The sequence below is a fragment of the Flavobacterium sp. LPB0248 genome, assembly GCF_013388355.1.
Lineage (GTDB): Bacteria > Bacteroidota > Bacteroidia > Flavobacteriales > Flavobacteriaceae > Flavobacterium.
Genome location: NZ_CP058246.1, coordinates 1 through 230,686, shown reverse-complemented (window position 1 = coordinate 230,686; position 230,686 = coordinate 1). Strand labels below are relative to the sequence as shown.

Here is a 230,686-nt window from a genome sequence, read left to right as displayed (position 1 = left end):
GGTCGTTCCACCCGTTTCTAAAAGTATAGAATCCGCCGTTTGGTAAGGCATTTGAAAGATAATCTGGTTGTTTCCCTTCAGCGCCGTCAGTTGCAAAATATTTGATTTGTGCATTTTCTGGAAATACTTTAGACCAAATTTTAAACTGTTTTAATCGGCTTTCTTTTTCAACCAACCAAGAATCACCAAACATCGGATTGTTGTAATTAGGAAACATCATGCTTGCCGAAGCTAGAATCATTTTTTCGATGGTTTTTGAATAAGTATCTGGAAATTCTTTTTCTACGCCAGCCATTTTAGCCGAATTGTAAGCTTTCAGAAAAATATCGATACATGCAACATGATAGATAGGAGAGAGTTCCCATTGTATGCCGTCAGGAAGTACTTGCAGTTTTATTTCGCGGTTTAGGATTTCGATACCGCTTTTGCGCCATGCTTCAGCTTGCTTTAGTTCAGGAAAAAATGCTCCCGCTCCCAAAATACGTTGTGCTTCAAACAATAAATGATTGCCTTCTTTGCTATAATGTTCCGGAATATATGCGGCTTGTTTGTTATAAGAATTTAAAAACTCCATTAAAAAAGCAGGAGTAAAGTTCGGAGAATTTACAAATAGATTGAATGTAGGTGGAAGACTTTGCACACGATCAGACACCTCCAATGGACGCCATGCAAAAGAATCATTTTCTTTAGAACTTCCTAAGTAATTCTTTTTCTCCCAATCGCGAAACTGTGAAATCCATTCTTTGGCATATTTTTCATCTCCAGAACTGCGATATGCCATTCCCATTGGCAGCCACCATGTAACGCGGTGCAATTGCCAACGGACTTCATTGTCTTTTACGGGCCAATATTCCCAGTTAATATCTTTTCCGTAATCATAAAATCCATACCCTTTTTGAGGCTGAAATTTATGTTCTAGAGCATTATCTGCTTTTTCCTGATTTGCTTTACCAATTTCTTTTCCTCGAAATCTATTTTCGTCTCCAGCATTAAAATCAGGATGTTTAACGGTTTTTCTATTGCGATAATACGTTAGCAGTTCTTGCGCTGCAGCATCGTATTTGGCAGCGTTAAAAAAACTGCTTACTTTTTCTAAGCCTTTGTAGTTTAGATTGATAATGTCAAAGCTTTCTTTTTTATTGGTTTTTCTTGCGCATTGCCCAAGAACCAAGATAGGAAGAGAAAGCACAAGATGGCTGTTTTCTTTAAATTCTTCATTTAGGTTTTTAATTAAGTGAGTTCGATAATTTGTGGTTATAATTAAAAAGCTATCTGGATGATATTGTCATATCAAAGATAGCTTTCTATAGTTTTATTTTACTTCTTGGATTTAGATTTCAATTTTTTTAATTGCTGCATATCTCTTCAATGCTTCCAAATAATAATAATCGGCGTAATCCAGTGGTGTATCAATTTCTGAATTGTACAGAAAAGCACCCACGCTGTGTTTTAACAAAAAGAAATGATTCTCTCCAGGTTTTGCTAAATAATCATCAGATGATAAAGATTTAAGTATTTCTTCGGCATAGTCAACGTATTTTTTTCCATCCTTAACCTGAGTACTTAAATCTAAAAGGGCAGAAGCAATAACAGCGGCAGCCGAGGCATCTCGTGGCGCAAGTTCTGCGGTGTCTAAAGCATTATGCACATCAAAATCCCAAACTGGCACTTTGTCTTTTGGCATTGTAGGATGGTTCATAATGAATTTGGCAATGTTTTCTGCCTGCTGTAAAAACTTAGGATTTTTGCTGTTTGCATAACACATCGTATAACCATACAATCCCCAAGCTTGTCCGCGTGCCCACGAAGATTCGTCTGTAACACCTTGATGCGTTCTTTTGCGTAAAACTTTACCTGTATTCGGATCATAATCTACTAAATGATAAGAGCTGTAATCTTTTCTAAAATGATTTTTCATAGTCGTTAAAGCATGTGTATTGGCGGCTTTAGCATATTCAGGTTTATCAAACTGATTGGCGCTCCAATATAAATACTCCAAATTCATCATATTGTCTATGATTACTGGATAATGCAGCCAAGGAAAATCCCAAGAACGGATAGTTCCCACTACAGGACTGAAACGTGCATAAAGGTTCGCCGCGCCATCTGCCAAAACAGGAAGATAGATTTTGTCTCCCGTAATTCTGTAGGCATTTCCATAAGAACAATACAGCATAAAACCTACATCGTGCGTGTTTTTGATATTTCTAATAGAATCTAAAGCAAGAGTAAATTTCTTAGCTTCTTCTGCCATTGTTTTATCGCCCGTAAGTTCATAACCATACCAAAGACTTCCTGGAAAGAAACCTGTTGTCCAATCGGTTATTCCAGCAAGACGAACGGTTCCGTCTGGATTAACAGATCGCGGATTTTTTCCGGGTTTGTAAGTTTGTGCGGCTTTGTTTAACTGAAAATGAATGACTTCGGTCGTTTTTGTAAACCAAAGTGGCGATGGATCTTCTAGAACAGGTTTTGCAGAAGAATTTAATGCGGTAAATGCGAGTGCCAGAAATAGGTTAAAGGTTTTTTTCATAGTGTAATCGGTTTATTGATATTCGGTTTGGCTGAATATCTTTAAAGCGAAATTAAAAGGGACTACGAAAACCGTGTTTCAGTTTTTACTATAAATGTTTTGATTTTGTCTAAAAGTGTATTTGTTAAAAATAAAAAATAAACATTTTTTGTTGGCTTTTGGGCTCTCAAAAAGGATTTTTATGCTTATCTTGTAGAATCCAAAACCAATTCTTATGACTTTAAAGAGACTTTTTTTTATCCTTTTTGTACTTGTTTTATCTTCCTGCAGCAATAAAAAAGAACAGGAACTTATTATGCGTGAAAATGCGCTTTTAGAAAGAGAAAAACAATTTCAAGATAAAGAAGCAGATTATGATAAGCTCTTAAAAATGAGAGACAGTTTATTGTCTATTTCTAAAGTAAAAGACACACTTCCTCAAATAAAAGAATGGCCAGAAAATCTTAAAGTGGCATGGAATAGCAAAATGATCTGTAGAGAATCTAACTGCAGCAATTATGTTATTGGCGATCAGCGCAGCGAGGTTTGGGAGTTTGTGTCAGATTCTACCGGAATGTACACGAATGTTTTAAGCAATAACGAAATTAAACGTGTTTTTGCTGGACAATATTTAGAAAGTAAAATCGTCCTTGATTCGGCAAAAGAAGCTTCTTCAAAAAACAAAATAAAAGTGAGCGTCGTGCTAGATGATATTAAGAAAAATATCATAAAAGGCACACAGACTATAACGGGTCAGGATAATTGTATCGCAAAATTCTCAGTTGAACTTACTCCATCTACTAAAAAGTAATTTATGCTACTGAGTATACATCATATAACCTTTCCTATCGAAGATCCTCTTTTAAAGTATCTTATCGAAATTATCATTATTTTATGTATTCCGCTTTTATTGAACAAAATAAAAGTACCACATTTGCTTGGACTTATTATTGCGGGTGCTCTTATTGGTCCAAATGGATTTGGAGTGCTTTCCAGAGACAGTAGTGTTGTGGTTACAGGAACTACAGGTCTTTTGTATATCATGTTTCTAGCAGGTCTGGAAATTGATATGGCCGATTTTAAAAAGAACAAATGGAAGAGTATTATCTTTTCGATTTTCACTTTTGCCGTCCCATTTGCTTTAGGGCTTGTAGGCGGTTATTATTTGCTTCATTTTTCACTGCTTACCTCAATTTTGTTTGCCAGTCTTTTTTCGTCGCATACTTTAATTGTGTATCCAATGGTAAGTGGTTTGGGAATTGCTAAAAATCTTTCGGTTAATATTACCGTAGGAGGAACGATGATTACCGATGTACTTTCGCTTTTGGTTTTAGCGGCTATTGTTGGAATGTCGCAAGGGGAAGTCGGAACAGCTTTTTGGGTAAAATTATCCGTTTCAATGGTTGTCTTTGCTTTAATTGTACTGCTCATTTTTCCGATAATTGCCAGATGGTTTTTTAAAACTGTAGATGACAAAATCTCGCAATATCTTTTTGTATTGGTCATGATTTATCTGGCAGCACTTTTGGCTGAATTGGCAGGAATCGAATCTATTATTGGTGCCTTTTTTGCTGGATTGGCTTTAAATAAACTGATTCCGCATACGTCATCCTTGATGAACAGGGTTGAGTTTGTCGGAAACGCGATTTTTATTCCTTTCTTCCTAATCAGTGTGGGAATGCTAATTGATTTTAATGCATTTATACAAAGTTGGGAAACTTTATGGGTGGCGTCAATTATGTTGGTGGCATCAATAGGAGGAAAATATGTTGCGGCAATGCTAACGAAAAAAACATTTAAGCTTACTAATGATGAAGGACAGTTAATTTTTGGACTGAGTTCTGCATCTGCGGCAGCGACATTAGCTTCTGTTATGGTTGGTTACAATATAATTATTGGCGAAAATGATGCGGGTGAACCCATAAGACTTTTAAACGAACATGTGCTTAACGGCAGTATTCTTCTTATTTTAGTTTCCTGTACCATATCATCGTTTGTGTCTATGGCGAGTGCACAACGCATTGCACAAGCAGAAAAAGATAATACAGTATCGGGTGATAGTAAAGAAAAAGAAAATATACTGCTTGCTGTGAACCATGAAGCTACGGTAGAAAAAATGGTAAATCTTGGCTTGATGGTAAAAACGGCATCCAATAAACAGCTTTACGCCGTAAATGTGATTAATGAAGATGCTAATGAATCTTCTGAAAAAAATGCCGAACGAATACTAGAAAGTGCGATAAAAGCCGCTTCGGCTGCCGATGTAGAATTACATCCAATTACGCGTCATGACAATGATACAGCTGGCGGAATAAGCAATGTGATAAAAGAAAAAGATATTACCGATCTTATTGTAGGTCTAGAAGGCGGAAAAGGCTTCTCGGCTTCATTTGTATACAATTTGTATAATGGTTATCTGCGAAATAAAAATATCAATTTAATGGTCTATCATGCGGTTCAGCCAGCAGCAACTATTAAAAGATATCTGGTTTTTATTCCAGCAGATGCCGAATTGGATGCGGGATTTTTTCATTCGATGTTGAGAATCTGGAATATTGGCCGTAATTCTGGAGCCAAAATGAGTTTCTACGGAAAAGAAAAAACACTAAATATCTTAAAACGAATTGCCAAAAAAGCCTCTATAGAAGCAACATTTGATGTTTTTGAAAATTGGGAAGATGCTCAGCAAACCGCTCTGAATATTGAAGAAAATGAAGGATTAATTATTATGATGGGAGATAAGGGAATGCACTCGTATTTTTCGCGAATGCGAGATATTCCAGATCTTTTAAATCTGAAATTCAGTAACAACAACTTCATGCTAATCTATCCTTTTTCTAAAACTACCTCAAACAATACCGAAAAAAGATCAGTCAGCAGTCATGATGATTTTGCTGAAATCGGAAAAGCGATTCGAAATATTTTTAAATAATGATTCACACCAGAAAGATAAATGCCTTTTGTTTTCTGGTGTGAAGAATCAAAACGTTTTACAATAGATAATAGATTAGTTTACAAACCTGTTATAATAAATTCACTTCTTCGATTCATTTGATGCTGTTCTTCCGTACAGTTTACACCATCTGAGCAGTTGTTTACTAATTGCGTTTCACCATATCCTTTGGCTGTTAAACGATTCTTAGCAACTCCGTTTTTAACCAACCAATTTACAGTAGATTTTGCTCTCTGATCAGATAATCTTAGATTGTATTGGTGTGAAGCTCTGCTATCGGTATGAGAGCGAATATCGAGTTTCATATTTGGATATTGGTTTAAAACATCTAATATTTTTTCTAAATCAATAGCGGCTTCTGTGCGGATATTGTATTTATCCAAATCAAAATAAATCATTTTTATACCAAAACATTTTCCTAAGTCATCTCCAATTGTAACCTTACAGATCGATTTGTCTAAGGCGATAGGAAGATGAGTTTGTCCAGAAACTTTTCCGATGGTTACCATTTCTTCTTTTGTTTCATATTCGATTTTATGCGCTCGAACCATATACGTTTTTCCGCATTCTACAGCAAAAGTATATTCTCCGTTAGAATTGGAAATCGTCGATTTTACAATTTTTTGGTTCTCATACAAAATCAATTCCGTTCCCGGTAACACTATACCGCTTTGAGAATCGGTTATTACACCGTTTAGTTCCTGAAGGCATTTTAATACACGTGTTTCGAGAAATTTGTAAATATCATCAGAACCCTGTCCGCCATCTTTATTGGAGCTAAAATAACCTCGTCTGGTTATTGGATCAATAGTATAAGCAAAATCATCTTTTGGTGAGTTAATATCATTTCCAAGATTTTGAATATCTGTAATGCTTCCATTAGATTGAATCTGTCCCACAAAAACATCCAAACCGCCAAGTCCAGGATGTCCGTCTGAAGCAAAATAAATTTCGTTTTCGGTGGTTACTTGCGGGAATGTCTCTTTTCCTTCTGTATTAATCGAAGGGCCGATATTTTCAGGAGTTCCAAAACTGTTGTTACCTTTTATACTTACTTTATAAATGTCTGACTGGCCAATGGTACCAGGCATATCTGATGCAAAATATAGTGTTTTCTCGTCGGGACTTAACGCAGGATGAGCCGTACTGTAATTATCGCTTGTGAAAGGAAGAGGAACGATGTTGCTGAATTTTTCATTATCAAAATCGGCTTTGTAAAGTTTTACGAGTGTAATATCATTTTCATCTTTTCCTTTTTTGCCATTTATAAAATTATTTCTAGTAAAATAAGCTGTTTTTCCATCTTTGGTAAATACAATCGTAGATTCGTGAAAACGACTGTTTAGCAGTGATTTAATTTTATTGACTTTTGATGCGGCTCCAGTTGTCGGATCAATTCCAGCACTGTAAATATTGGTAAAATATTCTCCTGTCCATTTGTGTTTTCTTTGGGTAAAATTTCCAGTATCTCTGGCAGATGCAAAGTAGATTTTATTGTTGTAAATAAAACTTCCGTAATCAGAATATTTGGAGTTTATACCAGCATCTTCAATTTTATAGCGACCAGAATTGGCTTTAATCTGATCTAAATAATTGGTGTTTGCTGTGTAAAGTTTTGCTCTGGAATCGTTTTTATATTTAGTGCTGAATTCATTCAGGATGGCATTGGCTTTGTCGGTTTGTCCAGCTGATTTTAAAGATTGTGCGTATCGGTAATAATACTCGGCTTCGGGTGTTGGATTGAGCGCAAATAGCTCGCCGTACCATTTAGCGGCAGCTTCAAATTGTGAATTAAAGTAATAGGAATTGCCCAGTTTTTTAAAAAGATCTTCAGACTTATATCCTTTATCTGCAATTCTTTCATACGTTTTTATAGCATCGATATAGGCGTAGCCATCATATTTTTTATCACCCGATTTTACTTTGGATTCTTGCGAATAGCCGTAAAAAATATTTAGAATTATTAAGCAGAGGATTGTATAATTTTTCATGATATTTTTTTTAGAAGAAACGAGGAGTTGTCATTTTGCCTTTGTTTGAGAAGAATTCGTAACGCAGGAATATCTCATGTGATCCTGAATTATAATTATTCAGATGTGTGGTTTCACGATCGTAGCCATAACCCAAATAGAGTCCGTCGGTGATTTGAAACCCGACCATTGCGCTTAATGAGGCGCTCCATCTATAGGCAACACCAACAACAAATCGGTCAATAAACATAAAATTGGCAGAGATATCGACCTGAAGCGGCGCTCCTTCAACCATTTTAGCCAATACAGCAGGCTTGAATTTGTAATATTGGTATTTATCGAGGTTAAAGACATAGCCACCCATTAAATAGTAATTTATTTTATCCTTATAAATAGCTACATCATTATCATCATATCGATTGGTTTCGATGAAATTTGGAACCGAAAATCCGATATAAGCTTTATCGGAATGCCAGTAAACACCAGCTCCTACATTGGGTGAAAATTTATTGTTTAAATCCTGAAACTGCGGATCTCCCTGATCTGCTGGATTCAGCTTATTGACATCAAGATTAAAGATATTGGCCGTTCCTTTAATACCAAAAGAGAGTTTAAAATCGGGCGAAGTCTGAATGGTATAAGAAACATCTGCCGATATATTATTCTCGTTTGTGGGACCGATTTTATCATTGACTAAAGAAAGTCCAACACCAAGTCGGCTATTGTTAATTGGAGTATTGATAGAAAAGCTGCTTGTTTCTGGCGCTCCATCAAGACCGACCCATTGCGTGCGGTAAAGTCCAAAAATACTCAAAACGCCTCGCGATCCAGCATAAGCCGGATTTATGTTAATGGTATTGTACATGTATTGAGTATACTGTGCATCTTGCTGTGCATTGGATTCGACAGCTGCAAGTATTAAAATCAGGAAAAATAGTTTTACTGTCATATTTTTTGTTGTTAAATTGTTAGATGCATTGAGAACTTCTAAAGTTTAATTATTCATCTACATTTTTCATTTTAAAATATTCTGAATTGGCCAATAACGGCCATTAAGTAGACTTTCCGAAATTAAAGGAATATATAAAACAAGGCGGAGTTATTACTTAGAATCTTAGATAGTAAGATTTTATCTTAATGTCTCTTTGTACAAAATAATGAGGGCAGATAATATTTTTTGTAACAGATTTATAGTAGGATTATAAAGATAGGGAATTTGTAAAGGTATAACTGTTAAAGTAATTAAGGATCATCTTCGTTCTCTTGCTGTTATCTGAATATCTATGAGTGTTTTCTATTCTTATCTTGTAATAAGACTGCGTTGATAGGAAATTTGTAATAAGATGTAAAACCTCAAAAAAATGGTTGCATATTATAATTTGAAACAATTTTGACTATTCTGAAACGATAAATAAGTATTGTGAAATGTTTTTAAGTGACTGGTTTGTAGTGTGTTATTTTGTGAAAAAGTATAGTTGTGATTTACTTTATGTGTTTCCAACTATAAAAACACTACTGCAATTTTCTCTAATTTGGACTTAAGGAGATTAAATGACTATGAAGAAAAAAGTTGTCATAAAGCAATTAATAAAAACAAAATAAGAGGGAGTAAGGAAAAGTAATGAAATTGAATTAATTTGGATTTAAATATAGCTCTTATTGGAAAATAACCATGAAATCAGGTATTGTTTTCTGTAGATAGCGTCAGTAAATTTGCGCCTAATCAAATAGTTTCCAATGAAAGTTAACAGTTTAGGTAGTTTTTTATCAATGAAATTAACATTTTTAAAAAATAGAACAGCAATTTTGGTAAAACCCCTTTTATATGCAATGATGCTGCTTCCATTTATTGCATTCAGTCAAAAAGAGATAATTCCTGGAAGTAAAGATATCAACACCAAATATATCAAACCCGAAAAATCGCTTTATACCGTTTATTATGTAAAAGGAACAGAATGGAAAAACATGGGAGCATTGACCTACGACATTGTTTTAGCCAACAATCAATTGACCTTAAACAATACTTTCACTCCCAAAGATAACGGAAAACCTACCACGCGTATTAGTACAGCCGACGCTCTAACGTTGAAAGCGATTAGTTATTCTGATGAAACGAAGAATGCAAAATTGAACCTTAACTTTGGCGAAACGATTACAGGTAATTTTTATTCAAAGAAAACCAAAAAAGATAAAAAGCTAAAATTGAAGCCTAAAGAAGAATTTTTTGACTTCAATTGGACCGATCATTTAATCGGAACATTACCGCTAGATATAGGCTATAAAGGCCGTTTTCCGCAATTTTATTATAATGACGAGTCAAATGTGCTGGTTGAATATTACACCATCAAAGAGGTTAAAAGTTACGTCTACAATTCTCCGAGAACTGGTAAACACGATACGTGGATTGTTTCAGTTCTGGAAGAAAGCACCAATGCTTATTACAATTATATTATAGACAAAAAAGACCACCGTCTTTGGCAGCGAGAAATGTCTATGGCAAACGGAATGTGGGAAATCACAGTTAACGAAGAGTTAGATTATCAGCCTATTAAAAACAAATTTAATAAAGAAGAAGTTGCTCGACAGATTTCTAATGGTAATGGTGTTATAATTGGTACTGCTTATGCAAGATCTGATTCTGGTAAAAAATTAGGAGGTTTAGTTAACACAGCTAAGAAACAATATGCTCCAAAAGGAACGGAAATTACGCTTTTTCCAAGTTCTGCTTATTATGAAGAGTGGTTAGATGTGAACAAGAAAATTCGAAAACAGAAAAAAATGCCAGAAGTTCCTTTAGATAGTGATTTTGGTTATTCGGTTAAAAAAGCCAAAGTATATGACGATCAGGGACATTTTGAGTTTGCAGATTTAATGCCAGGAACTTATGTGGTTATGGTGAGTTTTGATTTTACAAATTCTTATAATTATTCATACGTATCTGGATATACCAATTATTATAATTATTTTGGCTATCAGGGTTCTACAACCAATTATGGTACAGCTAGTCAATCTTATAATGATAAAGCTAACATTGAGAAGCGTGTGACCATTGATAAGGATGGCGAAAAGAAAGAAGTAAATTTAAAAGAAATATAATAAAAAATGAGAAAGCCGTATCAACAGGAAGTTTGATACGGCTTTACTTTTATTAGTTTTCTTCATTAAACTTAGACATATACATGTACCAGTTCCATTCCCAAGAATTTCCATTATCTTCAGAAAATGCCTGACTCCAAACAGGGTTATTTTTATCTCTTGCATCCCAGCGGAAAACCACAAGAATATCTTTTCCGTTAAAAGTATCTTTAGTAACAAAATGGCCAACATTGTTTTCAAAGGAACCTAAAACTGGCGGATCTAATCGTCCTTCATTAGAATCTGCCCAGTAAATGCTCCACAATCTGCTTTTCGGATTAAACAATCTAACGGTCATTCCTTCAAATGGCTGTCCGTCAAAATTGGCTAGGAAATTATCAATATTGCCAATTCCGTTTAAAACCTTATACATTTCTTGTGTAGATTCAAATTCGGTCCATTCAGTGCAATTAGATAATCTAGAATTGAGTTTTTTATTATGAAGTTTCCATTTTCCTTCAAAAAAATCAAAATCATGTTTAGATGAAGTGGGAGAGGCCATAATTATTAATTCTCCATTTGCATCAAAATTTATTTTCGGAATTTCTAAATTTTCAGTTTGCATCGTTTTTGGTTATTTGATTATTAAAATAAAAATAAATGGGGATCAATTAAATTTTTTAAGACGCACCTCGGTTAAAACCTATTGTTTCTCTGTACGATTGCGGAGAAATATCGGTTTTGCCTTTAAATACTCTGCTGAAATAGTATTCGTCATCGTAACCCAATTCATACGCAATCTCTTTCACTGTTTTGTTTGTAAGGTACAATTCTCTTTTTGCTTCCACAATAATTCGTTGGCCCATTATCTTAAACAACGCGGACTTAGCGAACGCCTTATCGAAACCATGCGAAGATGGCAGACCTTTGTAAAAGCAGGTTCTTTGTAAGTTTTTGTAGTGTTTTAATTTACGAATATTGAAAAAAATAGATATTGTATCTAAAATATAATATATATTTTTATTAATTGATTTACGAACTGACTAATACACCAAAAAACATGGATTCTCAAAACCAAAAAAGCAAAATAAACCGACGCAAATTTTTGCAAAACACTACATTAGCGACTGCTGGAATTTACTTGGGTATTTTAGGTACGCCTAAACTATTCGGAAATGTATTGATGGATACAAATGCTAAAGGTATTCCTGATGTTAAATTGAATAACGGATTGAAAATGCCTATGCTCGGGTTTGGAACTTATGGGCTAAGCGGTGATATATGTCAAAAATCTGTTGTAGAAGCCATATCTGCAGGTTATCGTCTTATCGATACCGCAAAAGTGTATGGGAATGAAGTAGAAGTAGGAAAAGCAATAAAACAAAGCGGAATTGATAGAAAACAGCTTTTTGTGACCTCAAAACTATGGGTTGATGATGCTGGATATGAAAATGCTAAAAAAGGTTTTGAAGAAACGCTTCAAAAACTAGGACTTGATTATCTTGATTTGTATCTAATACATCGCCCGAGAGGTGATGTAAAAGGATCTTGGAAAGCAATGGAAGAACTTTATAAAGCAGGAAAAATAAAAGCTATTGGAATTAGTAATTTCGATACAGTTCAATTAGCTGATCTTTTGTCTTATGCTCAAGTAAAACCAGTTGTTAATCAGATTGAAACCCATGCTTATTTTCAACAGACAAATGATTACTCGGTGTTAAAACAACATAATATCCAAACAGAAGCGTGGGCGCCTTTTGCAGAAGGCCGAAACGGTCTTTTTACAAATGAAGTATTAACTCAAATTACCAAGAAGTACGGTAAAACTACTGCACAGGTAAGTTTAAGATGGCATTACCAGCGCGGTATTGTGGCTATTCCGAGATCTTCTCAAAAAGTACATATTCTAGAAAACCTAAATATATTTGATTTTAAGCTTGATGATGCTGATATGAAAGCGATTGCAAAATTGGATTTAAATAAAACTCAGTTTCCAGAATGGAGTTAAAGCATGCTTAGCATCAAATTATAGCCATGAAAAAAAAGCCTATTTCGTTAGAAATAGGCTTTTTTTAGTATGTTACTTCTACAAACTTCAAGAATGCTAAGTTTCATTTTCTATGCTCATATTTAAACAACCTCATGGTTTAAAAATATTGTAAAATAAATCTTATTTACCTTTTGTTAAGTATTTTGAAGTCAAAGATGTATGTTTTTTGAAAATGAGACTGTAAGAAAAAACACTTGAATTTGATTTATTTGTATTAAAAAACTATTTTTCTTTGAGGTTTATTAGTAAAAAACTATATAAATAGAGTTTATTTTGATTTATTGGCAATTTTAATTGAGTTGTTAAAATAAAGCAAAAAAAGAGCTAAATTTAATCGAATATTTTTATTGTCTAACTTATCTAATTGTTTATGAATGTATTAGGTTTGGTGGTTAGTATTTTGTTTATAGCTGTAACAGCATATCTGCTTGTGAAAAAATTCAATCCGCAAGCTGTTCTTCTTTTTGCTGGCATCTTGATGATGGTCATGGCTTCTTTGTTAAGTTTTCCTATCACTCCTGTAGCGCAGCCAACAGGAATTTTCGTATTCGATTTATTTAAACGTCTACAAGAATCATTATCTGATAAAACTGCCAATGTCGGACTCATGATTATGACAATTGGCGGATTTGTTGCTTATATGAAGGCGATTGGAGCAAGTGATGCATTAGTGCATGTTGCTGTTAAACCGCTAGGGGTTTTTAAAAAGTTTCCGTATCTCGCAGCTTCTATAGTGATACCTATCGGTCAGGTTCTTTTTATTTGTACACCATCTGCAACAGGGTTAGGTTTATTATTAGTTGCATCATTTTTTCCCATATTAGTTTCATTAGGAGTAAGTAGAGTTTCGGCTGTGGCTGTTATTTCTGCCTGTACTGTTTTTGATATGGGACCAGCATCAGCAAATACTGCCCGTGCATCGCAACTCCTAGATATGCATAATGTAGAGTATTTTATTAAGTATCAGCTGCCACTGGTAATTCCGATGACTACGCTTCTTATGATAGTCTATTTTTTTGTAAACAGACATTATGACCAAAAATTGCCAAAAGAACATCATGAAAATTATAATCCTGATGAAATTGTTTTGAAAACACCTTTGGTTTATGCAGTGCTACCTGTTTTGCCATTATTGCTCTTAATTGTATTTTCTCCAATTCTTAATATTTTTAGTAAACCTGTTCATCTTGATACGACAACAGCAATGCTTATATCATTGGTTATTTCTATGGCAATGGAAATAATTAGGTTACGAAATGTCGAAGAAGTTTTTGCCTCACTTAAAATATTTTGGGAAGGAATGGGTAAAGTATTTGCATCTGTTGTAACGCTAATTGTTTGTGCAGAAATATTCGCTAACGGATTAATTTCACTAGGATTTATTGATAGCCTAACCAATGCTTCAATGAGTTTAGGACTTGGAATAGTAGGTATTGGAATATTAATGACTATTATAATTTTCCTAGCTTCTGTACTCATGGGTAGCGGTAATGCTTCTTTCTTTTCTTTCTCACCATTAGTTCCTGGAATCGCAGCCAAATTTAATACATCAGCAGCAGGAATTATTTTGCCAATGCAGCTTTCATCAAGCATGGGAAGAGCAGTATCGCCAATTGCGGGTGTAATAGTAGGTATCGCTAAAATAGCAGAGGTTCAGCCAATGGATCTTGCAAAACGCAACGTAATTCCCATGTCAGTAGGTTTATTGTTTATGCTCATATTTCATTATTTTATTTAAAAATTTAAGTAAAGATGTTTAAACTGATAAAAAATTCAATCCTATATGCTCCCGAATCATTGGGGAAAAAAGATATTCTGATTTGTGGAGAAAAAATCGCGCTAATCAGTGATAAAATAAGCCCAAATCTTCCAGATGTTGAGATTATTGATGCAAACGGAAAAACAGTAACGCCAGGATTTATAGATCAGCATGTGCATATTACAGGTGCTGGTGGTAAGCACGGCTTTCAGTCGCTTACGCCAGAAATTGCTTTGACTGAATTTATTACCTGCGGAACAACAACTGTAGTGGGACTGCTAGGTACAGATGGCGCCACAAAAAGTCTGAAAGCACTTTACGCTAAAACCAAAGCGCTAGACAATGAAGGCATTACCGCTTATATGCTAACCAGCTATTTTGGTTTGCCTCCAATCACTATGATGGGTTCAGTATTAGAAGATATGCTGTTTATAGATAAAGTATTAGGATGTAAAGTAGCAATTAGTGACGAACGCTCTTCTTTTCCTACTGCCAAAGAACTGTTGTCAATTCTAAAAGATGTACATGTTGGTGGTTTAACATCAGGTAAAAAAGGAATTATGCATGTGCATCTCGGAGCACTCAAAACCAACATGCAGTTATTGCTTGATTTGGTAGAACAATACGATTTTCCTATCCGAAATATATCGCCAACACATGTAGGCAGAACAGCTCCCTTATTTGAGGAAGCGATTCGCTTTGCAAAACTAGGCGGAATGATTGATATAACAACAGGCGGAACTAAATTTGACGAACCTTATAAACAAGTGCTTTATGCTCTGGATAAAGGAGTTCCAATAGAAAATATGACCTTCAGCAGTGATGGTAACGCTGGTTTAGGGGTAAATGACAAAGACGGTAATTTGGTAGGCTTCAAAAAAGCACCCATTGATCTGAATTATAAGCAGGTGCAAAAACTGGTAAAAGAAGCTAATATGCCTATAGGGCAAGCTATTCAGTTGGTAACATCAGGTCCTGCACGTAATTTATCACTTACACAAAAAGGAAGAGTCTTCGTAGGAGGCGACGCCGATTTATGTTTGTTTGATTCCAATTTTAATTTGACGGATGTCATAGCTCGAGGTAGAGTAATGATGAAGGAAAAAGAAATTTTAGTACGCGGAAGTTTTGAAAAGAAAGATTAGATGAATATGAAAATAAAACTATTCTTATTGCTGTTATTCTTCTCAAACTGCTACTTTGCAATAGCACAGGAAGATGACGAACTGGAGGTAAAGAACGAAATGGACTCTGAACAGACAGCTCAAACTCAAGAGGTATCTGAAGCCATGCGTTTGAAAAAAGGCTATTCATTAGGCGATGGATTGACTCTGGAATCTGAAAGCACTTGGCTTAACTTTACGCAAAGTTTGCAGTTGTTGGCAGGTGTGAATTCTATTGACGGCTTTGACACGTACAGTTCAGAATTTAATATTCGTAGAGCTAGGTTTAATTTTAGAGGAACTTTATTCAATGAAAAAGTATATGTAAGACTCCGTGTAAATCTAGTTGGAAATTATCAGAGCACGACAACTGGATCGCGTTCTTATAATGGTACATTGCAAGACGCATTAATAGAATATAGACCAACTCCCAACCATCGAATCAATTTTGGTGTGCGTGCCAATTATGACGACTCGAGAGAAGCTAGGATAGAAGGGGAGTCTCTTGGCTTTATTGAAAGAAGTGCCATATCTACAGCCTTTGATCCAATATTTGATTATGGAATAAGATATTATGGCGTATATCGTTTTGGAGGAAATGTCCTCAAACCGTATGTTTCCATCACTACCGGAGACGGAACTTCTGCTTTGCAAAAGAATTACGGCGGATTTAAATATGGTATTCGTTTAGATTATCTGCCTTTTGGAACCTTTAGTAAAGGAGGTGAATATTTTATGGATGATTTAGTGCATGAACGTGTGCCGAAATTAATAATCGGTCCTACTTTTAGTTATAACGATGGTATTAGTTCAGCAAAAGGAACCAATGGCGGAAGGTATATTTATGGTGATGCAGCACAGAATGAGCTTTTGCCTGATTTAATTAAGACGGGAATTGACTACATGTTCAAATATCGCGGATGGTATTCTCTAGGCGAATATGTTTATACTCATGCTAAAGTGCCATCAGGTATTGCAGGAGAGTTTAGCACAAGCGGAAAATTTACACCATATACAGGCCAAACTCCAGAACAAATAAAAAATACGGTGCTTAGCCGATTAAATGTAGGAAGCGGCTTTAATGTGCAGGCAGGATATTGTTTTAATTCATTTGCCTTATCTGGCAGATACTCGTATATCGAGAACGATCCTAATACCGCCAATTTTGCAGACATGAACCGTTATTACAGTTGTGTTGGAACCTTTTATTTTAGCGGACATAATTTAAAACTGCAGACCGAAGTGGGTTATCAGGAATACAAAGACATGTTAAAAACACCTGATGTAAAGGGAAATATATATGGTCAAATAATGTTTACTCTTCAATTATAGCGAAAATGAAAAAGTCACTATTAATTATCATGTTTACAATCTGTGCTGTCTCCGTAATGCAGGGGCAGACAGAAGATATTTATCAAAAATATTTTCCAGACCCAGCGACAGATATGCCATTGCCAATTACAAAAGGGAATTCGACATTTAATTACTTTACTAAGTATAAAGATGTGATTTCTTTTATTCAGGAATTAGCAGCCAAATATCCAGATATAATGACGGTTAGTTCGATTGGAACAACTCAAAAAGGAAAAAATCAGCCCATGGTTTTACTGACACGTAAAAGCAAGGTAGCAGATGAAGATAAATTGAGAGTCACTTTTATAGGTGGTATACATGGTAATGAACCTTTATCAACCGATGGTATGCTATATTTAATGTATTTGGTAACCCATGATGCTTCAAATACTGCTATGCTTGATAATATGATTTTACAGGTTATACCCATGGTAAATGCAGACGGAAGAACTGCAGAAACAAGGGCAAGCAATAACAGTGTTGATTTAAATAGGGATCTTACGATTCTTAATGCAAAAGAAAGTACAAATCTTAAAATAGCAATTAACAAATTTGATCCTCATGTAGTGGTAGATTTTCATGAATTTTCACCAGCAAGATTAGATTTTAAAGAACTAAATGATTGTTATACATCGGCTTATGATATTTTATTCCTTTATACGGGAAATTTAAATGTAGATCCTGCAATTCGTGATGTAATCAAAACAGTATTTGTAGAGCCTACAAAATCTTTTTTAACCAGTCATGGCCGAAGAGTTGCAGATTATTGTACCACATTTATGAAAGACAATAAAGTCTGGCTAAATATAGGAGGTATTGCTTCACGTTCAAGCGCAACGAATTACGCACTGCAAAATAGAATTTCTATGTTAATGGAAATTCGCGGATTATCAGAAAAAGAAAAGTCGGCTAAAAGAAGAACTGAAACGGCAGCTCTCACAGGATTATCATATTTAAAGATTGCACACGATCATGAAGCGGAAATACGAAATGCTATTAAAACGGCTAATAAGAATGCTGTAGAAGCTACACGTGTTTCTGTCAGCACTTCAAAACCTGAAATAATAAAAAGGGATTATCATTTTGTAGACAAGTGTAAAGTTTCTGATACAACCATTGTTTTTAATGCTAATTACAATGTAAATCAGTCTCCTGTTATTACTCGGCCAAAACCTGGTGCATTTATAATTTTTCCAGCATCAGAGAAAGTAAAAAAAGTACTTGAAGTATCGGGTGTTTCCGTTAAAGTGATAAAACAGCCCTTCCAGTTTAACCGCATAGAACAATATGCCGTAAATCAAAACGGACAAATAAACATTGTAGAAGGAGCAGTTTCTGTACCAGAAGATGCTCTTGTTATTGATTCTCAACAGCCTATGAGCAATGTAATTGCTGACCTTATAGAGCCTGATGGTGCAAACTCTCTGTATGCAAATAATATTATCAGAAAAAAAAGCAAAGAAAATATGATTCCTATATATCGTATATCTCGTGAACAATTATCTCAATTATCCACTAAATAATAACAGTATGAAATTAAAATACACCCTGTTTATATTTTGCACATTAGCAATTGCATTTCAATCGTTACGTGCGCAAGTGTCTGAGGTAGGAAAATCTGACTCAAATGTCCGTTATGTTACTGGAGAAGGCACATATATCACGCTTAGCAAAAAAGACAAATTTATTTTTAATATTAATGCCACTTTGCAGCCTGGTTTTCAATTAAAGAGTGAAGATGTTGAAGATGTGACCACAAATTCAGAACAGTTATCTCTTAACCTTGTTCGTCTCGGACTTAATTTTTCGGCTTACGACAATAGGCTTACAATGGCCATTTTATCTGATTTTACTGGAACAACAGGTATATTGGAAGGATGGATCGGAATTGCTAGCAAAAATAAAAAGTACAGACTTGTATTTGGTGAAAGACAAACTAATACCAATAACAGACTTGCAATGGCCGATGAAAGATATGCATCGGTTATGGCACCAACAATATCTGGAAAATCGAATGATGGAAGTATATATGGCGGTTTAATGCAAAATTTTGTAAGCACAACAAGAGAAGGCGGTTTGTATTTTGAAACCAATTTCAGCATTAATAAAATGAGATTGTATCCATCTGTATCGATCACTACAGGAGAAGGACAGGGATTTTTCGATCCAGTGGCTAATTCTGGTTTCAAGTATGGAGGAAGAATTGATTTTATGCCTTTGGGAGATTTTATCAAGAACAATGCTTTTATATCTCAAGACATTTATCATGAGCCAAAACCAAAATTTGCGATTGGAGTTGCAGACAGTTATAATGTAAAAACGAGTAATTCTATTGGTGCGGGAAATGGTACAGTTTCAGGGATTTACGATGAAACTGGTAAAGCAGCTTTTGCAAATTATAATAAATTCGTTTTGGATTTAATATTTAAGTATAACGGTTTTGCTTTTGTGGGAGAATATATTGATGGATCTATTCATGGAAAAGATTTATTCACAGACACTGCAGGCGCGGTTAGACTTACACCAGAAAATGCTTCTGCAAAATATAGTGTGGGAAGCGCAATCAACGTCCAATCTTCTTATGTTACACACGATGGTTGGGCAATTGAAGGGCGTTATTCTTATGTTAAACCTGAGTTTGATGTCGCAACATCTATAATTCAGACGCAACATTGGTATACCGCAGCATTTAATAAATATATGATGAATAATGCTTTGAAGTTTGGAATTAATGCGACCTATATTGACCAGAATGGAGCCGGTCAGAACAAAACAACATGGATCAATAACCTTGCAGTACAAATTTCATTTTAAATTAACAGTTATGAAAGCACTAAAAATACTAGCGATTGCCTTATTGTTGGCTGGATGCGATTCAAATATTGATTTTTCGGGCCCATCGCCAGAACCGCCTTCACCAGACGAAGGAAAAGATCTCCTTATAACTGAAATTGCAACATTCATTAATACAGATGCAACCGCAGGCGGAGTTAGAAATCACTATGTTGAATTGTATAACGGTACAGGAAATGCGATAGATTTGTCAAAATATGCTATTGGATATCAGGCTACAACTGATGAAAGCACGTTGACAGACTGGAGCTTTACCAGCAGTGCCAATTATTTATTATTGACAGGATCGTTAGAAAAAGGAAAATGTTATGTTATTGCTTCTCCACAGGCAAGTACAACTGTAGTAAAGCGTGATACCGAATGGGGAACTACAAGCAGTGCAAATGCAGATGCAAGTAAACCTTTGCAGTTAAGCGGAAATAGCGGTATTGCCCTTTTAAAAAAGGATGCAGCAGGAAAATATACTCTAAACGGAGAATCTTATAGTGTTATTGATGCTTTTGGTAGTCCAAATGTAGCGCGTGTAACTTCGGGCGGAAGCAACAGTGGTCGTAATAATTTTATGTGGACAATTGCTGGAGAAACTAAAGACACACGTAACAGAACGTTTTGGAGAAAAGGAACGGTAAAAGATCCTAACCCTGATTGGGCTACTACCAAAGGAACTTCTGCTAGCAATTCAGAATGGACTATTTCTGGAGATAGAACATGGGATTACACCAATCTAGGACTTCGTTGAAATTAATATTTTAAGGATGCATGCCACTTAAAAATCATGAAAACCGCTATTAGCGGTTTTTTTTATATCTATGCCTTTAAAAGAATGGCAAAAACAAATTAAAGAGAATTGAGACATTTTATTCAAATAATATTTAAAAAAGTGGCTTTGCACGATTCCTTTTTTAACTTATCTTCGCTGTTTATACATTTCCAAAAACATTTAACTCCTTTAAATCCTAATTTGTGAAAGAAAAACATGAAGCTATAGAAGAAAACCAGCTTAAACGTGGGTTGACTAACCGTCACATTCAATTAATTGCCTTAGGCGGATCAATAGGAACAGGGCTTTTCCTTGGTATTGGTCCAGCAGCTGTATTAGCAGGACCATCTGTTATTTTAGGATATGCTATTGCCGGAATCATTGCCTTTTTTATTATGAGACAGCTTGGAGAAATGGTTGTCGAAGAGCCTGTATCTGGAAGTTTTAGCTATTTTGCCTATAAATATTGCGGTTCTTTTGCTGGTTTTGCATCTGGTTGGAATTATTGGATTTTATATATTTTAGTCAGTATGGCCGAACTTACAGCCATTGGTGTTTATGTGCAATTTTGGTGGCCAGAAGTTCCGCTTTGGGCTTCGAGTTTATTTTTCTTTCTAGTTATCAATGCTTTAAATTTTGCTTCGGTAAAAGTTTACGGAGAAACAGAATTCTGGTTTTCAATTATAAAAGTGGTTGCCATTATTGCAATGATTCTTTTTGGAACTTATTTATTGATAAGTGGAACAGGAGGAGAACATGCTACAATTCATAATTTATATAACGATGGAGGCTTTTTTCCAAAAGGTTTCTTCGAAAAAACGGCAAATGGCAGTTTTCAAGGATTATTATCAGCGATGGCTTTAATTATGTTCTCTTTTGGAGGTTTAGAACTAATTGGAATTACCGCTGCCGAGGCCGAAAATCCAGAAAAAAATATTCCAAAAGCAACCAATCAGGTTATTTATAGAATTCTTATATTTTATGTGGGTGCTTTGGTCATTTTATTTGCTTTGTCACCTTGGAGACAAATTACTACAGACAGCAGTCCGTTTGTAATGGTTTTTCAGAATTTAAACGGAATGGAATTTGAGCTGTTTGGCAACAAAATATACTTTACGCGACTTATCGCCAATGTGTTGAATTTAATTGTATTAACTGCTGCTTTATCTGTATACAATAGTAGTGTATACAGCAACTCACGAATGTTATTTGGTTTGGCAGATCAAGGCAGTGCCCCTAAGTTTTTAAAGAAACTAAACAAACAATCAGTACCTGTTAACGCCATTTTAATTTCTTCATGCTTTGCAGCGATCTGTATTTTAATCAACAAGGTAATTCCAGAAGAGGCATTTAGCATTTTAATGTCTTTAGTAGTGTCTTGCTTGGTTATTAACTGGGTTATGATTTCGTATACACATCTTCAATTTAGACGCACGAAAGAAAAGGAAAACACAAAAACTAAGTTTGCATCCATATTTTATCCAGTTAGCAATTACATCTGTTTTGTATTTTTATTAGGTATCTTATGTATCATGTGGATGACCAATATGAAATTATCAGTAGAATTAATTCCTATTTGGCTGGGTATTCTGTTTGTATTTTACAAAGTTTTTAAAACAAAGAATACGTAGTTTTAATCGTATTTTTATTCTAGGCATTGAAAATCAGCATTGATATGATTTTCAATGCTTTTTTTTTCACTAGTCATGATAAAACAGTTTAGTTTATTCTGGTTACTTGCAATATGTTTTTCTAGTTTAGAAAAATAACCCTATTTGATAAAACTAAAATAAATTGTACCTTTTACATAGCTTTAAATTAAATAGATTAAAATATAAATTATGATAAAGTCTATAAATCCTTATAATCAGGAAACGGTATACGAATCTGCTGAATTAGAGAGTCAAGATATTAAGAATGCAATTGACAAGGCAGATCTGCAATATAAATTATGGAAAGAAGTTCCATTTTCTGAACGCTCCATATTGATGAAAAATGCTGGTCAGGAACTGAGAAAAAACGCTCGTGAATATGCACAGATTATAACTCAGGAAATGGGAAAACCAATTACTCAGTCAATAGCAGAAATAGAAAAATGTGCTGCTTTGTGTGATTTTTATGCGACGCATGCTTCTGAAATGCTTGCAGATAAAATAATTGAAACAGAAGCGCATAAAAGTTACGTTAGTTACGAACCAATTGGAGTTGTTTTGGCTATTATGCCTTGGAATTATCCATTCTGGCAAGTTATGCGTTTTGCTGTGCCTGCGCTGATGGCGGGAAATGTCGGAATATTGAAACATGCCAGCAATGTAATGAAGTGCGCTATGAGTATTGAAAAAATATTCGAAAAAGCAGGTTTTCCTAAAGGTTGTTTTACTAATCTGCCAATTGGCAGTAAAAAGGTAGAAGAAATCATTAGAAATCCAAAAATGAAAGCGGTCACACTTACCGGAAGTGAAGCAGCGGGCAGGGCTGTAGCCGCTGTTGCGGGAAGCGAAATTAAAAAAACAGTGCTAGAACTTGGAGGAAGCAATGCCTTGGTTGTTTTTGCAGACTGTAATCTGGAACAAACAGTAAAAACTTGTGTACAAGCACGTTTTCAGAATGCGGGGCAGAGCTGTATTGCTGGAAAGCGTTTATTGGTAGAATCATCTATTGCCAAAGAATTTACAAAAGCCTTTCTTGAAGGTGTTAGAGGCCTTCGTCACGGAGATCCTTTAAGTGAAGAAACCACAATTGGAACTATGGCTCGTATTGATCTTGCCGAAGAACTCGAAAAACAGCTTGAGCAGACACTAGAAAAAGGCGCCGTAGTTTTGCTGGGAGGTAAAAGAAATAAAGCTTATTTTGAACCTACTGTTATAGGAAATGTTACTGCGGAGATGTCTATTTTTAAAGAAGAAATTTTTGGTCCCGTAATCGGAATCACGACTTTTAAAAATGAAGAAGAAGCTATCGAGCTTTCAAATAGCAGTCCGTTTGGGCTTGGAGTTACAATTTTTACGGAAGACTTTGAAAAAGCCGTCCGATTATTGCCAAAATTTGATGAAGGAGCAGTATTTGTAAACGAACTCGTAAAGAGCGACCAAAGATTGCCTTTTGGAGGAACTAAAAATTCTGGATACGGACGTGAACTTTCGCAAGATGGTATTCAGGAATTTGTAAACAAGAAAACGGTTTACATTAATAAATATAAAAATTAAATTAATTGATTTCTTTGCATCATACTATGAGCAGCACATTTTCTGACAGCAATCAAATAGGAATAGTATCTACTTTCTCTGAACTTGTAAAGACCAATTTTAAAGGAGAAATGAATGCACTTTGCTGGCACAGAAATCTGGATGGCGATTTTAGCGAGATTGTTGCCAAGTTGTCTTTAAGAGAAAATATAACCGAAGTTTCTCCCGCAGATTTAATTGCGCTTCAACTTTCGGAAAAGGGAAATATAGCAAGAGAAATAATCTTAAACGATTTACAATTATTAGCCGATTTCGGAGCTTCGCCTTCTCTCAATTTACTGAAATGTTATGAACGTGATGATGAATTTGATTTCATATCTACCGATGTGTATTCGTTTCACGTAGATCGTTCGCCTATTGCAACAGACACTTTTTTATGCACCTATCACGGAGCGGCAAGCGATATTGTTTCTAATACGCAGGCAGAACAAAAAATCTTAATTCCAGAAATTCGAGCGAAGCTAAAAGAGCTTCATGATGGACCAGAGAATGAGTTCGAAGACTTTTTAAAGGAAAATTATTTTGATTTGCACTATCAATTACACAAAGATGCAGAACCTATTAATCTCGGCTTAGGACATCTTTGGCGTCTGGCTGTAGATCATCCAAAACAAGAAGTATTGCCCTGTGTTCATAGAGCACCAGTAGAAAATGATGGAGAATATCGATTGTTGCTGATTTGTTGATGAAACTAAATGCGTATATTTGATACATGAATAAACAAACTCCTTTTTCGGTATGCGGAGAATTATTGTCGGCTCCAATGCACATTTGCGGTTTTTTCGATTCGAGAGAACAGCAATATGAAGTAATCATTCCTTATATTTTGGAGGGTTTGGAGGCCAATGACAAAGTAATCAACATTCTTGAAGGAAACCGTCATGGTGAACATTGCCGTTGTCTGGCTGATAATGGAATTTCTATCGCTGAAAAACTGTCTAGCGGTCAATTGGAAGTGATGGCTTCTGAAAATTCTTATATCAAAGATGGCGAGTTCGCTGCAGATAAAATGTACAAAATGCTCGAACAGACTTTACTGTCGGCTTCAAGAGCGGGTTATGATAGTGTCAGAGCTTGCGGAGATATGGTTTGGGCGCTCAAAAACCTGCCAGGAACCGATGAACTTTTAGAATATGAAGCCAGACTGAATCTGCTAACTCCGCAACATTCAGTTTCATTAATTTGTATGTACGATATAAGTAGTTTCAGTTCAAATACGCTTACAGATATATTGCTTACACATCCTTATGTAATCAAAGATGGGAAAATCAGCAAAAATCCGCATTATGTAGAACCTTTAGAATTGCTTTCTAATCTTTCTTCTCGATCTAGTGCGCTTAAATCTTAAATCATATTTTCCTTTTCCGTTAGGCTAATTTATCCATGAGTTAAAAACTATGTCAAATATCTAGATGATGGCAGTTTTAAGTCTAAATAAGGTGTAAATCCTACAAAATTATTCTTAAATATAACAGAAAGGAGAATTTTTGTTATATTTACACAAACAAGCTGATTATGAGTATGTAGTAGTTTGGTTGTTAAAGAAAAATCCAAATTTAAGGCTGATAAAAAAAAGTTAAAAACATTCTTTATTTTAAAGTGGCACAATTCGTGCCTGCAAAAAAATCATAAATAATCAGAACGCTTAATCGGTGTTCTAAAAAAATTAAAATAAATGAAAAGATTTAAATGTATGTATGTTTTTGTAGTAGTGTTATTATCAACATTTACATATGGTCAGGAAAGTTTAAAAATGTTTGTAAAAGAAAGTAAAGTGCCATGTACGGGTGTTGGCCCAATGGAATGTCTACAGGTAAAGTATGACAACGACAAAGAATGGCAGCTTTTTTATAATCATATTGAAGGTTTTAATTTTGAAAAAGGAAACCGATATGAATTACTGGTTACGAAAGCCAAAAGACCAGAACCTATTCCGGCCGATGCTTCTGCATACGAGTATAAATTGAAAAGTATAATTTCTAAAACTCCTGTAACTAAGGAAAAAGGAATTTATAATACCAAAATGATTTTAACCCAATTAAACGGGAAAAAGATAAACAGCGGAAAAGCATTTATCACCATTAACGATGAAACGGGCACAATAAGCGGTAAAAACGGATGTAATAATTTCAACGTAAAATACACGAAGCTTTCTTCAAAGAATCAAATTAAGACCAATTCTCCTATGGGAACTTTAATGGCTTGTGATAGCGAAAGCATGAAATTAGAACAAGATTTTAGCGCTGCGATCACAAACAAAAAGTTCAAAATTGTAAAGAAAAACAATAAAGTACAGTTTAAAAACACTAAGAACAAAGTGGTTATGGAATTTTCTATTCCAACTCAAGATGAATTGTGGAGCTTTATTGCAAAAAACAATTGGAAACTAATCGCACTAGAAAATGTTGGACAAGATTACGGAAAAGCTTCTATTAAGTTTAACCCAGCAGAAAAGAAAGTGAGCGGAAATTCAGGTTGCAACAACTTCTCGGGAACTTATGAAACTAATGGCGATACTATTTCTTTTGATAAAGTAGCGGTTACGGCAATGGCATGTATTAGTGAAGAAGCAAATAAAACAGAGCAAAAAATGTTATCGTATTTAAATAATAAAGATTTACGTTTTGATGTAGCAGAACAAACTCTTAATTTTTATCTTAACGATAGATTGGTCATGATGTTTGGTATTACGAAATAAATACATTTATATAAATCATCTTAAAATAAATGATGATTTATAAAGATTAAATAAAAAACCAGTGAAGTTAATTCACTGGTTTTTTTTATGAATAATTTATTGTTTTTGTAGTAAATAGATTTGGGTGAATATGCAAATTGAGAAGAATAAATTTTTTTAATCAAACTACTCTCGAGAAATAATTGTAAGTAAATTTTTAAAAACAAATAGGATTAAAAATAAGGTTGTTTTTTTATATTCTCATTTTCAGGACCTTAAATTATCAAATTTGCATCTATATTGATTCTTGATTTTTTATTTTGGCTAAGAGTGTATTTGATTGATTTTTAGTCTTTTATAGTTATTAAGTCTTTGTGTTGATCTTGATTTTTTGTCCATTTTTACCTTAATTTCTTTTTTAAGTATAGTTTCGTTATGACCTTTTTGTAAGGCACTAACTATTTAATAAACCAAAATTTATGAGAAACAAATTACATTTTATTTTTTTGAGAAGAGTCCAATATTACCATATTATATTATGGTTTTTTTTTCTTCTTTTTGCTTCAGGTTCCTATGCCCAGCGTGGTTATTATGATGCACCGTATAAAAGATACGAAGCAGATTTAGGCCAATTGTCTAATGGTGCTTCAGTTACTGCAAAATCATACAGTCAGGGCGATCTTCAGTCAGAAGCTTCAGGTCAGCAGTGTGTGAATATGTCTGCGACTAATGCGACCGTTCAATGGATGCTTAGTGAAGCTGCTGATGGATTAGTAATTCGTTATAGTGTTCCTGACGGGCAATCCGGAACTATTGGGGTTTATAATGGCAACACAAAGCTTACAACGCTTACTTTAACTTCAACCTGGTCTTGGGAATATTTGTGGAGCAACGGAAATCCGAACAATAACGGAATTACAAATCAAAACCCAAGAATGCGTTTTGATGAAGTTCGTTATAAACTTCCTGCTAAAATTGCTGTAAACGGAACATTAAAATTGGTGAGAGAATCAGGTAATGTCCATATTGATTTTGCAGAAATGGAACCAGTGCCAACAGCTGTTACAGCTCCTGCAGGTGCCGTAACTTATTCAGGAAATGGTAGTGATCTTCAAACTTTTATTGATGCAAATGGCGGAAAAAAAATATTTGTTCCAGCTGGGGTTTATAATGTTAACCGAGAATTATATTTTGGTTCAGCAAACACTTCGCTAATTGGCGCAGGAATGTGGTACACACAGATTAATTTTACCAATACCAGTAGTTTAAATGGCGGATTACGTGCCAATGCAAGTAACATTTCGTTCACAGATTTATATCTTACAACAAATTCAGCTTCGAGAAGTAATTCTTATAAAGCAATAAATGGAGTTTTTACAAGTGGTTCAATAGTAAAAAATATCTGGGCAGAACATTTTGAATGTGGTGCCTGGATTGCGCAATACAATTCTGGTGGGCCGGCAATTGCTGACGGATTTACATTATCGCACTGTCGTTTTAGAAATAATTATGCTGATGGAATCAATCTTTGTAAAGGAACAGCGAATTCAATTGTAGAACATTGTAATTTTAGAAACAATGGAGACGATGATCAGGCGATTTGGTCTGCTGACGGACTCGAATGTATCAATAATACATTTAGATACAATACTTCAGAAAACTGTTGGCGCGCTTGTGGACTTGCTATTTACGGAGGGAAAAATAACAAAGGTTACAATTTAATTATCAAAGACAATCTGGAAGCAGGAATTAGAGTGAGTAATAATTTTCCGGGAGCACCATTTAACAACGATGGTATGCACGAAATTCATGATATTACCGTAACAGCCTGCGGAACTTTTAATGATACCTACAATAATCCCGTGGCGGCAATTGATATTTTTAGTGCTACGAATGCCGGAAGTCAAGTTAAGAATGTTCAGCTTTACAGCATTGATATTATAGATTCAAGAAACGATGCTATTTCTATTAGTAAAAGATCGGGAGATGGTATTTATAATCTTTCTTTTAAAGACATAACCGTTAACGGAACGGGTAAAGAATATCCAAATAACAATGTATTGAACAGAAACTGGGGCAGAGGCTATTTTGTACTTATTGCAGGTTCTCCAAGCGGAAATGGTACTTATTGTAATATGAATTATTCTAATAGAGGCGGAAATGCCACAACTAATGAAGAAATTAGTGCAATTGGTACATTTTCATGGACGCAGGGTGGAAACTGTTCAACTACAAATGTTCCGGTTTCAGGTGTAACGCTTTCGCCAGGAACAGTAACTCTAGGCGTTGGTGCTACACAGCAATTAACTCCTACTGTTTCTCCGGCCAGTGCTACCAATAAAACAGTAAGTTATAGTTCAAATAATACCGGTGTTGCAACAGTAAGTGGTTCAGGTTTAGTAACTGCAGTTGCTTCGGGATCTGCTACCATTACTGTAACGACTCAGGATGGTAATAAAACGGCCAATTCTGTAATAACAGTAAACTCATCAAATGTAGCAGTAACAAGTGTGAGTTTAAGTCCTTCATCAGCGACATTAGCTGTAGGTGGAACACAGCAGCTAACACCAACAGTTTTGCCTTCAAACGCAACTAATAAATCAGTTAATTATACTTCAAGCAATACAGGTGTGGCAACGGTTAATTCATCAGGATTAGTAACTGCAGTTTCAGCAGGTACCGCTACAATTACTGTAACAACAGTTGATGGAAATAAAACGAGTACTGCAACAATTACTGTAAATGCCGCAACAGGAAGCTATTTTACAATTAAAAACAAATGGACAGGTAATTATTTATATGATGCCGGAAACAATGTAGGATACGGTCCAACAGTTGCAGACAATACTTATAAATGGGAAAAAGTGGCCGTTGATGCTACATACTATATGATAAAAAATGTAGGTACAGGAGATGTAATGCATATTGAGAATTTAACCGGTGCAGTGCAATGTACAGTAGGTCAATCCAGCTGGTCGAGTGCGCAATGGTCTTCTGAAAATGTAGACGCAACTTGGGTAAGAATCAAAAACAGATGGCAGTCAGGAGCAATGATTCATATTGAAAACCTAAATGGCTCTGCACAATATCTTGGAGGTCAGAATAATTGGGAAAGTGCACAATGGCAGTTTCAAAACACTTCGACATCGAAAAAAGTGAATCCTGTTGAAGTTACGGTGGAGAATTCTGAAGTTAGCATTTATCCAAATCCTTCAATTGATAATGAATTTAATATTGTTTTGCCACCACTGGAAGCAGGTGATACAGCAATTGTAACAGTTACCGATAGCACCGGAAGAAAAGTTTTGGTAAACAGAATCAGTTCATCTTCAAAAATCAGTCATCATTTAGCTACTGGAATATATATTGTGACAATTAACTCTAATACATTTAATGTTTCTAAAAAATTGATTATTAAATGATAGATTAAAATTCATAAAAGGAACTGCAGATAAATTTATAATTAAATTTCATCATAATGAGCTCGATATTGTATCGGGCTCATTCTCATTTTCAGCTCTCCAAAGAGTTCTTATAAAGAGATGTATGAATGTCTCTTACCAGATCACATAGATTTAGCTCAGCAACGATAGCGCGGATTTGTAATCCGTGCCCACAAAGATTGGTAGTTATTTTTGAAGTAAAAATATTCTCATAGATTTATTTCAGCAACTATACAACGATAGCGCGAATTTGTAATCCATGGATAGATATATTTACAAGACTAAATCAGAAAAATATTTGTAACTTTTGCTTTAGTGATTGGCTTTGCGTCTTACTGCTGCGGGCACGGATTACAAATTCGCGCGATCGGGTGATTAGAAAACCAGTGAATTAACTTCACTGGTTTTTTTGTGGATAAGTATAGCTTTTATCATAAATTGTAAATTTCGCTTTAGCGAGCGCCTCGCTCGTGCCCAATTCATAAAATCAATTTGCATTATTACTTAGAAATAATTGTCGTTAATCAATTTCTGAATTCAAAACATATGCTCACGAGTGAAACGCATGCGCTAGTGGAGGTAACGACTAGTAATTATTTTTTATTATAAAAAAACGCTACAAAAACACATCATTAAATTTTTTACTGATTTATAAAATATAGGAAATAATTGACTTTTTTCAAGTTAGTTAGATTTTTTTAAATTTTTCAGGATAGAAATGATAAGAAAAATATCATAAAAAAAATACATTTACAATTTATCTTAAGGTATGAAATGAATGCAAAAAGATTTCTTTACCGTAAAATAATAATGGTAATAGATAGATTAAATTGAGAATTTTCTTCGTGAAGAACTATTTAATGAACTAAAAAATGAGACAATATTCTCTTAAAATAATTTTTTTTTAAGTAAATCAAGTGCACGTGATTGAAGGTAAAAAAGAATATAATTAACTATTAAATAAAAAATAAAATTCTATGAAAAAATTAAAAATGAGTTTGGCTAATGCACAGACAAAATTGACAAGAAATGAAATGAAAATCATTATGGCGGGAAGTGGAAGTGGTCCTTCTAAATGTTATAAAGATGATAGATGCCCTAGTGGTTACAGTGATGGTTGGTTCTGTATCATCTGTTAAAAAATAAGCATAGTTTCACCTCTATTGAGGTGAAACTATATTATAGAAAAAACGTAAGTTTTATGTTTATTCTAAAGTATTCAATAAACTATTAAAAGGTATTTTGAGTAAGTTTAAATAAATTGATTTAGAATCTTAAAGCGGTATAACAAAATGAATAATTCGCATTCAATTGCAATGATCACATGTTGGTATGGAGTTTATCCATGGTATTTTCCTTATTTTATTAAGTCTTGTAGTTATAACCCAACGATAGATTTTTTTATAGTTACTGATAATAGAGAAGAAATATTTGATAAACCTGATAATGTTATAATTATAGATATGACATTAGAAGAGTTTAAAATTAATGCAACAAAAAAATTAGGATTTGATATAGTATTAAACAACCCTTATAAATTATGTGATTATAAGCCTGCTTACGGGTTTTTATTTTCGGATCTTATAGCTTCGTACGATTTCTGGGGACATGGAGATATTGATATGGTTTATGGAGATATTAGAGGGTTTATTACAGATGAATTATTGGAAAATTATGATATTATAAATACACGTCATGATTTTATAACAGGAACATTTTGTTTATATCGCAATAATGAAAAAATGAACATGCTATTTACAGAGAGCAGGGATTACAAACATGTTTTTACACAAGAACAACATTTTTCTTTTGTTGAATGTAACTTCTTATATCATGAGTTAAGTATGGGATATTCTATTTTTGATTTTCCTTCAAATATTCAGAGCATGACATATCTTGCAATGAAAGGTAATCAAAATGGAGATTTTAGAGTCTTTTTTGATCATATAATAGCACAGGGAATGTCAAATAGGATAAGATGGGATAATGGAATAATTTTATTTAAAGATCAGTTTGAGTGTCTGTTTTATGATATGATTGATTATAAGGTAAAATGTAAAAATAAGAAAGTAACTTATCCAATTCCAGATATTTTTTATTTCAATAAAAAGGGGATAAATAAAAATAGTTTCATTAGGCTTTCATATTTAAGATTGCAAAAAAAGCTTCAAAAAATAATATTATTTTAGACTAAAAGTATAGATAGAAAATGCTTTACTACATAGGTCAATAATATTTTGCTTTTTAAGTTAAGCCTTAAGAAAATTCTTTTTTTACAAGTTTTAATTTTATAATTAATTTTAGAGATTCTGTCTCTTTTAAGTTAAAAACAAAGATTTTAATGGTGATTATTTCTTAAAATTACTATGATTAAATTTTGTCAAAAGCTTTCTCATCATTCGCAGACAGTAACTAAAGGATTTTTTTTATTAAAAAACACTACAAAAACACAACATTAAATTTTTACGGTTTTATTGAATTATAGGAAATGGTTGACTTTTCTATGGATTAGTTAATGTTTGTCTATTTTTCGGACTATTAATCATAAGAAAATTATCATAAAAAAAAATACATTTACATTCTATCTCGAAGTTTTAAATCAATGTAAATTATTACATATTCGATTAAAAATGAAAGTACAATTAGGTTAATTTAATAAAAAGAATGAAATTAAAATCAATAGCAGTCATTACATGTTGGTACGGAGATTATCCTTGGTATCTTCCTTATTACATACATTCATGTAGATTTAACCCAACAATAGATTTTTATATAATCACCAATAATACCGAAATAATACCTAATAAACCTGATAATGTTAAAATTATTTTCAGAGAGCTGGAAGATATAATTAACTCGGCATCTGAGAAATTAGGTTTTAAAATAAACATTGATTATCCCTACAAGTTATGCGATTTTAAGCCAGCATATGGTTTTTTGTTTCCAGAAATTATAAATGGATATGATTTTTGGGGGCAAAGTGATTTAGATATAATTTACGGAGACGTTCGTGATTTTATCAATCAGGACATGCTGAATCAATATGATTTTATAAGTCTTCGTCATGATTATACTACTGGATGCTTTGCATTATATAAAAACAATGACTTAATGAACACTTTTTTTATGAGGAGTAAGGACTTTAGAAGAGTTTTTTCTAACTCAGAACATTTTTGTTTTGACGAATGTAATTTTGCATGGGATGAATTAACAGAAGGTAACTCAATATTTGACATTAATACGGAAATCGAAAGTTTTACGCATATTATCAGAAAAGCACAACTTACTAAGGAAATAAATGCTCATTTCGATTTTATTCTCATTGAAGGACTAACTGGTAGAATCACCTTCGATAATGGAAGAATTTATTATAAAAATGAATTTGAAGGTGTGATGTATCATTTATTTTGGTTCAAAAAAAATTATATCCCGCTCAAAAAACCTAGAAAAATACCTGATAAATATTATATAAGTAAAAAAAGCATCTACTACTAAAATTGCTTTATAAATATAAAAAGAGAGAAAAATTCTCCTGAAAAAGATATTCTTTACATAAATCAAGTGCACGTGATTGAAGGTAAAAAGAATATAATTAACTATTTAATAAAAACAAAATTCCATGAAAAAATTAAAAATGAATCTGGCTAATGCTCAGTCTAAGTTAACAAGAAATGAAATGAAAATTATTATGGCAGGAAGTTTCTCTGGCGGAAAACCTTGTCGCAGTAACTCACAATGTTCTAGTGGTTGTGACGATGGTTGGTATTGCAGTGATTGCGGTACTTGCACTAAACCATAATTAGTTGAAAATGAGTTTCACCTCAATTGAGGTGAAACTACCATTATTTAAAAACATAATAAACTGAGAACAAATAAAGACTTTATAGCCAAAGAATTAAAATTCCAACAAAATAAGCCATTAAAATGACTGAAAATTTCAATTATCTTTTTCAATATTTAGAAAAAGAAGATATAAAAATTGATAAAGCTGAATTCCTGTTTCAGATTGAATCGCATCCTGATTACCCTTCAATATTGGCTATTGCTGATGCTTTGTCTTTTTTTAATATTAAAAATGGTGTAATTAGGGTTGATGTTTCTGAAATAGAATTATTGCCGGAATATTTTATTGCTGTTTTGAAAGAGCATAAGGATAAACCATATAATGCACCAGAACTCTATTTTGTTAAAAAAGATGGAGCCAGTTATTTTTACAATAAAGATAAAGAAGTCATCGAAATAACTAAAGATGAATTAGAATCAAGATGGAACGGAATTGTATTTTTAGTAGAAAAAGAAGAAACAACAATTTTAGTTACTCAAAAAAAAAGTAATATACTTTTGAGCCTCCCATTATTAGGTGTTTTGTTCTTTTTATCAACGTTGTTTGTTCTAGAAGAGAATTTTATAACCAAATTATTTCTAATTTTTCCTTTATTTGGGATTCTGTTTTCTGTAGCAGCGCTTAAAAATTTATTTGGAGCAAAAAGTGAATTGATAAATAAGTTTTGCAATATTTCATCTAATGCAAGTTGTGCAACTGTAGTAAATTCATATAAATGGGAGATTTTTAAATTCTTGAATTTTAGTGATTTGAGCGTTATATTCTTCACATTTCAGTTTTTAGGACTTTTTGCGCTTTTACTTTTTGGAGATACAATTACATTTTTCTCGGTTCAAAAAATCTTATTATTGTTATCATTGCCTGTAGTTCTGCTTTCATTATACTATCAAAAGTATGTTGAAAAAAAATGGTGCCCAATTTGTTTAGTTATTATTGGGATTACAATATTAGAGTTAATTTATTTGGCTGTATTTCAAGTAAATGATTTTGCTATTTCATATAAATCATTAATTGTTTTAGGACTTGTTTTCTCTACAGTAGCTTTAACTTGGTTCACCTTAAAAAAAATACTATTAAAGCAAAAAGAGTTAAAAGAATTTCAGTTATCCAGTAATAGATTTATACGTAATTATGAAATTTTTAAAAAAGTATTAGTATCTGATCGTAAAATGGAATTACCATATAGTCCAATTATTATAGGAAACGAAGACAGTAATACCGAAATAACAATTATTACAAGTCCTTTTTGTGGGTATTGTGGAAAAGTTCATGAAATTCTGGAAGAGATATTAGAATCAAATGCCAATAACCTAAAAATAAAAGTTATAATAAGTGTTAATATTGATGTTTTGGACGAAGAAAAGAAACTTTTTTATAGAAGTTTAATAGGAATTTATTTTGAGAAAGGACCTGTTTCTTTTTTTGAGGCTTTACATTATTGGTTTGAAATTAAAGATTTAAAAGATTGGATAAAAAGATATGAATTACCTTTTGATAGTCAGAAAATAGATTTAATTTATAGACAACAAAATGAGTGGTGTAAAAATAATGGCATTAACTTTACCCCAGCTCTTTTTATAAATGGATATCAGTACCCAAAAACATACGACAGAGAAAATCTCAGATTTTTTGTAAATGATCTGGTGGAGGACGATTTTTTTGTAGAAGAGTTTATTAATTATTAGATATTTTTTAATGTAAAAACAAAAAACAGAGTGACATTAATTTTTATCAAAATATTTGCATCTAAATTTAGCGATGATAAATATATAAAATCACTATTTCACCTTGCTGGCGCGAGCGTCCCGTTCGTGAGCCCCATCTTTTAAAACATTTAATATTCATGCGCATACGTTTGTACTACCTAAAGGATTGATGAAAAAAAAACAGTGAATTAACTTCACTGTTTTTTTTTATGGATAAATCTCTAATTATGGAAAACCGTATATTTTTCTAAAAAGCTTTCTTTAGGTTTGTCTGAAATAAAACGATTTATTATGATTAGAATAATTTTTGCTTATACATTTTTCTTTTTTACAGCACTAACCTCGAGTGCACAGAACAATAAGCTAGTGGCAAGCTGTTGCGATGGAAAACCTAAAGAGGAAGGCAGATGTACTGGCAGTGCATATTGCAGTGCCTGTTCGAACTGCAGTAGGTGTGCACATTGCTCGAACGGTGGAAGTTGCGGGGTATGCGCTTCATATTCGCCACCCGTTAGGTACACAGCAGCACCTAAAGCTACGAAGAGCAGGACTGTAAATCCGTCAGCAAAATCTGCAGCAGTTTCTTTTACTTCCGAGCCGTCTGTTAAATCCAAAACAAAAAAAGAAGCTGTAGCAAAAAAAGCGGTGATTACATATAGTCCCGAAGATATGCTGGCCGTAAATGTGGAAAACCTTAAGTTGCGTGAAGGACCAGGAAATGAATATAATGTAATAGAAAACCTTAAAAAATATGTTATCTTAATGGTTATTGCTATTGATGGAGAATGGTTGCAGGTGAAGGGGATTCAATCAGGTAATTTTGGATATGTGAACGCGAAGTATGTTTATAAGATGTAGAGTGTCGGGGTGCTTTTTTTTAAAATTTGTTAGGATATACTTTGCGGGCACGGATTGCAAATCCGCGCGATCGGTTTTTTTATTTTTATGAAGGGAGTATTTTTTGCAAGATTAATTATTTTTAATTTAGTGCATTAAATGTATGATAGAAAGATTTATTATATGGAGACGTTAGCTGAAAAGTATAGATCGTTGCAATTAGCCAGTTTAAATTCAATGAAGAGTTATACGTGTATGCTCTTGACAAATATTCCTAATCATAAAGTTTATGGGACAGGAGTTTTTATTCAGATTCAAAACCACTATTTTCTTATTTCTGCAGCTCATGTTTTTGATAATTATAGAGATTTATTTATTCCTTTATCACAAGATTATGAAATAATTAAGGCTGGAGGTAAAACTTTTCATAATAGCAAAACAAACAGAGAGAAAGATGGAATTGATATAGCTGTTATGAAACTAGATGATCAATGTGTTCCTCATCTTTTACGTACTTATAACTTTTTGCAAGCTGATGATCTAGCTATTAATCATATATTTCGAAGTGAAGAGTATTACACGTTTCTAGGTTATCCTACCACAAAATCAAAAGTTTTATATAAAAGCGATATTTTCGATTCTACCTCTTTTTTCCATTTTACTACTCCTAAAAGCAAGAATGATGATTATTTAAAAATTAACAGAAATCCTGCGGTTAATGTTATTACATCATATAATAGAAAGCTTTCATTTAATCACAAAAAAATGATGTTTGGAACAGGTCCAGATTTACACGGTATTAGTGGCTGTGGTCTCTGGTTTACAGATCCTTTAGATATATTGACAGGAATTGTGAAACCCAAATTAACTGCAATAATGACTGATTGGCCAATTAAAAATAGAGGTATTATTATTGGGACACGTATTGACATTATTACTGGTATTATACGAAAGTATCTTGATATTGATTTTCCTGAATCGAGAATTGTAAGGGTCAATTAAAGACCAACTCTTCGAAGTGCTTAACAGAAAACTATGCAAATGTCTCTGACTTTGCATAATTTTTAAATGAAAACTGCTAAAAAGTACCTGCTTTTTTAGCGGGATATATTTATAGTGTTAAAAATAAATTTAAAGGTTTTTTAAGTGCGCAAAATAACTGCGTACTACAAGAATATCTTTGCTTCATAATTAATTAACTAAACTAAAAAAATGGAAAGTAACTTTGATAAAATGCAAAAGATTGCGGGAATTAATGCAAGATTTAATCAGTTTTCTAAACTAGCTAATTCAATTCCAGAAAATGTAAGGCAAATGATTGAATTGCAGAATAAGTTTAAATCTACAATCCCTAGTTTTGAATTTCCTAAAATTGAATTTCAAATTATGTCGATTCCGAGTTTTGTTATACCAAAAATTGAAATACCAAAGTTTGGCAATTTGTTTAATGATGAATTTTTAGAAACTTTAAGACTAATTTCTACCATTCCGGAAAGAATAAAAAATAACCCGGAATTGCAATTTGGTTTTATTAGCGATTTAGAAATATTAAATTTAAGATCTGCGGCGGAATTAAAGGAATCATTAACATCTGATTTAACAGACACTGATATTAAAGAAAAAGAAAAAATTTTGAATGATAATCTTATACCATATTTAGAAAATCATAACCTTGAAAACCTTTGGATTGGAGCAGGGCAAGCTCTTGAATCTGAAAATAATCCCGATAGATTAAGGCAATGTTTAATTTCTTTGAGAACTATTCTAGAATATTTAATTGATGAAAAATTAGCACCACTTGAGAAAATAAAAGATGCTCAAATGTTTGAAAGTAATTTCAGAAAATATCATTTAGGAAAGCAAAGAATAGAGTCGATAAAAATTAAAAGAGAACAAAAGATAGAATATTTCACATCTAAATTTGAATTTCGAACACTAGACGATTTTACAAAAAATGAAATTCAATATGTTTGTAATTGTTACTCTATTTTATGTAATGTACATCAACCAAATATTGGATTAACAGAAAACCAAGTTAGAAGCTTAAAAGTAAAGACGGGAATAACAATTTGGTTGTTGGCATATTTATATGACATTTTAGAAGATTAAAGATAAATAAAACAGCAATTGATTTGAACAATAGACTTAATGAACATTGTTCATAATTTTAATAAACCATAATTGAAATAATATGATAAGACGAGACGATTTTATAAGTTTAAGATATGAAGTTGAAGAGGCTATTAACGAAGCTTTTGATTACGCTAAGAACCATGAAAAAAATGAAAATGATTACATTTTGTTCTTATCTCGTTCTTATTATTATAAAGATGATTCTATAAAAGGCTATTCCCCATGGCAATTTGATCGTTCTTCGGATGAATTATATGATAGACACAGAGTGGATTTTTTACTTTCATATCTTAATCAGCAATACAATTTTCAAACAGAAAATTCAGCAGATTCAAAATTTAGTTTGACAATAGAATTTATGATATATTGTCAAATATGGGAGTCAAAACATAACTTATATAATCTTAAAAAACTTGCTGATCTGTGTGATTCAAAAGATTACAGCTGGAATATAGATGATGGCAAAAATTCTAAAGCAATATTTATTAAAAACAATATTCTTAATAGTTTTCAAAAGCATAATTTGAAATTATACGAATTAATGAAAAAAGCTTACAGCTCCCAATTGAGAAATGCTTTTTCACATTCTCTTTTTAATTTCGGAATAAAGGGACATAATTTATATTTGGAAAATTATGATGGTAGAAGTGCTAATATTGAGTTTTTAAGTTATGATGATTGGACAATTCGTTTTTTGACTTCTACACTTATTCAAAATTGTTATCATAACAAGTTTTCATCTGAAATTGAATCTTTAGAAGATGGAAAGGAATATGAAGTAATTATGGAATATAATGGAGAAGAAGAAAATGGAATTATGTCATATGATAGAGAGCGTCGAAGATTTAATGGACGGATAAAATAACTCCATATAAATGTAATTACAATAAAAAGATATGCATAAAATTGAAACTTTAAAATTGCGAAATGAAAATCTAAATAGTAAACATTTTCTAAATCTTCCAGACGATACTCCCTATGGGAATTTAAATCTTAAATGGTTAGATGTAGTGCAACGATTTGATAGCATTAATGATTTAATTTCAGATCTGGATAAGTATTTTAAAATCATTAATATAAAAGATGCTAATGTGGAAACTGCTAACTTTATTTCTGACTTTTTTTACAAAGAAAAGTTCACAATAGAACAAATTTTTTATTGGTTACGTAAATCTACTGATGAACTTATTTCATTGTTATATGTTTTGGACTACCATAATTTAAATGGCGAATATCCAACTAATATAAAAATCGATTGTATAGGATTTTTGTTAAGTAGTACAAATTTTTATGTCGATTTTGTCAACAAATACAATCATTTACTAACCATATTAAATGAAGTAACAAATGCTTATAAACATTCGTTTGTTAATTCAGAAGTACACTCTTATCATGGGGTAGATTATCCTATAGCTTATGCATATTCTTTAAAACGTAATACTACTGAAAATAGTCCACAATTTTACAGTGTGGCTGTAAATGATTTTATAATTGATTATTGTAGATTTCTTCGGGATATAAAATATTTGATTCAAATTTTTGAACTCGAAGATTAGTATTAAAAAAGAGACTCTAAAAAGTCTCTTTGCGGAATTTATATATTTTAATAAATAATTATTTCCCAATCAATTTCTCAAGCCTCGCCATCATTTCATCTTTCTCCTTCAACATACGCTCGTACAAAGCAATTTTTTCATCATATAATTGAACAATTTTGTCCAAAGGATTGAAAGTAGGTTGGTGGCTAAATCCAGAAGCAACAGCATTATCTTTAAAATCTTGAAATGAATAAGTATTAGCAATAATATTCACTGCATGTTCCTCATCAAAATTCTGAAAAGCTTCAACAGGAATTTTCAATACTGCTGAAATTTGTTTCAGTAGGTTTTCTTCAATTACATCTTTTTGCTCGAGCATAGAAATTTTCTTTTGGTTCCAGTCTTCGCCCAGATCATAAGCCAAAGCTTCCTGCTTTATGTTAAGCATTTCTCTAAAACGTTTTACGTTTCTTCCCTGATGTATTTTCTGTTCCATAATGAGTATCAATTTTCTAAAGGTTCAAGATAAATTGGTCTAGATTAAAAATCCTAAGTTTCAAAGATAGAAAAATATACGGTAAAACCGAATCTATTTTTGTAAGATAATATATCTGTTTTCAGAATAGATTATCCTTTAGAAAGAACAGAATTTCGCTTTAGAATTTTAAACTATAAGCCATGAAAAAGAATAAAACAACCTTCGAAACTAGCTTTTGGGCAGGATATACGGCGGAAAATCCGTTTAGAGCAATCGATGCCTTTTTTACTTTTGCAGATCTCGATTATTACAAACAGAGTTTAAGCGAAGCGGTATTATACAGCTATAAAAGTAAAGTCTGCAAACAAGACAATCCTTCAGATGTTTTTGTTTTGTATACGGTTATCAAATCTTTCCTCAAAATTTGCTACTTTCTGAAAGAGAAAAGGAAGAAATGGAAAGTCGTGGCCCCTTTGCGATCTGAAACAGTTTTTCATCTTTCTTCCCTCACAAAAGAAGAGTACGAGAATCCCTTTATAGTATTTCAAAAAGCATTCGAAGAAAGAACGCCAGAAGAATTTGAATCATTTTTATATCAAATCTTAGAACTTACATTGTCTCCTCATGTCGCAGATTCTGACCGTGATGTAACGACGCCTTATATTTATGTCATAAAAATGCTCGATGCGGCAGAATTAATAAGAGAAAGGGGAGTCGAGAAAATCAGGAAACTGGATAAGGTGGTTTCAGTAACAGAATAAAATATCAAGATTACAAAAAAGCATAAAAAAATCCCATTTATTGGAAATGGGATTTTCAACTTTATTCTGCATTATTTACGTGCTTCGTTATTCACGAATATTAAAAATTAATCATTGCGACGCTTACAATTGCCATGAAAACAAAAAAAGGAATAGAAAATATTAATAAACCAATATTAATATTTCTTAATGTTAGGTTTTTCTGTCGATGAAAAAATATAGTTTCCTTTATTATAAATATGTTAAATATAAAAAATGGTAAACTTGAAACAAATGAAAAGAAAAAAATCTGTTGTAAACCTCTATAATTAGCATCCCCGAATATCGATATTAGATATAAGAAAAAGACAGGAATGACTAATCTAATTATTAAGTGTTTTATTATATTATTTTTCATTATTTAGATAAGTTTGTTGTATAGTGTGAATATTAATTAGTTTGAAAAGATTACTCGTCGATAACTTTTCTTTTAGGTTTTTCGATCTTTATAAGTTGAAGCAGAACAGAATTTTGTTTATTCTGCATCATAAACTTCCACTTTTGAGTTTGGTATTTCAACTTCTGAAGTTGGGGATTTTAAATATACTTTGCCAGAATAGACAGGTTTTTTGATGCTGCTTTTTATAATTTCTTTATTGAATTTAATATACAACTCAACATTTTCATTTTTATCAAAAAATGTTTTAAAACGCTCCATTAATTGATTATTGAAATTACGTTTCTCCAATGGATCTTTTATGTGGTCATTTTCACTCGTTGTTTTGCCATCAAGTAAATCAACCCAAATGCGAACTTCTAATTGTCTTGAAAATTGATCTTGTACAAAAATTACCATGCTTATAGGAACTGCTTTACCGACAACAGTATCGTTAAGAAATTCAATACCAGTATTGGTGTTGCTGATAACTTCGTTATTCATAAAAAAGATATCGTAATTGTATATTTTAAAGTCTGCTCTATTGGTGCCAATTTTAAAATGATATCTTTTCAGACGATTCTTGAAATATGTATTATTTATTTTGTTATTGGCTATTTCTTCCTGAACAAATAGAGGCATATCTTTTTGATAGTTTTTTATGACTTCCTTTCTATCTAAATTTTTACTGAAATCACCCCATTCAATGTCAAAGGTTTCATGTCCTTGATATGTTCCAATTTCTTTATTACCAATCCCGCCAATCCATAAAGTGACCAAACCTTCTGGAGCAAAGGCGACGGTTAGTGTATTATATTCATTTTTATATTCTACACCATCCATACCCATTGTAGTTCCATAATCTTTTTTAAAGATATCGTACATTTTTTTTTGAGGCAATTCGAAATCACCTGAAAAAAACTTATTTTCAGCATACGAAAACCAAGTGATTTGCATGCGTTCTGGAACTTTCTTTTTATCATCACCAACTACCATAGTACCGCTGCTGCTAGCTCCCCAACTATCGTTTAGATATTGTTCGCTTGGTATCCATGCAGTGGTGTTATCAGATAAAATAAAACTGCCATAGACAACCTCTACAGGACAAGTTTCATCGGCACTTGTTTCAGCCAACCATTCAAATTTTTCTATTTTTGTAAGCATTTCTTTTTGTTTTTCTGTATTTAAAAAATAATATGTTAATGGTATTTCCTTTTCTTTCCATATGTCATATCCTAATCTAGAAAGTAGTAGTATCGATAGTACTATGGCTATCAATAAATACAATTTATTTAAACTATTTATCTTCATAATATTAATTTAATTTGGCTTCATACCTTTGATGAATAGATACGTATACCAGGCTATTGATAGTATTGTAATACTTGCCAGTATAAGGAGTATGAATATTATTTTTGTTATTAATCGTTTAAATCCATGAATGGATGTATAGATTGCCAGTAGAATAGTTAGAACAGGAATCACTAGTATTAATCTATAAGAATAACCAAGATAATCAGGATAAAATAAGTAGGATAAAAATGAAATGAATACAATTAAGAATATTGATAATATTTTGTTTTTATTTTGATCTGACATTTTGTTTAAATTTCGTTTATATTTATCCATCAATCTTTTTTCTATAAGGCTTTCCGTCTTCATATCTGCCTCCTTTTCCATAGCTATCACAAGTTGATCGATGAAGGTATTTATTTCGTATAAAATGCAATTTTTCATTTTTAAACGTTACTGTTTTACTATGTGCTCCATCATTTGTAATTGCATAATTTAATAGCAAATTCTTTGCTTCTTCAAGGTCTTCAGGGACTTTGTAAGTCTCCTTTTTGCCTTTTTGCATTAGCGAGTTATCAAACATCATTTTATAATTTTCAGCAAGCTTAACCATTATAGAAAGGGGGATAAATTGATAGGATAGAGGTACTCTCCTAGTTGCCATATGTGTAGTAAATGTGACTCCCTTTTTTGAAGTTGTTGTAGTTACAATTTGTTCTCTTTCATACCAACCTTCTTTTATTAAAGTTTCTTTTATGTTATCAAAGCCCTTTTCTAAATGTAGTTTTCTTATTTCCTTTTCAATTTCGGCGTAACCTCCGCCAATGTCACTATGAACACCAGGAATAGAAAGTTCATAGCCAATTCCAGCATCAATAGAGCTTTTAATATTGGTAAGAGAAAAGTTTTCACGATATTCATCAGATGCGGTAATATGTATCACTTTTTTAATATTTCCTTCTAATTTTAAATTTAACTCTTGTATGTCATTGTTAAAATTAGGCGAAGTTGAAAAACTTTCGGAATAGGAGGAAACAGTGTCAAATAGCCCAACAAATTGTATTTTAAATTTGCTAGATTCTAGATCATACATATCCTGTAGCTTTCGTCTTTGTGATATAAAATTTCTTGCTGCAGCAGCGCCACGACTGAAACCAAAAACAGTTAGATCTATTTCATTAACAAATTGGTTTTCTTTTATAAATTTATCAGCTTTGAGTTTGTCAATTTTTTTCTTTATCTCCACAAAAGCTTTGTTTACTTTAACAGGAATTCCTGATTTATCACCGCTTCCAAAAGCATATCCATAAAAATCATCTTTATCATGATCCCTGGTGCCTTCTCCTTCAATGTAAACTTTTACTTTATTTTCACTGTTTTCTGCAAGGTTTATGTTGTGTAAAATAGCAATGTTAGAAAAATAGTTATCATAACTGCTTTCATTCCCATCATTATCCTCAAAAGCTTTTGCAGCTATTTCTTCTTTAGGAGTTAATAGTATTCCTTTTTTCTTTTTTTCATAAGCTAATCTGGCTTCAGTATTTTTCATATTATTTAAAGTACCATCAAAAAACACATTAACTGTTACTTTTACACCTACTTTTTCCTCAGGTTTCTTTTGCTTATCAGAAACAGTAACTTTTGCAACACTATTATTTTTAGGAGGTTCAATTGTTTTCTTGAGATCATTTATAATCTTAAGCTGTATGGTGTCTTGTATAGTGTCAATTTTGCCTATATACTTAACTTGAGCATAAAATTCATGTTCGTTTTCATCTCTATAATCTTTATCGTTCAGTATTTTTTGATATACTTTTATGTTGTTAAAGTATAGTTCTGCTTTTCCATATTTGTCAACAGGAGATGTGGTATAGGTTCCCATATTTCGAGAATTATTACCATGTCCATCCATGCCTTCGTCTTCCCAAATAGTTACTTGTAGCTTGTCTCCAACCGGAATATTTAATGTGTGAATAAACAAACGAACATTGTCACCATAACCAATTGCTTTACCGTTTAGGTCGCGATAATATTGGTCTTGCCATTTAAGATCTTCTATGCTTGGTGTTCCTGCAACTGGGGTAATATTCAGTTCTACAGTATCTTTTGCTCCATGAATATCGGTAAACGTAACGGCAATTGTATAATTGATTCCTATGCTTGCCTGATTAAAACTAACTCTGCCATCACCACCTAAATCTAAAAACAGTTTTCCGTTTTTTAAAAGCGTCCAATGCTGCTTTACAATTTTACTGCCATCTACTTCTTTATGGTTATCCTCTTTTTCATTTACATATAATTGCACTCCTTTTTTTTCTTGATCTTTAGCCGTCTTTGTATACATTAACAAATAAACATTTTTGCCAATTATAGGTCTAGAATCTCCTTTTATATAAAATTTCATAACTATTATTTTTTAGCTTCAGGTATTCCGTTTAGTTCATTTTGAAATTCCGCCATGTTTAACATCGGGTTTATTAAATTTTGAACATCTGGATTTGCATTGATGAAATTTTGCTCACTAGGCTCAGCTATTTGCCCGTGATTTTTAACTTCGATACAATCAGGTCCGCCAACTGGGCAAGCGCCTTTACTATCTTCTAGTAATGCTTTGCCATTATTAGACAAGGTTATTTTTTCATAAAAACCGCTCCATTTCGTAATTGTAGCTTGACATGGTAAATAATCTCCGCTTCCAGTAGGTAGCTTTTTACATTTTCCGAAAGTATTCTTTTCTAGAGTTTTACCTATCTCTTTATCTGTCGCTATAAGTTTTGCACTGCCATCTTTATCGTTTGCATAATGTTTATTTTGCGTTTTTACTTTTAATTTATCAAGTTCTGGCTCTACGCTAAATTTGCATTTTAGTGTTGCGCCGTTCACAACAATGTGTTTTTCGCTCATAATTTCTCTTATTCTTAATTAATGGAGTTTAAAAAGATCCTTGAAAAAACTTTCTTTTTTTACAGTTTCACCTATAAAAAAGTCATGATTTTGCGCAGATGCTGTAATTTTTTTATCATTGAGATTGTAGATTTTGACTGTCGCTTTTTTAGTAAAATCACCAATGATATCACATTCTAAACTTGCGCCCTCGATGTTATATGTATTTGGATTCAAATGGTAAATGGAATGATAGTTGCCAGAAAAAGTATTTTTTTCAAGAGCGCTTTTTTTTAATGTACTTAATAATGTGCCTTTTTTCTCAATTACGACCATATTTATATCATTTAGATACTCATCGATTTTTTGAGTTACCTTGAATGATATAAAATCATTTTTTGGCGTAATGGCAAAATCTGCCTCTGTTATGAAAGATAAATCTGAAGTGTAAGTAGTATGGATTCCACTAAAGAAAACGTTTAAAAACCAATCATCTGATAAACTGTGGAGTAGGCTTTCTTCTTCATTTAATATAGAATCGATCGTATCTAAATATTTATGTATAGCTAGACCCTCATTTTTTTCTATGATCCTTTTTCTTTTGGCAATCCATCGTTCGCGTATAGCACTAAAATTATGAATATCGATCCATTTGCCTTCTGGATTAACCACAATTAGTAAAGGATACAAAACATTTGAAACTTCTTCGGCTATAATATCTGTAAGGGCTTCAATTTGAGCATTATTTAAATATACTTTAGATATTCTATCAATTTCAAATAGAGAGTATCCATTTTTATCTTTTGTAATACGTTCTACGCTTACTTTGTATTTTATAGTTTGTATATGTTTATCGTTTTCAATTGTTTGAAGCACCATGTAGCTATTTTTGCCTCTTACATTATGGAAAGGTATTTTGAAACCATTATCAAAAGTTACTTTGGTTGGCTGTAAATTCTCTTGCTCATTATCTGATTCCTGTTTTGTTGGTTTTAAAAGAAGGAGTTCTAAATGACTTGGAAAATCAGCGTTTATTACATCGCAATCTTCAATGCAATTAAAATTATGATAATATCTAAGTTCTTCGAGTGTTATTCCAAGTTTATCCGCCACTGAAACAGGAGTGTCTTCTTTTTGTATCTTGTAAGTAAGGTATTTAACTACTCCGAACTTATCTAAAATTTCACCAATAATCATAGAAGTATGTAAGAATTTATTTCGGTTTTAAATATACGTATTTTTCTTACATTTAAAAGAAATAAAAATTTAAAGACAACAATTTAACATAATACTGAAAGGTAATTAGGTTGGTGTAGGACAAATGACTTTTGGTTGTTTGCTATAAAGTAATGTTCTGTAAACTGTAAAAACATGTTTAACAGTACTTTAATTTTTAAATAACACACATAATTTACCAGAAATATTATAAAATATGGTTTCATTTTATAATATGAAACATAATTGAGCTGGGATTTTAGCGGAGAATCATTTTTTGTAAGATAACTTTGGGTATAAATAAGCCATTGATGCAGACTCTAGTTTCAATTAAGCTAACTGGCTTGAAAATAATAACTCCCATTATTACAAACTAAAATTTTAAATTATGAAAAAGTATCATTTATTAGGTTTCTTTTTTTTCTTTTCACTGGCAATGTCAGCGCAAAGCAGTCAGTCATTTTTGCTTAATCTGTACGGAGGATATACTTTTTCCGACAGAGTAGATTTTGATTCTTCTTACGCCAAGGTAGAAGATGGTTTTGAGTACGGAATAGGTTTGGAATATTTTATAATGGATAATGCTTCGATCGAATTAAAGTATAACAGGCTAGATACACACATGCCTTTGTATACGAAAGTTGGTATAACTAATGGTGCCAACACTATTCCTGCTGGAACTCAACTTAATGCTGGAGACGATAAAGGTGCTATCAATTACATATTGGCAGATTACACCTATTATTTTGGCTCAAGCTCTCAAAAAGCGCTTCCATTTCTTGGTGCTGGTTTAGGGGTTTCAATTCTTGAAACGCCAAGAAGCGGTAGCGGAACGTATTTTGCTTGGGAGATTAAAGCTGGTGTGAAAGTAAAAACAGATTCGCCATTGTCTATTAATCTTCATGCATATCTACAATCTATGTCGGCAGCTGTTGGATATGATTACTATTGGGACTACTATTGGGGACCAGTGGCAGTTACTGATTATGCATCAACATTTCAGTTCGGACTTGGTGCTTCGTTAAGCTACGATTTCAGTAAAAAATAATATAGAAATTACTCTTTTACAGAAGTCTTAGAAGTTTCGAAGATTCTTTAAATTACACTAATTATTTATCGTTATAAATGAAGACAGATATTTTGGTATCTGTCTTTTTTTTAATGCAGACTTGTACTCAATTGAAAGATTGTCTGAACTCTAAAGGCGAAGTAGAAGTACGGTTTTTAAACAAACGGTGAAAAGACTGCGGATGTTCAAAGCCTAAATAATAAGCAATTTCTGAAACTGACATAGTTGTAGTCGAAAGCAGTTCTTTTGCTTTTTCTATCAATCTATTTTGGATATGTTGCTGCGTTGTTTGCCCAGTATGAACTCGCAGCATATCACTTAAATAATTGGGACTTAGGTTCAGTTCGTTGGCAACAAATTGAACGGTTGGAATACCATTTGTCAGCAATTTTTCGTTTTTGAAATACAGGTCAAGCAGATTTTCCAGTTTGCTGAGCAAATCGCTGTTGACTTTTTTTCTTGTCAAAAACTGGCGGTTATAAAAACGATCGCAATACTTTAAGAGCAAATCAATATTAGAGACTAATAAATCTTGCGTAAAGGAATCCATATTGGCTTCAATTTCGGTGCTGATGTTTTCTATTATGTGCATTATAGAATTTTCTTCTTTTTCAGACAGAAACAAAGCTTCGTTGGCAGAATAAGAAAAATAACCGTAGTCTTTAATTATGGAAGCTAAAGGATATCCTTGCACAAAATCGGGGTGAATGATGGACACAAATCCTTTTACGCTATCAAGAAGCACATCTTCAAAATGAAGTACCTGATGCGGCGCTAAGAAATACATTATTCCTTCATCAAAATCATAATATTGCTGGCCATATTTGCATTTTCCTCCAGCGCATTCTTTCTTTAAGGCAATGACATAAAAATCGGTTGTTACGCTGCTGAGAATGGTTTCGGGCTCCAGTTTTACTTCATCAAAATTAAACACACTAATTAGTGGGTTTGAAGGCTTTTTTAAACCTAAAAACTGATGCAGTGCGCTTATTGATGCTATTTTTAATGGAGTTTTCATTTGCTGAAATGCTGATTTGTGTAGGACTAAGTTACAATTTAATTCTATGATGATAATTGTTCCTTTTTGATCTGCTCAATGCCTTGATTGTAAGTAGTTATCTGAAAATCTGGAAAACGATTTCTAAATTTTGAATCGTCAAAAATATTGTCGTGTTCATATCTAGGAAGCAGTTCCTGCAGTTCTTTCAGTCTTTTATTGAATAGTGCTCCAATCGAGAAAACAAACTTTGGTATAATAGAATACTTTAAATCTTTACCATAAATTTCTGAAGCCAATGCAATAAATTGTTTGTAATTTAACCTTTTGTCATCAATAGGCAAATGCCAGGTTTGACCAAATGCGTCGGGAGTATTGCCAATTAAGGCTGTAGCACGGCTCGCGTCTGGTGTCCAGATTAAACTTCTTAATTTATCGTCTCTCAATAAGACTTTTAGTTTTTTATTTTCTTTAATATTGTCGAAAATCAAAGTATTGGTAATGCTTTGTGTTTTTCTTGGTCCGTAAAATTCAGGTGCGCGACAAATAACCGCTTTCAATTCACCCGATTTCATTTCATTTAAAACCATTTCGGCCATTTCTTTTCTTATTTTTCCTTTTCTTCCTACTGGTTCAAAAACGGTTTCCTCGGTAAGCAGGCGATCATCTTGCGGATACATATAGGTATTGTCAAAAAAGACCAATTTTGTCTGATTGATTTTGCAGGCTTCAATAACGTTTTTTGTGATAAGCAGAAATTGTTGTTCCCATAAATCTGAGTCCATTGGAAGCCCTAAAGTAAAATAGGCTATTTCTGTATCTTTTAAGGCTTCTATTGCACTTTCTTTAATAGATAAATCTGCTGAAAATACAGTATCGGTATCGTTTACTTTCTTGGCATTTCTGCTTACAATTCGAATATCTGAAGTAAAATTTCTTTTCAGTTCTCGTGCTAATTCTTCGCCTATTTGCCCGTTGGCTCCTAATATGGTCTGCATAATTTTTAGTTTAGATAGTTGATTCTTTCTTTTTCAATTCTTTTATAACAACTTTTGCCATTTCTTTGGAACTGAAAGGATTCTGTCCCGTAATTAAATTGCCGTCAACAACTACTTTAGAAGTCATTGGAATAAACGCTTTTTCATAATCGGAACCTCTTTCTTTTAAAGCCTCTTCAAGATTAAAAGGCACATTCTTTTTTCGTCTAGCAAGACTCTCTTCAAACCAGTTAAAACCTGTTATTTTTTTGTTTTTTATCAAATATTCGCCGTTAGATAATTTCACGTTTAGTAGACCACCAACGCCATGGCAAATTGCGGCCACTTTTTTATTATTCTCGAAGTGGTTTTTAATAATTTTTTGAAGAATATTATCGTTAGGAAAGTCATACATAGTTCCGTGTCCGCCGGCCAAGTAGACACAATCAAACTCTTGATCTGATACTTCGTTCAAAGTTTTGGTGTGCTTCAGCATTTCTCTAAAAGCAGAATCTGACCAATAGTTTTTCGAAATATTATCTAAAACCAAAGGCTTCAAGCTCTCAGGATCAATAGGCGTGTCGCCACCTCTTGGACTTGCAATGGTAATTTCAAAACCTTGTTCTTTTGCCTTGTCATAAATGTGTGTAAGTTCACTAAGCCATAATCCAGTTGGCAGGTTACTGTTTTCATACACATTAATTCCAGTCACAATAATTAATAGCTTTATTGTATTCATATCACATTCGTTTTAGATAGTACAAAGTTCGAGTATAATTGAAGTATTGCTGTAGCTCAATCAACTAAAATTGTAACACAATCTCTGTTCTCGTATGATAATTTTATTTTGATTAAATTTTGAGAGTATTCAAGTCAGCACATTTGATCGTATTTTAATGAATTAGATAGAACTGAGCCTTATTTTACAGCAAAAGCCTGACTTTGTAGTCAGGCTTTTATGATAGTTTCTATTTCGAGTTTAAGACTTACTATTTTTAGATGCTGCGATAACAACTTTGGCAACTGCTTCTGGTTGAGACATAAACACTACATGGCTTCCTTTTACTTCAGTAACCTTAGTATTAGAACGTTTGTACATAGCACGCTGAATAGAAGGATCGATGCTTTTATCATTTGTGGCAACAACTGCATAAGCTGGTTTATCTCTCCAAGCCGCTTTTGTAATTGGAGTTACAAAACCTTTTGCATAAAATGCTCCTTGAGAGGCGTACATAAAATCGGCTTCTTCTTTACTAATGTCAGCACAAAAACCTGCGTGAAATTTAGCTTGATCGTAATAAACAATTCCTTTATCATCTGGAGGCAATACACCATTTTCTGGAGCTGGAGGAGCAGTTTGCAACCATTGTAATGCAGATTCTCCATTATCTGGCTGAAAAGCGGCTACATAAACCAAAGCGGCAACTTTTGGGTGATTTCCTGCTTGAGTAATAACAGCTCCACCCCAAGAATGTCCTACTAAAACTGTTGGCCCGTCTTGTCTGTCTAAAACTACGTTTGTTGCGGCTACATCATCTTCAAGAGAACTTAACGGATTTTGAACGATGCTAACATGATATCCTTTTTTGGTTAAAACTTCATAAAGAGCTTTCCATCCAGAACCATCGGCAAAAGCGCCGTGTACCAATACAACGTTTTTAATAGGTGCTGAATTTGCTGATTGAGCGTTAGAATTTGCAGTTGCAAATAAGAAACTAAAAAGTAATACTGCGAACATGAAATAACGATTCATTTGTTCTTTTAAAGATGTTGTTTTCATTTTTTCTAAAATTTTAAATTATTATGATGTTTGTAAGTTTTTAAAAATCAATTGTTTGATTTTGATGAGACAAATGTATGGCGACATGTATCATTAATCAAATTAATAATTTTTTATACTTATTAATAAAATTTATAATTATAGCTTTAGATGCGACAAATTCTGGGCTGATACTAAAATGAGAAATAGTATTAATTTGAAAAAAAATAAAGTGCAGGTAAAATAATATAAAGAAAAGGGAGAATTGTTCTTTATTATTCTTAAATGGTTGGTAATTAATACTTAAAGATAAAAAATAAAAGAATTACCATTATAAATCATATAATAAAAAAAGCCTTTGCAGAAACAAAGGCTTTTAAAAAACAACAACAATCTGAAATACTATTTAGTATATTTTTTTCTTAGAAGATTTATCTCTTTTGGTCCAATTCCCATTTCTTGCTGTAAAAAGTTTTCTACACTTCCGTACTGCGTTTTAATTCCGCCAAAGAATGAACGGATTAATTCTGGTTTTAAGGCCATTTCATTTTCTATCTGTGCTTCGGTTAAACCGCTCATTTTTGCTAAAGGAGCCATCATTCCTTTGTTCATTTTTTTAAGATAAACATTTGACGCTACATAATCGTCTTCGATTGTTTTTTCAGGAACTTGTAGAACATACAAAAAGAGTGCTGTTGCCATACCTGTTCTGTCGCGTCCTCCGGTACAATGATACATTACAGCTTCTTTTTTATCTGCAGTCAATAATTTCACAAATAACGGACGGAATCTGTCACCGCTGTATTTTACCGCATCTATACCATAGAATTTTTCCAGAAAACCTCCTTCTTTCAAAAGTTTAACCATTTGTGCTGGATTTGGAATACTGTCGCTTCCAGCTGGACTTAAAGTGTAATCTGTATTTTGAGGCAAACGATCTGGAGCTGCTTTCGATTCGGCAACACCTCTAAAATCTACCACAGTATGAATTTTCTTTTTATCAAGAAGTGCAATATCTTCCTTTGTCAATTTATCAATTCCTGCACTTCTGTACACTTTTCCCCAAACCACTTCTTTTCCGTCTGTAGTTTTGTATCCGCCAACATCTCTGAAATTTAATCCGCCTTTTACAGGAACCAATCTTTTAATGCTGTCTGTAAGCTGCGCATTTGCTAAGGTTTGTACTAAAATAGCAGCCAATAATAGAGTTTTTTTCATTTTATTCTTAATTAATTTGTTTTTAAAAGATGTCATAACGTAAACCTGCTTGTCCACGGCTTCCGTACCATTCTTGCGAAGTAATACGCTGTTTGTTGTGTCCCATGTACATTTTTACAGGTGAATCGCTTAGGTTATTTAATTCAATAAATACTTTAAGTTTTCTGTTAATGTTTACCGTTGCAGAAGCGTCAATTGTAAAGTTTGAATCTGTCCAGATATAATAATCTGGTCCCAATTGCTGATTGATTGATTCAACCGAGTTTCCTCTATAATTACCTGCAAGACGAACCATTACACCATTTCGCTCGTAAAAAAGTATGGCATTAAATAAATTTTTAGACTGATTAGGAAGACTGGTTTTGTCATTATAAGTAACAGTTCCGTTAATGCGTGGCACTTCTGTTTTTGAATCTAAAAATGTGTAGTTAAATTCAACTCCAAATCCGCTCCAGAAACCGTTTAAGAAATCAAATCTTTTATTAATTCCCGCTTCAAATCCAACCAACGAAGCTTTGTTTAAATTTTTTGCCTGAGTAACCATATAGTCGTTTCCATCAATATTCTGCATGCTTACATCTGTAAAGACAACATCGGTAATATTTTTGTAAAAAACGCCTCCAGATAAAATACCCACATTATCAAAGTAGTATTCTCCCATTAAATCAAAATTATTGCTGAAAGTTGGTTTTAAATCTGGGTTTCCTTGCGTAATAGTCATAGGAGATGCAGTTGTATTTGTAGAACTTCCTGGTGTCATATCGCCAAAATTAGGACGAACAAATGTGCGAGTGTACGCAGCACGAAGATTTGATTTTTCGGTTAATTGATATTTCAAATGCAACATTGGTAGAAACGAATTGTAATTGTTCTCTACAACAGAAGGACTTAATGTAATTACAGCGGGAGTTCCTGAAGTGGTGGCTTTAGTTCCGTTTAAAGTCATAGCGGTATATTCGTTACGAATACCTCCAACTATTTTTAAGTTGTCTGTCGCATCAATTTCGGCCATTGCATAACCGGCAATTACATTTTCATCTCCAGTATAAAAAGAGGTTGCATTTGTTTTGGATGTAAAATCCATAAATCCGTTAGCTTTCTGGAATGATTCTCCATACATATCAAACAATTGATTTTTGGTTAATGGATTTACGATAAACTGACTGAAATCACCATTCATGTTTCCGAAGAATTTACTTCCGCTTGGGAAATTTGTGGTTTGCAAATTTGAAAGCGGCACTAGAGCAGGAGAATTTGGAATTCCGACAGCTGCTCCTGGAAGATATACATAATTAGATCCGTAAGAATTTGTTCTATCCTTATGACGGTATTTTGCGCCAAATTTTAAATTTACTTTTGAGCTTGCTTCGGCCTTCAAATTAACTTGTGCAATCTGATCTCTTTCACTGTTATCAAGCTGTGCTATTACCAACTGATTTAATAATAGTTTGGAAGAATCCATAACTTCATTTGGATTTGCTAAACCTGTTTCAAAATTTTCTACAGTACCACCAACTCCGTTTGGAGAATCAAATCCCCAGTAACGTTTTCCGTCGCTAGAAAGATTATTAAATCCTCCAATTATTTTTTGACGAAATGTTGCAATAGGAAGTCCTTTATTAACAGATGTTGGAGGAGTATCCAAATAATATTCTGATTTATGATTGCTGTAACTCCAATCTATTTTGAATTTTTCACTCATCTGATGTTCTCCGCCAATTTCAAAACCATTTAAAGCAGTCTGATAATGCGAGTATCTGTAATTGTATTGAAAACGAGTGTTAGTATAATCAATATAGGATTCGTAAACAGGACGAATGTCATCAAACTTATTGGCCATTCCTCTAAAGAATATTTTATCAGAAGACGTAAGTTTATATTCGGCACCAACATTTAATCCTTTGGTTTCACGTTCTCCCATATAACGTTTAAAAAGCACGGTATTAAGTGAATTTTTTTGCTGAACAATTGCTGCGCCAGTATTATAAGTTGCTGCAAATTCGTCAGAACCCCATTGTCTGCTCCAAATTGCTCCAGAAACAATTACTCCAAGTTTATTATTAAAGAATCGGTCACCGTAAGTTACAGATCCATTATAAGTGCCATTTTGGCTAAAAGTGTTGTAACCTCCTGCGGCACTAACATTCAATACACGTTTTGATGGAGCGGTGCGGGTAATAAAATTAATAGAACCTCCAATCGCATCTCCTTCCATATCTGGAGTAATGGCTTTTGCTACCTGAACATATTGAATCATTTCAGAAGGAACAGCATCTAAAACAGAAGATCGGTTACCCATAACATTTGAACTCGGAAGACGATTTCCGTTAAATAGAGTAGAAGTCCACGCAAAAGGAGTTCCTCTAACCGTTGCTTGGTCAGCTTCACCATGATAACGTGCTACAGCAACACCCTGCATACGCTGTACGGCTTCGGCAGCATTACGGTCTGGAAGTTTACCAATAGCATCTGCAGCCATAACATCCATTATAGCAAGTGAGTTTTTCTTAATGCTGTAAGCTTTTGCTTGCGATGGCGCCATAGTACCTTTTACCACAATTTCTTTAAGCGAAGCTGAACCGTCAGGAGTCATTTGAATCAATCCAAGATCGTTTATTCCTTTTACAAGATTTATGGTTATAGATTTTGTCTCAAAACCGATGTAGCTGATTTCAATAACTGCTTCTCCTTCAGCAGGAGCTGTAAGGGTAAAAGCACCTTGCAAATCTGAAATTACCGAATTATTAAATGTTTTTCCAGTAACATTAGCCGTAGGCAAGGTTCCGGCATCACTTGTAACAATTCCTTTTATAGTTTGTGCATTAGCCGATTGTAAAGAACCGACCAAAAGAATGGTTGCGAAAAGTATTTTTTTGAATATCTTCTCTTTTCTAAACATTGATTTTAAAATAATTGTAGGTGTCATGTTTTATAGTTTTTTTGCAAAGATTGCTGCGATTTAAACTACGAAACGACTTTATCGAACTAGAACTACTTTTTGAAAGTGTCAATCTTTTGTGCTGATTTTAATGTGTTGATTTTTAATGTTTTAATTGTTGTTATTAAATTGTTATGAATCAATTATTTCGCATTTAGTAAACATTAAATTAACAGCCTCGCGATACTTTAGCACAAAGATTTTAAGATGAAATACATTATTGCCATTGGAATATTTCAGGCTCTTTTAGCCGCCGTATTATTGCTTAGAAGCAGATACAGAAAAAATGCAGATGATTTGCTAATATCATTAGTAGTGTGCATAGGTCTTCACCTTTCGATTAAGTTTTTCATCTTTACTTTTGTAGAAGATCAGCAGGTTCTTAATATGATGAATACCTTTATCGGGTTTTGTTATATTCCGCTGCTTTATCTGTATACTTTAAAAATCATTCGCCCAGAATTTGTTAGCGCTTCAAAGTGGTATCTTTTTATTCCTTTTATTATAGGTGCGATCGGTTATTTTTCTACAGTTTGTGTTTTATCTGTCACATCTCCAAACGCTTATTTAGTCTTATATTGGTATAATACTATCAGTCTTTACACATTGCTTCCTTTGGATATTATTTTTTCCTCTGGCATAATTTATTTGGCAATAAATAAACTGCCAAGAAATAGCCAAGAGAAAAAATTAATTGTCCAGCTTGCATCTCTTTTTTTATGTATCGGAATATTAGGAACGGTGTTCACTATTTTTAGTTCGACTATTTTCAATTTAAATTATTTAAGCCGTTCCATTATTTATGCGCTTCTTATTGTGATAACCATCAGAATAATTAGCTATAAATATAACGTGTTTGTTGAGCCTGTTTCACAAAGTACAGGAAATGAAATGCTTTTAACTTTGGCAAATTATGGTACGCTTGTAGAAACAGAAATAGAGACGACAAGTACAAATACAATTTTACCAAAGAGTACAGAAGTTGTTTCGAATCAGGAAATAGAACCCTTAAAACTTCAAAAGAGAAAAGAAATATTAAGTCAAAGCGAAATGTTCAAGATATTGCTGAAGTTGGAAAAAGCAATGGAAAATGAGCAATATTATATGGATAGTGAATTGACGCTTGACAAATTGTCGAAACTTATCGGAGTAAATAAATATCATATAAGCGAAACATTAAACCATTTTGTAAATAAGCCTTTTTATACTTTCGTTAATGAATATAGGATAGAATATGTAAAGGAGAAATTAAAAAGTCTGTCTGTAAAAAACAGCAGCATTAGTATTCTTGAATTGGCTTATGAATCTGGATTTAATTCAAAATCATCTTTTAATAGATATTTTAAGGAGATTACGACTTATACTCCGCGAGAGTATTTAAACTTAGTGGTTACGGAAGAATTAGCTTTGTAGCAATTTTACCTTTTGCTGGCGATTTAAACCTTCTGGACTGGAGTCTAATTCTTTTTATCTGAATAAGACATTCGCTTATGAGATTCTTTATTTCAAGATAAGAGATGTTATGAATGGAAATAATATTATTTTTTACTTCTTCAACATAATTTCCAGTTGTTATCAAATCAATTTCGAGGTTTTTTAGGATAAGACTTTGCGCATTTTTACTTTTTCTGTAGTAGTAAATACAATTCTGAAGATCTTCAATTTGACCTTTTAAATCAAATAGGGCATTTTTTGAAACTGCACGCCTGTAGTAATTTGAAAACTCTAATGGATTCTCTTCTATTAATTTATCAAAATCTTCAATAGCTAGAAAATGCTTATTTAATTTTTGAAGGCACCTGGCTCTTAATTTTAGAATCTTAATATCAAATCCTGAATTTATCGAATGGTCAAAATGAAATAATGCCTCATTAAACTTGCAAGACAAATAGAGATCTCTTCCTTTCTTTAAACTGGTTGATTCCTGCTTAGAATTTGATCTTAAAAAACTATCCTTAGATTTTATTCTCAATTTGTTAAACCATTTCATATTCTAAAATTTTAGACAGTTAAGATTTTGGTTATGAGTGTAAATGAAAATTTTTAGGGATTTAAAAGTAACTCTTTTTTTTAATTTAAGATCTTTCGAGTGTAATTAAAATTGCATTTTGTTGATAACTAATATGTTGTGATTTTTCTTGTTTGGTTTTGATAGAAGTTGAATTTTGTATTGTAAACCAAGAAATACAAGCGAATTCTGCGCTATTTAAAGTATTTGTTTTGGAGTAATTCCATATTGTTTTTTAAAGGCGTACGAAAAGTGAGATAGATTTTCAAATCCGACTTCTAAATAAACATCTGTAGGTTTTTTCTTTTTTTCGGCCAATTGATAATAGGCTAATTCAAGTCTTTTATGTGTAAGCCATTTTTGCGGAGTGGTATTGAAGAACTTTTTAAAATCTCTATTGAATGTAGATAAACTGCGGCCTGTAAGATAACCCAGTTTTTCGAGTGGCATGTTAAACATAAAATTGCGTTCCATAAAATGGGCTAAATCAATTTTACCTGGTTCATCAAAATTAGAAAGCACGGTGTCAACATCTTTGTCAATTTCTCTTAGAATGCTTAGCGCTTCCGTTATTTTTAAAGAGGCCAGTTCCTCCGAAAATTTATCTTTCAGATCAAAATAAGGAATAAGTGAAGCCATACAGCTTTCTAATAACGGATGACTATTAAAACTATAAATTTTGTTTTCAGGCATTGGCTTTTTCGTATGCTCGATATTCTGATAAAACTTCTTTAATCGTTCAGCAGAAAGATGCATAACAACCGTTTTATGTGGTTCTCCGTTAGAAGGATAATTAATTATGGTAGCGAGCTGATTTCTTGGAATTAAAAAGATGTCTCCCTTCTTAAAAAGAAAGGAGGCATCATACTGTATAATTTTTGTTTCACCAGAGATAAACCAGATTAACATGTGCTCATCAAACATAATATCTGATTTAAAGAATTTATCTTCATAGCAGGAAAGCTTGATTTCAGGAGTTAAGTATTTTGATATATGCTCCATAACTAATTGATTAAATTATCTTTCGTGATTTTTTCTGATCAGATTTTATAAATACAAATATAAAAAGTATCAGTTGTTTTTATTTTAATATTTGCTTCTTTAGATTAAGGATAGACCTGTTAGCTGCTCGCTTAAATTCCACAATTTTTTAGCATTTTCTTCATCGAGAGAATAAGAAGCAACACCAGATGTACCTGTGCTTTGTTCGGATGCTAATATTGCGATGTCACCATCTTCACAATACACACCGCCAATATTGTTAAGCAAAGGACTTGTTGCGCACCATACAGTTGTCGCAGCACCTTGCGGAATCGATTTTAGTTTTGCTGCCACTTCAGGACGCATATTGCCATCTGCATCTAAAAAGCCCATTTTTTGAAACAATTCTAATGAGGCTTCTCTTGCCAGTTCCGTTCCTGCAATGGAGCCAGGATGCAAAGAATAAGCTCTTACATTAAACGCTTTGGCACGATTATCAAGCTCAAGAGAGAATAAATTACTTGCCGTTTTTGATTGGCCATAGGCTTGTAAAGTGTCATATTCTCGGTTAAGAAAATTAGGATCCTCAAAATTAAAAGGCGCCATATGATGCCCAAGCGAAGACACATTTATGACTCTTGCACCGTTAGCCTTTTTAAGCGCGGGAAAAAGCTTGAGCGTTAAATGAAATTGCCCCAAATAATTAGTGGCTAATTGTGATTCAATTCCGCGACTATCTCTGCGCAAAGGCACCCACATAATACCAGCATTATTTATTAGCAAATGTAAAGCTCTGCCTGACGAAAGAAATTTTTCAGCAAATGCGTTAATAGAATTGGGATCCATAACATCCATTGTTTCTAATTCGACATTTTTAATGCCTTCAAGATTCTTTTTAGCTTTTTCAATATCTCTTGCAGGTACTATAACCACAGCACCTGCATTTGCAAGTGTTTTGGTGGTTTCAAGACCTATACCGGTATTTCCGCCTGTTACAATTACAGTTTTTCCTTCAAGATTAATCCCTTTAGTCACATCATTTGCTGTTGATGTAGCAGTAAAGCCTGAACCTATTGGCTGCTGTAGTGCGCCTTGATAATTACTCTGTCTCATTTTGTTTATTGTTAAAAAGTTATGAGACAAAATTAGACACAACATAACCACGTGATTTTGTTTAAAACGTCAAATTATTTTGTTTAAAATGTCATTTCATATCAGTTATGATATATTTGAATCAATTCTGATGTCCATTGCGTTACATCATCTGATGAAGCTCGATCTGCTTTATCAAAAAAAGCATGTTCTTTAATTTGAAATCCACAATATTGGAATATTCCTTTATCAGAAGTCAGTAATAAAGCCTTATCCATTCCGAGAGCTTCATATTCAGCTTTTGATTTTCCATGAGTATTAATGATGTATGCTGATTTGCCACTAAGAAGTCCTTTCTGAATGCCTTGTTCATAGCAGTAAGCAAAACCATAGCTAAATACCCTGTCAATGTATCCTTTCATAATAGCTGGCATGCCTGTCCACCAGATTGGGTAAATAAAGGTGATACTGTCAGACCAGATAATATGTTGCTGTTCTAAAAGGACATCTGAACTAACTATACCTTTTCGCTGTCCTGCTATATCATCAATCGACAAAACTGGATTAAAACCCAGCTGGTTGAGATCACGAATAATAACTTCATTTCCTTTCTTTACAAGTGTTTCTTGTACTGTTTTTCTAAAATGACAATTCAGACTTGAATTATCAGGATGCGCATAAATTATTAAATGTTTCATAATTATTATTTTAAGATTATGAAACAAAATTAGATTCATTTAAAGGTTTGAAATTGTAAGAAAACGAAACAGCTTATATATTACCGCTGCAAATGTCCTGCTGAAATTTCAGGTATTGGTTCGGACTGGCATTAACATAGTGCTTAAAATCGTGTATGAGTTGGCTTTGGTCATAATAACCACATTCATTGATAACATCAAACCAGTTTATTTTTTCTGATGTATTCTGAATATAACAGATAGCTTTCAAAAATCTCAGGTATCGCATTTTCTCTTTTGCAGAAAAGCCAAAAAGCTTTTTGTGTTGGTACTGTATGGCTCTTTCAGTAAGTTGGCTCATTTCGGAAACTGCTTTTATCGGATTTTGTGCTTCGTTATTGAAGTCTGTCAAAAATGCTGATATGGCATTAGGGCTTTTGAGATAAGGCCTGCAGAAATTGAGAATAAAATTTACTTTCTCTTCTGCTGAATCCAATTCTGCAATCTCTTGCCAGAGAAAAGAAAAGCAGTTCTCGATTAATAAATCATCAGGATCAAAAGGCGCTTTTCCTTGAGATACTGAGCCAAAAAAACGATAGAAAGAATCATTTTTAAAGGTGGCAACCAAAATCTTGCTTCCAGGATCTAGAGCATATTCAAATGCCTTTTTTATCGGTCCCAATACGAGACATCGATCCAATGATATTTCTGTATTTTCTTTTGAGATGAGCGTGGCTTTACAGCCAAAGCTAAATGCTAAAATTGTTTGAAATGTAGGTAAAAGAGTTTTTTTTATCACACTATCCGTTGTATTCTCAGCATAATAAAAATGGGTAAATACTTCGGAAAATTCCAAATGAACAGAGATTCTGTAATTTAAATACCCGTCGTCCATCTTTTCTTTCTTTAAATGTAAATGAATTATTTAGTTCCTAAATTTAAGAAAAATCTTTGTAGAACTTATACTTGATTATTTCTTCGCAAAAAGAATTCGTTTGCAAGTAAAATTAATAACTTTAGATATTTATAATAAAAATTTATAATCATGACAATCCAGCAATTAAAATATATTGTGGCTCTAGATGAAGAAAGACATTTTGCAAGAGCTGCAGAAGTTTGCATGGTAACGCAACCAGGCTTGACGATTCAATTAAAAAATCTGGAAGAAGAAATTGGGATTAAAATTTTTGACCGTAATAAAGTACCATTAACACCTACATTACTGGGAATAGAAATTATAAACAAGGCCAAAAGAATACTCCGTGAAGTTGATGAGATCAGGGATTTTGTTGTAAACGAAAAAAACTTACTGGAAGGCGAAATACGATTAGGGATAATTTCGACATTATCACCTTATCTAATTCCTCTTTTTATTAAAGCAATGAAAGAGGCAACTCCCAAAGTACATTTTATAATAAAAGAAGCAAATACGGGACAGTTAATGAAAGATTTGGAAACGGGTGCGCTCGATATTGTAATAATGGCTACGCCAACAGGAAATCCAAATTTAATTGAGCATCCTGTTTTTAAGGAACCTTTTATAGCTTATTTAAATGAGCTTCATCCGATGATTAATGAGGATTTTTACGAATTTCAATCGGAAGACAAAGAAGAATTATTGCTGCTTCATCATGAGTTTTGTTATAATGCACAGCTGCTTGACATTTGTGGAATTAAATCTCCGAAAAAAGTCAAAGAACAATTTACCTATGACATTAGCTCAATAGAAACGCTTAAAAATTTAGTTAGAGCGCAATTAGGTTTTGCAATTATACCAGAACTTTCTGTTCTTAATGAAAAAGAGAGGAGTCTTTTTAAACAGTTTAAAGAACCTAAACCAGTAAGGGAAATCAGTTTAGTAGTTTCCGATTCTTTTTCGAAGAAACTTCTGCTCGAAAAAATGAATGAAGCAATATGGAATTGCTTGCCAGATTCTCTAAAAAAAGACTTTGCATATCGCAAAATAAGATGGAATGATTCTCCATATTTTGTTAAATCGGTAAGTAAGTTTACATAGAGTCAAAATTTATTTCATTTATTAGATAGACTTTCAGAAGCTAATTTCAGAAGCCTGTAGCCTAGAAATGGCAAAACACATTCAGGTTTTATTCAACATTCGTTTATAACTTGCCTTACTTTTCTCAAGTTAGATAAACAAAGTTTAATAAACATAAAATGGTTACAAGTTTAGTAATAATATTTATCTGCAGTTTTTTGGCATTTGCTATAAGTGCAATCTGCGGAGGTGGAGCAGGGCTTATGCTTATTCCAATTCTTGGTGCGCTTTTGCCAATGAATCAGGTTCCTGCGGCTCTTTCAATAGGAACGTTTACAAGTTCTGCTTCGAGAATTATTCTTTTTAAGAAAAATATCTGCTGGCATATTGTCAAATATTTTGTTCCTGCAGCAATACCCGCAGTTTGGTTAGGAGCGTGGTTGCTTAAATTTTTAAATCCATTATATTTAGAAATCGCAATGGGACTTTTCCTGATAAGCAATCTTCCGTTTATTTTTAAAAAGCCTGCGGAAATAAATGCAGGAGAAAAAACAGCAAATTGGCTTTTATGCCTTATCGGATTCTCAGCAGGATTTCTTTCAGGTCTTACCGGAGTTGTTGGACTTCTTTTTAATAAATTTTATCTGCGTTATGGACTATCAAAAGAAGAAATAGTGGCTACGAGGGCGGCCAACGAAATTATTCTTCATTTAATTAAAATAGTTCTGTACACACTTTTTGGATTGATATCAATGAAAGTAATTTCGATAGGAGTTGTAGTTGCCGTTGCAGCCATACTTTCATCTTTGTCTATGAAGTGGATTTTACCAAAATTAAGTGAGTTTGTTTTCAAAAAAATCGGCTATTATGCAATGGTACTTTCTGGATTTGTAATTCTAGGAAAAACAACATCGACTTTGGCAATGGAAAAAGGAGGTAATTTTACCGCAACTACGATGTCTAAAGGAATTGAAGCAAAGTTAAAATGGCAAAATGCGCGTTTTGCAATGGAATTTACTTATGACGAAGGTTTTGAGTTTGAACAAATAATTCCGATGAAGGATTTGACAGCCGAACAGCAATCATTGGTAAAAAGTAAAAGCAACAATGCAGATAAAATAATCATTGAAGCTGTATATGCAATAAATAAAAGATCTTATGAAGCTTATTATTTTAAAAATAACAAACTGATTCATAAGATTGATTTTGAATAAATTAAAAATCGTTACCTGATTTTAATTCGAATCTTTTTTATTTTTTCTAGCTTTTAATCTTCTGATTTCCGCTTTCAGTTCTTTGTTTTCTTTTTTAAGGCTTTCAATCTGTTCAAGAAGGTCAGGAGGAATAATCGTATTTGTTTTTTTTAGATTTCCAGATAGCATGCTGTTTCGGGAACTGTTTTCGTATATTTCATATTTGTCAACGCCTAAAACTTCAGCTATTTTGTCCCATTCTGCAGCAGTAATGCTAGTAAGTCCTCTTTCTTTGCGGCTGTAAGTAGGCTGAGTCATGTTGACTTTTACGGCCATCAAATCCTGATTTATTTCCCGTTTCAGGCGCATTTCGATAAGTTTTACTTTTTTCAAGGCTATTTAATTTTCAGAAAGAATTATTGTTTGAAGTGCTTCCAAATATGAACGCCAATTTTGAATTAATTCTGAATTTTTTGCTTTTTAATACATTTTAGAAAATAAAAGAGCAATAAAAATCTTCAAGATATATTCAGATTTGAGTTTTTATTTTGCTGAAATAAATTTTCTCTATGCGCTATTTTATCTTATGTCTGCTTTATATTCTGCCTTTTGCGGCGGTTGCACAATCTTCTAATACGAAAGCAAAAATCACTGGAAAGGTGATCGATTCTGAAACTAAAGTTCCTATAGAAATGGCTATTGTAAGTGTGTTTCGCACTGGAGAAAGCAAACCTTTTAATGGCCAGACAACCGACCAAAACGGAATGTTTTCAATAGATAATCTTCAAACAGGAGAATATCGCATTACCATCGATTTTATCAGTTATAAAGAAATCGTGTACAATGCTGTAAAAGTAAATACTTCGGGAAATTCGATTAATCTAGGGAATATTCAATTGGTTCCTTCATCAAATCAATTAGATGAAGTAAAAATTGTTTCAAAAACGCAGACCGTTCAAAATAAAATTGACAAAATGGTTTATAACGCCGCTAATGACCTTAATAGCCAAGGCGGTGTTGCTACTGATGTTCTAAAGAATGTTCCGATGATAAGTGTCGATATTGACGGAAATGTGGAGTTGCAAGGAAATCCAAACATCCGTTTTTTAATAAACGGGAAACCTTCGAGCATATTTGGAGCCAGCGTTTCAGATGCATTGCAATCTATACCGGCAAGTCAGATCAAAAGTATTGAAGTTATTACCAGTCCAGGTGCTAAATATGATGCAGCGGGAACGGGAGGTATTATAAATATTGTTTTAAAAGAAAGTAAAGTTCAAGGAATTAACAGCAGTATAAACTTATCGGCAGGAACAAGATTAGAGAATGGTTCTTTTAATCTAAATGCACGAAAAGGAAATTTTGGCGTAGGCGTATATTTTAGCGGAAATAAGCAATTGACAACAAAAACAAAGAGTTCAAGCGACCGTATTTCTTATAATGAAGCTAGAGACACTATAAACAGATTGTATCAAAATGGCACAAGTCCTTTTACCAGAAGCGGTTATCAAACGGGAATAAATGCAAATTGGAGTATAACGCCAAAAGACGAATTAACTGCTACTTTGGGATATAATCATTTTGAGAATAATTCATCTGGAATTACATTGCAAGACCAAACTTCTTCTTTGGCTGACGGTACTGTTTTGTCTGAAATTATGAGTGAAAGAAATTCTGTAAGTAATTTTAAAAATAATGCAATCGATTGGAGTTTAGGATATAAAAAAACTTTTGATAGAGAAGATCAGGAATTGAATTTTCTGGTAACGTCAAGTTATGGCAAAAGCACAAATGATGCGTCACAGGAAACTGATTATAGAGACAATGTAAATCCGACTTCGGGACTTAGAAGTTATAATCCAGGAAACGATCATCAAGTAGAACTTTCTCTAGATTTTGTTAGGCCAATTTCTAAAGGGTTTGTCTTTGAAATGGGATCAAAAGTATCTTTAGAAAATATCAACAGTAATGTCATTACAGATACACTTGCGCTAGATGGTTCGTATATAAACAATCAGGGACAAACTTATGGTTTTCAGTACAAACGAAATATTTATGCAGCGTATGCATCTACATCTTTTTCATTATTTAAAGACTTTTTAGAAGGAAGAGCAGGTCTTCGATATGAACGCACCAATACAACTGCCGATTTCGTCGGAGTTAGTATTCCCGATTACAATACTTTTGCTCCTTCTTTTACTGTTCAGCATAAATTCAACGAAAATGAGTCTGTAAAATTTTCTTATAGCTATCGAATAGAGCGTCCTGATTACGAAGAATTAAATCCGTTTTTTAATATCAGCGATCCGCATAATATTAGTACCGGAAATCCATTTTTGAAGCCAGAAATCGGGAATCGTTTTGAACTAGGCTACAGTAAAAATTTTGCCAATAATGCCAATATTTATTTCTCTGGTTATTACAGACGAAATACCGATGATATCCAGAGTTTTTCTACGTATCATTCTGTGCTGAATGTTAACGGAACAGATTATACAGATGTAACACTAACACAGCGTTACAATATTGGAACTCAAACCGATATTGGAGCAAGCTTGTTTGGATCTATCAAAATTGATGAAAAGCTAAACATAAGATCTACAATTGAATTTGGAGACCGCACAACAACCAATCCTTCTTTGCCTACTGTGAGCGGATTTAATTACAGAGCAAATTTGAATTTGAGCTATCAGTTTGCACCTTCTTTTACTGGAGAGATTTTTGGAAACTACCGCTCTTCTCAGAAAAACATTCAAGGAAACCGACCAGCTTCGTTCTTTTATAATCTGGCTTTAAGAAAGCAGTTTCTGCAAAAATCTGCAAGTATCGGATTAACAATGGCGAATCCTTTTAATAAATATATGAGCCAAAGATCAACTAAATATGGTGCGAGTTTTAATCAGGTGAATATAAAAGAAATTCCTGTTCAGTCTTTTGGAATTTCGTTTAGCTATAAATTCGGAAAATTAGAATTCAAGAAAGGAGAAGGCGATAATCACAATGAACCTCAACAGCCAACCATTTAATTTACGGTATTACTTAATGCAATATTAAGAATCGCAGAAGATTAATTCAGAATTAATTCAGGATTGCTAAAGAGTTTTGCATTGAATTTAAACGGTTTATTATGAGTTGTTTATTGGTGCAACTAATTAGGATTTATTTCGGTTATGTTCTGTTTAAAGTTGCGATAGTTTTTAGAAATAAAACTTCAATAGTTTGATAGCCAGTTTAATTTCGATTTCTAATTTCTCTTAAAATGCGAAAATTTTTTTTATTATTTCTTTTGAGTATAACGGCTACAAATGCACAAAAGACTGTTTCTGATTCTATAGCGGTAAAAGATACTGATACCGTGCACAATTTAAAATTTAACTATAAGCAGCTTATCATACCCACCGTACTTATTGGTTATGGTTTTATTGGACTAGAGAGCGATCAGCTTAAGGGGTTTAATGCAGAAATTAAAGAAGAGGTAAACGAACATATTGATAATAAAATCACTATTGATGATTTTACGCAATATGCACCTGCTGCATCTGTTTACGCTCTAAATGCGATGGGCATAAAAGGGAAAAACAACCTGAAAGATCGATCTATAATTTTGGCTACATCTTATCTAATGATGAGCACTACGGTTTTTGCTTTAAAAAGTATTACAAAAGTAGAAAGACCAGATGGTTCTGCCAATAATTCTTTTCCTTCAGGACATACTGCAAATGCTTTTGCTGGAGCTGAATTTCTTTGGCAGGAATATAAAGATCAATCTATTTGGTACGGAATAAGCGGTTATATAGTTGCGACAGGAACGGGACTTTTTAGAATGTACAATAACAGACACTGGCTTACCGATGTTGCAGCAGGAGCGGGAATTGGAATATTAAGCACCAAAGCCGCATACTGGCTGTTTCCGTATGTAAAAAACACTTTTTTTCCTTCCAAAGAAAATAAAGTAACCTCGATGGTCGCTCCTTTTTATAATGGCAAGCAAATGGGCGCTGGAATGGTTGTACAGTTTTAAGGTACATCGCAAGTAATTTGAGTTTAACAGAACCAATACATTTTGGTGATGGACGAAATTTTGCTTGACAGAGAAGTGGTCATTTAAAAATAAAACTCCAAATAAGATTACTCATAAGGAAACTTATTTGGAGTTGAAAATTGTTTTCAAGGAAGTTAAACTAAGACTTCAATGCTTTTCGGCAGAATACTAACTTGGATAATATTGGTTTTTAAATTCTGAAATTCCCCATCGATTTGTGCGTCTATAAAAATTTTATGAGGCATTTCTATATGTACCTCTCGTACTAGTGCATGCTGTGCTTTTTTAAATTTCTCGATTGAATTTTTCAGCACATTAAGACCAAGCAGTAATTTTTCTAAAAATGTAAGTTCAGGAATAATAACCATATCTAGAACACCATCACTAAGACTTGCTTTTGGAGTAAGGCTCATATTATATCCCATTTCGTTAGAATTGGAAATAAAGAGCATAAAAGGATTTACTTCGTGTTTTTTTCCGTCAGAAGAAACAACGGTATATTGCGGTTTAAACTGAAAACTTGAAGAAAGAGCCGCTTTAATATACGAAGATAAGGTTCGGTTTCCCGAATGTTCGTATTTCTTTATAATCATAGCATCAATACCAATTCCCATATTACTGAAAAAATAGTATTGATTTATTTTTCCAACGTCAATAGAAACGGTATTTCCTTTTTTAATAATTTCCACGGCCTTATCAAAATTTCGCGGAATATTTAAATTTGAGGCTAATCCATTTCCTGATCCAACAGGAATTATTCCCAGTTTTATATTAGAGCCAATAAGAGCCGATGCTACTTCGTTTATAGTGCCGTCTCCACCGCATGCAACAATATAATGCGGATTGTTTGCAACGGCTGCTTTTGCCAATTCAATAGCGTGTTTTTTTTGTTTCGTATAATCGATCTCAATTTGGTACTCTTCCTTTGGGAATTGACTCAAAAGGTAAGAAGTAGTGATATCATGCTTCCCACTTCCAGAAATTGGATTGATTATAAAATGTATGTAGATCATTATTATTTTAAAAGTTTATTTGTAAAAAGATAATCTGCAGTCTGATACCAAGCTATGGTTTCTTCTAGGAAAGACTTGTTCATAGGTAAGGATTTAAGACTGTTATCTTGCTTGTTCCAAGTATAAAAAGCCTGTTTTTTCTGGTCTGACAAAATCATCACTTTTTCTTTTTTCATCAATACCAGTTTTCGGTAGGTTCCCATTAATGCTCGTTCTTCAAATTTAGGATCCAACACATTATTTCCGAAAAAATCAGATTCATAGTTCCATCTGAAAATAGAAAACAAGGTAGGCCAAAGATCAATTTGAGAACACTGTTTGTCTATTTTTTGATTGTATTGTTCTGGCAGGTTTGCAATAAATGCCGGAATATGATAATTGGCTACATCAATTTCATCTTTTCCTGCACTGCTAGCACAATGATCTGCAATAATAACAAAGATAGTGTTTTTAAACCAAGGCTTAAGGCTAGCTTTTTTAAAGAGTTCTCTTAAAGCAAAATCGGTATATTTTACAGCACCTTCGCGGCTAGTTCCTGAGGGAATATCAATTTTTCCTTCTGGATAGGTATAAGGTCTATGGTTGGAAGTAGTCATAACGAAATTGAAGAAAGGCTTATTGTTTTTATACTGCTCATCGGCTGTTTTGAGCATTTTATTAAAAATATCTTCATCACAAATTCCCCATGCATTCTCAAAAGTTACTTCATTGTCGTTTATATTGTGCCTTACGGTTTTAATTTTATCACTCAATACACTGCCACGTCCTCGGTCGTAAATGGTAAAGCCATTTCCGCCAAAATAAGCATTCATATTATCAAAATAACCGTCGCCTCCGTAAAAGAAATTACAATCATATGATTTAGATTTAAAAACACTGCAAACCGTAAAAAGATTTTGATTTTCGGGCCTTTTTACGATAGATTGTCCAGGTGTCGGAGGAATGCATAACGTTACGGCTTCCATACCGCGAACTGTTCTAGTGCCTGTTGCATAAAGATTATTAAAAAATATACTTTTTTGAGCCAGACTGTCCATAAAAGGAGTAATGTTTTCCTTGTTTCCAAATTCCTTCAAAAAGCTTCCGCTAAGACTTTCGACAAGAACAAAAACCACATTTTTTCTTGAAGACGATGGCATACTGTCGGTTATAGTTCTGTGTATAGAATATCCCATCGAATTATAACGCACATTTGGAGTTTTGAGTTTTTCTTTTATTATCGCAAAAGCTTCATCATTATCGATAGAAGTATAGAAATCGACATACTTCATTTGATTGTTGCGAAAAGCGGCAAAAAAAGAATAAATTCCTGATTTTGAAATTTCAGAATTATAGCGGTTATCAGACCATTCGGCTTGATAATTATGAATAAAAAAGCCAAAAAATAAACTCACCGCAATAGCGCAGCCTAAGATCAATAATCTAATCTTAGCGCTAGCTTTTGCTGTAAAAGTAGTAGTAAAGGCTTGTCTTTTGTAAAAAATAAAAATAAAAGCAATCGTGAGAAGCAGCACACCGCCAACCAGTAACGGAAGAGGGTAGGACTGCTCAATATTGGCTACCACTTCGTGTGTGTAAATTAGATAATCAACCGCGATAAAATTGAACCTGGTTTTAAACTCATCCCAGAAAGTAAGTTCTGCAAAAAAGGTAAAAACGAGAATAAAAACGGTTAATGTGGTAAAAAAATAAACTAAAATTCGATCCAGATAAGAACCAATCCATTTATTGGGCATAATCGTATAATATACAACCGCAGCCAGTGATACAAAGGAGATTGTTCCTATATCAAAGAAAAAACCGGTGAGCAATGTTCTTATAAAATTGATGATGTTCCAAGAAACCTCATCGTATTGCCAAATGAAAAAAGTAATTCTCAGAATTTGAGATAGAATTAAGAACCAGATTATAAAATGAACTAGTACAGCATATCTGCTGTTAGATAGATTTAGTTTCGGCATATTTTTTTTGTAAGCGCGAATTTTAAAACGCAATTTTGAATTAATTCTGAATTTTTGATAATTATTTGAAAAAAAATCTAAAATTTGAAACTATACCCAAAACGTATTACTTGTGTTTCGTAATAATCTTTGCTTACGTAGCTAAAATCTTCTCCTTTTATATTTTTTTGTAGGACTAATGTGTTAAAAATATCTGTAGCGTTCAAAAATACTTCTCCTTTACCTTTCTGTACTGTTTTTTTAAGTCCAAGATCAACAGAGAATCTGGTGCCAATTTTTTCCTGCGGAATAATATCTGGAGCAAGATAAAGCGCAGAAATCTGACCTTTTAATGTTTTGTCTAATTGCAAAGTATTGTTCCATTTTAAATTTCCTGAAACCATTTGCTGACGGTCTCCATGATAAATACTTGGAATAGGATACAGATTCGTAACAGTAAAAGCATCAATCGTGTTTTGGTAAAGATTTCCGTTGATGTTAAAAGAATACCAAGATGTTACTTCTTGAGAATATACGGCTTCAATTCCTACTGAAGAACTTTTATCAGCATTTTGAAATACATTGTATATCAAAGTGCTTCCAGGAACGGTAGTTGCAATTCGGGAAATAGTTCCATTTATAATTCTGTAATAAACAGAAGAGGTGAAGTAGCCTTTTGGCATTGTTTTTTTGTACCCAATCTCAAAAGCACTTGTAAACTGCGGACGCAAAGCAGGATTACCAACCTTTATAATTTCAGCATCATCATACTTTGGAAAAATACGAATATCTACTTCTGCAGGTCTGTCTACTCTGCGATTATAAAAGGCAGTAATTTTATTTTCATCATTTATTTTATATCCAAAACGTACATTAGGAAATGGTTCTGTATAATTATAACCGTCACTTTTATAGGTAGGATGATCAGGATTAACATCGTACTGTAAATCGACATATTCAAGACGAAGTCCGATTTCTGCCTCAATTTTGCTCGTTTCGTAAATATAATTAGAATATAGAGCAGGAATGATTTCTTTGTAATTGGCCCAACCGCCAGCATTGGCATCAATCGGGGAGTTTTCTCCAGGAAAGAATTGCATGTTGGTTGGAATATTTCTGTTTCTGAATTTAAAACCAGCTTCAAACCTTCCGTATTTTAATGGTTTGATATAGTCAAGATTAATATCGATAACCTTTTCATCGGAAAGAAGCTTAAAAGAATCCTGTCCAATAGAAGAGGGAAGGGTGTTGGTAAAGAAATATTTCTCATCTTCCTGATGATAAGTATAGTTGATTCCTGCATTTAATTTATGTCCAGGCTGTTTAAATTTATGTTCGTAAGATGCACTGGCCATTACGGTTGTTTTAAGTTCATCTTCTAAAAATGACCACAGACGAAGTCGTTGTGAATAATCTTGATTGAAGAACGGTTCATCTCCGTTATCAATGATTTTTTCACTTCCAAAAAGCCCAGAAAATGAAAAACTATTGTGTTCGTTATAATTCCAATCCAGTCCTGTTTTGAGTGTAGTGAAATGTGTGTTGCGATTTCTAACCGTCTGCTGATTAATAACGCTGCCGTCATCATAGGTTCTGGTCACAAATTCATTTTTATTTAAGGTTTCTGTGTAAAGATAATCGGCTTGTAGATAAGCGTTAATTTTCTCTTTTCGGTAGTTAAGTGAGAGCGAAGGATTTATTTTTGGAGTAACCTGATACTGCGGACGAATTGTTGGCAGATTGGCTTTGCGTTCCCATAGCGCGCCATATCCAGAACTTATTCCAACTTTACCATTGAATCCTTCTTGTTTGTTTTTTTTATAAATGATATTTATAATACCAGCATTTCCGTTAGCATCAAATTTAGCAGAAGGATTGTTTATAATCTCAATTCTTTCAATAGCAGAAGCTGGAATATTATCAAGACCAGATTGGTTTCCAAAACCGGTAAGCGCAGTCTGTTTTCCGTCAATAAGAACCATTACTTTGTCATTGCCGCGCAGCTGCACTTTTCCGTCATGAAGCGTTACGCCCGAAAGACTTTGCATGGATTGTAGTACAGATCCTCCGCTTTGGGTAATATTATCTGCTACTGAGAATACTTTTTTATCCATTTTATTGCTCACTTCAGAAGTTTTTGAAGTAACTACAACTTCAGATAAAGCATTAATATCTTCTTCAAGATCGATACTATTTAAATCTAAAAAATCAGAAAGAGTTCCAACAAAAATTTTTTGAGATTTGACTTTATAGCCTGTTGAACTAATTTCGAGGGTATAATTTCCAGAAGGAACTCCTGGGATATTAAAACGTCCTTCCTCATTGGTAACGGTGCCGGCAACTATTTTTTGGTCTTTGGTGTTTTTTAATGCTACGTTGACATAAGGAATTGCTGTTTTTAAATTTTTATCTTTAATTATTCCTGAGATGGTTGCAGTTGAGTTCTGCGCTGTAACATTATAAATTTTCGCTATAAATAGCGATAGGATTAAGAATATTTTTAATTTCATTGGTATGGTTTTAATCTGCAATACTTTTAATGCAAGCTCCTTGTTTGTCAAAAATTAAATCGATTGACGACACTTGTGCTTCGAAGGTAATCGTGCCGTGACTATCAGTTATTTGAGCAGCTTCTTTGATTTTTTTGTGTTTGTAGTTTTTTTCGATGTATGCGAGAGCTTTCGCAGGAAGTTTTTTAACGCTGATTTCTTCTTCCGTTTCTAATATATTTCCATTAGTATCTAGAAGCACGGCGCGTTCTGTACTGCCAGTTTTAAAATTGGCTTCATAGTTGCCTTTCTCCTTTTCCCATTTTACATCAGTCTGATTAGGATAGGATTTTAGAAAAGTTGATTTTACAATATTGGGAACATCTTTACTGCTTATGTTCTGTGCAGAAACAAAGCAGGAAAAAAGCAGTGCTAAACAAGCAAGAAGTGAATTTTTCATTTGTGCTATTTTTTTAATTAATAAAAAACCTAGCACAAATTTGAAAAACGAATCTGTAGGAAGTTTGAATTTTTAAAACTTGACGCTAAAACTATGCAGATTGTTGGAAAAACTATAGTTGATTTGCCAATGGTTTAATTCTGTAATTTTTTTAATAATAGCTAAACCAAGTCCATTGCCTTGAGAAGACGGATTGCTTTTTGAAAAACGGTTAAAAAGCTTGTCTATAACAAGAGGTGTTTTGTCACCCGAATTAGAGAATATTAATTCATCGTGAAGAGTTGTTATAACGATTTTTCCATTTTTTTCGTTGTGACGAATGGCGTTCAAGAAAAGATTATTTATCAAAACTTCTGTCAGAGCTGGGTTTCCATTAATTTTTAAGTCAGAGGTAAATTCTGTTATAACAGTGAGATTCTTTGAAGCAGCTTGTTCTGTAAAAAAATCAAGATGTTTTTTAATGTAATCATTGATTAGAATATCATTCTTTTCAAGATAAATCTCATTATCAATTTTAGAAAGAAGCAATAAGTTTTTATTAAGCCTGTTGAGTCTCGATACATCTCTGCTCAATGAACCTACAAGATTAGACTGTTTTTCATTTAATTCAAGCTGCGAAAGTGTATCTATTTTGGTTTGAAATAACGCAAGAGGTGTTTGGAGTTCGTGCGCGGCATTTTCTATAAATTCCCTTTGGTTTTTATAGATTGCGGTGTTTTTTTCAATTAAGAGATGCAGACTCTTATTTAAACTGTCAAATTCTTCAATATCTGTAGGAGGAAAGTGAGGCGCTTTGTTTTTATCAATCTCAAATTCATGAATCTGATTTAGAGTGTTGTAGAACGGTTTCCATAATTTAGAAGCCGTGTTTTTTGAAAGCAATATAATTCCGATAAGAAGAATGATAATGATAACAAGGAACATAATGGCCACACTGTAAACCATTCCCTCCATCTCCAGGAGATTTATTCTCTCTGTGTAAGTATATCTTTTTCCATTAATGTCAACTGGAGCATAAATAAGATAAAAAGGTTCTTTCTCGCCAGCAGTTTCATCAAATATCATTTTGCCAACAATAGAATCTTTGGTAACACCCATATCTGGAACAATCATAACATCACGATTATATTTATTCCAGAGTTTTATATCTGCTTCATTAAAGTTTTCGCGGCTCTCTTTTACAAATTCGCCTTTATGCATAAGCAAGACTTCTTCGGTTTCATAAACATATAGCCACTGGCTGATATAGTAGAATACCGGAGCAGAAACCAGAAGTATGACAACGGCAAAAATAAGGAAGCTTCTAGTGGTTTTATTGAGCAGTTTTTTTTTAGTCATTTTCCCATTTGTATCCAAGTCCATATACGGTTTTGATGTAATCACTGCCACCTGCCTGATGAATTTTCTTTTTTAAGTTTTTGATGTGCGCGTAGATGAAATCATGATTATCAAGCATATCGGCCATATCTCCCGAAAGATGTTCCGCAATTGCAGCTTTTGAAAGCACCTTATCTTCGTTTCCGATTAGAAATAGCAGAAGATCGAGTTCTTTCTTTGTAAGATCTAGTTTCTGATCATTTACCGTAACTGATTTGGAGAGAATATCAATTATAATTTCGTTGAAAACAATATTATTATTTCCTTTAAAATTTTTACGTCTGATTAAAGCCTGCATGCGAACCAAAAGTTCGGCCAGATGAAAAGGTTTAGTGAGATAATCATCGGCGCCAAGATTAAATCCTTCAATACGAGTTTCTAGATTCTCTTTTGCCGAAATCACGATTACGCCATCTGTTTTGTTTTTTCTTTTAAGTTCCCTTAATAAATCAAAACCGTCGCCGTCTGGCAGCATAAGGTCTAAAAGAATACAGTCATAATCATAATTTTCGATTTTGCTCAATGCCAGACTATAATTTTTAGCAGTCTCACATTGTATGCCATTGTCTTTAAAGTAATTCTTTATGCTCTGAGCAATTTCCTGCTCGTCTTCTATAATTAAGATTTTCATGCTGCAATTTTACAAATGAATTTTGAAGAAACTTTGAATACTAAATATAGTCAAATATATCTTAGTGCACATTTTAAAGTTAGTTATAAATTACTAATATAGTACCGCAGATAATTAAAAGTACACCCATAATACCTAGAAAACTGATTTTTTCGTGCAGGAAAATAACAGAAAGCACTATAGCGATAGCTACACTCAGTTTATCAACAGGAGCAACTTTAGATACTTCTCCAATCTGTAGTGCTTTAAAATAAAAGATCCAAGAGAGGCCTGTGGCAATACCAGAGAGAATTATAAAAATCAGATTTTGTTTGGAAAGGGAATTAATTGCGGCTGTCCCACCTCTGGCAAACGCAATGCCCCAAGCAAGAATGAGAATAATGACAGTTCTGATTGCAGTAGCCAAATCACTGTCTACATTTTTGATGCCAATTTTTGCAAATATAGCCGTCAGTGCGGCAAAGAAGGCTGAAAGTAAGGCAAATACGATCCACATATGTTTTTGTTTTTCATTTAAATTTTAAATCGATAATCTATTGTTGCGCTTCTAAGCAAAGCATTAATAAATTGGATTCAAAAAGAGGTAAAATAATTTTTCAAATTATACCTAAATTTTGAATTAATCCTGAATTTTTCAAATAAGTATTTATTTAAGCGAAAGCAAGTATTGCTTGCAATGTAAAGTTTTTGAGACCTATTTGTTAATATTCTGCAAATAAAAATTGAATCTATCAAAAATTCTAAATTTCTTCTAAATTGACAAATTCCTTTGACCTGTTTTTAATAATTAAACATGAAAGGCAGGAACAGATTAATTATGCACAGATGCTGTAGGATATACATTCTTTCAGCGGTTTCAACACTTTGCTTTTCTCTTTTATTTCTTAAACGGATTAGTTTTTTTGTTTTTAAAAGTAAAAACTTGAATTCAGCATTTATAGATCCTTTAAATCTTAATCCAAGTTTAAAATTTATTCTGATTCAAAGTAGTTCTCTGCTTTCTATCTCTGCTTTTTATACTTCAAATTCTCCTAAAAGATGGATCGGTTCCTAGTGTTTTTAAACGCGATAGCAGTACTATTTGATTCATCTAAATTAATACATAATTCTTACCCAGAAATATAATGAATGCCAATATTATTCTTAATTATTCAAAGCTTAGGCTTTTTTTATTTTTTATTCCGCTGTTTCTCTTAACTGCGATAATACTATTTTTATACTGTCATAACGCAATGACAGTCAACAGTTATATTGAGATTCAAAAGAAGAGTTTCTACACTATAAATTATTATTTAGGACACTATCCAAAACTTGAGTACAATTTAACACAGTTTGGAGATGCAATGATTTTTTTATCATTTTTAAGCAGTTTATTTGTTTTTGCTCCAAAAGTTTGGGAATCATTGCTTTCGGGTTTGCTCGTTTCGCTTATATTTTCGTGTGTGTTAAAAAAAGCATTTGCAGTTCCGCGACCAGCTGCGGTTTTTAATAATGATAGTTTTTATATTTTTGGCAAAGCTGTTTGTGGACATAATAGTTTACCATCGGGACATTCGATAACTATATTTACAGTATTGTCGGTTTTATTGTATGGATTTATGCCAAAGAAACTGTCGTATAGATTTATGTGGTCTTTTTTTATTGTTATAATAGGATTGATTCTGATTTTTACTAGAGTAGGTGTTGGGGCGCATTATCCGATTGATGTTATTACAGGAGGAATTATAGGATATATTGCAGGACTTTCGGGTATTTTTATCAGCAGAAAGTATAAAATTTGGGCTTGGATTAATGACAAAAAATATTATCCTATTTTTATGCTGTTGTTTTTGGGATGTTGCATTTCGTTAATCTGCAGAATATTTTCTGAGAATTTATTAATTTTTTATTACGCTTTAATCTGTTTGGCTGTGTCATTGTTTTTAATCATTTATATCTATGTTAAAAAATAACCTGCGACTTACTCATTTTGTTTTACTAATGAGTTTTTTGAATTTTTTATTCTTTCACTTGCCATTTTACCGCTATGTTTTTAATAATGTTGATTACAAAAGTTTTAACGGAGTAGTTTTAATTATCAGCTTAATAATATTAATGCTGGTTTTAAATGCTTTTGTTTTTTATTTGTTTTTTTCCCTTTCTCGTAATCTTGGAAAATTTTTACTGACGATTTTCTTTCTGATTAATTCTGTTGCAGTTTATTTTATTAATACTTACAGTGTTATAATTGATGAAAGCATGATTGGCAATATATTGAATACCAATTTTGAAGAATCAAGCAGTTTTTTCTCGATTAAATTAGTCCTTTACATTATTTTTCTAGGTATTATTCCTGCAATTTTCATTATAAAAGCACAAATAATAAAGGATTCATTGCGAAAATTTTTAACTCTTTCCTCACTTACTTTACTATTTATTGCTGTTTTAGTTTTTGCAAATGCAAGCAATTGGCTTTGGATTGATAAAAACTCCAAAAAATTAGGCGGACTTGCAATGCCATGGTCTTATTCGGTAAATATTTCGCTTTTTTACATCCACAAATACAAAAAGAATGAAAAAGAAATTTTACTGCCAAAAGCTACTATAAAAGATAATCAGAAATCGGTTGTTGTTTTGGTTATTGGCGAATCGGCCAGAAGACAGAATTTTTCTCTTTACGGTTACAAGAAAAATACTAATCCGCTTTTGTCTGCACAAAAGAACCTCTTTCATTTTGATGCTTCGTCATGCGCCACTTATACAACGGCTGGTGTTAAATGTATTTTAGAACACACCAATTCTGATGATTTGTATGAGATTCTTCCAAATTATCTTTACAGGAATAATGTAGAAGTCATTTGGAGAACAACAAACTGGGGCGAGCCTCCTGTTCATATCAAAAATTATCAAAATAGGGAATATTTGATGAAGGACTGCAAAGGAGAAGGATGCAATTATGATGAAATTTTGCTTACGGGACTGAAAGAACAGATATTAGAGAGCAAAAAGAATAAAATATTAATTGTATTGCATACCAGCACCAGCCACGGTCCTTTATACAGCAAGAAATATCCGCCAAGATTTGAGTCTTTTAAACCTGTTTGTAACAGTGTCGAATTGGGTAAATGCTCTCAGCAGGAATTGATGAATGCCTATGATAATACAATTGTTTATACCGATTATATTCTCTCTAAAATCATAGATGATTTAAAAGAATTAAAGGAATATAAAAGCACTATGATTTTTGTTTCCGATCATGGAGAATCTTTAGGCGAAAAGAACTTGTATATGCATGGCGTGCCTTTGAGTATTGCTCCTAAAGAACAATATGAAATTCCTTTTATTGTTTGGGTGTCAGATAATTCAAAACAGCTTAAGGCAAATGAAACAGTATCACAAAATCATGTGTTTCATAGTGTTTTAAATTTTTTAAATATAGGAAGTCCTGTTTACAATGAAGAACTGAATATTTTTAAATAATTGCCAGAAAATAAAAAAGCTGTCCGCAAAGGACAGCTTTTGATCAAAAAAAATAAAAAAAACAAGGTAACAATCTATCGAAGATTTTCTTTTTGAAAAACTTTATTATAATAAGACTAATAATTTTTAGAATGAATGAGAAAGACTCACAGTCATGCGAGTTCCGTTTTCTTTAACATAACTCATATTATTGACTTGCCATTGCGAGATTACAGAGAAGTAATCTTTATTAAACAAATTTTCTACTCCCAAACGAAGCGTTGTTTTTTCTCTGAAAATATAGCTTGTTGAAAGATTAAAAGCAGTAAACGCTTTAATAGGACCTGTACCATAAGTATACGCACCGTTTACTGGTTCAAATCTATCTCTTCCAGAAGTATTAATCATTTGGGTAAAGATTGACCAGTTTTCTATTGGTCTATACACTGCAAAAGCAGTTAATTTAGGCGGATTGATGCGATCTCCTCCAAGGTATACTTTTCCAGTAGCAGTTTCTCGTTTACCTTCCGTGTAAGAATAGTTTGCTCCAAGATCAAATTTTGGATGAAATCTGTATTTCGCTCCAAATTCAAAACCATAAATTTTCTCTGGTGAACGTGAAATCTGTGGATTTCCGTCGACATACACATAAGAAGCGCCTAGTTTAGAAGTGCTATAAAAAACGGCTCCTTCATAAGATAAATCAGAAACAGAGCCTGAGAATCCTACTTCGTAATTATTGGCTACTACTGCTTTAATAGAGGTATTACTAACTGTATTTTCTTTCGCCGCGCGCAATACAAGACCTAAATCGGCAACACTGAAACTTTGTGAAAAACTAGCAAAAGGCTTAAAAGCATTCCATTTTGTATATCGAAGTCCCGCATTAAACATCAAGGTATTAAAATTTAAATCTCCGCCATTAACAGCAATACCGCCGCCAACGTAAGTGCTTGTTACATAATTGCGAATTGCAATTGTAGTATAATCAGGCACTGTGATATGTACATTTTCTAGTCTCAAACCAGTTTTCAGAACCAAATTAGGTCCAAACATATTTTTGATCTGGAAATAAGGAGCTAGATTAGACATTTTCATTTCTGGGATAACCAGTCTTCCATCAGTTAGATGAGTATCTGTTATATCAGAAAGAATGTCGAGTCCGTAGGTTATATTTCCATTAATCATACTGCTCACATCATAAGGACTGTTCATATTAAGACGGAATCCGAACTTTTTACTTTGAGTTGCCGGCTGACCATTATTTTCAAAAAAATCGCTGTAATTAATTACCGTCAAATAATCTTGAAAATATAAAACAGCGCTCAGATCAGTATGACCTATAATATTTTTTCCAGTATAAGTTAAACTTGCATTGTGGTTGTATGGAGTTCCTTCAGGTTCTCCAGGTCTTTGACCTATAACTCCAATGGTTGGTTTGTCGAAGTTTCCATAAATACCAGCCTTTGCGATGTAGTCGGTAATCTGAGTACTTTTATAATAATTATACATAACTTCCAGACGATTATCTGGATTGAAGTCATAACCAAGTTTGGCAAATGCATTCCAGTTTCTCAAGTCATTCATGCCGTAATCTGGCGAAAGAACTCTTCCTTTAGCATCACGATAAAGACCTGTTTCTTCATAACGGCCACTGACTACATAATCAAATTTATTGATTTTACCGCTGAAGAGTTGCGATATAAAGAATCCCGCAGTTTCTTTTGGTTTAATTAATGAAAAAGCACTTCCTGCCTCAGTAGTACCGCTGAAAACTTTATTCTGATCTGCTTTTTTAGTAATGTAGTTAATTAAACCTCCGTCGGCACCATTACCATAAATAGCAGTTGCTCCTTTGATGACTTCCACACGATCTAAGGCTGCAGGATCAAGTGAACGGATATCTTTAGCGCCGTCTCTTAAAGGTGTAGATTGTGGAATACCATCAATCATTACTAGAACACGACGTCCTCTTAAAGTTTGTCCTAAGTTAGAGGTCCTATTGGTACTGAATCCCAGTCCAGGAACTGAAGCACCTAGAATGTCACTAAGATTGGTACTTATGCTTAACTGTTGCTGAAGCTGTTTTTTAGAAATAAGAGTTACCGAAGAAGGAACTTGATCCAAACTTTCTGGCTGTCTGGTTGCAGAGATTACAACTTCATGCAATTCATTATCAGATTTTGATTTTTCTTTGATTGTATCTTGAACAGTCTGTTGCTCTGAATTATTTTTATTTGTCTGTGCGGATAGAGAATTTGCTGCTATAAGAAGCAGCATAAAGGGTAGGTAGAATTTCATTTTTACTTATTTAGACTTAATTAAAATAATCAAAAGTAAACAAATAGAGTAGTTCACACAATCTTAAAATCATGATATTTGGATTACAGTTGCTATCATTTATCTAAATATGAATTGTAAGTATTTGATATTTAGAAGTATTCTTGCTGTTGTGGTTTGATTTGGTTTTGAATAAATTGAAATATCTTAAGGAAATCTTAAGAAAAAGAAAGGGCTAAACCTTAAAAAATGTTAAACATATTTTAATGAATTTTTTGATAATAAAATAGGGTACAATCCAACGAAAATGACTTAGTTTTTATTAAAATTATAAAATAATTTGGAGTGAATATTAATAGACTTTCGTTATCATTTCATCTATAGGCAAACGAACTTTTTTCGTAGCTGCCATATAGTCTTTTTCCGAATCACGATATCCTAAAGCGAGAATAACTGTTGAATGTAACCCTTTCTCTTTCAAACCCAAAACCTCATCAATAATGGCGGCATTAAATCCTTCTATAGGAGTGGCGTCCACTTTTAATTCTGCTGCAGCAATAAGTGCTGTTCCCAATGCAATATAAGCCTGTTTGGCTGCCCAATGGGCTTTTTGTTCTGCATTAATAGTACTAAAATAGGAATGCAGTCCATTTCTAAATCCTGATAAGGCACCAGCATCAAGACTTCTTTGCTTTTCTGTCATTGCGATATAATCGTCAATGTAAGTTGAAGTCATGTCAGTAAATGCAGCAAAAACCAACAGATGAGAACAAGAACTTATCTGTCCATTATACGAATCAGCACCTAATTTCTTTTGGATTTCTGGGTTGCTTACAACAAAAACACGGTAAGATTGTAGACCACAAGAAGATGCTGAAAGATTTATAGCCTCTAAGATCTGATCGACCTTTTCTTCTGTTACTTTAATATTATTGTAAGCTTTTGTGGCGTAACGCCATTTTAAATTTTCTATTAAATTCATTGCTATGTCTATCTTAAATTTTGGCAAATATAAATGATATTGTTTTCTTTTTCGAGGCTTGAATGGCTATGGGGAACTTCAAATCGGTCATATCCTAGTTCTCTAAAGAATAATTATCTGTTTTTCCTTGTTATTATATTTGTAAAAAGATTAATAATCTTTAAAATGATATCAAAAAAGAATAATTATCTGAATTTATTGCTTTTTAAAAATATTAAATCTTTTATTGTCAATTTTGCAGGGTAAAAAAACTAAAAATTGTCATCAGATGAAAGCGAACATACAAGAAGATAAGGGAATAAACGAAAAGCAAGATATTGAAAACACCCAGAATACAATCCAAAATGATTTTGCATTCACACTAAAGAGCACTTGTTTAGATGAAAATTATCGCCCTTCAAGTAAAACGCGTTTGACAACCAATTTTGCCAACTTGGCAAGAGGAGCTAATCGCGAGCAAAACTTACGTAATGCCTTAAATATGATTAACAATCGATTTAATGAATTGGCTCATTTGGATAATCCAAAAGGAGATCGTTACCATGTGGAACTTGAAATTCTCACGGTAACGATGAGTATTGATGATAAGAATGGTAGCGACGACTTACCGATGATTGAAGTTTTAAAAACGAATATTATTGATCGTAAGACGGGCCAGCAAATCGAAGGAGTTGCTGGGAATAATTATTCCTCTTATGTTCGGGATTATGATTTCAGTATTTTATTGATTGAACACAATAAAAACAAATCTAATTTTTCTATTCCTGAAAATTTTGGTGATTTACACGGAAAACTTTATAAGTGCTTTGTGAATTCAGTCACTTATAAAGAGCACTTTAAGATGTCACCGATCATTTGTCTAAGTGTATCGAGCAACAAAACTTATACCCGCACCGAGTATCAGCATCCAGTTCTGGGTTTTGAGTATCTGCAGAATGAGTATTCTCTCACTGATGAATATTTCTCTAAAATGGGCTTAACAGTTCGTTTTTTCATGCCTCCGAATAGTGTAGCACCGATGGCTTTTTATCATTCAGGAGATCTGCTTGCTGACTATACTGATCTTGGGCTAATCAGCTCAATCAGCACAATGGAGACTTTTCAGAAGATTTATCGCCCTGAAATTTACAATGCAAATTCAGGGGCTGGGAAAATCTATCAACCTAGTCTTAAACACGAAGATTATTCACTAACTCGCGTGGATTATGACCGCGAAGAGCGCAGCCGATTGGCTATTGAACAAGGTAAATATGCAGAAGAGCATTTCATTAAGCCTTACAAAAATCTCTTGGAACAATGGTCTGCTAATTTTACCCTTTAACTGATTACAACGCATTAAAAATATACTATTATGAAGAAATTATTATTACCTACCTCTATTGTTGGAAGTTTACCTAAACCTGCCTGGCTTGCACCACCCGAAAAACTTTGGTCACCATGGAAATTAGAAGGCGATCAGCTACTTGAAGGGAAACAAGATGCATTGCGCATTTCTCTGCAGGAACAACAATTGGCAGATCTAGATATCATTTGTGACGGCGAGCAGACACGCCAGCATTTTGTAACGACTTTTATCGAACATTTAAGCGGTGTAGATTTTGAAAATCGTAAAACAGTAAAAATCCGTAACCGCTATGACGCGAGTGTTCCAGTGGTTGTAGGTGAGGTTGCACGTCAAAAAGCAGTTTTTGTTGAAGATGCTAAATTTTTACGTAAACAGACTAATAAACCTATAAAGTGGGCATTGCCAGGCCCGCTGACAATGGTAGATACTTTGTATGACGACCATTATAAAAGCCGAGAAAAATTGGCGTGGGAATTTGCGAAAGCACTCAACGAAGAAGCAAGAGAACTTCAAGATGCAGGTGTAGATATTATCCAGTTTGATGAACCTGCATTTAATGTGTTTTTTGATGAAGTAAACGATTGGGGAATGGCGGCATTAGAAAGAGCTATTGAAGGTTTACATTGCCAGACTGCGGTTCATATTTGCTATGGTTATGGAATACAGGCAAATAACGATTGGAAAAAGACATTAGGTTCAGAGTGGCGACAATACGAAGAAATTTTTCCGAAAATTCAAAAATCTAAAATCGATGTGGTGTCTTTAGAATGTCACAACTCCAATGTGCCTTTAGATTTAATGGAACTTGTTCGCGGTAAAAAAGTGATGGTCGGTGCCATTGATGTGGCAACAAACACTATCGAAACACCAGAAGAAGTAGCTGATACCTTGCGTAAAGCCCTTGAGTTTGTAGATGCCGAAAATCTTTACCCTTCTACAAACTGCGGTATGGCTCCGCTATCTCGAAACGTGGCTAGAGGCAAGTTAAGTGCTTTAAGCGCAGGAGCAGAAATTATACGCAAAGAACTTGGGATTTAGTCTTAATATATTAATAAGAGAGTCCGTGTCTCCACGGGGAAATAATATTAAAAACACATTGAATAAATTATTAGAAGTATTAAAAAAAGCAGGTTTCGACGGTTTCCTGTTAATGATAGCCACCATGATTTTGATGGCTTATTTTTTGCCAAAGCCAGGTATGGTCAAAGAACCTGTTTCGCTGGAGGAGATTGCCAATGCAGGCGTTTCGTTGATTTTCCTGTTTTATGGCATGAAGCTGAGTGTTGAGAAACTAAAAGCCGGACTTTCCAACTGGAAAATGCACATTGTCGTCCAGTTGACAACTTTTTTGTTTTTTCCGCTGCTTGTTTTGGCATTTCGCCCGTTGTTTGTCAATAACGGTTTCGAGCTGCTTTGGCTGGGTGTATTTTTTCTGGCAGCATTGCCGTCCACAGTTTCCTCTTCCGTGGTCATGGTTTCGATTGCCAAGGGAAATATTCCCGCGGCTATTTTCAATGCGAGTATTTCCAGTTTGATCGGAGTAGTGGTTACGCCGCTCTGGGTTGGGCTATTTATAGCTTCTGCAACAGGCGATTTTGATGTTACTCATATCGTCATAAAGTTGATTCTGCAGGTCTTACTGCCTGTCATTATTGGTATAAGCCTCAATTCCCGTTTCGGCGCCATTGCCGAAAAGTACAAGAAACAGCTCAAATACTTCGATCAGGCAGTTATTCTAACGATTATTTACACGTCGTTTTGCAAGTCGTTTTCAGAACATCTTTTTGACGGCTTCACTGCTTTTGAACTTGCTGGACTCGCTGCAGGGATGATGGCATTGTTTTTTGCCGTATTCTTTTGTGTCGGACTGCTCAGTCGCTTGCTTGGCTTTTCAGATGAAGATCGTATTACTGTCTTATTTTGCGGGTCTAAAAAGTCATTAGTACACGGCACCGTTATGTCAAAAGTACTTTTTCAGCACAGTACCATCACAGGTATTGTATTGCTACCGCTCATGCTTTACCATGCTTTGCAATTGATTGCCGCTAGTATCATTGCTCAGGGTATGGCTCGAAGAAAAGAAGTATAAAATATTGCATTGTAGATTTTTATGCTGTGAAGATAAACGCTGCAGTATGATATGTTTTTAACATGTGTAAAATAAGATTTTTGTATTGTTTTTGGTTATATTTGAAGAATTTTATTCTGTATTCGAAATAAATCAAACCAAAATATTCTATGGAACAAATAGACGATATTGATCTTCAGTTATTAAATATACTACACGATAATTCTAAATACACTGTAAAAGAGCTTGCCAAAATGGTAAATCTTTCAGCATCGCCTGTTTTTGAGCGAATTAAAAGATTGGAGAATAATGGGTACATTAAAAAGTATATAGCGCTCCTTGATGCAGAAAAACTAAATAGAGGTTTCATTGTTTTTTGTAATATCAAACTTAAACAGCACGATCGTAATATTGGGAATCAGTTTGTTAGTGATATTATGAAAATAGAAGAAGTGGTGGAATGTTACAATATCTCAGGAGATTATGATTTTTTAATGAAAGTCTCAGCCAAAGATATGAAGCATTATCAGGATTTTGTATTTAATAAATTAGGCTCAGTTGAAAGTATAGGGAGTACCCAAAGTACGTTTGTTATGTCGGAGATAAAAAATTTGTATGGATAGTTGCGCGAATATTCCAAAGAGTTTTTATAAAAAGCCCTACGAATATCTTCTAACTTCGCAACAGGAAATAATATTCTAAAACCAAAAAAGAGACTTTCAAAGTCTCTTTTTTAATTAATATCGTTATTGATAATTATTTCCCAATCAATTTCTCAAGCCTCGCCATCATTTCATCTTTCTCTTTCAGCATACGTTCAAATAAAGCAATTTTTTCTTCGTGAAGTTTTTTGATTTCCTCAATAGGATTGTTGTTAAAAATTTCAATTCTGTTATTGAACATTGCGTTATCCGAGAAATTACATGAAATTAAATTTACAGCCTGTTCTTCATCGAAATTCTGAAAAGCTTCAACAGGAATTTTTAATACGGCTGAAATTTGTTTTAGCAGACTTTCTTCAATTACATCTTTCTGCTCTAGCATAGAAATTTTCTTTTGGTTCCAGTCTTCTACCAGATCATAAGCTAATGATTCCTGCTTTATACTTAGCATTTCTCTAAAACGTTTTACGTTTCTTCCTTGATGTACTTTCTGTTCCATAACGAATATCAATTTTCTAAAGGCTTAAAGATAAAGCCATTTTTTGAATTAAAACCTGTGTTTTAAAATAAAAAAAAATCCCATTTCGTAAGAAATGGGATTTTAATTTTGTGACGTTGAGTTCACAATTTACAAACCATTTTATGAATGATTTAAAGAAATTGGCTTATTTTCAAGTGAATTTGTAAGATAATTATATTTGATTTTAATTCAAGAGTGGTTTGTATGTATCGTAGGGGTTAAATGTTAAAAGGGGACATGAAAATACCTTATTTGCTAATTCATTTTATTTAAGCTTTTAAACTCAACAGGCGCCATTCCTACTTTTTGTTTGAACAGTCTGGTAAAGTGCTGCTGGTATTTAAAGCCAAGTTCGTCAGACACTTCGGTGATGGTCTTATTCTGCTCTAATATTTTTTCTTTAGCAAGTTCAATTAATTTTGACTGTATATAATCCAATGCAGTACTGCCAGTTTCCTTCTTAATCAAATCACCGAAGTAATTAGCAGACAAGTTTAGTTGATCGGCAAAATACCCCACAGACGGCAGGCCTATTAAAGCAGGTTTGTCTGATAAGAAATATTCACTCAGCTGATTTTCAAATCGGGTTAAAATATCGTTGTTAACATGTGTTCGGGTAATAAACTGTCGGTCATAAAAACGCATGCCGTATCTAAGAAAAAGTTCAATATTTGATACTATTAAGCTTTTACTATGTTTATCAATATTCAATTCTATTTCAGTTGCAATTTTATCAAAACAGTCATTAATAACGGCACTTTCTTTTTTAGAAAGATGCAGCGCTTCATTGACTTCATAAGAAAAGAAGGAGTACTCTTTAATTGTTTTTCCAAGATTAGTTCCCGTAATTAGATCTGGATGGAAAACGAGTGCTTTGCCTTTTGGAGTAATCTTTTCTCCTTTAGTGTCTATACCATAAACCTGTCCAGGCGCAATAAAAACTAATGTTCCGTCATCATAATCATAAGGCTGGCAGCCGTATCTTATATCACCGCATTTTACTTCTTTTAGAAATACAGCATAAACCCCCATGTAGCGGCGGAAATAGCTAAACGGCGGAATGTTCTTAAAATCTACCACAGTTACAAGCGGGTGCAGTGTATCAGCACCCACCGAATCATTATACTGCTTTACGGTATCAAATCTTTCAACAGAACTCATAATAGTAATTTTACACAAAGGTATTGAATCTAAATTCCTTTTGTATGTCTTAAATAGCGAATCAGTAAAAGTGGTAAGTACAACCGTAGAATGTATAAGCGCTGTCTTTGAGCTTATAGTGAACTTTGTAAAAGTTAAATGAACATTGAATCACAGCTGTCTTCTTTAGAAAAAGATAGATATACATAACAGAAATATAAAAAAGTTAAAAGCGATATGGAAAAATCTAGAAGAAAGTTTCTGCAGCAGGCAGCATTGGCCGGAACTGGTTTAGCACTTGCGGATGTTTCAGGTCTGCTTGCCAGCGAAAGCAATAATAAAAATAACGAAATTAAAAATGGTATTATGAATAAATTGATAAAATCAAAAGGCTATGCCGGAACGGATAAAGAATCGCCTCTTAAATATTGGGAGTTCGAACGCAGGGCAATAGGCGATTATGACATTCTTATAGATATCAAATTCTCAGGGATATGCCATTCGGATATCCACACGATAAGAGACCACTGGGGACCGCAGAAATATCCGCAGGTACCGGGTCATGAAATTGCTGGAGTGGTTGCTGCAGTGGGTAATAAAGTAACCAAGTTTAAAGTAGGCGATAAGGCAGGTGTCGGATGTATAGTAAACAGCTGCATGGAGTGTACAAGCTGTAAAAATGGAGAAGAGCATCATTGCGAAACTACTGGCATGGTAGGAACTTACGGCGCGCCGGATACTACATCTCCAAGTGGTATTACACAAGGAGGATATTCAAACAATATTGTGGTTACAGAACATTTTGCTGTAAAGATTCCCCAAAACATAGACCTGCAGTATGCTGCTTCATTGTTGTGCGCTGGTATCACAACGTATTCGCCTATGATGAAAACAGGAATAAAAAAAGGGGATAAAGTCGGTGTTATTGGCATTGGAGGGCTTGGACATCTTGCCGTGAAAATAGCGACTGCAAAAGGTGCTGATGTATATGCTTTTACAACTTCGGCTGATAAGGTAAAAGATATCAAATCATTTGGAGCTAAAGAAGTCATTATTGTAGATGAAAAACAGGAGCAGCTTAAACCGCTTTTCGGAAAATTGGATTACATGATTTCTACTGTGCCTTACGCTTATGAGATGTCAAACTATATTTCGTGCGTCAAACCAAACGGGTTTTTTACTCAGGTAGGTCAGCCTATAAATGGCGAACTTACAATCAATAATTTCAATATGATATTCAACCGTGTTAATTTCAACGGTTCGCTTATTGGAGGCATACCAGAAACTCAGGAAGTAATGGACTATTGTTCGCTTAATAAAATCTATCCGCAGATTGAAATTATCAAGGCAGATGAAATTAATGACGCTTGGGACAAAGTAGTAAATAAAAAAGCACGTTACCGCTATGTAATTGATGCTTCAACTTTTTAAAAAACAGAAAAATGAAAGAAGAATTTAAAGATAAAGTGGCAGTTATCACTGGAGCTTCAATGGGTATGGGACTTGCTGCCGCTAAAGCATTTGCGGAAGCAGGAGCATCTGTAGCTTTGGTAGATATATTAGATGCCAGTGCACAGACGGAAGAATTGAAAGTCGCAGGACATAAAGCTGAAGCATTCGTCTGTGATGTTGCAGACGAAGAACAGGTTAAAAGTACAATTGAAAAAATAGTAAAACAGTTCGGAAGCATTGATTTTGCTTTTAACAACGCAGGTATACAGGCACCGCCTCAAGAACTTGCAGATGTTAGTAATGAAATATACGACCGGACACTGAATGTAAATCTAAAAGGAGTGTGGAACTTTATGAAGTACGAATTACAGCAAATGCGCAAGCAGGGAAGCGGAGCTATTGTAAACAATTCTTCATTAGGAGGATTAGTCGGGGTTCCAGGACGTGCAGCTTATCACGCCTCTAAACATGGTATTTTAGGGATGACAAAAAGTGCCGCTTTAGAGTACGCACCTCAGAATATCAGAATTAATGCAGTTTGTCCAGGAATTATCATTACGCCAATGGTAGAGGATATGCTGGTTAATCAATCAGATGAAATGGAAATATTAATACAGCAGCTTCCTATAAAACGCCTAGGTAGGGCCGAGGAAATTGCCGATGTAGTGCTTTGGCTTTGTAGCAGTAAATCTACCTATGTAATCGGACAGGCTATTTCTGTTGATGGAGGTTATACAGTACAGTAATTTGAAACTATTGATTATTCATTTTATTGGATGTCAAATATTTAGTAAATTTAATCAATTAAGTAATGAATTTAAGAATACAGGTAGGAGATAAATTAGCGAAAGCAGTTTTGTATAATAATCCTACGAGTCAGGACTTTGCTGCTTTATTGCCTATAACATTGACTTTGAGAGATTATAATAGTACAGAAAAAGTAAGTGATTTAAGTAAAAGACTTACAACTCAGAGCGCGCCAAACGGCTATTCCGCATCTGTTGGGGATCTTACTTACTATGCGCCTTGGGGTAACCTTGCGTTGTTTTATAAAGATTTCACCTATGCAACTGGTTTGGTTTCTTTAGGTAAGATAACAAACGGCATGGAAGCTTTTAATACGAAAGAAGCTGTAATAGTAAAAGTAGAATTGGAATAGAATCAATTATGAAAAAAACAATTTTAGCATGCCTGATTATAAACGGAGCTTTACTATAATCGGGATGCAGCATTAATAAAAATAAAAAAGAGATGACAGAGCACAACAACAACAACAATTCGATTTTTCCAAAAGGAGATAAATTATCAAATGACTGGTTTACAGGAAATGCTTTCCTAACGCCATTATTGGCAAAAGATAAAAACAACGAGTTTGCAATGGGAAGCGTAACATTTGAGAAAGGAGCAAGAACCAACTGGCACACGCATCCGAAAGGACAGGTCTTAATTGTGACAGAAGGAGAAGGTTTTTATCAGGAGAAAGGAAAACCAGCGAGAATTATTAAAAAAGGAGATGTAGTAAACATTCCAGAAAATGTAGAACACTGGCATGGTGCATCGGCAAAAAGCAAAATGGTTCATATAGCCATTACAAATTATTTGGGCGACACCAATGTAGTCTGGCTTGAAGCAGTTTCGGAAGAGGATTATAAAAATGTAAATAAATAACGGTAAATCATGACAAACAAAAGAAAATTTCTGCTGATACTATTTTTTGTTTTCATGTTAATTGCAAATACAATGAGCGCACAAAATTCTATAAATAAATCTTTAAATACTCAGGAACAAAGTATCGTAACAATTTCTGCACTGACAGCAGTTGGCGATATTACGCCTTTAAAAGTTGAATTAAACAACGGACTTGACTCTGGCCTTACTATAAATGAAATCAAAGAGATATTGGTTCAGCTTTATGCATACTGTGGTTTTCCGAGAAGCTTAAACGGGATTAATGCTTTTATGGCTGCTTTAGAAGAAAGAAAAACAAAAGGGATTCAGGATAAAGAAGGTAAAGAAGTTTCTAAAATTGATAATACATTAGACAAATATCAATCTGGAAAACAAAATCTACAGCATCTTACAGGAATTGAAGAGAAGGAATTGAAAGGCGCAAATGCATTCGCACCAGTAATTGATACTTTTTTAAAGGAACACTTGTTCGCCGATATCTTTAATCGCGATGTACTGACTTTTGAGAAGAGAGAATTGATAACTATAGCAGCCTTAGCTTCAATGTCAGGCGTAGCTCCTCAATTGCAGGCTCATATCGGGATGGGTATGAACACTGGAATTACTGAAACGCAATTATTGCAAGCTTTCGATTTAATCGAAAAACATATTGGAAAACAGCAGGCCGATACGGCTAGGGAAGTTTTGGCGAAAGTGATAGCGGCAAAACAAAACAAATAATTAGCTTATGAAAAAGTCATTTATAACTCCATCTGGATTATTTCTCTTTGCATTTTTTTCATTGTTAAACAGCAATATCGTTTCTGCACAAAAAAAAGATCAAATGGTTCGCATGTCTGAAATTGAAATAGTACCAGAATATCTGGAACAGTATAAAACAATCCTCAAAGAAGAATCTGAAGCATCTGTTCGATTAGAGCCTGGAGTAATTGCAATTTTCCCGATGTTTCAAAAGGAAAACCCAAATCAGCTAAGAATTTTAGAAGTTTATGCTGATAAAGAATCGTATCAATCACATTTGAAAACCCCACATTTTCTGGTTTACAAAACTTCTACACTTAAAATGGTTAAGTCATTAAAACTTGTAGATATGGATGCCTTAGATGTTGAGACAATGCCAGAAATGTTTAAAAAATATAATTAAGAGAGAAAGGATTTTATTTATTTTCTCGGTTTCCAGATGCTTAGCCTTATGATTTGGTCAACAATTCATTTTGAAAAAATCAGAACAGCAAATTTTAGGCTGTAAAACTTGATTAAGCGTTATTGTAGAGATGCTGCAAAATCGCTAAAAACTACAAAAAAAGCTATCTTTAGGATAGCTTTTTTTTTTTTTGAATATTTAATTTACTCTAGACATATTCCTTATGATCTTGTGATCAAATTAAAATAGTAAATTAAGATTAATGTAAAATAATTATATTTAGTATCAAAAAATTACGATAAACCAAAAGAGAAAAAAATCCTATATCCTTAACGGGATTTCGAACCATCGTTCAGCTTCGATTAATTCCCTGATAACGCCACTTTAAGACTGTTTGTTCAAACAGACTAAGAATTTCTTGTGAAAAAATCGAACCACAAATATTAGGCTGCGAAGGCTTTAAAAATCTATATGTTTGTATATAAAAAAAGAGACAACTATTTGCTAGTTGTCTCCTTAAGTGACGGGGAAAGGACAAATTACAACATCATTTTTGGATGATTTGAAGCAATTGGCTTACTACATGTAGTGTCTGTCTTTCATTGGCTTTGTAAATTTGGTTTAGATGTCCTGTTGGGGATTGATGTGAAAAATATAAAAACTCCATTGCTTCATGTCAGTAAACTAACATACAATTCTACAAATATTATGGGGGGGTGAAAAGATTGTTATACTTAAGGCAGAGTTGTCTTTCTTTGGCTCTGTGAATTACTTGATTGTTGTTCGATCGTAGTTAAAAATTGATTTATTTCTTTAAACTCTCAACTAAAAAAATGCAGCAAATTAATTTTGAATATTTTATCTTAAATCTAGAAAACTTTCTCGAGTTTTCCCGAAAAAATAAATGGCATTTTAGAGGTAAAGTCAACCGGAGTTCCTCGTTCAATTTCAATACCATCAAAAGATGAGAAAACTACAGGACTAATAAACCTTTTTTTTGTCCCAGAAGAACGCCAAATTTGAAGTTTGTATTTAAATTTTGTTCGATTTAGTATTACAAATAAAAAAATAAAGTAAAAATAAAAGTTGTAAGATTTTTAATTACTTTTATGTAATTATTTGATGTTTAATACTATAGGTTGTGTGCTCAAAGAGTTCATATAGTTAAGTATTTTAATTGTTGTATACTGGACTTTTTTTAAATGGCACTATATTATTTAAAGACCATTCTTTCTTATGACAGTTGAATATCTATAGAGAAAGATTTATAATTGCTAAAAACCTAAATATTATGAAAAAAGGTCTCTTTGTTTTTTCATTCATGCTGCTATTGGCGGCATGCAACCAAACGCCAGGAACATATTCCGGTGAGAAAGCCGATATTGAGGGTGCTGTTTCGGCAGAATTCAAACCTGCTAACATCAAGGAACAGATTGTTTACCAGCGCGCAATTGAAGCTTTAGTATGGGGGATACCTGCCGTTAATTATGACCTTATGCTTCAGGCAATGCTGGGCAGCACCAAAGGGAAACAAAATGAGATCATATTTTGGTCAAAACCCGTAGACTGGCATAATCAGACACTAACGCCAAATCCCGACGCGATTTACTTTATGTTTTTTTTCAACACAAAGGATGCAGGGCCAATAGTTATAGATGTTCCTGCGGCAGCAAATGGCTCCTTTGCCGCCAATATTGACAATATCTGGCAGATGCCCCTTGAAGATGCAGGACCTTACGGAGCCGATAAAGGCGCAGGCGGCAAATATCTGATACTGCCGCCTGGCTATAAGGAAAATATTCCTAAGGGATACATTGTGCTGAAAGCCGATACCTATGAGGGTTATGGATTATTTCGCTCCAACCTGCCCAGCCACAGTGATGCCGATATAGTGAATGCCGTCAATTACGGCAAACAGCTAAAGCTATATCCGCTTGCCAAAGCCAATAATCCCGACGAAACAAAATATACAGACGTGAAGGATGTACTTTACAATTCCGTCATACCCTATGACAGCCGGTTTTTTATTTCCCTTGACCGAATTGTGCAAAGCCAGCCTATGCTGGTGCGCGACAAGGCGATGATTGATAAACTAAAAAGCATAGGCATTGAAAAGGGGAAGCCCTATAACCCTGATGCACGAACCATCGAGATTCTGAATGCGGCGGCAAAAGGTGCGCATGACTATTTGGAAGCAATGCTTGAAAAGGGGTTTCCGCCGATAAATCCTGATGCAAAATGGGCTGTTCCCGCAATGCCGGAACTCGTTAAGGCGGGATCTTCGGGATATGCGGAATCTGATATTTATCCCATAGATGCCCGTGCATTAACCTATTCAATCGGTTATGTAGGCATAAAACGTCTGGGTACAGCGCAAATATATCTTATTGCAGGAAAAGACAAGGAAGGCCTAGCGCTTGATGGCGATAAAACCTATATGCTCCACGTGCCTGCAAATGTGCCCACCAAGCAATACTGGTCGGCAACAGTCTACGACCGGACAACACATTGCCTTATCAAAAATCTGCAGCGTGCAAGCAGAGCATCAAACGCAGCGGAGATCCAAAAGAACACAGATGGCTCGGTTGATATTTACTTTGGCCCAAAATCCCCTGCAGGCAAGGAATCAAATTGGATTCCAACGGACCCTAAAGGAAAATTTGAAGTATTATTCAGGATTTATGGCCCGGAAAAGCCCTTTTTTGACAGGGTATGGAAACTTGGAGATATAGAAGAGGTTAAATAATCAATTGCTAAACTTATGGAAAAGAAACTCATCTGCGTGATTTTAATTATCGCATTAACGGCATGCAACCAAAAGAAAAATGTGGATGCGGAAGCATCCAATTCTAAGGGAATCGACAGCCTAATTCCAGCCAAGGGAGCAGCTCAGCTGCCAATGGGGCCCGACACCAATGTAAAAATTACTCAAGAGTATGCCGCTTTGGCGGCTAAAGAGGCCTATTTTTGGGCATGGCCGCTGGTAAACATGTACAACCGCCGAATGGCTTTCAAGGATGTAAAGGAGCTGGCCCTGTCCGGGCCCTTACTTATGGCTCCGCTGAATCAGTTTACCATGCTTACCGATTATGTGATACCGACAGAACGTGCCATAGCCTGCCCGAACCAGGATGTGGTTTATGGTATTGGATGCCTTGCTTTGGACCAATCGCCGGTTGTGGTTCAAGTGCCTGATTTTGGCAAACGTTTTTGGGTCTACCAGATAGTTGATCTGCGCACCGAAAGTTTCGCAAAATTGGGAAAGATGTACGACAATAAGCCGGGATTTTATTTATTGGCCGGACCGGACTGGAAAGGCGAGGTGCCTAAGGGAATAATAAAAGTTTTCCGCTCGTCAACCAATACTGGACTGGTGGGCCCCCGTGTTTTTCTGGATGACACAAAAGAAGACCGGAAAGCAATTCAGGAGGTGCTCAAATCAGTGGTTATGTATCCCTTGTCTGATTATGACGGGAAAATGAAAACCATCGATTGGGCCAATATCAAAAAACTTCCCGGAGGCGAAGCAGGAAAAGAAGAAGCGGTATGGGTGAACCCCCAGACATTCTTTGACGAGCTGCCTCTTGTGCTGGCAGATGCAAAGCCATTGCCAGGCGAGGAGGCGAAATACAAGCAGATACTCGCTGTAGTGGAAGCCGCCAGGAAAGACCCAAAACTGAAACAGGCGATGATCGATGCAGCCGTTGAGACAGAGCGTCAGGTAATAAAACCTTTAATGGAATTCCGCAACTGGGGGATCCAATTGCCTTTTCACTGGTCGGGGGTAACCAATGGAGCGTCGTGGGGCACGGATTATTTTACGCGCACTGCGGTAGCCAAATCCAATATCCTGGTCAATGCCCCAAATGAAACACGCTACTTTTATCAGGATCTGGATTCAGAAGGAGGCCGATTGAACAGCTCGAACAAATATAAAATTACTTTTGCCAAAGGACAGCTGCCTCCTGTTAATGGATTTTGGTCACTTACATTATATAACGAGCATCACTTTTTTGAAATCAACAAGCTCAACAGATATTCATTGGGCACAAAGAACAAGACAATGGCATACAATTCGGACGGTTCGCTCACGATTTATATCCAGTCAGCGCCAACTGAGGCAAAAAGGCAGAACAACTGGCTTCCTGCAGTGGAAAAGGGGGATTTTTCGCTTTATCTTCGCACTTACTGGCCAAAGCAGGAAGTAGTAAATGGAAAATGGACTCCCCCGGCAGTAATAAAAGTTGAATGATGCTTTGAGATTGTAGCTTTAAAAGCAGTTTGGGTTTGATATTATATTTATGACTTAAACTTGCGCTGGCTCTTTTTTCTACGTTTTTGTTTTAAGAACAGCGTACGCCAGCTATTGGCCGCAAATTTAAAACAGATGAAAAATCTGCTGTATGGGTCTTGCAAGGTTTTTACTTTTCGTACTCCCATTTTTTTGACGCATCAGCAGATCTGCGTACAATCAAAATTACTAAATTTGAATAGAATATGACATAAAAACCAACAGATCTTTCACAATGGAAAAAGCTATACAACTACAGGTGAGAAAAGATTTGGATGCCCGCCAGCAGCATACGATCCTAAAGCTCAAAGGAAGCCTGATTTCAAAAGGATATACCGAGATCATCCATATCCTGGACCAGGACGAGGATTTTCATATCAATACCTTTGAAACGGCCACCGAAAAACGCAATGAAGTCCAGCAGTATATTGCGGCTTTCATAGATCAGGAAAACCTGGTGGATACCATCAGCATCAAATAATAATGGCATCTGGACAATACGGAGCCCGCCGGCAGTCAGGCCGGCGGGCTTTTTGCTTTTATCAAAGATCCTGCGTTTTTTTGGGCTGCTGTAATTAATTTTTTAGCCGGATAAAACATTAGTAGGTTCCAGTTATTATATGTTTTAGGGAGCTCTTCCCGCTATGCGTTCCACTCAAGCGTTAGCGAACTGGCGAAGCAATCTTCTGCACCGAAACCCAGCGCAGAAGGATTTCCGCTTCTATATCGGCTAGGTTTGCCAGGTTTGTCATTGGGGAATTTAAGGCAGCTATTTGGAATAAAAGTTATGGGAGATGGTTGAGGCAATGAGTAAATTATTTACTGTACTCGAGCAGCAGCTATATTTGAAAAAATGAGAGTGGGAAACACAAATAATGAGGAATTATCAAACAGTTTTAGAATGAGATTTCATTTTATGAAATTATGTAATGTCTGTCTTCCATTGGCTTTGAAATTTGGTTTAGATGTCCCGTCGGGGATTCATAGGAAAATCTATTTGATTTCTAAATTGATTAAATGAATATTAGTATTTTTATTATTTCGCATCAGATATATTGTTTGCTCATTTGTGTAGGTGAAATAAAAGTTTAATTTTACTTTTTAAACTATACGCCTTTTCCTGCTTGTCATCTAAAAAATAATCCTTCCTATATTATTTAGACAAACGCGATTAAAGAATGCATTTTAAATGCTTATTTTTTATTTGCAAAACTCAAAATTTCATGTATCAATTTGTTGCTAATGCCAGCATCTGCATTTTATGCTGAAATAGGGCGCTATCCCAGTAAATCCATATTCGATATCCTGCTATATTCTTATCGTCTCAAGACTGATGCGGATAAAATTCAGCGTTTATATACTGAAATGGATCCTTGCGGCACATTATGCCTTAGTGTGAGATTTTTGGAAGTGATATTTTCAATGACGTAGACAGAGCCTTCAAAGCTGATAAGATCATGCTCCAGGCTGTCATTTGCGCCAATGCCTTTTTCCATTGCATATCTGCCGCTTCTGATCTCAAAGCCATTTTTATAGGTTATGATTAAGCCGTCCTGGGTAAATTCAATTTTTTTTCTGAATCCCATAGAATGGGGGGTTGATGTATAATTATGATCTTTGATGCTTATGGATTTCTCCCATGTCCAGATGCCGAAAATTTCATTGCAGGATGGATTTTTTAAACTGGAATAGGAAGAAAGAATGGAACAGGCAATTAGGGCTGGGAACAGTGCGATAATTTTTTTCATTTATGGTAAGGGGCAGTTTCAATATTTTTTTGGGTGGCAGTTTTGCTGTAAAGCAATGGCGGTTTTATTAGAGCTCAAGCGGAAAAAAAAGGCCCTGTTTCTAAGAAATGCCGAAAAGGCTCACAGCCAATGCTTCGTGCATGTATAAAAAATGCTATCTTATGGTTTTATCAGAAGGGAGGCATTTTGATGATGCCGAAATAATTTTCTCCATTTCTGCTGCAGCTGATTTCAGCGGACTTTTTCATATTCAAATGTCCCCAGACCATCAGAAGTTTCGATCCGCCTTTCTGAATCAAACAGGGCGATTGAATAGACTGTGGTGAAAACCCCGGAAACGATAATAAGCTTATCGTTATTTCGGGATATTTCCCATCTGCCTTTATATTTTTTATCTCCGACAATGAACTGGAAGAGGCCGTTCTCTTTAAAGACCTGGAAAACCTGGTTTGTTTTGTAGTAATCGTGTATGTCTTTCTGTCTTCCCCTTTCCGTCCATTTTATCAGTATCCATTTTCCGATAAGCTCTGATGAAGTCTGGGAGCACATTTTAAATCCCGCAAGACAGAATAGAAGTATTGCTGTTTTTTTCATGATAATTGAATAGGGGCCGCACCATAGTGCGTGCTGGAGACCAATATGCAATATGGTGCGGCTTTGCCGATATTTTTTAGCGCGATCAATTCTGCTCGGCAATTGCAGATTTATGCAGCCTAATGATTCTGATTTGTTTATTGGCATTATCCGACAGAAAGATCAGATCATTCAGCTGTGCTGTGCCGGAAATGGCTCCAAATGCATTTTTGCCCAGTATATCGGATACGCTTAAAGCCGCTTTATAGTTTTTTCTGATAAAATCTTCTTTTGGATACAGTTTTAGATAGGAAGCGCTTCCGGCATTCTCTGCAGCCACAGCCCAGTCGGTGCTGAAGCTCACTGCAGCGGGCTTCGCATCTAAAAACTGAGTTTTTTCAGGCTCGATCGGCGCATCCAGCGATTTTGCCGCATTTGCTCTGATGCCCGTTATATTGTAATACAGATAGCTTTTTGCATCTCTTCCCGCCACCACAAGATATCCGCCGTATACATCCATTGAGTATGTTTCCGTATAGCCGTTTAAGGTGTTTAATTTTGCAATGGGCTTGAGATTCCATCCGCTTGTTTCTGTGATCTGGGAAGCGTCAAATACTTTTATGGATTTTTCTTTCTCTTTTACGAATACCAGTCCGTCTTTAACTGTAACGCCGAATACATGCACAAAGGTTTCCCACCAGTTGCCGTTTCCGACCGTGCTGATTCCTGCATTTGTGGCTTGGTCAAATACGAATAATCTGGAGTCTGTGCTTCCCACATAGATGCGGCCGTTATCCGCACAGACAGAGGTCAGGTTTGTTAAAGGAATTGCATTTGCCCCTTTTACAAATTCTTTGATGGTTTTTATATGATTAAATGTCAGAGCATCAAAAATTTCAAGTGCATTGCCATTGGCTGCATATAGTTTTCCGTTTGAAACGGCAATTCCTTTTGGGTCAAATGCTTCGGTGCTGCCGGGAATATTTTCTGCTGTGAGCACTGCTTCATCTGAGGGATAATAGTAGGTGTAGCCTTTAGGTTCGGCATCGTCTTTGCTGCAGCCTGCAAGCAGGCAGAGCGCAAGGATTAGGGGCAAGATAGATTTCATATTTGTGGCAGATTTTAGTTCCATTTTCCTTCGCCTTTATATTTGATTAGAAATGGATTTTTTGGGTCAATTTTAAAAACAGGCTTTTTGTAGGGCTCGCGCAGGTATGCTGTTTTGGTCCAGGTCTGAAGAACCTCTGGATCTGTAAAAGGAAGATCATTAAGATAAATTAAATACTTGTAAAAATGGGTCATCATTTCCTGCTGGCCGCCGCCTTCGCCGCTGTTGGCCAGATTGCTGCTGTGGCTGTAGCCGCTGTGATGGGAGTATTCGTGCGACCAGACAGACATTTCCCCTCTCCAGTGGCCCGATACATAGCCCGATTCCCATTGTGAAGCAAGAGGACCGCCTCCCTTGGCAGAACCGCCGCCTACCATGGCCATATTCAGAGTCCTGCTGTCTATGTAGGTATTATAGGCCTGTTCGATCTGAATTTTGGTCAGATAGTCGTAAACTCCGCCTGCATCATCGGCATTTCCGTGCCAGTTTAAAGCACCGTTTACATCTGTTCCGGCTGCCGCTGCCTGCTCTTTTTTATATCGGTCAAAATTAATGAAGGTGTCATAATACATCGGATGGCTCAGCGCATACGAGAAGTTGATGATCATTGCTATAGCCTCTTTGGCCAAGACAGGATTCATCGGCAGGTATTTATTAGGGTCATCAGAAGGATTATTAAGGTGGTACTGGTCGCTGAACTGGACCAGCCGATTCGATTTTATTTTTTTGAATTTGGCAAACAGAGGGTCGCTGGATTCGACTGAAAATTCTATGGTTCCCGATGAGAATCCGTCAATTTTATCGATGGTCACCGTTTTGCCGTTCTCTAAGGCGTAATCGCGCTTTGCGGCTACTAGGGGAATCTGGTGGAAAGAACGGTGGAAGGCAGGGACATTTGTGAATTCATACATTAAAAAGCGCTTATCATAATTGGCCAGTTTTGCATAAATTTTTACGTCTTTAAGCCCAACAGGGGAATAGAGGGAAATCTGTACGGAATCCCTCCCTTTCTGGATAATCTGCATCGGCTGGTTTACCCTAAACCAGCGGTCTTTGTTGTCGTACATTTTTGAAGGGCTTTCGCTGTCTTCAAACATTGCCATCGGGCGATTTCCTTTCGGAAGATCAGAGGCGTCGATAGCGGGCAGATAGTCGGCTTTATAACTGTCGTTATTATCATCACAGCTAGACAGAGTGACAAAGCTGGAAGCAAGAAAAGCTATAAAAAGCCATTTTTTAGTTTTTAGAATCATGTAGGTAAGGTTTAAAAATTATTTGGGGCAAAAACTTTAATTCGAAAAATTAATACTGTTTTTTTAATGGCGCAGTTTAGGTTATGCTAAAAACAGATCAATTAACTCTTTTCTTATATATGTCTCTTTAAGGGTCAAATCATTTATGCAATCTATTAGAGATGCAAAAGTAAAACCAGCCGCTGTCAGGGACTTTTAAATCTGGTTAAAAATGTTTCAATTTTGTCCAATTTCAGCTTTTAGGAAATGTTTCTAAAATGATTTTAGCCTATAAGCCCGCAGCCATGTTTTGGTGCAGTATAATGCGCGGCTCCAAGGCAATAGCATTTGCGGGCGCAAAAAGCGCTTATTTTTGGAACGGCCGAATTGCTATCTGGGATTTTATATTAATGATTTTTAGGAGCTCTTCCCGCTATGCGTTTCAATCTTTTGTACCGAACCCCGGCGCAAAAGGATTTACACTGCTATCGGGGCTAAAAAGTTAAAAAGACAATTCTTAATTGTAAAATCGGCTCAGTTGTTATTTGGCATTAAAAACAAATTGAAACAATTTAGGGTGCTGCAGAACCAGTTTCTGTTCTATTTTTTGGTGTTCGAATCCTGTTAAGCTATCAAACTATAAACTTTAAATTTATTTTATCTATCGTACGAATAAATATTTAAGTTAACTTATTTAATGTTGTTTGACTAAAGCTAAAAATTGATTTATTGCTTTCAACAATCTCTTGTTTCAATTGATTAATGGAAGTGCATTTCTTAAGATAAAACAACTCTGATTTTAATATTCCAAAGAAGTTTTCAATTATCACATTGTCAAGACAATTGCCTTTTTCGCTAAATCTGAACTTTGGCGCTTTGGCTGAAGTGTCATTCATTTCGGCAAGCCCTGGACCGTAGGGTGTAAGACATCTGCAGCGAAATCAAAATTTCTGTAAGCGGATAGAGTAAGATTCAAAGAAAAAAAAGCGTAGATTTGTTTTTAAAGACATATTCACAAGCGGATAAATCTGTCCGCTACTATAATACCCTAAACCAAACAGCCATGAAAAAAACAATCTTCACCTTGTTGCTGGCGTGTATCTTTGCATCACTCCATGCGCAAAAAACGTACTTCATTACCTCCTCAGACAAAGTACAGCTTTCCGTCAGTGAATATGGCCAAGGAAAGCCAGTGGTATTACTCGCTGGCGGACCGGGAATGACAGCCGCTTACTTGGAGCCGATATGGAAAACAGTAATTGGCTATCGCTTCGTTGTCCCTGACCAGCGGACAACAGGCAAATCATTATTGGTCAAATTTGACGCCACCACTCTTTCGGTTGATAAATATGTAGAAGACGTTGAAGTTCTGCGGACTCGCCTGAAACTTCCAAAAATTACAATTGTAGGGCATTCGTGGGGCGGTATGCTAGCGATAGCATACGCGGCAAAATATCCTGATAAAGTAGAAAAACTGGTTTTGCTAAACTCTGGCGGCGTTACAGCAAACTTCTTTACATACTTCAGTGATAATATTATGATGAGGCTTCATGAAATAGATTTTGAAGAATCCAAAAAAGCAGATAGCACGGGACTGAACCAAATTTTAACAATTTGGCCAGGGTATTTTTTTAGTCGTGAACGGGCATTGGCAACAAAAAGTGATCTATCAGCCAGCAGCATTGGACAAAAGTATACCGAAGTATCAGCAGCGGTTTCAAAAGATTATGCAATAACAAGCAAAGCAAGGGCTACGTCATTAAAAAAATACACTGCCCCAGTCACTATCATACAGGGCCGACAAGACCCGGTAGGCGAATCAACAGCATTTGAAACAAAAGAACTGCTCCCTCAGACAAAAATTCATTTTATTGAAAAGTGCGGGCACTTTCCCTGGCTTGAGAAAACACCTGCAGTTAATAATTTCTTTACTCTGCTAAAAGACGAGTTGGAATAAGAATTCAAATGCTGCAGGACATTTGCGTCTGACCTCCTATGAGCGGCGGATTTCGATTTGTTGCGCGACACGAACGTGTAAGGCGGCAAAGATCTGTAAATTTAAAACCGTCGCACGAAATGCCCTGCGCACAGCAAGGGTTTTGCGTCAGGCGGGCTGACGTGCAAGCCTCAACTGATTTACAGTCAGCGTGTCTAGTATTGAAAATAAAAGAAAATGGTGCCAATTGTCTTCAATTGGCGCCATCTGGCTTTGTGAGAGGGACAGGATAAATTTACATCACTTATGGATGATTTCAAGAAATCGGCTTACCGCATGTACGGGCTGTCTTCCATTGGCTTTGCAGATTTGGTTTGAGATGTCCTGCTGGAGATTGGCGTAAAAATTGTAAAAGCTGAAATAGTTTATGGCCCTAGGCTAATGCACAATTCTGCAAATATTATAGAGGATTTGAAAGGCTCTGCCGCATCTGAGAATAACTTTTATCTTTGGAATTTAATCCAGTCTAAAAATGAATACGAAAGGTCATTGCTATCCGAGGTCTATTATATTGCAGGCAGTATATTTTAAGCTTAGGTTTGCATTAAGTTATCGGGATGTTAAAGAGATCATGAAAATGCGGGGAGTTCATGTTGATCATGCTGCCATTCAGCGCTGGGTATAAGTTTTCCCCGTTAATGGAGATGCAAATGAAGAAACCTAAGGTGCAAGTTAGTGGTAGATGGAGAATGGACCAGACTTATATTAAGATTAAAGGGCAATGGTGTTATTTATATAGGGCAGTTGATAGGTCTGGCAATACAGTTGATTTCTTATTAACTAAAAGAAGGCAGAGGATGAGTGCCCAGTCATTTGTAATTAAAGCAATAAGTAATAATTGCCGGCCAAGAGTAATAAGCATTGATAAAAGCGGTTCTAATACTGCAGCGGTCAAAGTCTATAACAAACGTTCTTTCTCGAAGATTAAAATCCGACAGTGCAGATATCTCAACAATATTGTCGGACAGGACCATCGTTTCATCAAGCGGCGCATACAAAGGGGATTAGGTTTTAAAAATTTTGAATCGGCCAGACGAACGTTAAGCGGAATTGAAGTTGTGCATATGCTTAGAAAGAATCAGATGATTAGACCAGAGATATCTATGTTTAAATCATTCTGGAAATTGGCAAGCTAATTTTTAAATTGCTTAAATTTTTATATTATATTCTGACAGATGCGACAGAACCTTAATTTTGGATTGCGCGCATTAAAAATATATGCGTACTTTTCTCTGAAATTCGTAAATATACTATTGAGATGATTTACCATTTCCCGCCTCTTAAAGCTGATCCGGACGACAGCTCATTTCTTGCCATTGAAAATGCCATTTTTGCAAAGTTTAAAAAAGAAAACAGAACTGTTTTAAAGGATGTTTTTTTGACAGAAAATGTCTTGGTATTTGTTTTGAAAGGATTCAAACGCCTCCATATAGAGAATCAGACAGTTGAAGTGACGCCGCAGGACATTATTTTTCTTAAAAAAGGCATATATGCGATGGCAGAATATTTTGAGCAAGGGGAGCAGTTTGAGGCAGTGCTGCTGTTTCTGGATTCAAAACTGCTTCAGGAAGTGATTGCGGAATATCGGATAAAAAAATCCGGCAGGCACTCTACAGTCCCTTTTCTGAAAATTCCCTCCAATCCCGCCATAGAGGCCTTTAAAGCCCAGCTGACACTTTATTTTACGCAGAAAATGCTCTGGGATAGGGAAATCTTGCTGCTTAAGCAGCAAGAAATTTTGCTGTATATACTTAAAACTGTTCCGCGCTCCCAGACTATCCCATTTTGGGATTCGCTAATATCCACTTCGTCGGAAGGCCTTGTGTATATTATGGATAAATATGCGCTTGAGAACCTATCTCTGAAAGACTATGCGAATCTCACCAACAGAAGCCTATCATCATTTAAAAGGGATTTTGCTTTGATTTACCGGACATCACCTAAGAAGTGGATTAATCAGAAAAGACTCGAATATTCCTGCCTGCTTCTGAAAAATTCAGAGCAAAGGATTGCAGATATTGCAGAGAAATGCGGTTTTGAGAGCCTCTCTTACTATACCCAGCTCTTTAAAAGGACATTTGGCAGAACACCGACAGAATTTAGAGCTGAAATCTAAAAAAAATGGACTTTTTCTGTTTACGGCCAGACTGTCATATCATATAGCTTTGCTAAAAAAAAAGTTATGAGAATTTTAATTGTTGGAGGTTCGGGAACCATAGGCCGAAAAGTGGCTGAGGCGTTGAAAAACAGGCATGAAGTTATTATCGCAGGGCGCAGCAGCGGTGATGTTCTTGTGGATATGGCAGATGAGGTTTCCATCCGCAGAATGTTTGAAGAGGTTCAGGAAATTGATGCATGCATATGCACTGCAGGAACAGGTTTTTACGGAGACTTTTATTCGATGACCCAAAATGATCTAATGGCAGGAATACAGGGAAAAATGCTTGGGCAGATGAATATCGTTCTGATAGGAAAAGAGTATATGAGAAAGGGAGGATCCTTTACCCTCACCTCGGGTATCGCGGCTGAGCATCCAGCCAAAAACGGAACGGCGGTGGCCGTTATCAACGGTGCGGTAAACAGTTTCGTGCTCGGATCATCACAGGAGCTGAAAAATGGCATTAGGATAAATGCAGTGAGCCCAGGTCTTGTGGAAGACAGTTTTGAAAGATATGGGGCCTTATTTCCGGGCTATAACCTTGCTCCAATGAAAAAAGTTGTAAATGCCTACATACTGAGCACTGAAGGAGCAGTTAACGGAAAAATTTTAAAAGTATATTCCTGAGGATCATAAAGCTTGAGGTTTTTATAAAAGAAATGCATCTTTTAAAAAGCAGATATGATAGGCAATGCATTGAAGCCGGTTCATAAGAATCGGCTTTTCTTCTGGCGGCTGCAAGGGTGCGTCATAATGCAGGTAGAGTATATATGGCCTGATTCAAAACTTGAATAGGCCCAAACAGTTTATGCATTTTCGGAATTTTAATATATGCTTCTGTTCCCATTAGAGCGGCATTTATAAAAATAGTCTTTTTATCGGCCTTTAGCAATGGATAATTAGGCTAGGAAAAAAAAGTTTATGCGGGCTCTTGGGGGCGGAAGCGCGCAAAACTAAAAACAGGCTGTGTCCATCAGTTTAGGTCAAATGTTTTGGATGCAGATTTGGGGCCGCTCCTTCAAGTGTCGGCTTTTTTGATCTGTGGGCCGCTGAAAGCAGCGCATTGAAAAATAAAGCAGACTAATTGCAAGGCCTGTTTTTCTATTGTGGCAGCTTCTGCCAAAGGCTGGTTTTATTCTCAGAGAATATTGCTGGACACGACAGCATTCTTGGCCGGTTTCTGAATGCAGAGATTCTCCTCAAACATGCTCCTTATCGTTTCTATCTTATTTAGCGCTTTTGCCAAATCTGTCTTAACGATAGGTTTGATAAGATAATCTATAGCATTGTTGTAAAACTCAGTGATATTGACCACTGTTTTCCAATTAAGTATAAGAAAAAGTAAATTTTACCTAAAAATAGTTAGTTAGTTAGTTAGTTAGTTAGTTAGTTAGTTAGTTAGTTAGTTAGTTAGTTAGTTAGTTAGTTAGTTAGTTAGTTAGTTAGTTAGTTAGTTAGTTAGTTAGTTAGTTAGTTAGTTAGTTTTTCTGATTTGGCTTAATTGTTTTTCAGATTTGTTTGTTTGATTTTGGCCGCTGAAAGGGAGTTGGTTTGGAACGGCTTGTAACTTTAATAATTAGGGGTATTATCTTGAGACGGGAATTTTGAAAGTCTTTCTAAGCTTTCGTCGAGAGTCTTATTAGCTTCTGGCCGTAGGTTCGAAAGAGAGAGCAAGATTCTAACATTACGGCTGAAGTCCTGTCTATGCTAGGTTTTATCTATATCTTTACGCTCTGTGCACTCGATTCTGCACCAAATTCATTTTTTGATATTTCAATATTAAATCATTCACAAAAAAATAAATGCTAACGAATTGACAGCTAGTAGCATTATTCTTTTTTTTGTATTGCTAATATAATAAAAACACTGAGTATTTCCGATTAAGAAACTAAAGCATTGGTATTTAGCCGCAAAAAAGATATCAACTCCAAGTTTAAACCTGCATCAGTTTTGTATTTGTGAATATTTAGAAATTTGTATGCGTTTGATTTTGCCAGCAAAGTTAAACGCGTAGGGCTGCCGCATTTATGTAGTTGGATATGCCTTCACATTTTTCGACACCAATATCATCGATTCCACCTTTTGCCTGTGGTACTGGACAAGGTATGTTGAAATAGGAACATGATATCATATGGGCCGATTTAATAAACCGCATAAATGGCTAATCTCTCATAGTCTGTAAGTTCAAATCTGATTTTGAGGAAATAAGTTCGTTGCACTTTCTATTTTTTTGTTGCAAATTATAAAATGAAACCTTTTTACCGTTATTCTGTGTGTGGTCTTTCCTTAAATTTATAATTCCTTGCAAATGAGCGGATGCTTAAGCACAAAAAAAATCTTTAATCATTTTTTAATCAGCTCTTCCATGACATAACAAATTAATCTCTTGTATAATTATAAATCTCTTATTATGAAAAAAAGAAGACATCTATTATCAATATTGGCGCTCTCGTTATTTACGTGCGTTGCTATTGATGCCCAGACGAAAAAAAGCCCGAACATTATTATTCTGCTGTCAGATGATACGGGATGGGGTGATTTAGGCCCTTATGGTGGAGGGGAAGCCAGAGGCGCAGCCACTCCTAATATCGACCGCATGGCAAACGAAGGAATGCAGTTCTGGTCCTTTTACGGCCAGCCAAGCTGCACACCGGGGAGAGCTGCCCTGATAACCGGAAGAATTCCCAACCGCAGCGGTATGACAACAGTTGCTTTTCCAGGAGATGGAGGGGGGCTTCCAAAAGCCGAATGGACTTTGGCGTCTTTATTGAAACGCAAAAATTACAGTACTTTTTTCGCTGGGAAATGGCATCTTGGCGAGGAAGACTATTCTATGCCCATTGCGCAGGGTTTTGATGTGATGAAAAATGTAACATTATATCACTTGAATGCCTACACCTATACGGATCCGGATTGGAACGCGGACATGCCGGATGATATCAGAGCAACGTGGGTTAAAGGGACTAAAGGCGCACTCGAAGGAGAGGCAGGCAAACCTTATAGAGAAGTAAGAAAAATCGACGGAAAAGTGATTCCGTTTTTAGATCAGTATACGGAAGAGGAATCCATTAAATGGCTGAAAGAGAATGCTAAAAAGGACAAGCCTTTTTTTATGGAAATTTCTTTTGCCAAAAACCACCAGCCTAACCTGCCTCATCCAGATTATGTGGGGAAATCTGCAGGAAAAAATAAATATGCCGACTGTATTGTCGAACTGGATTCAAGAATAGGCCGCATTATGGACGAGGTGCGCAATCTTGGAATTGCTGAAAACACTTTGGTTATCTACACAGTGGATAACGGCACTTGGCAGGATGTATACCCTGATTGCGGCTATACGCCTTTCAGAGGAACTAAAGGGACAGACCGTGAAGGGGGAAGCCGTATTCCGACCTTGGCTTGGTGGCCAGGGAAAATCAAGGCAAACAGTAAGAACAGTGACATTTTAGGAACACTTGATTTTATGGCAACATTTGCGGCTTTATCAGGACAGGACCTGCCGACTGTAGACAGGGAAGGAAAACCGACTATTTTTGACAGCTATGATATGACGCCGGTTTTATTTGGCACAGGCAAATCAAAAAGAAATATGTGGCTTTATTTTACGGAAGACGAATTGGCTCCGGGAGCAATCCGAATTGGTAAATTCAAGGCGGTATTTAATCTGCGTGGTGATGATGGCGCCCATACGGGAGGTCTGGCAGTAGATGCCAATTTAGGGTGGAAAGGGCCAGCAAGTTATGTGGCTACCGTACCGCAGATATTTGATTTATGGGCAGATCCCCAAGAACGCTATGATTTGTTTATGAACAACTTTACCGAGAAGACATGGTTTTTGCCAACTGTTCAAAACATTCTTGCGGATTTTGTCAAAACGTATGAAAAATATCCGCCAAGTCCATTGCAGAGCCAAATGTATCCTGGACCAATAACAATCAATGATTATATAATGATGAAAAATGTTCAGGAAAAACTTAAAGCCACAACTACTGCAAAAAGAAGCGGAGGCGGGTGATAAAATATCGGCTGAAGATTGAAAAGCTATTATTTGGCTGCCATGAAATATGTGATTTGTTTTAAGAAAGGGCCGGCTATGCTTGCATATAAGCAGCTGGCTCTTTTTCTAATGCCGTTCCTCAAAGGTTTCTTAGCATGCAGAAGCATATGAAGCAAGCGAGAATGTTTGAGGTTTGAAAATGGCAGGGAAGAGCAAAAAAAGCCTCTCAAATCGTTATGTAGTGCCTTAACTTTAGCTTTAATAAAGAAGGGAATGAAAGATTTCAAATTTTTATTAAGGTCATATTTTGACCACCAGCAAAATTAAATCAGATAAGATGAAAAAAGTAAATAATACAGCAGGCCTTAAATTATTCCTTTCCGTTGTTTTGCTGATCGCTGCAGCAGGATGCAAAAGAGAAGGGATTAAAGAAGACAGTACCGCCAAGGAAAAAGCTCCGACAGCCGTCTCAAGCGGTGATCATCTGCCATCATGGAACGATACAAAAGTAAAACAGGACATCATTGCCTATGTAAAAGATGTAACCAATACAGAAAGCCCTAATTTTATACCTGTAAAGGACCGCATCGCAACTTTTGACAATGACGGTACTTTATGGGCTGAACAGCCTTTTTATTTCCAGCTTTTCTTCGTCTTGGATCAGGTCAAAGCCTTAGCTCCCAAACATCCGGAATGGAAGAGCAAGCAGCCTTTTAAAGCAGTGCTGGAAAATAATATGGGGGAACTGATGAAGCAGGGCAAAGCAGGATTGATGCAGATAGTGGCCGTCAGCCATGCGGGAATGTCTACCGATGAATTCGAGGCTAGCGTAGGCAAATGGATCAGCACGGCGAAGCATCCGACAAAGAAAAAACTTTACAGAGAACTCATTTACCAGCCTATGCTTGAATTGGTCAAATATCTGCAGGATAACCAGTTCAAAGTATTTATTGTTTCAGGAGGCGGTATTGATTTCATGCGCGCATGGGCTGATGACGTCTACGGAATCCCAAAAGACCAGATTGTGGGCAGCACACTCCAGGCGAAATATGACTACAACAATGGCAAACCGGTGATAACAAAACTGCCTGCCCTGGATTTTAATGATGACAAAGAGGGAAAACCAGTTGCAATAGAAAAGTATATTGGAAAAAAACCGGTTTTCGCGGCAGGAAATTCAGACGGCGACCTTCAGATGCTGCAGTGGGCGGCTTCCAATAAATACAAGAATTTTGAACTGTATGTCCACCACACAGATTCTATCCGCGAATGGGCATATGACAGAAAATCTCCAGTGGGGACACTCAATAAAGGGCTTGACGAGGGAAAGGCTAAAAATTGGGCTTTTGCGGACATAAAAAAGGATTGGAAAGTGATTTTTCCGAGCAATTAACTAATTAAAATGCGAGCTATGAAATTAAAAATATTTAACCGGGAAGCAAAAGGCGCCAGAGATTATGCTGCGTCATTAATGATGCTCTTCGCGGGGTGCATTGCTGGGGCTGCTCAGGAAACCGAAGAAAACAAGGAACCGCAGAGCGGTGCCACTTCGGTAAAACTATCGCAGGAAGTGATGAATCCCACCACTTTAGCCTGGCAGCTGCAATTGGAAGAATATGCAATATTTAAGACTGAGGGACAGGATGGATTCGCACAAAATTTTCGTTTTAGGGGGATCATTCCTTTGAAAGAAGGATTTTTAATTAAAGTGCCGCAGCTGATAAGGGTCATTACTTTTTTAAATACGGCGCCAGACGGCAAAACCGGATTGGGCGATCTGACTTTGAACCAGTTTTTTCTCCTCACCAAGAAAGACTGGGGGGAGTTTGGTGCGGGATGGAATATTCAGATCCCTACAAGAACCGACGACCAGCTAGGTTCTCCCCAGTGGAGTATCGGTCCGGCTTTCACAGTTACTTTCACAGATCTTGGAAAATGGCAGATGTACTGGATATGGGAAAATTTTTTCTCCATATCTGGAAATGACAAGTATGGTTCTTCCGCTTATGCCGTCTTGCAGCCAAATGTCTTCTATACATGGGCAAATGGGGTTTATGCTGGGATTGAACCCGAATGGCAGATCGACTATAAGACGGGAAAAGTGGCTATACCGATGGATTTCAGGGTTGGATATATATGGTCGGGCAAATTAAAGTATAATGCTTATATCGAACCTGAAGTTATGGCTTATAGATCCGACGGCTATCCGAGAAATTCTTCAAATTTTGGAGTTAGATTAGGATTTAGATGGTATCTGCCAATGTAAAATCTGTCTAACTGGCGGTATTAGATTGAAATAATTTAAAAAAATAAGCATATGGGGAGTATGTTTCGCAAACTAACAAAGGTAGAAAAAGAAGAATGCTTGGTAAGAATAGAATTTTACACGAATTCCAAAAAGCTTTTTTTGAATAAAGATTTGTGTCTGGCCCAGCTGTCGGAAGAAACAGGAATTACCGGGCATAAAATTTCTTATCTGATTAATTCCGAGTTTGGGGTAAATTTTAATGATTATGTAAATTTAAAAAGAATTCAATACTTGCTGGAAAATATAAATGACCCTATATTAAAGAATCTATCTATTGAAAAAATGTCGCTTATTTGTGGATTTGGCTGCCGGGCAAGCTGTTTTAGGGCATTGCGCAAACATAAGGGCAAATCTTTAAAACATTTTATAATAGGCTCGCACCTTTCATAATATTTCTTTAGTTGAGTTGGATCAGAGATAAATCAATTTTAAAGGCTTGGCAGAGCGGCAATAAATCTGGCTGCGAGTCAGTTAATTTGCAACTGTTTCATGGAAAGGGTTCTAATTTTATTTAATGCAGTATTACAAGTTTTTGTGTAATCTAGCAATCATCTTTTTATTTTTAGTATTATTATGGCTAGATGGCATATCGTTGATCAAGCAGTAAGTTTATTTAAATGGATAAAGTATAAAAAAAAAATAGTTAGTTTTCTTTTAGATTTTCAGGCTGGCGCTGAAGAATGTCTGGATTTTTCCAAACGGGCATTTTGGGCCACAAGAATGATCTTTTTTTAAAGCTTTTTCTTTCAAAGAAAAAAAAGAATTATCTTTACTGTCACCACCAAAAAAAGTGTAATTCTATTTTCAATTTTAAGACCTAAGTTTTTTTTGCTAACCGTTGCGGTTTTCGGAGCTATTTCATGGCCGCACTATAAATTTAAAAGCTATGTCACAAAAGCGAAATCGGGAGAAAATTATCTATCTGGCAGAAGATGATGAAGATGACAGGCTGCTTTTTTTTGACGCTGTGCAGAATTTAGAGCTGCCGGCAGCTGTCAAGGCCGCCTGCGACGGGCAGGAACTGCTCAATATGCTCGACAAGACTGCAGAGCGCCTGCCCGACATGATTTTTCTGGATATCAATATGCCTATCAAAAACGGCTTTGACTGCCTTGAGAAAATCAGAAGTAGGGAAGGTGCTTTGAAGGAAGTAAGGATCATTATGCTCTCCACCAGCAAAAGCCCCGATAATATCGAGCTCTGCTATAAGCTTGGCGCTGATTTCTATGCTGTAAAACCAAGCAGCTTTCAGGGGCTCAAGGACCTGCTCCAAAAAGTATTTGAAATGGAATGGGGCAGTTTTCAAAAAAGCAGCAGCAAATTTCTGCTTGCCTAGACAGAAATCTTATCGCAATTGTCGGAACGTCAAGACTAATGGTTCGGAAAATCCGTAGTGTTTTAAAGTTAGTGATATGGAAATTTAGATTGCTAGGATCTTGGAATAGAATAATTATCGGCAAACAATAATTTAAAGATGGGCAGTATTGCTCATCTTTTTTGTTTTAGTATTGTCTTAAATGAGCTAAAATCCAACATAGCGGGCATAATATTATGGAAAAGACTTGTTTCAATTGCCAGAAGTATCAGCAGACCAGCTGTCAGCACTGGCAAAAACCACGAAGCCTTTCGGGTTTGAGCACTAAGGCGGTGGGTTTTTCTGGCTTTATTTTGGCCCGACATGATGTAGGAGGCCAGGCATGTTTATTTAGATAATATTAAGTAGTTAGTTAGTTAGTTAGTTAGTTAGTTAGTTAGTTAGTTAGTTAGTTAGTTAGTTAGTTAGTTAGTTAGTTAGTTAGTTAGTTAGTTAGTTAGTTAGTTAGTTAGTTAGTTAGTTAGTTAGTTAGTTAGTTAGTTAGTTAGTTAGTTAGTTAGTTAGTTAGTTAGTTAGTTAGTTAGTTAGTTAGTTAGTTAGTTAGTTAGTTAGTTAGTTAGTTAGTTAGGATTTTTTTTTCTTTTAGACTGTTTCTATTTATTTTTAATTGTTTTAGATTTTTTAGTTTGATTCTGGCAGGTGAGAAGCAGATGGCTACAGTGATTAGCATATTGCTTAGAGGTGAATTTGTGAAGACAAAAAGAAGGTGAAAATATTCAGGTTTTTGCATTGCTGTATTTGAATACATGAGAAAATTCAACAGCGGGTTTTGCATCTTTGTCTTGAAGAGGAAAAAACCTGGTCTGGTCTGGTATTTGTTGTTGTGTTTGCATATATTTGTTTAAATTATAATAGTGGTCTGATATGCTTGAACATTTAGAAATTAATCATGAGTCTAAAAATCCGAAATACAAACAGTTGGCAGATGCAATTGTTGATTATATAACATCTGGAAATGCCCAGATTAATGATAGGATTCCATCAGTTAAGAATATTTCAGACAAATTGGGACTCAGTCGCGAAACTGTTTTTAAGGCATTAAATATTCTTTCTGAAAAAGGGATTATCGCTTCGTCTAATAGAAAGGGCTATTTTATTACTAAAGTAAATACAAGTATTGAGTATAGGGTTTTTTTTATGCTAGATAAGATGACTTCATTTAAAGAAAGGATTTATGATGGCTTAAGGCTTAATTTGGATAAAAACTCTGAAGTTGACATCTTTTTTCATCATGGCAATAAAAAAGTTTTTAAGTCACTGATATTAGAAAATGTAAACTCTTATACTCATTTTGTGATCAGCACTTTTTTTAGTGAGAGCGTGAGTGATGTGCTTAATTTAATTCCAGAAGGCAAATTAATTATAATTGACCAAAAAGAGCAGGGTGTTTTAATCCAGCATAGCCAGATATATCAAAATTTTGAAAATGACATTTTTGAATCGCTTTCAAAAATTTCTGATAAGATTAAGAAATATGATGAAATCTGCCTGGTTGCCCATTCAACAGCTCCCCATAGAACTTCAGTTATCAAGGGTTTTGAAAGTTACTGCGCCCTCTTTGGCGTGAAAAATTCAACGATTGACCATAACGAGATTGATGATATTAAAAAAGGGATTTTATATATCTTAATTAGTGAGAAAAATGATGATCTTGTAAAAATCATTAAATTCTGCAGACAGAACAATTATAATCTTGGAAGAGAGGTAGGCGTGATATCTTATAATGAAACACAGCTGAAGGAAATTTTAGAGGGAGGAATAACGGTTATTTCCACTGACTTTTTTAAAATGGGCCAACGAGCCGCTGAGGTTATAAATAATAGCGAAACTGTTGTGGAGGCCAACCCTTCTGAAATCATTATTAGAGCATCAATATAGAGCTGTTTTGCTGGTCTTGATTTATTGTTTTTTACGTATTGGTCTTGAATATTTTTCAATGCATCCCATTTTAAAAATTTCCTTATTCTTGGTATAGCCAAAATAAGGTTTTTTTTTGTTTTTGCCGACCCCTTATTTTGTTATCGGCGATTGGCTGTATGTTTCTTTCTTAATTAGATGCTGATCAATCAGATCAGGATCCATTTCTGTATTGGAAAAAAAATATGGATTTTGTTTGTTATTATAAAAAATGTCATATATTTGGCAACCAGACCAGACCAGACCAAATGTTTGACCATATGTATCATGGTTTGCCTGATTTGCCCAAGTGGATGGAGTACAAGATAAGATTTTGAAGGAAGGCATCAAATAGAAGTAAAGGAGAAGACATCTTATTTTTTGATATCATGCTGCCTATAAAGTGAATGGGGCATAAAACGAGTATTATCATTTAACCGCTTAATAAATTTACATATGAAAATAAAAGGTATGCGCTGGTGGATTATCGCATTATTGTTTATTGCAGCCATTCTAAACTATATCGACAGGCAAACCCTATCAGCTTTAGCTCCGACCATACAGGCAGATTTAGGTATGGATGATCAAGAATATGCCAATGTTATCAATATATTTTTAATCGCCTATACCATCGCTTATTTGATTTCAGGCCGAGTTGCGGATAAAATTGGCACCCGTGCCAGTTTGTTTTTCTTCGTAGCATGGTGGTCGGTGTTCAATATGCTTACCGCCGCTGCACGTGGCGTAAATTCTTTAAGTTTTTATAGATTTGGATTAGGTTTAGGCGAGGCCGGCATTTGGCCGGCAGCATCAAAGGCAGTTTCAGAGTGGTTTCCTGCAAAAGAAAGGGCTTTAGCAATAGGCCTGTATACCATGGGGGCTACTGCCGGTGCAACTATGGCCCCTTATATAGTTATCCCATTGGCCACTTATAATTATGCCGACGCAATTCCTAAAATAGCAAATTGGCTCGGAAATGGCCAAGGGTGGCGCATAGCCTTTATAATTACAGGATTAGCCGGTTTGGTATGGCTTATGCCTTGGCTAATGATTTACAGGCAGCCAGGAAAAAGCAGGCTAATAACCGGTTCTGAGCTGGCTATGCTGCAAACTGCTGCATTGGCTGAAGAAGGAGAAAGCTTAGAGCCTGAAAATACATGGTCTTGGAAACAAGTGCTTTCTTTTAGAGGAACCTGGCTTTTATTATTGGCTCGTTTAATAACTGATCCTGTTTGGTACTTCTACCAATTTTGGTTTCCGAAATATTTAAGTTCAGATAGAAGCCTTACACAAGAGCAGTTAAAAATTACCTGGCTCGTTTATGCGGCAGCTGGTGTGGGCAGCTTATTGGGGGGCGTTATTTCAGGTAAAATCGTAAGGAAAGGAGTGATGCCTGTTGCCAGCAGAATGTGGGTTATGCTGGTTTGTGCCCTGCTTATGCCTCTGTCAGCCTTTATAGCATCGGCAGCAAATTTAAACACATCATTAATATTGACTCTGTTTACAGTAGCAGGAGCTTTGGCTTGGCTAATTAACATTAGCTCATTAGTGGTAGATATCGTGCCTAAGCATTCATTAGGGACTGTATTTAGTGTTGTGGCTGCTGGCAGCACTCTTGGCGGTATTATGATGAATATGATAGTTGCCTCTATGGTGACAGGCCCATCGGATAAACCATCGGGTTTTTTAGATACAGCTTTTTATGCACTTTTAGATCCAATTTTAAATGCGGTGCAGGGGCAAGGGTATGCCCAATGGTTTTTGATCATGGCTTTTTTGCATCCAGCGGCATGGCTATTATTGAAATTTGGAGGGATATATAAAATTTCAGCCACGGCAAAATAATATTCGGTTTCATTGGCCAGAAAACAAGAATGATTTATGCCGCTATAAGGAGAAGAAAACGCTATCAGGGCATTATTGCGGACTTTGTGTCCACTGCAGTTTCCAGTCTCAGTTGTTTAAAATCCGCATCCTTTGAAGAATAGATTTTTGAAGATATAAATTGCTTTATGCTGCCGAGATGGATAAGTAGTTCATGAAGGATTATGTCCAAATTATTCTTTATGTAAAATCAGAATGATCAAATGTTTCTTTTTTTAATATAAAAGATATAATAGAGTCTTTTTTTTTATAAAATTATAAGCAGAATATTTATAAAATTAACTTATAATTGTGGATTTAATATAAAAACTAAAACTTCTTTACTTTGAAATATTTTGCCTTCTATTTTACAGTGCTATTTGGTTTTGCTTCTATTGGCTATTCACAAGATTCTCCTGTTAAATTTCTTGATATTTCTAGTGGTTTGTCTCATAATTCAATAAGGTCAATATTTCAGGATAATGATGGTTACATGTGGTTTGGCACCTACGATGGGCTCAATAGATATGATGGCTATAATTTTAAAGTCTACCGAAACAGGATTGGCGATAAAAAATCATTAGGTTTTAATCATATTTGCTATATTGAAGGAGATTCAAATAAAAATATTTGGCTAGGAGGCTCCAATGGAGTCTGTGTTCATAATAAAGCGAATGCTTCATTTCACTCGGTTCAGTATGTTTTTAATAATAGCAAGCCAAAAATATTAAAGGATATTATTCGACAGATACGATCAGTCTATAAAAAGGATGTATTAGTCGGTACGCAAAATTTAGGCTTGCTTATTTTTGAAGATGGTTCATTTACGGGTAAAAATATACCCTTAGAAGGATTAAATAATAAGATCATATATAAATACGATGCTGCAGTTATTGAAGATGTAGGCCTAAAAGGCTATTGCTGGGTATATGTTAGAAATGTTGGTCTTTGCAAATATAGCTACGATTCCCGAAAGCTAAAGGCTGCATATCCATTATTGATGGAAATAAAATGTATGAGTCCTTCTTTGGATTACAATCTTTGGCTGGGTACTGATGAAGGTCTTTTTCTTCTTAATACCCAATCCGGTTCACTTTCCGCAAATTATTTTTCAGATAAATGTACTGTCATGGATATTCTTTTAGATAAAAAAAAAGAAATTTGGCTCACTACAGATGGCTGTGGCATTTATAAAGTAGCAGGCAAAAATAAAAAAGCTGAGGTCTATAATTCTGTGCGCGACAACCAACTTCTAAAAAGTAATTCCATAGAGTGCCTGTATGAAGATAAAGAAGGAAACAAATGGATCGGAACCCTGCGAGGAGGCATAAGCATGTTGAGCAATGCGCCTAAATATTTTAAAAGCGTTCGATATACTGCAATAGGAAATGATCCAACGGAGAACTTTATTCTGTCATTTTGCGAAGACGAAAAGAAAAATATATGGATAGGTACTGATGGTGCAGGCCTAAAGTATTGGGATAGAAAGAATAATTCCTATATAAAATATCCCAATAAACTTTCAAGTGGATTTATTACAAGCATTATAAGAGACGATAGCAATAATGATATATGGCTTTCAACCTGGGCGGGAGGGATAGATCGCATTAATTCAGATCACACTGTAAGCCATTTTTCGTGCTATAATCCATACACGAAGCGCATTGAGAGAAATGTATGGTTTGTTTATAAGGACTCTAAGGGGAATATTTGGGCGAGTGCTACAAATGAAGGTTTTTTATATCTTTTTGATAATGGCAAAAATAATTTTGAAGTATATGATAAAGGGATTGATAATTTGCAATGTCTTACAGAGACTAGCGATGGTAAGCTCTGGGGTGGAAATTACAACTCCCTGATTGTTATCGATAAAGAAAAAAGAAAATTTGATAAGATCAGCGTTAGTAATCCGATTAGATCCATACTGGAAGATAAAAGCAAAAATCTTTGGCTTGGCACTCAGGAAGGAGGGCTGCTGCTCTTTGACAGAAAAACAAAAGTTTTTAAACGACTAACCACTGATGATGGCTTGCCTTCAAATACAATTTTAAGACTACTCGAAGACAAAGACGGAAATTTATGGATGAGCACCTATAACGGTATTTGCAAATTGGACTGGAAAAGGAAAATATTCAGGAATTTTTCAGTAAATGACGGACTCCAAAGCAATCAGTTTAGTTTTAATGCCGGGTTGAAATTATCCTCAGGAGAATTTCTATTTGGAGGAACAAACGGATTTAATGTTTTTTTTCCTGAAAAGATTAAAGAGTTAAAGCAAGAGAATAATGTTGTACTCTCAGATTTTTACGTGAACAATCAGCCTATTGAAGAAAGCAAAAATGAACTAGTCTCAGACTGGGATTCTGGTAAAATCAAAGAAGTGCGCCTGCCTTATGACCAAACTACATTGTCGCTGGATTTTGTTGCCTTAGATTATAATAATTCCGACAAGATAAATTATGCTTATTTCCTTGAAGGCTGGGACAATCATTGGAATTATGTCGGGCAGGTGCGAAAGGCAAATTATTCGAGATTGCCGGAAGGGAAATATACCTTTAAGGTAAAGACAACCAATTTTAAGGGAGGCTGGAATGCAGCAAAAAGTCTTGTTGCAATAGTTGTTTCTCCACCCTGGTATAGAACATGGTGGGCCTATGTTTTATATTTAACGGCTATTGCCGCAATTGTGTTTGCATACATAAAATACAATAAAAATAAGGAAGCCTTAAAGTATAAAGTAAAAATAGCTGAATTAGAAGGTAAGAAGGAAAAGGAAATTGCAGAGAAGCAATCTTCGATGTTTACTTATATCTCGCACGAGTTTCGCACACCGCTTTCACTAATTATAAATCCACTGAAAAAGGCGGTTCAAAAAGAAAGTGTACAAAATGGCTCTTCCGGCAGTGACTTGGCGATTGCCCACAGAAATGCAAGAAGACTTCTAAGTTTGGTAGATCAGCTATTGCTTTTACGCAAAGCTGAAAATGATAGTGATTCGCTTAGATTGTCTACTATTAATGTAAATAGCCTTTGTAATGAAGTGTATCAATGTTTTGTCAGTCAAGCAAAAGATAAGAACATCCATTACGATTTTAATGTGCCGGACCGTATTATTGAAATTATTGGAGATTATGAAAAAATTGAAATTTCCCTGTTTAACTTAATGTCCAATGCTTTTAAATATACTGCTGAAGGGGGCAGAATTACACTGAAACTTACTGAAAGTAATTCAGAAGTTGTCCTTGAAATTGCTGATAATGGCAAGGGTATTGAACAAAAGAATATGGAGGCTATATTTGAAAAATTCAAACAGATAAATTCCAAAGCATCCGTTGGGACAGGTTTTGGAATTGGACTTTATATTGTAAAGCATTTTGTAGAAAAACATAAAGGCAATGTAAGCTGCACTAGTGAAATTGGAAAAGGAAGCGTATTTAAGTTGGCATTCCTAAAAGGAGCATATCATTTTGAAGATGCTGAAATTACTGACATAGCCCAACAAAGAAGCCAATTGCTTAATGAGCTTTCAGCTGATGAGCCGGATGAGGATAATAATTCGCTTTCGGCTACTGTTTCAGAAAATGATTTTCAGAGAATAATGCTGACAGAAAAACGAACTGTATTAATTATTGATGATAATGCCGAAATAAGAAACTATCTGATCAAATTGTTTTCTGATTCGTATGTGGTTTATAGCGCAGAAAATGGTGAAGAAGGTTTAAAGTTGACTAAAAAACATATGCCGGATTTAGTAATCAGTGATATTGCAATGGAGGAATTAGACGGCCTGGAGCTGTGCAGAAAAATAAAAGAAAATAGTGCATTGTCTCATATTCCGGTTATCTTATTAACAGCATCAAAAAATCCTGAAACACATCTTCAGGGGATAAGCGATGGTGCTGATGATTATATTACTAAGCCATTTGATGATGAGATTCTTCTGGCACGAGTGGATTCTTTATTGAAGAATCGAAATAATTTGCGCAAATATTTTTTAGACAGTATAACACTCAAAGAAAATACTCAGAAGGTACCGGTTGAATATCAGGAAATATTAAAACGATGTATCGATATCGTAGAATCCAATATTCATAAAAGAGATTTTAAAATCAAAAATTTTGCAATGGAAATGGGGATGAGCCATAGTATGTTGTATACTAAAATAAAGATCATTTCGGGACAAACCTTGAATTCCTTTATTCGTTCTGTACGAATCAGAAGAGCAGCAATGTTAATGTTGACAAAAGATATTAATATTACTCAGGCAATTGCTGAAGTTGGATTTGAAGATCCAAAATATTTCAGACAACAATTTGTAAAGCTTTTTGGAATGACTCCCTCTGAATATATCAAAAAATACAAAAACTCTTTTAACGCTGATACCAATATTATCAAATAATATTTTTTTGTGTTTTCGTTTATGATTTTTGATAGTTTGACAATGTCCATGAAATCTCAGACGATTGTTGGCAAGTCACATTTTTTTTGGTGAAGAGCAATAAATGTCTATTTCACTTAACTAGCAATTATTACTACAATGATTGGATCCAATGACTGAACATTTTCAACTATGTTTTTATAGTTGTGCAACTGCCTGTTGCAAAAAAAAAAAAAAAACTAATTTTCTTACATTCTAAGCATTTGCCATCCTTACGCGAGATTACAATTCGATTTTTAAATTTTAAATTACTGTGGCAGTATTCAAAAAAGCAAGTCTATTTTCTGGTTTTTTAATAGAAGTATAACATCTACTGATTAAATTGTGTTGTTGTTATATGTGTAAAAAATGTGCTGTTTTTTTTTGTAGTTTATTTTTTTATTGCCGAAAAAAAAGTATAATTATGAATTTGACCTTCTTTTTTCTTGAATTTACCCCCTTAAATACTTTTGACTACACATTACTTTGCATCAAATAAAATTAAGATTGCGGTTGAAAATTACTTTTAGAAACTCCTTATAAAAGCGTGTTTTTTACATTTAATTCCTCTTTATCAGACGATCTTGACTTATTTGTATCAATAGAAATAATCATATTCAAGAAAATTGACCCTTGGGTAAAATCACCTTAAAAAGCCACTTTAGAATTCATCTGATAGATTATAAAAGTAGCTACTTTAATAATAAGGCAAGTTCCACGAATAGTATAAATCTAAACTAAAGGCTTTTTAATTTTATTTCTCTCGCATCAATAAAAATATAACTATTAACCAAAACCAATTTTAAAACTATGAATTTATGAAAAACAAAAAAAATGTCAGTCGAATGAAAAGCTTAAGATCTTTCATTGAGTCCAAACTCACACTTTCGATTTTTGCTATAATGTCGGCTATCAGTATGCAGGCTCAAAATGCAGTTATGGGAACAATACGCGAAAGCAAAACAGGTCAGAAAATCCCGGGTGTTACTGTAACTGTTAAAGGAACTTCAAATGCCACAGTAACCGATTTTGATGGAACTTATAAACTAAGTGTGACAAATTCACAAAGCACACTTGTATTCTCTTACATTGGCTTTACTACTGTCGAAGAGACTATAAATAACCGAGAGGTTATTGATATATCGCTAAATGAAGAAAGCAATGCATTAAATGAGGTAGTGATAATTGGATATGGAAGCGTGAAAAAAAGCGGTGCAACAGGAGCGATCAGCAGTTTGAAGGCAAAGCAATTGGATGCCCAGAGCAATACCAATTTAGGGAGCGCCATTCAGGGAAAGGTGGCAGGAGTTTCTGTAGAAGCTGCAGGAGGTAGCCCTGGTTCGGGAACAAGAATTCAGATCAGGGGAGCAGGTTCCTTAAACAATAACAACCCTTTGATTCTGGTAGATGATATTCAAGTATCATCAATGAACAGCCTAAGCCCAAATGATATTGAATCTATAGAAGTTTTAAAAGATGCCGCAGCTGCTGCAATTTATGGTTCCAGAGCTGCAAATGGTGTAATTATTATTACCACTAAGAATGGAAAAAAAGGCGATTTTAAAGTGTCTCTAGATGTATTTGGAGGAGTTGCCAGTGCAACAAAACAATTGAGTTTATTAAATCAGGAACAGTGGGCAAAAGTTAGCAATGCGGCTTATAGTGCAGCTGGAAAAGCGCCATTGCCAATTGCACTTAATCCTGAAGTGGGCGGTGCAGGAGTAGATTATCAAGATCAAATATTTAGGGTGGCGCCCACTCAAAATTATTCGTTAGGTTTTTTAGGGGGATCGGATAATTTAAAATACAGCATGTCTTTGAACTATTACAATCAGGAAGGTATCATTAAAGAAACTAATTATGAGCGTTTCAATATGAGAGTGAAATCAGATTATAAAAAAGGGATATTCAAAATAGGGGAAACCATTTTACTAACTAAAGAAAAAAGAAAAGAATTGCCTAATGTGCCAGGACAGGGAAGAAATGTGCTGGGAAGCGCCATTACAATGATTCCCGGATTTGCGATTTACGATGAAAATGCCATTGGAGGATATGGAGGAGCTTCTGGCCCAGTAACGGATATCTTTAATCCGGTAGCGGCATTAAATCTTTTGGATGTAACAAGCGATACCTATCAAGCCTTATTAAATACCTATCTTGAGGCTGCAATTTTTGAAGGTTTCAAATACAAATTAAACCTTGGAGCAACGGTTTCAGACTATAAAAGAGACAACTATACACCTCGATATGAGGTTGGAGGATTCTTTAAGAACCTAGACAATGATTTATCCCATTTAGATGAATTTAATCTTTACACTCAGGTAGAGAATACGTTGAACTACACCAAATCTTTTGGCAAACATTATTTGAATGCCTTGGCGGGATACACGGTCTATAATAATACCTTCAAATCAGTAACAAGCTCCGTTAGCGGCATACCGGATAATATATATACCCTATCTGGAGCAATCCAGCCAGCGGCCAGCGGCTATAATCTGGAAAATAATCTGGTTTCGTATTTAGGCCGAGTGATTTATTCCTATAATGATAAATATAGTCTGTCAGCTACTATTAGACGTGATGGGTCTTCTCGATTTTCTCCTGAGAACAAATGGGGGAATTTTCCATCTGTTTCAGCAGCGTGGAGTATTGGCAAAGAAGCCTTTTTTACGAATCTAAAGACGCCTATATCAGATTTGAAAATTCGTGCAAGTTATGGAGTATTAGGAAACCAGGAAATCGGGGATTATCAATATTTAGGGTTAATTACCTCTGGAATCAGTTATGGAGCAGGAGAGCCAAATACATTATGGAATGGAAATATTCAAACTAATTCTCCAGCAGTCGATTTGAAATGGGAAGAAACAGCCACTTCAGATATTGGTTTGGATCTTGATCTTTGGAATGGAAAACTGCAATATACTTTTGACTATTTCAAAAAGCAGACCTCTGATTTGCTTTTAAGGGTGCCAATTCCTTTGTCGGTAGGATCCAATAACAATCCATATACCAATGCTGGAAATGTAACCAATAAAGGATATGAAATGAGTTTGACTTACAATGAAAAAATAAAAGATTTTAATTTCAGTATCACTGGGAATTTTTCAAGCATCAAAAATAACGTAGACCAGCTTAGTACAGGAAGTCAGATTGTAGAGGGATCCAGTGGGTCATTTCATGGCGCTCCAGTAACATACACTAAAGTAGGCTACCCTATTTATTCCTTTTTTCTGGTAGATACAGATGGATTATTCAGATCTCAGGCAGAGATTGATGCACACAGAAAAAATGGAACGCTTATTCAGCCTAATGCGCAAGTTGGAGATATACGCTATGTCGATTATAATGGAGATGGGGAAATTAATGGAGAAGACAGACAATATAAAGGAAGTGCTTTCCCGAAGTTTGAATATGGAATGCGTTTTCAAGGCGATTGGAGAGGGCTTGATTGTACTATAGCCTTACAAGGAACTTCCGGAAATAAGATTTATAATGGAAACAATACGGATCTTGAAACAGTACGGGCAAATATTAATTATGCCAGCTCCACTTTAGACTCATATACTTTTAATCCAAATTCAAATTTCCCGAGATTGGATATTGATGATAAAAATAACAACAGCGCAGATTATTCTGATCGATTTCTCGAAGACGGCTCTTATCTAAGAATCAAAACTATTCAAGTTGGGTATACCATACCAAATAGTATAACTAAACAGGCATCTATCGATAAATGCAGGATTTATTTTGCAGGAGATAACCTTTATACGTTTACTAAATATTCGGGTTATAACCCAGATGTATCAGCAGATGCATTGGGAGGGCGCGGAATTGATTATAAATCATATCCACTGAGTAAGACAATCCTTTTTGGTCTGCAAATTAACTTTTAACTAGATAAAAATGAAAAAAATATCCATAATAGCATATCTAATGACGGGACTTTTAGCTGTAAGTTCCTGTGATACCAACCTTGAATTGGAAAATCCAAGCCAGCAGACAACCACTTCTTTTTGGAAAACCCCAGAAGATCTTGAATCAGCAGTAGCCACCGTCTACAATACTTTAGTAGATAATAATAATGCCGGCTATTGGGAAATACAGGCTATGCAGCTCAAAGAGAATAGAACTGAAAATTTTGTGGCAAGAAACGATGTGCAAGACCGTTATTCTGTTTCTTTTTATAAGAATGATGCGGGCAATAAACTGACGGCAGAAATATTTAAAACCCTATATATTGGAATTTTTCGCGCCAATCAGGTAATAAACTATGCACCGCAGATTCAAAATATTAATCAAACCAAAAGAGAACAATTAGTAGCAGAAGCCACTTTCTTAAGAGGATTAAATTATTTTAATTTGGTTAATGAGTATGGAGCAGTGCCTATTACTACTGATTTGATACAGACCCAATCGGATTATTTTAAATCAAAATCAACAGAAGCAGAAGTGTGGAATCAGGTTATTGCTGATTTTCAGTTTGCGGCCAATAGTGCTTTGCCTGAAATCTATCCTGCAGCTCAGAAGGGGAGAGTGACAAAAAATGCGGCTATCGCCTTTTTAGGCAAAACCTATTTGTATATGAAAGACTATGCAAAAGCAGAAGAACAGTTTGCTAAATTAGTAAACAACGAAGGTGCAAATGGCTACGGGCTTTTGGATAATTACGCTGAATTATTTGATGGGAAACATGAAAACAGTAAAGAATCTGTTTTTGAAATTCAATTTAGCAAAGTAGGAGGTTCGACTATTTGGGGCGGGACACCGGCAGAAAGAACAAGAGCAACAACCATGGCTCAGGAATGTGCTCCCGGTGAAGTCGGCGGATGGAACGAATTATTGCCAACTACAGTATTGCTAAATGCAATGACAAAGGAGAAAACTGCAGCAGGCGAATTTGATCCTAGGGCTTTAGCTACTTTGGCATGGAACTATCCTGACTGTGTTTTTTATAATGCTGATTTTGCCACTAAATTTGGGGCAAATGCAATATGGATCAGAAAAAACCAAAATTGGTGGAACAATGACGAAGGCGATTGGAAATCTGAATTGAATGAATTTGCAATGCGTTATGCAGATGTGCTTTTAATGCTTGCCGAAGCAAAAACAATGCAGGGAAAGGTTGCAGAGGCAATACCGCTGGTTAAGCGAATCAGAGATAGAGCAAAATTGGCTGATATTTCAATGGCTGGGTGGTCTAAAGATCAAATGATGGCAGAAATTATGCATCAAAGAAATGTTGAATTTGCCCGCGAGGGATTGCATTTTTTCGACCTAAGAAGATGGGGAGTATTAGAGACTGTAATAAAAGCCAGCCAAGTTGGAGGTTATGAGCTTTTTACTCCTAAATTCTCGTATTATCCAATTCCGCAAAGTGAATTGAATAATAATCCTAATATGACCCAAAATGCACCTTGGTAAGTGTTTGATTAGTTAGTTGTTGAGTTGGGCAAATGATTGACTGGGTTCAATCAGTCATTTGCCATCTCTTACTTATGACCTGTTAATAGTTCAACTGTTTTGCGCAGCCATCAATTTAACTATCAGCTAAGTGCCAACCTATTAAATTAAAGGCTTAAAGAATGATAAATTTTGATGATGCATTTTAGAAAATATTTTATATGAAAAAAAATACAATTTTAACCTATATTTTGGCACTTTCTTCATTGGTTGTTAATGCACAGGAAAAGACCACAAGCAATGATTGGGAGAATCCTGCCGTCTTTGAGATCAATCGTGAATCAGCACGTGCCACATTCTTGCCGTATGCAGACGAATCATCTGCAATAGCCGATCAATACACTCGATCACCATGGTATTTATCTCTGGACGGGCAATGGAAATTTAACTGGGCTCCCACACCTGATCAGCGGCCAAAAGATTTCTTTAAAACTGACTTTAATACGGCCAATTGGAAAGAAATTAAGGTTCCTTCCAACTGGGAATTAATGGGGTATGGCATTCCTGTTTATAGCAATATAATCTATCCATTTGTTAAAAATCCACCGTTCATAGACCATGCAGATAATCCAGTGGGATCTTATAAACGTACTTTTGAGTTACCTGAAAATTGGAGCGCGCGTCGTGTTTACCTGCATTTTGAAGCAGGAACTTCCGCGATGTATATTTGGGTAAACGGACAAAAAGTGGGATATAGCGAGAATACTAAGAGCCCAACTGAGTTTGATATAACAAAATACGTAAAGGCTGGTAAAAATCAGGTAGCTGTTGAGGTGTATCGCTGGAGCGATGGCTCATATTTAGAAGATCAGGATTTTTGGCGTTTGTCCGGAATTGATCGCAGTGTCTATCTTTATAGCACCTCTGATACCCGCATAGCAGATTTCTTTGCACGTCCCGATCTTGATTCTTCATATAAAAATGGAAGTTTATCTGTGGATGTTACCTTAAAGAACATGAATGCAGTGGCGAAAGACAATCAGACTATCGAGGCTAAATTAGTCGATGCAGCAGGAAAAGAAGTCTTTAAAAGAAGCATAAAAATAAATTTAGGAGCCAATTCAACACAATCTGCCACTATAACGCAAAAGATCGCCAAACCTAAATTATGGAGCAATGAAACTCCCAATTTATATACTTTACTGCTTACACTCAAAGATGGGAAAGGAAAGTTTATTGAAACGGTTGCAACCCCAATTGGCTTTAGAAAAGTGGAATTAAAGGACGGGAAGCTGCTAGTCAACGGTATCCGCATTATGGTTCATGGTGTCAATATTCACGAGCATAATCCCAAGACGGGGCATTACCAGGATGAAGAGACAATGATGAAAGATATCAGATTGATGAAACAATTAAATATAAATGCGGTACGCTGCAGCCATTATCCAAATAATTTACTGTGGGTGAAATTATGCAACAAATATGGTTTGTTTTTAGTGGATGAAGCCAATATCGAAACTCATGGAATGGGAGCTGAATTACAGGGAGCTTTTGATAAAAGCAAACATCCGGCGTATCTGCCACAATGGAAACCAGCCCATATGGATCGTATTTACAGCTTAGTTGAACGTGATAAAAATCAGCCTTCTGTTATTCTTTGGTCATTAGGAAATGAATGCGGAAACGGACCTGTTTTTCACGAGGCTTACAATTGGGTGAAAAATAGAGATAAAACCAGGCTGGTCCAATTCGAACAAGCCGGAGAACAGGAAAATACAGATGTGGTGTGCCCTATGTATCCCACTATGAACTATATGAGGGAGTATGCCAAACGTAAAGATGTAAAACGCCCCTTTATCATGTGTGAATATGCGCACTCGATGGGAAATAGCAATGGTAATTTTCAGGAATATTGGGATGTTATACGCAGCAGTAAAAACATGCAGGGTGGATTTATTTGGGATTGGGTAGATCAAGGATTTGAGGCAACTGATGAAGTGGGACGAAAATATTGGGCCTATGGCGGTGATTTGGGCGGCCAGAATTATACCAATGATGAGAACGGCTGCAATGATGGATTAGTTTGGCCTGATCGTACGCCGCATCCCGGCGCTTTTGAAATAAAAAAAGTATATCAGGACATTCTTTTCACAGGTGTTGATTTGGCAAAAGGAATTATTGAGGTGGAAAATGGATTTGGCTATACCAATCTAAAGGAATATCTTTTTAAATATGAAGTCTTAAAAAATGGAGTGCTTATTAAAACGGGCACCATTGGCATTGACCTTGCGCCGCAATCTAAAAAACAGATTCAGATCGAGCTGCCAAAAATAACGGCCGAAGATGGGGTCGAGCATCTTTTAAATATTTATGCCCATACAAAATACGGAAGTGAAATTTTACCTCAAAATTTTGAAATTGCCAGGGAGCAATTTCCAATAGGCAATGGAAATTATTTTGCCAAATCTGCGGTTCAAAGTGGAAAACCAATGGTTGTCGAGACCAAAGATCTGATCACTTTAAGTGCTGCCGGAGTTGAGGTGGCAATAGATAAAAAAACGGGTTTAATGAAACAATACAAAGCCAACGGGGAGTACTATTTCAATCAAATGCCGATTCCTAATTTTTGGCGTGCGCCTACAGATAATGATTTTGGCAACAATATGCCTATAGCCAGCAATGTATGGAGAGCTGTTGGCAGATTCAGCAGTTTGGATGCAATTGAAGTTAAGCAGGAATCTGATAAAGTAAGCGTAGTTGCGAAACTGTTCTTAAAAGAAGTAGCCTCTGTTTACACTATTACATACAGCATGAATTCTGATGGGAGTCTGTCTATGACAAATTCATTCAAGGCAGGAAGCAATGAATTGCCGGAAATGCCTCGTTTTGGGATGCTGTTCTCACTTAAGAAAGAACTGGATAATTTCTCCTATTATGGAAGGGGGCCTTGGGAAAACTATCAGGATAGAAACAGTGCTGCTTTGAAAGGAATTTACCAAAGTAATGTAGCTGACCAGTATGTGCCTTATAGCCGCCCTCAAGAGAATGGATACAAAACAGATGTTCGCTGGTTATCGCTGGCCACTAATTCAGGAAATGGCATTGAGATAGAAGGTTTGCAGCCATTAAGCGTAAGTGCCTTGCATTATTATCCGGAGGATTTTGATCCGGGTCTGACAAAAAAATACCGTCATACGAATGACATCATGCCACGAAATGAAGTAATAGTCTGTGTTGATTTAGCACAAAGAGGTCTTGGCGGGGATACGAGCTGGGGAGCCTTGCCGCATGGACAGTACCAATTAAAGAATAAGGAATATAGCTATGGGTTTGTTATAAAAGCTAAAAAGAATTAATGGGGCTGCGGGAGGTTTAAGCTCAGGGGTAATTTTTTTATCCTAATTAAGGAGTGTACAATTTTGTATCATCAAGCATTGGTTTTGTTTATTTTGCCGCAAGACAAATTTACTTAATCTTTACTTTTTTTTGAAGTTCTGGAGAGTAAATCCAATCCGGGTTTTGTTCTGTAGATTCTTATTAAGGCGCAATATCAGCTTGTGTTTTGAACGTTTTGATGGTGATTAGTTTTAAATTATCCTTATTGTTGATGCAAATCAACAATAAGGATTTTTTTGTTTTGCGGAACCGCTCTCTTTTGCTGATGGCGAATTCTTTTCCCTGATATTTTAGTGGATATTTATTTTAATGGGATTCTTTTTTTGCTATTGAAAAAAAAATATGGTTTTGTTTTGTTATTATAAAAAATGTCATATATTTGAAAACCAAACCAAACCAGACCAGACCAAAGCAGTACAGATCAGGTCAGGCTAGATTAGCCGTGAAGTTGCTTTATAATGCAGGTTTGCTTCATTCTGTCCCTGCAATTGGTTCTGGAGAGAGGCCTTTAGCCGATAAATATGGAGATTACTTGTATCAATGAGACAAGATCTAAAAAGAAATACTCAAAAAATAAATTACATGTTAAAAGAAGATTTTAGTGAACCTGCAAGAATAAATAAAACTATCAGTACTAAATCAGATCTGGTTGTTGTAGGCGGGGGATTAGCTGGGCTTTGCTGTGCAATAGCTGCCGCTCGAGGCGGAATATCGGTGACATTAGTCCAAGATAGGCCCGTGTTGGGGGGCAATGCATCGAGTGAAGTGCGATTGTGGACTCTGGGGGCTACATCCCACATGGGCAATAATAACAGATGGTCTCGAGAAGGGGGCATAATTGACGAGATTTTGGTGGAGAATATGTATCGGAATAAAGAAGGGAATACCTTGATTTTTGATGCCATACTACTTGAGAAAGTAAAGAATGAAAAAAATATTACCCTTTTATTGAATACTTCGGTGTATGAAGTTAAGAAAGCTGATCCAGCCACAATTAGCCAGGTTATTGGTTTTTGCAGTCAAAATTCAACCACATATATATTAAATGCTGATCTGTTTTGTGATGCTTCAGGTGATGGAATTGTTGGATTTCAGGCAGGTGCCGCCTTTAGAATGGGAGCAGAAAGTGCAGAGGAATTTGGTGAAAAATTTGCGCCGGATATCTCCTATGGAGAATTACTGGGGCATACAATCTATTTTTATAGTAAAAACGTTGGTGCTCCGGTAAAATATGTCGCTCCTGAATTTGCTTTGAAGGATATAACAAAAATTCCACGTTTTAAAGATATTAATGATAAGGATTTCGGCTGCAGATTATGGTGGTTAGAATATGGAGGCAGGAAAGACACCATACATGAATCGGAAGATATTAAATGGGAATTATGGAAAGTAGTATATGGCGTTTGGGATTATATTAAAAACTCTGGTGATTTTCCCGATGCCGAAAATTTGACCTTAGAGTGGGTAGGGACAATTCCCGGTAAACGTGAAAGCAGACGTTTTGAAGGATTGTATATGATAAAGCAACAGGATATTGTGGAACAGAGATTGTTTGAAGATGCGGTTTCTTTTGGCGGATGGGCTGTTGATTTACATCCGGCAGATGGGGTTTATGATACCAAACCAGGGTGCACACAATACCATTCCAAAGGGGTATATCAGATTCCACTGCGCTCGATGATCAGTAAAAATATTGCCAATTTGTTTTTGGCAGGAAGGATTATAAGCGCAACACATGTAGCTTTTGGTTCTACAAGAGTGATGGCAACTTGTGGACATGCAGGTCAGGCAGCTGGTTTTGCAGCAGCTCAGTGTCTTAAAAATAATATATTACCTGCTCATTTAATGGAGCAGAATCAAATAAAACGGCTACAGCAAACTTTAAGCTTAAATGGTCAGAGCATACCTGAGATACCAATTAGTCAGGAATTTAATTTGGCCAGTAAAGCAAAAATAAAAGTTTCCAGCGAGCTGGTTCTGGATCGTTTAAGGCCAAACGGACAATGGAGAAAATTGGATATTAGTGCAGCTCAGTTATTACCCTTAGAATCCAAGAAAAGATATAGTTTTAAATTTGACTTTTCGGCAATAGAGGATACCTCTATCACAGTGCAGCTCAGGATATCCGGACGCTTAGGCTATTACTCACCAGATACCATCTTAGAGAGTAAAAATATAAAACTTGCAGCTGGAGAACAGGAAATAGCGTTTGATTTTGAAACCGCACTGGAAAAAGACCAATATGCCTTTATCACTTTTCTAAAAAACGCAAAAGTTTCGTACAGAACTTCGGAAGATCGGCTAACAGGAATACTTTCTTTGTTTAATGGTAAAAACAAAGCGGTTAATAACAATGGAAAACAGGATCCGCCAATTGATTCAGGTTTAGACGCTTTTGAATTCTGGATACCAATGAGGCGTCCTGATGGACAAAATTTGGCATTTTCAGTCCAGCCTGCTTTAAAAGCTTTCCCAAAAGAAAATGTAGTTAATGGTTTTGTAAGGCCCTACTTAAAAGCCAATGCCTGGGCTGCAGATTTCTTAGATCAGAATCCATTGGTTTCTCTTAGCTGGGACTGCGTGCAGACCATAAGTGAGATAAAATTGTTTTTTGATACTGATTACGATCATCCCATGGAATCTTCTCTTATGGGACATCCGGAAGATGTAATTCCATTTTGCGCAAGAAATCTTAAAATTTCAGATGCAGATGGGAATGTCCTGTATACCATTGGAAATAATTATCAAACGATAGTTACCCATAAGTTTGATTCCCCCATTTCAACACAAGGCTTAATCATAGAATTTGAGCCTCTCTCGGATACCACTCCGGTAGCACTCTTTGAAATTCAAATTTTTAATCAAATGAAATAAACTTAATAATTTAAACTAATTAACTAACCAAACCAAAAAAATGAATAAAATTAAACTACTGTTTTTGACACTGTTTATCTGTCAAATTGGATTCTCTCAACAAACCTCTGTTTCAGGAGCTGTTTTGGATCAAAATAAACTGCCCATTGCAGGGGCTAGTGTTCTGGTAAAAGGTACAAATAAAGGTACTATGACGGATTTTGATGGAAAGTTTTCTATCAATTTAGCGCAGGGAGAAAGAATCATTGAAATCTCTTCTCTTGGATTTGTTAAACAAGAATTTAAGGTTACATCAAATGCTGAAATAAAGGTAACACTTAAGGAGGATGTTTCAAAATTAAATGAAGTGGTCGTAGTGGGGTACGGAACTCAGAAGGTAAAGGATATAACCGGTTCTGTTGCTGTACTGGACGGTTCGGCAATAGAATCTAAAAAAACAGTACAAGTCTCAACGGCTTTACAGGGTTCAATACCGGGTGTTTCTGTTTCAAGGAGTTCCGGAAGGCCGGGTTCGTCTGCCACTATCTTAATTAGAGGCATTACCTCTTTGGGGGATTCTTCTCCTTTGGTACTCATAGACGGAGTGCCAGGCGGAATTGATGATGTTAATGCTGACGATATTCAGAGTATGTCTGTTTTAAAAGATGCGGCCGCAGCGGCTATTTATGGATCCAGAGCTGCTGCAGGAGTAATATTAATCACCACTAAACGAGCAAAGGACGGTAAGGCAACTTTATCCTATAGTGTAGATTCAGGGTTTCAAATAATTGGGAAGCTGCCTCAGTTTGCTGATGCTAAAACCTATATGAGCTACTATAACCAAATGCGAATCAACGATGGGCAGACCCCTACCTATACACAGGATTACATTGATAATTATTACGCAAACAATGCCTTGAACCCTGATGCTTACCCCAATACCAATTGGAATAAATCTTTTTTCAATGAGAGTGCCTTACAGACAAGGCATAATTTGTCGATGTCAGTGGGATCGGAGAAACTGAAATCTAACGCATCGGTTAATTGGATTGAGCAGGCATCCCTAACACCCAATAACAATTATAAAAGATTAAATTTAAGATTGAACAACAATTATTCCTTTTCTGATAAAGTATCAGCAATTTTTGATGTTAACTATAAAAGATCAATGAAAAGAAGTCCTTCTCAGTCAACGGATGATATATTAGGGGTCTATAGAATAGCGCCTATATGGGATGATTATTATCAGGATGGTCGTTACGCACCGGGACGAAACGGGGAAAATCCACTCGGATTTGCAAATGAAGGAGGAAATTTAGATGGTGTGTATAATGTTTTGGGAGCTAGAATGGGACTTGAATTTGAACCCATAAAAAGATTGAAACTAAGGGCAATTATAGCGCCAACCCTTGGTTTTGACAGGGAGACAAATTTTAGAAAAGTGATTGAATATACCGATGTTTCTGATCCTACTCAGGTTATTTTCAGAGCAGGAGGAACTGTAAATACCCTTAGAGAAAAAAGCGTTAACGATGAAACACTCAATATCCAGGCAACTGCAAATTATGATTTTACATTCAAAGAGAACAAATTTGAGTTTTTGGCCGGTTTTGAGGATAACAGAGAAAGGACAGAAGAATTAATACTGGGAAGGGACGGATATTTGTTTCCTGATTATACTTTAATAAATTCAGGTTCACAAGCCATTCAAACTACAAGTGGTTCTGCCTCTGAAACTGCTCTTCGATCTTATTTCGGACGCATAGCTTATAATTTTAAAGACAAATATCATCTTCAGGTTAATGGACGTTATGATGGATCATCTCGTTTTGCCGCTGATTACCGCTGGGGATTCTTTCCATCAATTGCCGCTGGATGGACAGTATCTGAGGAGCCTTTTGCCAAAAAGATTTTAGGAGATAATTATCTGAAAATAAGAGGATCATGGGGTAAGTTAGGCAATCAAAAAATAAGTTATAATAGTTATCCCTATGTTTCATCCGTTACATTAGGCAATAGCCTGTTCTATGACAATGGAGTTATTAAATCTTTGGCAACAGGTGATGTGAGAACCTTAAATATCGAAGACTTGTCATGGGAAACAACCGAATCCTACAATTTAGGTATTGATTTAAAATTATTTCGAGACAGATTAGGAATTACAGGCGAAGCTTATAAAAAAAACACCTATGATTTATTGCGCTCAATTCCAATACTTTCCTATATAGGTTTAAGTCCATCACCACAGAATGTTGCAGAAATAGAGACCTACGGATGGGAATTAGGATTAAGATGGAGAGATAAAGTAGGTGAATTTAAATATCATATAGACGCTAATGTTTCGGACAGTAAAACTAAGGTAGTGGATTTGAAGGGAACAAAAAGTTTAGGTGATAAAGCATTACTTGAAGGTCAGGAATATGAAGTGTATTATGGTTATAAATCGTTAGGATTTTTAACTCAAAACGATTTAGATAATAAAGTTGCACTAGTTAACGGAACCGAGAGACCCGGTGATATGCGCTATGAGGATATTAGTGGACCAATGGGGGTTCCAGATGGGAAAATAACGGGAGATGACAGGGTCCCTTTAAAAAGCTCTACTCCGCATTACGTTTACGGAGGAAATATTGGTTTTGATTACAAAAATTTTGATTTTAATGCTTCATTTCAAGGTGTTGGAAAACAAACACGATATTATTCAAGTTTTATGGTGAGGCCTTTTTTGTATAGTACAGGTAATGTTCCATTAGATGTGGTTGGAAATACGTGGACCCCTGAGAATCCTAATGCCAAATATCCCCGATTGACAGATAAAAACGGAGAAATAAATTACAGATTATCAGATTATTGGCTGCGAACAGCCAGTTATTTCAGGATTTCAAATATAACCATAGGCTATACATTACCTAAAGAGGTGATCAAGAGTATTGGTTTGTCCAGTATTAGAATATATGCTACTGGAACTGATGTACTGCTTTTAACAAAATTTCCAAAGGGCTTTGACCCGGAAATTAATGTAGTTGAATCACCAATTAGCAGTACTTATTTATTAGGATTAGATGTTAAATTTTAAAACAGACTTAAAATGAAAAAATATTTAAATAAACTGGTTGTTCTAGTTGTAATTCTGGCAGTAGTTTCTTGTGATAATCTGGATCGTTTTCCTTTAGATAATCCTAGTTCAAAGACTTTTTTCTCCAATCAGGTGGAAATGGAAACTGCTGTAAACAGATTGTATACAGCCGCGTTTTTTGAGAAGGATAGTGAGCGATGGGGAGATAACGAATGGAGTCGTTCACCCAATGGTAATAATTTTTTAGCAGGTACCAATACATCACAAAGCACTGACTTTTCGGGTGCTTGGTCAAATTCGTATACCGCTGTAAATAGAGCTAATGTGATTTTGGAGAACATAGATAAACCAAATGATTATAAAGCTGGTGTTAAAGATCGTATTGAGGGAGAAGCTAAGTTTACAAGGGCCTATAATTATGCGCTGCTGGCGATCAGGTTTAAAAACGTCCCCCTGATATTGAGGTCAATTTCTACCAGTGAAGCTTTGAATGTTGCGCAATCTCCACAGGAAGAGGTTCTTAATTTTGTGTTTCAGGATCTGGATGATGCTATTGCTTTATTACCGGAGTCCTATAGTGGCGTTCAGCGCATAACTAAAGGAGCTGCCCTGGCACTAAAGGCCAGAATAGCACTTTATACAAAACGTTATGCAGTTGCTGCAGCAGCAGCCAAACAAATTATGGATGCCAAAAGATACGAGCTATATCCATCCTATAGAGATTTATTCCTGGCACCGGGACAAACCAGTAAAGAGATTGTATTTAGCCTGCCGCGTTCGCTGACTTTTGCTGTTACTTATGATGTTCAGTACGATATTTCCAGACTGGCAGGAGGGTATGCATCCAATATACCAGTGATTTCACTGATAGATAGTTTCGAGTGCACTGACGGATTAACAATTGATAAGTCGCCTCTATACAATGTAAACCAACCCTTTGAGAACAGGGATCCCCGATTAAGAGCATCGATTGTCGTTCCGGGAGATCAATGGCTGGGATACGTTTTTAACAGCAGGCCAAGTGCGGCGCAAACAATAAGGTTATCAGATAATAAATTAATTAGTAATCAGGATAGTCAGGCAGTTAATGCTTTTCCTAGTTTTACAGGTTTATTAAAAAAGAAAGGAATTCCAAATGACCCTGCCATTAACTGGAAAAGCCAGGATTTTGATTACATTCTTATTCGCTATGCAGAGGTATTATTAACCTATGCAGAGGCAAAAATAGAACTCAATGAAATAGATCAAACCGTGCTGGATGCAATCAACACCGTTAGGGCCAGGGCATATGGGGTCAGTTTAAGCAATACATCAAATTACCCTGCCTTGACAAGCACCAATCAATCTGAATTAAGACGATCTCTTAGAAGAGAAAGACGTGTTGAATTTTGTTTTGAAGGCTTGCGTTATCGCGATATTCTGCGCTGGGAAATTGCACCGGAAGTTTTTAACAAAAGTATATATGGTTATCCGAAAACGGAAACTCCCGGATGGCCGATAGGGGGCGTTCCCACATTTGATGAAAATGATATCCCAAATTACTCGGCATTTGGATCTAATTTGAACATTATATACACCACAGTTTTTGATCCTCAAAAGCATTATTTATGGGCGATACCATTCGGAGAATTTACCATTAACAATAAATTGCAGCAGAACCCCGGTTACTAATTCAGGACCATTAAAAACCTGTTCATCATAATGGGCAGGTTTTAAAACTATATGCAGGGTTTTTAAAATAGAAGCAATAATGACTGAGATGGAACTTCGATTAAAGACACGGGCATTTAGAAAAAATATCTGAAAAAAATAAGCGCAAATGCTATAAAAAACAAATGAAAAAAATAATAATAGCAGGGAGTTTTTTGTTTTCCTGTATCAGTATTAATGCTCAAACCTATGTGAATTATGCTCAGGGAAAAGCTATTGAAATAACTCCTCAAAATGTTAAAGATGCAGGGATCCTGGTTGATGGTAATCTTTCAACCGGTTCTTTGAAAATTAATCCCAAGGGTGAACAATGTGTCATTGAAGTAAATCTGACAGCTGAATTCAAGATAGGGGGAGTGCATCTTTATTTCGATGATAAGGGAATTTTACCTGTTCGTAATTTTCAGATTCAGTATAAAGCCGGCACGCAATGGCTTGCGATTGCAGAGGCAGTTATCAAAGATAATTTTAGCAGTGAAAGAAGCATTGTCTTTAAAGAACCTATCGCAATGAGTGCTATCCGTATCGTTACCGCTAATGAGACTGTTTTTGGATTACTTGAATGGCAGGTTTGGGGGACTGATGTCCCTAAAATGCCCTGCCAGATCGAAAAAGAGGTGTCAAAACCATTTGTAGCCAGTGAGCACTGGATTTGTGTTAACCAGATGGGCTACAATTTAGGGGCGCCAAAAAAATTCACTGTACCCACGGCCAAAACGGATTTGCCGTTTTTTATCTGCGATACCAAATCAGGAAAAGTGCTTTACAAAGGCAACTTACGTCATAATAAAGGGGATTTTTCAGATTTTAATCCTCAAGACTCAGCGGGCAGGGAATACTATATTGAATTAGAGGGTGATGGCCTTGGAAAAGCAAAATCTTTTCCATTTGCCATAGGCCAACATGTACTTCAGAATATGTCTTATCAGTCTGCCGTGGATTTTTTTAACGATTCCAGGAGCATTATGGGGAGTCACCGCTCGGCATATGGAGGAACGGCATGGAGAGACGGGACTTATTATACGTACGAGGTACCCTCAATGATTGTTATGTATCTTTCCAACCCTGATTTTTTTGATACGATGCCTGTGACCGTGAACTGGAAAGAGGAAAAAGAAAAAGCCCTTTCAAAAGAGTTTACCTTTATTTCTGATTACAAAGATGACAATCCCATGGAGGAAGTAATAGGGTATTATTCCATGATGCCACCACTGGAAAACCCTAGGACGCCTGATATTATTCAATGCATTAGATACGGGATAGGATGGAATTTAATTCATCCCGTAAGTGAGGATCCCTCAGGTGATGTCCTTGGCAAACAACTGCACAGTCAGACCATCGAGCAATTTGCTTATTTTTTGTACGGGTATCCGGCATATAAAAAATATATTGGACAGGAATTCTATCAAAGGGTCTTGGATTCCACTTTAAAATGGTGGGATAAATCAGGGCTTTTTAAGGTGATTACGGATGTAGGGGACCCAAAAGGGCGTCATGCACCCGGACATTCCATTATGCCCAATTTAATGATGTACGAGGTGGCCAGGAGAGAAAAGCTGGCCAATGCGGATGATTATTTAAAAGCAGCTCAGGCACAGACCCAATGGATCATTGAAAATGCCGATTGGAATAATCCTGCCTTTACAAAAGGACAGCGTATGAGTGAGCATAAAACCATAAACGGATTGGCGCACTTTCAGTATAATTATCCCCAATTGGCCCCGGTTGGGTTAAAACAAAAATTAGTGGATTGGGCCAGGCAAGTAGTGTCACTCTCGGATAATATGTGGGACTTTAGAAAGTTTGACCAGAATACCTGGACGCTTCCAGGATATAATGAAGCGGGTAATGTTATAGGATTTCCTGCCTGTGCTTTATCTGTGGCGATGGTCCTGGACAAAGGGGAACTGAAAGACAGATTAGTTGAATTGTCATACGCGCACTATGATAATTTTATGGGGAGAAACCCCCAAAACTCAAGTGCAGCAAACCATCCGCATTTAGGGTTCACGGGACTTGATAAGGCGTGGCCGTTTCCGGACAAAAGAACTGATGTTTGCGCAAGACTTGAATTGACCCGCGGCTCACTAAGCTCTTTGCCGGGATCCGAAATGTACCCTTTTAATCCAATGGGGCGCCCCAGACATGGAGAAGGCTGGACAGCTTATAATGCATGCTGGAATTTGAGTATCGCCTATTTGAATTTTTTTGAAAACGTATCCGATCCATCTGTTTTATCTAAAATAAAATGAATGGTATAAAGCCATTTTTACCCGACTAAAAATTAACAGTAAAAATGAATCTGGCGCAACAAGACCAGAGATCAGTATACTTTCTGATATGTTTTTAAACAAGACTTTTAACCTAGAGAATCAACAAACAAACTAAGAAGATATTTATTATGTTCATAAACAGGAATTTAGTATTTAAAGCTAGTACTATGAAATTCATTACAATCATATTTTTTTCCCTTTTGAGTTTATCGGGCTTCTCGCAATTAAGCCCTTCTTCGAATTATCGGGAAAAGCTTTCTTTGGACAACGGATGGAGGTTTCATTTGGGAGACATTCCTTTTCCGGAAATTACAGGCCATCAGAAAAGCTACTTAAATGCCAAGGCAGGGAAAGCGGGAGGTGCCGCCGCGACAGATTATGATGATACGCAGTGGAGAATTCTTAATCTGCCTCATGACTGGGCGGTAGAGGGCGGGTTTGATCAGACGGCCAATCTTTCCCAGGGGTATCGCAAACGCGGGATCGGATGGTACCGCCGCAGCTTTAAAATTGACCCCAAAGACAGGGGAAAAAACCTCGAGCTGCAATTTGATGGCATAGCAACGCATTGCACGGTCTGGCTAAACGGAAGTGTTGTACACCGAAACTGGTCGGGATATTCTTCCTTTTACATTGATATAACAGATATGGTCAAATATGGAGATGATTTGAATACCATTTCAATCAGAGTGGATGCTGTTAATCAGGAAGGCTGGTGGTACGAAGGGGCCGGCATCTACCGTCACACCTGGCTTGTCAAACGCTCGCCCTTGCACATTACCACTGATGGCGTATTTGCCCATCCGGTGAAAAAAACAGTCACGCAATGGGAAATACCCGTGGAGGTAACACTTGAGAATAGTGGCGAGCTGGGCTGTGATGCCCGGGTGGTCTCCACTCTTTTTGATCCGCAGGGAAAGGAGCTTGTAAGCGAGCAGCAGGCCGTTCATACAGCATCGCTTGATAAAACCGTAACCCGCCTTAGTCTTAAGACAACTAGTCCCAAATTATGGACTTTGGATACTCCAACACTCTATCGCGTACAGACCAGAGTGGAACAAAACGGGCATGTAATTGATAGCTTGTCCACTTTATGTGGATTCAGAACTATTCGTTTTGATGCAGATTCGGGCTTTTATCTTAATGAAAAGCCTGTTAAACTCCAGGGGGTATGCAATCACCAGGACCATGCAGGTGTAGGGGTCGCTGTTCCCAATTCTTTATGGGATTTCCGCTTAAAGAAACTTAAAGAAATGGGGGCAAATGCGTATCGCTGTGCGCATAACCCGCCCTCGGCCGAGTTTTTAGATGCCTGTGATAGGTTGGGCATTTTGGTGATGGACGAGAATAGAAATTTTAACTCCTCACCCGAGTACATCAGCCAGCTGACCTGGATGGTGCGCCGTGACAGGAATCATCCCAGTATAATTTTATGGTCTGTTTTTAATGAAGAACCTATGCAGGGAACCGAGATAGGCTATAAAATGGTTCGCCGGATGAGCGCCGAGGTGAAGCGATTAGACACCACCCGACCTGTTACCGCAGCAGCCAATGGGGGCTTTTCGAACCTGTAAATGTTTCCCAGGCCGTCGATGTGGTGGGGTTTAACTATCAGATAAGCAATTATGACAGATTCCATAAGGAGAATCCTGAAATGCTCCTGACCAGTTCAGAGGATGCATCTGCACTTATGGTGCGCGGCAGTTATACCACTGACCCTACAAAGCACACTTTAGATTCTTACGATACACAAAAGCCAATCTGGGGATCTACACATCGCAGAGCCTGGAAAGCCATAGCGGAGAGGCCGTTTTTGGCAGGCTGTTTTGTCTGGACAGGTTTTGATTATCGCGGTGAGCCCACTCCTTATGATTGGCCTACGGCGGGTTCTAATTTTGGCATTATGGATTTATGCGGATTTCCAAAAACTGCTTTCTACATCCACCAGGCACAGTGGATTAAGGATAAGCCAATACTTCATCTGGTGCCGCATTGGAACTGGGATGTGAAAGAGGGGACCCCCGTTAAAGTAATGGCGATGAGCAATGCTGAAAAAGTCAAACTTATGCTCAATGGAAAAGTAATAGCAGAGCAGGAGGTGGACAAATATGAAATGAACAGTTGGGAGGTTCCCTACAAGCCGGGAAAATTAGAAGCTATAGGTTATGTAAAGGGAAAAGAAGTTTCCCATTTCAGTGTGGAGACTACAGGGAAAGCCGTGCAGATCAGACTAACTCCGGATCGCAGTAAAATCAATGGAGACGGCTGGGATGCCGTACCTGTAACAGTTGAAGTTTTAGACCGCAAAGGGCGGCCTGTTCAAACGGCCAACCTGCCTATCGAATTTGAATTGCAGGGCGATGCCGCTATAATTGGACTGGGGAACGGCGATCCTAATTCACATGAAATGGAAAAGGGCAGCAGCAGAAGTCTATTCAATGGACTTGCCCAGGTGATCCTGCAAAGCAAAGCTGGAGGGAAAGGCGAATTGCTATTAAAAGCAAACTCTGCGGGCTTAAAATCAGCAGTATTGAAAATTGAGATTGAATCTGTGAAAAATATACCCTCAGTTGCAGTGGAGAAATCCTATATGATATTAGACAAATGGCTTCTCTCACCAATAAGTTCAGTTAAGCCCGATCCAAACAGGGCAATTGAATCAAATGACATGAACAGCTGGCAGCATGTCAGTGCCGGGAAGCTGCGAGTTTTTGCTAATGGAAGTTTTGCAGTTTTCCGTTCGAGCTTTACGCCTTATCTGGCGCAGCAGAATAATGGTGGGAAGCTAATTTTAAAAAGCTTGAGCGGTAAAGCCGAAGTCTGGCTGGATCAAAAACTGCTGGCTGTAAAAAGCGCAGAAGATTCAAGTGATTTTTCGGTGCAGATTCCACCGGGGAAAGGCAAAAGAGAACTGAGCATACTTATTGAAACAAGTTCTGGCAGGCCTGCGGGTTTAGGAGGTTTGGTTACTGTTGAATAAGCGGCGCTTTCTATAAATTCCCTGCTTAGAAACAGGTTATGCAATAGTCTTAAAATAGCAGGTTTAAAGATATATTCTGATGAAAAAAACAGCAAGATTGGCCTTATGGGCTCTGACGTTTTTCTTTGCAGCTAAAACGCATTCCCAGCATGATTCCATTAGATCTTTTGACAGTATGCCAATTGATCATGCCGCCAAAGCAAGAGCATACCAGCTCTTGTTTGAAGACAATTTTTCGAAAGCGGGAAAAATCAGCAAAAAGGATTGGCTGTACCGCAGCAATGTAAAAATGGGTGGAATGAGCCTGCCTGAGAATGTACTGCAGGGCAAGGCTGTGGATGGCAGCGCAAAAGATTGTCTATTAATCAGATTCACTTATGATGGCTCCAGGCCTGAGGGACAGCAGTACTTAGGGGGCGGGGTGGTATCAACTCACAATTTTGGATATGGATATTATGAGGCCAGGGTAAAGCTGTACGGAGGGAATAAAGAAATGGCGGGTCTGCATCAGTCATTTTGGTCCATGGGCCTTACCGGCACAAACGAAGCGGAAGGAAAAGGCGTAAGAGACCGTTTAGTTGAGAAAGGGGTTATCCCAAAAGAAAACAGAGTGCTTGAAGTTGATGGCTTTGAGCATAATTCCATCAGCGATAAACTTGCCCAGAATTATCACATTTATACCCCAACCCATAAAAGTGAAGCGCCGACTCCCGAGAGCATCAATAGAGATTTATCGCAATGGATAACGGTAGCCTATGAATGGCTGCCCGATAGAATTAATTTTTACTGCGATGGGAAATATATTTCAACAAAATATTTGGACGGCATCTGGAAGGTCTATGCTCCCCAAAATTTATGGCTTACTGCCTTACCTGTTGATGTCGCCGGATGGGGCGGTTTGAAAAAACCATTAAAAAATGCGGCAATGCAGGTCGATTATGTGCGGTTTTACGGTAAAGTTTTACCCGGAGTAAACCGAATTGGCAATGCTTGTTTTGATTATGCCAAGGCAGGCAATGCCTATCCAACTGCCTGGATTGTTGATCCCCGAAGCGATAGCAGTGCTGTTGGCGTAGTCCCAGAGGGCATTCCTTTAAAATCCGGTAAAGGCTATCTGTTTTTTAAAGCAGATAAAACCTATAGCGCTTCGGTAAGGCAATCAGTAGAGTTTATACCCGATGGCAGCTATACTTTTGGCGCATGGGTCAAAAGTTCGGGCGGACAAAAAGACGCATCTATCAGCGTCAAAAGCGGAAATAGAAAGCAGGTGGTTCCTCTCAGAGACAGTGCCAGCTGGGTAAAAGTAATAATTCCTAAGGTTAAGGTGTCAAATAATCAGGCCGTTATTGAGATTAGTTGCAAAGGGAGGGCAGGCCAATGGCTAATAGTGGATAATGTAAGTTTTGCCAATGATTAGTTTAAAGTCCAAAAATGAAAATGCCGATTGTGAAGCATCTGGCAGTTTGATCTGTGCAGGTAAAGAATCATTTATAAAATTAAAAAAAAACATAAGCATATGTTATCTGATTTAGAAAAATATCAATTTATTTGCGTATTGAAACACTTTTATTTTCTGGTTTTTGCAACCATGCTGATGGGACCTGCTTTATTAAAAGCTCAGTCCGCTAAAAATGCCCCTTTAGAATTATGGTACAATCAGCCCGCCAACCATTGGGGCGAAGCTTTGCCTTTGGGCAATGGCGCTATTGGAGCAATGGTTTGCGGCGGAGTGGAGAGGGAACATATTTATCTCAATGAATCCAGCGTATGGTCAGGACAGTATCATTTCAATGAAAACAGAGAAATGCCTGAAAAAATTAAGGAGATCAGGAAGCTATTATTTGAAGGGAATTACAATAAGGCCCAGGAAGAGGCTGCAAAATACTGCACTACAGCCAATGATCCCCGTTATGGCAGCTATCAGCCCTTGGGAGATTTATACTTGAATTTTAAAAACATTAAAGGAGCAGTAAAGAATTACAGAAGGAGCTTAAACCTCAATAATGCAACCAGCACTATTGAATTCACCTCAGGTGATGCGGCTTTTAAAAGAGAAACTTTTATCAGTGCGCCTGAAAATGTAATGCTGTTAAGATTAACTTGCGATCAAAAGCAAAAAATTAGTTTTGATATAGAATTAAACCGTGAAAAAGGAGCAGCTACCGTGCTTAAAGGAAAAGACGCCCTTGTGATGCAGGGAACAAATGATTTTGGCGGCTCAAGCTTTTGCAGTGAGTTAAAGGTTATCCCGGTTAACGGATCTGTCGCTTTTGCAAATGGCAAGCTGAGTGTCAGCAATGCTGATGAAGTTTTAATTCTCCTTACTGCTGCCACTGATTTTTGGGGCAAAAACCCTGCGGATCAATGTGACGAAAATATTGCCGCCGCCGCTAAGAAGAGCTACCAGCAGATGCGGGGGGATCACATTAAGGATTACCGCTATTATTTTGACCGCTTAAGTATTGATCTTGGCACATCGTTTAATAATGCGCTGCCGACGGATGAACGTGTTAAAAAAGCCAAGCAAAGCAGCGATAATGAACTTTGCGCTTTGTTTTTTCAGTACGGGCGGTATTTATTGATTTCCAGTTCCCGTCCAGGCGGCCTGCCAGCGAATCTGCAGGGTATCTGGAACAAAGACTTTAAGCCTGCCTGGTTTTCTGATTTCACTATTAACATTAATTTCCAAATGAATTACTGGCCTGCAGAGGCCACTAATTTGTCTGAGCTGACCCAGCCTATGTTCAGTCAGATAGAACGCATGTATCCGGCGGGCAAAAAATCTGCCATGGAACGCTATGGCATGCCTGGCTGGGAAATGTCCATCCGGAGCAATCCCTGGGGGGTAAATGAGCTTAGAGCAAGTGAGAGCTTATTGTTTCAAGATGGTGCGGCCTGGCTGTGCACGCATTTATGGGAGCATTATTTATATACAAATGATAAAGAATTTCTAAAAAAATATTATCCGATCATCAAGGATGCCGCATTATTTTATGACAGTTTTCTAATCAAACACCCCAAGAATGGCAAGTTGGTTTCAGGTCCCTCAGCATCACCCGAAAACAGGTTTATAGGCCCTGACGGTAAAAGCTATTCAGTAGATATGGGCACTACAATGAGCAGCCAGATTGTTTATGATATATTTACCATAACCGCTAAGGCTGCCGGTGTACTGGATGTAGACAAAGCATTTGCTGAGAACCTAATGCAGAAGCGTTCAGAGCTCCTGCCAATGCGCGTTGGATCAAAAGGCCAATTGTTAGAGTGGATGCAGGAATATCCGGAAACCGAACCCCAGCACAGGCATGTTTCGCATTTATATGGATTATTCCCCAGCAATCAGATCTCGCCCGCCACGACACCGGTATTATCAGAGGCCGCTAAAAAGAGTTTAACCCTCAGGGGAGATGGAGGAACCGGCTGGAGCAAAGCGTGGAAAGTCTGCTTTTGGGCAAGGCTGCTTGATGGGGACCATGCCTACAAAATGCTGATGGAGACTTTCAATGAGAGCACTCTGCCAAATTTATTCAATAATCATCCGCCTTTTCAAATTGATGGGAATTTTGGAAATACAGCAGGAATTGCCGAAATGCTGATGCAGAGCCAGAACGAAGAGATTGTTTTACTGCCAGCGTTACCCTCAAAGTGGAAAGAAGGGAGCATTAAAGGACTGGTGAGCCGTGGCGGTTTTATTGTTGATCTTTTCTGGAAAAATAACAGACTAGAGAAAGTCAGCATTTTCTCTAAAAATGGAGAGGATTGCAAAGTCAGATACGGTGAGAGAACCCTGAGGTTTTCTACAGTTAAAGATCAAGAGTATCATTTTGATCAAAATTTAATATCTCAGATTAGATAAAACAAGACTAAATTTATGCAATTGAGAAGTAATTACCGCACCGATGTAAGGCAGATCTTATAAATACAACTCCAAGAGCGATTAACACGTGAAGCGTTTGAGTTTAACTGCCATTTGTGTTATATTTGTAAATGGGGTGCAGGGCATATTTGCACTGTTGTTATTTATAAGCAATAAGAAGTGATGCAGGGCATTATAAGAATAAAATCAATTTCACAGCTGCATAGATTGGTAGAAACTCAAGAACCTGCCCATCCATTAATTTCTATTATGGATGTATCAGCAATAGAATCGGGAAAAAACTGGGTAGGGATTAAAGCAACCTCTGATCTATACACTATTGGATTTGTAGACAATGATTGCGGAGTCCAATATGGCAGGAACATCTATAACTTTGTAAAGGGTACGATGTTTTTTACTGCACCGGACCAGGTTGTGCGGTCTACTACAGCGCCAGTGATTGATAAATCCAGCGGTTGGATGATTTTCTTTCATCCTGACCTGATAAGGAATACTCCACTGGGAAAAAATATTGAGGATTACCACTTTTTCTCCTATGATGTGCATGAAGCTTTGCATCTGTCCCCTGATGAGCAAAAAAAGATTATAGAGTGCAGGAACCTTATCCAGTCAGAAATAGCGCAGCGCATTGACAGCCATAGCCAAAGAGTGATTGTATCTTCTCTTGAACTCATCTTAAACTATTGTATCCGTTTTTACGAACGTCAATTCAATACGCGGACGGCACAGAGCAGAGACATTGTATCCCAATTCGAATTATTGCTGAGAGATTATTACACTTCAGGCAAATTTGCTGAGAATGGTATTCCCTCGATCGAGTATTTTGCAGGGCGTGTATACCTTTCGCAAAGCTATTTTAGTGACCTGCTTAAAAAAGAAACCGGCTATCCCGCAAAGGATCATATCAATAATTTCATTGTTGAGAAAGCAAAGACCCTGCTTTTGGGCAATACAAGTGATATCGCTGTGATTGCTTATAAACTGGGCTTTAATTACCCCCATTATTTCAGCAGGCTGTTCAAATTGAAAACCGGTCTCTCTCCCAATGAATACCGGCTGAATTTCGAAAAAAGCTGAAAGGGCATTTCTTCATTAGGGGCTGCATCTGCATTTCTGATGTCTGGAGTTTCATAATCCTGCTTTTGTGTTATCACTTCAAGGATTGGTGTTGGTTGCATTGGTTCTTTACCGGTAATTTTACATCAACAAAAAATTAATAGAAATGAAGAATATTGATACGGCCAAACCAGTATTGGTAACGGGCGCTAATGGCTACATTGCCAGCTGGCTGGTAAAGCTATTATTGGAATCGGGCATAACGGTGCATGCCGCTGTTAGGGACCCAAAAGACGACAAGAAAAACAGGCATTTGAGAGAGATTGCTGCCAATTGCGAAGGGACGATAAGATTTTTTAAGGCAGATTTATTAGAGATGGGCTCTTATGATGCAGCAATGCTTGGCTGCGAGCTTGTCTTCCATACCGCATCTCCTTTTCATACAGATGTAAAAGACCCTGAAAAAGAGCTTGTAGAGCCGGCTGTACAAGGAACCGAAAATGTGCTTCAATCCGCTTTGAAGATTTCTTCAGTGAAAAGGGTAGTGGTTACCAGCAGTATGGCAGCTCTCTATACGGACGCTATTGATGCGGTGAATGCAGCAAATGGCATCCTTACAGAAGATATATGGAACAGTACTGCCTCACTGAGCTATCAGCCGTATCCTTATTCAAAAACCCTGGCCGAAAGAAGGGCGTGGGAGCTTGCAGGAAGCCAGTCGCGTTTCGATCTAGTGACCATCAATCCCAGCATGGTGCTTGGCCCTCCGCTCAGTACGAATTATAGCATTTCGGAAAGCCTGAACTTTTTAAAACTATTAGGAAATGGTGGCTTGAAACAGGGTGTTCCAAAAATAGGAATAGGGGTTGTTGATGTTAGAGACGTCGCTGTGGCACATTTTAAGGCAGGATTTTTGCCTAAGGCCAAGGGCAGATATATTACATCGGGGCATAATACCGATATGCTGGAAATCGCAAAATCACTATTGCCCAAATACGGCAATAGGTTTCCGATTCCCAAAAGAGCACTCTCGAAATGCCTGCTGATGCTTATTGGCCCGGTAGCCAATAAAATGCTGACAAGAGATTTTGTGAGGAAGAATATAAACATTCCCTGGAATGCAGACAATTCTAAAATAAAGGCAGATCTGGGAATAACTTTCCGTCCAATGCAGCAAACCATTGAAGAAGGATTTCAGGTGCTGGTGGACATGAATGCCTTGGGTTCCTGATATTTTTCATTTTTCGTTTCTTCTTAGGTCATTTTCTACGCTCTTAATTTGGTACGCATTGTTTGAAAATTGCAAATTAAAGCGGCAGCAGCAGACATGACCTGCTCGCTGCGGTCCCCATTACGCAGCGGAATGCATTCTGCCCTTTACTCAGAAAGGGCAGAAATGCTATTAAAGACAAGTGAATATTTTTAATGCCACTCTTTTAAAAATAGCTTAAAAGATAGATTATAAAGGATAAAGAATAAGCTGCACTTCTGCAGCTTATTCTTTTTTTAATTGGCTGATCCAGCCAGCCTTTGCCGTTATTATATTTTACAACTGCAAGAGGCTATTGATTCTTGCGGAAAAATATTTTAGCGATATCAAACAGTATAATCAGAAACCCTAAAAACACAAGCCAGTTTGTAAAAATGTGTTCTAAAAAGTTTTTTCTTGCCAGCACTGCATATCTCACCTCTAAAATTATAAATAATAGGATCACCAATAAATGCAGGTAATAAAACAAAAGCACAAGAACGAAATGCTGGTATATATTTCCAAAAATAGCACTAAAGCATAAATAATGGCATTTAGGATTCTTATACTTTTTGTAAAACCAAGCCCTTTAGGATTACTTATTTCTTCCATTGCATCTATAATGTTAAAGTTTGGTAGCCATTAGCAATCAAAACAGTATTGATATGATTTAATAAGACAGTATCAAAATCCTGTGAAGCCAGCTGCAATTCATTTCTAAGTTTTAAACTAACAATAGGAATATATGGTTTTGCCTGATATTCATTTATTGTTTCCTGCATTTGGGCAGTTGTAAAATTATTATTCAATAGCTGTATTGCAGCGTTTTTAAATGGGGTATAGTCTACTGAATTTTTTATGGTTTGCCAAATGGCAGGAGGCACTTCTGTTCGCTGTTTTGCCTTGCGGTCAATAAATTTACCTGCAAAATAGGGCAGTCTTGTTGAGACTTCGAGTCTGCTGTAATAAACTTCAGCAATTGTGGGCTGCATGGTTATTTTGCCTATATGATGATCCTTGTGCTCTAAGGGCTTTGAAAACAAATTGATTGTCGCCAGTAGTAAAAAAATGATATTTCTCATTTGTGTTTTTGTTTTAATTGATTTATTCAGGGCAATCGCTCTTACTGTATTCATGTCTTTTGGCATATTCCTGGCCTTTATCAAAAGGCTCAATTATAGCACCTGGTTTTGCTTTGATGTAGTTTTGCAGTGCTGCCATTAAATTTTTCCAGATAGCGTCTGCCGCTTGGTTTAATAAAAAGTCGCCAACTCCTGGAATTCCATTATTGGCTGCATAATCAGGCGATTGGCCCAGTCTATCGGCTCCTCTTAAGTAAAAAGAGCAGCTTGCATCACTATGCGCTTGCATACCAAACTGTCTGGTTCCGCTGACAAAATGACCCAAATGGCTCTCACTTCTTACAGTAGTAAAGTTCCAATACATTTGGAGGGGGTTTTAAAGGAAAGTGAAGGTACAAGTGAAAGTAAAGACAGGGCTTTTAAATTTGATTAAAAATCGTTCAATTTTATCCAAATAGTGAATTTGTTTAGAGTGCCATCCGTATAAAAATTAAATTTTGCGCTATATGTCCATAAAAACAAATAGTGATGTGGGGGTGTGCTGCAAAGGATGCAAGTCTTAAATGTCCGGTAAATTTTATCAGATTATTGCTGGTTTATTGGCTTATTGGTGGGAATGTAAATTTTGGCGCCCGGCTATGGAGGCAGAGGGGTATTTCAGAGTTAGTGATTTGAGCAATTATGGTTATTTATATTAAAAAAAAGATGCCTTAATTTTAAGGCATCTTTTTTCTATAAGCTATGTTTCTTTAGCTGATCATCCTCAAAGCCCCATCTATTGGGCATCAATAGTTTGCCTGGCGATCGTTTTGGTAATTAAGCCAAATGCGATTCACTCCCGCTGTTTCCATAAGAGATAGTATTGGAAGTCTAGATAAAAATTTTTTTTAAAAAAGAAGCGGCGCCTCCATCTATGAGCAGATCTGTGCCGGTGATAAAACCGGCTTGGGGGCTTAGGAGAAATTCTACAGTCCCCGCTATGTCTTCGGGTGTGCCCATTCTCTTAACAGGCCCATTCTGGAGCATGTAATTCAACACAGGCTGTTCTTTTTTTTCCTGCTGTCCCATCGGGGTAGAAATTATTCCAGGGCTGATGGAGAGAATCCTGGCGCCTTTTTCACCCCAGCTTGCAGCGGATGCCTGAACCTGCAGGATATTCCCTTTTTTTGAAACCGAGTAGGCATCTGCACGCTCATTGATCTCTAAACTGTCTATAAATAATTTTAAATGGTCAGCCTGAGCTGACCATTGCTGCCGATCAAGTGCGCTGTCGTATTGGGTGCTCATATGACCTGCCATGCTGGCGATAATAATCCCAACGCTCCCCGCTGAGATATGTTTGTAAAATGTTTCAATGATCCTGGCTGTTCCAATTAGGTTTACATTCAATATATGGGCTGGATCAGACATGGTAGGGGAAATTCCTGCCGTATGTATTACACTATGAATCGCGCCTAGCTCCGCTGCAGTTTGAGCCAGTTGCTCAACAGATTTCTTATTGGTGATATCAAGTTCGGCCGTTTGAACTTCATAGCCGGCATCATTAAGGCTTTCGGCAGCGGCCTCGAGTTTTTCGCCATTAAAATCAGCCAGCACAAGTTTGTGTCCTGTGCCAATTCTTCTGGCTATTGCAAGGCCCATACCTCCAATGCCTGTGATTACAATTACTTTTTTCATGATAGGGTGTATTGGTTAATGATTTTAATCTAAAAAATTAAGTTTTGTTATTTTAGCTGCAATCTGACTGTCCTTCCTTTGAAATTATGGGGCTATACAGGACATTGCGCTGTAATTGAAGGGCCGCGGCGATGCTGCAAGAGTATTTTACAAGTATCCCATAACAATCTGCTGATAAAGCCTTGGACTGTTGCGCAGCCTAAGGCTTATACTCTGCTGGATAATTCTTGACAGGGCTTGTTTAACAGTCTGTGACTATTTTTGGTCTCTTTTTAGAGAAAAGCTTCTGTAAACGCTCTTGTAAACGCTCGATGATTAAGTACATTGCCGGGACAACAAACAAAGTAAGTATCATGGAGCTTGTAAGCCCTCCGATAATTACCCAGGCCATCCCATTTTTTATTTCCGCAGCCGAACCGCTGGCCAGCGCTATGGGCAGCATGCCCAGTATCATGGCTAGGGTTGTCATAAGGATAGGTCGGAGCCTTTCCTCTCCGGCTTCAATAAGCGCTTCTTTGACGCCTTTTCCCTGTTCTTTAAGCTGGTTGGTAAAATCTACAATAAGGATGGCATTTTTTGATACCAGCCCCAGAAGCATAATTATTCCGATCAGTGAGAATATATTGAGAGTTTCCATTGAAAGAGCCAAGGCCAGTAAGGCTCCAATAAGGGCAACCGGTATGGAGAACAGCACCACAAAAGGGTAAACGGCATTCTCGTAGAGTGCCACCATGATCAGATATACCAGTAAAATGGCAATGATCACTGCCAGTCCAAGGCTTCCGAAAGCATCACCCTGATTTTTGGCATCACCCAGATACTCTATAGTGATTCCTTCAGGGAGTTTTATTGAGGAGGTTTTCTCTCTGATGTCGGAAATAATCGTTCCGGTGGGCCTTCCCGCCGCATTGGACTGTACGCTGATGGTACCCAGACGGTCACTTCTCTGCAGGGTGCTTTCTCCCATTGATTCGGTAACATCGGCAAATTGGCTCAAGACAAAAGTCTGCCCGTTATTATTGACAAAAGGAAGGTTCCGCACGCTGTTGATATTATTGCGATTGGACTGGTCAAGCCTGATTAGTATATCATATTCATTTCCGTTATTTTTAAACTGGCTATTGTCATCTCCGCTGAATGAATTTTGCAGTGCAGTACCAACCTGGCTGGCATTGATCCCCAGCAAGGTCATTTTTTCCCTGTTGAGTTTTACTTCTACCTCAGGTTTAGGATCTTTAACCGATAATTTGACAAATTGTGTTCCCGGCACCTGGGCTACCGCCTTGCGGTACTCTTCAGCGATTTGCCTTACCTTTATAAGATCTACTCCCTTTATGGCAATATCAATCGGTGCGGCATTAGCACCGCCGGAGACTGAAGTAGCTGATGCGGTAAATTTGGCTCCTGGTATTGCCTTGGTTAGTTTTCGCTGCATGGCAATTCCGAAATCCACTGCAGTGATGGAACGCTTTTTTTTATCAACCAAAGTGATGATCATTTCTGCCTGATTGGCGTTATTGGAGGTTCCCGAAACACTTCCGGTAACAAAACCGATACTGGAGAATACTTTTACCACCTCAGGCTCGGCCATGATTAATTTCTCTGCCTGCTGTGTGAGCATGTTGGTTTTGTACAGGGCAGCCGATGGTTCAAGTTCTATACTAATGGCCAGTTCGCCCTGGTCCTCATTAGGGATAAAGGCACCACCGATAAAACCGGCAGGGATAAGTGCAATGGACCCGAAGATCAGCAGTGTAACACCTAAGAGTACATATCTTTTTCTGCCTAAGGCCTTTTTAAGGAGTTTTCCGTACTGGGTTTTAAGAAGCTCTATTAAATGCTCAAAAGCAATGTTTATTCTGCCCCAGAGGGTATCTGTATTAAGTTCCTCAACTTTTCCAAACCGGCTGGCAAGAAGCGGAGTAATGGTGAAGGAAACAAACAAGCTCATTAAGGTTGAGAATACCACTACAAGTGAAAACTCGCGAAGCAGTGAACCAATCAGGCCTCCTGAGAATGCTAATGGAAGGAATACTACCACATCCACAAGGGTGATGGCCAGTGCGGTAAATCCTATTTCATTTCGTCCCTCAAGGGCTGCAGTACGTTTATCGGCGCCCATTTCAAGATGCCTGTAAATATTCTCCAGCACCACTATGGAATCATCCACAAGAATTCCCACTACAAGTGACATTGCCATTAAGGTCATCAGGTTTAATGAAAAATCGAAAAAATACATGGCAATAAAGGTGGGAATAATAGAGGAAGGCAGTGCCAGAAGCACAAAAAGGGAACTTCTGAAACTGTGCAGGAATGCCAGCATTACAATTCCGACAATAAGAATTGCCAGCATCAGATCTTCCCCTACGGCATCTGCTGATTTGAGGGTGTAGATACTCTGATCGGAAGATACGTTGAATTCCAGTTTTTTGGAGATGTACTGGGTTTGTATCTGAGCAAAGGTTTTTTTAACCTGCTGGCTTACATCCACTGCATTGGCATCGGACTGTTTGATAATCTGCACACCAATGGAAGGAATACCATTTATATGGTTGATTGCAGAGGTTTTTGCCGTAGCATCTAAGACTTCGGCAATATCACCAAGGTAGATGCTTCCCTGACCCGGCTGCTGGCTTATAATGAGCTCTCGAAGCTGCTGCACTGAGCCCACATTGGCATCGTATCGAATGGAGAGCTGCTGACTGGAGGTTTCTATGCTTCCGGCGGGGAAGGAAAGATTGGCGTTATTCACTGCATTGGTAACGGTGCTTATAGAGAGGCCGTAAGCATGCATTTTATCCTGATTGATGTTGATTTGTATTTCACGCTCGTCCCCTCCGATAATGTTTACCTGTCCCACACCTTTAACGTTCTGAAGTATGGGTTTAATTTGTTTGTCTACAAGTTCGTAGAGTTCGCGCGGGGGCATAGCTGCTGTTATTCCAGCCTGGATAACAGGGGCTTCTTCCAGGTTTAATTTGTTCACCTGGGGACGCTCAGCATCCTCTGGAAGATCATTAACAGTCTGATCGGCTTTACGCTGCAAATCCTGTTCGGCTTTGTCAATATCGGTTCCGTTTTTAAGCTGGACGGTGATTTGAGACAATCCTTCCTGGGAGGTAGAGGTAATTTTATCCAGACCTTCTATTGATGAGAAAGCATCTTCGAGTTTTTTAGTCACCGAGGTCTGTACCTCGGCGGCCGCAGCACCACGATAAATCGTGGATACAGACACGGTAGGGATTTCTAACTTGGGTAGAAGATTGTAATTGAGATTATTATAGGATACTGCACCAAATAAGATTAGAACGGTAAAAATAACAATCAGCAGCAGCGGTCTTTTTATGGAAATTTCGGTTATAGACATAATTTTTATTTTGAAATACTGATTAATGCGTTATCTTTCAGGTTGATTTGCCCTGAGGTTACGATCTGTTCTGCAAGTTCTAAACCGGCTAAGACCTCTATGGCATTACCGTATACAGTGCCGGTTTTTATTTGGCGCAGTTTTGCTTTTCCATCCTTTACCACATATACAGCTGCATTTTTAGTACTTTCGGTTAAAGCCTCACGGGGAATGAGCAGGATCGACTCGGTGGTTTTTCGTGAGAAATCAGCAAAGACAAAAGTTCCCGAGCGAAGGGGGGTATCTTTATTATTGGAAGCCGTGATCTCAACTGTATAGCTGTGGGTCTGGTCGGCCTGGGGACTGATATAGGAAATGGTTCCTTCAAAGATTTTTCCCGGATAAATATCAGTGGTCAGTTTTACGCTCTGCCCTTCTTTTGCCTGGTATACTTCGGTCTCGGTCAGCTTGACCTGTATTTTAAGCTGCGATAGGTTCACAATAGAGGCTATTTCGCTTCCGCCTTGTACAAATACTCCTTCTTCAACAGTCTTAGAACCAATAATCCCACTGGTGGGCGCTTTAATTTTGGCATCATTTAACTGTTTTCTGATTTGATCAGATGCAGTGAGGGCATTCTGGTAATTTTGGCGGATTTCATTTACCCTTTCTTGTGTGGCGGCGTTTCCCTGTAATAATTCCGTATAGGTTTTCAGGTCATTTCGCAGTTTTTTCACCTGAGTTTCCGATCTTTGAAGATCCAGTTCCAGCAGATGTGTATCGATAACAGCCAGTACCTGTCCCTGAGTTACCCTGTCGCCGAGATTAAAAAGGAGTTTTTGCACATTGCCGCTGGTCACTGAGATCAGCCTGGCTTCCTTAAAAGGCGCCAGGATACCTGTCTTTACCATATTGATTTGCTGCACCTCCTGAGTAACGGGACTGGCAGTTACGGGAATCCGAATCTGCTGTATTACTGTTTTGTTACTTTGCTCAATCTTGCTTTTGTTGGAAGCGAGTTTGAAAACTATAAGCCCTACCAGGGCTGCAGCGATGAGAATTGCGATATGTTTCTTTTTCATTTTTTAAAGAGAGTTATAAAATTTTTGTAAAGTTCCCGCAGCCTTTTCAAGATCAATTTTTGCCTGAAAGTAGGAATACAGGGATCTCAGATAGTTGTTTTGTGCTTCTTTTAATGAATTTTGGGTATTGAGCCAGTCGGTTAAATCCGTTACGCCTTTTTGCAGTTGCAGGTCTGTAGTGTTCAGGACAGATTGCGCCAGGTCCACGTTTCTTTGATTATTATCCATATTGGCTTGTTCCTGCAATAGTGTGTTCATTGCATTTTGATGATCTACCTTGTAGCGGCTTTCATCAATTTTCAACTGTTCCTCAGCATTTATGCGTTCAATTTTGGCCTGATTGTACTGGGCACTACGTTTGTAAAAATCCAGGACAGGAATATTGAGTCTGAGCCCCACTGTGGCAAAGTCGGAAACGTCACTGTAGACCTGGCTGAGGTTTTCACCAAACCCTACAGCGCCATAACGCGCATAGGCGGTGAGTTTGGGAAGGCCCTCTGCCTGTATGCGGCTCTGCTGGATATCCAGGAGTTTTATATTCACCTGGGAGAGCTGGTAATCGGTTTTGGATGCGACGTCGAAATCGGCTTTGGGGTTTTCAAGCAGTGCAGAAGGTGCTGTTTGACGTGTTATCGCAGTTACCGTCAGGGCTTGGTCAATAGGATATCCCATTTCAAATTTAAGTTCATTTTCGGCCAACTGCAGGTTGCTTTGCGCTACGCGTAATTGCGATGCTGTATTGTTGAAATCCACCATTACCTTATCGAGGTCCTTTTGAAGAACAACGCCCTGGCTGGATTGCAGCTTGAAAATTTCTATCTGTCTGCTGTAGGTTTCCAGATTGCTTTTGAGAAAATTAAGCTGCTGCCTGTAGACAGAAATCTGAAAGTAAGCTTTGGTGATATTGTAGATCAGGGTTTCCTGATTCTGCTCACTGTTAAGTTCAGCCTGCTCTTTATTGTACTTGTTGGCCTTGAGGCCTGTAATGAGAGCCTGATCATAGAGGGTCTGATCGAACTGTGCTGTTGCATTTGCATTGAATTTTTGTGCAAAAGCCACCCTTACGGGTTCCTCTCCAAAGAATCCAGCAGGAATGACGCTCTGTTGCAGTTTGAGGTTATTGTCCAACGTTGAACTCAGACTGATCTTTGGGAGGTAATCCGCCAGGGCTTCTTTGACTTTTGCATCAGCCGCAAGTTTATCATTGGCGTAAATGGAATTGCTGCGATTATTTTTGAGCCCGTATTCAATACACTGCTTTAGATTCCAGGATTTCTGTGCCATCATGTGCACTGAGATCAGCACAGCCAATAGTGTTATTGTTTTTTTGTCCATATTCATCTTATCTATTATTTATTACAAGGGGATGCCCGTTAAAAAAGATTATAAGACATACCTATATTGAAGTAGAATTGGTCATCTTGTTCATTCTCGATGACATAGTCGGTATTTCTTTCTCCTTTTTCGGTAATTCTGGAGCTCACCACATTGTTCAGGCCAGCTTTTAGGGTTGCTATGAAGTTTTTGGCAAAACTGTATTCGTACATGATTCCAGTTTTTAATTCCAGCTGATTAAGCTCATAAATCCCTTTAAGATTTTGGCTGTCCATATCGATATAGAAATTTTCGCTGTTGAGTTCGCTTCCAAGGGTTAAGCGGCCGTTTTCAAGAAGCTGGCGTTTAAACTGGATGCGCTGGGGCAGTATGAGATCAATTTTCCACGGTGAAGAGCCAAAGGTATGCTCATAGGTGAAGACCGGTAAAAAAGGAAGGGGAGAGGACGGGTCTATAAGCGCAACAGCCCCTATTGTCATGGTTGTATTTTCGGTTTTTTTAAGTACCATCGTAGCAGATAAAAGACTCTTGACACGCTGCAGATCCTTTTCATTGCCATCAAGAGTCACCGTAGCATTATAAAACACAGGCTTTTTGAACAGCGTTGAGAAGTATGTCGCGCTGACGGATTCTGCCAAATAGTGGAAATTCTGGTCAGCCCTTGAAGCGGTGGAATTGGAAGCATAGTTGTAGATATCCCCGTATTGGTAGGTTTCATATTTGTAGCGCAGCGTATTGGTGATAAATAAGCGCTGTGACTCTGATTTGTACAAGGAGATATTGGTGGAGATCTTTACACGGGAATGATTCCTGACTGCAGCTTTTTCAAAATCGCTGCCAAAGACTTTTGTGTCATAGTCCGCGCTGCCCATTGTTTCATATTGCACGTCGAGAGTTCGCGTTGCGGGAAACTTCTCTGTAATTGCTGTCCCGGCTCTTCTGGCTGCATCATCCTGTGCAGCCGCAGTTATACCTAAAAAAAGAGGCATGTAATAAAATTTTCGGATTCTCATAGAAATTGTAATTGGTTTAATGCGGGGAATTTTTCCCTTGTGATGATGCAAATGTATCGCCTATGAATTGGAGCCAATTGAGTTTTTACCCCAACGCCACAGCAATTACGCCAACGCCGTTTGTGTAATTTGGCACTGTGCAGTGCAGCAGTAATTAGATTATAGATTAATTTTGCATGTATGAAACTGATGAATATTTACCGGAATTTTTGGCTTAGGAACCTCATTGTGCTGGCATTTTTTATAGTGCTGATTTTCTTTTGCGTTTGTGCAGATGACACCGACCACGCCATTTTTAAAAAATTTGGGCATCTAAGTGTTTTTTTTAAAATAGTTGTGGGAGTGTTGCCTATTTATGTACTGCAGACGATAAGCAATGTTGTATTGGTGAAAGAGCTTTTTATCAAAAAAAAGTACAGGCTATTCATTTTGGCCTATATCCTTTACTGGTTTCTGGGCCACAAATTTCTGGGATGGTATTTCGCACTGAATGAAATTGGCAGCTTTTCTTTGATTTCTACACTTGCGGCAATCATTAATGGTTTAGGAATCTATTTTCTTCACCTGTACATTCTGCGCAATATTAAAAAGGGCAGGAAGGAGCTTTTAAACACCCAGTTGGAATTGGCGCTGCTCAAAGAGCAGTTAAATCCCCATTTTCTGCTTAATGCCATGAATAATCTCTACGGAGAAGCATTGTCAGTCCCGGAGAATGTCGCCGAGAGAATATTAAACCTCTCCAAACTTTTACGCTATCAGGTGGAGGCCTCAAGGAAAGATCTGGTCATTTTATCCGAGGAGATCAATTTCTTGAAACGGTATGCGGACTATTATAAATTCAGAAATGACAGGCTTGCTGTAACCCAGAGTTATGCGGGGCCCCAGGATAAAGTATTGGTTCCTCCGCTTTTGTTTATGTCTTTGCTGGAGAATGCTGTAAAATTTTCTTCTCAGACAGATAAGCCCTGTATTGATTTTGAGATTAGAGTTCATTGTGATAATCTATCATTTAAAATAAAGAATAATTATCCGGATGAGCAGGGGCAAAACAAGGGAACTGGAATTGGGCTTCTGAACCTGAAGAGGCGTCTGGAGGTTTATGAGTATAAACATGAATTGGCTTATTATAGGGAAGATGATCTATTCATCGTAAAATTAAATATATGGGGACTATCTACCGCTGTCTTATCATAGACGATGAGTCGCCTGCCCACAGTGCATTGGCATCTCATATTTCCAAATTTGATTTCTTGGAGCATACTGCAAGCGCTTATAGCGGCAGAGAGGCGCTCCAGCTGCTCAATGAGTTTGAGTATGAAGTGATTTTTCTAGATATCAATATGCCTTTGATTTCAGGTGTGGACTTAATGGAACTTCAGCCCAACAGACCTCTTACCATTGTAACGACGGCCTATTCGGATTATGCTTTAACGGCATTCAAGCACCAGGCAATTGATTATCTGCTCAAACCTATTTCGCTGGAAGACTTTACCAGAGCTATTGAAAAACTAAAGGTCTATTATGCCGGATACGAATTGTCTAAAGGAAAAAAAGCCCAAAGCAAGAGCCTGTCCTTTAAGATTAATGGTGAGAACCATTCCTTTGCCCACAGCACCATTATTTTTATAGAAAGCTTTGGGCACTATCTTAAAATACATCTTGAGAACAGTAGGGTGCCGGTTGTAATTTACGGAACCTTACTGAATTTCTTAAGCGAAATAGGGGATCCTGATTTTATCAGGGTGCACCGCTCCTTTATTGTCAATAGAAAAAAAATAAAATCCTATAAGCAGAATGTCCTGATACTGCAGAATGAGAAAACGGTGCCGGTTGGCAGAAAATATAAAATCCTTTTGGATCAGGGCCATTAATTTTCAGCCGTAAGGATTTTGGCTTTGGCAGCACGCATTTTGCAGATCACGCGGGCAGGCTGGATTGGAAAATAACTTATTTTCTGAAGATTCTTCTGCGTTGGTCATGATCTGCTTGGTTATATGCATAAGACTTAGTCTGTTTTACGGTTTTTCAATATAAAAGGAATCAGGCGGCTATTTCGGTCTGATTCTTTTTTGGATCTTCTGCAGCTTTTCATTTTCTCAATGAAAAAAAAGATCAGTTAGGAAGGATCGTAGTCGTAATTCTTAACCAGCATTAGCAAGATAGTCCATCTGTCCCGCTTTTTCTCCAGTATATAGACATGTTCCGGCTCTCCTCCGGTATAGAATATGGAGGAGTATTTTAAGATGGAATATTTTTTATCACGACTCAGAATAGGCTTTGATATGATATGCCCCATTGCGCTTATCGATATGGCACCGTCATGGATTTTTGACATCAGCTCCTCTTTTTCAATTATCGGAATATCAAAAGCTCCAAGTTTTTTTGCGCTCCAATCGTAGGGCTGGCTATCCTTTTTATAAGCAGGCTTCAATTGGCTTATTTCCTCAGCGCCTATTGGCCAGTTTTTGATGCCTGTGGGCGAGAACTCAATTCTCTTCTTATTTATGGGAAGATTTTTATCGGAGTTGGCCTGCTGGCAAATGTCTAGGACATTTTCGTCTGAAGCGGCTTCCTTTATAAGATAGGACGCATTGGCGTATGGAATGTTTTTAAGATTCTTTTCCCTGGCGAAATCCTGCACGATCTGCCGCTCTATTTTTGTCGTGGAGCAGGAAGCTGCCAGAATTCCTGCCATTGCTATAATTAATTGTTTCATGATTTTTAAGTTTTCCTGTTTTATGCATTGGTGAAAGACATTAATTAGGAACATTTATACCGCTATGGAGCTTTATTTTTTTATAGTATGGGTCTTATCAGCTGCGGTTTTCAAAGTATCCGTTTTTTACTGAAAAACATTCGGGTCATAAAACTCTGCTTCTATTAGCCATCGATTATTCACTTTTTTGGCTAGACAGACTTTTTTGGCGATGCTGCTCATGGGCAAAAAGCTGTAATAGTAAAAAAGGGCATATTTTCCATCCGCAGTCACAATTGGCCTTGATATTATATTTCCGGATGAAGTGGGCGGCAGAACCTGTCTGGCTATTTCATACTCCAGATCTTTTCGGCTTATTATCGGAATATCGAGAGAATTGAAATTTTTGCTATTCCAGCTCTCAGACTGGCCTGCTTTATTGCTTTCCTGTAATTGGGCAAGCTCATTTTCATCTATTGGCCAGTTTTTAAAACTGCCGGGCAAAACCTCTATGCGTTTTTTTCCGGCAGGCAGGCTTTTATCGGCATAGGCCATCTGATAGTATTCTAAAGATTTTGCGCTCGGGCCCGATTCTTCAATCAGATAGGCTGGAGAGGCGTTTGGATTATTTTTAAGATTCTTTTCTTTTACAAAATCCTGAACGATCTGTTCTTCGACTTTAATTGCTGAACAGGAAGCCGAAAGCATGCCTGCTATTGCCATTATTATTAGCTGTTTCATAATTTTAAGCTCACAGAGCGTAGACATATAGCAAAGAAGGCTCCCTCTTAAAATGAGAGAGCCTTTGTAAAAAATAGCAGGCATATATTTGGCCTTCTGGTGATCAGTATTCTTTGCTCTTTCTTGCATATATCTAAAACAAGAATACATCATTTAGAACTGACCATTCCAATTTCTTTGATTTTAAATTGGCCGTAATAGTTTTTTTCATCGGCAGTCCAGCGCCCCTGATTTTTTTTGAGCAGTGCTGTAACCTTCGAGGCTGAAATGGGAGTTTCCCATTCCACAAATAATATCAGAGGATTCTCCTTATTTTTTATCTTTTTATTTTTTGCCTTTGCATCATAAAAGTTTAAGCTCAAATCGGGGCTCAGATTTATATTTTTGGCGCTGAGACCATTTGAGTAGTCTTTTATGTCCAATTCTAAATCTTCCAATAAGACATTTAATTCTTTTCCCATATAGAATTCTTTATCTGATAAAAAATTAGTCTGCAGATATTTTAAAGTGTCCCCTTTAAATTCAGCAAGAGGCTTATGGTATGGGTTCTTAAATTTACTATTGCCTGCGCATACAGCAGTGTCATTTTGAGATTTTGCATTCCTTAAAGCCTGTCTCGGTTTGCATGCGACAGACATCAGAATTATAAAGAATAAGGCATATTTTATGTTTTTCATTTTCATTTTATCCGTGATTGTTAGGAAGGATATAATTTTTAAGGATAGAATACATAAGACGGTGTTTTATTTATAGAGATGTTCTAGTGCTTCCATTAAAGAGCCTATTGTAAGGAGGAACAGTGCAAGAAGCATGCAGCATAATGAGAATTTCGCGCTTATAATCTTTGCTTTATAAAAAATGGATTCTTTATTTCCTTTTCTGAATTTTTCCAAATTCCCATTGTATAATGTATAGAGCAGGTAGGCCATCGCCATATAGGCGCAGGATTTAAGCAATAGAAGATATACGTATTCCATGTTTGTGTTTAAATTAATCTAAATCGATTAGCCGCATTTCTGCAGTTATTTCTTTCTATTTCCATTTTGGCTTTAATAAAGGATCTTGAAAGGCTAAAATAGCCGGAAATTTTAAATCTGGATTTTAAATCTGATTGAAAAGCTTTTAAAATCGGTTAGATTGAATTCTTTTCCCGTTAGGCTTATGCAGCAAAGGATGGATAAGAAACCAGATATTAAGGCATAGTAATTTGCATTATGGACTAAAGAGGCATTTTTTTGCAAAACTGCCCGGTAAAGTCCGCATAATGCCCAATAGGGGATTTGCCCTTTTCAGGCTTCATGCATTTAATGCCAATTTGTTTTTTCTGCTGTCACTGGCGTAAAATATCTGTCGTTGGCGTAAAAAAAAAGAAATCATTTTCATTATCGAATACTTTTATGCTGAATTAAAAATAAGCAGAAATGATTTTTTTTGCCGGCGGCGCTATTCTTTGAATGATCGGCTTGCAGGGAGCTCCAGATCCGGCCCAAAGCAGAGGCTGTCAGGATTAGGCCCGATAGGGGGGCTTTCAATGGCTGTTCCCGATTCAGGCATTCGGCGCAGAGTTCCGCATATCTGAATTTATTTTTTTTAATTGCAGGAGGTGCCGTCTGGTCTGAGCGGTCCAAGGCTAAATCAGTAATGATTTGAAAGATGTTTCTGGTAGGGCTTTCAAGAAAGATGTGTCTCTGCTTATGCGACGAGATATGCAGGTTTGCCTGAATTGAAATCACCAGGTCTTTGGCTGCCTTTAAGAAAAATATTGCCTGAGCCGCATGCAGGTTTATCAGCGAGAAATGCTAAGAATAATTTTGATATGGATTCTAATATAAAAAAAGAGAACTGCCTGAAAGAGGCCAATTATACAATAATTGATGTTTTTCAGGGGAAAAGCGAGGATGTTTTCGAACATTTAATAAAGGTTGACCTTGCCCAGATACTAAAAAGGCATGGCATCTTTCCAGGAGTTTATGTACATGCCGGAAGCTATGAAAGGTTTAGATCCGGATCGGAAAATGTCCTGTATTTTGATGATTATTCTATGATTGGTCATGATCTTCTTTTTTACATACCTAACATTTCATTTGTTTTGCGGTTTTTCAATTTAAAAGGGACCGGACGGTATTTTTTCAAAGAGATACGGTGCTATGTGCATGTAAAGCAGCTTTATGTTGATGCCGTCCAGGTGACATTTGATTTTACTTTTGTCACTTCTGGAGATTTTCAGGGCTTTTTCTTCCATCTTTTTATTAAACATCCCTTGATATCGTATATCAATACTGGCATGGATAATCTAAAAATGAAGCTGCGCGGCAGTTTATAATGCCGGGATATGTTTTTCTAAATTTTATTGCTATGCAGCGCCTGCCGGGACTTTATTTTTTGTGGATTATAAAAAAGAGTATCAATTTAAATATTGAGAAAAAATCGCTTGTCAGGCTTTTACCCATAAAGCTTTCTGTTTCTGATTTGGCAGAGGAGATATTCTTTAGCTGAAAAAGCAATCTCCATGGCAAGTGATGGGGCACTCTTAGCCGCTAGGTTTCCCAGGCAGGTGCCTGTGTAGTATTTGGTTAAAAAATCCGCAGCAGAACTGCTGATTCTCAACCGAAAGTTGTCGTTTTTTTTATGAGAGTTCCATTTTGCGGCAGGCCATCTGCTTTTTTGGCGGCCTCATGGCATTTTTCTGCTTTTCAGAGATGGGTTTGCGCTCCAGGATCTGCATTGCTGTTTTTTGGCTTGGCCGTATATTTTTGCCGGACTATCAGGGGCGTGTAAAATTTTTCGGCGATCTGAAAAAAAAGTTTGCCATTGAAAGAAAAAAAGCTATATTTGAATTCAGACCAGACCAGACCAGACTACAAGCGGTAAGGTGGATTTAGCTGCAAATTGCAGCAAAAAATTAAAGAGCTTGACTTTTGGGACACATTTTTTTTGTTTTCCCGAAATCTTTAAACCCAGCGGCAATTTATATCGATTTTTCAATAATAACTTCCTTACTAGCTAATAACCTTAAACCTAAAAATCATGAAACAAAGAATTTTGCCATTGACCCTTATTCGGTATTTCTGTACCCTAACTGTGCTGGCTGCCTTTTGTGCGCCACAACAGCTGTCCGCCCAACCGCCGGCCGGCTATGCCCTGGCGTTTGAAGATAACTTCGAGGGCAATTCGCTCAATACCGCCAACTGGTATTACCGCGCCTTCTCCAGGCCTACCAAAGGATACAATATGGCAGAAAATGTATCTGTTGAAACGGCCGAAGGGACGGGCTACCTGAGGATCAATTTCAAAGGGGATGCAGATGTGGACAATGACGGAGCGCCGGATTTTACAGGCGGGGGCATAATTTCCAAAAAGCCTTTCGGCTACGGGTATTATGAAGCCCGCATAAAATTCTATAACGCAACAAAAGGACTGCACCAGTCATTCTGGACCCATGGAATGGGCAAATATGCCTACAGCTCCGGGGAAGATGGCTACACGGAAAGCGCTAAAAATGATATGCTGCCCACTGAGAACTGGCTTTCGGAAATAGATGGAATTGAGCTGGATTCCAATACCAATTTTGGCTTTACCAATTTTCATTTCAACCTGCTTCCCTGCAATTGCCCCACGCAAATCGCCACTAAACCGCATCGCAATCATCCCGCCGAGTATATGAACCTCTCCAATTGGATAACAGTGGGATTTGAGTGGTCTCCGGGCATGGTGGTATATTATGTGGACGGGATAGAGAGGCAGCGCTTCAGTTATACCAATACTTTATTTTCGCCGGCCGAGGTATGGCTCACCGCACTGGCGGGTTATGGTGGGGACCTCAGTACGGCTCCTCTTCCCGGAGCGGCAATGAGAGTCGATTATTTCAGGTACTACAATAAGCCTGTCTGGGGCAACATGCTGGGGAATTTCAGTTTCGAATTCGGCAAAAAAAGCGAGGAGGCAGTCAAGAACTGGACCGTTAACGATAATGTTTATGACAACGAATCAACCGATGGCGCCAGGGTGGTATTTAATGGAACGGCTCAGGAAGGGGAGGGATATCTGGCACAGGACTTTAAGGCAGATGGATCCGCACTTACAGTCAAACAGAATTTAGCCCACATTCCTAACGGCTCCTATAGAATGACTGCCTGGGTAAAACGCTCACCGGGATCCGGTTCTGCCCATATGCGGGTGCTGAACTATGGAAGCGCCAAGTCGGCGGCCATTCCGGCTGCCAATGCCTGGACACAGATAAGCATAGATAATATAGAGATCTCCAATAATCAGATAACGGCGGGCTTTACCACAGAGAATGGAACCGCAGGACAATCCATTATGGTCGATAGGGTGGAGCTGCTCAACAAGAGCTTTGGGGAACCTGCCCCCTGCGCGCTTATTGTCGATAATGTGGATCCTGGCTATTCGGAATCCGGATCCTGGAATGACAGCGGGCTTACCGGTTATAATAATACCGCTACGCGCCAAAGCTCCTCTGCTGGTGGGTATGCGAGATGGACGCCCAATATCCCGGCAGCCGGCCTCTACGATGCATACCTTTACAGGATCGTAGATTCAAATTCAGACGGCAATTCCAAACTCACAGTAAATTATGCCGGTGGTGAAGCTGCCTTGTTCATCAATGATACGCTAACGTCAAGCACCAGATCGGGCTGGGTGTTCATCGGCACTTATCCATTTGAAGAGGGCACTGCGGGCTATGTGCAAAAAGCGAAAAGCCCAACCGGGGCTACGGTCAGAGGCGATGCGGTCGCCTTCATTAAGCCGGGTTCGCCTCTCTCAGGGGCATGTGAGGATATTCAGGGCAGAAAGATAAGCTCTCAGGCTATTATTGTCTATCCCAATCCGGTAGCTGCAGACAGTTTCAGCCTAAGCTATGAGCTAGCCGAGCCGGGAGAGGCAAGCGTTGAGATTTATTCTCTGGCCGGCTCTCTGGTCAGCAGCCAGAAATTTAAGGCTGCCAATTCAGGGCCCCAGCAGGAAAATATAAAATTTGAAGGGCCGCCGGGCACCTATATAGTAAACGTGCGTTACGGAACAAAAGTGGAAAAAACAATTTTAATGAAAAATTAAACAACAGGAAGGAAATGTAGTTTCGAATTCGGCTAAAAGACAGGGAATCAGTTAAAAACCGGATCATTTGTGATGGTGCGCAGGACAGCAGATTAAGGGATAACTCAGGGTGATCTATGATGGAAGAGCTCTGCTGGTAAGCATAGACAATATAGAGGTAACGACTAATCACTTATCTCAGTGGACCAATTACCATTATAGCTTGCCATTTCACTCTTAAGTGAAGCCAAGAATTCGTTTAAACTATTATTTTCACAATACTAACTGTAAGGAAGGAAATGAATTGAAATGATGTCCTTGGCAAGATGTATAACTTGCCAAGGATTTTTTCTGTTATATTTTATGCACCTGGCATCATATATAAAGGCTATCCACATGACACCAAATCGTTTTTATCCATTATATCTCTTGGCCAAACTTTATCAAAAAACAGGACAAAAAAATAAAGCAAAACATTTAACTATCTGATTTGGTCTGTCTCATTTATTTTTATTTACGTGCTGTCTGGGATAATATTTAATGGAAACCATATCTGGATGAGCTTAACAGCGCAGATAGCTACTATTATATTGACTTATTTCTATGTAGAGCTTACTAAATCAAAAATAGCAAGTGGATTTATAAACATTATATTGCCGCTTTTAACTTTACTGTGGGGGCCATCTTTATTTTTCGCAGGCTATCTATATAGAGTAATGTGGATTTGTTTATTAATGGTACCGCTTCTTTATGTGATCACTTGTTTTTTATATTCGCGCAAACGGAAGCAAACTAATTTTTTGCTTCAGTGGAGCGGCAATTAAATTTGTAAAAATGAGAACATGAAATTCAGATGATTATGAAATATTAAACCGTTTTAAAATGAGATTTCATTTTCTGAAATTGAACTGTAATCAAAAAAAATGGCGCCAATTGCCTTTGTGGCCTCGACGGGAGAAATTACAATAAATTTTTTGGGAGATTTGAAGAGACTGGCTTTCTATATGCAGCGTCTGTCTTCTATTGGCTTTGTAAATTTGGTTTAGATGCCCCCTTGGGGATTGATGCAAAAAAATATAAAAGCCCAATTGGTTTATCGCATTAAACTGATATGTAAATTTACAAACCTTTTGGAGCATTTTAAAAGAATGTTTTAAGTTAAGAAAGGGTTGCCTTTCTTTGGCTCTATGAATTGCTATCTGGGATTTAGGAATAAACCAATTTTAGACCTCAGTTGAACTGCAGCATTTAATATCAGAAAATTGCAATAAAGCAAAAGAGAAAAAAAATCATATATTAGGCCCTCTTAAATCTTAAGACATTTTTATATCTGATTATTTAAGCTCTTTAGACTGTATTTGGAATAGATATTTTATAAAACCTTCCAGTGAAATTATAATATTTTTACAGCTGGTGTTTTTTAAATCTAGGATAAAATTTAAAAACGAAGATTATGAGATCAATATGGGCGGGTTCGGTGAGTTTTGGATTGATAAATATTCCAATCAAGATCTTTTCAGCAGTGGAAGAGAGCAGTCTGGATATGGACATGCCGGATAAAAAGGGCCATGGCAATATCAAATTCAAACGGGCAAATTCAAACGGGCAACGAAGCCGATTTTGCCAAATTTGCAGCGCTTTTTTTTAAAAATTAGCCGTATATTTGCTTTTCACCATACATCAAGACATAATTCTATCGTTTGCCTATTTGCAGAGCCTTATTGGTTCTTTAACCATAACTCCTGCAGATTGCCAAGGCCCCCTTGCCTTGGACTGCCCTAAATGTGAAAGCGATGGCACATCAGAATGCCCCTAAAATTATTTATCACGCAGATGACGATGAAGACGACAGGCTGCTGTTTTTGGATGCCCTGGAGGATTTAAGCCTTCCTGCTGTGGTTCAGGGCGCCCGCGACGGGCAGGAACTGCTCCATACCCTTGACAAGAACAAGGGCCGCCTGCCTGATATGATTTTTCTGGACATCAATATGCCGATCAAGAACGGATTTGACTGCCTTGCGGAAATCCGCAGAAGGGAGGATGCCCTGAAAGAAGTGAGGATCATTATGCTCTCCACAAGCAAAAGCCCCGATAATATCGAGCTCTGCCATAAGCTCGGCGCTGATTTCTATGCCGTGAAGCCAAGCAGCTTTCAGGGGCTCAAGGACCTTTTGCAGAAAGTGTTTGAAATGGACTGGGGAAGCGTGCAGAAAAGCGGCAATAGATTTCTTATTGCCTGAAAAGGATATCCGAATTGTATTTTTGGAACGATAAATTTTACCTGCTGGCATCTCCAGTGCGGCTCCTAAGTACTCTGTGCATTCTCAGCCGTTTATTTTTTCCTTATGGTAGCGCGAGAGCCATTTCTGCATTTTTTCAAGCAGCTGGATGTGCTGGGGATCACCTGCGGGGTCACTGAGTCCTGTGATGGTCCTGTGGTAATGGAATTTTTTATCTTCAAAAAGGCAGGTGAATTTGGGGTGCTCGTTGTGGGAGACCAGCCACTGGCCTTTTTCTGTCTTTTTTATTTCAAACTTCTTCATTTTCATTATCTCTTTAACGGCTCCTCTAAAAGGCAGGGATGTTTTCTGCAGTGGCGCTGATAGGGCGTTATGGAGTGCAAAAATAGAAAAATTATTGCTGATGGCCGATAGTTGATTGTGTCTGCTCTTGTTGTTGTTGTTGTTGTTGTTGTTGTTGTTGTTGTTGTTGTTGTTGTTGTTGTTGTTGTTGTTGTTGTTGTTGTTGTTGTTGTTGTTGTTGTTGTTGTTGTTGTTGTTGTTGTTGTTGTTGTTGTTGTTGTTGTTGTTGTTGTTGTTGTTGTTGTTGTTGTCTGGCTCTTTAGATTGTGTATTATATTGTTTTTCGGAAGCTTTTTCCCGCTATGCGTTTTACCCGATCGAAAGCGAACTGGCGAAGCAATCGGGGCTAGTAGGGCAGGACATCAATGTTTTTGCGCTTTAATCCAAGTATACGCTGTCGGTCTAATTTTTAATTCAAACAATGTTCCAATACGGCATCCGCTGTAGGCGCCCTTTCATGGATATCTGCAATTCTGTCCCAATTGGCCGCAAAGCAGCCTTTTGACCGGCCGGACTTTAGATGATGACGGCTATTGGTCTGTCTGCGGGCTGCTGTTCTGCTGGGTGGTATTTTCTTCCCCTATCGGATTCTCTTCTGATAAAGCCGGCTGCTGCTGCGCTTTTTTCATCAGAAGATAGAAATCCCTCAGGTGCCAGAAGGCGGGGCATCTCTCCACAGGGCCGCTGAAGTTTCTGATGGTCAAATAGCAGCTCCTTAGAAACACCTGCGTATCGGTGATATTGGCCCACTCGGTAAGTCTTACTTCCTTGGGCGGGGGATTATGCTCAAAATATCTTTTTATCTCTTCAGGATTCATGGGGCAAAATTAGGCAAAAATCCCTGTCCTGTCAAGGGATTCGGGGGAGAGGCGCGGGATTTTTTTTGGTGTTTCTGCGCTTTTTTTTCAAGAGGCCCGACACTCACAGAACTGGCTGTTTGTTTATTGGAGTTTTTATTTGGTATTAGTTTTTAGGGCTGTTTTTTAGGTTTGGTTTTTAGATTTTGGTTTTTGGGTTTGGTTTTTAGATTGTTTTTTTTGGGAGCTTTTTCCCGCTATACGCTGCAATCTTCTGCGCCGAAACCCGGCGCAGAAGGATTTCCGCTGCTATCGGGGCTAGGGGCAGCTGTATGGTGAGTTTTGTTTTTGGAGAGTTAAATATTGACATCTCTTTGCTTAATTAAAAATTACGAGTTGTCACTTAAAAAAAGAAATGGCACCAATTCTCTTCAATTGGCGCCATTTGGCTTTGTGACGGCTACTGAACAATTTACAAACCATTTTATGAATGATTTAAAGAAATTGGCTTACTTTCAAGTGAATTTGTAAGATAATTATTTTTATTTTTTATTTGGAAGCGGTTTGTATGTATTGTAAGGGTTAAAAGTTAAAAAATGTTAAAACATCTATATATTTATATTTATTAAGATATAAAGGTTTAGAATAAAATTTTTGACAATAAAATTTATTACTTCCTGAAGAAAGTGAGCCAGTTTTTAGTAAAATTATATAATAATTCGTAGATTATTCAAATTAAAATTTGGTAAGGATACTAGTGTTTTCATATTGCTTTAATCCAATCAGAAAGTAATTGAATTGGACATTTAATTTGTCTATTCTCTGGACGATAAAAAATATTTAATTAACTCATTAAATGTCGTTCGATTGAGGTTAAAAATTGATTTATTTCTATAAAATACTATACAATTCTACAACTATTATCGAGGATTTTGAAAGAATGTTTTAAGTTAAGGTAAAATTGTCTTTCTATGGCTCTATAAATTACAATCTTGTATTTAAATAAATCTTTTTCATTTTTTTATGGTTTGATAAGTCTTCCCGATATTTTGTGTACATATGTAGTTGAATGGTTTGCTGAACTTATTTAATATTCTCATTAACATTTTGTGGCATGATAGTGCCAAGTCCAGAGCAAAAATTGCCATGACTTGACATAAGCAAAAACGATACTTGGACGAGAAGCTCTAGTTAATGTTGTTGATTTTTATACTTGTGCATAAAAGTGAATGTATTTTAAAAAAAATATTGTAGCTTTAAACTGTATAATAATTTGAAATTGTTTATTTTTTAGTAGATTATGTAAGGTTTCGGCAATTTCAGATTTTAAGCACGCTAATATTCAGGAACAGATTTTGTATCAACGAGGAATAGAATCTGCCATTTGGTGCATGCTGGCAGTACATTTTCAACTAGCGGTTGATGCTTTTGCTAAAATCAACTGCACCTGAATCCGGCGAATCAAATTGAATTCCAACGGACCCTAAAGGGAAATTTAAAATTTTAGCCCGCTTTTAAGGCCCAACTCCAAAGCTGTATGATCAGAGGTGGAAACTAAATGACGTAGAAAAAATTAAATAAGCTATAGTTATTTTTTAAATTTTAAAAGATGAAAAACAAATTGATTTTAATCATTGTACTTCTTGCAATGACAGCCTGCAATAAGAATAAAAGTGATAAAAATGGAACATTCTCTTCTGCAGAAACTGATGCTGATGTTTCAGGCAAATTTTCGGATTCAGTACCGAATGGCCCCGATGTAAATGTAAAGATTACAGAATCTTATGCAAGACAGGTCGCAAGAGATGCCTATTTCTGGGCTTGGCCAATGGAAAACATTTACAACAGACGTCTTGCGTTCAAGCAGTCACCAAAAGTAGGTCTTATGAATGGCGTACTGCCATTTGCGCCATTAAATTCTTTGGCAATGTTGCATGATTATATTAAGCCTGAACAGCGCTGGGTTGCCTGTCCAAATCAGGATGTGGTTTACGGAGCTGCTATTGCCGCTCTTGATGAGACTCCCGTCGTGATACAGGTTCCGGATTTTGGCAAGCGTTTCTGGGTATATCAGGTGGTGGATCTTCGCACAGATGCTTTTGCCCAGCTTGGGAAGATGTATGGTACAAAACCAGGGTTTTACATGCTGGCGGGGCCTAACTGGAAAGGAGAGGTGCCTAAAGGAATCACTAAAGTATTTTACAGCAAAACAGGCACAGCCTTTATTGTACCTAGAGTTTTTCAGGATGATACGCCCTCAGATAAAAATGCAGTCCAGGCCATAATTAATTCTATTGATGTCTATGCTCTGGATAAATTTGACGGAAAAATGAAACAGCAGGACTGGAGTAGGCTTCCATCCTTAGGTTCGCCGACAAAAGATGGCGGATCTGAAGAAACGAAATGGGTCTTTCCAGATACCTTTTTCGATCAGCTTCCTATTGTATTGAAAGATGCTCCTCCATTGCCCGGCGAGGAAGCTCGTTACGCACAGGTACTGTCGGTGATCGAAGCAGCAAAGAAAGATTCTGCATTGAAAAAAGCGATGATTGATGAAGCCCATAAAGCGGACAAAGAACTGGTTGATCCATTACTGCAATTTCGCAACTGGGGAATACCTCTTCCAGGGAACTGGACTACTGCCGATAACTGTGCTGCTTTTGGAACGGATTATTTCACCCGTACAGCCATAGCAAAATCCAATATACTGGTGAATGCAGGTAAAGAAACAAAGTATTTTTATCAGGATCTCGATTCAAAAGGATCTCGACTGAATGGTTCTAAACAGTATACCCTGACATTTGCAAAAGGTAACCTTCCGCCTGTAGACGGCTTCTGGTCTCTTACACTTTATGACGAGCATCACTTTTTCTATCCCAATGTCATAAAACGCTATTCGGTTGGAACCAAAAACCGGGATTTAAAGTACAATGTCGATGGTTCCCTTACATTGTATGTGCAGCATGCGGAGCCGGAAGGGGACAAAAAAGCCAATTGGCTGCCAAGCCCTGCAGATGATTTCTGTTTATATTTCAGATGCTACGGCCCAAAGCAGTCCGTTATTAAAAATCAATGGACGCCTCCGTCTGTAGTAAAAATTTAATTTCAGTCAAAAAGAGAAAGTAAAGGAAAAAATTATTTTAAGTTGATTATATAGTAAAAATAAATAAAAAATGGCGCCAATTGTCTTCAATTGGCGCCATTTGGCGTTGTGACCTCTACGGGACAAATTACCATAAATTTTTTGGAAGATTTGAAGAGATTGGCCTACTACAAATAAGGGTTGTCTTTCATTGGCTTTCCAAATTTGGTTTAGACGTCCTGTTGGGGATTGGTGTAAAAATTATAAAAACAAAATTGTTTTTATGTCAGTAAACTAATAAACAATTCCACTAATATTATGGAGGATTCGTAAAGATTTGCATACTAAAAGCATGGCGGATACCAGTTTTTAAACAGTATAAATCGAAGTGGAAGTTATTATTTTAGAAACGTAATTCCTATGAGGATAGCAGGATTCGAACTTTAAGGTTGAACCCACTGTATTGATACTCTTGAACCACTGTGCACAGATTCTGCGCCAAATTCACATAGTAATTAATCACAAAAATTAAAATACTAACGAGTTAACAGACAGTTCCATATACTCTTTTTTTGAGTTCCAAATATACTAATAATAACTTAATGTTTCCGTGTAGGAAATTAAAACTCTTGTATATAGTCGCAAAAAAGGCACCAACTCCACTATTTACTTCGGAGCGATAACACATGAGTTTTTATTTTTGAATTTCAAGACCTAGTCTTTCCAAACTTCCAATTATACGAATAGTTAAGTCTTCTGTCAGTATATAACTAGAGAGCATAGTTTTAATTTTAATTGGCGTTTCCGGTTCAATTTCAATAAGTTTTGTTAGATATTTTTTAGCTTCTGCATCTTCATTCAAAAACGATAGCGAGACGGATTTAAGCAAAGGATCCCAGAAAGTTTCTTCACAATCCATCTTTTCAGCCCAAAGAAAGGCATTTCGATAATCTTCTTTTGCCATATAATAATAGCAATACCCAATGTTTATCCACCATGGATAATGAGGATTTGCTTGGATCGCCTTGTCCATAATCAAAAAGCCTTTTTCAAAATACCCTGCAAAAATTAGCAGACATCCAACTCCCGAAACCATACCTGAGGCGTGAGGATTGATCATTATGCATTTTTCCGCGCAAGTCATACAGGCCTCAGGATCCCTCCTAAATAAATTCGCCCAGGTCAAGGTATGCCAAGCATGCTGACACTCAGGATCAATTTTAATAGATCTCATCAAACAACTATATGCCTCAGCTATTGTATTTTCATTGTCATCTATGCCAAGAGCGATGCCATCCAGATAAAATTCACCGAGCAGTGCCCAGGTCAGAGCATGATTAGGGTGAAGTTTTGCTGCTTCTTTTAGGGTAGAAAATGCAATTTCATAATTTTCGTTTGAATAAGATCGCTGATACTTATAATAATTATATATCCCTCTCCAAGTGCTAAGTTTGCTTGAAACCCTATCAGGATTGGTTTTTATGATTTCCTTAAAGATGAATCCATAATAACCACCAAGAATGTTGGTGCAATGCGAAACAATTTCATTTTGAATTTTATCAATATTTTCAATTACGTTGTGCTCAAATAATTTGGACATGACGTATTTACCCGAAAAAACATTGATAAGATTGATTCTTATCTGTAATTTGTCGGAAATAGAAACAAGAGTTCCCGAAATAATAAAATCTGCTCCTATTGATTTTGCAGCTTCAATTTTGTTTTGATTTACTTTTGAAATTATTTCCGCATCAAAGTGTCCAACTATTGATAGTTCTTGAAATCGGGAAAGCGCAGCACTTAACTCTTCGCAAAGAATTATGGAATAAATATCTAAGTTTTGTTTTTGATTTAATGATATAAAAGGAAAAATAGCAATAACTGGATTTGGGGCCTCTATAGGTGTGAATGTTGGTTGGATAGTATCCCGATAAATAAATTCAGGTATGTAGCAGCCTTTTGGTATTATAATCCTAATGGAGCTATTACCTCCTTCTTTCATATAATATTCTTCTAAGCACCTGCGAAGTCTGCCTGCATGTATGCGTACTACTGAATCGTCATGGGCATTAAAGTCTTGGGATCTGTTGAGCACATTAACAGCAATTGAATACTCTTTTATAAAACCTTGTTTTTCATTAAGGGTTTCGGTAACAATATACCTTAAAAACCGCCGTAAAATGGGAGAGTTTTTTAATGCGGAATGCATTAAAATCGATTCTAGTTCGGAAAAAATTTGCTTATGGGTAATTTTTTTTAAGGCTTCCATTTAATTAGAAATAATTAAAGAAACAATCGAATCGTGGTACATATTATTTTCAAAGTTAATTGTTTTTTAAATGCTCAACGCTTTTAGTTTGTTTTTTGTAGGATTTTAACATTAGTATGTAGTTTTTTTCTTTCATTTCACAGTTAAATTTAACTTCATTTAACCCCGTTTGACTCAAATTACAAAGCAATAGTATTTATATTTGACTGATAATCAATTAAAATAGTGTTAAAATGTCAGTTCCGTCAGCCTTACAAAATGAAAAATTTGCAAATTGTCAAGAATCCATCAAGATTTTGTATTTGGTAGATGATAAGTTTAAGTGTATTTGCGATGATTACTGCACTACAACAGATAAGGTGGAAATTTTTAAGAAAAGAATTGAAGAAGATTTTCGCAACAGGATAGATTATGAAAATTTAGCAAAAGAGTTAGAAGAGGAAATTCTGTTTTATATATCAAATAATACCGATAGGAAGTATTAGGAATTAGTATGCCGAAAAAATTTCATAGAATAAATCTAGAAAATAAACTTAACAATTTTTAATCCATAATCAGTATGAAAAAAATGTTTATAAGAATGGTAAGGATACGATATCTAGCCATTATAATCTCTTTTGTTTTGGCAAGCCAAGTATACGCGCAGGATAACGAGGCTAAAAAAAGTATGGAAATATACGGTTTTATCATGACTGATTTAGGGTATAATTTTAATCAGATACAGGCCGACTGGTACGATGTTGTCAGACCTACTAAATTACCCGCTTTTGAGAATCAATATGGCGTGGACGGAAATTATTATGCCTCTGTACGTCAGACAAGACTTGGATTCAAAAATTATTTTGACACTGGAATAGGAGAGCTGAAAACTCAGTTTGAATTTGAATTGTTTGGAACTGGTGTTGATGCAGGACAAACTACGTTCCGCTTACGTCATGCTTATGCCGAATTAGGAAAATTTGGAGCCGGTCAAACTTGGAGTCCTTTTATGGATATTGATGTTTTTCCAAATACCTTAGAATATTGGGGACCATCAGGTATGGTATTCTTTCGAAACATACAAATCAGGTACATGCCAATTCAGGGCGACACGCGTTTGACTATTGCACTGGAAAGACCCGGAGCAAGTGCAGATCAGGGGGTTTATGCAAATCGAGTTGAGCTCCAGGGAGTAAATACTAGATTTCCCTTGCCTGATCTTTCAGCAGAATATCATTATGGCGCTAATTGGGGATATGTCGAACTAGCGGGTATGCTGAGAAAAATCGAATGGAAAGACCAAAATAACGATCAGTATGATTTATCTGGCGATGCCCTTGGATGGGGACTTAATTTAAGCACCAACCTTAAATTTACCAAAAAAGATGTTTTTCGCGGACAGGTTGTATATGGTGAAGGAATCCAAAACTATATGAATGATGCGCCGGTTGATATAGGTATTAAAAATCAATTATCTAATCCCACAGCCCCTGTCAAAGGCGTTGCTCTTCCGGTTCTTGGTATTGTTGCTTTTATTGATCACACCTGGAGTGATAAATTCAGCACCTCGTTGGGGTATTCAATGATTGATATTGATAATTCTGATGGGCAGACGGATGATGCCTTCAAGAAGGGCCAGTACGCAGCGGCAAATATTTTGTACTATCCGGCAAAAAACTGCATGGCGGGAGTCGAATTTCAATGGGGAAGCCGTGAAAATTTCAGAGACGGATGGGATACCTCAATCGCCAAAATCCAGTTTTCTTTTAAATACAATTTTTCAGAAGTATTTTATAAAAAATAAATTCATTATTTAAAACATAACGAAATGAAAACAAAATTCAACAAAAGTATTATTCTTGTTATAGCAGTAATATTACTTCCGCTATTTAAAGCTCTTGCGCAAAAAGAACCAGCTTATCAGGCAGCTATTGATCACGCATATGCTAAGTACAAAGACCTTAAAGAGGGAAAAAATGCCGATTACATAAAAGAACTGGCAACTGTTGATTCTAATATTTACGGTATTGCTATAGTAACAGTTGATGGTAAAGTGTATACAAAGGGAAATCTAGATGATCGCGTGTCAATTCAGTCAATCTCCAAAGTATTTACTCTGGCCAAGGTTATAGAAGAACAAGGACCAAGAGCAGTTGCTGAAAAAGTGGGAGTTGATGCCACAGGGCTTCGATTTAATTCCATCGTAGCCATTGAACTGCAAAAAGGAAAAGAAATTAATCCTTTGGTGAATCCGGGGGCTATTGCGACGGTAAGTTTAATAAAAGGCAATGATTCTGTTGCTAAATGGAAAAATATTTTGGATACTCATAATGCCTTTGCAGGAACTACACTCAAAGTAAATAAACCGGTGTATATTAGTGAAGCTGGTGATAACCTGCGAAATCAGGCTATTGCACATTTACTTTTAGCATACGGTCGTATGTATTTTGATCCTGTGCAGACAACAGATGTCTATACCAAACAATGTGCAATAAATGTTAATGCTAAAGATCTTGCCGTTATGGCATCTACACTGGCCAACGGAGGTATTAATCCAGTTACGGGAGTTCAAGTGGTTTCGCCTGAAACGTGTGCTTTTACAATGGGTATAATGTCAACAGCAGGTTTATATGATGATTCAGGACAATGGTTATACGCTGTAGGTCTTCCAGGAAAAAGCGGCGTAGGTGGCGGGATCATTGCTGTTTGCCCAGGCAAATTTGGCATAGCAGTCATTTCTCCTCCTCTGAATGAAGTTGGAAATAGTGTTAAAGCACAAAAGACCATTTTTGATATTGTTAAAGAGCTCGATGTCAATCCCTATCATGTAACTCCAAAAAAGAAGTAAAAGAATAGCTATTTCTTAGAGTAAAAATTTATTAAGCATTCATTTAATCAAAGTCAAAATGAATAAAATGCAAATAAAAAGTAAGTCAATTTTAGTTTTAGTGTTGTTCTATATGCATTTAGGTATTTCCACAGCACAAAATAAAACTGAAAAAGTTGACTATCTATATAACGACAGCCATTTTCATCTTACCAATTATGTTCAGGAAGGAATAACGGCAAAAAAGTTTTTGGAGATAATGGGCAATAAAGTTGGGCGTTCCACTTTGTTTGGTATTCCACTGCAGCAGCAGTGGTCTTATCAGAATTCAGGTAAATTCAGTCCGACTTATTACTTGCAGAGCGATGCGCCTCTATATTACTACTCTTTTACTGATGCCTATATAGCCATGCAATATAAGTCACTCACAAAGGAGCAGCAGTCAAGATTTGATCCTATGATTATTGGATTCAATCCCGCAGATATGTATGCGTATAAGCATATTGAGCGGGTGCTGAGAACTTTTCCCGGAGTTTTTTCAGGAATAGGCGAATTCTCGATCCATAAAGAATTTGTATCCTCAAAAGTTGCAGGAGAGGTGGCTAGTTTAACCAATCCGGCCTTAGACAGCATTTTAGATTTTGCAGGCAAGGTAGGTCTTATTGTCGTATTGCATAATGACATGGATATGCCGATGGCAAAGCCAAAAACAGAACCTGCCTATTTGACGCAGATGAAAGATGTGCTTAAACGTCATCCGCAAACTACGATTATCTGGGCGCATATAGGTCTGGGGCGTATAGTGCATCCGGTAGGCTATGGAGCTTCTCCCGATAGTGACACTGGGCAAAGGCCTCCAAACCATATAGAAATAGTAAAAGAGATATTGGAAGACCCGGCAATGAAACATGTCTATTTTGATATTTCCTGGGATGAAGTGGCTAAATATATAATAGCAAGTCCTCAAAGCATTAAAAATAGTGCGGATGTAATCAATAAATATCCAGATCGTTTTTTGTTTGGCACAGATGTAGTGGCACCACCAGATCAGAAATTTTATCTCGCAGTTTACAATATGTACGAACCATTTTGGAAAGCACTTACAACAGAGACCAGTGAGAAGGTCAGAAAAGGAAATTATGAAAAACTTTTTAATGATGCTCGTGGAAAAGTAAGGGATTGGGAAAAGATAAATATCAAAAATTAAAGATTTCAAAAAGTGTAGAAATGTTTTAATAACAAATAGCTAAAATTATGCGATCAAAACTTTTATACGCCGTCTTATTATTCGTTTATTTAAATTCAGCATGGGCTCAAATTCCATCTAATCCGGTCAGTGTAGACAGCATTGGAGAACAAAAAGAAGATGATCACAGGCCAGGTTCGGGATTCCTTGTAGTCAATAGCAAAAAAGCAACCCTTACGATTTCCCCTTATGTAACAATCCGTTATTTAAATCAAGGTGCATTAGATGATACTTATACAAATCATTTAGGACAAACCTCTATTATAGATAAAAGAAATGATCTGCAGTTTCAAAAAGCAGTTGTATATTTTAAAGGATGGCTGGTGGATCCTAAATTCAGATATCTACTGTATGTCTGGTCGGCTAATGCCAATCAGGGACAGGGTGCACAGGTTGTGGTAGCGGGAAATCTGCAGTATGAAATTAACAGGCATTTTGATATTGGTGCCGGTATCGGAAGCCTTCCAACAAGCCGTTCGCTTATAGGCAATTGGCCGTTTTGGCTTCGTCAGGATGCCAGACCTATGGCAGAGGAGTTTTTCAGGGGTTCTTTTACGACAGGAATCTGGGCGCAGGGCGAAATAACCAAGGGGATTTATTATAAAACAATGCTCGGCAATAATTTAAGCCAGCTAGGTGTTGACGCCGGGCAGCTTGATAATGGTTTCAACACTTTTAGTACCTCTGTCTGGTGGACAACAAATGACTTTGGAAGAGTGGCCAATTTTGGTGACTTCGAAAGGCACGAAAAACTGGCGACACTTTTAGGAGGAGCCTATACTACAAGTAAAGAGTCCAGACAATCTCAGGCTGGGACGGAAGATCCTGAGAATTCACAGATTAGATTGTCTGATGGAACGGGAGTTTTTGCACTGAATGCTTTTGGGAATGGAACTCAGGTATTATCAGCCAAATATCAGATGACTTCTTTTAATGGAGGACTTAAATATAAAGGATTATCATTAGATTTAGAATATTATATTAGGTGGGTTAATGATTTTGAATCTACCGGAACATTGCCAGTATCCGAGTTATTTGATAATGGATATGCCATTCAGGCATCGGGCATGTTAATTAACAAAACTCTTCAGATGTACAGCACCTATTCTTACATCGATGGTGAATATGGAAAACCTTGGGAGGTGACTTGCGGACTTAACTGGTATATTTTAAAAAGCAGGGTTCTTCGTATAAATCCAGAAGTATTATATGTTGAAAATTCACCGGTAGGATATCTGAGTTACCCCACTGTAGTTGGGGCTAAAGGTTTAATAGGAATGCTGAATCTGGAATTGTTTTTCTAGATAGCAACCCTACGATATAGAAATTAAAGAAATTTAAAGATTTCATTTTTTAATTTTTTTGGTTGATAAATAGTTTCGGGGGTTTATTTTATGGATAGGAGATAAATCAATAAAATTATGTGATATACTTTTTATTATAGGAAGGCGCTCTAAAGTAAATGTTCATGGAGGATTAATAAGATTGTAAGGGTTTTTAAGTCATAAGAATGAAAAGGATGGATTAACTTGGAGGATCGGGACCTGTTTTTTTAATACCTGCAGATACGGATGATTTTTTAATCATCAATAAATTTGATGTGAGTCCCGCAGATGTTATTTTAAAACAAAATAGGAAGCCAGTACTACCGCAAGTTGGCTAAGACCCACAATAAGCTGATTGACAAGTATTGAAAAATAGAAAGTTTCCCTGCTTATAGGATCCAGATTCAATTTGGCCGCCCCAGAAGCAAATAAAGCAGATTGGGGCATGCGGGCTGTTGTTATTTTTATTTTTTCAAAGTAAAAAATTAGGATTTATCTATAGGAAGCAACTTAAATTAACAGGTTTAAAATCAAATTGCCATGAAAAAAAATGCTACAAACTTAAAATATTGTACAATTTGTCCTTATTTAGGAATTGTTCTTTTTCTGCTATTAATTCCGCAATCTGCAAATGCCCATGCATCGGGAGAAGCTTTGGACAGTATCGCTGAAGCAGTCAGCTGGGTCGTTTTAATAATTGCACCGATAATTGGGATAACCGTCTTTTTGATGGTACATATTTTACCTGAGAAAATAGCTGAAAAAAGGAAACATCCACAGGCAGAAGCAATAAAAACCCTGTGCCTGCTATCATTGGCATTTGGAGGTCTACTTTGGCCACTGGCTTGGCTCTGGGCCTACTCAAAACCGGTATTCTATAAAATGGCCTATAAAACAGATCAGGGTGACTATCATGAACCTACAATGAAGGATTTAGCGGAAGAAAAAGCTGCTGAAAGAGAAAAAGAAGACTTGGAATAAAAAAATTTAAACTGCCTGATTAAATCTTAATATACATTTTATGGAAATTTTACTATTAGCAATTTACGGTGTATTTGTCTGGCTCATTTTCTTTAAATTTAAATGGCTACCATGGAATACGACCAGCCAGATAATTTCGATAGCCATTCCTGTTATATTTTTAACGCTGCTGATTCTATTTTTGAATCTATTTGCGCCTTCTTCTCATGACGTTCGGGTTATCAATTATACTGTAGAGATTGTACCGACGGTTTCAGGACAGGTTATTGATGTTCCTGTTGAGCCCAATACCCATGTTAAAAAGGGAGAAGTGCTTTTTAAAATTGATCCGGTCCCATTTCAGAATAAAATTAATAATCTGCAGGCAAGGTTGCCTTCATTGGAAGCCAAAATTGTCAGCGCAAAAGCATATGACCGAGAACTGGAAGCACAATTGCAGTCTGCTGAGAATACTATTGGCGTGGTAAATGCCAAATACCAGCTGGCTTTAAAAAGGGTAGATCAGACCAAAGCGCTTGCAGGAGCTGGAGCAGGTACAAAATTTGATTATGAGCAGGCGCAGGCTGATCTTCAGGATCTCGAATCTCAAATTGGTGTTTCTAAAGCTCAGAAATCCGCAATTCTTCAGCGTATGTCGGCAAAAGCCAGTTCAGGAGAACTTTCTGAAATAACACAGGCAAGAGCAGATTTAGAAGAAGTAAAATCACAGATAAAAGATGCCAAATGGCAGCTTTCACAAACTGTATTTTATGCCCCTGCAGATGGCCGGGTCATCAATCTGCAGCTTCGAAAAGGTTCGATGGCTGTGCAGCTTCCATTGAAACCTGTTATGAGTTTTGTGGAAGATGAACAATGGGTAATAGCATTTTTTGAACAAAACGAACTGCGATATGCTAAAAGAGGGGATGAGGCAGAAGTTGCCTTGAAGCCCTATCCGAATCATATCATAAAATGCCAGGTTGAAAATATTGTCTGGGCAACCGGGCAGGGACAGATACCGATGAGCGGGCTTGTCCCTCAAACTGGAAGCGAAGCACCTCCAGAGGGACGTTTTGCCGTGCGCCTAAAAGTAGCCCAAACTGATAAAGACCTTTTTCTGGCTCCCGGAGCAATGGGTCAGGGCGCTATTTTTACAGATAGCGGAAAACCTATTCAATTGGTAAGAAAAGTGATTCTTAGAGTAGGTACAAAACTCGATTGGCTTATTCTTAAATTACACTAATCAGAATGAGAGTATATCAAACAAATTATTCGAGAATATATACGGGTAAAATTTTGCTTATTGGCTTTATTTCTGCCCTGATGCTTTATGGCTGCAAGGTAAAAACTCCGCCGGAAAATAAGGAACTCCAGAAAGAAGCTTTTACAAATTTGATTTTGCCTTCCAATTGGAAAGCAGCCAAAACTGATGCCACCGATGCCACAGCGGTTCAAAATAACTGGATTTCTTTTTTTAATGATCCCGCATTGGATTCGATTGTTGCGGAGGCCATACGATACAATGTTGATCTCAGAGTCAGCAGTGCCAGAATTGAGCAAGCCTCCGGTTATGTAAAAGCATCTCAGGCTGCACTTCGTCCAGCAGTAAGTTTGTTAGGCCGATCAAGCACAAAAATGGGCGATGATTTGAACTCAGGTTTAAGCGGGGCCTTATTTTCTGCTTCATGGGAACTTGATATTTGGGGAAAATTAAGAAATGCAAGAAATGCGAATCAGGCAATATTTGTTGCAACGCAAAAAGATTACAAATTTGCTAAACTATCTATTTCAGCGGCAGTAGCTCGAAATTGGTACTTGGCATCTGAAACTTATCTGGAAAGCCAGCTGGCTGATCAAATGGTGGATGCCTCGCAGGAAATTTTAGCTTTAGCGAAGAAACGACATGAAATAGGGATCGGAACAGAAATTGATATCGAGGTTGCCAGTTCCAATCTGAGCGTTATGAAAGATGGCCAACAGCAGCTTAAGCTGGCTTATTCAAATCAATTGCGAGCATTAGAGATTCTGCTTGGAAGGTATCCATCGGCAGAAATTCAGGTTAACAAGGAATTAATTGAGATTAAAGGTACAATACCAGCTGGAATTCCATTGCAGATTTTAGAAAACAGGCCTGACATTGTTGCTGCTGAAAAAAGATTTGCAGCAGCATTTCACAGAGTTGAAGAGTCTAGACTGGCCCGTTTGCCTAATTTGAAGCTGACTGGAAGTTTTGGTGCCATTACAAGTGAAGTCATTCAGTTAAAACCTGATTTTTCCAATCCGATCGGAGGTGTTGGAGGAACTGTCGCGCAGCCGCTTTATTTGGGAGGTGCAATTAATGCCAATATAGTAATCAGAACTGCGGAACAAAAAGTAGCTGTGGCAGAATACGCACGTTCAGTACTTAATGCTATAGCTGATGTAGAGAATGCTCTAGATGCTGTGCAGACTGTCGAAGAAAGAGAAAAATTATTACGATTGTCGGTTACTAGCAATCAAAAATCATTTCAATTGGAGCAAAAGTTATTTGAGGTGGGAAAAACAGATTTAAGAAGTGTTTCCAAACAGCAGATAGATCTATTTGCCTCACAGATAAGTCTGTTAAGAATTCAAAGTGAAAAAATCACCCAGCGCATCAATCTTTTTCTAGCATTAGGAGGAAACAGCAACTAAATTCTATTATTGGATTAAATCATTTTTATAAATCTTTATTGAAACCCATTTTTTATGAAATGTACTAATAGTCTAGGAATAATAATTGTTTTTATACTGGCCATACATCCAGTTTTTGTAGGAGCTCAGACAACGGGGGGCTCTGAAGCTGAAAACACGGTAAAATACCCTCAATTTCAATTTAAAGGACTTTTTCAGGGAAGGTTTCTCGGCGCCATGACAGACAATGTTGACGTACTTGGCGTTCAGCATACTACTGGTGAAGTTACCCAGACTTCTTTTGATATCAAAAGAATGCGTGTTGGTGTGAACGCTAAAATCAGCCCAGAAACTGAAGTTGTCATTTTAGCAAACCTGGCCGATTTTAAATCTGATCCAAAAGGGAAAGTTTTAGAGAATGCTTATGCAAAATATACATTCAGTAGATATGTTGCCTTAATTGGAGGGCAGTTCAGGGCTCCATTTGGCATTGAAGATCAGGTTTCTGTGGACATCATTAAATCGTTTGATTTCTCAAACCAATATTATGAATTCGGGAAAAATGGCTGGACCAGTTTTCAACTCGGGGCTTCCGTTCTCGGGTCAGTTGATATTGGCAAGGTCCCTGTAGATTATGCCCTTACCGTTTTGAATGGAAATGGAAAAGATCAGGAAAAAGATAAGGATAATGGAAAGCAATATTTTTCAAGATTGGTATTCGGGCTATCAAAAAAGAATAAAATTAATCTGGGTTTAAACGGCGGAATGGGAGTTGTTTTTGGACAGGATGTTTTTGCAGTAGGGGCAGATATGACCAGCAATTTCAAACTTGCAGATAAATTGAATCTAGAGGTGCAGATTGAATACAAGCAAGGGACAAATCATAATTTATATTTTTCTCTGCCTGTCGGTGGCCGAACGGCAAGTGTTGCCGATTATCAAATGCGCGGGGCGTATATTCTGCCGAATTTGAGATATTCGATTGCTTACAAAAGGTTGTCCTCTATAGAATTTTCCTGTCGATATGAGACTTTTAATCCCAGTTATAAGATCGATTCAAACGTAAGGCAAACCTATACTCCGATGGTCAGTCTCGAATTTGGCAAAGCCTACACAGGCCGTATCGAGTTAGGATTTACACTTGACAATTATGAAAAAGATATCCCGGATACATCGACCTACAGCAGCAATCTATTTTTAATTCAGCTGCAATGCCGTCTTTAGTTTAACTTAAATTCTCATTCTTATGAAAGAAGTAAAAATTACCCAAACACTCATCACACTGGCAGTTGGAGTAATCATCTGGCTTATTCCGGCTCCTGAAGGTGTTGTAATTGAGGCCTGGCATTTGTTTGCCATTTTTGTGGCCACAATACTTGGAATTATTCTCAAAGCGGCTCCCATGGGAACCATCTGCATGATCGCGATTGCACTGACTGCATTTACGCAGGTTCTGGCACCGGGTGAAGCAGGAAAATCCATCACACTTGCGTTGAAAGGTTTTGGAGATAAAGTAATCTGGCTTATAGGTATTTCGTTTTTCATTGCAAGGGGCTTTATCAAAACAGGATTAGGAAATAGAATTGCCTTTCTCTTTATTAAAGTATTCGGAAAAAGTTCTCTCGGACTGGCATACGGTTTAGGTTTGGCCGATCTGGTTCTTGCGCCTGCCGTACCAAGCAATACTGCTCGCGGTGGCGGAATTATTTATCCAATTATGAAATCAATGTCAATGAGTTTCGGTTCAATGCCGGAGCAGCCTGAAACGCACCGAAAATTAGGTGCCTTCCTAACATTGAATAGCTATAACATGAACCTGATTGCATCGTCAATGTTTCTAACGGGAACAGCGAGCAATCCAATGTGCCAAAAATTCGCACTTAATCTGGGAATCAAAATTTCGTGGATGTCATGGGCAACTGCAGCAATTGTTCCGGGTATCGTTTCCTTTTTTGTAATTCCTTTTGTCCTATATAAAATTTATCCGCCAGAACTTAAAAAAACCGGAGACGCTCCGCAAATTGCAGGCCAGAAATTAAAAGAAATGGGACCAATTTCCCGAAATGAATGGCTAATGCTGCTGACCTTCTTCATCTTGTTATTTCTTTGGATAACCGGTGATTTGTTTTCTATCGATGCTACAACCACAGCTTTTATTGGTCTGGTTGTACTATTACTGACTTCAGTATTGACCTGGGAAGATGTCAAAGGCGAAAAAGGCGCCTGGGATACGATAGTTTGGTTTTCTGTTTTAGTAATGATGGCCAGCTCGCTCAATGAATTAGGATTTATTGGCTGGTTCAGCGATCAGGTAAAAGCGCAGATTGGCAGTTTAAGCTGGCAAATGGCGTTCCCAATTATCATTTTGGTGTACTTTTTCAGCCATTATCTTTTTGCAAGCGCAACAGCGCATGTGGCCGCCATGTATGCAGCACTGTTAGGCGTTGGTGTTTCAATCGGGGTTCCGGGTCTGCTGCTTGCATTCATGCTTGGATTTGTAGGTTCATTATACGGAACCCTAACCCATTATGGCCACGGGCCTGCTCCTGTTTTCTTTGGAAGCGGTTATGTCGATCTAAAAAGCTGGTGGGTCAAAGGGCTGATAACAGGACTCGTTCTGCTTTTTATTTACATGGTTATTGGAGGATTATGGCTTCGTGTTATAGGCTATTTCTAGAGTCTGGCTTATAAATAGCAGGCAATTCTTCTCTTAAACTCAAAGTTAATACAATGTAAAAAGTGAATGTATCATGAAAAATGTAATATTTTACGCAATAGTTTTATTATCAGGCTTTTTTAATGGAAATGTTTTTTCCCAGACACAGGAGGATCAGAAAATGCTGGGACTTCCCGGAGATAATCTGGATTTGTATGCTGTACTGACTCTGTTTCAAAAATCAAAAACCATTGAGGAGTTTGAAAAATCATTAAACGAGCAGAAAACGGGTATAAATAACCTTGACTTGGATTTGGATAAAAAAGTTGATTTTATAAAGGTCGTTACAAAAAAGGAAGATTCCTCATTTACATTCATACTTCAGGATGCGGTAAGCAAAACAGAAACACAGGATGTTGCGGTAATTCTAGTTGAAAAGGATAAAAATGGTAAAGTCAGTTTACAGATCGTAGGTGATGAAGATTTATATGGAAAAGACTATGTGATCGAGCCAAAGCCGGCAGGAAGTGTCAGTGATCCTGTCACTGCTAATCCTGCCTACACGGGGCCAGACCCGGTTACAGTTAATACTCCTGCAACAACAGTTGTGGCAGTAGAAGCTGCGCCCATTATTCAGTATGTGTATTCACCAGCCTACGTGCCTTATACACCGCCCTATTATTATGGATTCTATCCTCCTTATTTTGCAGCTTTCTCGGTAATGGCACTTGGAATTTACTGGCATAATAATTTTTATTTTCATGGCGGTTATTACGGGGGGCATTATGGAGGAGGCAACACGGTAATTATCAACAATCGCAATCACTACAATAATTATCATAATAATAAAATGAGATCAAATACCGTGTCCCGAAATAATGCAGGCGGGAGATATAATAATCGTCCTTCTGCAGGAGGCATAAACCGTCCTTCAACGCTGCCCAATAAAGGGGTTAACCGTCCATCTTCCGGGATTTCGCGTCCATCTGGCGGAGGCCTTAATCGACCATCTACTTTGCCCTCCTCAAACAGTTTTCAGCCATCACGTTCAAATAATCGAATATCGCCTTCAGGCAGCCGTGGCGGCTCAGGCTTTTCACAGGGACGCAGCCGGGCTGGCGCAGGCGGATTTAGCGGCTCAGGCGCAATGAGAGGAGGCGGCGGAATGAGAGGAGGAGGAGGAGGAGGAAGAAGAAGATAGCGAATCGCTCAATTTTTAAAAACGCAGTTTCAAATGATTTGCTCACAAGCTGAACCTATATTTAAAATATTTTAAAACCAGGACCTCGCCTACCCAATCACTTGACAAACATCTAATGAACCTGAAGGAGTCTAATGATCAAATCCATAAAATTATGAAAAAGAAAATTATCAGATCAGCAGCTTGCAGTGGCATATTGATTATGCTGGCCGCCTGCAATTCAAAAGAAAAAGAAAATGCAGTAGCAGTCATTGATAAAGAAAAGGTAAAAAAAGAGATTCAGTCTCGTGAAAATGAATTTGCTGCCATTTATAATAAAGGCAAGGTAATAGATATTGATTATTATGCAGATGACTCCAAAAGTTTTTATCAGAATACAGCTCCGCTAGTTGGAAGGGAAGCAATTATAGAATTTTTAAAATCGGCTTCAGCTTCAAATTCAAACAGGATATCTTTTAATACCAATGAAGTTTTTGTATCAGTTGATGGCGAGCAGGTTCTGGAAGTTGGTTCCTTCAAGCTTGTAGATTCTTCCAATGCAATAATAGACAATGGGAACTACATGAGCCTGTTTGTGAAAAGAAATGGCAAATATGTATGTGTTCGTGATATGAGCACTTCCGATTATAATTCTGAAAAAAAATAATATTTCAATAAAATATTTATAGAAAACCGTACTATTTTCAAACTAACGAAAGTTACCTAAAATATTTAATTATGGCATTTCCAGCACCAATAATTGCAGCAACAGATTTTTCATCCAAAGCGGAAAGCGCGGTGGCGTACGCTTGCGAGCTTGTAAAAGCAAGAGATACCAAACTTATTCTTCTTAATTCATTTTCATTGTCCATCCATAGTTTAAATTACAGGATATCGGCCGCAGCAGCACAGAAGGAATTTGATTATACGACAGAAAGGCTCATCAGCCTGGGAAATGATTTATCAAGAAGATATAACATAAAAGTGGAGAGCTACTGCCTATATATGTCATCATGGGAAAAAGAACTTTCTGCTTTTATTCAAATCCATGAGGCTGAACTTCTCGTAATGGGAATGGCCGAAAGGTCGCCGGAACAGGATTTGATGGGGAATTCTACAACTACCGTAATAAAAAAGATCAGTATTCCGGTAATGGCTGTTCCTGAGCACGCCCGCTTTAATGACGTTAAGAAAATACTTTTTGCCTTTGACAATCTGAATTTATCAAAAGTAAAAAGATTGGACTGGTTTATAAGCAAGGCAAAAATTTTCAAGGCTGAAGTTGAGTTTTTTAGCGTAGATCAAAAAGATGGGGAACTCAAGACGGAGCCAAACAGGGAAGATATTATTGATGATCCTGATCTTAAAGTTAAGTTTGTTTTTAAAAGTCTGAGTTCAGATACTGTATTGAATGAAATTAAAAATGAAATTAAAAATTACGATGCTGACATTTTAGTCATGGTGCCTCAAAAACATGGTTTTTGGGATTCCCTTCTGCATATAAGCAAGACCAGAGCTATGGCATCGGGTCTGGATATACCCTTGTTGTCATTGCCCAATTACTGATGCGGTACTTTTATAAAAAATTCGCGCTAACAGAAGCGCAATTTTTTTGAGGGTTGCTGATGTTGTTTTTTTAGAGCTCTTCCCGCTATACGTTTCAATCTTTTGTGCCGAACCCGGGCACAAAAGGATTTCCACTGCTATCGGGGCTAGGCAATGTGGAGCCATGTTCCTTCTTTTGAGAACAATAGTCCAACCCAATTGCTATATTAAAAAATCATTGGCAATTCAATGCTGATTCGGCAAGTTATTCTCCTGAAAGTAGAGATTTTCTGTTTGAAATATAAAATACGGCAGAGCCTTTCTGAGCCTTGCACTGATTTTTCAATTGTGCAAGTATCGCTTGCACAATTACAGGGTATCGCATTAGCTGCTTGGTTTTATTTTTAGTTCTGATGTCTCTATAGAAAATGCACCGTCGATAGGGTTAATAGCTTGATTAAAAACAATAAAAAACAGCACCAATTGTCTTCAATTGGTGCTATTTGGCTGTGTGGTGACCTCGACTGAACAATTTACAAACCATTTTATGAATGATTTAAAGAAATTGGCTTACTTTCAAGTGAATTTGTAAGATAATTATTTTAAATTTTTATTCAAGAGCGGTTTGTATGTATTGTAGGGGTTAAACGTTAAAAAATGTTAAAACATATGTATAATTAAATTTGTTAAGCTATAATTGTCTTCTATAAAAATTCTTGACAATAAAATACAGTAATGTCAAAAGAAAGCGGGTTAGTTTTTAGTAAAATTATATAATAATTCGAAGATTATTCAAATCAAAATTTGTTGACAGTATTAGAGTTTATAACTGGCTTTAGTCTAATCAGAAAGTTATTTGGTAGACATTTGTAAGTAATGATAGGATTCGAACTTTATGTAGTTACGTCATTTTTAATTTTTGACTTGATTTTGTGCAGCTACTCTTCTTTCTTCTAGAAATAAGATTTTAATTTTAAATTAATAGATTGATCCTTCTTTTCCTAAACTAATATTGTAATTATTAAAAAACAACCACTTGCTTTTGTGACAAAATTGGAGCTATCTCCAGGAAAAGTAAAAGTGGGAAAGGTAGATTTAGAGTTTTTTATGTTAAAGTTCAAAATTAAACAACCTAAATCGTTGATTATCAATGTAAATTTTTTAGATTTGTAAGAGGTTTAACACTATTATTGGAGTTTGAGAACTTTCGTAATTAGAAATTTTTATGTAATAGTATGATTGAGCGAGTAGATTAACTACTCAAATTTTGAATCTTTAGAGATCTTAAAATTATTTTGTTTGATTTTTTTATGTAGACTGTTAACCAGTTCTCATTGTAAAAGAAATAATATGAGAACTAGATTTCCTTATTTTATCTGATCAATAAAATGAGTGTATTATTAATTGAATTTCTGCCCTCAAATTTTTTGCCTACCCCATCATTAATCAATTCATGATAAACTCATTCGGTTTGTCATCAATTTTTGGCCCCACCTTTTTTTTGTCATTAAGTATTTATTAGAATTTAAAATTCATTATCAGCCAAACCAATTGAAGCCTTTTGATAAAGTGTTGATTCACTTTATATTTTCCAAACCGGTTATTACACTCCTAAAATTTTATCATTTCACTTTGGTCTAGTCTGTAAGATTCCAATAAAGCTATTGGAACTGATTTGACTAATCAGATATGTATTCTATTGATTTTGTTGAAGAGCGCTAGTTCTTATGACTAATCCGTCATGCCTTAATGTTAAATTTAAAAATTTGAAAGATGAGGAAAAAATTACTTTTTTACATATTTCTATTTGGATATTGCGGCAGTTATGCACAGCAGGATGCGCAGTTTACGCAATATATGTATAACACAATAAACATAAATCCTGCCTATGCCGGTTCTCGCGGCGTGCTGAGTATTTTTGCTTTGCATCGTGACCAATGGGTAGGATTGGATGGTGCACCAAAAACAAATACAATTTCTGTAAACACTCCGATAAACAATAGCAATATTGGTCTTGGCGTATCTTTAGTCAACGACAAAATCGGGCCTACAAATGAGAATGAGTTTTCTGTAGATTTATCTTATACAATCCCCACCTCAGAAACATGGAAACTTTCTTTTGGGATAAAAGGTTCAGTAGATGTCTTTAATCTTGATGCAAGCAAACTAAACCCTGAAAATCAAGGCGATCCTCAATTTCAAAACTTAGACAGCGATGTATCTCCCAATGTCGGAGCTGGAATTTATTGGCATTCAGCTCGAGCTTATATTGGATTGTCTGTCCCCAACTTTATTCAGACCAACAGATATGACGACAATGATGTAGCAATTTATAAAGACAAAATAAATTACTACTTGATAGGCGGTTATGTTTTTAATTTTTCACAAGAAATAAAATTTAAACCAGCACTGTTGACTAAAATGGTCGAAGGAGCACCGCTTCAGGTCGATGTATCGGCTAATTTTTTATTCTTCGAAAAATTGACGCTCGGAGTTGCCTATCGTTGGGACGCCGCAGTGAGTGCTATGGCTGGATTTCAAATCACAGATGGATTATATGTTGGCTATGGATACGATCAAGAAACCACCCAATTAAGGAACTATAATTCTGGTTCGCATGAAATATTTCTGCGCTATGAATTCTTTATAAACAATGGCAAAATCACAACTCCTCGTTTCTTCTAAAAAAAGTATCATGAAAAACTATACACTACTTTTCCTTACAGCTGTAAGTACTTTTTCTTTTGGCAGTTATGCGCAGCAAGCCAAAGTAAATTCCGGAGATAAAAAATATGATAATTATGCCTACGTTGATGCGATAAAAACATACGAAAAAGTTGCCAACAAAGGATACAAGTCTGAGGATATGTTTAAAAAACTGGGCAACTCCTATTATTTTAATTCCGATTTTGCAGGCGCCGCAAAATGGTACGGCGAGTTGTTTTCAATGAATACAGCTGTTGAACCAGAATACTATTACAGATATGCACAATCACTAAAGTCAATAGGTGAGGCTGAAAAAGCAAATAAGCTTATGGATGATTTTTATCTTAAATCAAAAAATGATAATAGAGGCAAGCTTTATAAAGACGATGTCAATTATTTGGATGTAATTAAAGCAAACTCAGGAAGATATAAAATTGAAGATGCTGGAGTAAACAGCAAATATTCAGACTACGGATCATTTGTTTACAACAACAAACTTTATTTTGCTTCAGCTAGAGATACCGGAAATTTTACACAGCGAAAACATAAATGGACCGGCGAATATTTTACTAATATCTATAATGCCGATATTAATCCTGAATCTGGAAGCGCGACAAAAGTAAATAAGTTTAAAACTGCAATAAATACCAAATTCCACGAAGCTTCTCCGGTTTTTACACGTGACGGAAAAACAGTTTATTTCACCAGAAATAATTACCTCAATGGAAAAAAAGGAAAAGATGAGAACAAAACGACCTTTATAAAAATCTATAAAGCCACGTTAGATAAAGATAATAAGTGGTCAAATATTACCGAACTTCCTTTTAACAGCAATACATACAGTGTGGCGCATCCAGCTTTAAGTCCCGATGAAAAAACACTTTACTTTGCTTCTGATATGCCAGGTACAATCGGCCAATCTGATTTGTATAAAGTAAGCATAAATTCTAATGGTGGCTACGGAACGCCAGAAAATCTTGGCAATACAATCAATACAGAAGGAAAAGAAACCTTCCCGTATGTGACAAGTGAAAATGAAATTTATTTTTCATCAGACGGTCATCCCGGTTTGGGAGGTTTGGATGTTTTTGTTGCCAATATTGATTCAAATGGCAAAATAAGCAATATCCAAAATTTAGGATCCGATGTCAATTCTCCCAAAGATGATTTTGCTTACATCATTGATCCAGTATCCCGAAGAGGCTATTTTAGTTCGAATAAAGACGGCGGTCATGGTTCTGATGACATCTACAGTTTCTTAGAAACCAGAAGACTTAATTGTATTCAAGAACTTTATGGCGTCATAACTGATGTTCAAACAGGAGCAATTCTGCCTGAAACTAAGGTTACTTTGTTTGACGATCAAATGGCAGTTAAGAGTACTGTCGTTTCGGACAATTCAGGAAATTATTCATTCTCTGTAGAATGCGGTAAAACCTATAATGTGAGAGCCGAAAAAGCTGATTATGAAACTAAGGAAGTTACTGTAACCATTTCAAAAACTACCGGAAAAACCAGCTTGCCAATTGCTTTAGATAGAGGTATTTGCCGAGTAACTGTTGGCGATGATCTTGGAGTTTGCTTTGGTATAAAAATGATATACTTTGATTTGGACAAATCCAATATTAGAACAGAAGCGGCCATAGATTTAGAAAAAATATTGGCTGTCCTAAATGAGTATCCTAAGATGAAACTTGATATTCGTTCGCATACTGATAGTAGAGCATCACATCAATATAACGAAGCTTTATCAGATCGAAGAGCAAAATCTACAATTAGCTGGCTGGTTAAAAACGGTATTTCTTCAGACCGATTAACGGGAAGAGGTTATGGCGAGACACAACTTGTCAATAAATGCTCAGATGGTGTTCCGTGCACCGAAGAAGAACATCAGGCTAATAGACGAAGCGAATTTATTATTACGGCTTTATAACGCTATCTAATCAGGGAAAAAGTTTTATAATCAAAAATTACAGATGATGAAAAATAAAATTACAATCATTTTAGTATTTGTTAGTTCGTTGTTGGCGGCAAATTTGTCTGCACAAACTAATTATAGTTTTTCTATAGCTGATATTTTAAGTTCAATGCCAACCGGTAAAAGAATGCCCGACGGAACAATTGTAAAAGCAGAACTCATTACTACAGGCGGGGCAACACATTCTACAGGCGCAGCTGGTTCCGGTACGCCCGGTCCAGATATTGGAGGGCTTTTCACTGGAGTTACGCTTCCGGCTTATGTGGGAGATAAAACTCCGACAAATTTTACTAAAATTCAAATGGCAAATACTTTAAATGCTGATAATGGAGCGGGAAACAACTGCAGTTCCAGTATTGGTTTCAGGATTTATTTTAGCAGGCCAATTTCGAGTATTAATTTTCTTGCTTTAGATATTGATGGGGTTCATGGCACACCGAACGGAAATGCAGAGTGGGTGGCTTTTTTTGGATATAATGGTAATACATATGTCCCTTATTCCATCAGCGGTCCGACGACACAACTTACAAATCAAAATATAAATACTTCTGCAGCAGGACATAGCTGGAGAACTTTAATTACGAATTCTATTGGTGCGACTGCTTCGGCCGCTTTGCCAAACGCAATGACCATAAGACGTCAAACAACAAATGGAGGCTCGGGAACGCCAGATGATTTAAATCATCAAGTGTTATTTACGCCACCTTCATCTACAACCAAAGTGACAGATTTTTTTCTAATGACTGGTATTTGGAGTGTTACGGGTCAGGCCAACGTTCAAGCGTCCGGTTTAAGTCCAATCGTAATAACAATTAGTTCTGATTTTGGTGATGCGCCAGACAGTTATAAAACCTTGTTGGCATCAGGCGGTCCTTCGCACGGTGTTGTGGGTACTCTTTCGTTAGGAGATTCTAATCTTGCTGAAGCGGATGGCCAGCCTTCTGCGCTGGCTAATAGTTCTATTGATGATGATGGTGTTCCGACAATTCCGCCATTGACCAATAATGGACAATTAATCAACAGTTATACAGTTGCTGCCAATTTTCACAATAATACGGGACTTGCAGCAAATTATGTGGCATGGATTGACTGGAACAATGATGGTGTTTTTCAGCCTGGAGAAGGTACTACCGCAACAACTCCAGCGGGAACACTGTCAGGAAGTGTAAACCTTACATGGAATAATGTTACATTGACCAATACATCCGGACATGCAAAAACATATCTTAGGGTGCGAGTAACTACAGAAGCTATAACGACTGCTGATTCCGGTGGTGCTTTTATGGATGGGGAAGTAGAAGATTATGCCATTGGGCTTCCGGCTGCAACGCCTGATTTTGCCTGTTTTAATGTTGGTTCACCTTCTGGTCTGATTAATGTACTTTCCAATGACACTACAGGAGAAGTTATTGTTCCCCTTACAACAGGATTAGTGAATCCAGGCACTGCAACAAATATTGTTGTAGATGGTTTTGGCGATATAATACAAATGACTATGCCAGGAGATGGAATATGGAAAATCAATACATCTGGACAAGTAACTTTTGAACCAGAATCAAGCAGTGTAATAAGTCCAACACCAATTGCTTACAATGGAAGGGATGCAGATGGGAATATATCCAATAATGCGTTAATTACATTAACCGCCGCAAGCGTTCCAGTAGATACTACCGTATCATCTCAGGGGTGTTTCCCAACTACACTGACAGCAACCGCCAGTGTTCCCGCTGGTCAGTCTGTTGTTTGGTATGATGCAGCTTCGGGAGGAAATATAGTAGCTTCTCCAACTCTTAGTGCTGTTGGTACTATTACTTATTATGCACAAGGAAATAATGGTACGTGTGTCACAGCAGTAAGGACTCCTGTAACTTTGACCATAACTGCACCACCAAATGCCGGAAATTTATCAGGAACGCAAAATATCTGCCAAGGAACAACGACCACTTTTAGTTCAGATGGTGATGCGGGGGGACATGGTCCAGTCTTGACCCTACAATTGCTTCTGTAGACAGCAGTGGAATAATTACGGGATTATTAGCTGGCACTACAACTATAAGTTATACAATAACAGGAACGGGAGGATGCACAAATGTATCTGCAACAAGAACCGTTACTGTTGAAGATGCGGCAGAATCGGGTACTATCTCAGGAAATCAGGATATTTGTATTAGTGGTACTTCTGCATTAACTTCGAGCGGTACTCCAGGAGGTGTTTGGGAAAGCGAGGATATAACGATTGCAACAGTTGATATAAATGGAGTGGTGACCGGTGTTGCACGTGGTACAACGAATATAAAATACACAATAATACAAACGGGAAGTTGTCCGGTTATACCTTCTGTTTATTCAGTAAATATTATTCAAGTAAATCCGGGGACTTTATCAGGAAAACAGAATTTATGTCCTGGAGATACAACCCTTTTTACTACTGATGGCGACCCGGGCGGACTTTGGAGTACAGATAATCCTGGTATTGCCACTGTAGATGCAAATGGGGTAATTAGTGGTATTGGAGTGGGAAGTGCAACAATTACCTACACGATAACTGGATTGAGTGGCTGTCCATCAGCTGCAACAACAAGAATAATTACTGTAGATGTCAATGCCTCTGCGATCGCATCTGATATTACGGGTGCAGACAGTGCAGTCTGTCCCGGCGATAGTGCTACGCTAACGGTAAGTACATTGACTATTGGTATTCCTACCTTTACATGGTATGCTGATCAAACCAGTACGACAGCAATTAATACTGGTACAACGTATACTGTTTCTCCAGCATCAACTACAACGTATTATGTAAGTGTAAAAGGTAATGATGTCTGTGAGAATGAGCCGAATTTTAGAAAACCAATTACAGTAACAATAAATTCTTTAGGGCTTGACTCTGATATAGCAAGTGCAGACGCAACAATATGTGATGGTTCTTCTGCAGCACTTGCAGTTTCATCAACTACCGTGACCACGCCCGTTTTTAGATGGTATGCTAATCAAACAAGTGCTATAGTTCTCTACACTGGAGATACTTATACTGTTTCTCCAGCCGTAACTACAACGTATTACGTGAGTGTAAGCGGGGACGGAGTTTGTGAAAATGCAGTAAATACAAGAAAAGCAGTTGTAATGACAGTAAATTCATTGGCTACATCATCTGATATAGCCGCCGATAATCAAGAAATTTGTGGAGGCTCTATTGCTTCTTTGACCGCTTCTTCACGTATCGCTTCACCGGTCTTCAGATGGTATGCTGATCAAACTACTTCAACAGTATTGAGTACTGGAGCCACATATAATCCTTCACCCGTGTCTACTACTACGTATTATGTAAGTGTTGCTGGTACGGAAGTTTGCGAGAATGCTATTAATACAAGAAAAGCTGTAACAGTTACAGTTAACGGCTTAGCAACAGTTACAGATATAGTAGCTACAGATATCACAGCTTGTCCAAATGATGCAGTTGTTTTGACAGCTTCATCGACTACAGTGACTACTCCAGTATTCAGATGGTATGTTGACCAGACGACAACAACTATACTTCATAATGGAGCAACTTTCAGTCCTTCGCCAGGTTCAACTACGACTTATTATGTGAGTGTGAGTGGGGATGGAGTATGTGAAAATGCTCAAAATTCCAGAAAAGCGGTGACAGTCACAATCAATCCATTAGCGACGGACGCAGATATAATTGTAGCTGATCAGACTATTTGTTCGGGTGAGATTGCAGTTTTAAGCGCATCATCATCTCTTATTAATCCTGAGTTCATTTGGTATGCGGATCAGACATCTGTTACGCCACTTTCAATAGGAGAAATCTATGGTCCTTCGCCGGCAAATACCACTACGTATTATGTGAGCGTAAGCGGTGATGCCGTGTGTGAGAATGCCATCAATACCAGAAAGGCGGTAGTGGTGACGGTTAATCCTTTGGGACTTGATTCTGATATTACAGCCTCCGACGCTGTGATCTGTTCGGGAGCATCCGCTACGCTGACAGCTTCATCCACTATAGTTACCACTCCGGTCTTCAGATGGTACGCCGACCAGACCAGCACAACGGTATTAAGCACTGGAGCTACCTACAGTCCGACGCCGGCAAATACCACTACGTATTATGTGAGCGTGAGCGGTGATGCTGTGTGCGAAAACGCCATCAATACAAGAAAGGCGGTAGTGGTGACGGTTAATCCTTTGGGACTTGATTCTGATATTACAGCCTCCGACGCTGTGATCTGTGCGGGAGCATCCGCCACGCTGACAGCTTCATCCACTACGGTTACCACTCCGGTCTTCAGATGGTACGCCGACCAGACCAGCACAACGGTGCTCAGCACTGGAGCTACCTACAGTGCAACGCCGGCAAATACCACTACGTATTATGTGAGCGTAAGCGGTGATGCCGTGTGTGAGAATGCCATCAATACCAGAAAGGCGGTAGTGGTGACGGTTAATCCTTTGGGACTTGATTCTGATATTACAGCCTCCGACGCTGTGATCTGTGCGGGAGCCTCCGCCACGCTGACAGCTTCATCCACTACGGTTACCACTCCGGTCTTCAGATGGTACGCCGACCAGACCAGCGCAACGGTATTAAGCACTGGAGCTACCTACAGTGCGACGCCGGCAAATACCACTACGTATTATGTGAGCGTAAGCGGTGATGCCGTGTGTGAGAATGCCATCAATACAAGAAAGGCGGTAGTGTTGACGGTTAATCCTTTGGCTTTGGCTTCTGATATTACAGCCTCCGACGCTGTGATCTGTGCGGGAGCATCCGCCACGCTGACGGCTTCATCCACTACAGTTACCACTCCGGTCTTCAGATGGTACGCCGACCAGACCAGCACAACGGTATTAAGCACTGGAGCTACCTACAGTCCGACGCCGGCAAATACCACTACGTATTATGTGAGCGTGAGCGGTGATGCTGTGTGCGAAAATGCCATCAATACCAGAAAGGCGGTAGTGGTGACGGTTAATCCTTTGGGAATTGATTCTGATATTACAGCCTCCGACGCTGTGATCTGTGCGGGAGCATCCGCCACGCTGACAGCTTCATCCACTACGGTTACCACTCCGGTCTTCAGATGGTACGCCGACCAGACCAGCACAACGGTGCTCAGCACTGGAGCTACCTATAACGTTAGTCCGGCAACAACCACTACGTATTATGTGAGCGTGAGCGGTGATGCTGTGTGCGAGAATGCCATCAATACAAGAAAGGCGGTAGCGGTGACAGTAAATCCTTTGGCTTTGGCTTCTGATATTACAGCCTCCGACGCTGTGATCTGTGCGGGAGCATCCGCCACGCTGACTGCCTCCTCATCAACTGTTACCATTCCGGTCTTCAGATGGTACGCCGACCAGACCAGCACAACGGTGCTCAGCACTGGAGCTACCTACAGTGCGACGCCGGCAAATACCACTACGTATTATGTGAGCGTAAGCGGTGATGCCGTGTGTGAGAATGCCATCAATACAAGAAAGGCGGTAGCGGTGACAGTAAATCCTTTGGCTTTGGCTTCTGATATTACAGCCTCCGACGCTGTGATCTGTTCGGGAGCATCCGCTACGCTGACAGCTTCATCCACTACAGTTACCACTCCGGTCTTCAGATGGTACGCCGACCAGACCAGCACAACGGTATTAAGCACTGGAGCTACCTACAGTCCGACGCCGGCAAATACCACTACGTATTATGTGAGCGTAAGCGGTGATGCTGTGTGTGAGAATGCCATCAATACCAGAAAGGCGGTAGTGGTGACGGTTAATCCTTTGGGAATTGATTCTGATATTATAGCCTCCGACGCTGTGATCTGTGCGGGAGCATCCGCCACGCTGACAGCTTCATCCACTACGGTTACCACTCCGGTCTTCAGATGGTACGCCGACCAGACCAGCACAACGGTGCTCAGCACTGGAGCTACCTATAACGTTAGTCCGGCAACAACCACTACGTATTATGTAAGCGTGAGCGGTGATGCTGTGTGCGAGAATGCCATCAATACCAGAAAGGCGGTAATGGTGACGGTTAATCCTTTGGGAATTGATTCTGATATTATAGCCTCCGACGCTGTGATCTGTGCGGGAGCATCCGCCACGCTGACAGCTTCATCCACTACGGTTACCACTCCGGTCTTCAGATGGTACGCCGACCAGACCAGCACAACGGTATTAAGCACTGGAGCTACCTACAGTCCGAGGCCGACAACTACCACTACGTATTATGTGAGCGTAAGCGGTGATGCCGTTTGTGAAAACGCCATCAATACCAGAAAGGCGGTAGTGGTGACGGTTAATCCTTTGGCTTTGGCTTCTGATATTTCGGTAAGCACAGCAAATGCTTCGTTATGTACAGGAGGTAGTGCTTTAATTACAGCTACTAGTGCTATTAGTAATCCTATTTTCAAATGGTACCAAGATGTTAATTTATCCGTTTTGCTTTACACAGGTTCTACCTTTGTAACACCTCCTATAACCGTCAATACATCTTATTATGTTACAGTTCAAAATAATGCTACTTGTGAGAATAGTATTGGAAATGCATTAAAAGTTGATCTAGCAGTTATTTTGTGTTCGGATATTGCTTTGACGAAATCTGTTAGTAATATGTCCCCTTTCGTTGGTGATCAGGTTGATTTTACAATAACTGTAAGTAATCTTGGGCCAAATGACGCAACAGGTGTACGTGCAAATGATGTATTGCCGTCTGGTTATACTTTTATTAATGCAAATAACGGTGGAGTGTTATCTGGTAATACTATTACATGGCCAACCTTTAATATTTCAGTTAGTAATCCTGTTTCATTGGTTTACAGAGTCAGAGTCAATACTCCGACTGGAACTGCGGATGAATACAAAAATGTTGCTCAAATAACTGCTTCGGATAATTTTGATCCAAATTCAACTCCAAACAACAATGATCCAGCAGAAAATGATCAAGATAGTGTGATTTTGACTCCAATTATACCACAGCCTTCAGTTTTATTATATAAAGATGCTTCTTTCTCTGCTTCAAATGATAGTAACGGAAATGGTCTCCCTGATGTAAATGAAACAATTACATACACTTTTGCAGCGCAGAATACAGGAAATATTAGATTGGAAAATGTAAAAATTGATGATCAGTTTTTAGGTATAACTAATTTATCAGTAACACCTAGCACTTTGGATCCTGGACAAACGGGCAGGGCTCAGTTAATTTATACAATCAAGGAATCAGATTTTGAGAAGGGAGTGGTTTACAATAGCGCAATTGCACAAGGAAATACACCTCCGACACCAGATAATCCGGGAGGTACAGTTGTTACAGATACATCTGAAGATCCAACTAATCCTGTTAAGCCTGGTGAAGAGTATTATGATCCAAATTGTCCGGCATGTACAGTAGTTCCGTTGCCAAATATCCCAAAAATTGCAATTGTTAAAGAAATTTCTTCATTCAGCGGAAATTTTAATAATGCAAAAGTTGGCGATGTCATTAGTTATCTTTTTACTGTGAGCAATATCGGAAATACCCGTTTAAGCAATGTAAAAGTGACTGATCCGCTTCCTGGAATGTCAACTCCTGCACTTGATCCTGTAGATTTGAGCAATAAAACTGGTGATCTCAATTCAAACGGATATTTGGATACAAACGAGAAGTGGCTTTATCGAGCAGACTACGTTCTCACTTCAGGTGATTTGGCAAAAGGACAGGTCGTTAATCAGGCTTTGGCAGAAGCTACCGGACCGCCTACACCTGTAAACCCTAATGGAGAAGATGTTAGCGACTTATCGGATAATTCATCACCTACCAATCAGGACAATGACCCAACCGTAATTGACATAGTGGGTTGTAAGGTAATAGTTCATAATGCAATTTCTCCAAATGGAGACAACATAAATGATACTTTTAAAATTGATGGTATAGAATGTTATCCAAAAAATACAGTTGAAATTTATAACCGATGGGGAGTAATTGTTTTTCATACCGATGGATACAATAATGAGAGCAATGCATTTGAGGGCTACTCTAATGGAAGGGCAGTGATCAATCAAAGCAAAGGACTTCCAACAGGGACATATTATTACATCGTCAGATATCAAAATTCAGAGGAAAGAGAAATATCAACGGCAGGCTATCTTTATTTAAGCATGAATCAATAGTTTTTATTGCAGTGAACACATCGCAATATAAATTCTGGTTTTAAGTTTTTTTTAGACATTACTGGATCAATTTTGTATAATATAATTTCTTCGTAAAAAATAATGTTTATAATTTATGTAAAAGCCTGATTTCAAAGTCAGGCTTTTTGTTATACATTGTTATACTTCTTCATTTTGAAATTTCAAATATTGAAAATCATTTATTTGAGATTCAACTATTTTCTTTATTACAATTTTAATAGGTTCTGTCGCATATGTCAGAATCAAATATAAGAATTTAAGTAATTTAAACGTTAGCCTGCCAATTTACAGAATGATTTAAACATAGTTACCCCTGGTCTAACCATCTGATTCTTTCTAAGCATATGTACAATTTCAATTCCGCTCAATGTTCGTTTGGCCGATTCAAAACTTTTAAAGCCTAATCCGTTTTGTATGCGCCACTTTATAAAACGATGGTCCTGTTCGACAATATTGTTAATATATTTACACTGCCGGATTTTAATCTTTGAGAACGAACGCTTGTTGTATACTTTGATCGCTGCAGTATTAGAACCACTTTTATCAATGTTTATAACTCTTGGCCGGCAGTTATTACCAATTGCTCTAATTAGAAAGGCCTGAGCACTCATTCTCTGTCTTCTTCTGGTCAAAAGAAAGTCTACTGTATGGCCTAATTTATCTACTGCTCGATATAAATAACACCAAATACCCTTTACTTTTATGTAAGTTTCATCCAATCCAGCTTGTCCCCACTCTGCCTTTTCTCTTCTTCATCTCCGACTCAAGCAAAGGTGTAAACTTATAAACCCAGCGCTGAATAGTAGCATGATCAACAGAAACTCCTCGCATTTTCATGATCTCTTCAACATCCCGATAACTTAAAGTAAACCTAAGCTTAAAATATACTGCCTGCAGAATAATAGACTTTGGATAACAATGACCTTTAGTATTCATTTTTCGATGGGTTTAAAATTATAAAGATAAAGTTAGTCCCAAATGCGACAGAACCAAATGATTTTTTATTAGTGAGTTCATGTATTAAAAATATTCAGTAGTAAATTCTAACAAGTAAATTAATTATATGAAATTAGCCTATTTATACGTTCGTGTAAGTACGGACGAACAAAAAAGAAAGGGTTACTCCTTGCCAGAGCAAGAGGACAGACTATTGAAGTATTGTAAATATTACGATATCGAAGTCAAAGGAATTTATCGCGAAGATTACTCAGCCAAGAATTTCAATAGGCCAGAATGGAATCGATTGTTTTCGGAAATCAAAAAGAAATCCTCAGGAGAAGACAAAAATATATTATTTATCAAATGGGATCGATTCAGCCGTAATGTTGAGTATGCCTACGAAATGATTGGAAAGCTTCGGAGATATAAAACAATAGCAAAGGCTATTGATCAGCCAATTGATTTCTCTGTGCCGGAAAGTACAGTTATGCTGGCTGTATATTTAGCTGTCCCGGAAGCAGAAAACGCCAGGAGGACTCAAAATACTGCGAACGGCATTCGTCGAGCAAAGTTGATGGGCAGATATCCTAGTAAGGCACCACTAGGATTTATCAATTTGACATCAATGGATGGTAAAAAAGGTATTGCTCCTAAAGAGCCTGAAGCCGAAATTATAAAATGGGCTTTTTATCAAGTTGCAAAGAATGATCATAAAATAACTGAAATCATGAAAATAGCTAATGATAAAGGTTTAATATGTTCAAGATCCCATTTTTTCAGGATTTTGCACAACCCAGTTTATTGCGGGCTTATACCGATCAAACTTGAGTCTAGTGAAGAGCAGATGGTAAAAGGATTACACGAACCATTAATAGCAGAGTCTTTATTTAATCAGGTTCAGTCTGTTATTAATACAAAGAGAAGAACTACTGCTAAAAGAAATGATTTACAATCATTATTTTTTCTTAGAGGTTTTTTAACATGTCCTGTTTGTGATCAAAAACTTAGCGGAAGTATTTCAAAAAGAAGATCAAAAAAATATCCATATTATCATTGTCATTATGGTTGTAAAACAAGGATAGATGCGGTCTTTCTTAATGATTGTTATCAAAATAAACTACAACAATTAATACTCTCAAATAATACAATTGAATTATTTAAGAACATTTTAGAAGACCAAAATATAAAGACACAGAAAGCAAGTTATTTATACGCTCAAAAAGTATTAGACAGGAAAATAAAAGAGGAGGGAGTAACCCTTTCTCGAGGCAGAAAATTATTTATTGCCGGAATATTAAAAATTGATGACTACAATGAATTAAAAAAAGAGAATCAAGTCAGCATCAAAAATCTAAAAAAAGAACTGCGTGATATTGTCGTTAAATTAAAAAATATTGATAAAAAAAATCAAGTAGAAGAGAAAGCATTAGTCGAAATCTTTCAAAGATTTTCCGAATTTGATGTCTCAGACCAAAGGCATCTTGTAAGTCTTATTCCACCTACTAATATTGATTTTAAAACAGGAGCACTTTCTTTAAAACTAAATCAAGCATTTTTAAAAATATTATCAAAAAAAAGTAACCGAAAAATCAATAGAAAAAATGAATTTCATTGAGAAGAATGTTTCAGTAGAGAAAGCCGTTATTATTCTTTCCAAAAACGGCATTCAGGTAGATGAGAAGGAAGCTAAAATTATTTTGGAATTACTGTATTTAGTATCAAAAAATTACGATAAACCAAAAGAGAAAAAAATCCTATATCCTTAACGGGATTTCGAACCATCGTTCAGCTTCGACTAATTCTCTGATAGCACCACTTTAAGACTGTTTATTTCAAACAGACTAAGAATTTCTTGTGAAAAAATCGAACCACAAATATTATGCTGTGAAGGCTTGAAAAATCTACACATTAGGGCATAAAAAAAGAGACAACTATTTGATAGTTGTCTCCTTACGTGACCCTAAAGGACAGATTACAAACCATTTTATGGAGGATTTAAAGAGATTGGCGTACTGGAAGTAGAAGCTGTCTTTCATTGGCTTTTGCAATTTGGTTTAGATGTCCTGCAGGGGATCAAAGGAAATGAAACGTCAAAAAACAAATCGGTAGCGCCTTATTCTTAAAGCCGCCTTAACTTTTTATGGCAAAAAAGGTATCGACTCCAGCAACTCCATTCCTGTATTTTGCAGTTCTAATTAATTCTATATTGCAAAATGAAAAAAATTAAAGGAAAATTAAAACTTGTAAGATTTTTAATTATTTTTATGTAATTATTTAGTATGCAATACTATAAGTAAAATATTGAGAGAATTTATAGGGGGCTAGTACTATTAATTACTGCATAGGTGCGATATTATTAATTACATTAACATTGCAATGATGGGGGCTTATGCTTGTTGGATAACTAAAGAAGAAGAGTATAATTGCTAATAAATTAATATTATGAAAAAAAGTCTCTTTGTTTTTTCATTTGTACTGCTATTGGCGGCATGCAACCAAACACCATCTGCAAATTCCGGTGAGAAAGCCAATATTGAGGGTGCTGTTTCGGCAGAATTCAAACCTGCCAACATTAAGGAACAGATTGTTTACCAGCGCGCAATCGAAGCTTTAGTATGGGGGATACCTGCCGTTAATTATGATCTTATGCTTCAGGCAATGCTGGGCAGCACCAAAGGGAAACAAAATGAGATCATATTTTGGTCAAAACCCGTAGACTGGCATAATCAGACATTAACGCCAAATCCCGACGCGATTTACTTTATGTTTTTTTTCAACACAAAGGATGCCGGGCCAATAGTCATAGATGTCCCTGCGGCAAAAAAAGGCTCCTTTGCAGCCAATATTGACAATATCTGGCAGATGCCCCTTGAAGATGCAGGACCTTACGGGGCAGACAAGGGCGCAGGCGGCAAATACCTGATATTGCCGCCTGACTATAAGGAAAATATTCCTAAAGGATACATTGTACTGAAAGCCGATACCTATGAGGGGTATGGATTGTTCCGCTCCAACCTGCCCAGCCACAGTGATGCCGATATAGTGAATGCCGTCAATTACGGCAAACAGCTAAAACTATATCCGCTTGCCAAAGCCAAAAATCCCGGCCAAACAAAATATACAGACGTGAAAGATGTGCTTTACAATTCCGTCATCCCCTACAACAGCCGGTTTTTCATCTCCCTTGACCGCATTGTGCAAAGCCAGCCTATACTGGTGCGCGATAAGGCGATGATTGATAAACTAAAAAGCATAGGCATTGAAAAAGGGAAAGCCTATAACCCTGATGCACGAACCACCGAGATTCTGAATGCAGCGGCAAAAAGTGCGCATGACTATTTGGAAGCAATGCTTGAAAAGGGGTTTCCGCCGATAAATCCTGATGCAAAATGGGCTGTTCCCGCAATGCCGGAACTCGTCAAGGCGGGATCTTCGGGATATGCGGAATCTGATATTTATCCTACAGATGCCCGTGCATTAACCTATTCAATCGGTTATGTAGGCATAAAACGCCTGGGTACAGCACAAATATATCTTATTGCAGGAAAAGACAAGGAAGGCCGCGCGCTTGACGGCGATAAAACCTATATGCTCCACGTGCCTGCAAATGTACCAACCAAGCAATACTGGTCGGCAACAGTCTACGACCGTACAACACATTGCCTTATCAAAAATCTGCCGCGTGCAAGCAGAGCATCGAATGCGACAGAGATCCAAAAGAATACAGATGGCTCGGTTGATATTTACTTTGGCCCAAAATCTCCTGCAGGCAAAGAATCAAATTGGATTCCAACGGACCCTAAAGGAAAATTTGAAGTATTATTCAGGATTTACGGCCCGGAAAAACCTTTTTTCGAGAGGGTATGGAAACTTGGAGATATAGAAGAGGTTAAATAATCAATTGCTAAACTTATGGAAAAGAAACTCATCTGCGTGATTTTGATTGCAGCCTTGACGGCATGCAACCAAAATAAAAACAGTGATGCGGAAGCATCAAATTCTAAAGGGATTGACAGCCTAACGCCAGCCCAGGCAGCACGCCAGCTGCCAACGGGTCCCGACACCAATGTAAAAATTACTCAAGAGTATGCCGCTTTGGCCGCTAAAGAGGCCTATTTTTGGGCATGGCCGCTGGTAAACATGTACAACCGCCGCATGGCTTTCAAGGATGTAAAAGAGCTGGCCTTGTCAGGACCTCTGCTTATGGCTCCGCTGAATCAGTTTACAATGCTTACCGATTATGTGATACCGACAGAACGTGCCATAGCCTGCCCGAACCAGGATGTGGTTTACGGTATTGGATGCCTTGCTTTGGACCAATCGCCGGTTGTGGTGCAAGTGCCTGATTTTGGCAAACGTTTTTGGGTCTACCAGATAGTTGATCTGCGCACCGAAAGTTTCGCAAAATTGGGAAAGATGTACGACAATAAGCCGGGATTTTATTTATTGGCAGGACCGGACTGGAAAGGAGAGGTGCCTAAGGGAATAATAAAAGTTTTCCGTTCGTCAACCAATACTGGACTCGTGGGGCCCCGTGTTTTTCTTGATGACACAAAAGAAGACCGAAAAGCAATTCAGGAGGTACTCAAATCAGTGGTTATGTATCCCTTGTCTGATTATGACGGCAAAATGAAAACCATCGATTGGGCCAATATCAAAAAACTTCCCGGAGGCGAAGGAGGAAAAGAAGAAGCGGTATGGGTAAACCCCCAGACATTCTTTGACGAGCTGCCTCTTGTGCTGGCAGATGCAAAGCCACTGCCAGGCGAGGAGGCGAAATACAAGCAGATACTTGCTGTAGTGGAAGCCGCAAAGAAAGACCCAAAACTAAAACAGGCGATGATCGATGCAGCGCTTGAGACAGAGCGTCAGGTAATAAAACCTTTAATGGAATTCCGCAGCTGGGGGATACAATTGCCGTTTCACTGGTCAGGGGTAACGAACGGCGCCTCGTGGGGCACGGATTATTTTACGCGCACTGCAGTAGCCAAATCCAATATCCTGGTCAATGCCCCAAATGAAACACGCTACTTTTATCAGGATCTGGATTCAGAAGGAGGCCGATTGAACAGCTCGAACAAATATAAAATTACTTTTGCCAAAGGGCAGCTGCCTCCTGTTAATGGATTTTGGTCACTTACATTATATAACGAGCATCACTTTTTGAAATCAACAAGCTCAACAGATATTCATTGGGGACAAAGAACAAGACAATGGCATATAATCCGGACGGTTCGCTCACGATTTATGTCCAGTCAGCGCCAACTGAGGCAAAAAGGCAGAACAACTGGCTTCCTGCAGTGGAAAAGGGGGATTTTTCCCTTTATCTTCGCACTTACTGGCCAAAGCAGGAAGTAGTAAATGGAAAATGGACTCCGCCGGCAGTAATAAAAGTTGAATGATGCTTTGAGATTGTAGCTTTGAAAGCAGTTTGGGTTTGATATTATATTTATGACTTAAACGTGCCCTGGCTCTTTTTTCTACGTTTTTGTTTTAAGAACAGCATACGCCAACTATTTGCCGCAAATTTAAAACAGATGAAAAATCTGCTGTATGGGCCTTGCAAGGTTTTCATTTTTCGGACTCCCATTTTTTTGACGCATCAGCAGATCTGCGTACAATCAAAATCACTAAATTTGAATAAAATATGACATAAAAACCAACAGATCTTTCACAATGGAAAAAGCGATACAACTACAGGTGAGAAAAGATTTGGATGCCCGCCAGCAGCATACGATCCTCAGACTCAAAGGAAGCCTGGTTTCAAAAGGATATACCGAGATCATCCATATCCTGGACCAGGACGAGGAGTTCCATATCAATACCTTTGAAACTGCCATAGATAAACGAAATGAAGCCCGGCAGTACATTGCCGCTTTCATAGATCAGGAAAACCTTCTGGACACGATCAGCATCAAATAATCAAAATGTCTGTATAAACCAGAGCCCGCCGGCAGTCAGGCCGGCGGGCTTTTTGCTTTTATCAAAGATCCTGCGTTTTTTGGGGTTGCGGTAATTAATTTTTTAGCCGGATGAAATATTAGTAGGTTCCAGTTATTATATGTTTTAGGGAGCTATTCCCGCTATGCGTTTCAATCTTTTGAACCGAACTCCGGCTCAAAAGGATTTGCACTTCTATCGGGGCTAGGTTTGCCTAGTTTGTCATTGGAGAATTTAAAGCAGCTATTTGGGATTAAAGCTATGGGAGATGGTTGAGGCAATGAGTAAATTAGTTACTACACTCAAGCAGCAGTTATATTTGAAAAAATGAGCGGAAAATACAAATAATGATGAATTATTAAACAGTTTTAATGTGAGATTTCATTTTCGAAATTGAAGTAATTAGAAAAAATAATAGCAAAAATGAAATAAAGTCAGCGTTTTACTAGTATAAATAAAAAAATGGTGCCATTTGGCTTCAATTGGCGCCATTTGGCTTCAATTGGCGCCATTTGGCTTTGTGATCCCTAAAGGACAGATTACACACCATTTTATGGAGGATTTGAAGAGATTGGCGTACTGGAAGTAGGCACTGTCTTTTAGCTGCACTAAGAACTTGGTTTGGATGTCCTGTTGGGGATTGAAGCAGAAATATATTTAGTTTTATATGTTATTTTACTCAAAGTAAAAAGAGACTGCCTTAATTTTTTGGAAAAAAAGAAATATCAGGTACAAAGTATTTAAAGTCCTGAGGTGGCAATAAAATGGTAATCAAAAACTCTTATACAATAGACTATTACTGTTGTATTGCATAGTAACTATATAAAAAGCCCTGAAATTTCAGGGCTTTTTATATAGTTGTAATTTATTTTCAGCAAACTACATTTTTGGAAGCAGTACTGTGTCCACTACATGTATGACACCATTAGATTGATTTACATCTGAAATTGTAACTTTAGCCTTATAGCCGCTCTCGTCACTAATGTACAAATCTTTTCCATCCATCCAGGCAGTTAGAGTTCCGCCGCTAACTGTTTTTAAAGAAGCTTTTCCTTTACCAGCTTTTATTGCTTTTGCAATATCAGAACTATTCATTTTACCGGCCACTACATGATATGTCAATATAGTTTGTAATGATTTAATATTCTCAGGTTTCAATAATGTTTCAACAGTTCCAGCCGGCAATTTACTAAATGCTTCATTTGTTGGTGCAAAAACAGTAAATGGCCCTTTACCTTGTAAAGTTTCAACTAATCCTGCTGCTTTTACTGCTGCTACCAAGGTGGTATGATCCTTTGAGTTTACCGCATTTTCTATAATATTTTTATTAGGATACATAGCTGCTCCGCCAACCATTACTGTTTTTTGTGCAAATGATGTCAATCCAAATCCCAATGCCAGGATTGCTGCTGCTAAAAATTTTCTAGTTTTCATAATTACTTTTTTAAGTTATAAAGTCATTTACGCTTTAATATTCTTTTTGGTTTTAAAAGAGGTAAAAAAATAAATTAAAATTAATACAAGGGACGAATTGATATAGTAATAATGAAAGCTCCAATATTCCCTATTGCTATTTTAGCATTATTCAGCCCAGTCATTAATCCAGTTGCTAACAGTCTGGCACCAGTTCTGGTCGTCATTCAAACAGGGAATAGCCAGGAAATTTTCTCCTCCATTTATCTCAAAATCTTCTTTGGCGCGCATGGCGATTTCTTCGAGCGTTTCTAAACAATCCGAAACGAAAGCAGGTGTTACAACGGCCAGATTTTTAATTCCTTTTGCCGGCATTTTATCAATTTCAATATCAGTGTAAGGCTCAAGCCATTTATCTCCAGCTAGTCGCGACTGGAAAGTTAAGCTGTATTTATCCTCGGGAAGACCTAATAATTGTACGACTTGCTTTGTGGTTTGATAACATTGGTGACGATAACAAAAATTATGTGCCGGCGAAGGTGTCATGCAGCAGGACCCGTCAATTTTGCAATGGGATTTGGTTACATCTGTTTTGCGGATGTGACGTTCCGGGATTCCGTGATACGAGAATAACAAATGATCGTATTGAAATCCGGCTAAATGTTTCTGAATGGAATCCGCCAGATTCCTTATATAATCCGGTTTATTGTAAAACGCAGGAACATCGGTAAAAGTCATTTGTGGAAATTTCTTCTTGCGGATTTCTTCTGCTTTAACCAAAATAGTTAATGTTGAAGCCATTGCATATTGCGGATACAGCGGAAAAAGCAGTACTTCTGTAACTCCTTTTACGTGCAGTTCCTGCAGTCCTTTCTCGATAGTCATACTTCCGTAACGCATTGCCAAAGAAACCGGAACGTTTACCAAAGGCTGTACTTTTTTCTGCATTCTTTCTGAAAGCACCACAAGGGGAGAACCTTCATCCCACCAGATTTTTGCATAAGCATGTGCCGATTCTTCGGGTCTTTTTCTTAAGATGATGCCTCGGACTAATAAAGCTCTTAGTAAATACGGAACATCGATCACATATTTATCCATTAAAAATTCATCTAAATAGGGCTTTACATCTTTTGGTGTCGGGCTTTCGGGAGATCCTAAATTTACTAATAATACACCTTTCATTTTTTTTTTTGCTTTTTACTTTAAGCTTCAGGCTTTAAGTATTTGTTGTTTAAATTGATGCTAAAAATAGTATTGGCTGCCTTTTAGAAAAAGGAAAAATATTATTTTTTATTTATGCTGTAATAAAATCGACGATGTTTTAAAGTTGGTAGTAACAGACATCAGGTATTTCTTTGGAGTTGTGGAAAATTTTTTCCTGAATCCCACAATAAAGTGGCTTCCGGTGCTGTAACCTATTTTAAGCCCCACTTCATTTACATTGTAGGAACCGCTGTCAAGCAGTTTTCTGGCGAAATCCATTTTGTAATCAAACAGAAAACCATAAACCGTATCTCCGTAAATTTGTTTGAAACCTATTTTTAATTTTTTCATGTTCAGTCCAATTTCATCTGCCAATTGCTGTAATCCCGGTGGTTCGGCCATATTGGCGATAATGATTTCTCTGGCTTTTCTGATTTTCAGCACGTTATCTTCATCAATCAAAAATGGACATTGTCCTGCGTTTGGATCTTCCATTTTATTGAAATACAAACTCAACAATTCGTATACTTTTCCTTTATAATAAAGGTTCTTTAGGGAGGGATGAAGGCTATAATGAAACAACTGTCTCAAAACAATAGCCATCGAAGGACTAATGTTCCCTTCGGTATAATCCTTTTTTTTCTTATTATCGGGGCTAAAAATAGTAATATAATCTGTTTTAACGGAAAATAATGAGTGAAATTTCTCAATCGAAACAATAACTGAAATCACCCATGAATTTGGAGAAAGCTCTAATTGAAGCAATGATTGCTGCAGATTGCACAAAATCAGTGATTTTTCCTCTTTCAATTCTAAAGTGCAATGATCCTGACTGGACAAAAAAAATGCATTGCCTTTTAGTCCGAAATGAAACTGTATCAGGCCGGCACCTATTTCGTGCTGTGCAAAAAAAGATTCTGAACTCTCGTTCTGGAAACGGATAAGGGTAAGGCCTTGCTCAATTTGTATTTCTTCCTGCATTTATTTGATATAAAAAATTATTGACTTTTCAAGATAGTGTTTAGGCGGTTATTGCCTATTTGCCCCTAAGACTGCGGCAACCTGGATATTTATTTTATTGGAAAGCTTGCTTTTAACCAAATTTGGGATTTCAATATTAAAATCACTGGCATTTACGCTGAAATTACATGAAATGCTAACCCCTGATGGTGATCTGCTTATCTTTGCAGCTGTATTTATATCCCTGGATTTACCGTGAAGTTCTAATTTGCCTTTAATGATAAAATCCTTAGCATCTGCGCTTAAACTTTGAAGATCAAATCCTTCTATTTTTCCTTTAAATACGGCTTTTGGATATTGGTCACTTTCGATGTAATTTTCATTAAAGTGTTCTTCCATTAAAGCAACCTTAAACTGGAAACCTTTCATCAGGGCTAAACTTGCAATCTCTCCTGTTGCTGGATTCAAAACAAAAGTAACATTCCGATTTACTGCTTTAACTTCTTCAAAAGAAGCAACGGAAGCTTCAAAAGTAACTTTTGCCGATTTACTGACCATTTTTTCTTGTGATACGCCAATGGCGCAAACACACAGCATTGCAATAAGTATTGTTTTTTTCATTATTTCGCCTTTATTTTTTTATAAAATCATTCTACTTTTGCGCAGTCTTATTTTAAAACTGCAATAATTTGAATTTTGACTTTATTATCCAGTTTATATTTAATAAGCGCTGGAATTGGAATGTTAAAATCACTTGCATTTATTTCAAAATCAGATATAAGGGTGACTCTGGAACCCGATCTTGTAATTTTTGCACTGGCACTTATATCCTTGGATTTTCCATGTACTTCTAATTTTCCTTTTATGATATAATCTTTATAATCTTCAGTTAGATTTTTAATGTCGAATCCTTCTATTTGCCCTCTAAAAATAGCTTTTGGATATTTATCGGTTTCCATGTAATTTTCATTAAAATGTTCTTCCATTAATGCCATTTCAAATTCAAATCCTTTCATTAAAGCCAGACTTGCTACTTCTCCTGTTACGGGATTTAAAACAAAAGTTACGCTGCTGTTAGTTCCCACAACCGGCTGAAAAGAGGGAACTGAAGCTTCAAGGGTTATTGTTGCTGATTTGGTTACTATTTTCTCTTGTGAAAAAACAATAAAAGAAGCCAATAGCATTGGCATAATTATGATTTTCTTCATTTTCTTGTTCTGGATTATTGTTCTAATAATCCATCCTGATTCCATTTATTTATAATGTCAATAGTCGCTTGAGGCAATCTTGGGCCACCCTGTGGCATTAAGGAACTATCTCCATTTTCTAAAGAAATTCGTGTAAGCAATCCTCGATTTAAAACTGCATTTTTAACCTGTTCATAAGTAACTAAAGACATCGGCGCTCCATTTTTAGGAACTGCCGCATGGCATACAACACAGTTATTATCAATAATAGATTTTACATTTTGGCTGTATGTTGCCAAACCATTAATTGGTGTAGAGTCAATTAAAGTACTTGGATCATCGTTGGCACAGCTTACAAAGATTGAAGCTAATGATGAGATGGCCAAAAGGGTTTTTAAATTCATAAGATTGGTTTTTAGTTATAAATAAATACATGATTTTTTTAAGGATCATCAGGCATTTCAAAATTATATACGTTGAAAAGAATAATACAGATTTGGCAAGAGGCATATTTAATGATTTAAATCCAATAGGTATTTTTTAACGTAGATAATTTGAAATACTAAAAACCAGTTATGAGAAAAAAAATACTAATTACAATTTTCCTTTTTATAATAATCGGAATTTCCGCATGCCTCTACATCTACAAAGGGCATAGAAATATAGAATCAGAAACTGCCGATTATGTTGTAACCGTTAACGAACTAGAAAGAGAGTTTACTTCAAACGACTCTCTGGCTTACATCAAATATCAGGACAAAACAATTGAACTATCTGCACGAGTAACAAGTATTGATAAAGCCAATAATGGAATTGTTATGAGCGAAAAAGTATTTGTGACATTCAAAAACCGTTTGCCGCAAAATATTATATCTGGAAAAACCCTAAAAATTAAAGGGCGTTTTTTAGGATATGACGAATTGCTCCAGGAATTTAAAATAGACCAATCTTCAGTTGTACACTAATACAAATAACAATTTAAAACTAACCTCATGAAAAACTTTATTCTATTATTTTTTTTATTTCCGCTCTTAACCTTCTCCCAAACCGATTTATTGTCTGGAGTAGAAACTCCTTCTGCAAAAGAAAAAGTGACATCTGCATTCAAAGCCTTAAAAATCGTTAATCTCGAATCTACTAAATTGGCCGCAAAAGGCGATTTGTATTTTGTTGTTGCACACCGATTCGGCTCTATTAAAGATGGCTTTGAAGGTTTCTATGGACTCGATAATGCCAATACGCAGATTAAATTTATTTACGGTGTAACAAATGAACTCAACGTAAGTGCCGCCAGAAGTGAATTTGCTTATGATTTTGCGACAAAGTATATGTTGCTTCCTCAAATAAAGGACGGTTTTCCTGTTACTATCGCCGGCTTTAATAGTTTGTCTATCAACAATACATTAAAAGAAAGCCTGTATCCTAAACTTCAATTTAAAGACAGGCTTACGTATGTTGCGCAGCTGCTGATTTCCAGAAAATTCTCTGAAAAGCTGTCTTTAGAAATTGTGCCGTCATTCTTTCATCAAAACTTTGTTGATGACGTAGACCAAAGCAATTCCCAATATGCCATAGGATTTGGAGGAAGATATAAATTCGCTAAGCGCTGGTCCTTAAATATGGATTATGCGGCGCATTTAAACAGGGCGCCAAATTCTCTTTATAAAAATCCATTATCTATAGGTTTTGATTTAGAAACCGGCGGACATGTTTTCCAAATGCATTTTACCAGTTCACAGGCAATTGATGAGGCTGGGTATCTGGGAAGAACCACTGGCGACTGGACAAAAGGAGATATATTTTTTGGATTCAATCTTGCCAGGGTTTTCTAGTATCTGCTTTATAATTAAATTATTAGGTAATTTCTGTATTTAAAATGATTCTAAATTGATCGATTTTCAATTATTTCTAAAACCGCAGCGATGAAGTACACGTAGATAATTTTAAAAACTTAAAAGAACTATGAAAACTAATAAAATAATCAAAAGAGGAATCTTTATACTTAGTGGGATATTTGGGCTGTTTGTCGCGATTTTGCTTTTTCATATCATAACGGCCAAACCACCGGTTTATGATACGCCAAATCTTCAGGTAAGCAGAATCGATTTTAAATCAGATATCGATTCTCTGCAGGCCAGAAAAATCTGTGCCGACCTTAGAAGCATAAAAGGCCTGACATCAGACTCTATCATCGTTAAAAGAAATGTTGTGGTGTACTTCCACAACAATAAAATTACAAACTCTGAGAAAGTTTTCAAAGAGTTGATGGCTAAAGGACGTTATGATGCCCAGCGTTATATTTTACCAGCCAATTTAGCAAACAAAGAAGTCTGCCCCATGAATCAAAATAGTTTGAGCTATAGACTGTCTCAAAAGATAAATCGTTTTTTTAATTAACCCTTTAATACCTTTAAATTTATGAAAATTTATTCAAAACTTACACTTAGTGTATTACTTGCTGCATCTGCAGCTATGATTTCCTGCAGCAGTAATGACGACGAAACCCCAGCACCTCCTGTAAAGGCATCAATCTATGAACGCTTAGGCGGGACTAAAATGGTTGCCGATCCCGATAATTCAGGTCAGATGATCGAGCAGGGACGTTTGAGTTTCCGAAAAGTCGTAAATTCAGCTATAGGATTAATTGTTGCTGACGTTCAATCGAATGCTGCAGGAAACCTGCAGGCACATTTTGCCCCTTTGTTGGCAGAAACTGGAACTACCCAGTCTACCAATATTGCTAAATTATCAGATAATCTGACTGATTTCTTTTCATTTAACACGGGAGGCACCAATGCTGTAAATACATATTCTGGTTTGAACATGGTTGCTGCTCATGATCCTGCAAAAAATCCTCGTATGGGGACAAAATCCAGCAGTGCGGATTATACAAAATTCGAAGGGTATGTAGGGGCTGCGGCCAATGCAAACGGTGTTGCTTCAAATACAGAACTTTATACTGATATCGTTGCTGTATTGGAATCATTGAGAACTCCTATAGTTCAAAAATAATTTTCTTCTCAAAACGCTGCCTTATTAAGGCAGCGTTTTATATTTCATTACTATTTGCAGTGCCGGACTCTTAATATTATACAATCAGTACATAAATATTTTGAAACTCAGATTTCTTGTATAATGGCATGAATTATATAAAATTGCCAATTTGAATCCATTTACTTCCCAGAGATATATTAAATCCTTCTGGCGTTGTTATATATAAATTAGTTAGTAATATTTTTTTGAACTTTTTAAGCAGAGCATAAATATGGAAAATTTTAATATGTCCAGATCCACTACTTTTTACGCATTAGGGTTAAGCTATAAGAAAGCAGATGCAGCAATTAGAGGAAAATTTAGTTTAGATACTAAAGCGCAATCTGATTTATTGATGCAGGCCAAAGCGGAAGGTATAGAATCATTAATAGTTACTTCTACCTGCAATAGAACTGAAATTTATGGTTTTGCCCATCATCCTTATGAACTCATCAAACTGCTTTGCGAAAATAGCAATGGATCTGTAGAAGAATTTCGGCAGGCTGCTTATATCTATAAGAATCAAGAAGCTGTCAGCCACATGTTTCGGGTAGGAACAGGTTTAGACAGTCAGATTCTGGGTGATTTTGAAATCATCAGCCAGATTAAAACCGCCTTTAACAATAGTAAACGGGAAGGTTTGGTCAATACATTTCTGGACCGGTTGGTAAATACAGTTATTCAGGCGAGCAAAAAAGTTAAAACGGAGACGAAAATTTCTTCTGGTGCAACTTCAGTTTCTTTTGCATCAGTGCAGTATATTATCCGAAATGTGGCGGATATTGGAAACAAAAATATTTTGTTATTCGGAACGGGGAAAATAGGAAGAAATACGTGCGAAAACTTAGTAAAACATACTAAAAACAGCCATATTGCCCTTATAAACAGAACAAAAAACAAAGCCGAGTTACTGGCTAGCAAGCTGAATGTTATTGTAAAAGATTATGCTGATTTAAAACAGGAACTGCAACAGGCCGATGTGCTGGTTGTAGCTACAGGAGCACAAAATCCGACTATTGACAAAACATCGCTTGCTTTACAGAAACCCTTATTGATCTTGGATTTATCCATCCCTCGCAATGTAGATACCAATGTAGAAGAAATCCCCGGTGTAACTTTGATACATCTGGATGATTTATCTCAAATTACTGATGACACGCTAGAAAAGAGAAAACAGCATATTCCTGCTGCGGAAGCCATTATTGATGATCTGAAATTAGAACTGAATACCTGGGTGAACGGCCGAAAATGTGCTCCGACTATTCATGCCTTAAAATCCAAGCTAAATGATATTGTATCAGCAGAATTTACTTTTCAAAAAAAGAAAACAACCCATTTTGATGATGCACAGATGGATTTAATCAGTTCAAGAATTATTCAAAAATTAACAAACCATTTTGCAGCCCACTTAAAAAATGAAAATACTTCAGTAGATCAAAGTATTGAATTTATTGAAAAAGTATTTCAGATAGGAGAACTTGCACCGAATAAGGCTTTTTCACCAATAGAAGAAAAATACAAAATCAATCTGTCATAAATGCTTAATCAGCTGCAGTTTCAAACCTACAGCAAAGTTCTGAAGCAAGTGATACAAAAATAGAACCCGTCAGCTGCGCTGCACGCTGCGACGGGCTTGTCCATAAACATAATCTTCCAAAAAATGTTTACTTAATTCTGCATGGGAGTAATCAATTCCTCATTTGGTAAAGTTATACTAATTAATTTGATGATAATTATATGATTATTAATTAATTTTATAATTAGCTTTTTTACTATAAATAACCTGAGATCATTAAGCCATTTTAAAAAAGGCAGGCCGGCTTGCCAGCTTGAGCAGTAAACTAATTTTCTTTCTCAGCTGAGCAACAATTGATAATCAGAGAATGAGAGCGGAAAATTCAATAAATGATAAATAGTCAACCATTTTTAATAGGTTTTCATTATTTCAATTAATAGAAATTTAAAAAAAAGGAGGATGTAGGCTATTCCATTTTTGGTGTTCGAATCCTGTTAACTTTTAACTTACGCTAAGCTTTAATTTATCTTATTTTTCAAGTGGATTGGGAAGATGATTATTTGAAATTATTAGTCAAAAACAGTTTATAAGCATCTTTAAGGGTTAAACACTAAAAAAACTTAAGCTTAAACTTTTTAATCAAATAAAGTATCAGTCGAAAGGATCTAATTATTGAAACCAGGCATTAAAATTCTACTTTGGCTGCACAAATTTAAACTATTATCATGAGAAACTATTCAAATCAAAATTTGACGATGATTTTAGATTTTTTTACTACGACTAAGGGGTTTGGATAAAGTTCCGCCAGAGTATAGTATTGAATCCCAAAAAGCGCATATTGAATAGGATCAATATGCGCTTTTTAGTTTGGACTTTTTATAGAATTAGACTTTTCCTAAAGTATAAAGCTGCTCCATTGTAGGTGTAAGGCTTCCCCCTGCAGGTTCCAGCGTGATGCCAAAAGCCTCAGCGGAATCGGTTTGGCTTACGGCGAAGATTTTTTGAGAGTTTGCTTCAAAATTATCCAGCAGACCAATACTTGTTGGTGTAAGCACCGGACTTAGTTTTAAAGACCAAACCTGGTAAACCATTCCTTTTGGAGGGTTTGGCAGACCTGCCGCGTCGATATAAGTCGTTTTTGTTTCTTTGTTCCAGTACACTTTTGCAAATGATGCCGGAGATACTGATTGTCCGCCCAGAGTAACGCTTGTGTTTTTAATGTCTCTCACAATGCTCAGGTTTTTCTCACTCTGTTTATTCTGCTGGTCTAAAAAAGCATATTCTCTTTCAATTTTATTTTTTTCGCCTCCAGCCTCAGAGACTGCCTGTTTAGATTTTGCCAGTTCTAAAGTCTGATATCCAAAACCTAAGAGTAGTAATACGGCAGCCGCCCAGCTCAAGTACTGCGAATGGTTTGATGGTGATTTTATATTGACAACTTTACCATGGTTAAGCTCTAAACGCGCTTTTGTTTTCTCGAAATTGGCAACCGAATGGAAAGGTGAGAAGCTTGATGATAAGACCGAAACAGCTTTTTCTATAGAAATGATTTCACTTTCAACCTCGGGGTTTTCTCTGGCCAGTTCGGCAATTTCCAGGTTCTCTTTTTCTGTCAGCAGGCCGTAAACGTAAAGTTCTAAAATGCCTGATTCAATATATTGCTTATCTTCCATTATATCTTTAAATAATTTCTTAAATCGTTGATACAGTTTCTGTTTTGTGTTTTGATAGTGCCCAGCGGCATGGCAAGCTCTTCCGATGCTTCCTGTTGGGTATATCCCTTAAAGAATAGCAAATCAATAATCTCGATACATTTAGGTTTCAGTTTTTTTACGAATTCCTGAATTCCTATAGAATCAATTCTGTTTGTGAGCTTGTTGCTATCATCTAATAGATTTACGAAATTATCCGAGGAAAGGTTTTTTTGGGTGTTGTTGAAATTTTTGGATCGCAGCTTGTCAATAGATGTATTCCTTGCAATATTAAGGATCCAGGTGTAGAACCGGCCCTTGCTTTCGCTGTATGTATCGATGTTCTTCCAGATTTTTACAAAGACTTCCTGCAGGACATCTTCGGCTTCTTCCCGGTTTTTTACCAGAACATTTATGACCGAAAATAAGCTTTTTGAGTACATATCGTAGAGATGGGTGAAAGCTCTTTCATCTTTTTTGCGGATTAATACCAATAATTCTTCTTGGCTCATAGGATTGGATTTAAAGCTTAAATAAATTTTAATTTCTTATAAAGTGGTAATGCCGGATAAAGGTAATTTATTTTTACGTAAATAGTCTAAAAGCAGAAATAAAGGGTATCACTTTCAAAATGCCAATTTTCGAGGGGTAAGCTGTGAGGATGTTCTTCTCTTGCACCGTTGCTTTTTCTATTTCCATAAACAGGAATAAGTCAATTTTTAACCTCTGTCGAGCGGCAATTATTAATATCATTTATTAGAACTTAAGATTCAACTAATGGTTGAGATGATGAATAATTTTCTAAATGAGATTGGCCCTTACTGGAAGTAGAAGATGTCTCTATATTTTTTAGTATTTCGGTTTGGATGCCCCGCTAGGCACTGAAAAAAAATATTTGATTTCACAAATGATTTTAAATAAGATATTTCTTTTATGATTTATTAGAAGCAGACAGCCAACATTACCTTTTTGTGGCAAAAAGAAGCATACCCAGTTTAGTTAGTTGAATTTAGAGTTATCCGCCCTGCATTACATCTTTATTGTATTTGTTCCGATATTCTAATGGCGACAGCCCTGTAATTTTCCTAAACACCTCCCGGAAGGCTTTAAGGTCTGAATAACCCACCTCGTACATAATTTCATTAATAGTCCTGCGGCTTGTTTCGAAAGATTTTTTAGCAGCTTCTACTTTTATCCTTTGCAGATATTCTGTTGGCGTATTACCAGTAGCTTTTATAAAGCGACGGTCAAAGTTGCGCCTGCCAATGGCAAGACTGGCGGCCAGATGTTCAATTGAGATCTTTTCTTCCGGTTTGCTTTCCATATATACCTGTGCTTTTTTAACCAGTTCATCGCTATGTGTTTTTTGTCCCTCGAAAATAATAAAAGTTGACTGATTTTGCCTGCCTATATCAATCTGGAAAACCTTGGAACAAAAAATGGCAGTTTGTCTGTCGTAATATTTCTCCACCAGATAAAGGATAAGGTTCAGGAAAGAATAAGCCCCGCCATTGGTATAAATTCCCTTTTCATCTGTGATCAGCTGATCGGTTTGTAGATTGACTTTAGGATAGCGCTGCTTTAGTTCATTTGCAGCTGACCAATGGGTAGAACAACTCTTACCGTCCAGTAATCCTGATGCTGCCAAAAGGTAAGCTCCGGTACATATACTGGCAATGCTGGCTCCATATCGATATTGTTTTCCTAACCAATCTATCAATTGGCCATTAACTTTAATAGCCTGCTGATAATTATGGTTTAACGATGGTATAATAACAAGGTCGGTTTTGCTGATTTCTGCTATATTTTTGTGCGGTCTTGCAGTAAACAATCCGCCATAGAACCCGACTTCGTCTGAAATCCCTGCCAGTTCAATGTTGAAAATTTCTCTTTTTCCAATTTCTTTCTGATAGTTGTTAGCCCGCGTAAAAATCTTATAGGCGCCAACAATGCTGCTCAGGTTATTTTCGCCGTCAGGAACAAGTATGGTTAAGTTTTTCATAAATACTGCTTTGCGTAAAGATAAAACTTTATGCTGTCCAAATCAACCCGTTAAATTGTCTGAATAACACCCTTTAAAAACGTAATTTGGACAGTACATTTGTTATTCAATGTTCCTATAAAAAACTAAATATTTAATTTATGAAAAACACAGTTACCTTTTTTACACTGGCTTTTATCAGCCTTAGCGGTTATACATGTAATGCCCAGCAAATAAATGCTAATCAAATAAAAGCAACGACTATGAGAACAACACCTGTTAAAACTGAAAAAAATCTTCTTACGGCTCAGGAAAGGGATTATGCTGTTCAATTTTTAAAAGAAACCGAATCAGGGGTTTTTGATGCAGTAAAAAGCCTGAACGGGGAACAATCAACATTTAAGCCTGCTGCCGACAAATGGAGTGTGGAAGATTGTGTCAAACATATTGCTGCTGCAGAAAAAGTACTTTGGGCGATGATCGAAGAATCATTAAAGCATCCGGCAAACCCCGAAAAAAGAGAAGGAATTAAATTTACGGATCAGCAATTAATCAAGGCCGTGGAAGATCGCTCGCAAAAATCAAAAACATTCCAGGCTTTAGAACCGGCAAATTCGAATCATAAAACAATGGCGGAGGCGCTTGCTTCTTTTAAAGAGAACCGTGAAAAATTGATCACTTTTGTTAAAAGCACAAGAGAAGACTTACGAAACCATGTATCTGTGCTTCCTATCGGCACCTATGATGCGTATCAATTCATACTGCTCATTTCGGCCCACAGTAATAGGCATACACAGCAAATTGAGGAGATAAAAGCTAATATTGATTTTCCAAAGAAATAATAATACTGAAACCAAGCCAGATTAAATTAGGATTGACAGCTTGTCTGGTGATGATTTAAATTTACAATTTAATTGTTTTATGGGGTTAATTTCCGATACTTTGTCCCTATGTAATCCAGAAAGTCGGGTTCAATTCCCTGCTGGCAAATTAGCGTTTGAATTTGTGCCCTGTGATGAATCGAATGATAGTTTAACTGTAAGGCAATATCTTTTGGACTTACTGCCCATTTGGTATTGTCAAATCCAATGAATGTGACTTCATCACTTAATTCTTCATCAGTCTTCGATGCGATATATTTAAGCCATAAATCGAGACTTTTACTCCATTGTTTTTCTAAATCATCAAAGCAATAAAGAGGATCCCACCAAGACATTTGTGCTGCTTTTGGATCATGTAAGATTCTTGCCATCCATTTATATTGAGAATTTATTAAGTGGCTAAAAAGTTTAACCGCCTCGGTTTTATCGGATAACTGCAGGATTTTCAAAAGAAGTTTTTTATTGGCAGTGTCATTAAATATAAATGTATCTATCAAATATTTCTTCATACTTATAATCAGACTTTTTAATTAGGAAAAAAATTAAATCTAAACCTTATTGCTATATTCTTTCGGATTAATATTGTTAAATATTTTATTGAGCTAATATAAAACTAAAAATTAGAATAATTATAAAATGAATTGCCCAGCCTAAATATTTGCAGAGACAGTTTTGAAAAGCTAAATTTGTATTTATGGCAAAACTTATAAACCTTAAGATATTCTCTCATTTCTTCCGTTCTTCTTCAGCAGGAGGCATTATATTATTAATCTGTGTTATTATATCGCTTTTTATCGCTAATTCCGGGTGGTCGGAAGGTTTTAAGGAAATCCTTAATTTAGAACTCGGATTCAATACATCTTCTTTGCATTTAAAATATCCCATTTTACTGTGGATCAATGACGGGCTTATGGCGATTTTTTTTCTGCTTGTAGGATTGGAAATAAAAAGGGAAATAATTGAAGGGGAGCTCTCTTCATTTTCCCAGGCTTCCCTGCCGGTTTTAGCGGCAATAGGGGGTGTAGCCGTTCCGGCTTTGATTTATTTCTTTTTTAATAATGGAGATCTGCATACCTCAAAAGGCTGGGGTATTCCAATGGCCACAGACATTGCATTCGCACTGGGGATTTTGTCCCTTTTGGGAAATAAAGTCCCTTCAGGGCTTAAAATATTTTTAGCTGCCCTGGCTATTGTCGATGATCTTATTGCTATTTTGGTAATTGCTATATTTTATTCCTCAGAATTGAATTTTGTCTATTTAGGATATGCAGGGGCACTTTTTGTGTTACTGATTATCTTTAATCGGATGGGGATTAAAAATCTGCTTTTTTACCTGGTTCCTGGGGTTGTTATCTGGTATTTTATTCATCACTCGGGCATTCATGCCACTATTGCCGGTGTACTGGTAGCCATTACGCTGCCCACTAATGAAGAAGATACCGATTCGCCGCTTGAAAAATTAGAACATGCCCTCACGCGTCCTGTCAATTTTATCATTATGCCTGTGTTTGCCCTTGTCAATACCAATATCACTTTTGAATCAACGATGATAGAGGGACTTTTCAGTAATCTGGGGCTGGGTATTATCCTTGGATTGTTTTTAGGAAAGCCAATTGGAATCTTTGCGATGTCATGGTTGTCGGTAAAATTTAAAATTGCCCAGCTTCCCCAATCAACTACATGGACCCACGTCTTGGGACTCGGGTTATTGGGTGGAATCGGTTTTACGATGTCCATCTTTATTGCCTTGCTCTCGTTTGGAGACCTGCTGCATCAAAATGAAGCCAAATTCGCCATATTAATCGCCTCTACAATAGCGGGTATTTCCGGGTTTTGTATTTTGAGTCTGTACAATAAAAAGCAAAAAAAGACTTTTCAGGAGCATTAAGGCTTCCTGAAAAGTTCCACATCTTTAACTGATAATCTCTCATTAAGCCATTTTTGTAATTTTTCATTTTCAGCCTTATTAAGGTCTTTGGGGGCATCATAGATGACAGCCGTTATGGCAGTGGCGCTGTCCTTCTGATTGATTAATGTGCTTTTGGTTATGGAGAGTGAACTTATAGCGGGAAATAACACCCTGGTCTCTTTTAAAATCTGACGGCTGTCAAATTTGTTTTTGGTCAGTTCTTTTTCCAGCTGCATGATCTTGACGTCCTTGAGACTCATTTCATTTTCACTGCTTTTGATCTGGTTCAGGATATCCCCTTTTAAAGCATTGAAACGATCGGTGCTGTCCTGTCGAATCTGTAACTGGGTGCCGGCCAGGTATTTGTTGCGGTTCAGCCTGTTGGTAAGATCTTTTATTTCTAAAGCGGAGAAACGCTTTGATAGGAAAGCCAGTTCGAGTTTTTTACTTTTGGAATTAAAATCGGTTTTTTTATAAACTACAGTATACCCTTTATTGCTGAACTCGCTTTCGATAAAAAGATTTACATTTTTTTTAAACTGCTGTTCCCTGTAGAGCGAGTAGGCAAGATAACTGCTGGGCACCAGCATAATGGTAATTAAAAAAGCGATGGTATATTTTACGCGTTTTTGATGTTTTTCATCTACCTGTTTAACGGCTGGATAATTAAGATATTTAATAATTAAAAAAGTGGCAATTCCTATAAATACGCAGTTGATGCAGTAGAGATAAAAGGCGCCAAGGAAGAAGGTCCACTGCGCGGTAGCGATACCGTAACCAGCCGTACATAATGGCGGCATAAGCGCCGTTGCGATGGCAACCCCGGGAATAGGATTTCCTTTTTCGGACCTTGTGACGGCAATCACCCCCACGACACCCCCAAAAAAAGCAATAAGGATATCATAAATATTAGGGGATGTCCTGGCCAGCAGTTCAGACTGTACATCCTTGAAAGGGCTCAGGTAAAAATATAACGTTGAAACCACCAGACTTACCACTGTTGCAATAAGCAGGTTATTGAGGGATTTTTTAAGCAGTGAAAAGTCGTAAATGCCCAGTGCAAACCCGGCACCTACAATGGGTCCCATAAGAGGGGATATCAGCATGGCCCCAATGATAACAGCCGTTGAGTTTACATTCAGTCCAACCGAAGCCACAATAATGGCGCAGGCCAGAATCCAAAGGTTGGCCCCTTTGAAGGTTATGTTTTTCTTTACGGCCTCTAAGGTTTTTGCCCTGTCATCTTCTCCGTCCCGAAGGTTGAGTAAATCTGTAATTTTTCTCATCATCTATAAAATTAGTAGCTAAATACCTTTTTTTGGCATGTATAGCTAAGATAAGACTAATTTTAGTAATTATTAGGCTTAATGCGTAAATGACAACAGATGGAAATTGGTGTAAGTGTAGCTGTATTTAACGCAAAATTTTATTCAAAAATCATGGATTTAAGCCTGTTTCTGTAGGACTCCAGTACATCTGATTTGGTGATAAAACCGTAATATTTGCCATTTTTCAGCACGGGAAGGAAGACCTTATTGCTTTTTTCAAACTTGTTCATCACCGTTTCCATGCTGTCAAAGAGGTGGACTGTCTGGATGGGCTGCACCATAATATCCCTGACAATGATATTTTTGGTTTTAAGATTGTCGAAAATTACTTCCCGTATATCATTGAAATAAACGAGGCCTTCCAAATCATTTTCATCACTGACAACGCCAAAAATCACCTGGTCTGAGTGTGCAAGAAGTTCGGCTACATTCTCAAGGTACTGAGTGGCTTCCACGGTGAGGTAATCTTTTTTGACAAGATCCTCGATTTCCAGTGTGCAGAGGATATTAGTGTCCTTGTTACTGGTAAAAACATTTCCTTTTTTGGCCAGATTCTTTACATCCAGGGAGTGTTTTTCAAAACGTTTGGAAACAGCAAAACTCACAGAGGCAACTATCATAAGGGGAATCATCAGATCATATCCTCCGGTGATCTCCGCAATAAGGAAAATAGCGGTAAGCGGCGCGTGAAATAACCCGCTCAGGATTCCGGCCATACCAACAAGAGTGAAATTGCTGACCGGTAAATCGGTAAGGCCTGTCAGATTTAAAAATTTTGAAAAGAAATAGCCAGCGTAAGAGCCAAGAAACAGGGAAGGGGCAAAATTACCGCCATTACCGCCGCTTCCAAGGGTAATACCCGAAGCAAAGGCCTTGAGCAGCATTGATAAGCCCACAAAAACCAGTAAAACCCAATGATCACCGGCATAATCTGCAAAGAGCGTATTTTCCAGCAGCTTCCCAGGATCTTTATCAGCCAGGGTTTTAATGCTTTCATACCCTTCGCCAAAAAGGGTCGGAAATATAAAAATCATAAGACCTAAAATGCAGGCTCCGATCAGTGCTTTTTTATAAATGCCAAATTTCAAATGGGCAAAATAGTGCTCGGTTTTTAGAAAATTCCGTACATAGAAAACAGCGATGAAACCGGTAAAAAGTCCCATTAGTACATAAAAGGGGATATTATGATAATCGAACGTTTGTTTTTGCCTAAAAGCCAGTAATATATCATCATTTAATACAATTGTAGAGACCAGTGTACCTGTGGCGGCTGCAATCATGATAGGGGTGAAGGCAGAAATGGTTACATCAACCAGCAATACCTCAATGGCAAATAAGACCCCTGCTATCGGGGCGTTAAAAGCGGCTGCTATACCGGCGGCGACGCCGCAGCCAATCAATAAGGTCCGTTCCTGATAAGTTAACTTGAACTGCTGGGCAAAGTTGGAACCAAAAGCGGCGCCTGTTATGACAATCGGGCTTTCCAGTCCGGCAGATCCCCCGAGACCAACAGTGAGTGAGCTGGTGATAATCTGGGCATACATTTGTTTTTTGGGAATAATACTGGCTTTTCTCGCAACAATATATAAAATTTGTGAAGTTCCTTTTTCTAGGGTTCCTCCTAATACTCTTCTCACAACAAAAACAGTCAGCAGGATACCAATAATGGGTAAAATACTATTGATAAAACTTAGTTTTAATGTACTGTTAATATAAGTTGCAAGTGAATAGACCCAGTGCGCAAAGGCTTTTAAAAAAATAACGGCAAAGGCAGAAGTAATTCCGATTAAGACACTGGAAAGGAAGATGAACTGTTTTCTGGTTAATTTTTCCTGACCCCAAATTAAGAGGTTCTTTGCCTTTACGAATTGTTTTTGGAACATTTTATTGAATTGTATTGTAGAAATACAAAGTTAACTCTCAAAAACGGTTTTCGGGAAAAATGAAATGTTAATCTAATGCCAATTTAATCCAGATATAATGCAATGATACCTGTTATTTTTGAATCGCGTTGTATGTTGTTTCTGTGTTATTGCTAATGATAACATTGTCCCACCAATCAGCATCATCATGCCTTCCACCATCATCGAATCTCAGGATATGCAGAAAGAAGTACAGATGGGCGCTGCATTGTATGGGGGCAGACCCGGCTGGTTTGAAAAACTCAAACCCGGCTTAAGCATATTCTAAATATGAAGATTATTTCTACCTTGGAAGAAATAAAGAAGGTTTCTTCAAAAGTTTCCTGTCTTGTGCGGACATTTTCTTCAGGCAGATAACGGCCTTTTTTTTCGTCTTCAAAATACTGCCTGTTCAGGGGACTGTTTCTTTAAAACCTTGTGAGCTTAGAAACGCCCTATTACCTCCATAATATCTTTTCTTTGCTGCTCCAGCGAATATTGCTTGGTCAGAAAAAACGCGGCCTTGTTTTCCATGGCAAAGCTCCTGTCGGGATCACTTGAGGAGGTCGTGTAGATGATTACGGGTATATCGCCGAAGTCCGGATCCATTTTAATGCGCTGCAGGAATGTCCGCCCGTCCATAATGGGCATATTGAGGTCCAGAAAAATTAAATCCGGTTTTCTAAAGTTCTCAGATCTGAGTTTTTCAAAGGCATCAGCCCCGTTTACGGCTTGCTGCAGTAGAATTGAAGGATGGGTTTCGGCCAGCAGGTCCGCAAAGATTTCGCGGTCATCGGCATCATCATCAATTAAAAAAATGGTCGTCATAATGTGTAATAAGGGAGTGTAAATATACTATTTTCACTATTATTTTTCATAATCCGCCATTTTTTTTATGAACTAAAGGCAAAATAACGCTAAAAGCAGTTCCGGCCCCCTCTTGTGAGGAGACAGAAATTTCTCCCTGATGGTTCTGCAGGATCTTGCGGCACATGGCAAGGCCGATCCCGGTGCCTGAATACTCTTCGTTGGAGTGCAGGCGCTGGAAGATGTGGAAAATCTGATGGGCATACTCCTGGGAGAACCCAATGCCATTATCGCGCACTTCTATTTTTATATAAGCAGCTTTCAAATCCAGGGCATGGAGCCTGATTTCAGATTCGCCGGCCGTCTGTGCGGTAATGTCGATTTCAGGCCTGATACCCGGCCGGGTATATTTAAGGGCATTGGAGACCAGGTTGCCGAAAAGCTGCGACATCTGAAGAGGTATGGCTTCCACAACGGGAAGTTCCCCGATGCTCACAAGCGCATTTTTCTGCTCGATTACCAGCTCAAAATCGGTCAGGATCTCGCTGACCACATCATTGAGCCCTACAGGGACAAACTCTTGGGAATTATGGGTCAGTTTTGAGAACTGCAGCACATCTTTGATCAGGTTTTCCATCCTTCTGGAAGAAGAGCTGATCTTCTCGGTATAAAAGTAGGCCTTCTCGAAGTTCTTCTCCA

The 230,686-nt window shown here is 36.8% G+C and carries 177 protein-coding genes and 2 pseudogenes (1 of these 179 cut by a window edge); 111 read left to right on the top strand and 68 right to left on the bottom strand.

Annotated features, from left to right (window positions below; translation table 11 throughout):
• The 3 genes from hepC to LPB248_RS17135 all read right to left on the bottom strand — a co-directional run.
• A protein-coding gene (gene hepC, locus LPB248_RS00890) for a heparin-sulfate lyase HepC (protein WP_218279847.1) crosses the window boundary here: on the bottom strand, positions 1–1,189 show its 5' portion. 758 nt of this gene lie to the left of the window's left edge; 1,189 of the gene's 1,947 nt are visible here — the first part of the coding sequence; the start codon lies at positions 1,187–1,189; its stop codon lies off the left edge, out of view.
• Positions 1,190–1,330: 141 nt separating this feature from the next.
• Complete coding sequence (locus tag LPB248_RS00885) at positions 1,331–2,533, bottom strand: glycoside hydrolase family 88 protein (protein ID WP_177209733.1); 1,203 nt, start codon at positions 2,531–2,533, stop codon at positions 1,331–1,333.
• Between the two features lie 78 nt (positions 2,534–2,611).
• On the bottom strand, positions 2,612–2,806 hold the full coding sequence (locus tag LPB248_RS17135) for a hypothetical protein (protein ID WP_177209732.1): 195 nt from the start codon (positions 2,804–2,806) through the stop codon (positions 2,612–2,614).
• Here LPB248_RS17135 and LPB248_RS00875 point away from each other — a divergent pair.
• Together LPB248_RS00875 and LPB248_RS00870 are read left to right on the top strand one after the other, a co-directional pair.
• The gene (locus tag LPB248_RS00875) at positions 2,748–3,323 is read left to right on the top strand and encodes a hypothetical protein (RefSeq protein WP_177209577.1); all 576 of its coding nucleotides are present in this window, start codon (positions 2,748–2,750) and stop codon (positions 3,321–3,323) included. The genes LPB248_RS17135 and LPB248_RS00875 overlap by 59 nt on opposite strands.
• Before the next feature lie 3 nt (positions 3,324–3,326).
• Positions 3,327–5,444, top strand: coding sequence for a cation:proton antiporter (locus LPB248_RS00870; RefSeq protein ID WP_177209731.1), 2,118 nt, complete (start codon positions 3,327–3,329; stop codon positions 5,442–5,444).
• 80 nt (positions 5,445–5,524) lie between these two features.
• Here the strand turns inward: LPB248_RS00870 and LPB248_RS00865 are convergent, their stop codons facing one another.
• Both LPB248_RS00865 and LPB248_RS00860 read right to left on the bottom strand, forming a co-directional pair.
• Positions 5,525–7,456: an OmpA family protein gene (locus LPB248_RS00865; RefSeq protein ID WP_177209730.1), complete on the bottom strand. Its 1,932-nt coding sequence runs from the start codon at positions 7,454–7,456 to the stop codon at positions 5,525–5,527.
• A 10-nt stretch (positions 7,457–7,466) separates the two neighbouring features.
• The gene (locus LPB248_RS00860) at positions 7,467–8,384 is read right to left on the bottom strand and encodes a type IX secretion system membrane protein PorP/SprF (protein WP_177209729.1); all 918 of its coding nucleotides are present in this window, start codon (positions 8,382–8,384) and stop codon (positions 7,467–7,469) included.
• A gap of 788 nt (positions 8,385–9,172) precedes the next feature.
• Between LPB248_RS00860 and LPB248_RS00855 the strand changes: the two genes are divergently transcribed.
• Positions 9,173–10,531: a hypothetical protein gene (locus LPB248_RS00855; RefSeq protein WP_255462978.1), complete on the top strand. Its 1,359-nt coding sequence runs from the start codon at positions 9,173–9,175 to the stop codon at positions 10,529–10,531.
• A gap of 52 nt (positions 10,532–10,583) precedes the next feature.
• Here LPB248_RS00855 and LPB248_RS00850 read toward each other — a convergent pair whose 3' ends face one another.
• Positions 10,584–11,135, bottom strand: a complete 552-nt coding sequence (locus tag LPB248_RS00850) for a hypothetical protein (RefSeq protein WP_177209728.1) — start codon at positions 11,133–11,135, stop codon at positions 10,584–10,586.
• A gap of 55 nt (positions 11,136–11,190) precedes the next feature.
• Positions 11,191–11,376 carry a helix-turn-helix domain-containing protein gene (locus LPB248_RS00845; protein WP_255462977.1) on the bottom strand — a complete coding sequence of 62 codons (186 nt, stop codon included), beginning with the start codon at positions 11,374–11,376 and terminating at the stop codon, positions 11,191–11,193.
• A 194-nt stretch (positions 11,377–11,570) separates the two neighbouring features.
• On the opposite strand from LPB248_RS00845, the gene LPB248_RS00840 reads away from it, so the two are divergent.
• The 23 genes from LPB248_RS00840 to LPB248_RS00730 all read left to right on the top strand — a co-directional run bounded on the left by LPB248_RS00840 (position 11,571) and on the right by LPB248_RS00730 (position 39,889).
• On the top strand, positions 11,571–12,518 hold the full coding sequence (locus LPB248_RS00840) for an aldo/keto reductase (RefSeq protein WP_218279846.1): 948 nt from the start codon (positions 11,571–11,573) through the stop codon (positions 12,516–12,518).
• 412 nt (positions 12,519–12,930) lie between these two features.
• Positions 12,931–14,298 (top strand): C4-dicarboxylate transporter DcuC, encoded by a 1,368-nt coding sequence (gene dcuC / locus LPB248_RS00835; protein ID WP_177209727.1) that lies wholly within the window; start codon positions 12,931–12,933, stop codon positions 14,296–14,298.
• A 14-nt stretch (positions 14,299–14,312) separates the two neighbouring features.
• Positions 14,313–15,464 (top strand): beta-aspartyl-peptidase, encoded by a 1,152-nt coding sequence (gene iadA, locus LPB248_RS00830; protein WP_177209726.1) that lies wholly within the window; start codon positions 14,313–14,315, stop codon positions 15,462–15,464.
• A complete protein-coding gene (locus LPB248_RS00825; protein WP_218279845.1) occupies positions 15,465–16,814 on the top strand; it encodes a hypothetical protein in 1,350 nt (449 codons plus the stop codon). It begins immediately after the preceding gene.
• A gap of 5 nt (positions 16,815–16,819) precedes the next feature.
• On the top strand, positions 16,820–18,358 hold the full coding sequence (locus LPB248_RS00820) for a M14 family zinc carboxypeptidase (RefSeq protein ID WP_177209724.1): 1,539 nt from the start codon (positions 16,820–16,822) through the stop codon (positions 18,356–18,358).
• 7 nt (positions 18,359–18,365) lie between these two features.
• On the top strand, positions 18,366–19,649 hold the full coding sequence (locus LPB248_RS00815; protein ID WP_177209723.1) for a hypothetical protein: 1,284 nt from the start codon (positions 18,366–18,368) through the stop codon (positions 19,647–19,649).
• A gap of 10 nt (positions 19,650–19,659) precedes the next feature.
• Complete coding sequence (locus LPB248_RS00810; protein WP_177209722.1) at positions 19,660–20,427, top strand: lamin tail domain-containing protein; 768 nt, start codon at positions 19,660–19,662, stop codon at positions 20,425–20,427.
• A gap of 224 nt (positions 20,428–20,651) precedes the next feature.
• Entirely contained in the window at positions 20,652–22,079 is a 1,428-nt protein-coding gene (locus tag LPB248_RS00805; protein ID WP_177209721.1) for an amino acid permease, read from the top strand.
• Positions 22,080–22,289: 210 nt separating this feature from the next.
• Positions 22,290–23,654, top strand: a complete 1,365-nt coding sequence (locus tag LPB248_RS00800; RefSeq protein WP_177209720.1) for an NAD-dependent succinate-semialdehyde dehydrogenase — start codon at positions 22,290–22,292, stop codon at positions 23,652–23,654.
• Positions 23,655–23,680: 26 nt separating this feature from the next.
• Positions 23,681–24,379: a DUF1826 domain-containing protein gene (locus tag LPB248_RS00795; protein ID WP_177212480.1), complete on the top strand. Its 699-nt coding sequence runs from the start codon at positions 23,681–23,683 to the stop codon at positions 24,377–24,379.
• Between the two features lie 26 nt (positions 24,380–24,405).
• Positions 24,406–25,041, top strand: a complete 636-nt coding sequence (locus LPB248_RS00790; protein WP_177209719.1) for an MEDS domain-containing protein — start codon at positions 24,406–24,408, stop codon at positions 25,039–25,041.
• 327 nt (positions 25,042–25,368) lie between these two features.
• Positions 25,369–26,391, top strand: coding sequence for an META domain-containing protein (locus LPB248_RS00785; protein ID WP_177209718.1), 1,023 nt, complete (start codon positions 25,369–25,371; stop codon positions 26,389–26,391).
• A 458-nt stretch (positions 26,392–26,849) separates the two neighbouring features.
• A complete protein-coding gene (locus tag LPB248_RS00780; RefSeq protein WP_177209717.1) occupies positions 26,850–29,792 on the top strand; it encodes an Ig-like domain-containing protein in 2,943 nt (980 codons plus the stop codon).
• Positions 29,793–30,805: 1,013 nt separating this feature from the next.
• Positions 30,806–30,952 (top strand): hypothetical protein, encoded by a 147-nt coding sequence (locus LPB248_RS00775; protein WP_177209716.1) that lies wholly within the window; start codon positions 30,806–30,808, stop codon positions 30,950–30,952.
• Between the two features lie 153 nt (positions 30,953–31,105).
• Positions 31,106–32,002, top strand: coding sequence for a DUF6625 family protein (locus LPB248_RS00770; protein ID WP_177209715.1), 897 nt, complete (start codon positions 31,106–31,108; stop codon positions 32,000–32,002).
• 475 nt (positions 32,003–32,477) lie between these two features.
• Complete coding sequence (locus LPB248_RS00765) at positions 32,478–33,308, top strand: DUF6625 family protein (RefSeq protein ID WP_177209714.1); 831 nt, start codon at positions 32,478–32,480, stop codon at positions 33,306–33,308.
• A gap of 139 nt (positions 33,309–33,447) precedes the next feature.
• Positions 33,448–33,612 (top strand): hypothetical protein, encoded by a 165-nt coding sequence (locus LPB248_RS00760; protein ID WP_177209713.1) that lies wholly within the window; start codon positions 33,448–33,450, stop codon positions 33,610–33,612.
• Between the two features lie 236 nt (positions 33,613–33,848).
• Positions 33,849–35,342 carry a thioredoxin domain-containing protein gene (locus tag LPB248_RS00755; RefSeq protein WP_177209712.1) on the top strand — a complete coding sequence of 498 codons (1,494 nt, stop codon included), beginning with the start codon at positions 33,849–33,851 and terminating at the stop codon, positions 35,340–35,342.
• Between the two features lie 387 nt (positions 35,343–35,729).
• Positions 35,730–36,221 carry an SH3 domain-containing protein gene (locus LPB248_RS00750; protein WP_177209711.1) on the top strand — a complete coding sequence of 164 codons (492 nt, stop codon included), beginning with the start codon at positions 35,730–35,732 and terminating at the stop codon, positions 36,219–36,221.
• Between the two features lie 162 nt (positions 36,222–36,383).
• Complete coding sequence (locus LPB248_RS00745) at positions 36,384–37,202, top strand: hypothetical protein (protein WP_177209710.1); 819 nt, start codon at positions 36,384–36,386, stop codon at positions 37,200–37,202.
• 210 nt (positions 37,203–37,412) lie between these two features.
• Positions 37,413–38,309, top strand: a complete 897-nt coding sequence (locus LPB248_RS00740; protein ID WP_177209709.1) for a hypothetical protein — start codon at positions 37,413–37,415, stop codon at positions 38,307–38,309.
• Positions 38,310–38,391: 82 nt separating this feature from the next.
• Positions 38,392–39,198, top strand: coding sequence for a hypothetical protein (locus tag LPB248_RS00735; RefSeq protein ID WP_177209708.1), 807 nt, complete (start codon positions 38,392–38,394; stop codon positions 39,196–39,198).
• A gap of 31 nt (positions 39,199–39,229) precedes the next feature.
• Positions 39,230–39,889 (top strand): hypothetical protein, encoded by a 660-nt coding sequence (locus LPB248_RS00730; protein ID WP_177209707.1) that lies wholly within the window; start codon positions 39,230–39,232, stop codon positions 39,887–39,889.
• 58 nt (positions 39,890–39,947) lie between these two features.
• Here LPB248_RS00730 and LPB248_RS00725 read toward each other — a convergent pair whose 3' ends face one another.
• A complete protein-coding gene (locus tag LPB248_RS00725; protein WP_177209706.1) occupies positions 39,948–40,367 on the bottom strand; it encodes a helix-turn-helix domain-containing protein in 420 nt (139 codons plus the stop codon).
• 182 nt (positions 40,368–40,549) lie between these two features.
• Here LPB248_RS00725 and LPB248_RS00720 point away from each other — a divergent pair, with 182 nt between their 5' ends.
• Positions 40,550–41,110, top strand: coding sequence for a hypothetical protein (locus tag LPB248_RS00720; RefSeq protein WP_177209705.1), 561 nt, complete (start codon positions 40,550–40,552; stop codon positions 41,108–41,110).
• A 514-nt stretch (positions 41,111–41,624) separates the two neighbouring features.
• Here LPB248_RS00720 and LPB248_RS00715 read toward each other — a convergent pair.
• The 4 genes from LPB248_RS00715 to LPB248_RS00700 form a co-directional block, all read right to left on the bottom strand.
• Positions 41,625–42,836: a DUF2931 family protein gene (locus LPB248_RS00715; protein WP_177209704.1), complete on the bottom strand. Its 1,212-nt coding sequence runs from the start codon at positions 42,834–42,836 to the stop codon at positions 41,625–41,627.
• Positions 42,837–43,146: 310 nt separating this feature from the next.
• Positions 43,147–45,222: a phospholipase effector Tle1 domain-containing protein gene (locus LPB248_RS00710; RefSeq protein ID WP_177209703.1), complete on the bottom strand. Its 2,076-nt coding sequence runs from the start codon at positions 45,220–45,222 to the stop codon at positions 43,147–43,149.
• Between the two features lie 5 nt (positions 45,223–45,227).
• Positions 45,228–45,722, bottom strand: a complete 495-nt coding sequence (locus LPB248_RS00705; protein ID WP_177209702.1) for a DUF4280 domain-containing protein — start codon at positions 45,720–45,722, stop codon at positions 45,228–45,230.
• Positions 45,723–45,740: 18 nt separating this feature from the next.
• Entirely contained in the window at positions 45,741–46,898 is a 1,158-nt protein-coding gene (locus LPB248_RS00700) for a hypothetical protein (RefSeq protein WP_177209701.1), read from the bottom strand.
• 406 nt (positions 46,899–47,304) lie between these two features.
• On the opposite strand from LPB248_RS00700, the gene LPB248_RS00695 reads away from it, so the two are divergent.
• Positions 47,305–47,964 (top strand): outer membrane beta-barrel protein, encoded by a 660-nt coding sequence (locus LPB248_RS00695; RefSeq protein WP_177209700.1) that lies wholly within the window; start codon positions 47,305–47,307, stop codon positions 47,962–47,964.
• Between the two features lie 127 nt (positions 47,965–48,091).
• On the opposite strand, the gene LPB248_RS00690 is transcribed toward LPB248_RS00695, so the two are convergent.
• The 6 genes from LPB248_RS00690 to LPB248_RS00665 form a co-directional block, all read right to left on the bottom strand.
• On the bottom strand, positions 48,092–49,003 hold the full coding sequence (locus LPB248_RS00690) for a helix-turn-helix domain-containing protein (protein ID WP_177209699.1): 912 nt from the start codon (positions 49,001–49,003) through the stop codon (positions 48,092–48,094).
• A gap of 44 nt (positions 49,004–49,047) precedes the next feature.
• Complete coding sequence (locus LPB248_RS00685; RefSeq protein WP_177209698.1) at positions 49,048–49,980, bottom strand: NAD-dependent epimerase/dehydratase family protein; 933 nt, start codon at positions 49,978–49,980, stop codon at positions 49,048–49,050.
• Between the two features lie 10 nt (positions 49,981–49,990).
• Positions 49,991–50,698 carry a type 1 glutamine amidotransferase domain-containing protein gene (locus tag LPB248_RS00680; protein ID WP_177209697.1) on the bottom strand — a complete coding sequence of 236 codons (708 nt, stop codon included), beginning with the start codon at positions 50,696–50,698 and terminating at the stop codon, positions 49,991–49,993.
• 240 nt (positions 50,699–50,938) lie between these two features.
• Positions 50,939–51,739 carry an alpha/beta hydrolase gene (locus tag LPB248_RS00675; protein WP_177209696.1) on the bottom strand — a complete coding sequence of 267 codons (801 nt, stop codon included), beginning with the start codon at positions 51,737–51,739 and terminating at the stop codon, positions 50,939–50,941.
• Positions 51,740–52,120: 381 nt separating this feature from the next.
• Entirely contained in the window at positions 52,121–52,936 is an 816-nt protein-coding gene (locus tag LPB248_RS00670; protein WP_177209695.1) for a tyrosine-protein phosphatase, read from the bottom strand.
• Positions 52,937–52,958: 22 nt separating this feature from the next.
• Positions 52,959–55,862 carry a TonB-dependent receptor gene (locus LPB248_RS00665; RefSeq protein WP_255462976.1) on the bottom strand — a complete coding sequence of 968 codons (2,904 nt, stop codon included), beginning with the start codon at positions 55,860–55,862 and terminating at the stop codon, positions 52,959–52,961.
• A gap of 219 nt (positions 55,863–56,081) precedes the next feature.
• Here LPB248_RS00665 and LPB248_RS00660 point away from each other — a divergent pair, with 219 nt between their 5' ends.
• Positions 56,082–57,287, top strand: coding sequence for a helix-turn-helix domain-containing protein (locus LPB248_RS00660; RefSeq protein ID WP_177209694.1), 1,206 nt, complete (start codon positions 56,082–56,084; stop codon positions 57,285–57,287).
• Here LPB248_RS00660 and LPB248_RS00655 read toward each other — a convergent pair.
• The 5 genes from LPB248_RS00655 to LPB248_RS00635 form a co-directional block, all read right to left on the bottom strand.
• Complete coding sequence (locus LPB248_RS00655) at positions 57,265–57,864, bottom strand: hypothetical protein (protein WP_177209693.1); 600 nt, start codon at positions 57,862–57,864, stop codon at positions 57,265–57,267. The genes LPB248_RS00660 and LPB248_RS00655 overlap by 23 nt on opposite strands.
• 216 nt (positions 57,865–58,080) lie before the next feature.
• Positions 58,081–58,884 (bottom strand): helix-turn-helix domain-containing protein, encoded by an 804-nt coding sequence (locus LPB248_RS00650; RefSeq protein WP_177209692.1) that lies wholly within the window; start codon positions 58,882–58,884, stop codon positions 58,081–58,083.
• Between the two features lie 99 nt (positions 58,885–58,983).
• Complete coding sequence (locus LPB248_RS00645) at positions 58,984–59,976, bottom strand: SDR family NAD(P)-dependent oxidoreductase (protein ID WP_177209691.1); 993 nt, start codon at positions 59,974–59,976, stop codon at positions 58,984–58,986.
• 101 nt (positions 59,977–60,077) lie between these two features.
• Positions 60,078–60,653, bottom strand: coding sequence for an NAD(P)H-dependent oxidoreductase (locus LPB248_RS00640; protein WP_177209690.1), 576 nt, complete (start codon positions 60,651–60,653; stop codon positions 60,078–60,080).
• 73 nt (positions 60,654–60,726) lie between these two features.
• Entirely contained in the window at positions 60,727–61,527 is an 801-nt protein-coding gene (locus LPB248_RS00635; RefSeq protein ID WP_177209689.1) for a helix-turn-helix domain-containing protein, read from the bottom strand.
• Between the two features lie 150 nt (positions 61,528–61,677).
• Between LPB248_RS00635 and LPB248_RS00630 the strand changes: the two genes are divergently transcribed.
• Positions 61,678–62,649 (top strand): hydrogen peroxide-inducible genes activator, encoded by a 972-nt coding sequence (locus tag LPB248_RS00630; RefSeq protein WP_177209688.1) that lies wholly within the window; start codon positions 61,678–61,680, stop codon positions 62,647–62,649.
• Positions 62,650–62,807: 158 nt separating this feature from the next.
• Positions 62,808–63,842 (top strand): sulfite exporter TauE/SafE family protein, encoded by a 1,035-nt coding sequence (locus LPB248_RS00625; RefSeq protein ID WP_177209687.1) that lies wholly within the window; start codon positions 62,808–62,810, stop codon positions 63,840–63,842.
• A 21-nt stretch (positions 63,843–63,863) separates the two neighbouring features.
• On the opposite strand, the gene LPB248_RS00620 is transcribed toward LPB248_RS00625, so the two are convergent.
• Entirely contained in the window at positions 63,864–64,214 is a 351-nt protein-coding gene (locus tag LPB248_RS00620) for a helix-turn-helix transcriptional regulator (protein WP_177209686.1), read from the bottom strand.
• A 176-nt stretch (positions 64,215–64,390) separates the two neighbouring features.
• Between LPB248_RS00620 and LPB248_RS00615 the strand changes: the two genes are divergently transcribed.
• On the top strand, positions 64,391–66,847 hold the full coding sequence (locus LPB248_RS00615; protein WP_177209685.1) for a TonB-dependent receptor domain-containing protein: 2,457 nt from the start codon (positions 64,391–64,393) through the stop codon (positions 66,845–66,847).
• 233 nt (positions 66,848–67,080) lie between these two features.
• On the top strand, positions 67,081–67,842 hold the full coding sequence (locus tag LPB248_RS00610) for a phosphatase PAP2 family protein (RefSeq protein WP_177209684.1): 762 nt from the start codon (positions 67,081–67,083) through the stop codon (positions 67,840–67,842).
• Positions 67,843–67,997: 155 nt separating this feature from the next.
• Here LPB248_RS00610 and LPB248_RS00605 read toward each other — a convergent pair whose 3' ends face one another.
• The 7 genes from LPB248_RS00605 to LPB248_RS00575 form a co-directional block, all read right to left on the bottom strand.
• Positions 67,998–68,876, bottom strand: a complete 879-nt coding sequence (locus LPB248_RS00605) for a diacylglycerol/lipid kinase family protein (RefSeq protein ID WP_177209683.1) — start codon at positions 68,874–68,876, stop codon at positions 67,998–68,000.
• 2 nt (positions 68,877–68,878) lie between these two features.
• Complete coding sequence (locus tag LPB248_RS00600; RefSeq protein WP_177209682.1) at positions 68,879–70,837, bottom strand: LTA synthase family protein; 1,959 nt, start codon at positions 70,835–70,837, stop codon at positions 68,879–68,881.
• A gap of 77 nt (positions 70,838–70,914) precedes the next feature.
• Complete coding sequence (locus tag LPB248_RS00595; RefSeq protein ID WP_177209681.1) at positions 70,915–73,326, bottom strand: TonB-dependent receptor domain-containing protein; 2,412 nt, start codon at positions 73,324–73,326, stop codon at positions 70,915–70,917.
• Positions 73,327–73,336: 10 nt separating this feature from the next.
• Entirely contained in the window at positions 73,337–73,765 is a 429-nt protein-coding gene (locus LPB248_RS00590) for a PepSY-like domain-containing protein (protein ID WP_177209680.1), read from the bottom strand.
• A gap of 72 nt (positions 73,766–73,837) precedes the next feature.
• On the bottom strand, positions 73,838–75,127 hold the full coding sequence (locus tag LPB248_RS00585) for a sensor histidine kinase (RefSeq protein WP_255462975.1): 1,290 nt from the start codon (positions 75,125–75,127) through the stop codon (positions 73,838–73,840).
• Positions 75,096–75,773: a response regulator transcription factor gene (locus LPB248_RS00580; RefSeq protein WP_177209678.1), complete on the bottom strand. Its 678-nt coding sequence runs from the start codon at positions 75,771–75,773 to the stop codon at positions 75,096–75,098. Before LPB248_RS00580 ends, LPB248_RS00585 begins: the two co-directional genes overlap by 32 nt.
• Before the next feature lie 79 nt (positions 75,774–75,852).
• The gene (locus LPB248_RS00575; protein ID WP_177209677.1) at positions 75,853–76,269 is read right to left on the bottom strand and encodes an EamA family transporter; all 417 of its coding nucleotides are present in this window, start codon (positions 76,267–76,269) and stop codon (positions 75,853–75,855) included.
• Positions 76,270–77,005: 736 nt separating this feature from the next.
• On the opposite strand from LPB248_RS00575, the gene LPB248_RS00570 reads away from it, so the two are divergent.
• Positions 77,006–77,725: a phosphatase PAP2 family protein gene (locus LPB248_RS00570; RefSeq protein ID WP_255462974.1), complete on the top strand. Its 720-nt coding sequence runs from the start codon at positions 77,006–77,008 to the stop codon at positions 77,723–77,725.
• The gene (gene eptA / locus LPB248_RS00565; RefSeq protein WP_177209675.1) at positions 77,712–79,232 is read left to right on the top strand and encodes a phosphoethanolamine--lipid A transferase EptA; all 1,521 of its coding nucleotides are present in this window, start codon (positions 77,712–77,714) and stop codon (positions 79,230–79,232) included. The genes LPB248_RS00570 and eptA overlap by 14 nt, the downstream gene beginning before the upstream one ends.
• 126 nt (positions 79,233–79,358) lie before the next feature.
• Here eptA and LPB248_RS00560 read toward each other — a convergent pair whose 3' ends face one another.
• Positions 79,359–81,512 (bottom strand): TonB-dependent receptor, encoded by a 2,154-nt coding sequence (locus LPB248_RS00560; RefSeq protein WP_177209674.1) that lies wholly within the window; start codon positions 81,510–81,512, stop codon positions 79,359–79,361.
• A gap of 331 nt (positions 81,513–81,843) precedes the next feature.
• On the bottom strand, positions 81,844–82,473 hold the full coding sequence (locus LPB248_RS00555; protein WP_177209673.1) for a nitroreductase family protein: 630 nt from the start codon (positions 82,471–82,473) through the stop codon (positions 81,844–81,846).
• Positions 82,474–82,741: 268 nt separating this feature from the next.
• Here LPB248_RS00555 and LPB248_RS00550 point away from each other — a divergent pair, with 268 nt between their 5' ends.
• The 4 genes from LPB248_RS00550 to LPB248_RS00535 all read left to right on the top strand — a co-directional run bounded on the left by LPB248_RS00550 (position 82,742) and on the right by LPB248_RS00535 (position 86,509).
• Positions 82,742–83,794, top strand: coding sequence for a DUF1852 domain-containing protein (locus tag LPB248_RS00550; RefSeq protein ID WP_218279844.1), 1,053 nt, complete (start codon positions 82,742–82,744; stop codon positions 83,792–83,794).
• Between the two features lie 30 nt (positions 83,795–83,824).
• Entirely contained in the window at positions 83,825–84,856 is a 1,032-nt protein-coding gene (locus LPB248_RS00545; protein WP_177209672.1) for a methionine synthase, read from the top strand.
• Positions 84,857–84,914: 58 nt separating this feature from the next.
• Complete coding sequence (locus tag LPB248_RS00540) at positions 84,915–85,907, top strand: bile acid:sodium symporter family protein (RefSeq protein ID WP_177209671.1); 993 nt, start codon at positions 84,915–84,917, stop codon at positions 85,905–85,907.
• 149 nt (positions 85,908–86,056) lie between these two features.
• Positions 86,057–86,509: an Lrp/AsnC family transcriptional regulator gene (locus LPB248_RS00535; RefSeq protein WP_035644147.1), complete on the top strand. Its 453-nt coding sequence runs from the start codon at positions 86,057–86,059 to the stop codon at positions 86,507–86,509.
• A 133-nt stretch (positions 86,510–86,642) separates the two neighbouring features.
• On the opposite strand, the gene LPB248_RS00530 is transcribed toward LPB248_RS00535, so the two are convergent.
• Both LPB248_RS00530 and LPB248_RS00525 read right to left on the bottom strand, forming a co-directional pair.
• Positions 86,643–87,047 carry a helix-turn-helix domain-containing protein gene (locus LPB248_RS00530; RefSeq protein ID WP_177209670.1) on the bottom strand — a complete coding sequence of 135 codons (405 nt, stop codon included), beginning with the start codon at positions 87,045–87,047 and terminating at the stop codon, positions 86,643–86,645.
• A gap of 276 nt (positions 87,048–87,323) precedes the next feature.
• Positions 87,324–88,229: a helix-turn-helix domain-containing protein gene (locus LPB248_RS00525; protein WP_177209669.1), complete on the bottom strand. Its 906-nt coding sequence runs from the start codon at positions 88,227–88,229 to the stop codon at positions 87,324–87,326.
• Positions 88,230–88,445: 216 nt separating this feature from the next.
• Between LPB248_RS00525 and LPB248_RS00520 the strand changes: the two genes are divergently transcribed.
• The 9 genes from LPB248_RS00520 (at position 88,446) to LPB248_RS00480 (ending at position 97,265) form a co-directional block, all read left to right on the top strand.
• Positions 88,446–89,639: an NAD(P)-dependent alcohol dehydrogenase gene (locus LPB248_RS00520; protein ID WP_177209668.1), complete on the top strand. Its 1,194-nt coding sequence runs from the start codon at positions 88,446–88,448 to the stop codon at positions 89,637–89,639.
• 11 nt (positions 89,640–89,650) lie between these two features.
• Positions 89,651–90,406 carry an SDR family NAD(P)-dependent oxidoreductase gene (locus tag LPB248_RS00515; protein WP_177209667.1) on the top strand — a complete coding sequence of 252 codons (756 nt, stop codon included), beginning with the start codon at positions 89,651–89,653 and terminating at the stop codon, positions 90,404–90,406.
• Positions 90,407–90,471: 65 nt separating this feature from the next.
• Positions 90,472–90,819, top strand: coding sequence for a cyclophilin-like fold protein (locus LPB248_RS00510; protein WP_177209666.1), 348 nt, complete (start codon positions 90,472–90,474; stop codon positions 90,817–90,819).
• Between the two features lie 92 nt (positions 90,820–90,911).
• Positions 90,912–91,328: a cupin domain-containing protein gene (locus tag LPB248_RS00505; RefSeq protein WP_177209665.1), complete on the top strand. Its 417-nt coding sequence runs from the start codon at positions 90,912–90,914 to the stop codon at positions 91,326–91,328.
• A gap of 72 nt (positions 91,329–91,400) precedes the next feature.
• Complete coding sequence (locus tag LPB248_RS00500; protein ID WP_255462973.1) at positions 91,401–92,069, top strand: carboxymuconolactone decarboxylase family protein; 669 nt, start codon at positions 91,401–91,403, stop codon at positions 92,067–92,069.
• Positions 92,070–92,076: 7 nt separating this feature from the next.
• On the top strand, positions 92,077–92,493 hold the full coding sequence (locus tag LPB248_RS00495) for a putative quinol monooxygenase (protein ID WP_177209663.1): 417 nt from the start codon (positions 92,077–92,079) through the stop codon (positions 92,491–92,493).
• A 1,291-nt stretch (positions 92,494–93,784) separates the two neighbouring features.
• Positions 93,785–95,239 (top strand): DUF1254 domain-containing protein, encoded by a 1,455-nt coding sequence (locus LPB248_RS00490; protein ID WP_177209662.1) that lies wholly within the window; start codon positions 93,785–93,787, stop codon positions 95,237–95,239.
• Positions 95,240–95,254: 15 nt separating this feature from the next.
• The gene (locus LPB248_RS00485) at positions 95,255–96,745 is read left to right on the top strand and encodes a DUF1254 domain-containing protein (protein WP_177209661.1); all 1,491 of its coding nucleotides are present in this window, start codon (positions 95,255–95,257) and stop codon (positions 96,743–96,745) included.
• A gap of 274 nt (positions 96,746–97,019) precedes the next feature.
• Positions 97,020–97,265 carry a hypothetical protein gene (locus LPB248_RS00480; RefSeq protein ID WP_177209660.1) on the top strand — a complete coding sequence of 82 codons (246 nt, stop codon included), beginning with the start codon at positions 97,020–97,022 and terminating at the stop codon, positions 97,263–97,265.
• Between the two features lie 865 nt (positions 97,266–98,130).
• Here LPB248_RS00480 and LPB248_RS00475 read toward each other — a convergent pair.
• The 5 genes and pseudogenes from LPB248_RS00475 to LPB248_RS00455 all read right to left on the bottom strand — a co-directional run.
• Positions 98,131–98,532: a hypothetical protein gene (locus tag LPB248_RS00475; RefSeq protein WP_177209659.1), complete on the bottom strand. Its 402-nt coding sequence runs from the start codon at positions 98,530–98,532 to the stop codon at positions 98,131–98,133.
• A gap of 231 nt (positions 98,533–98,763) precedes the next feature.
• The gene (locus LPB248_RS00470) at positions 98,764–99,126 is read right to left on the bottom strand and encodes a hypothetical protein (protein WP_177209658.1); all 363 of its coding nucleotides are present in this window, start codon (positions 99,124–99,126) and stop codon (positions 98,764–98,766) included.
• 85 nt (positions 99,127–99,211) lie between these two features.
• Entirely contained in the window at positions 99,212–100,237 is a 1,026-nt protein-coding gene (locus tag LPB248_RS00465) for a PQQ-binding-like beta-propeller repeat protein (protein ID WP_177209657.1), read from the bottom strand.
• Complete coding sequence (locus LPB248_RS00460) at positions 100,228–101,466, bottom strand: hypothetical protein (RefSeq protein ID WP_177209656.1); 1,239 nt, start codon at positions 101,464–101,466, stop codon at positions 100,228–100,230. The genes LPB248_RS00465 and LPB248_RS00460 overlap by 10 nt, the downstream gene beginning before the upstream one ends.
• A gap of 719 nt (positions 101,467–102,185) precedes the next feature.
• Positions 102,186–102,302 (bottom strand): annotated as a pseudogene (locus LPB248_RS00455) (IS3 family transposase); the annotation flags it as partial.
• A gap of 206 nt (positions 102,303–102,508) precedes the next feature.
• Between LPB248_RS00455 and LPB248_RS00450 the strand changes: the two are divergent.
• The 26 genes from LPB248_RS00450 (at position 102,509) to LPB248_RS00330 (ending at position 149,307) form a co-directional block, all read left to right on the top strand.
• Positions 102,509–103,402, top strand: a complete 894-nt coding sequence (locus tag LPB248_RS00450) for an alpha/beta fold hydrolase (protein WP_177209655.1) — start codon at positions 102,509–102,511, stop codon at positions 103,400–103,402.
• Positions 103,403–103,913: 511 nt separating this feature from the next.
• Positions 103,914–104,577 (top strand): IS6 family transposase gene (locus LPB248_RS00445; RefSeq protein WP_410504079.1). Its coding sequence is split into 2 segments (ribosomal slippage): positions 103,914–104,065 and positions 104,064–104,577, totalling 666 coding nucleotides; the frame shifts between segments, so codons are not numbered across the junction.
• Positions 104,578–104,699: 122 nt separating this feature from the next.
• On the top strand, positions 104,700–105,557 hold the full coding sequence (locus LPB248_RS00440) for a helix-turn-helix transcriptional regulator (RefSeq protein ID WP_177209654.1): 858 nt from the start codon (positions 104,700–104,702) through the stop codon (positions 105,555–105,557).
• Positions 105,558–105,623: 66 nt separating this feature from the next.
• Positions 105,624–106,226, top strand: a complete 603-nt coding sequence (locus LPB248_RS00435) for a short chain dehydrogenase (RefSeq protein ID WP_177209653.1) — start codon at positions 105,624–105,626, stop codon at positions 106,224–106,226.
• A 1,783-nt stretch (positions 106,227–108,009) separates the two neighbouring features.
• Positions 108,010–109,614, top strand: a complete 1,605-nt coding sequence (locus tag LPB248_RS00430) for an arylsulfatase (RefSeq protein ID WP_177209652.1) — start codon at positions 108,010–108,012, stop codon at positions 109,612–109,614.
• A gap of 319 nt (positions 109,615–109,933) precedes the next feature.
• Positions 109,934–110,989, top strand: a complete 1,056-nt coding sequence (locus LPB248_RS00425) for an HAD family hydrolase (RefSeq protein WP_177209651.1) — start codon at positions 109,934–109,936, stop codon at positions 110,987–110,989.
• Between the two features lie 18 nt (positions 110,990–111,007).
• Positions 111,008–111,862: a hypothetical protein gene (locus tag LPB248_RS00420; RefSeq protein ID WP_177209650.1), complete on the top strand. Its 855-nt coding sequence runs from the start codon at positions 111,008–111,010 to the stop codon at positions 111,860–111,862.
• Between the two features lie 51 nt (positions 111,863–111,913).
• Positions 111,914–112,294, top strand: a complete 381-nt coding sequence (locus LPB248_RS00415) for a hypothetical protein (protein WP_177209649.1) — start codon at positions 111,914–111,916, stop codon at positions 112,292–112,294.
• A 496-nt stretch (positions 112,295–112,790) separates the two neighbouring features.
• Complete coding sequence (locus LPB248_RS00410; protein WP_177209648.1) at positions 112,791–113,240, top strand: response regulator; 450 nt, start codon at positions 112,791–112,793, stop codon at positions 113,238–113,240.
• Between the two features lie 903 nt (positions 113,241–114,143).
• Positions 114,144–115,157, top strand: coding sequence for a winged helix-turn-helix domain-containing protein (locus tag LPB248_RS00405; RefSeq protein WP_177209647.1), 1,014 nt, complete (start codon positions 114,144–114,146; stop codon positions 115,155–115,157).
• Between the two features lie 474 nt (positions 115,158–115,631).
• Positions 115,632–117,020, top strand: coding sequence for an MFS transporter (locus LPB248_RS00400; RefSeq protein WP_177209646.1), 1,389 nt, complete (start codon positions 115,632–115,634; stop codon positions 117,018–117,020).
• Between the two features lie 364 nt (positions 117,021–117,384).
• Positions 117,385–121,437, top strand: coding sequence for a two-component regulator propeller domain-containing protein (locus tag LPB248_RS00395; protein WP_177209645.1), 4,053 nt, complete (start codon positions 117,385–117,387; stop codon positions 121,435–121,437).
• Between the two features lie 836 nt (positions 121,438–122,273).
• On the top strand, positions 122,274–125,348 hold the full coding sequence (locus LPB248_RS00390; RefSeq protein WP_255462971.1) for a SusC/RagA family TonB-linked outer membrane protein: 3,075 nt from the start codon (positions 122,274–122,276) through the stop codon (positions 125,346–125,348).
• Positions 125,349–125,358: 10 nt separating this feature from the next.
• Entirely contained in the window at positions 125,359–126,876 is a 1,518-nt protein-coding gene (locus tag LPB248_RS00385; protein WP_177209644.1) for a RagB/SusD family nutrient uptake outer membrane protein, read from the top strand.
• A gap of 200 nt (positions 126,877–127,076) precedes the next feature.
• Positions 127,077–130,211 (top strand): glycoside hydrolase family 2 TIM barrel-domain containing protein, encoded by a 3,135-nt coding sequence (locus LPB248_RS00380; RefSeq protein ID WP_177209643.1) that lies wholly within the window; start codon positions 127,077–127,079, stop codon positions 130,209–130,211.
• Positions 130,212–130,630: 419 nt separating this feature from the next.
• Entirely contained in the window at positions 130,631–130,795 is a 165-nt protein-coding gene (locus LPB248_RS00375; protein ID WP_177209642.1) for a hypothetical protein, read from the top strand.
• Positions 130,796–130,833: 38 nt separating this feature from the next.
• Positions 130,834–133,125 carry an FAD-dependent oxidoreductase gene (locus tag LPB248_RS00370; protein ID WP_177209641.1) on the top strand — a complete coding sequence of 764 codons (2,292 nt, stop codon included), beginning with the start codon at positions 130,834–130,836 and terminating at the stop codon, positions 133,123–133,125.
• Positions 133,126–133,165: 40 nt separating this feature from the next.
• Complete coding sequence (locus tag LPB248_RS00365) at positions 133,166–136,180, top strand: SusC/RagA family TonB-linked outer membrane protein (RefSeq protein WP_177209640.1); 3,015 nt, start codon at positions 133,166–133,168, stop codon at positions 136,178–136,180.
• 12 nt (positions 136,181–136,192) lie between these two features.
• On the top strand, positions 136,193–137,851 hold the full coding sequence (locus tag LPB248_RS00360) for a RagB/SusD family nutrient uptake outer membrane protein (protein WP_177209639.1): 1,659 nt from the start codon (positions 136,193–136,195) through the stop codon (positions 137,849–137,851).
• A gap of 164 nt (positions 137,852–138,015) precedes the next feature.
• Positions 138,016–140,142 (top strand): cellulase N-terminal Ig-like domain-containing protein, encoded by a 2,127-nt coding sequence (locus LPB248_RS00355; protein ID WP_177209638.1) that lies wholly within the window; start codon positions 138,016–138,018, stop codon positions 140,140–140,142.
• Positions 140,143–140,330: 188 nt separating this feature from the next.
• Positions 140,331–141,737 carry a glycoside hydrolase family 2 TIM barrel-domain containing protein gene (locus LPB248_RS17015; protein WP_218279843.1) on the top strand — a complete coding sequence of 469 codons (1,407 nt, stop codon included), beginning with the start codon at positions 140,331–140,333 and terminating at the stop codon, positions 141,735–141,737.
• Positions 141,738–141,817: 80 nt separating this feature from the next.
• Positions 141,818–143,143, top strand: a complete 1,326-nt coding sequence (locus tag LPB248_RS17010; protein WP_218279842.1) for a DUF4982 domain-containing protein — start codon at positions 141,818–141,820, stop codon at positions 143,141–143,143.
• A gap of 79 nt (positions 143,144–143,222) precedes the next feature.
• Positions 143,223–144,560 (top strand): family 16 glycosylhydrolase, encoded by a 1,338-nt coding sequence (locus tag LPB248_RS00345; RefSeq protein WP_177209637.1) that lies wholly within the window; start codon positions 143,223–143,225, stop codon positions 144,558–144,560.
• Between the two features lie 99 nt (positions 144,561–144,659).
• Positions 144,660–146,999, top strand: coding sequence for a glycosyl hydrolase family 95 catalytic domain-containing protein (locus tag LPB248_RS00340; protein ID WP_177209636.1), 2,340 nt, complete (start codon positions 144,660–144,662; stop codon positions 146,997–146,999).
• 270 nt (positions 147,000–147,269) lie between these two features.
• A complete protein-coding gene (locus LPB248_RS00335; RefSeq protein WP_218279841.1) occupies positions 147,270–148,097 on the top strand; it encodes a helix-turn-helix domain-containing protein in 828 nt (275 codons plus the stop codon).
• Positions 148,098–148,242: 145 nt separating this feature from the next.
• Complete coding sequence (locus LPB248_RS00330) at positions 148,243–149,307, top strand: NAD-dependent epimerase/dehydratase family protein (protein WP_177209634.1); 1,065 nt, start codon at positions 148,243–148,245, stop codon at positions 149,305–149,307.
• Positions 149,308–149,942: 635 nt separating this feature from the next.
• On the opposite strand, the gene LPB248_RS00325 is transcribed toward LPB248_RS00330, so the two are convergent.
• The 7 genes from LPB248_RS00325 to LPB248_RS00295 all read right to left on the bottom strand — a co-directional run bounded on the left by LPB248_RS00325 (position 149,943) and on the right by LPB248_RS00295 (position 158,860).
• Positions 149,943–150,407: a hypothetical protein gene (locus tag LPB248_RS00325; protein WP_177209633.1), complete on the bottom strand. Its 465-nt coding sequence runs from the start codon at positions 150,405–150,407 to the stop codon at positions 149,943–149,945.
• A gap of 22 nt (positions 150,408–150,429) precedes the next feature.
• Entirely contained in the window at positions 150,430–150,771 is a 342-nt protein-coding gene (locus LPB248_RS00320; RefSeq protein WP_177209632.1) for a hypothetical protein, read from the bottom strand.
• 506 nt (positions 150,772–151,277) lie between these two features.
• Positions 151,278–152,084, bottom strand: a complete 807-nt coding sequence (locus tag LPB248_RS00315) for an SDR family oxidoreductase (protein WP_218279840.1) — start codon at positions 152,082–152,084, stop codon at positions 151,278–151,280.
• A 241-nt stretch (positions 152,085–152,325) separates the two neighbouring features.
• The gene (locus LPB248_RS00310) at positions 152,326–155,451 is read right to left on the bottom strand and encodes an efflux RND transporter permease subunit (RefSeq protein ID WP_177209631.1); all 3,126 of its coding nucleotides are present in this window, start codon (positions 155,449–155,451) and stop codon (positions 152,326–152,328) included.
• A 5-nt stretch (positions 155,452–155,456) separates the two neighbouring features.
• Positions 155,457–156,512 carry an efflux RND transporter periplasmic adaptor subunit gene (locus LPB248_RS00305; RefSeq protein ID WP_177209630.1) on the bottom strand — a complete coding sequence of 352 codons (1,056 nt, stop codon included), beginning with the start codon at positions 156,510–156,512 and terminating at the stop codon, positions 155,457–155,459.
• A 3-nt stretch (positions 156,513–156,515) separates the two neighbouring features.
• A complete protein-coding gene (locus tag LPB248_RS00300; protein WP_255462970.1) occupies positions 156,516–157,853 on the bottom strand; it encodes a TolC family protein in 1,338 nt (445 codons plus the stop codon).
• A 32-nt stretch (positions 157,854–157,885) separates the two neighbouring features.
• Positions 157,886–158,860 carry a DUF6268 family outer membrane beta-barrel protein gene (locus LPB248_RS00295; protein WP_177209629.1) on the bottom strand — a complete coding sequence of 325 codons (975 nt, stop codon included), beginning with the start codon at positions 158,858–158,860 and terminating at the stop codon, positions 157,886–157,888.
• 180 nt (positions 158,861–159,040) lie between these two features.
• Between LPB248_RS00295 and LPB248_RS00290 the strand changes: the two genes are divergently transcribed.
• Together LPB248_RS00290 and LPB248_RS00285 are read left to right on the top strand one after the other, a co-directional pair.
• Positions 159,041–160,054: a sensor histidine kinase gene (locus tag LPB248_RS00290; protein ID WP_177209628.1), complete on the top strand. Its 1,014-nt coding sequence runs from the start codon at positions 159,041–159,043 to the stop codon at positions 160,052–160,054.
• Complete coding sequence (locus tag LPB248_RS00285) at positions 160,024–160,731, top strand: LytR/AlgR family response regulator transcription factor (protein ID WP_177209627.1); 708 nt, start codon at positions 160,024–160,026, stop codon at positions 160,729–160,731. The genes LPB248_RS00290 and LPB248_RS00285 overlap by 31 nt, the downstream gene beginning before the upstream one ends.
• 245 nt (positions 160,732–160,976) lie before the next feature.
• Here the strand turns inward: LPB248_RS00285 and LPB248_RS00280 are convergent, their stop codons facing one another.
• The 3 genes from LPB248_RS00280 to LPB248_RS00270 all read right to left on the bottom strand — a co-directional run bounded on the left by LPB248_RS00280 (position 160,977) and on the right by LPB248_RS00270 (position 162,973).
• Positions 160,977–161,576, bottom strand: a complete 600-nt coding sequence (locus LPB248_RS00280) for a hypothetical protein (protein WP_177209626.1) — start codon at positions 161,574–161,576, stop codon at positions 160,977–160,979.
• 126 nt (positions 161,577–161,702) lie between these two features.
• A complete protein-coding gene (locus LPB248_RS00275) occupies positions 161,703–162,296 on the bottom strand; it encodes a hypothetical protein (RefSeq protein ID WP_177209625.1) in 594 nt (197 codons plus the stop codon).
• 149 nt (positions 162,297–162,445) lie between these two features.
• Positions 162,446–162,973 (bottom strand): hypothetical protein, encoded by a 528-nt coding sequence (locus tag LPB248_RS00270; RefSeq protein WP_177209624.1) that lies wholly within the window; start codon positions 162,971–162,973, stop codon positions 162,446–162,448.
• Between the two features lie 1,046 nt (positions 162,974–164,019).
• Between LPB248_RS00270 and LPB248_RS00265 the strand changes: the two genes are divergently transcribed.
• The 4 genes from LPB248_RS00265 (at position 164,020) to LPB248_RS00250 (ending at position 169,591) form a co-directional block, all read left to right on the top strand.
• The gene (locus LPB248_RS00265; RefSeq protein ID WP_218279839.1) at positions 164,020–164,619 is read left to right on the top strand and encodes a hypothetical protein; all 600 of its coding nucleotides are present in this window, start codon (positions 164,020–164,022) and stop codon (positions 164,617–164,619) included.
• A 704-nt stretch (positions 164,620–165,323) separates the two neighbouring features.
• Positions 165,324–167,372, top strand: coding sequence for a T9SS type A sorting domain-containing protein (locus LPB248_RS00260; RefSeq protein ID WP_177209622.1), 2,049 nt, complete (start codon positions 165,324–165,326; stop codon positions 167,370–167,372).
• Between the two features lie 1,432 nt (positions 167,373–168,804).
• Positions 168,805–168,999 (top strand): hypothetical protein, encoded by a 195-nt coding sequence (locus tag LPB248_RS00255; protein ID WP_255462969.1) that lies wholly within the window; start codon positions 168,805–168,807, stop codon positions 168,997–168,999.
• A 145-nt stretch (positions 169,000–169,144) separates the two neighbouring features.
• Complete coding sequence (locus tag LPB248_RS00250) at positions 169,145–169,591, top strand: response regulator (RefSeq protein ID WP_177209621.1); 447 nt, start codon at positions 169,145–169,147, stop codon at positions 169,589–169,591.
• An 84-nt stretch (positions 169,592–169,675) separates the two neighbouring features.
• On the opposite strand, the gene LPB248_RS00245 is transcribed toward LPB248_RS00250, so the two are convergent.
• Positions 169,676–169,894, bottom strand: a complete 219-nt coding sequence (locus tag LPB248_RS00245; RefSeq protein ID WP_177209620.1) for a hypothetical protein — start codon at positions 169,892–169,894, stop codon at positions 169,676–169,678.
• A gap of 117 nt (positions 169,895–170,011) precedes the next feature.
• On the opposite strand from LPB248_RS00245, the gene LPB248_RS00240 reads away from it, so the two are divergent.
• Positions 170,012–170,380 (top strand): hypothetical protein, encoded by a 369-nt coding sequence (locus tag LPB248_RS00240; protein WP_177209619.1) that lies wholly within the window; start codon positions 170,012–170,014, stop codon positions 170,378–170,380.
• Positions 170,381–170,463: 83 nt separating this feature from the next.
• Here the strand turns inward: LPB248_RS00240 and LPB248_RS00235 are convergent, their stop codons facing one another.
• Positions 170,464–170,751, bottom strand: coding sequence for a DUF6965 family protein (locus LPB248_RS00235; RefSeq protein ID WP_255462968.1), 288 nt, complete (start codon positions 170,749–170,751; stop codon positions 170,464–170,466).
• 1,588 nt (positions 170,752–172,339) lie between these two features.
• Here LPB248_RS00235 and LPB248_RS00230 point away from each other — a divergent pair.
• Positions 172,340–173,833 (top strand): DUF1254 domain-containing protein, encoded by a 1,494-nt coding sequence (locus LPB248_RS00230; RefSeq protein WP_218279838.1) that lies wholly within the window; start codon positions 172,340–172,342, stop codon positions 173,831–173,833.
• A gap of 673 nt (positions 173,834–174,506) precedes the next feature.
• Here LPB248_RS00230 and LPB248_RS00225 read toward each other — a convergent pair.
• Complete coding sequence (locus tag LPB248_RS00225) at positions 174,507–176,081, bottom strand: tetratricopeptide repeat protein (protein WP_177209618.1); 1,575 nt, start codon at positions 176,079–176,081, stop codon at positions 174,507–174,509.
• 233 nt (positions 176,082–176,314) lie between these two features.
• On the opposite strand from LPB248_RS00225, the gene LPB248_RS00220 reads away from it, so the two are divergent.
• The 17 genes from LPB248_RS00220 (at position 176,315) to LPB248_RS00140 (ending at position 203,277) form a co-directional block, all read left to right on the top strand.
• The gene (locus LPB248_RS00220) at positions 176,315–176,566 is read left to right on the top strand and encodes a hypothetical protein (protein WP_177209617.1); all 252 of its coding nucleotides are present in this window, start codon (positions 176,315–176,317) and stop codon (positions 176,564–176,566) included.
• A 74-nt stretch (positions 176,567–176,640) separates the two neighbouring features.
• Positions 176,641–177,864 carry a DcaP family trimeric outer membrane transporter gene (locus LPB248_RS00215; RefSeq protein ID WP_255462967.1) on the top strand — a complete coding sequence of 408 codons (1,224 nt, stop codon included), beginning with the start codon at positions 176,641–176,643 and terminating at the stop codon, positions 177,862–177,864.
• A 24-nt stretch (positions 177,865–177,888) separates the two neighbouring features.
• On the top strand, positions 177,889–178,908 hold the full coding sequence (gene glsA, locus LPB248_RS00210; RefSeq protein WP_177209616.1) for a glutaminase A: 1,020 nt from the start codon (positions 177,889–177,891) through the stop codon (positions 178,906–178,908).
• Between the two features lie 58 nt (positions 178,909–178,966).
• On the top strand, positions 178,967–180,094 hold the full coding sequence (locus LPB248_RS00205) for an amidohydrolase family protein (protein ID WP_218279837.1): 1,128 nt from the start codon (positions 178,967–178,969) through the stop codon (positions 180,092–180,094).
• Positions 180,095–180,141: 47 nt separating this feature from the next.
• Positions 180,142–181,437, top strand: a complete 1,296-nt coding sequence (locus tag LPB248_RS00200) for a hypothetical protein (protein ID WP_218279836.1) — start codon at positions 180,142–180,144, stop codon at positions 181,435–181,437.
• A 561-nt stretch (positions 181,438–181,998) separates the two neighbouring features.
• Positions 181,999–182,439, top strand: coding sequence for a DUF3302 domain-containing protein (locus LPB248_RS00195; protein WP_177209615.1), 441 nt, complete (start codon positions 181,999–182,001; stop codon positions 182,437–182,439).
• Positions 182,440–182,620: 181 nt separating this feature from the next.
• Positions 182,621–183,661, top strand: coding sequence for an HlyD family secretion protein (locus tag LPB248_RS00190; protein WP_218279835.1), 1,041 nt, complete (start codon positions 182,621–182,623; stop codon positions 183,659–183,661).
• 5 nt (positions 183,662–183,666) lie between these two features.
• Positions 183,667–185,091 carry an efflux transporter outer membrane subunit gene (locus tag LPB248_RS00185; protein ID WP_177209613.1) on the top strand — a complete coding sequence of 475 codons (1,425 nt, stop codon included), beginning with the start codon at positions 183,667–183,669 and terminating at the stop codon, positions 185,089–185,091.
• A gap of 54 nt (positions 185,092–185,145) precedes the next feature.
• Positions 185,146–186,294 (top strand): porin, encoded by a 1,149-nt coding sequence (locus LPB248_RS00180; protein ID WP_177209612.1) that lies wholly within the window; start codon positions 185,146–185,148, stop codon positions 186,292–186,294.
• A 22-nt stretch (positions 186,295–186,316) separates the two neighbouring features.
• Positions 186,317–187,747 (top strand): anion permease, encoded by a 1,431-nt coding sequence (locus LPB248_RS00175; RefSeq protein WP_177209611.1) that lies wholly within the window; start codon positions 186,317–186,319, stop codon positions 187,745–187,747.
• A gap of 160 nt (positions 187,748–187,907) precedes the next feature.
• On the top strand, positions 187,908–188,927 hold the full coding sequence (locus LPB248_RS00170) for a hypothetical protein (RefSeq protein WP_218279834.1): 1,020 nt from the start codon (positions 187,908–187,910) through the stop codon (positions 188,925–188,927).
• Positions 188,928–189,081: 154 nt separating this feature from the next.
• Positions 189,082–189,573, top strand: a complete 492-nt coding sequence (locus tag LPB248_RS00165) for a YybH family protein (protein WP_177209609.1) — start codon at positions 189,082–189,084, stop codon at positions 189,571–189,573.
• 71 nt (positions 189,574–189,644) lie between these two features.
• Positions 189,645–190,472, top strand: coding sequence for a universal stress protein (locus tag LPB248_RS00160; protein WP_177209608.1), 828 nt, complete (start codon positions 189,645–189,647; stop codon positions 190,470–190,472).
• A 1,752-nt stretch (positions 190,473–192,224) separates the two neighbouring features.
• Positions 192,225–193,136, top strand: coding sequence for a type IX secretion system membrane protein PorP/SprF (locus LPB248_RS00155; protein WP_177209607.1), 912 nt, complete (start codon positions 192,225–192,227; stop codon positions 193,134–193,136).
• Between the two features lie 10 nt (positions 193,137–193,146).
• Positions 193,147–195,090 carry an OmpA family protein gene (locus tag LPB248_RS00150; RefSeq protein WP_177209606.1) on the top strand — a complete coding sequence of 648 codons (1,944 nt, stop codon included), beginning with the start codon at positions 193,147–193,149 and terminating at the stop codon, positions 195,088–195,090.
• Between the two features lie 43 nt (positions 195,091–195,133).
• Positions 195,134–197,143, top strand: a complete 2,010-nt coding sequence (locus tag LPB248_RS00145; protein ID WP_177209605.1) for a GEVED domain-containing protein — start codon at positions 195,134–195,136, stop codon at positions 197,141–197,143.
• A complete protein-coding gene (locus tag LPB248_RS00140; protein ID WP_410504092.1) occupies positions 197,131–203,277 on the top strand; it encodes a gliding motility-associated C-terminal domain-containing protein in 6,147 nt (2,048 codons plus the stop codon). The genes LPB248_RS00145 and LPB248_RS00140 overlap by 13 nt, the downstream gene beginning before the upstream one ends.
• A gap of 293 nt (positions 203,278–203,570) precedes the next feature.
• Here LPB248_RS00140 and LPB248_RS00135 read toward each other — a convergent pair.
• Positions 203,571–204,234 (bottom strand): IS6 family transposase gene (locus LPB248_RS00135; protein WP_410504075.1). Its coding sequence is split into 2 segments (ribosomal slippage): positions 203,571–204,018 and positions 204,017–204,234, totalling 666 coding nucleotides; the frame shifts between segments, so codons are not numbered across the junction.
• Positions 204,235–204,361: 127 nt separating this feature from the next.
• Between LPB248_RS00135 and LPB248_RS00130 the strand changes: the two genes are divergently transcribed.
• The 5 genes and pseudogenes from LPB248_RS00130 to LPB248_RS00110 all read left to right on the top strand — a co-directional run bounded on the left by LPB248_RS00130 (position 204,362) and on the right by LPB248_RS00110 (position 210,159).
• Positions 204,362–205,852 (top strand): recombinase family protein, encoded by a 1,491-nt coding sequence (locus tag LPB248_RS00130; RefSeq protein ID WP_177209603.1) that lies wholly within the window; start codon positions 204,362–204,364, stop codon positions 205,850–205,852.
• Entirely contained in the window at positions 205,839–206,003 is a 165-nt protein-coding gene (locus tag LPB248_RS00125) for a hypothetical protein (RefSeq protein ID WP_025572058.1), read from the top strand. Before LPB248_RS00130 ends, LPB248_RS00125 begins: the two co-directional genes overlap by 14 nt.
• Before the next feature lie 676 nt (positions 206,004–206,679).
• Positions 206,680–208,134, top strand: a complete 1,455-nt coding sequence (locus LPB248_RS00120; protein ID WP_177209602.1) for a DUF1254 domain-containing protein — start codon at positions 206,680–206,682, stop codon at positions 208,132–208,134.
• Positions 208,135–208,149: 15 nt separating this feature from the next.
• A pseudogene (locus LPB248_RS00115) lies at positions 208,150–209,639 on the top strand (DUF1254 domain-containing protein).
• 274 nt (positions 209,640–209,913) lie between these two features.
• Positions 209,914–210,159: a hypothetical protein gene (locus LPB248_RS00110; RefSeq protein ID WP_177209601.1), complete on the top strand. Its 246-nt coding sequence runs from the start codon at positions 209,914–209,916 to the stop codon at positions 210,157–210,159.
• Positions 210,160–211,056: 897 nt separating this feature from the next.
• Here LPB248_RS00110 and LPB248_RS00105 read toward each other — a convergent pair.
• From LPB248_RS00105 to LPB248_RS00080, 6 genes are all read right to left on the bottom strand, one after another.
• The gene (locus LPB248_RS00105) at positions 211,057–211,611 is read right to left on the bottom strand and encodes a fasciclin domain-containing protein (protein ID WP_177209600.1); all 555 of its coding nucleotides are present in this window, start codon (positions 211,609–211,611) and stop codon (positions 211,057–211,059) included.
• 147 nt (positions 211,612–211,758) lie between these two features.
• A complete protein-coding gene (hemH, locus tag LPB248_RS00100; protein WP_177209599.1) occupies positions 211,759–212,772 on the bottom strand; it encodes a ferrochelatase in 1,014 nt (337 codons plus the stop codon).
• 108 nt (positions 212,773–212,880) lie between these two features.
• Complete coding sequence (locus LPB248_RS00095; protein ID WP_177209598.1) at positions 212,881–213,774, bottom strand: AraC family transcriptional regulator; 894 nt, start codon at positions 213,772–213,774, stop codon at positions 212,881–212,883.
• Positions 213,775–213,822: 48 nt separating this feature from the next.
• On the bottom strand, positions 213,823–214,374 hold the full coding sequence (locus LPB248_RS00090; protein ID WP_177209597.1) for a YceI family protein: 552 nt from the start codon (positions 214,372–214,374) through the stop codon (positions 213,823–213,825).
• A 47-nt stretch (positions 214,375–214,421) separates the two neighbouring features.
• Positions 214,422–214,961 carry a YceI family protein gene (locus tag LPB248_RS00085; protein WP_177209596.1) on the bottom strand — a complete coding sequence of 180 codons (540 nt, stop codon included), beginning with the start codon at positions 214,959–214,961 and terminating at the stop codon, positions 214,422–214,424.
• A 14-nt stretch (positions 214,962–214,975) separates the two neighbouring features.
• A complete protein-coding gene (locus LPB248_RS00080; protein WP_177209595.1) occupies positions 214,976–215,344 on the bottom strand; it encodes a hypothetical protein in 369 nt (122 codons plus the stop codon).
• A gap of 171 nt (positions 215,345–215,515) precedes the next feature.
• On the opposite strand from LPB248_RS00080, the gene LPB248_RS00075 reads away from it, so the two are divergent.
• The 5 genes from LPB248_RS00075 (at position 215,516) to hemA (ending at position 219,510) form a co-directional block, all read left to right on the top strand.
• Entirely contained in the window at positions 215,516–215,905 is a 390-nt protein-coding gene (locus LPB248_RS00075; RefSeq protein WP_177209594.1) for an OB-fold protein, read from the top strand.
• A 27-nt stretch (positions 215,906–215,932) separates the two neighbouring features.
• A complete protein-coding gene (locus LPB248_RS00070) occupies positions 215,933–216,772 on the top strand; it encodes a DUF5777 family beta-barrel protein (RefSeq protein ID WP_177209593.1) in 840 nt (279 codons plus the stop codon).
• A 130-nt stretch (positions 216,773–216,902) separates the two neighbouring features.
• Positions 216,903–217,337: a hypothetical protein gene (locus tag LPB248_RS00065; protein ID WP_177209592.1), complete on the top strand. Its 435-nt coding sequence runs from the start codon at positions 216,903–216,905 to the stop codon at positions 217,335–217,337.
• 21 nt (positions 217,338–217,358) lie between these two features.
• Positions 217,359–217,952, top strand: a complete 594-nt coding sequence (locus LPB248_RS00060) for a hypothetical protein (RefSeq protein WP_142452369.1) — start codon at positions 217,359–217,361, stop codon at positions 217,950–217,952.
• Positions 217,953–218,205: 253 nt separating this feature from the next.
• Positions 218,206–219,510, top strand: coding sequence for a glutamyl-tRNA reductase (hemA, locus tag LPB248_RS00055; protein ID WP_177209591.1), 1,305 nt, complete (start codon positions 218,206–218,208; stop codon positions 219,508–219,510).
• An 863-nt stretch (positions 219,511–220,373) separates the two neighbouring features.
• Here the strand turns inward: hemA and LPB248_RS00050 are convergent.
• The 3 genes from LPB248_RS00050 to LPB248_RS00040 form a co-directional block, all read right to left on the bottom strand.
• The gene (locus LPB248_RS00050) at positions 220,374–221,162 is read right to left on the bottom strand and encodes an anti-sigma factor domain-containing protein (protein WP_177209590.1); all 789 of its coding nucleotides are present in this window, start codon (positions 221,160–221,162) and stop codon (positions 220,374–220,376) included.
• Positions 221,162–221,692, bottom strand: coding sequence for an RNA polymerase sigma factor (locus LPB248_RS00045; protein WP_177209589.1), 531 nt, complete (start codon positions 221,690–221,692; stop codon positions 221,162–221,164). The genes LPB248_RS00050 and LPB248_RS00045 overlap by 1 nt, the downstream gene beginning before the upstream one ends.
• Before the next feature lie 503 nt (positions 221,693–222,195).
• Positions 222,196–223,182: a GlxA family transcriptional regulator gene (locus LPB248_RS00040; protein ID WP_177209588.1), complete on the bottom strand. Its 987-nt coding sequence runs from the start codon at positions 223,180–223,182 to the stop codon at positions 222,196–222,198.
• 140 nt (positions 223,183–223,322) lie between these two features.
• Between LPB248_RS00040 and LPB248_RS00035 the strand changes: the two genes are divergently transcribed.
• Positions 223,323–224,003: a DinB family protein gene (locus LPB248_RS00035; RefSeq protein WP_177209587.1), complete on the top strand. Its 681-nt coding sequence runs from the start codon at positions 223,323–223,325 to the stop codon at positions 224,001–224,003.
• A gap of 77 nt (positions 224,004–224,080) precedes the next feature.
• On the opposite strand, the gene LPB248_RS00030 is transcribed toward LPB248_RS00035, so the two are convergent.
• Positions 224,081–224,551, bottom strand: coding sequence for a DinB family protein (locus LPB248_RS00030; RefSeq protein ID WP_255462966.1), 471 nt, complete (start codon positions 224,549–224,551; stop codon positions 224,081–224,083).
• A 185-nt stretch (positions 224,552–224,736) separates the two neighbouring features.
• Here LPB248_RS00030 and nhaA point away from each other — a divergent pair, with 185 nt between their 5' ends.
• Complete coding sequence (gene nhaA, locus LPB248_RS00025) at positions 224,737–225,930, top strand: Na+/H+ antiporter NhaA (RefSeq protein ID WP_177209585.1); 1,194 nt, start codon at positions 224,737–224,739, stop codon at positions 225,928–225,930.
• Here nhaA and LPB248_RS00020 read toward each other — a convergent pair.
• The 4 genes from LPB248_RS00020 to LPB248_RS17025 form a co-directional block, all read right to left on the bottom strand.
• The gene (locus LPB248_RS00020; RefSeq protein WP_177212470.1) at positions 225,927–227,237 is read right to left on the bottom strand and encodes a DUF389 domain-containing protein; all 1,311 of its coding nucleotides are present in this window, start codon (positions 227,235–227,237) and stop codon (positions 225,927–225,929) included. The two genes, nhaA and LPB248_RS00020, sit on opposite strands and share 4 nt — an antisense overlap.
• Positions 227,238–227,377: 140 nt before the next feature.
• Positions 227,378–229,162 carry a chloride channel protein gene (locus LPB248_RS00015; RefSeq protein WP_177209584.1) on the bottom strand — a complete coding sequence of 595 codons (1,785 nt, stop codon included), beginning with the start codon at positions 229,160–229,162 and terminating at the stop codon, positions 227,378–227,380.
• 462 nt (positions 229,163–229,624) lie between these two features.
• Positions 229,625–230,008 carry a response regulator gene (locus tag LPB248_RS00010; protein WP_177209583.1) on the bottom strand — a complete coding sequence of 128 codons (384 nt, stop codon included), beginning with the start codon at positions 230,006–230,008 and terminating at the stop codon, positions 229,625–229,627.
• 46 nt (positions 230,009–230,054) lie between these two features.
• The gene (locus LPB248_RS17025) at positions 230,055–230,438 is read right to left on the bottom strand and encodes a sensor histidine kinase (RefSeq protein ID WP_255463057.1); all 384 of its coding nucleotides are present in this window, start codon (positions 230,436–230,438) and stop codon (positions 230,055–230,057) included.
• Positions 230,439–230,686: the final 248 nt, after the last annotated feature.

Bases quoted from the DNA above. Each gene is read 5' to 3' on its own strand.
- LPB248_RS00065 (WP_177209592.1), top strand. From the start codon at position 216,903: ATGAAAACTAATAAAATAATCAAAAGAGGAATCTTTATACTTAGTGGG.
- LPB248_RS00740 (WP_177209709.1), top strand. From the start codon at position 37,413: ATGGAAAGTAACTTTGATAAAATGCAAAAGATTGCGGGAATTAATGCA.
- LPB248_RS00435 (WP_177209653.1), top strand. From the start codon at position 105,624: ATGAGAATTTTAATTGTTGGAGGTTCGGGAACCATAGGCCGAAAAGTG.
- LPB248_RS00040 (WP_177209588.1), bottom strand. From the start codon at position 223,182: ATGAAAAACTTAACCATACTTGTTCCTGACGGCGAAAATAACCTGAGC.
- LPB248_RS00660 (WP_177209694.1), top strand. From the start codon at position 56,082: ATGAAATACATTATTGCCATTGGAATATTTCAGGCTCTTTTAGCCGCC.
- LPB248_RS00280 (WP_177209626.1), bottom strand. From the start codon at position 161,576: ATGAAACAATTAATTATAGCAATGGCAGGAATTCTGGCAGCTTCCTGC.
- LPB248_RS00290 (WP_177209628.1), top strand. From the start codon at position 159,041: ATGAAACTGATGAATATTTACCGGAATTTTTGGCTTAGGAACCTCATT.
- LPB248_RS00690 (WP_177209699.1), bottom strand. From the start codon at position 49,003: ATGAAAACTCCATTAAAAATAGCATCAATAAGCGCACTGCATCAGTTT.
- LPB248_RS00610 (WP_177209684.1), top strand. From the start codon at position 67,081: ATGCGAAAATTTTTTTTATTATTTCTTTTGAGTATAACGGCTACAAAT.
- LPB248_RS00710 (WP_177209703.1), bottom strand. From the start codon at position 45,222: ATGAAATTTTATATAAAAGGAGATTCTAGACCTATAATTGGCAAAAAT.
- LPB248_RS00720 (WP_177209705.1), top strand. From the start codon at position 40,550: ATGAAAAAGAATAAAACAACCTTCGAAACTAGCTTTTGGGCAGGATAT.
- LPB248_RS00675 (WP_177209696.1), bottom strand. From the start codon at position 51,739: ATGAAAACAACATCTTTAAAAGAACAAATGAATCGTTATTTCATGTTC.
- LPB248_RS00325 (WP_177209633.1), bottom strand. From the start codon at position 150,407: ATGAGAAATATCATTTTTTTACTACTGGCGACAATCAATTTGTTTTCA.
- LPB248_RS00405 (WP_177209647.1), top strand. From the start codon at position 114,144: ATGCTTGAACATTTAGAAATTAATCATGAGTCTAAAAATCCGAAATAC.
- LPB248_RS00495 (WP_177209663.1), top strand. From the start codon at position 92,077: ATGAAAAAGTCATTTATAACTCCATCTGGATTATTTCTCTTTGCATTT.
- LPB248_RS17015 (WP_218279843.1), top strand. From the start codon at position 140,331: ATGAAATTCATTACAATCATATTTTTTTCCCTTTTGAGTTTATCGGGC.
- LPB248_RS00070 (WP_177209593.1), top strand. From the start codon at position 215,933: ATGAAAAACTTTATTCTATTATTTTTTTTATTTCCGCTCTTAACCTTC.
- LPB248_RS00385 (WP_177209644.1), top strand. From the start codon at position 125,359: ATGAAAAAAATATCCATAATAGCATATCTAATGACGGGACTTTTAGCT.
- LPB248_RS00270 (WP_177209624.1), bottom strand. From the start codon at position 162,973: ATGAAAAACATAAAATATGCCTTATTCTTTATAATTCTGATGTCTGTC.
- LPB248_RS17010 (WP_218279842.1), top strand. From the start codon at position 141,818: ATGCTCCTGACCAGTTCAGAGGATGCATCTGCACTTATGGTGCGCGGC.
- LPB248_RS00765 (WP_177209714.1), top strand. From the start codon at position 32,478: ATGAAATTAAAATCAATAGCAGTCATTACATGTTGGTACGGAGATTAT.
- LPB248_RS00340 (WP_177209636.1), top strand. From the start codon at position 144,660: ATGTTATCTGATTTAGAAAAATATCAATTTATTTGCGTATTGAAACAC.
- LPB248_RS00700 (WP_177209701.1), bottom strand. From the start codon at position 46,898: ATGATTATTGGTGAAATTTTAGATAAGTTCGGAGTAGTTAAATACCTT.
- LPB248_RS00320 (WP_177209632.1), bottom strand. From the start codon at position 150,771: ATGTATTGGAACTTTACTACTGTAAGAAGTGAGAGCCATTTGGGTCAT.
- LPB248_RS00550 (WP_218279844.1), top strand. From the start codon at position 82,742: ATGAAAGCGAACATACAAGAAGATAAGGGAATAAACGAAAAGCAAGAT.
- LPB248_RS00725 (WP_177209706.1), bottom strand. From the start codon at position 40,367: ATGGAACAGAAAATACATCAGGGAAGAAACGTAAAACGTTTTAGAGAA.
- LPB248_RS00515 (WP_177209667.1), top strand. From the start codon at position 89,651: ATGAAAGAAGAATTTAAAGATAAAGTGGCAGTTATCACTGGAGCTTCA.
- LPB248_RS00370 (WP_177209641.1), top strand. From the start codon at position 130,834: ATGTTAAAAGAAGATTTTAGTGAACCTGCAAGAATAAATAAAACTATC.
- LPB248_RS00015 (WP_177209584.1), bottom strand. From the start codon at position 229,162: ATGTTCCAAAAACAATTCGTAAAGGCAAAGAACCTCTTAATTTGGGGT.
- glsA (WP_177209616.1), top strand. From the start codon at position 177,889: ATGAAAACAAAATTCAACAAAAGTATTATTCTTGTTATAGCAGTAATA.
- LPB248_RS00745 (WP_177209710.1), top strand. From the start codon at position 36,384: ATGGAGACGTTAGCTGAAAAGTATAGATCGTTGCAATTAGCCAGTTTA.
- LPB248_RS00605 (WP_177209683.1), bottom strand. From the start codon at position 68,876: ATGATCTACATACATTTTATAATCAATCCAATTTCTGGAAGTGGGAAG.
- LPB248_RS00575 (WP_177209677.1), bottom strand. From the start codon at position 76,269: ATGTGGATCGTATTTGCCTTACTTTCAGCCTTCTTTGCCGCACTGACG.
- LPB248_RS00480 (WP_177209660.1), top strand. From the start codon at position 97,020: ATGGAAAAAGCTATACAACTACAGGTGAGAAAAGATTTGGATGCCCGC.
- LPB248_RS00875 (WP_177209577.1), top strand. From the start codon at position 2,748: ATGACTTTAAAGAGACTTTTTTTTATCCTTTTTGTACTTGTTTTATCT.
- LPB248_RS00380 (WP_177209643.1), top strand. From the start codon at position 127,077: ATGAAAAAAAATACAATTTTAACCTATATTTTGGCACTTTCTTCATTG.
- LPB248_RS00020 (WP_177212470.1), bottom strand. From the start codon at position 227,237: ATGAGAAAAATTACAGATTTACTCAACCTTCGGGACGGAGAAGATGAC.
- LPB248_RS00850 (WP_177209728.1), bottom strand. From the start codon at position 11,135: ATGCAAACTGAAAATTTAGAAATTCCGAAAATAAATTTTGATGCAAAT.
- LPB248_RS00415 (WP_177209649.1), top strand. From the start codon at position 111,914: ATGGGGAGTATGTTTCGCAAACTAACAAAGGTAGAAAAAGAAGAATGC.
- LPB248_RS00155 (WP_177209607.1), top strand. From the start codon at position 192,225: ATGAGGAAAAAATTACTTTTTTACATATTTCTATTTGGATATTGCGGC.
- LPB248_RS00715 (WP_177209704.1), bottom strand. From the start codon at position 42,836: ATGAAGATAAATAGTTTAAATAAATTGTATTTATTGATAGCCATAGTA.
- LPB248_RS00450 (WP_177209655.1), top strand. From the start codon at position 102,509: ATGAAAAAAACAATCTTCACCTTGTTGCTGGCGTGTATCTTTGCATCA.
- LPB248_RS00095 (WP_177209598.1), bottom strand. From the start codon at position 213,774: ATGCAGGAAGAAATACAAATTGAGCAAGGCCTTACCCTTATCCGTTTC.
- LPB248_RS00535 (WP_035644147.1), top strand. From the start codon at position 86,057: ATGGAACAAATAGACGATATTGATCTTCAGTTATTAAATATACTACAC.
- LPB248_RS00130 (WP_177209603.1), top strand. From the start codon at position 204,362: ATGAAATTAGCCTATTTATACGTTCGTGTAAGTACGGACGAACAAAAA.
- LPB248_RS00245 (WP_177209620.1), bottom strand. From the start codon at position 169,894: ATGAAGAAGTTTGAAATAAAAAAGACAGAAAAAGGCCAGTGGCTGGTC.
- LPB248_RS00865 (WP_177209730.1), bottom strand. From the start codon at position 7,456: ATGAAAAATTATACAATCCTCTGCTTAATAATTCTAAATATTTTTTAC.
- LPB248_RS00780 (WP_177209717.1), top strand. From the start codon at position 26,850: ATGAGAAACAAATTACATTTTATTTTTTTGAGAAGAGTCCAATATTAC.
- LPB248_RS00625 (WP_177209687.1), top strand. From the start codon at position 62,808: ATGGTTACAAGTTTAGTAATAATATTTATCTGCAGTTTTTTGGCATTT.
- LPB248_RS00295 (WP_177209629.1), bottom strand. From the start codon at position 158,860: ATGAGAATCCGAAAATTTTATTACATGCCTCTTTTTTTAGGTATAACT.
- LPB248_RS00465 (WP_177209657.1), bottom strand. From the start codon at position 100,237: ATGGAACTAAAATCTGCCACAAATATGAAATCTATCTTGCCCCTAATC.
- LPB248_RS00790 (WP_177209719.1), top strand. From the start codon at position 24,406: ATGAATAAACAAACTCCTTTTTCGGTATGCGGAGAATTATTGTCGGCT.
- LPB248_RS00635 (WP_177209689.1), bottom strand. From the start codon at position 61,527: ATGGACGACGGGTATTTAAATTACAGAATCTCTGTTCATTTGGAATTT.
- LPB248_RS00035 (WP_177209587.1), top strand. From the start codon at position 223,323: ATGAAAAACACAGTTACCTTTTTTACACTGGCTTTTATCAGCCTTAGC.
- LPB248_RS17025 (WP_255463057.1), bottom strand. From the start codon at position 230,438: ATGTCGCAGCTTTTCGGCAACCTGGTCTCCAATGCCCTTAAATATACC.
- LPB248_RS00570 (WP_255462974.1), top strand. From the start codon at position 77,006: ATGACAGTCAACAGTTATATTGAGATTCAAAAGAAGAGTTTCTACACT.
- LPB248_RS00105 (WP_177209600.1), bottom strand. From the start codon at position 211,611: ATGAAAACTAGAAAATTTTTAGCAGCAGCAATCCTGGCATTGGGATTT.
- LPB248_RS00650 (WP_177209692.1), bottom strand. From the start codon at position 58,884: ATGGAGCATATATCAAAATACTTAACTCCTGAAATCAAGCTTTCCTGC.
- LPB248_RS00330 (WP_177209634.1), top strand. From the start codon at position 148,243: ATGAAGAATATTGATACGGCCAAACCAGTATTGGTAACGGGCGCTAAT.
- LPB248_RS00490 (WP_177209662.1), top strand. From the start codon at position 93,785: ATGAAAAAAGGTCTCTTTGTTTTTTCATTCATGCTGCTATTGGCGGCA.
- LPB248_RS00010 (WP_177209583.1), bottom strand. From the start codon at position 230,008: ATGACGACCATTTTTTTAATTGATGATGATGCCGATGACCGCGAAATC.
- LPB248_RS00275 (WP_177209625.1), bottom strand. From the start codon at position 162,296: ATGAAACAGCTAATAATAATGGCAATAGCAGGCATGCTTTCGGCTTCC.
- LPB248_RS00545 (WP_177209672.1), top strand. From the start codon at position 83,825: ATGAAGAAATTATTATTACCTACCTCTATTGTTGGAAGTTTACCTAAA.
- LPB248_RS00090 (WP_177209597.1), bottom strand. From the start codon at position 214,374: ATGAAAAAAACAATACTTATTGCAATGCTGTGTGTTTGCGCCATTGGC.
- LPB248_RS00220 (WP_177209617.1), top strand. From the start codon at position 176,315: ATGTCAGTTCCGTCAGCCTTACAAAATGAAAAATTTGCAAATTGTCAA.
- LPB248_RS00870 (WP_177209731.1), top strand. From the start codon at position 3,327: ATGCTACTGAGTATACATCATATAACCTTTCCTATCGAAGATCCTCTT.
- LPB248_RS00225 (WP_177209618.1), bottom strand. From the start codon at position 176,081: ATGGAAGCCTTAAAAAAAATTACCCATAAGCAAATTTTTTCCGAACTA.
- LPB248_RS00580 (WP_177209678.1), bottom strand. From the start codon at position 75,773: ATGAAAATCTTAATTATAGAAGACGAGCAGGAAATTGCTCAGAGCATA.
- LPB248_RS00050 (WP_177209590.1), bottom strand. From the start codon at position 221,162: ATGGAAGATAAGCAATATATTGAATCAGGCATTTTAGAACTTTACGTT.
- LPB248_RS00500 (WP_255462973.1), top strand. From the start codon at position 91,401: ATGAGCGCACAAAATTCTATAAATAAATCTTTAAATACTCAGGAACAA.
- hemA (WP_177209591.1), top strand. From the start codon at position 218,206: ATGGAAAATTTTAATATGTCCAGATCCACTACTTTTTACGCATTAGGG.
- LPB248_RS00145 (WP_177209605.1), top strand. From the start codon at position 195,134: ATGATGAAAAATAAAATTACAATCATTTTAGTATTTGTTAGTTCGTTG.
- LPB248_RS00310 (WP_177209631.1), bottom strand. From the start codon at position 155,451: ATGTCTATAACCGAAATTTCCATAAAAAGACCGCTGCTGCTGATTGTT.
- LPB248_RS00185 (WP_177209613.1), top strand. From the start codon at position 183,667: ATGAGAGTATATCAAACAAATTATTCGAGAATATATACGGGTAAAATT.
- LPB248_RS00345 (WP_177209637.1), top strand. From the start codon at position 143,223: ATGAAAAAAACAGCAAGATTGGCCTTATGGGCTCTGACGTTTTTCTTT.
- LPB248_RS00260 (WP_177209622.1), top strand. From the start codon at position 165,324: ATGAAACAAAGAATTTTGCCATTGACCCTTATTCGGTATTTCTGTACC.
- hemH (WP_177209599.1), bottom strand. From the start codon at position 212,772: ATGAAAGGTGTATTATTAGTAAATTTAGGATCTCCCGAAAGCCCGACA.
- LPB248_RS00360 (WP_177209639.1), top strand. From the start codon at position 136,193: ATGAAAAAATATTTAAATAAACTGGTTGTTCTAGTTGTAATTCTGGCA.
- LPB248_RS00075 (WP_177209594.1), top strand. From the start codon at position 215,516: ATGAGAAAAAAAATACTAATTACAATTTTCCTTTTTATAATAATCGGA.
- LPB248_RS00525 (WP_177209669.1), bottom strand. From the start codon at position 88,229: ATGAGTTCTGTTGAAAGATTTGATACCGTAAAGCAGTATAATGATTCG.
- LPB248_RS00795 (WP_177212480.1), top strand. From the start codon at position 23,681: ATGAGCAGCACATTTTCTGACAGCAATCAAATAGGAATAGTATCTACT.
- LPB248_RS00600 (WP_177209682.1), bottom strand. From the start codon at position 70,837: ATGCCGAAACTAAATCTATCTAACAGCAGATATGCTGTACTAGTTCAT.
- LPB248_RS00695 (WP_177209700.1), top strand. From the start codon at position 47,305: ATGAAAAAGTATCATTTATTAGGTTTCTTTTTTTTCTTTTCACTGGCA.
- LPB248_RS00305 (WP_177209630.1), bottom strand. From the start codon at position 156,512: ATGAAAAAGAAACATATCGCAATTCTCATCGCTGCAGCCCTGGTAGGG.
- nhaA (WP_177209585.1), top strand. From the start codon at position 224,737: ATGGCAAAACTTATAAACCTTAAGATATTCTCTCATTTCTTCCGTTCT.
- LPB248_RS00475 (WP_177209659.1), bottom strand. From the start codon at position 98,532: ATGAAAAAAATTATCGCACTGTTCCCAGCCCTAATTGCCTGTTCCATT.
- LPB248_RS00150 (WP_177209606.1), top strand. From the start codon at position 193,147: ATGAAAAACTATACACTACTTTTCCTTACAGCTGTAAGTACTTTTTCT.
- LPB248_RS00770 (WP_177209715.1), top strand. From the start codon at position 31,106: ATGAATAATTCGCATTCAATTGCAATGATCACATGTTGGTATGGAGTT.
- LPB248_RS00670 (WP_177209695.1), bottom strand. From the start codon at position 52,936: ATGAAAAAAACTCTATTATTGGCTGCTATTTTAGTACAAACCTTAGCA.
- LPB248_RS00230 (WP_218279838.1), top strand. From the start codon at position 172,340: ATGAAAAACAAATTGATTTTAATCATTGTACTTCTTGCAATGACAGCC.
- LPB248_RS00175 (WP_177209611.1), top strand. From the start codon at position 186,317: ATGAAAGAAGTAAAAATTACCCAAACACTCATCACACTGGCAGTTGGA.
- LPB248_RS00760 (WP_177209713.1), top strand. From the start codon at position 33,448: ATGAATCTGGCTAATGCTCAGTCTAAGTTAACAAGAAATGAAATGAAA.
- LPB248_RS00110 (WP_177209601.1), top strand. From the start codon at position 209,914: ATGGAAAAAGCGATACAACTACAGGTGAGAAAAGATTTGGATGCCCGC.
- LPB248_RS00485 (WP_177209661.1), top strand. From the start codon at position 95,255: ATGGAAAAGAAACTCATCTGCGTGATTTTAATTATCGCATTAACGGCA.
- LPB248_RS00640 (WP_177209690.1), bottom strand. From the start codon at position 60,653: ATGAAACATTTAATAATTTATGCGCATCCTGATAATTCAAGTCTGAAT.
- LPB248_RS00200 (WP_218279836.1), top strand. From the start codon at position 180,142: ATGCGATCAAAACTTTTATACGCCGTCTTATTATTCGTTTATTTAAAT.
- LPB248_RS00180 (WP_177209612.1), top strand. From the start codon at position 185,146: ATGAAATGTACTAATAGTCTAGGAATAATAATTGTTTTTATACTGGCC.
- LPB248_RS00300 (WP_255462970.1), bottom strand. From the start codon at position 157,853: ATGAATATGGACAAAAAAACAATAACACTATTGGCTGTGCTGATCTCA.
- LPB248_RS00080 (WP_177209595.1), bottom strand. From the start codon at position 215,344: ATGAATTTAAAAACCCTTTTGGCCATCTCATCATTAGCTTCAATCTTT.
- LPB248_RS00810 (WP_177209722.1), top strand. From the start codon at position 19,660: ATGAAAGCACTAAAAATACTAGCGATTGCCTTATTGTTGGCTGGATGC.
- LPB248_RS00250 (WP_177209621.1), top strand. From the start codon at position 169,145: ATGGCACATCAGAATGCCCCTAAAATTATTTATCACGCAGATGACGAT.
- LPB248_RS00430 (WP_177209652.1), top strand. From the start codon at position 108,010: ATGAAAAAAAGAAGACATCTATTATCAATATTGGCGCTCTCGTTATTT.
- LPB248_RS00255 (WP_255462969.1), top strand. From the start codon at position 168,805: ATGAGATCAATATGGGCGGGTTCGGTGAGTTTTGGATTGATAAATATT.
- LPB248_RS00595 (WP_177209681.1), bottom strand. From the start codon at position 73,326: ATGAAATTAAAAATATTCTTAATCCTATCGCTATTTATAGCGAAAATT.
- LPB248_RS00285 (WP_177209627.1), top strand. From the start codon at position 160,024: ATGGGGACTATCTACCGCTGTCTTATCATAGACGATGAGTCGCCTGCC.
- LPB248_RS00825 (WP_218279845.1), top strand. From the start codon at position 15,465: ATGAATATGAAAATAAAACTATTCTTATTGCTGTTATTCTTCTCAAAC.
- LPB248_RS00555 (WP_177209673.1), bottom strand. From the start codon at position 82,473: ATGAATTTAATAGAAAATTTAAAATGGCGTTACGCCACAAAAGCTTAC.
- LPB248_RS00685 (WP_177209698.1), bottom strand. From the start codon at position 49,980: ATGCAGACCATATTAGGAGCCAACGGGCAAATAGGCGAAGAATTAGCA.
- LPB248_RS00855 (WP_255462978.1), top strand. From the start codon at position 9,173: ATGAAAGTTAACAGTTTAGGTAGTTTTTTATCAATGAAATTAACATTT.
- LPB248_RS00365 (WP_177209640.1), top strand. From the start codon at position 133,166: ATGAATAAAATTAAACTACTGTTTTTGACACTGTTTATCTGTCAAATT.
- LPB248_RS00730 (WP_177209707.1), top strand. From the start codon at position 39,230: ATGCATAAAATTGAAACTTTAAAATTGCGAAATGAAAATCTAAATAGT.
- LPB248_RS00615 (WP_177209685.1), top strand. From the start codon at position 64,391: ATGCGCTATTTTATCTTATGTCTGCTTTATATTCTGCCTTTTGCGGCG.
- LPB248_RS00165 (WP_177209609.1), top strand. From the start codon at position 189,082: ATGAAAAAGAAAATTATCAGATCAGCAGCTTGCAGTGGCATATTGATT.
- LPB248_RS00160 (WP_177209608.1), top strand. From the start codon at position 189,645: ATGGCATTTCCAGCACCAATAATTGCAGCAACAGATTTTTCATCCAAA.
- LPB248_RS00645 (WP_177209691.1), bottom strand. From the start codon at position 59,976: ATGAGACAGAGTAATTATCAAGGCGCACTACAGCAGCCAATAGGTTCA.
- LPB248_RS00085 (WP_177209596.1), bottom strand. From the start codon at position 214,961: ATGAAGAAAATCATAATTATGCCAATGCTATTGGCTTCTTTTATTGTT.
- LPB248_RS00680 (WP_177209697.1), bottom strand. From the start codon at position 50,698: ATGAATACAATAAAGCTATTAATTATTGTGACTGGAATTAATGTGTAT.
- LPB248_RS00800 (WP_177209720.1), top strand. From the start codon at position 22,290: ATGATAAAGTCTATAAATCCTTATAATCAGGAAACGGTATACGAATCT.
- LPB248_RS00560 (WP_177209674.1), bottom strand. From the start codon at position 81,512: ATGAAATTCTACCTACCCTTTATGCTGCTTCTTATAGCAGCAAATTCT.
- LPB248_RS00120 (WP_177209602.1), top strand. From the start codon at position 206,680: ATGAAAAAAAGTCTCTTTGTTTTTTCATTTGTACTGCTATTGGCGGCA.
- dcuC (WP_177209727.1), top strand. From the start codon at position 12,931: ATGAATGTATTAGGTTTGGTGGTTAGTATTTTGTTTATAGCTGTAACA.
- eptA (WP_177209675.1), top strand. From the start codon at position 77,712: ATGTTAAAAAATAACCTGCGACTTACTCATTTTGTTTTACTAATGAGT.
- LPB248_RS00510 (WP_177209666.1), top strand. From the start codon at position 90,472: ATGAATTTAAGAATACAGGTAGGAGATAAATTAGCGAAAGCAGTTTTG.
- LPB248_RS00785 (WP_177209718.1), top strand. From the start codon at position 25,369: ATGAAAAGATTTAAATGTATGTATGTTTTTGTAGTAGTGTTATTATCA.
- LPB248_RS00460 (WP_177209656.1), bottom strand. From the start codon at position 101,466: ATGATTCTAAAAACTAAAAAATGGCTTTTTATAGCTTTTCTTGCTTCC.
- LPB248_RS00235 (WP_255462968.1), bottom strand. From the start codon at position 170,751: ATGAATCCTGAAGAGATAAAAAGATATTTTGAGCATAATCCCCCGCCC.
- LPB248_RS00735 (WP_177209708.1), top strand. From the start codon at position 38,392: ATGATAAGACGAGACGATTTTATAAGTTTAAGATATGAAGTTGAAGAG.
- LPB248_RS00520 (WP_177209668.1), top strand. From the start codon at position 88,446: ATGGAAAAATCTAGAAGAAAGTTTCTGCAGCAGGCAGCATTGGCCGGA.
- LPB248_RS00705 (WP_177209702.1), bottom strand. From the start codon at position 45,722: ATGAGCGAAAAACACATTGTTGTGAACGGCGCAACACTAAAATGCAAA.
- LPB248_RS00840 (WP_218279846.1), top strand. From the start codon at position 11,571: ATGGATTCTCAAAACCAAAAAAGCAAAATAAACCGACGCAAATTTTTG.
- LPB248_RS00655 (WP_177209693.1), bottom strand. From the start codon at position 57,864: ATGAAATGGTTTAACAAATTGAGAATAAAATCTAAGGATAGTTTTTTA.
- LPB248_RS00845 (WP_255462977.1), bottom strand. From the start codon at position 11,376: ATGGGCCAACGAATTATTGTGGAAGCAAAAAGAGAATTGTACCTTACA.
- LPB248_RS00355 (WP_177209638.1), top strand. From the start codon at position 138,016: ATGAAAAAAATAATAATAGCAGGGAGTTTTTTGTTTTCCTGTATCAGT.
- iadA (WP_177209726.1), top strand. From the start codon at position 14,313: ATGTTTAAACTGATAAAAAATTCAATCCTATATGCTCCCGAATCATTG.
- LPB248_RS00420 (WP_177209650.1), top strand. From the start codon at position 111,008: ATGAAATTAAAAATATTTAACCGGGAAGCAAAAGGCGCCAGAGATTAT.
- LPB248_RS00630 (WP_177209688.1), top strand. From the start codon at position 61,678: ATGACAATCCAGCAATTAAAATATATTGTGGCTCTAGATGAAGAAAGA.
- LPB248_RS00885 (WP_177209733.1), bottom strand. From the start codon at position 2,533: ATGAAAAAAACCTTTAACCTATTTCTGGCACTCGCATTTACCGCATTA.
- LPB248_RS00815 (WP_177209723.1), top strand. From the start codon at position 18,366: ATGAAATTAAAATACACCCTGTTTATATTTTGCACATTAGCAATTGCA.
- LPB248_RS00045 (WP_177209589.1), bottom strand. From the start codon at position 221,692: ATGAGCCAAGAAGAATTATTGGTATTAATCCGCAAAAAAGATGAAAGA.
- LPB248_RS00585 (WP_255462975.1), bottom strand. From the start codon at position 75,127: ATGGACTTGGATACAAATGGGAAAATGACTAAAAAAAAACTGCTCAAT.
- LPB248_RS00665 (WP_255462976.1), bottom strand. From the start codon at position 55,862: ATGACACCTACAATTATTTTAAAATCAATGTTTAGAAAAGAGAAGATA.
- LPB248_RS00505 (WP_177209665.1), top strand. From the start codon at position 90,912: ATGACAGAGCACAACAACAACAACAATTCGATTTTTCCAAAAGGAGAT.
- LPB248_RS00530 (WP_177209670.1), bottom strand. From the start codon at position 87,047: ATGGAACAGAAAGTACATCAAGGAAGAAACGTAAAACGTTTTAGAGAA.
- LPB248_RS00425 (WP_177209651.1), top strand. From the start codon at position 109,934: ATGAAAAAAGTAAATAATACAGCAGGCCTTAAATTATTCCTTTCCGTT.
- LPB248_RS00860 (WP_177209729.1), bottom strand. From the start codon at position 8,384: ATGACAGTAAAACTATTTTTCCTGATTTTAATACTTGCAGCTGTCGAA.
- LPB248_RS00440 (WP_177209654.1), top strand. From the start codon at position 104,700: ATGATTTACCATTTCCCGCCTCTTAAAGCTGATCCGGACGACAGCTCA.
- LPB248_RS00775 (WP_177209716.1), top strand. From the start codon at position 30,806: ATGAGTTTGGCTAATGCACAGACAAAATTGACAAGAAATGAAATGAAA.
- LPB248_RS00195 (WP_177209615.1), top strand. From the start codon at position 181,999: ATGAAAAAAAATGCTACAAACTTAAAATATTGTACAATTTGTCCTTAT.
- LPB248_RS00170 (WP_218279834.1), top strand. From the start codon at position 187,908: ATGCTGGGACTTCCCGGAGATAATCTGGATTTGTATGCTGTACTGACT.
- LPB248_RS00470 (WP_177209658.1), bottom strand. From the start codon at position 99,126: ATGAAAAAAACAGCAATACTTCTATTCTGTCTTGCGGGATTTAAAATG.
- LPB248_RS00125 (WP_025572058.1), top strand. From the start codon at position 205,839: ATGAATTTCATTGAGAAGAATGTTTCAGTAGAGAAAGCCGTTATTATT.
- LPB248_RS00820 (WP_177209724.1), top strand. From the start codon at position 16,820: ATGAAAAAGTCACTATTAATTATCATGTTTACAATCTGTGCTGTCTCC.
- LPB248_RS00215 (WP_255462967.1), top strand. From the start codon at position 176,641: ATGAAAAAAATGTTTATAAGAATGGTAAGGATACGATATCTAGCCATT.
- LPB248_RS00030 (WP_255462966.1), bottom strand. From the start codon at position 224,551: ATGAAGAAATATTTGATAGATACATTTATATTTAATGACACTGCCAAT.
- LPB248_RS00400 (WP_177209646.1), top strand. From the start codon at position 115,632: ATGAAAATAAAAGGTATGCGCTGGTGGATTATCGCATTATTGTTTATT.
- LPB248_RS00410 (WP_177209648.1), top strand. From the start codon at position 112,791: ATGTCACAAAAGCGAAATCGGGAGAAAATTATCTATCTGGCAGAAGAT.
- LPB248_RS00205 (WP_218279837.1), top strand. From the start codon at position 178,967: ATGAATAAAATGCAAATAAAAAGTAAGTCAATTTTAGTTTTAGTGTTG.
- LPB248_RS00590 (WP_177209680.1), bottom strand. From the start codon at position 73,765: ATGAAAAATTCACTTCTTGCTTGTTTAGCACTGCTTTTTTCCTGCTTT.
- LPB248_RS00335 (WP_218279841.1), top strand. From the start codon at position 147,270: ATGGATGTATCAGCAATAGAATCGGGAAAAAACTGGGTAGGGATTAAA.
- LPB248_RS00315 (WP_218279840.1), bottom strand. From the start codon at position 152,084: ATGAAAAAAGTAATTGTAATCACAGGCATTGGAGGTATGGGCCTTGCA.
- LPB248_RS00060 (WP_142452369.1), top strand. From the start codon at position 217,359: ATGAAAATTTATTCAAAACTTACACTTAGTGTATTACTTGCTGCATCT.
- LPB248_RS00390 (WP_255462971.1), top strand. From the start codon at position 122,274: ATGAAAAACAAAAAAAATGTCAGTCGAATGAAAAGCTTAAGATCTTTC.